Consider the following 221492-nt stretch of genomic DNA (forward strand, 5'->3'; position numbering starts at 1 on the left):
TTGCTGTTATTGCTATAATATGTTGCAAGTATTATTACTTATAAAACAATATAGATTACAGTGACACGCCAATTAATGCTAAGTTTCATTTTGTTACAATTTGGAATGCAATGTATTACTTGTAATTTAAAATAACACTTAATATGAGTATTAAGGATTTTGCTCTATAAAATACTCATTGATTAGCGTTAAGATCGAGTATGCTATTTTTATTGATTCATATCAAAATATACTCATTCATTTTTATTTTTTTAAAGAATTAAAAAAATAAAAACAATGACTATAATAACTATCCCTACTGAAACAGTTCATCAATGATATAAAAAAAACATCATTTCAACCCTTCAAATAAAGCACAAAAAACCATCTATTTTGCTCTATTTATACCAAAGAAAAATAGTAACGTTTATAAATTATAATTCACACTTACCAAGAAGAAAAAGAAAATCGTTCAAAAAACAATCTGGCTAGCTATCCCAGGATAGCTTATCGATATTACTCATCATGTATAGATAGCTTATGGACTTCTAACAACCAACGTTTTTACTAACAGACATTCCTATGCTCTGTTACTATACCCAAAAGTATAATCTCTAGTGGAAAGCTAAGTGCAAAAGAAAGGATTAAAATCTAGATTAGCTGCTATGTAGATAGTTATATCTAATTTATAAGTAATATTTAGAGTAGCTTTAGGTGATGAATTGGGTTTGGAACAAACGCGCATAGTATTAGGTACTGCAAAATCGGTAAAATGAAAGGCAATGGAGGACATAACCCCCCACCCCTGATTCAACTATCACTGGTAAAGTACTTTATGAAATTATAGAAGATAAACAGGTCTGTAGGACGAAGTATTAGCTCCTACTCCCTATGTACCACAATAGGTTCATGATATAGAAAGTTGATACTATAGTGGATAAAGCAAATCAACTATTTGTTTTATCTTACATTTCTTCACCTAATAGACATTGATATTATATCATATATCTAATTATCAAAGTGGGACTTTAACATCATACACATTAAATTAGTTAACTGAGTTATTAATAGATAAGAGAGTTAAATACACATTTAAAATTACAATTCTACCAATATAACTGGTTTCCTACCTTTATTCTCAATTCTTCCCTCTCTTTAATTGTAATAAATTGTAACTTTCAATGTGGATTCTTTATGCTTCTTAATTAAATATACATTTGTTAAAAATTATAATAATTTTACACTTATTTGGTGTATTTTTTTATTGAATACCCTGTTTTCAACATTATGAAGTGTATTTTTAACCAATTAAACTGGTGAAGAGATATTTTTTAATTGAATAATGCTAAAAAAAACAGATTTAATAGAAAAAACCTATTGAAAGTAAATCTTTAATAGAAACCCTGCCATTTACTCTTTTTTTAATGTATTTATTATAACACTCAATTAAGCAAGCGAGTGAGCTAACGAATATCACATAAATAGATCTATTAATATTAGAGGCTGAAAAAATGAAAGCTAATATAATTAGTAGTCATGTAGGAAATTATTTACGAAAATCACGCAAAGAAAAAAACATGACAGGAAAACAGTTGGCAGAATTAATTAATATTAGCCAACAACAGGTATCTCGCTATGAAACTGGTACCAGTTCATTATCGCTAGATCAATTAAATGAAATCTTAACTGTTTTAGACAAAAGATGGATTGAAATGATTTACTATATTGATTGTTTCTCTGAAGAAAATAAAAGAAACAATATAAATTTAAGTAAAAAAACAATCGCAATATTACTAAATAGCATGAAAGATATTTAAACCTTTCATTTTAAATTCAATAAAACCATATCAATATGTAAAAATTAAATAACTATTTTTACTATTGTTTTCTATCAATATAAAAAGAGAGATTAGTATGTTAAATAAAAAAATGGCTTCTGTATTGTTATCAACAATTATTGCAGCTTCTTTTGCTACCGTTGCAAATGCAGATACACGTACCGCTCAAGCAACAGCTACATGGCAAGCAACTGCAATTAAAGACACGACAAGTATGTTAGTTGTGACTCCATTAAGAAGTTTAACCTTTAATTATGCCGAAGGCCAAAAAAGCTTTAACCAACAAAATGGCGCATTTGATATCGCTATTCAAGGCCAAGCTGGTGCAACTGACTTTAAATTAGCGTCAAAAATTATTGCTAATACATTAGCAAGAACTACCGACGATTCTAAATTAACTGTTGGTGTTAAATGGAATGGTGAAGATCTGACTAAAAATAATGATTTAGTATTAATTGATACATCAACCGGTTTAACTTCTGGTTTAGATAATTTAGCGGCTGATGGTATCTATAATGGCTCAGAGCGTGCAGCAGATCGCGGTGAATTTACCTTTGTTATTGCTGGCGCTGAAGCTGATGGCGCAGCGACTGACTTTAAAGCACTGACTGACGGTACATGGGATGGTGATGTGAAAGTTCAGTTTACTGCAACTTGGGACGGTGAGTTTACTCCAGCTCCTTAATTCAATATCCCCTTATTAGATAACTAAATATTACGATAAAGATACTATAGGGAAATAATATCTTTATCGTCATTCATTTTATAAATTTATGATTATGAAAAAGATAACATTAGCATTAATTTTATTATCATGGTTACCATTAAAAAGCAGTTTTGCTGTCAATGTGGGAAATATCACTGAAATAATATCATCGGATGAAGACACCTTATCTAAAGAAATTGAAAATACAGTAGATACGGCAAGATTGGTAAATTTAACGATAGAAAAAATAGATTCACCACTTGATACTGGAAAAGTAATTCCAGTTACTGATCCCAATGAAATATTATCAACCCCCGCTAACTTAATTCTTCCGGGGCATGCAAAAGATATATTTAAGATAATTTATCAAGGCCCAAAAGATAATAAAGAACGTTACTATCGATTAAATTGGAAAGATGATCCTATTGGCGAGAGTGGTGTTACACAAAGTGCGAAATCGGCATCAGCAACAACATCGGCAACAATTAGCACAATTCTCGTTGTCGCACCAAGAATTGAAAACTTTAATTATAAATATTCTAATTCCCAAGTTTCAAATACTGGAAACAGCACCTTCCGTGTAGTGGCTTCAGGCCCTTGTTTAGCAGAAAAACAAAAATACGGAGCGGGTGGTATTTGTCGCGAGCGTTATTACCTCATGCCAAATTTAGCTGTCAAATTACAATTTGTCGATGTCACAAATAAAAAATCAAGCGTAGGTATTTGGCACAAAGGAGAGTTCATTGTTGTCAAATAATTAAGAATGGACTTAAATTATGCGTAAAAGTGCTATTGCTTTATCAATATTAAGTATTATTTTTTCGAATACGATTAATGCCAATGAAATGAAAAGCGTTAAGATCGGTGGATATATTATTCCTCCTGCATTTGTTAGTGCATTGGAAGAAGGAATGTCTGTACCTGTTTTTTTACGACTAAATGATGATACGGTAACCAATCAGAGCGAAAGCAAAATTGCAGATGCAGTTATTGTAATCGACCATGATAATATTAAATTATCAAGTATTCATCTCATTGAAAATGAGCACGGTGCGAAACTAAATAATTTACTAGTCGATAAACTTGAAGAAAAAAAGGATGCCATTTTTAATGAAAGTAATGGCATTGTTATTGATAATAATGCAACCCTTCAATTAAACATCTCTTCATTTAATTTATCATTAGATGTTGATAAAGCTGCTTTTTCGCCAAAAGAACATGCGCGGCAATCTGTACTAGGAAATTCTTCAGTCAATTCATTTTCAGCAGTAGCTAACTATGATTTAGGGGTATTTCAGAGCCGTGTTAAAGATTCAAAAGATACATCCAGTAGCTATTTCAATTTAGATACATTATTCGCAGCTGCGGAACATCACTTTAATGTAAATGCATCAGCATATAGCATTGGAAAATCTAATTCTAATGTTGAACTGTATCGTGCAATGTATGAGCGTGATTTCAACGGATTCCGTTTTGCACTTGGGCTAATGAGTACATGGAATTTGCAGTCTATTGCCAGCTTAACTGCCCTTAGCAGCAGTAAAATTTATGCGGCATCAATAGGAAACAATTCCTCAAGTATGGTGACAAATAAGCAGCAATCACTCACGCCGATTTATGCTTTTTTAAATAGCCCAGGTGAAGTACGTATTTATCGACAAGGTAAATTATTAAATATTCAAAATTTTCCCATGGGTAATTTTGAAATTGATACAAGTATACTGCCTTATGGCATTTACGACGTCACTATTGAGACGGTAATCGATGGCAAAATTGTCACAACACAGCACCAAACAATTAATAAATCCTTCGGAGCGATAACAGGCGGTTTTGATAAACTCAATTGGGAAATTTATGGTGGTTATATTGACTTTGATAAGCGCCATTATGTAAGAAATGAAGGCTCAACGAGCCAAACTCCTGGTAAAAGCCATTTAATCGGAGCCTCTTTCGCTTATAACTTCCCTGTGTTGTCTGGCGTGCGTTTTCAAATGTCAAATTATGGGTTTGATAAATTTGTTGTACAAGAAACGAGTATCAATGCAGCTTTAAATAACTATATCTCAGTTAACTGGCAAGGCATGCTAGAAAACCATGGTAGTTATCGTAATATTGCGACTCTTTCTGTCAATATACCGGAAGGTTACGGTTCTTTATGGGCATCTAAAGAAAAAACTGTAGTGACTGGTGATTTACCACTTTATGATGCTGACAGTTATTCTTATGGCGGAACCATTAATTTTGACAAAATAATTGATAGAACTGGGTCACTAACTATTAGTAATACTAAAGATCGTCGTATTGGCAGTGATTCAATTAACTATGAATATGCGAATACATTATTCTCTGGCCGTTATGGAACCGTGGGGCTAAGAGCAGGTGTACAGCGTTATCATTATGATAATCAAAATAGTACCAACGAAAAATATATTAACCTCGATTTTTCCTTACCCTTATCAACATGGTTGAGTACAGGTGTTTCCTCAACAAATGGTAATGTGAAAGCGAATATTTATGCGAATAAAAATTTTGAAAATTCGGTGATTACCAATGTAGGGGTTTCTGTCTCCAAATTAGTCCGAGATAAAGATAATGGTGAATCCAATTTTTCAACATTAGGCTATGCTTCTTATGATACTAAATATAATTCAGGTACAGTGACGATTAATCGCCCCGATAATAACAGGCTTAATGGCAACTTAACATCTCGTGGCTCAGTGGCATATAGCGACGGCATGATCATGCCAAGTGGGCAGCAAGGCAAATCAGGCGTTATTATTAATTCCGATATAAAAGGTAGCGGTAGTATGGTCGCAAAAGTAAATGGGCAAAATTACCCAATTAGCGGAAAAAATACCTTTATTCCATTATCCCCTTATTCGGATTATGACATTCAGTTAATGAATGACGGAAAATCAAAAGACAGCTTTGATATTGTCTCAGGGCGAAATAAATCCGTCACATTATACCCAGGAAACATTGCTCTTTATCAACCAGAGGTAAGGCAATTAGTCACGGTATTTGGCCGTCTGAAATCACCAAATGGTGAATACATAAAATATGCCTCAATTCGAAATCATATTGGTCGCACAAAAACAGATCAAAATGGTGAATTTTCCATGGATGTTGACGTCCGATATCCAGTGATATCGCTATTACAAGATGATCAGCAAACAATTTGTGAAGCAGATTTAAACCTTCAAGGTGCACGTGGTGCATTGTGGGTCGGTGAGGTGACATGTGAACCTCAAGAAGCATTTGCTAAACGTTAATTATCACTTTAAAGGCTAATTTAATATGCGATTATTATCGATAACAGCACTTTTTATTTCATTTTCGGCTCTAATACCGAATTCGTTTTCTGCAACAGCACCATTACAAGAGTATGTCATTGTCGAAAACCAAGTTGATAACGAATTCTTTATTGTTGCTAATAGAGTTGACCCACGCTTCTCGGGCTCAAATGTATTCACAAAATACCAGCGCAATAGGCAATACAGCTTAGGTTATATGGGATATACAGGAACACCTTTTAGCTCAACTTATAATACAGGTGATATTTGGTTAGAAAATTCTCCCGTAAGCCAACCTTTTATCGGGAATCGTTGTATGACAAATAACCGAAATTGCCCGGCGACGTCTTATTGGTCAGCTCAGCAGTTACGAGATAATGGTGCGTATAAAATCCAACAAACAGGAACACCGGGTGAGTCTGGATATTCAAGACCGATATTTTCTGAATCTTTTTATCGCTGGTTAGCCGAAATACCACCAGGAACAGAATATACTTTTGATTTAAGAACCTGTACAAGCCGCGATGATTATGATTTAAGTAACGCAACCTGTATGACGAGTGGCGGAAGAACAACAACACAACAACATTACATTCCAACCAATAAAAAAGGTAATATTATTCTAAAAGGAACGGGAGCCTTACAAGAAGTTTTTGTGGATAGCAATGGCAATCCAACTATTGGACTTGGTTCTAACTTTTGCTCAACAGGAATTGTTGGAAATACATCTGGAATTATTTGTAAGTTAGTTGAATTAGAAACCCAAGGGCAATCTATCGGCGGTACATTTACAGTTCGTATGTATATTGATAGCGCAAAATTAGGCTTAGCTAGGGACCCCCGGGCTGCACTTATTCAGTATAAAGGGAGTAACAGCACACGCTGGACGAATTGGTCCTCAACAACCAACATGTCAGAGATCTTTAATAATGGCTCACAAAATATTGAGGTTTTCCTCTCAAATGAGTATTTAAAGTCAATTGTTGATGCTTCACCTAATTCAACCGTCACACTCGCTGATAGCGTGTATACTTTTGGTTTTCAATCACCACTTCCTCAATCGGGATTTTATGAATTTACGCCTTCAAATTTCTTAATAATTAAACCGAGGGATTATGGAATCAGCATTATTCCTGCAGATTTTAACCCAAACCAATCGAAAACGGGCAAAGTCGGCAATGATGAACCACCAATAGAATTTAATTATATCGTCACAACTAGCGGGCCAAGACAAGCGGATTCTATTACGGCAAAAGTTGAAGGACCAAACACAACATTAAAAGGACAATCATACTGTTTATTTACCTCGAGTGATAATAAACTTAATGTCCCTTTTTCCGCTTATCTTTCATTTAAAAATGAAAATGGCGCTAGAGAATCACACCGAGCAAGTTGTGATAGCAATGAAGTTTCATTAAAAAATGCATTATGGTCTGAAACACCATGGGATAGGCCTAATGAGGATTTAGGATCTTTTTATCGGACTAACTTAGATTTATCATTCCCAATGAATGACTCTGAATCATTTTTTACATTAGATGGCATTGATTGGTTAGGAACCGTTTCTGCAAGTGGCACAATAACTGTCAAAGCAATTTGGACTGGACCCGATATTCAATAATATCTAATGACGACTTATAGGGCTACTTGTAAAAGCTCAAATGGCCCTTTTATTGAACCTCATATATACTTAAACTTTGGCTTGGATTTTTAATATGAAACCATTTTATTTACTTAAAATCCTATTCTTGATTGTGCTATCAATGCTTTGCAATAGTGCTGTTGCTTTATATATCAATGCAGATATTTCTTCGATGGAGTCAGGACAAGAGTTTTTTTCTAAGCCATACATCAATGACACAAATAAAACTAATTTATATAATTTTAGTGCTTACAAAATTGATAAACCAGGTAACCAAGAACATGGAACATCTCTCCATAATGGCGAGATTATTTTTACTCCATTGAAGAAAATTTTATTACCTGGAGAACAAGAGTTTTTTAAGATTTTTTATCGAGGAGAAACCGATGAGACTGAGCGCTATTATAAAATCATCATTAGCGAAACGCCTCTTGATATGCGTAATGATGATGAACAAAAAAAGCGACCTTTATTTTACCCAACGGTTAGCCTAGAAACCTATTTCGTTGTAAGACCCAAAAAACCAGATTTCAAATATGAGCTTAATCCCAGTACTCGTATTCTAAAAAATACGGGAAATACCTATTTTAGAGTGCTCTTACATGAAAACTGTGATGCTAATGATGATTCCGAGCCTTATGTATTTTACTTATTACCTGGCCAAGAATCTAAAGATGAGCGTCTTAAAAAGAAGAGCCGTAAATATATTGTAATCTTTGATAAATATTACCCAATTGGCAACTGTGAATAAAAAACCAATAATATCAATTTGTTATAAAATAAAATGACAAATTTGACTATGCTATTGTTTAAAAAAATTTAATTATCTAATCATAATTCGATAGATACTCTGTATCTATAATTACCTAAAAGCATTACAAATTCATAAAACTCAGTTATATAAAATTGCTTCAGACAATTTAAAAATAAATTAATTTAAGCATCTATGACTTGAAATAGTGATTAATACTGTTTTTTGCCCAAATATAAAACATCAAAACAAAAAATGTCAGTTTCATTAATACGATACACTGAAATTTTTCATCATTACATATATAACCAATCATTATAAACAAAAATTTATTTTCATATTTTCTTCTCAAAAAAAGAGTAGTATATTACACTGATATAATTACTTTAAAATCAATGACTATCATGTTAGCTAAAAGTAACCAAACTAAGCACATATTTTAATAACTAAATAAGAGTCATGTATGATATATATACTGAATAACATAATAAAATATAACTCTGACTTAGGTGAAATATTTAGGGTGGATACAGAACTCAGTGTAATGAAATTAACCCCCGTATTGAATTATATTTTTATAATACTAATTCAAAATAACAAAACGACTATCACTCGTGAAGAGATACTAAAAAAAATACTAAATAAATATGACTTAAAAGTTTCGATAAACACGCTTAACCAATACATTAGTACATTAAGAAAAGTATTACATCAACAGCTTTTAGTTGAAAATGCAATTCTAAGCATATCAAAAAAAGGCCTTGTTATCTCTTCTGAAATTCAAATTGAAGAATCGATTGCCAAGTTCAATAACAAAATAGAGAAAAGCCTAGCTAACCCTCCCATTTCAAGCAAAAAATCTGCCAAATCACTATTACTTAGTAATAAAAATCATATTATTAAAAAAATATTATTGATAATTAGTGTTTTTTTACTTTTGGTGATTATTTACCTTGTAAATCAAATTTACGCAGTAAAATACCCATATACATCAATACAATCATACAAAATTAGCACAATTGGTGATTGTCCTGTTTATGGATTCAAAGATAACTATGAAAAAAACATAAGTGATACAATAGGCAAACAAGCAATTGATTTTAACTTAACCTGTGAAGATTCTGATATCTTTTATTATTACAACAACATACAAAACTTAGGAAAAAACAAACATAGCTTATTAGTAAAATGCAAAAAAAACAAAGATTGCATTTCAACAAGAATAAACTGGCAGGAAAAAAATGACTAATAAAACACTATACTCATTGATACTAACATTTTCATTAATCATCGTTTTCTTGTTGTTTAACTTGAATTTAGAAAAAAATAAAGCGCAATATTGCGAAGCAACTGTTTCCTCTAATTTCATATTGGCTAATAATAAATCATCATATGCACTAGATATGAAATTAGTAAAAAACAATGATAACAGTGGGTATATTAAATTATTAGGAACAATTACAACTGATAAGACATATACTGTCAATCGAGTTGTTCATTTCAATCAATCATCAAGACAGTATATAAAAGATTTAAAATTAACCATAAGTTATGACAGAAAATCTACAAATGATAATGTCCCTGATGATATATTCGAAAAATATTTCAAAGCATTCAACCTAAATTCAATTGCATATGTAGAAATTGATGAGATAACTCCTGATTGGTACCTTTTTTCAAGTTCGTTTGGCCCTTATTTTGTCTGTAGCAGACAAGCCAAATTAAATACAATTTAATATATAGCGTTCCACTTATAAAGTTTAGATAATAGCAAGTATTGCATCTTTGCTTCTTATTATCATTTCTATTTATCTCCAACTAATTAGGTTTGATTATACTTTTATCTAGAATTAAATTTGTATGCTACCTATCGATAAGTACTAACTCAACCCTTAATAAGTCACCATTTCAACTTAATCTATAAATACTTTCTGTAATTTTATGTAAAAATATAAATAATTACTTTTATATGGCTATAAATGCATTTTTTTCATTTATTATTTATTATATTTCTACTTTTAAGCCCCCCTTCAAGTTAACATAACGCATTGTTTTTATTGAATTATAAAAACCTATACTTTAGTTTAATAGTTTATAGTCATTATTAATATCTATATTGATAGTCAGGGTCTATTAAATAAACTATTTTTGATTCATTAAAACAATTTCACATTAGTAACTAAAAAATATAATCTACCCTTCATTGAGAAAGCCAAAAAATTTAAAATAGTGCTATCATTAATAGCTAACTTTTAGATAATAAATTTATAATAGAGAGAATATAAAATGAAACATATCAATACTAAAGAATTGAATATAAATAACGACCTAGATATTGTTATGGCCACCGCAAAATACTTAAAATCTGCACGTATTGAAAGATCATTAACGGGTACAGAGGTAGGAAATCTATTAAATTTGAGCCAACAACAAATATCAAGATATGAGAATGGCCAATCTGCTATTTCTATTGATAGCCTTCATACATATCTTAAAGTATTAGGAAAAGATTGGTTAGATTACTTTAGATCTGTTATCTTAGTTAGAGTTCATGCGAATTACTATTAATACAAGCAATACAAAATTTAAATTAATTATTTTAAATAAGAAATTAATTTTAAGATAAGTGCTCAAAATCACATATCAATAACAACATGAAAAATTTTAAAGTAGTTAATATGATTGAAAAAAATGCGAATTATTCTCGCAAGTTTACTATTTACAAATCTCATTATATCAAAACTTAACTCGAAGAAGTTATTAGAAGCAGCAAATGATATCTATAGAAAGGAACTCTCAGTGCAGTTGAATACAGTCATTCAAAAAGAAAACGCCACGCTAATAAATTAGCGTGGCGTTATAATTTGGCGGAACGGACGGGACTCGAACCCGCGACCCCCTGCGTGACAGGCAGGTATTCTAACCAACTGAACTACCGCTCCTGATGTTCCCTGCTGGGAACGCCATGCATATTACGAATACTTGAGGACCCCGTCAACACTTTTTCTTGTTAAATCGCACAGTTGAACAGTTTTTAGCCTTGAGAGGCTTTTCTATCCATTTTCCTAAGCAAGTATAAATAATGAAATCAATTATTAGTGTAAATTTTCAGCTTCATCAGAAGGTTGGCGCCAAAGACAAGGTTTGCCGCCTTTCTTATCAACAATATCCAACCGAGCTTCATGAGCAATTATTTCTTCATCAGAAGCAAAAATCACTCTAAGACCGCTCTGAGGACGTTCAATCCTTTGAATTTCATACTCTTGCTCATTATTAGCTGATTCTGAATCCATCGAAAATGATAATGAAGTTTGCCCGCCCGTCATTGCCAAATAGACATCTGACAGAATCTCAGCATCGAGTAAAGCCCCGTGCAGTGTACGCTTAGAGTTATCAATTAAATAACGGTCACATAACGCATCCAAGTTATTCCGTTTACCAGGAAAAAGTTTGCGAGCCAATACTAAGCTATCAGTGATAGTACAAAATTCTTGCGTAGGCGGAATACCTTTATTGAGTTTACGGAATTCATAGTCCATAAAACCGATATCAAAGGGGGCATTATGAATAACAAGTTCTGCACCACGAATAAATTCAAGGAACTCATCCGCAATGTCAGCAAAAACAGGTTTATCTTGTAAAAATTCATCACTTATCCCATGCACTTCAAATGCCTCAGGATCCACTAAACGGTCAGGTTTAATGTACACATGAAAATTACGCCCTGTGAGTCGGCGGTTAATCACTTCAACCGCACCAATCTCAATTATGTTGTGCCCTTCATAATGAACACCGAGTTTATTCATACCGGTTGTTTCAGTATCAAGGACAATTTGTCTGGTTATCACCGTGCTCATAATGTTTTTTTGTGTCAAACTAGAAAGGAACGAATAATATAGAGTGTAACAGAAATGACAAAGCAGGTAGAAATTTTCACGGATGGTTCCTGTTTGGGCAATCCTGGCCCGGGTGGATATGGCGTTGTTCTACGCTACCAACAACATGAAAAAACATTGAGTGATGGATATTTTTTAACCACGAATAACCGCATGGAACTACTTGCAGCCATCGTTGCATTGGAATCACTAACAAGGCCTTGTGATATTATTTTAACCACTGATAGCCAATACGTACGACAAGGAATCACACAATGGATCCATGGCTGGAAACGAAAACAATGGCGAAAAGCGGATAAATCCCCTGTCGTCAATGTTGATTTATGGAAGCGCCTTGATGACGCCATCCAACGACATACAATTGATTGGCGTTGGGTTAAAGGCCACGCAGGCCACCCTGAAAATGAGAAATGTGATGAACTGGCTCGAGCTGCCGCGTCAGCGCCGACTAAAGAAGATACAGGTTACCAGCCTGCACAAAACTAAGAAGGGTCGTCTATCTTCATTGATTTACTGATCTCCTTCGCCGCACCGAGTGCTGTTCCAATCTTAACCTTCGGTTGCTTGAATTTTAGTGGTGTCGGAGTCAGTGGATAAGTCCGTTTCCGCGCCACAATCACGCTTAAAGCCCCAATTCCCCCACAGTTTTTATTCATTCGTCTTTGTGCACTCAACCAAGGAAATATTTGGCAATTACGATGATACAAAACTTCATAGTTTAATAAGCTTAACCAATCAAATACCCTAACAGAGGGGAAAAAACGGCTACAATAAGGCTGCCGTTTACGTAAAACAGGTACGAGTTTCGCCATTCCGACAAGACTGAAAGGGTTAAAACCTGAGATGATTAGCCAGCCATCGTCGATTAACACCCGGTCAACCTCCCGTAAAAGCCAATGAGGATCATGGCTATATGCCAAACAGTGAGTCATTAGACAGGCATCTATCGATTTTTGGGTTAATGGTAATGCCTCGGGCTTTGCAATAAGATTAAAACGAGGATCACCAGTACCAACATTAAATTGGTGGGAGATTAAGCAGCCTTCGGTATGGATTTCAGTACTTAAATGGCCTAACTTAAGCAAATGAAAGCCAAATATCTTCGGCCACCAAGGGCTAAGTTGATTTTCTATGGCTTGACGATATTGTTCTCCAAAAGGAATGTCAGACCAACTAACTGGCATTTGAATTTTTTTATCAATACGCGCAGGCTTCATGAAATTCCCCTATTAACTATTAACAAGTATCGAGGTCATTATGGAGTTAATTCGAGTACCAGCTTTAAACGATAACTACATTTGGGTTTTAGTCGATGGCCACCAACAGTGTATCATCGTTGACCCCGCAGAGGCAGAGCCTGTGCTTGAAATAATTACAGCTAAACAGTTGACGCCTGTCGCCATCCTATTAACTCACCACCATAATGACCATACAGGTGGTGTAAAAGGGATTTTAAGCAAATTTACAACTCTTCCTGTTTTTGGCCCAAAAGAAACCCAATCTAAAGGGGCGACAGAAATAGTCGAAAACGGTGATAAGGTCATAATTAACGAGTTCAACCTACAAGTTATTGCATTATCAGGCCATACTTCTGAGCACATCGGCTTTTACCAAGCACCTTATTTATTCTGTGGCGACACGCTGTTCTCTGCCGGTTGCGGGCGGATATTTGAAGGAACACCGGAACAAATGTTCGAATCTATCCAAAAAATTGCTGAGCTTCCTGATGAAACCTTAATTTGCTGTGCCCATGAATATACTTTATCTAATCTAAAATTTGCACACCATGTATGGCCTGAAAATGAAGCGATTACACAATATTTACAAAAAATAACGCAAATACGTGACAAAAATCAACCAACAGTACCTACTACATTGAAAACAGAGAAAAAAATAAATATTTTTCTGCAGTGCGATAACCACCAATTACAGAAAAAACTCGATATTAATATACAAAATCCACCTTTAAGAGCAGTTTTTACCCTGTTGCGTCAATTAAAAGACCAATATTAAAGTTTAATGATTGTCATATCGGGGTGGGATAAGTATTATTGTTCGACTTTTAAACATCAAAATGAAGAACAATAGAAAAGAATGAAGATAATCGCGACGCTTATCGCCATTGTTCTGTTGGCCGGATGCCAAACTGCCCCGAAAAAAATTAAGCAGAACAAAACTCCAACTAATCATACTATTGAAACTGTTGCATCACACAACCAAGCAGCCAGCCGACAATTACCTAAAGTCGACTATGACCTATGGGGCTATATTAGTGATGAACTAAAAATGGATATCCCTGATAAACCTCAAATTAGGGAACTCGCAAATAGTTATTTAAATAAACAACGTTTTGTCTACGATGTGGCATTAAGAGCTGAGCCATACATGTACCTCATCGTAGACGAAATTAATGAGCGCAATTTACCCATGGAATTAGCTTTAATTCCTATTATTGAAAGCTCATTTAATCCTAAAGCAACTTCTCCTGCACAAGCCGCAGGTCTATGGCAAATCGTTCCTATCACTGCACGCTCATATGGACTAAAACAAACACAATGGGTTGATGAGCGCAGGGATGTGGTTTCTTCAACTAAAGCAGCTTTTGATCTTCTCGAAAACTTAAATGTTATGTTTGGCCACGATTGGGAGCTCACCCTTGCTGCCTATAACTGTGGAGAAGGCTGTGTTCAAAATGCTATCAAGAAAAACGAAGCTGCCGGGCTACCTACTGATTTTTGGTCACTCTCATTACCAAAAGAAACTAAACAATACGTACCAAAAATCTTAGCACTTAGCCAAGTATTGAAAAATCCTGAAAAGTACCAAGTTAATTTGCCAACAAGTAATAAAAATCGAGCACTCACTCAAATCGATGTTGGTCAACAAATCACGTTATCTCAAGCCGCTGAGTTGGCTGGGTTAACTGTTGAATCGGTAAAAACGTATAATTCTGGTTATACACGCGGCATAACATCGCCAAGTGGCCCTCATTATATTATGTTACCTACAGCAAAAGCTGAACAATTCAAAACATCACTCTCAGACGAAGATGTTTTAAACACTATTCGTTTAGCCGCACAACAAAACCAACAGATAAAAACAGCACAACCCACTGCAATTTCTAGCGCGCGTCAAAATCGAGCTAAAATAGCTACATATAAAGTACGCAAAGGCGAATCTGTCGCGAGTATTGCAAAAAAATTCAATACTACCGCCAAAAATATTCAAAAGCTAAATGGGTTAAAAACTGCGAGTGTTATCAAACCAGGACAAGTATTAAAAGTTACGAGCTCAGCGCCTACTGCAAGTAACCGTAAGGCAAAAACCTATAAAGTAAGAAAAGGCGACTCCTATTATAGCATTGCGAAACGTCATGGCATAAAGCTCAATGATTTAATGACTTGGAATTCAGGTGTTAAAATGGCAGACCTGAAACCAGGGGTAACCTTAAACCTCTATCTTTAAGTTATTCTCATCAACAAAGCTTTTGTCTATTTCAGGCAAAAGCTTTTTTATTTTTAATTCTCTTATTAGTAAAAATAAATTATTTGAATGAATTAAATAGGAAAATAATTTTTATAACATCTTTTGTATAAACACTTCATATTCACTGTACTAGAATAACTGATGGTTAAACTATAATTTAAATACTTCATAAAATTGAGTTTAAGCAGAACATACGCGACCCAGCCCCCAACAACTTGCTAATAAACTAGAAAAAGTAGTTTATTGCTGGTGACATATGTGATAATAATGCTATTATTATATCGCGGCTAGTTTAGTCCGAGCTGCCAGTCCGTATTCGAATATCGCTTATGTATTATATTAATAATCTTCGAAAGTTTAACGAACTAGCAATAATCTTATATTTTTCAATATATTAACATGCAACCTTTTATATTGAACATAGGTGCTTTAATTAGTTAACATGACATTATTGATAAAAAATACACACAGCAAAAGTCAGATTCGCCTGCGGAGGTGATTATGGATGAATACTCACCCAAAAGACACGATATAGCAGAACTAAAATACTTATGTAATAGCCTCAATAGAGACGCTATTTTAAGCTTACAAAAAACAAATACACACTGGATTAATGATTTAAGCTCCCCGCAAAGCGCAGCCTTGAATGAACTTATTGAACATATCGCTGCATTTGTATGGCGGTTTAAAATCAAATATCCAAAAGAAAATCTTGTTATATCACTTATCGAAGAGTATCTCGATGAGACCTACGATTTATTCGGCAGCCCAGTCATCACGCTCAGTGAAATTATAGACTGGGAAGCAATGAATCAGAGTCTTGTCACTGTGTTGGATGATGACCTAAAGTGTCTAACCAGCAAAACCTAAAGATATTATTTATCTTTAGCTCAACTACAAAACCGTATATAAATAAGTAATTTTGCACAAAAGAAAGGGTATTATGACCAAATCTGATTATCTGATGCGTTTAAGAAAATGCACAACAATTGAAACTCTTGAGCGTGTCATTGAAAAAAATAAGTATGAATTATCTGATGATGAGCTAGAGCTATTCTATTCAGCTGCAGATCACCGCTTAGCTGAGCTCACAATGAATAAGCTTTATGATAAAATTCCAGCTTCTGTTTGGAAATTTGTTAGGTAATATCTTATTAACACGCACAGATAGTGAATGGTTGTAGCCGGTAAATCCCCTTATCGGCTGGACGCAATGCAATTATCGTTTTATTATTGGCATTATAATTATGCTAATGGAAATTTATTGCTTTTAATTTTAGCATATCAACTTTTCTTATTACAATAATCAACAATGAATGTTGTATTCTTAACCTTTCTTTTTTAACTTCAGAATTTATTTGAGATTTAGAGTTTAATTAACAATTATAAAATATAATTAAATAACATATTTATAATAAATTAGAATATATAGATGAGAGGAAAGGCAAAAGATGCTGAGTTGGGTGGGAGCCCTGCCAGCGGCATCCCGGCACACACGACCCCTGCTATGGCTGCTTCCTTCCGGACCTGACCAAGTTAACAAGTTAGCGTTGCGGGAGAACCAACAGAGCCCCCATTGATTGCTTCTTTCAAAGCAGGGGCATTATGCTTGATAGTCATTGAAATAGCAAGAAACCCCTGACCAAGTGACGTTTTATTACACAAACTCATATAAAAATAGCGACTCAACTAAAAAGTCGCTTATTGGCTAGTTCGCAGGTACCATCAACAATTCAACATTTTTTGTGACGCCATTATTGATAACCTCTACAACGCTATCACTAATGTATAAAAGTTTTCCATTCGCGTTCACGGTTGCATTAACAACTAGCGAGCCTTCCTGCCTAACTTCATTTTTTTGGTAAGTTAGTTCAAAAGGAATGGTTGGACGATTATTCACTGAATTGTAATATTTTTGAGATAATATCAGTGCAGGTAAGTCCGCAACCGTTGTATCTGCCAACGTAATTGTAACAACTGCGTCTTCAGGTAAAACAGTATCCTGTAAAATCACCACACGGCCCTCGATTTTTCCTGAATCGACTGTCTGGTTATTATTACTATTTTGAGCATTAAGTGCTTTTTCGCTGGGCTTGGTGCTATTCCCTTCACAGCTAACCAACGTTAAAATCACTAATAAGCTAACAATATAGCGAAAAAACTTCATAGTTATTACCTATAACACAATGTTTACTAAAACATTTTAAAATAATCGGAATAGACAAGTCATTTTCTGATGAGGGAATAATAAAAAGTATAACTAATATTGGTAGAATAATACATTTATATTTCCAAATGTAACAATACGTAACCCCAATTTATTCGCTAGTAATTAATCTACCTATTCAGGGTAAATAATGGGAAAATACCAATATCTCATTTACGTATAACTGAACTAAGATGACTATGAGCCCAGAATTACAGAATTTAATTAGCCTAATTGAACTCGAAAAAATTGAAGAAGGTATTTTTCGTGGACAAAGCGAAGACCTTGGTTTACCTCAAGTTTTTGGTGGACAAGTTGTTGGACAAGCCATGTATGCAGCGAAGCAAACCATACCTGAAGAAAGAGCGATTAATTCTTTTCATAGTTATTTTTTACGCCCAGGCGATAGCTCACGTCCCATTGTTTATGACGTGGAAATTTTACGCGATGGCGGAAGCTTTAGCGCACGCCGAGTAAGTGCCATTCAAAATGGTAAACCTATCTTCTTTATGACCGCATCATTTCAATCTCAAGAAGAAGGTTATAGCCATCAGAACTTAATGCCAGATGTACCACCACCTACAAAATTAATTTCTCAAGATGATATTGTTCAAAGTTTGGCTGATAAATTACCAGAAGCAGTTAAAAAGTATGCTCTTCGGCCAACTCCTTTTGAATTTCGTCCCGTTGAATTTTACAGCCCATTCGATGCCGCACCTCAAGAACCATTTCGTTATATTTGGTTCAAAGCGAAAGGGCAACTGCCTGATATACCTTCACTACACCACTATTTATTAGGTTATGCCTCTGATTACAATTTCCTTCCTGCCGCATTACAGCCGCATGGTAGAGGATTTATGGAACGCGACTTACAGGTTGCAACTATTGACCATTCAATGTGGTTCCATCGCCCATTTAAAATTGATGACTGGTTACTGTACGCTGTAGAAAGCCCTTCGGCATCAGGTGGGAGGGGTTTTGTGAAAGGACAAATCTATAATTTACAAGGTGATCTTGTTGCAACTGCAGTCCAAGAAGGCGTAATTCGTCAACGGCAACCTCGTAAATAACCGCTATTTAAAGTAAGTGATTACTTACTTAGAAAAATATATTAGTCAGTTTAAAAAGGTAATGGCAGCCAGCAATAAGCTGCCATTATCAATTTACATAAAACACAGTATTATCCTGTAATTATCTTTACATGAAGGTTAATTGTAGGCACTTTCACCATGAGAAGTAATATCTAAGCCTTCCCTTTCTTTTTCAACATTAATTCGTAAGCCTGACGTTTTCTCTGCAATTTTAAATGCGATATAAGCAACAATTGCAGTCCAAACAACACAAACTAGGATGCTAACGGCTTGAATTCCTACTTGTTTCATCATCGTAATACCTTCCGCATAGCCACTTCCGCCTAATACCGTTGAGGTAAATACCCCCGTGAGTAAACACCCTAAAATGCCACAGACTCCGTGAACGCCAAAAACATCGCAAACATCATCAACTTTTAACCGACGTTTTAAAATCACTACCCCCCATAAACCTGCCAATCCAGAAAGTAGTCCGATGATTAATGCCCCGCCAACACCCACAGTACCCGCAGCAGGCGTAACACCGACTAACCCAGCCAAACACCCAGAGCAAGCCCCTAATAATGAAGGTTTCTCCCTGAAAAGCCATTCCGCTAAAGTCCACGATAAGATAGCGCCTGCCGCAGCTGCGATAGTGTTCACAAACGCGAGTGCAGCAATACTATTTGCACTTCCAGCCGAACCTGCATTGAAACCAAACCAGCCAATGAATAATATGGAAGTTCCCATAAATACCATAGGTAGGTTATGAGGTTTAATGGCTTCTTTCCCTAACCCGGTACGATGCCCCAGTAAGTAAGCACCAACTAAGCCTGCAACAGCCGCATTGATATGAACAACCGTACCTCCAGCAAAATCTAATGCGCCATCTTGCGATAAAATACCACCTCCCCACACCATATGTGCCATTGGCAAATAAGCAAATGTAGTCCAAATAAGGGTAAAAATTAGAATTGCAGAAAATTTAATTCGCTCTCCTAATGCACCAATCACTAATGCAACCGTTAAGCATGCAAATGCACCTTGAAACACGACGTGAATAAATTGAGGGATCGGTCCAGATAAGCTTTCTACAGTAATATCTTTCAACATGATCTGGCTAAAACCACCGATAAAATCATTTCCCTCACTAAAAGCTAAACTGTATCCATAAACAATCCAAATAACAGACACCAAAGCAAAAATAACTGCAGTTTGAGCCATCAAAGAAAGGACATTTTTGCTTCTTAGTAGCCCACCATAAAATAATGCGATACCTGGCAGTATCATAAAGATAACTAAAGCAGTCGCTATCATCATGAATGCATTATCCGCTTTATCCAGAGCTTCCTCTGCAGCAAACACGGTTATTGGAAAACCACCCATTAATAAGAATAAGTATTGGAACCCTTTGCGCATAGTTGTTCTCCTACAGTGCTTCGTCTTGTTTTTCACCTGTACGAATACGTACCGCTTGTTCTAATGACAAAATAAATATTTTTCCATCCCCAACTTGGCCCGTATAAGCTTTTTTTTCAATTGTTTCAATTACCTGCTCCACTAACTCATCAGAAACGGCTATTTCCATACGTACTTTAGGTAAAAAGTCGACAGTATATTCAGCACCTCTGTACAACTCGGCATGCCCTTTTTGCCTCCCAAACCCTCTAACTTCAGTAATGGTAAGCCCTTGAACTCCAATATCTGATAACGCTTCTCGGACTTCATCTAATTTAAATGGCTTAATGATCGCGATGATATATTTCATGTTCACTCCTATAAGTCAGGTGAATAAACTGCTCAATGCTTTGAACAGCACTGACGTTATAGCAAACCGTGTGCCAAAATATATTTATTCATATAATTCAATAAGAAAGGGCAAAATAAAAAACCACTCGGATGAGTGGCTTTAGAGGATGCATTATAAGAGTGCAGAACAATTAACTAGGTATAGCCTCAACTTCAGCATCACTATGGGCATTCAGTGATTCCCCAACTTGTTGCAACTGGTACATTTGATAATAGCGTCCTTTTTGTTGCAAAAGCTGTGAATGCTTACCTTGCTCAACAATTGCACCACGATGTAACACAACGACTTGATCAGCATCGACGATCGTCGATAAACGGTGAGCTATCACAACTAGAGTAGTATGTTGGCGGATCATACGTAATGCTTTTTGTATCGCTTGCTCTGTTCCTGAGTCAATGTTCGCGGTTGCTTCATCCAAAATTAAAATTTTAGGTGTCACCACAAGAACTCGAGCCATCGCTAGTAATTGTCTTTGCCCAACAGATAACGTATTTCCTTGTTCTCCGAGCACGGTATCTAACCCATCAGGTAACGCACGAACCAACTCAGCAAGCTGAACAGTTTCAAGAACTTCCCAGACTTTATCTTGGCTAATTTCACGTCCTAATGCGACGTTATCAAAAAAAGAAGCGGCGAGAACAACAGGGTCTTGTTGCACCATTGCAATACCATTACGTAATACTTGATGAGATAGTGAACTTAAATGACGCCCATCTAATAAAATATCCCCTTCTTGCCATGGGTAATATCCCATAATTAAATTTGCAATGGTACTTTTACCACTTCCTGTATGGCCGACCAACGCAATAAAATTATGATCAGGCACTTGTAAATTAATGTCTTTAAGCACAATGTTGTTATCACGATAGGCAAAGGATAAATGGTTAATTGAGATTGAACCACCTTGTAACGGCTCAATACTTGCGCCATAGCCTTGTTGCGGGCTATCCATTAATTCAAAAACACGCTCACCAGAAACAACGGCTTGCTGCAACATTGACTGCTGAGAAGTTAATTCAATGAGCGGTTCATTCAAGCGGCCTAAATAATTAATAAAAGCATATAAAACACCAACACCAATGGTGGTCGTTCCTTCGAATCCAAATAGCAATAGTAAACCACATAATACTGAGGCAGAAAGTAAGCTCAACAATGGCCTTAATAATAAGCCATCAAGCTTTAATGCTTTCATTCTTGCAAAATAATGGTCTTGGCTAAGACTTTGCATTTTTTCGCCAAATCTAGCTTGCTGGATAAATTGCTGAATAACTGTCATTCCATTAATAACTTCATTAAAACCGTTATTAATATCAGCAAGATAAGATCTCACACGACGTACAATCGGTGTGCTTAGACGCTGATAAACAAGCATTACCACAAATACAGCAGGAAAAATCATCACTGCAATTGATGCCATACGCCATTCCAATGAAAACATGGCAACCAGCATAGCGCAGATCAGTGCTAAGCTACGAAACACGGTTGGTACAACCATCACAAATAGATCTTTAATAACCTCAGTATCATTTGTAACTCGTGAAATTAACTGACCAACTGGCTGCTTATCAAATGCACTTAGAGGCTGCCTTAGAGCAGCATTCATCACATCTGTTCGTAATGTTTGCACTACCCCCACAGAAGCTTTATTAAATAAAATAATTTGATAGTAATGTAATAGTGCAGCAATAACTTGGAGCAATATAAACCCAACAGCCATATATAAAGCCAGTGGCATGATGATTTGTTTTTTCGCTATCATGTTATCAATAAAATAACTGATTAGCAGAGGCCCACTAACTTCTGCAATAGCAGCTAGCCATAGCATTGCAATGGCAATAGCCATGGTTCCTCGGTACGCTTTTCCATAAGCAAGTAAACGCTTAAGTGCTGGCCACAGCGGTTTCTTTTGGCTCATAGATCACCATCCAAAGCTGCTTCAATCTGTTGATATTGATACATATCTTTATACCAACCCGATTGCTCAATAAGCGCGTCATGTCTACCTCTGCTAACAATAGTACCTTGAGATAGCACTAAAATATTGTCCGCCTCTACCAATGCAGATAGACGATGGGCGCTGATGATCATGGTTCTATCTTGTCGCCAATGGCTTAAATTTTGTAAAATTGTAAACTCAGTCTGCCCATCAACGGCAGAAAGTGCGTCATCTAGCACCAAGATTTCCGCATTCTGCAAGATAGCCCTCGCAATAGAAATTCGTTGTTTCTGCCCGCCTGATAACATGACGCCTCGCTCACCAACCTGAGTGGAATAGCCTTCAGGTAAACGTAAAATATCATCATGTACACAAGCAATGCGTGCAGCCTGTTCAATTTCTTCTTGAGTGGCATCAGGTCGCCCAAGCGCGATATTGCCTGCGACGGTATCTGAAAACAAAAATGGAGACTGATTTACGATAGATAACCGAGCACGCCATTCATCTAAACGAATTTCGGGTAACGGTAAACCTTGATAGAAAATAACCCCTTCCGTAATATCAAATTGACGTTGTAATAACGTCAACAATGTTGATTTTCCAGATCCTGTTGGCCCACATATCCCTAAAAATTGCCCAGGTTTTAGGTCAAACTTAATATCATGTAATGCTGTTCTCGAGGTTTCTGGATAACTAAATTTGATGATATTTACATTCAAATTTCCCTTTTCAGGCTGTAATGAATGCGAACCATCCTGAATGACTAACGGTTCATTGAGTAAACTAAGAATACGGCTATAAGCTGCACTACCCCGTTCAACGATATTAAACATCCATGCGAGCGCTAACATCGGCCAAATCATTAACCCTAGATACATCACAAAGCTCGTTAATTCGCCTAGCGTCAGTGTGTCGTTTAATACCATCCAGCTTCCCCCTGCAATAGCGAGTAAGTTGGCCATACCAATCGCCATAAAAATAGTGGGGTCAAAACGAGCATCAACTTTAGCAACATGCATATTGCGACGCCCTGCCTCGGTAGCTACCTGTTCAAATTGATTTGATTGATGATCTTCGAGGCCAAAAGCTTTAATCATGCGAATACTTGTTAAACTTTCTTGTGCATGATTATTTAAAGACGAAAATGCCCCTTGGGCATGCTTGAAACGCTGATGAAGCTGATCCCCATAACGTTTAATGACTAATGCCATAATTGGCATTGGAATAAGTGCAAGTAAAGTAAGCTGCCAACTAATTTCAACGCTCATCATAATGAGCACCGCACACCCCATCACTAATGAGTCAACTAATGTTAAAACGCCCTCTCCTGCAGCAAACACAACTCGGTCAACATCATTCGTTGTACGTGCAATTAAATCTCCCGTTCGGTACCTAAGGTAAAATGCTTGGTTTTGCAGACTTAGTTGCCGATAAAATTTTTGTCGTAGTTGTACGGCTAACTTATAAGAAGCACCAAATAACCATAAACGCCAGACATAGCGCAAACCATACACAACCAATGCAATCAACAGCATGACTAAAACATAAGTGATCAATTGCTTTGTCGACATTGCCCCTTTACTAATTCCATCAACAACAACACCAACAATGCGTGGGGGAACTAATTGTAAGATAGCAATGATAATTAAAAAGCAAACAGCGCCGAGATAGCGCCGCCATTCACTCAAAAAATACCAACTTAGTTGTGAAAATAATCGCACGTAATACTGCCTTGAATATATTGATTTATTGATGCCTAAGAATGAGAGCCCGTAATTATCTAAGTTATTACAGGGTTAATCAGGAATAGGCAATACTGTCGTATACTTGATTTTTTCCATTGCAAAGCTTGAAGTTACATCGATTAAACCATGAACACCATTAACTAACTTTTTATAAAACAAGTCATATGATTTCATATCATGAACTTCCACTTGCATAAGATAATCATACTCCCCAGCCATACGATAAAACATCAGAACTTCAGGAAGTTGACTAACAAAAGAAACAAATTGCTCATACCACTCACTATTATGATGCTGTGTTTTAATTGTCACAATCACCGTTAAACCTAAACCTAACTTCTCACCATCGAGTAAAGTGACTCGCCCTCGAATATAACCTTCATCTTCAAGCCTTTTTAATCTTTTCCAGCACGGAGTAGAGGTTAAATTAACAGCTTCCGCAAGGGTATTTAAGGATAAGCTGCTGTCATTTTGCAATAAACAAAGCAGTTTTTTGTCTATTTTATCTAACATAATTACTCTCTTGGCTTGGGTGTAAGTGCTTTTATCGTTATTTTATTAGCTGTATAACTATATTATGCAAAATTGAATAATTAAAAAACAATAAAAATGTTACCAAATACCATGATTATAGAATATTTTTATACAGATAACCAAATCAGCATATAAATAGTCCTTCAATCAAACTAATTTGATAAAAATAGAACTATGAATTACATCCCAGTATCGCTAACATGCTTTACTCTCTTTCCATCACATTTTGATAATGATATATCACCAAGGAGTACCTATGAAACGCGCAGTTGTGGTTTTTAGCGGAGGCCAAGACTCAACAACCTGTCTTATTCAAGCTTTGCAAAACTATGATGAAGTTCATTGTGTTACTTTTGATTACGGCCAGCGCCACCGTTTTGAAATCGAAGTCGCACAGAAATTGAGCGTATCTTTAGGTGCTACAGCACATAAAGTGTTAGATGTCACATTACTCAATGAATTAGCAATCAGCAGCTTAACTCGAGATAACATCCCAGTTCCTGATTTTTCAGAAAGCGAGTCCAGTACTTTACCCAGCACTTTTGTTCCAGGGCGCAACATTTTATTCCTCACATTAGCAGCAATTTATGCTTACCAAGTAAAAGCAGAAGCGGTGATAACCGGTGTTTGTGAAACTGATTTTTCAGGTTACCCAGATTGCCGAGATGAATTTGTCAAAGCCCTCAATCATGCTGTAGACCTCGGTCTTGCCAAAAATATTCGCTTTGAAACCCCATTAATGTGGTTAAATAAAGCCCAAACATGGGCTCTTGCCGACAGTTATGGCCACCTTGAAACCATCAGGCAGCAAACACTGACTTGTTATAATGGTATTCAAGGTGATGGTTGCGGTGAATGTGCTGCCTGCCATTTAAGGAGCAAGGGCTTAAATGAATATTTAAATGATAAAGAAGCCATCATGCTCTCATTAAAGCAAAAGCCATAATGAATTAGTCAAACACACAGCCTATCATTAGCTTATTCGTAATATTCAAGCTAATGGTAGGCTAGTTTTGAATAAAATCTTCAGAACCCACCTTGAATGACTCTAACTTCTCACGCAACTGTTCATCGATAATAATTGCTTTATTCTCGATATTATTGATAAAAACAAATGTCACATAAGCATCTGAAACAACCTCTTGAATTCCTGCTTTAGTGCGAATAATTTGTTGATAACATACTGCGCTTTTACTGCCTATTTTGTCCATACGGGTCACCACAGTCAGCTCATCACCGAGTAAGACACCTTGTATATAATTTACATTAATATTCACCGCAGCTATTGTTAAATTGTTTTCTATAGCCCACCTAATAAAATTGCGTTTATTCATCCATTCCCAGCGGTCTGCTTCATAGAATTCTAAGTAACGTGCATTATTAACGTGCTGAAAAACATCTATATGATAACCATGAACTTTAATGTGTGTTGTCATAACTACTCCGACCAGTTTATTTTTAATAACATAAAAATAACAAATGTACGGAAAATGTGCTGAATGATTATCAAGAATAAGACTTAGCTCCCAAATTATTTACAAGATGCTTAGTTTTCTGCTTAATTATTAACCTTAAATATATTCCCCCATACTTTGTATGGGGGATTTTAGTTACAAAGTTAACTTATCTTTATTCTTTTCTAAAAATGCAGGACCTATCCCCTGAACTTCTAAAATATTCTCAATGGAATTAAAAGCCCCATATTTTTGCCTATATTCAACGATAGCTTTAGCTTTTTGCCTACCTATGCCATTAAGTTTTTCGGCAAGTTCCTCTTCACCTGCTAAGTTAATATTTACCTTGTCAGACTGCTCATGGTTAGTTGATGGTGAGTTATTACTTACTTGTTTTTCTTGAGTGACAGCCGTAGTGGCTTTTTCTGGCTCAATTTTCTTAGCCAAAGAAAAAGAAGAAAATGAGCATAATAAAGAAAGGAGCAGAACAATACCTAATCTGCATTTATTGACTGAATTCCATAACATATTTGTTCTCCTGTGTATGTTGAGACACAACGATGCCATAGAAAAATATGGAACACTTTTTAATAAAATTAAAAATACGAAAGGCCACCCAAAGGTGGCCTTCTATTCATAACGTTACAATTTTACTTGCAAAGCTGCTCGCAATTATTCAATATTCAGCACTTCAATTTTTGCATTTTCACGCAAGTTAAGCATCAAAGCTTCGTTAACCGCAGAACTCATAGCGCCTTGGTATTCACGAGTTAGTTGTTTTAACTCGTCATCCGTTGGCTGACCTAATGTTACTTTATCTAGCTGAATAACCACATAGTTATCAGACTCATCACGCGCAAGTGCGTAGCTTGGTTTACCATCAACAGGTTGTGGCATTTCCATTGTCGCATTGATAACCGCTGTTTGTGGCATTAAACGAGAAACGGTTTGAGCATCAGAGAATTTAACACCCGTGGCACTTAGAGCTTCAGCCCCTTTACCCGCTTTTAACTCAGTAAGTAATTTATCGCCCGTAGCTTTCAACTCTGCTTCGGCTTTTTGGCGTTTAACCAGTGTTTCAATTTCTGACTTAACCTGTTCAAAAGGTTCAACACTTTCAGGTTTGTACTCTGTAACACGCACAACAAATGCACGGTCACCTTCCACGTTAATAACGTCTGAGTTGATTCCTTTAGAACCATTTTTATCCACTAAACGATCGCTAAATACTTCACTGACCACTTTAGGGAAATTAAGCGCAGCAGGTGGGTTTGTTCTATCAAACCAATCCGTTGTCACAGCCTTCAAACCAGATACAGATTCAACTGATACTAATGATTCCATATCACTCGTGGCCGCTTCACTGACTTTTTGCTGTAAATCATAGAATTGCTTAATGTTTTTATCTTGAAGTAAGCTAGTTTTAATGCTTTCTTCTACTTGTTCAAACGGTTTAATAGATTCTGGCTTAATATCATCTAAACGAAAAATAACATAGCTATTTTGTGATTTAACAGGTGCCGAAAGCTGCCCTTTTTCTGTTAATTTAGCATCCACAATTTCGCTTGGCGTTGATGCAGCTTCCATCCAACCAATCAGGCCTTTTTGCCCTGCACTGAATTTATCCGTTGATTTTTCAGCGGCTAACGTTGCAAAGTCTGCACCTTGTTTTAATTCATCCAGAATATCATTCGCTTCTTTTTCAGAAGCAACCTGAATCATACTGTACTGCTTTTGCTCTGCTTGAGTATAATTTTTCAGGTTTTGCTCATAATAGGTTTTTACTTCTTCATCAGACACTGTCGCTGGTGCCATCGATGCTGCATCCATTTCAACATAGCTTACTTGCACCTTCTCAGGTGAAATAAAGCTATTTTGGTTAGCATCATAATAGGACTTTAATTCTTCTTCAGAGGCTGTTTGTTTTGCTTGAACCTCTGCTAAATCTAAAATTGCAGTGCGAATTTCACGCTCTTGCATAAATAATTCAGCATACGCTTTAACTTCAGATGGTAAAGCGAAATCCGTTCCAGTAAAAGTTTTGGCTAGCTGAGCACGTGTAAGATCTTGGCGAATTTGAGCCGCAAGGCTATCTGCATTAATGTTGTTACGGCTTAAGATCTCACGATATTTTTCGCTATCAAACCGGCCATCTGTTTGGAAAACAGGCATTGAGAAAATATATTGCTCAATTTGCTGATCGCTTGCTGAGAGTTGTAGTTCATTAGCATACTGATTAATCAATTCATTGTTAATCAAGTTATCAAGAGCTTGGCGGCGCAGTAAATTCATGCTTTCTTCATTACTAGCGACTTCTGAAAATTTATCCCCCAGGTACTCTTGTAATGATTGGCGCTCTTGTTGAAAAGCCTGCTGTAGCTGCTCTCGGCTTATTGACTGCCCGTTAACTTCAGCGGCATTATTTGCACTGTTGCCACCAAGGCCACCCATCATAACGCCACCCAACACGAATGAAAGGATAATCAGCGCCAGTATTATTTTGAGCAAAGGACTATTCGCCTTTGTGCGTAAATTTTCCATCATAAAAAGGCTTAACTCCGCTTTGTTGAATTCAATTTCCTGATAATACGCTAATCTTAACTCAGAAAGAAAAAAAAGCGCACCATTTCAATGGTGCGCTTATATATTAGCTGATTAAAGACATTCCGTCAGTTTGAGTTTTCGCAAAAATACGAGAAAGACAAACTTAAATACCTAATTAGCTATTTACAGCGTCTTTAAGACCCTTACCTGGACGGAAAGCAGGAACTTTCGCCGCAGCTATTTTAATTTCTTTACCCGTTTGAGGGTTACGGCCTGTACGTGCTGCACGCTCACGAACAGAGAAAGTCCCAAAGCCAACTAGAGCAACATCGTCCCCTTTACTCAAAGAACCCGTTACGGTAGCAACGAACGCGTCAACAACACGACCTGCTGCAGCTTTAGAAATATTCGCATCAGAAGCGATTTGATCAATCAGTTGAGCTTTATTCACTCTTATCATCCCCATATTAGTTGGACTATAAATCTCTTAATTAACTATAGCAGTTATTAGTATAGTTAATTAATGATGCAGCCGTTATATCAATCCTGATTACCAATGGCAAGAGAACAGATTGCATACAAACAATTATCAGAATCATCGTTAAATTAGCGATGAAAAAAAAGGCTGACAAGCCCTAAATTAGCTGTCAGCCTTAATTTTATACAAACTTCTTGATTCAGCTCACTCTTTTAGCTTTCTTTTTAACTACTTCAGCTCCAAAAGGAGGATTAACTAAAGCCAAAGATAAGACTTCTTCAATCGTTTTCACAGGGTGAATTTCAAGATCTGCGATCACATTTTGAGGAATTTCTTCTAAATCACGTTCGTTTTCTTTAGGAATTAATACTGTTTTAATCCCTCCACGGTGTGCCGCCAATAATTTCTCTTTTAAGCCACCAATTGGGAAAACTAACCCTCTTAATGTAATTTCACCCGTCATAGCAACATCTGCTCTCACCGGATTACCCGTTAGGCAAGAAACTAATGCTGTAGACATCGCAATACCTGCACTTGGACCATCTTTTGGCGTTGCCCCTTCAGGTACGTGCACATGGATATCGCGTTTTTCATAAAAATCGCTATTAATACCCAGTTTTTCCGCTCGAGCTCTAACAACCGTTAATGCGGTTTGAATAGACTCTTGCATCACTTCACCTAAAGAACCGGTATAGGTTAGTTTGCCTTTACCGGGCACACAAGCAGTTTCAATCGTGAGTAAGTCACCACCAACTTCAGTCCAAGCAAGGCCTGTAACTTGCCCAACACGGTTTTCTGTGTCTGCTTGGCCGTAATCAAAACGACGAACTCCCAGATAATCTTTCAGGTTGTCCGCATTGATTTCAATGTGCTTGAGCTTTTTGTCCATAAGTAGCGCTTTAACCGCTTTACGGCATAATTTAGAGATTTCGCGCTCTAAACCACGAACTCCAGCCTCACGAGTGTAATAACGAATGATGCTCATTAAAGCACTATCATCGATAGTTAACTCATTCTTTTTCAACGCATTACGTTCAATCTGCTTAGACAGCAAATGTCTTTTCGCAATATTCAGTTTTTCATCTTCTGTATAACCAGAAAGGCGAATCACTTCCATACGATCTAACAATGGTGCAGGGATGTTCATTGAGTTCGATGTTGCAACGAACATCACATCAGACAAATCGTAATCCACTTCTAAGTAGTGGTCGTTAAAGGCAATATTTTGTTCTGGATCAAGCACCTCTAGTAATGCAGAGGCTGGGTCGCCACGCATATCAGATGACATTTTATCAATTTCATCCAGTAAAAATAGTGGGTTTTTGACGCCTACTTTTGCCATCTTTTGGATCAGCTTACCTGGCATTGAACCAATATAAGTACGACGGTGACCACGGATTTCAGCTTCATCGCGCACCCCACCTAATGCCATACGTGTATATTGGCGACCCGTAGCCTTAGCAATAGATTGCCCCAAAGAGGTTTTACCTACACCCGGAGGCCCAACCAAGCAAAGGATTGGCCCTTTAATTTTACTGACGCGGCTTTGCACTGCCAGATACTCTAAAATACGGTCTTTCACACGCTCTAAACCGTAGTGGTCGGTATCTAACACTTCTTGTGCTTTAACTAAGTCTTTTTTGACTTTGCTACGTTTATGCCATGGAACCTGCACCATCCAATCAATATAGCTACGGACAACAGTAGCTTCTGCTGACATCGGAGACATCATTTTCAGCTTCTGCAATTCTGCTTCGGCTTTTTCTTGTGCCTCTTTTGGCATTTTCGCTTCTTCGATTTTACGTTTTAGCGATTCATATTCGTCTGGCGCATCATCCATTTCACCCAGCTCTTTCTGAATAGCTTTCATTTGCTCATTCAGATAATACTCGCGCTGGCTTTTTTCCATCTGTTTTTTAACGCGGTTACGAATGCGTTTTTCCACTTGCAGCAACTCAGTTTCTGACTCCATCATGGCCATCAAAAACTCTACGCGTTCAGCAATATTTGCCATTTCTAAAACGCGTTGTTTATCTGCTAATTTTAATGGCATATGAGAGGCAATGGTATCTGCCAGTTTATCTAGCTGATCTTGTTCAATTGCATGTAACGCAGTTAGTACTTCAGGTGGAATCTTTTTATTCAGTTTTATATAGCTTTCAAACTGACTAACAATAGTGCGATACAATACTTCGTTTTCTTTTTCATCAAGTGCATCTGATGATTGAGAACCCGCTGCCGTTTCATCATACGGTGCGTGTTCAGATTCACTATTTTGCTCTGTTGCCAAATACTCTGCTTGCGCTAAGAAATATTCGCCATTATCTGTCAAACTGGTAATACGTGCGCGTCGTAGCCCTTCAACGAGGACCTTAACTGTACCATCAGGCAGTTTTAGCATCTGGATAACGGATGCAACTGTACCGACAGCAAATAAATCATTCACCCCTGGCTCATCAGTCGAGGCTTCTTTTTGTGCAACCAGCATTACCTGCTTGTCATGATCCATCGCTGCTTCCAGACTGTGAATGGATTTTTCACGTCCAACAAACAGTGGGATCACCATATGTGGGTATACCACTACATCACGCAGAGGCAATACTGGTATTTCAATGCGTTCGGAACGCTCAGGATTCATAAAGCTCTCTCTTCGTTTAGCTCACGCTAGTTTAAGGGTTTCTGTCTCTTGCTTTAAAATTGCTTTCTAAAACAAGGAAACCACACCTCAGAATATAAACTATATGGGGACAAGATTTTAGCATTCAATGGCTAGTTGAACATAAAAAACAAAATGAGGGAAACCCCTCATTTCGTTTGATTAACTATTGAACGTTTTATATGGGATTAGTTATCGCCGGAAGCTTGAGCATCAGGTTTGCTATATATCAATAGCGGCTCTGATTGCTCATTAATGACGTTTTCATCAACGACAACTTTTTCAACATTACTCATTGAAGGAAGGTCATACATCGTATTTAACAATGCAGCTTCAACAATAGAACGTAAACCACGAGCTCCGGTTTTACGTGCCATGGCTTTCTTAGCGATGGCTTTTAATGCTTCCTCACGGAACTCAAGCTCTGTATTTTCAAGACTAAATAAGGCTTGGTATTGCTTAGTTAATGCGTTTTTAGGTTCTTTCAGAATCTGAATTAATGCTTCTTCACTTAATTCAGTTAATGTTGCAACAACAGGCAAGCGACCAATAAACTCAGGGATTAAACCAAATTTAATTAAATCTTCTGGTTCTGCCTGCGTTAACAATTCGCCTTCCGTTGCTTTATCTGATTCACCTTTCACTTCTGCAGCAAAACCGATACCTGAACGGGTATTTAAACGCTGACCGATCACTTTATCGAGCCCTGCAAATGCCCCGCCACAAATGAAGAGGATCTTTGAGGTATCAACCTGCAAAAACTCTTGCTGAGGGTGCTTACGTCCCCCTTGTGGTGGTACTGCCGCAACAGTTCCTTCAATTAGTTTCAGAAGTGCTTGTTGCACACCTTCACCGGAAACGTCACGGGTAATTGATGGGTTATCTGATTTACGTGAAATTTTATCAATTTCATCAATGTATACGATACCACGTTGGGCTTTTTCAACATCGTAATCGCATTTTTGCAGTAATTTTTGAATAATATTTTCAACGTCTTCACCAACATAACCAGCTTCAGTTAATGTCGTTGCATCAGCCATTGTAAATGGTACATCCAAATAACGCGCTAAAGTTTCAGCTAAAAGTGTTTTACCACTACCTGTTGGTCCAATTAGCAAAATATTACTTTTACCTAATTCAACACCATCACTGGTTTTATCACCATTACGTAAGCGCTTGTAATGGTTATATACCGCAACAGCTAAAACTTTTTTCGCTTTTTCTTGACCGATGACATAGTCGTCAAGATGCTGCCGAATTTCATGTGGTGTAGGCAGTTCACTACGCTCACGATGCGGCGTAAGTTCTTTGATTTCTTCACGGATGATATCGAGACATAAATCTACGCATTCATCACAAATATAGACTGACGGACCGGCAATCAGCTTACGTACTTCATGCTGACTTTTTCCGCAGAAAGAGCAGTAAAGCAGTTTTCCTGTCCCCTCTTTGCGTTTATCTGTCATCAGTTGACCTCACTTTTATCCATATTGTTTCGTTTTCGTTGATTAAAAAAACAAAACAACGATTTTCTTTAAAATAGTTTATGGTATGAACTAATTATACCAAAAGTTAACCCATTAACGGCTACTATAAATTTGGTCGACTAAACCATACTCTTTTGCTTCATTTGCAGATAAGAAACGGTCACGCTCTGTGTCTCGAGTAATTTCTTCAATGGATTTTCCCGTATGCAGAGCCATTAACTCGTTCATTCGAGATTTCACTTTAAGAATCTCTTGGGCATGGATTTCGATATCTGACGCTTGGCCTTGATAACCCCCTAACGGTTGGTGGATCATCACGCGTGAATTTGGTAAGCAGAAACGTTTACCTTTGGTGCCCGCCGTCAATAAAAAAGCTCCCATGGAACAAGCTTGCCCCATACAAATAGTGCTTACATCAGGCTTGATAAACTGCATCGTATCGTAAATTGACATTCCTGCGGTAATAACGCCACCTGGTGAATTAATATACAAATGAATATCTTTTTCAGGGTTTTCTGCTTCAAGAAATAACATCTGAGCGACGATTAAATTCGCCATATGGTCTTCCACTTGACCGGTCAGGAAGATAATACGTTCTTTTAATAGACGTGAGTAAATATCATACGAGCGCTCACCACGAGAAGTTTGCTCTATGACCATAGGCACAAGGGCCATTTGAGATGCTAATTGTTCCTGACTGCCAAAATGTGACATCGAAATCTCCTATTAAAAACGTTCTGGTGCTTGCGCCTAATTTGCTGTCTGCCTGCTATTTTGAGCAGAGATCATGCCACAAACAACGGTTTTAAAAAATTCCTGTGTCTGCAGGCTCTTTCAATTCTCTTATTTTTCTAGTTTAGCTAATATTTAACCAAATAACTGCAGAAATAAGAAGAAAATGCAGCTAAGTATGCTGCAGTAAATAAGACGCTCTTTAAAAGAGTTTAACACAAGTCTATTGGGTTACATGGAATTATACCATTAGAAAACCATACTTGATTTTCAAGGGAAACAAAATAACTCAGTTGGTTAATATCACCGTTTTCGACAATGTTAAGCTATTCAAAATAGTTCAAATTGCAATTAAAATCCCATTTAGACTACTTGAAGTATAGATAATATAATTAGGGTTTAAATGTGTTTTTCAAGGGTATCCTAATTAAATTCGCTAAAGTGATAATTTAAAGGCTTTAATTGACAAAAAACCCGTAGCAGTACACCACGGGTTTCATTATTTTATACAGCAAGAAAAAATTAACCTGCTTGAACTTGGTTCATCAGTTCAGTGAAGTTAGTTTCTTTTTCTGTCACTTTAGCAACTGCCAATACAGTTTCAACAGCTTGTTCTTCTAAAGCTAAATTACGAACGCTGTTCATCAGCTCTTCGTTTTTGCTGTAGTATTCGATAACTTCAGCTGGATCTTCATACGCAGAAGCCATTTCTTCAATCAGCGCTTTAACACGATCTTCATCAGCTTTCAGTTCGTTTTTGTTGATCACTTCGCCTAACAGCAGACCAATCACTACGCGACGTTTTGCTTGTTCTTCAAACAGTTCACGAGGTAATTCCATCGCTTGTTTTTCGTCGCCACCAAAGCGTTGTGCCGCTTGACGACGCAGAACATCAATTTCACCATCAACAACTGCAGCTGGAACTTCGATGTCATTCGCTTTGATTAAGCCATCAAGAACTTGTGCTTTAACACGGTTACGCACGGCATTTTTCAGCTCACGTTCCATGTTTTTACGTACTTCTGCACGCAGGCCATCTAAAGAACCATCAGCGATACCAAAACGCTTGATAAATTCTTCAGTGAATTCAGGCAGTTCACGTTGTTCTACTTTCTTCAGAACGATAGCAAATTTCGCAGCTTTACCTTTCAGGTTTTCAGCATGGTAGTCTTCTGGGAAGTTAACTTCGATATCGAATTCTTCACCCGCTTTATGACCAACAACACCTTCTTCGAAACCTGGGATCATACGACCTTCGCCCATAACCAGAGCGAAATCTTCTGCTTTGCCGCCTTCGAATTCTTCACCATCGATAGAACCGGTAAAGTTGATAGTGATGCGAGAGTCAGCTTCTGCTGCCGCTTCAACTTCTTTCCACTGCGCTTGTTGCTTACGCAGAGTTTCTAACATATTTTCCAGATCTTCGTCTTTTACAGAAACTGCTGGTTTTTCAACTTCAATAGTTTCTAAACCTGCTAATTCGATTTCTGGGTAAACTTCGAATTCAACTGAATAAACAAAATCTTTACCATCTTCGAGTTGCTCAGGCTTGTAGCTAGGCGCACCCGCTGGATTGATTTTTTGTTCAATAATTGCGTTGATGAAGTTACGTTGCATTACATCGCCCAGAACGTCTTGCATAACAGACGCGCCATAACGCTGTTTAACGATGTTCATTGGTACTTTTCCTTTACGGAAACCATCAACACGTACTTTTTTAGCAACACTAACTAATTCGCTATTAACTGCTTTTTCAATATCAGTGGCAGGAACGGTGATTGTTACACGACGCCCAAGGCCTTGAGTCGTTTCAACAGAAACTTGCATCTTCTTACCTCAAAATAAATCTTAGTGATCGGTCTACTCCAGAGTTATGCCATTAAATCATAATGGCTGTCTCCCTTCCAGAACCGGGGGGCGTTACTTTCGTAACGGTCAATCCCTGATATCAGAAGCGTCCCGAAACCTTACTGAAAATTAGACGCAGCATTATACCGATGCATGCGCCCTGAGTCGAGAAAAGCTGAGAAAAGAAGCGTTTTTTCCTCATTATTTGTGACTTTTCTGACTAAATTTTTTGTTTTTTCACCTAAAGTGAAGAAAAAATATTCACCAAGCTCATCATTGAGCATGGCTGATTATGTAAAGCATAGTCTCAGTGTATTAACTGAAATGAAAAACTACCGATTAACACCGCCAACACCACGACAAGCTGGTGATTTTAACGCAGTGTCAGCAAGCTCATTCCACTCTTGTTGAGTATATGTATGCAAAGCAAGGGCATGGATCCCTCCCGATAATTCGTCCGCTAAAATAGCATAAATTTCGCGGTGACGGGCAAGCATTCGTTTATTTTCAAATTTATCACTCACTAAAATAACTTTGAAATGGCTTTCAGACCCCGGTAACACATTGTGTTGGTGGCTTTCATTAATGACCTCCAAATGTGTAGGTTCAAAAGCAACGTGTAACTTTTGGTTCACGAGAGATTGCATACTTTGAGCTGCATTAGCGACCATAAAATGTTCCTTAATTAAAAATTATGCCCAGAGGCAATTATTTTTATTGTACGCGTTGATTATTGCTATCTTCTTATTATAGAAATATCCGATAATAACTTACCAATGTTATGATAGCGGCACATTGATGCGAATTTTTTCAAAAATTGTTGTCTAATAGTTCAGGATAAATAAGCCGCTAAGCTTTATATTGAACGACGGATACCCGCACCATAACGAAACATTTTCAATTAGGAAAGATGAACTGGAAAAAATTATGTTAAGAAAACTGTGTTTTCCACTTTTAGGGTTATTTCTTCTTGCGGGCTGTGCAACCAGCAGCAATACATTATCACTAGAGCCTAAGATAGCTTTACCTGCGAAAAACCCTACACTGAATGCAACTTCAATTAGTGTCAGCAGTGTCGATAACCGTACGAATAAATCCTTAGCAGAAGTTAATCGTAATGGTAGTTTAGTTGTACTGAACCCTTCACGCGATCCTCGTTATCTGATGCAAGAAGCCGTCGAAAAGCAAATGGCTGCACGTGGGTTTATGGTGACATCACCGGCAAATGTGAATTTAGTCGTTCAATTGAATAAACTCGATACCAAAGTAAGTGAAGGCAGCCTGCGCCATAATATTACTGTAAACTCCAGTGTCAGTATTATTGCAACAGCGCCAAATGGCTCGACAAAAACACGTTCATTTACCCGTAATTTTAATACACAAGAATTATTGGCTGCCAATAATGCCAAGATAGAAACGGCTATCAATAGCGCATTAACTGATTTAATTGCAGATATGGCAACAGACCAAGAAATCACCGATTTTATCAGACAAAATTCACGCTATTAATTGAGCAATCATTATCATTAAGTATTAAGCTACCTAAGCTCTCATTGATTGAGCTTGGGTAGCATAGCGCAGCCAATACCTCTGCAGCGCAATGTATTGCAGCAATATCACACTGGCTTAGAGGGAAATAATGCCTCGTTTTACTCTACCAAATAACATCACTTTAATCCTTTTAGGCTTTGTTTCTGGTCTACCTTTAGCTTTAACTGCAGGTACATTACAAGCTTGGCTAACTGTTGAAAATGTCGATATAAAAACCATTGGTTTCTTTTCATTAGTCGGACAGGCTTATGTGTTGAAATTTCTTTGGTCTCCAATGATGGACCGCTATACCCCACCCTTTCTTGGTCGTCGAAGAGGATGGCTATTAACCACTCAAATTCTGTTGATTATCAGCATTGCCGCTATGGGCTTTATGAATCCGTCAGAACATTTGTGGTACCTTGCTGCACTGGCGGTCACTGTTGCATTTTGTTCAGCCTCGCAAGACATTGTTTTTGATGCTTATAAAACCGACTTGCTGAGTGCAGAAGAACGTGGAATTGGCGCTGCAACCTCAGTTATGGGTTACCGGATCAGTATGTTAGTCTCAGGCGGCCTTGCACTTTGGTTAGCGGATAAGTTTTTAACGTGGAAACAACTTTATTTAGTCATGGCAGGGCTAATGATTATCGGTGTTATTGCTACATTACTTGCGAAAGAACCCGAAGAGAGTTGTGCTGCGCCAACGTCACTAAAAAAAGCGATTTACGAACCACTCGCTGAATTCTTTAGCCGGAACAATGCTTGGCTAATCTTACTACTGTTAGTTTTTTACAAACTTGGTGACGCCTTTGTGATGGCGCTCAACACCAATTTTCTATTAAATGCCCTTGGTTTTAGTTTAAGTGAAGTGGGTACCGTCAATAAAACTGTCGGTATGGCCGCAACCATTATTGGGGCGTTACTTGGTGGTTACTTAATGAAAAACATGAGCTTATTTAAAGCTCTGTTTATTTTTGGGCTTCTACAAGGTGGCTCTAATATAGGCTATTGGTTCTTAGCGATAACACCACCTCATATCCTAACCATGGGGTCGATTATATTTCTAGAAAATATCTTTTCTGGTATGGGAACCGCTGCTTTTGTCGCCCTATTAATGACACTATGTAATAAATCGTTATCCGCAACGCAATTTGCACTTCTTTCCGCTCTTTCGGCTGTAGGCCGTGTTTATATTGGCCCAGTTGCGAGTATTTTCGTCAGTAATTATGGCTGGCCACTATTCTACCTTATTTCAATCGCAGTTGCGGTTCCGGGTGTTTTGCTTTTATTAGCTTGCCGGACATCCCTAATATACACACAAGCAACAGGGTTATTTCAGCGGCGCCAGCTGTATGCAAAAGGCTATCGCATTGCCGTATATGCACTTATTACTGCCGTTAGCTTCCTTGCTATTTGGTTACTTTCATTACTTGTATTTTCATTTAGTGGTATGAAAGTTTATCTATTTACTACACAAATTGAATTTTGGCTGAGTTTACCTCACTACCAAAATCTTATTTTTAATACTGGCATTAGTATTGGTGCTATCAGCCTAGTTATTGGTGGTAGTTTAGACTACCTCGCCGTTCGCAAGACAGTACAACAATAACCCTTTCTATACTTTTCTCATTAACCCAACGATTACCTAAATAAAGTTTACTTATTTAGGTAATTTGATCTTTACCTATAAATTAGATCCAAATAACAAAACAAAGCGATAATGTCAAAATATCGTGATTGCGATCACTTCATACGTGCAAAATATTTCTTAATTGCAACTTTCAAGTCTAATATATCACAAGTTATAAATTGGTTAGCTAAAATGTTAATAACTAACGCTTTACTAAACCCCATTAATCTATAAGTGAAAATAATCTATATATGAAAAAAATCATTTACATTGCCACCTTAATTTCTCTAGCAGGTACGGCATATTCTGACGATATTATTGGCTATAAAAATGGCTTTGCTGATGTCAATGTAAACTATTTAGATTGGTCACATCGTACTGAAAATAAAACAGAAAATACGACACGTAAAAAAGACTTTGCCTATATTGAACTTGAAGGAGGTGCCAATTTTAATTGGGGGGAGTTATATGGTTTTTTTGATCTCGAAAACCCATTCCACAGCCAACACACCGATTCAGGACGAAATAAACGTTATACCATTAAAACAACAGGCCGCTTTTATTTAGGTGACACTGGTTTCAACCTATATGGCCATGTTTATGGTACTTGGTCATTACCTGGTGCCAAATATGGTGGTAATTTCCATGATGTGAACACTTTATATGGTATTGGCTATAACACGGCATTCGGTGACTTATGGTTTAAACCTTTTATTGCCCTTAATTACACCGACCAGACATTCTATTCAGGTAATAATGGATATGTCGCGGGTTGGGTAGCCGGCTATAATTTCAGCGTATTTGACGAAAATTTCATGATAACGAACTGGCATGAAATGGAGTTTGCTAGGAACAAACGCTATAACGGAGGCAAGAGTAATGGCATAAATGGCGCTCTCGCTTTTTGGTGGAATGCCACAAACCATGTTTCTGCTGGGGTACAATACCGCTATGCTGATAATAAATTAGGCGATACTTTCTACCAAGATGCAATCATTTATACATTAAAGTATACCTTTTAGCGCTCGATAGAGAATTGTATCAGAGTTAATAGTTTTCTTTTTTTTATCAGTAAAATAAGAATTTTTTTTATGATTTAGCCGATAAAGCAACCAAAATAGCTTTATCGGCAATAAAAACTGTAACTTCCCTTAGCATATTGCTAATCATTTATATCAGTTTCACTGTTTTTTCATTTCTTTTGTATATATTTTTCTTTGAAAAATTACTAAGATAATTTACTATTAATTGAGTTTTATCAATGCATACTTATAAACCTCATCAATTTTAACGTTTTCTTTATAAGCTCTTTACATGTGATCATATTAACATAAAGAGCTAACAATTCCGTTTCTTTGCCTTACAATCATTTACACTCGCATAACCTTACCGTAAAATGCCCGCACTGATGAAACGACAATTAGAATCTTTGTCATTTGGGGTCGTGGATGAGACTTATGAACTACAAAAAAAGCATTGGAGCAATCTCACTCGTTGTAGCTACCTTACTATTAGGTGGTTGCGATATGGTGTTGATGGATCCAAAAGGCGCCGTTGGCGTTAAACAAAAAGAGCTAATTCTTATTGCAATTGGCTTAATGCTACTTGTTGTTATTCCTGTTATTTTCATGACGATTATCTTCGCAAGAAAATACCGTGAATCCAACACGTCAGCTACTTACCGTCCTAACTGGGCTCACTCGAATAAAATTGAGTTAGTCTGCTGGACTGTTCCTATCATCATTATCATTATTCTGGGTGCTATCACTTGGAAGACGACACATGAGCTGGACCCGTATCAGCCATTAGTGAGTGATCAGGAACCTGTCACTATTGAAGTTATTTCCGCTGACTGGAAATGGATATTCATTTATCCAGAGCAAGGAATTGCAACAGTTAATGAAATCGCATTCCCTACAGGTGTGCCAGTTAACTTCAAAATCACGTCAGATTCGGTGATGAACTCCTTCTTCATTCCATCTTTAGGTGGCCAAATCTACGCGATGGCGGGTATGCAAACAAAGCTTCACTTAATCGCTAACGAACCAGGTACTTATAAAGGCTTCTCTGCAAGCTACAGTGGCCACGGTTTCTCTGATATGAAGTTTAATGCTATTGCAACTCCAGATCGTCAAGGTTTTGATGAGTGGGTACAAAAGGTAAAAGCTTCTCCTAAAACAATGGACACCATGCAGGCATTCGACGAAGTCGCTAAGCCAAGCATGAACGTTCCTGTTACCTACTTCTCTAGCGTGAAGCCTAAACTTTATGAAGATATCGTTCTGAAGTTTGGTCATGAGCACCATAAAGGTCACGCTCCTGTAGAAAATCAAAGTCATTCAATGACTGACCATAACGATGCTACAGGCAATTCAATGCAAATGAGCCACAGTGCTCATGCAGCAGGCGCTGAGGAATAAGGGCATGTTCGGAAAATTAACACTAGATGCAGTTCCGCTCCATGAGCCGATTATCGTTGTTACACTGATTGCTATTGTCCTTGGTGGGCTTGGCTTAGTCGGTGTGATCTCCTACTTCGGTAAGTGGAAATGGCTGTGGAAAGAATGGTTAACCTCTGTTGACCATAAGAAAATTGGTGTCATGTACATCATTGTGGCGATGGTCATGTTATTCCGTGGCTTCGCTGATGCAATCATGATGCGTGGGCAGCAAGTTCTAGCTTCTGCTGGCCAAGAGGGTTTCTTAAATCCTCATCACTATGACCAAATCTTTACCGCGCACGGCGTTATCATGATTTTCTTCATGGCAACTCCATTCGTTGTTGGTCTTATGAACTTAGTTGTACCTCTGCAAATTGGTGCACGAGATGTGGCGTTCCCATTCCTTAACTCATTGAGCTTCTGGTTCTTTGTTGTTGGTGTTGTATTAATCAACATCTCTCTAGGGGTAGGTGAATTCGCACAGACTGGTTGGTTGGCTTATCCGCCGTTATCAGGCTTGGAGTACAACCCTGGGGTCGGGGTCGATTACTGGCTCTGGAGTCTCCAGATATCCGGGATTGGTACACTATTAACAGGGGTTAACTTCATCGCGACTATTATCCGTATGCGTACGCCGGGTATGTCGATGATGAAAATGCCTGTATTCAGCTGGGCTGCGTTATGTACTAACGTATTGATTGTTGCTGCTTTCCCTATCTTAACTGTTACATTAACGCTTCTGACGTTAGACCGTTATTTAGGCACCCATTTCTTCACTAATGATATGGGCGGCAACATGATGATGTACATCAACCTGATTTGGGCATGGGGTCACCCTGAGGTGTATATCCTTGTTCTGCCTGTGTTCGGTGTATTCTCTGAAGTTGCAGCAACCTTCTCGAAAAAACGTTTATTCGGTTATACCTCATTAGTTTGGGCGACAATCGTGATTACCGTTATGTCCTTCATCGTTTGGTTGCACCACTTCTTTACGATGGGTTCAGGAGCGAACGTTAACGCCTTCTTTGGTATCGCCACAATGATTATCGCAATCCCTACAGGGGTTAAGATTTTCAACTGGTTGTTTACCATGTACCAAGGTCGTATCGAATTTAAATCACCTATGCTGTGGACTATCGGTTTCATCATCACCTTCTCTGTCGGTGGTATGACGGGTGTTCTGCTTGCTGTTCCAGGTGCAAACTTCGTTCTGCATAACAGTTTATTCCTGATTGCTCACTTCCATAACGTTATTATTGGTGGTGTTGTATTCGGATGCTTCGCGGGTATGACTTACTGGTTCCCGAAAGCATATGGCTTCACGCTAAATGAGAAATGGGGTGTTCGTGCCTTCTGGTTCTGGATCATCGGTTTCTTCATGGCCTTTATGCCACTGTATATTCTTGGCTTTATGGGTATGACCCGTCGTTTAAGTCAGAATATTGACCCGACTTACCACACAATGCTAGTTGTTGCTGCGGGTGGTGCTGCGTTAATCGCAATCGGTATTGCATGCCAAGTTATCCAAATCATCGTGAGTATCCGTGACCGTCATGAAAACCGTGATTTAACCGGTGACCCATGGGGTGGACGTACACTTGAGTGGGCGACATCTTCTCCACCACCATTCTATAACTTTGCGATTGAACCTCACGTTCAAACTCGTGATGCGTGGTGGGATCTAAAAGAAAAAGGCCTTGCTCACAAGAAACCGGCTTCATATGAAGAAATTCATATGCCGAAAAATACAGGCGCTGGCGTTATTATCGCTGCATTTAGCTTGGTTTTAGGTTTCGCAATGATCTGGCACATCTGGTGGCTCGCAATCATTGGTTTCGGTGGAATGATCGTAACTTGGATTGCAAAAAGCTTCGACGAAGATGTTGATTACTACGTACCTGTGGCTGAAATCGAAGAAATCGAGAATAAGCACTTTGAAGAATTGCGTAAGGCAGGTGTGAACGATGTCAACTAATACAATGACTAACCAAAATATCGCCCATGCTGAGCATGGGCACCACGATACAGGTGGAACAAAAGTATTCGGTTTCTGGCTCTATATTATGAGCGACTTGATTCTGTTTGCTTGTTTGTTTGCTACCTATGTTGTTTTGGCCGATGGAACTGCCGGCGGACCAGCTGGTAAAGATATCTTCAGTCTGAAGTTCGTATTAGGCGAAACCTTCTTACTGTTAGTGAGTAGTATTACTTACGGCTTCGCAATGATCGCGATGCATAAAGGTAAGATTGCTGCCGTTAACTTATGGCTGTTTGCAACGTTCCTGTTAGGCCTTGGCTTCGTGATCATGGAAGTCTATGAGTTCCATGAACTGATCGCAGAAGGCTTTGGCCCTGACCGTAGCGGTTTCTTATCTGGCTTCTTTGCACTTGTTGCAACACACGGTCTACACGTAACAGCAGGTCTGATTTGGATTATCATTATGATGATTCAAGTGACTCGCCGTGGCTTAACTGATGTCAATAAAACACGTTTAAACTGCCTAAGTTTGTTCTGGCACTTCTTAGACGTTGTTTGGATTTGTGTATTTACCGTTGTTTATCTTCTGGGGGCTATTTAAATGAGTCATGCAAAAGATGCTCACACTGGAGCAAGCCACGGTAGCGTTAAAACATACCTAATTGGCTTTATTCTATCAGTTATCCTGACAGTGATTCCTTTCTGGATGGTGATGGAAGGTACAGCGTCAACCTCAGCAATCCTTTGGACTGTAGTAGGTATGGCTGTTGTGCAAATTCTAGTTCATTTGGTTTGTTTTTTACATATGAATACATCATCAGATGAGCGCTGGAATTTAGTTGCCTTCCTGTTCACGATGCTAATTGTTGGTATCGTGGTCATCGGCTCGCTGTGGATTATGTACAACCTGAACATCAATATGATGCTCGACTAAAGAGTTGCCGATATGTTTAAGCAATACCTGCAAGTGACCAAACCAGGAATTATATTCGGAAACTTGATTTCTGTGATCGGTGGTTTTTTATTGGCTTCAAAAGGGTCAATTGATTACCCACTGTTCGTTGCGACTTTGCTGGGTGTATCACTGGTCGTGGCTTCTGGTTGTGTTTTTAACAACTACATCGACCGTGATATCGACCGTATCATGGAGAGAACGAAGAATCGCCCTTTAGTTAAAGGGTTGATTGATCCGAAAGTTAGCCTGATTTACGCTGCTGCATTGGGTATTGCTGGTATGGTGCTGCTACTTGTAGCAGCCAATGCGCTGGCAATGCTGCTTGCAGTTATCGGTTTCATTGTTTATGTAGGTGTTTATAGCCTATATATGAAACGTAAATCCGTTTATGGCACGCTGATTGGCAGCCTTTCAGGCGCAGCACCACCGGTTATCGGTTACTGCGCTGTTACAAATGAATTCGATATGGGTGCTCTTATCCTGTTATTGATATTCAGTTTGTGGCAGATGCCTCATTCTTATGCCATTGCTATCTTCCGTTTTAAGGATTACAAAGCCGCAAACATTCCTGTGTTACCGGTTATTAAAGGAATTTCCGTCGCGAAGACGCACATTTTCCTGTATATCCTAGCGTTTATGGTCGCAACATTAATGTTAGCTATCAGCGGATACGCGGGCTATAAGTACCTCATCGTAGGTGCAGCAGTCAGCTTATGGTGGCTAGGTATGGCAATTTCGGGTTTCAAAACCGAAAATGACGACCGAGTCTGGGCAAGAAAACTATTCATCTTCTCAATCGTAGCAATTACTTCATTGAGTGTAATGATGTCAGTTGATCCTATAGTCTCAAGCGATACTGTTATAGCTCTCGTCAGATAACTTATCTGTTTACTGATGATAACAATGTCTAAACGGCGGGCCTTCCCCGCCGTTTTTATTTGTCTCTAACTGCTTTTACAACTCACTTTTACTTATTCTGCCTATCCTTATGAATCTATTTTATGGTTAAATAGCCGCTTGCCATTGATAAGCTAGATATTAAATGCACTATTAAAATTCTAATAGATTGATACTAAAAATATAACACCACAACGTACTGCATATTTGTTCAAGTTGTTGTATTTACTAATATGTGACCTAAGTAGCAGAGAGAAGCCAACACCGCTACAGCACGAAATATGAAGAATAAAAATGAATGATAACAAAATGACATCCGCAGAGCTTAGATCCACTTGGGGATTAGGCTCTGTTTTCTCCTTGCGAATGCTTGGAATGTTTATGGTATTACCTATTTTGACCAGCTATGGGATGCATTTACAGGGAGCTAACGAGTTCTTAGTAGGTGTCGCTATTGGTATCTACGGTCTTAGCCAAGCTATTTTCCAAATCCCTTTTGGTTTGATGTCAGACAAAATCGGAAGAAAGCCTTTAATTATTATTGGGTTAGTCATTTTTATTATCGGAAGTATCGTTGCAGCATTAAGCGATTCTATTTGGGGAATTATTATTGGGCGTGCTTTACAAGGCGCCGGAGCAATTTCTGCTGCTGTTATGGCGCTACTCTCTGACCTAACTCGAGAGCAAAATCGGACTAAAGCCATGGCATTTTTGGGTATTAGTTTCGGTTTAACTTTTGCCATTGCCCTAGTTCTTGGCCCAATACTCACCAACGTGGTGGGGTTAAGTGGCCTATTTTGGGGAATTGCACTACTTGCAGCTGGTGCTATTGCAGTGACTGTTTTTATTGTTCCTAGTACCAATACTCATGTTCTAAACCGTGAGTCTGCATTTGTGCAAAGTAATTTAAAAACGGTTTTAATGCACCCTCAGCTACTCAAATTAAATATAGGTATCCTCAGCTTACATACCCTACTGATGTCCAGTTTTGTGGCTCTACCTCTTATTATGACTGATTCTGGTTTTTTAGCGAAAGACCATTGGAAAGCCTATTTAGTCACGATGTTAATCGCCTTTGTTACCGTACTTCCTTTCATAATTTATGCGGAAAAATACCGCAAAATGAAGCAGGTCTTCTTATTTTGTATTGTCGTTTTGGCATTGGCTGAAATTACCTTATGGTTTTCTGGTAATCACTTATGGGTGATTTTCTTAGGTATCCAACTATTTTTTATTGCTTTCAATATTATGGAAGCCATTTTACCGTCACTCATAAGCAAAGAGGCACCTGCTGGCTATAAAGGAACTGCCATGGGCGTATACTCCACCAGCCAGTTTTTAGGTGTTGCCATTGGCGGTATTGTCGGTGGGTGGTTGTACAGCTTTGAAGGTGCTAATACGGTTTTTATTGGCGGACTAATATTAACCATTATCTGGTTTATCATTAGCTTAACTATGCAGCAACCTCCGTATGTCAGCAGTATTCGTATTGAATTACCCAATCATATTGGAGATACAAGGGCTCTTGAGAAGAAATTACAAGCCCAGAAAGGGGTGATGGAAGCACTCGTCGTTGACGAAGAATATAGTGCTTATGTTAAAGTTGATAGAAAAATCATCAATCGAGAACAACTTGAAGCATTAATAAATCAGTAAAAATTAGCCCGCTAGCGCGGGCTTTAAACGAATACTTGAAAAATAACTAGTCGCGGAAGTTATTAAACTGAAAAGGTTGGCCTAAGTTCCCGCCACGTACTAATGCCATAACCGATTGTAAATCATCACGGGCTTTGCCTGTCACACGCACTTGGTCACCTTGAACTTGTGCTTGGACTTTCAATTTACTGTCTTTAATCAATTTAACGATTTTTTTGGCAATTGCAGCATCAATACCTTGTTTGAACGTAACTTCAACGCTATAGGTTTTTCCACTATGAATGATATCTTCAGGCACATTCAATACCGCACCATCAATACCACGTTTTGCCATTTTTTCTCTTAAAATATCAACTAACTGAAGTACCTGGAAATCCGATTCACTAGTGATTTTAACTGATTCATTTTTGTCATTGAGCTCAAAACTGGCTTCAACATTTTTAAAATCCCAACGGCTGGTTAACTCACGCTGCGCATTCTCCACCGCATTACGTACTTCATTCATTTCCACTTCAGATACAATGTCAAATGATGGCATAGCTAGAACCTCACTGATAATTTTTAGATTGTGCGCATGATAACGTTTTTACTCACATTACTTCAAGTTATCGGAGCCTATGATATTTCGTTAACTACAACTTCGTATGGTAAAAGGTTATACTGGTGATAAATCACTTCCGCCTTACCTTATAAGACGTTAAAGTCCCATATTCAAAGGGGAAACAATGAAAATAACTCTAATTGGTTGTGGTGCGATAGGTAAACTGTGGCTTGCTTCACTTGCAATACAAGGGCATGACATACAAGGTTGGCTACGTGTTGCACAGTCTGATTTATTCGTCGATGTTAATGAACCTGATGGACGTACTTTCCGAGAACTGATTCCTTCTAATAATATTAACCACTTACAAACCAGTGAATTAATCATTGTCTGTTTAAAAGCATGGCAAGTTTCTGATGCTTTATTACCTTTGATTAATACTATCCCAGAAAATACGCCTATTTTATTACTGCATAATGGCATGGGAACGGTTGAAGAGCTGACGCCTTTACGCCATCCTATCTTAGCGGGCGTCACAACCCATGCGGCTTGGCAAGAAAATAACCAAGTATTTCATGTCGCAAATGGGATCACACATATTGGCGCTATCAATTCCCAAGCACAAGCATACTACCCAATAGCAGATATCTTGCATGAAGCCTTACCTGATGTGGCTTGGCATAATAATATTTTAACCACTTGCTGGCGTAAATTGATTGTAAACTGTGTCATTAACCCACTAACAGTAGAACATGACTGTAAAAATGGTGAATTAATCCAACATTCTGCACAAATATCTCGGATCATTGATGAAATATGTCATGTTATGGCGGCAGAAGGGCTGCATACGGATAAAGCAGAGCTAACAGAGTATATTTACGGCATTATTAATAATACCGCTGATAACTATTCTTCTATGTTACAAGATATACGAAACAATCGCCGTACAGAGATTGATTACATCACTGGCTTTTTAATCAAACAAGCACGAGCTCATGGGATCAGTACACCTGAAAACGATCGCCTTTACCATTTAGTCAAAAATAGAGAACAACAATATGACGACATCCGTTCTAATCTGCATCGCTCATGGTAGTGAAGAAATTGAATTTACCATTACTGCTGATTTATTAGTTAGAGCAGGTATTGATGTGACTTTAGCGAGCGTGACGGAAGATGGTTCTTTAACCATTACCGCTTCACGAGGGCTAAAAATTAGTGCCGATACCCCATTGATTAAAGTTGCTGATGAACCTTTTGATGCCATTGTACTGCCTGGTGGTATGACTGGAGCGGAAACATTTCGTGATAGCCCACTGGTTGTGGAAAAAGTTCGCCGAATGCATCTTGATGGTAAAATTGTGGCGGCTATTTGTGCGGCGCCAGCGCTTGTACTTGAATATCACCAATTGTTTCCGCTAGGTAATATGACTGGTTTTCCATCAATGAAAGATAAAATTCCAGCCCATAAATGGGTCGATCGCCGAGTCTACTTTGATGAACGCGTTAATTTATTAACAAGTCAAGGGCCCGCAACGTCCTTTGATTTTGCCTTAAAATTGATTGAGTTATTGGTCGGGCGCGAAATTGCAGGCCAAGTTGCAGCCCAATTAGTTTTACCTAATGGTATTAATGATTATTTAGAGGATTAACGGAAAAATCCGCTATTAACAACGAATGATTAAAATCATTTAATCGTTTGAATAATAAAGGATTAAAATAAAAACCCTCAACAAAAAACCTTTGTTTATCACCATTTTTTGCTATGATTGTCGCGGGTGCTTGGATCATTTTAGTTCAAGCATTTGTGAGAGCCAAAAAGACGAAAGCCCCGAATTTAGATGTTAATCTTAATCCGAGGCAGTTTCCAAATCTCAACAATTTGATTCTGTCTCCTTTTAGAAAAGGAGTCAAGAGGAATGGCCAAAATTGCCCTTCTGGGGCTAGTTACCGTGTGCCTTACGGTGTTGTGTTTTTCGTTATTGATGCAAGAAAGGCTGTGCTCTTTCAGTATCAGTAGCGGAAACACACTGGTTCAAGCTACGTTATCTTGCGATAACTAGTCTTGTGGGGGAAACTTTCCCCCACATTTCTCTTTAGTGATGATTTGGTGGTACAAGCACCCTGTTATTCTTCTACACGCTTTTTCATTGCTATCTCAGCTAAATCAACAATCATATTAATACCAATGATTATCAAAATATCTTAATTACATGAATTTAAACAATTTATTATCGAGATTTAGCTGTAATTAGATTTGTTTATCGCCATTTTTTGCTATGATTGTCGCGGGTGCTTGGATCAGTTTGGTTCAAGCATTTGCCAGAGCCAAAAGCCCCGAATTTAGATGTTAATCTTAATCCGAGGCAGTCTCCAACTCACACAACTGGATTCTGTCTCCTTTTAGAAAAGGAGTCAAGAGGAATGGCCAAAATTGCCCTTCTAGGGCTAGTTACCGTGTGTCTTACGGTGTTGTGTTTTTCGTTATTGATGCAAGAAAGGCTGTGCTCTTTCAGTATCAGTAGCGGAAGCACGCTGGTTCAAGCTACGTTATCTTGCGATAACTAGTCTTGTGGGGGAAATTCCCCCACATTTCTCTCTGATTGTGAATTGGTGATACAAGCACCCTGTTTTAAGCTATGGGCGATAAACCTTTATATTTTCATAACCTTGCTCTTTTAAGTATAGCGCTTGCAAGCGGCTCATTACCCCACGGTCACAATATAATAAATAGGTTTTATCTTTTGGTAAGTCACCAAATTGCGTGCTCAACTTATAGAATGGAATATGCTTAACCTCCATTCCATCGACATTCAGTGGCTTGTCTTCAAATTCATCAATTGAACGAATATCTAAAATCACTTCATTTTCAATTGAAAGCTCACTCACCATTTCAATTTCAGGAACTTTTTCAAGGCTTTCTTGTGCAATTTGTCGAATATCAATATTTTGCGCTTGCTCAACAACAGACTCTAAAATACCAAAATCAAAATTGGCTTCTTCTGCTTCAATACGCGCTTTCACCGCTTTAACGGTTGGGCTTTTTGAAATCACACCGCAATATTCGGGCATGGTTTTTGCGAAATCTTCAGTGCCAATTTGGCGAGCTAGTTTGATAATGTGTTCTTTATCATGGGAAATTAATGGCCTTAATATTAAGGTATCAGACGCATTATCAATCAAACGTAAGTTTGTTAGGGTTTGGCTGGAAACTTGACCAAGTGCTTCACCCGTGACAATCGCCTGCACGCCATAACGCTCTGCAACTTTAGATGCAGCTCTTACCATCATACGTTTGAGCACAACCCCCATTTGGCCATCATCAACTTTTTCTAAAATTTCAGCGACAACAGGCTCAAAATTTACAGCAATAAAACGGACTTTATGGGAGCTACCAAAACGGTTCCACAGATAATGTGCGATTTGCTTCACACCAATTTCATGAGCTGCGCCGCCTAAATTAAAGAAACAGTAGTGAACACGACAACCACGGCGCATCAACATATAGCTAGACACACCTGAATCAAAACCACCAGAAATGAGTGATAACACATCTTCTTGAGTCCCAATAGGGAAACCACCGATACCTTCAATACGTGCTTTAACTAAAATAAGTTTATCATCTTCGATTTCTAAGTGAATCGTGGTATCAGGGTCTTTAAGCTTAACTTTTGCAGAGGCAATGTGTTGATTTAACCCACCACCGATATACCGTTCAGCGTCGATAGATGAAAATTCATGTTTACCACGACGTTTTACCCGCACACAGAATGTTTTATTTTCTAATGATTCACCATAGGCTTCGTGTGTCATTTCGTAAATATGATGTAGACTGGTAAATGGTTTTTCTTCCACTTCGAGAATATGGTGAATACCTGGAATGCGCCCTAGCATGTCACAAATTTCGTCGTGTTTTGTTTCTCCCTTCACACGCACTTCAATGTTATCCCAATTACGGACAACCGAAATCTCTTCGCCAAGCGGTTTAAGCACGTTACGGATATTACTGGTCAAAATTTTAATAAAACGTAGCCTAACAGTTTGGCTTTTAATAGTAATTTCTGGGAATAACTTAATGATAAACTTCATAATAGCTGCATGTTCATGGTGGTTGGGGGCAAACGAATGTGCCTTAACAGAGACACATGACACGTTACCAATTGTCAATAAAGAGGCGTATTATAACACTATCTTGCGGGTTGAATCTAAAAACCCCAATAATAAATTGTAACCGTAGCAAGACTGCGTTAGTCTGCTGAATATTTAAAATCCCTCGAATTAACTGATTTCACATTAGTGGCTAAAGACTATGGCTAAAGAAAAAACTCAGCAAGTTCCGACTGTTAGTTTTGAAAACTCGCTTCAAGAGCTAGAGCAGATCGTCGCTCGCCTAGAATCTGGTGAACTTCCCTTAGAAGATGCCCTTAATGAGTTTGAACGTGGTGTTCAAATTGCTAAACAAGGTCAAAAAGTATTACAGCAAGCAGAGCAACGTGTACAAATTTTGCTAAGCGATGACGAAAATAAACCTCTAGCCGATTTTTCACCTGATACAGAATAAATTATGTCTGAACAACATTTAGATAGCTTTACGCAGCAACAAAAGCAAGCCTACGACAGAGTCAATCAATATCTATTAGATGCCTTAAATGCGCTGCCGTTTGCAGACCTCCCACTTGCTCAAGCGATGCGCTATGGCACATTATTGGGTGGAAAGCGCTTACGCCCATTTTTAACTTATGCCGTCGGTTCTATGTTTGGTGTTAGCCAAGAAAACCTTGACGCTCCAGCTGCTGCAGTCGAATGTATTCATGCTTATTCATTAATCCATGATGATTTACCTGCAATGGATGATGATGATTTGCGCCGTGGCCAACCGACTTGCCACATTAAGTATGGTGAAGGCAATGCAGTGCTTGCTGGAGATGCATTACAAACATTGGCATTCCAATTACTGTCATCTGCACCAATGCCGGATGTGACAGACAAAGACCGCATAGCGATGATTGCAGAGTTATCATACGCAAGTGGCTTAGCGGGAATGTGCGGCGGGCAAGCTCTTGATTTAGATGCAGAAGGAAAGCAAGTTGACCTTGAATCTCTTGAGCGCATTCATCAACATAAAACAGGGGCATTAATTCGTGCAGCAATCCGTCTTGGTGCTTTTGCTGCTGGTGAAAAAGGTCAAAAATTACTGCCTGTTTTAGACAAATATGCACAATCCATCGGTCTTGCCTTTCAAGTACAGGACGATATCCTTGATGTTATCGGTGATAGCGAAGTCACAGGTAAACGCCAAGGAACGGATGCCGAACATGAAAAAAGTACCTATCCATCGCTATTAGGGCTTGAAGTTGCTCAGAAAAAAGCACGTGAGCTATATCATGATGCGGTAGACGCTTTAGAGACTCTCCAGTCCCATGGATATAATATAGAAATGTTAAGCGCTTTAGCTAATTTCATTATTGAACGTAAAAGCTGACAATATGCTTTGCCTTTTGGCTACAAGAAGATCGATAATTACGGCAATTTATTACCCTAATGCATCTTCGAATCATTCCTATAACCAAAAAAATAGATGGATTACTTCTTAATCACTCGAGTTATAGGCAGACGATAAACGAAGGCAACCCAACAGCAGATAGAAGCTTTATGCTGCTAAATACTGAGAATAGTCATTTTACTGTGGCTAAGTAAGTTGGGTTTTTTATTAATTATAAGTGAGCAACTAATGAGTATTGATATCGCTAAATATCCCACGCTAGCCTTGGCAGAGACACCAGATGAGCTTCGTCTGTTGCCTAAAGAAAGTTTGCCTAAGCTTTGTGATGAACTCAGACAATTCTTGCTGAGTAGCGTGGGTCGCTCTAGCGGTCACTTTGCTTCTGGCCTCGGTGCTGTTGAACTCACCGTCGCATTACATTATGTCTATAAAACTCCATTTGATAATCTTGTTTGGGATGTCGGCCACCAAGCCTACCCACATAAGATATTAACGGGTCGCCGTGACCGTATTGATACCATCCGTCAAAAAAATGGTCTACATCCCTTTCCATGGCGCGAAGAAAGTGAATATGACATTTTAAGCGTTGGCCATTCCTCAACATCCATTAGTGCCGGTTTAGGTATGGCCATTGCTGCAGAAAAAGAGCAACAAAACCGTAAAACAGTTTGTGTGATTGGTGATGGCGCCATCACCGCTGGAATGGCATTTGAAGCAATGAATCATGCAGGGGATGCCGCACCTGACATGTTGGTTATCTTAAACGATAACGAAATGTCTATTTCAGAAAATGTTGGCGCACTAAACAATCACTTAGCTCACTTACTTTCTGGAAAGCTCTATACAACATTACGTGAAGGTGGGAAAAAAGTTTTTTCTAACATGCCACCTATCAAAGAATTATTGAAAAAGACAGAAGAACACATTAAAGGCATGGTCGTACCGGGGACCATGTTTGAAGAATTAGGTTTTAACTATATTGGCCCCGTTGACGGTCATGATGTTGTTGCCTTAGTTCAAACGTTAAAAAATATGCGTGACTTAAAAGGACCGCAGTTTTTACATATCATGACCAAGAAAGGTCGCGGTTATGAGCCGGCAGAAAAAGACCCAATTAGCTGGCATGCAGTTCCTAAATTTGACCCAAGTACATTCACTTTGCCCAAAAGCAAAGAGACCGGGCCGACATTCTCTAAAATTTTTGGTGATTGGCTGTGTGAAGAGGCTAAAGATGATGGCAAGTTGATGGCTATCACGCCAGCGATGCGTGAAGGCTCTGGTATGGTTCGGTTTTCTAAAGAATTCCCTGATCAATACTTCGATGTCGCGATTGCCGAGCAACATGCAGTCACCTTTGCCGCTGGCCTTGCTATTGGTGGCTATAAGCCTATCGTTGCTATCTATTCGACTTTCTTGCAACGTGGTTACGACCAAGTCATTCATGATGTGGCTATCCAAAAGGTGCCTGTCATGTTTGCGATCGACCGAGCCGGTATTGTGGGGGCTGATGGGCAAACTCACCAAGGTTCTTTTGATATTTCATTCCTGCGCTGTATACCAACCATGGTTATTATGGCTCCAAGTGATGAAAATGAGTGCCGCCAAATGCTACATACTGGCTACCATTATCAAGATGGTCCATGTGCGGTGCGTTACCCTCGAGGCACAGGAACAGGCGCTGAGTTACAGCCGCTATCACCGCTGCCTATTGGTAAGGGTATTGTTCGCCGCAAAGGTGAAAAAGTCGCTATCTTATGCTTTGGTACCTTATTAAGCCACGCATTGGTCGCTGCTGAGCAACTTAATGCAACTGTTGTTGATATGCGCTTTGTGAAGCCTTTAGACGAAGCGCTTATCCTTGAAATGGCCAATACTCATGATGTACTTGTCACTCTCGAAGAGAATGCCATCATGGGTGGAGCAGGTAGCGGTGTGAATGAATTCTTAATGCATGAGAAAAAAATCATTCCAACCTTAAACCTTGGCTTACCTGACTATTTTATTTCTCAAGGTACCCAAGAAGAACTTATTGCTGAACTGGGCTTAGATTCCACAGGTATTGTTAATTCTATTAATAACTACTTAGCCAAATAATTTTTATCTCTAGGAGGGCATTGCATCAACACGCAATGCCCTATTCAATCACAAAGCCAATCACTCTTATTCTCTTTCTTAATATATTAGAAAATTATTTAACTCTTTGTAATTGCTTACTCGCTAATATTCAATTAAAAAAATCACCCATGTCACATTTTTATTATATTTCAAGATCATTATAATCAAATATAAAACCAAATATAATCAGTTTATCTACAACGATATTCAGTTATTTACCTAGAATCTGAATATAAACAAAACTTTTGTCTTGAATGTAAATTTTCACAATAAAGGCATGCAAATCATTTTGAAATCCATTAATATGAAGTTTGTCACTGTATGACGGCGTAATTTAGGCTCTGAATTATATTCGACACCTATCATTATGAAATATAAGTTTTATATTAAAATAATGATAATTAATATTAAAAACGAATATATTATTTTAACAATTTTAACCAGAAGTTAATAATTAATTATTTTGTTTTCTTAATTAGCAAACCAGGAAACAAATAAACGCTATTCCAACTACAATTTGCATATAGTTTCTTTTTATTTAGCCAATTTTAATAAATAGATTTGGGAGCGCTTATGTGTGGACAATATATTAATGAACCCTTGTATTTATCTATCGCAAACTGGGTAATGAAACAAGGCCATTGGACTACAGCTAGAGAAATATCTAATCACTTTGATATTCCGCATCCTAATGCTGTCAATATTGTTTCTTATATTTTATCTGATGTTGCTGAAATTCAGTGTGAAGTAAAAATGATCCCAAATAAATTATCGGGACGAGGCTGCCAATGTCAGCGGCTTATTAAAGTTAAGAAAATTGATAACCAGCTTTATGCTCGTTTAAGAAGCCATCAAACTGAAAAAGTCACTATCGATTCCCCAATGAAAGCGGCCTCTATGCCACCAAGTGAATTAAATCGAGAGCAAAAATGGCAATGGATGCTATCAAAAGCACAACGTCGTTAAACTTATTTTTCAGTTTTATACCAATAAAAAACGCAGACTTCACCATCTGCGTTTTTTATTTTACAGCCTTTTAGTGAATCACTGGCCCTTAGGTTTTACATCTGTTGTACCAAATAATTTGGGTCGATTAACTTCAAGCTCTGTCAGCGGTTGGGTTTCCTGTAATTGTTGATGATATCGGCCTGCTAAGTCTTGATATTCTTTCGTATTTAACCGTTTCCAATGCAGTTCTTCATCAGTTACTGAGCGTAAAAAGCGCGCAGGACTTCCGACCAACATCTGACGATTTTCGCCTTGAAAACCGGCCTTAACAAAACTCATCGCAGCAACAATACTTTCCTCACCAATCACTGCGCCATCCATAACGACACTGTTCATTCCGACCAAAGCATCACGGCCAATAATGCATCCATGTAAAATAGCTCCGTGGCCTATATGCCCACATTCATGGACAATGGTTTCGACATCACTATAGCCATGCATAATGCAGCAGTCCTGAATATTTGCCCCTTTTTCTATGATCAAGCGGCCATAATCCCCACGTAAAGAGGCATTCGGCCCAACGAAAACCCCTTCACCAATAATCACATCACCAATCACTACCGCTGATGGGTGAACATATGCAGTAGGATGAACAACCGGGATAACACCTTCAAAAGCGTAAAAACTCAAAATTCACCTCACTGCTAGATTAATTAGCGACCTTTCCAGTTTGGAGAACGTTTCTCAGAGAAAGCCAATGGCCCCTCTGTGGCATCTTCGGAATGAAGAACCGCAGGATAATGAGTCAGTACACCACTGCGCATTAATTTATAGCCCTCTTCGACAGTAAGCTCTCCTGTCGCGCGGAAAATTTCTTTTAGAGCAGCAACTGCTAATGGCGCACTTTGCGTAACTTGTTCTGCAAGTTCACGGGCTTTATCCATCAGACTCTCAATAGGCACTACATCGTTAGCTATTCCCCAACGTAAAGCTTCTTGTGCATCCATTCTTCTGCCAGTCATAACCATTTCATTCACGATTGGCGCAGGTAAAATTTTAGGTAAACGTAAAACCCCCCCGCTATCTGGAACAATACCGAGCTGAGCCTCAGGTAATGCAAAACTGGCATTTTCAGAACAAATTATCATATCTGCCGCTAAAGCCAGTTCAAAACCGCCACCAAATGCATATCCATTCACCGCCGCAATAACAGGTTTGTTTAAATTAAAAATTTCAGTCAAACCGGCAAAGCCACCTGGGCCAAAGTCAGCATCAGGGGCTTCACCTTCTGCCGCCGATTTTAAGTCCCAGCCTGCAGAGAAAAATCGCTCTCCTGCCCCTGTGATAATTGCAACACGCAACGAAGGGTCATCGCGAAAATTAAGGAAAACCTCCCCCATTTTGAAACTGGTTTTTGCATCTATTGCATTAGCTTTAGGTCTATCGAGTATGATTTCTAAAATAGCGCCATTTCGGGTAATTTTTAATGATTCGCTCATAATATAATCCTTTCTTCGTCGTGCAGTGACGCTTCAGGTTGCAGGTATGCAGCCCGAAATGTATGCAAAATTAATCACGTTTGTCGATTATTGCAGATGTTTTTTCAATACTTTTCCAGAGCAGTTACGCGGTAAATCTTTACGTACCTCAACACACGTTGGCACCTTAAATTTCGCCATTTGTTTTTCACAAAAAGCAAAGAACTCTTCCTGAGTTAAGGTTTCCCCTTCTTCAAGCACAATAAAAGCTTTAATCGCTTCATCTCGGATGTCATCCGCAACGCCGATCACTGCTACATCCACAATGGCAGGGTGTGAGGCAATAATATTTTCAATTTCACTGCAAGAGACATTTTCTCCACCGCGTTTGATCATATTGCTGCTTCTATCGACATAATAGAAAAAGCCATCTTCGTCTTGGTAGGCAAAGTCCCCCGTGTGCATCCATCCCGCTTCATCAAAGGTTTTTGCGGTCGCTTCAGGGTTGTTGTAATACTCTTTAAAAAGGGTTTTACCACGCTCACCTTTCACACAGAGCTCACCAATAACCCCAGCACCAACACGCTGGTTATTTCTATCCCGAATTTGAGCCTGATAACAAAAACCCGGGCGACCAATGGACGGCCAGCGACGCATATCGCCAGGCCGGTCACCAATCAAACCAACAATAGTCTCCGTCATTCCATACGAAGTTAAAAACCGCTTCACCCCAAAACGGGCCATAAACTGGTCGCGTTCTTCTTCACTTAAATTGAGGTAAAACATGGCTTCTCGTAAACAATGATCTTTTTCGTTATCCGCCAGCGGCTGGCTTAATAATGTGCGGATCATCATGGGGATAAGTTCGATGACAGTCGCTTTGTATTTCACCACTTGTTGCCAAAAACGGCGTGCGCTGTATTTCTCTAATAACACAAACGTTGCACCGACAGAAAATGCAGCCATAGAAGCTGTACATTGGCAGTCAATATGAAAAGCAGGCATGACTGTTAAATAAATATCATCAGAGCGTAAGCTGTTTTGCCAAGAAGAGTAATAACCGGCAAAGCGGAGGTTATAGTGGGTAATAATTACCCCTTTAGGCTTCGAGGTCGTTCCAGAGGTAAATAAAATCTCGGCCGTATCATCGACACTCAATTCAACAACCTGAGTCAATTGCGTATGTTGTTGTGACTGTTCAAACCAAAAGTCAGAAATATGCTCTACGGGTTCAATTTGTGTGTCTGTAATCAAAAAAATATGTTTTAGACTTGTCGCTACGTCAGCGAATACTTGTTGATAAATATCTAAGAAAGAGGAACGAGTGACTACCATTTTGGGTTGGCAGTTCTGCATGATCCAAGCACTTTCATTGTATTTATAACGCGCATTAATTGGGACCATAATCGCCCCAATTTTAGCCAAGCCAAACCAGCAAAAGAAAAATTCCGGGCAATTATCTAAATGTAAAGCCACTTTATCGCCTTTTTGAATGCCATAGGCTAAAAAGAGATTGGCGGTGCGATTAATGTGCTGGTTCATTTCTAAATAGCTGAACTTGCTAGTTTTTCCATCGCAGGATTCAAAGATAAGCGCCTGGCTGTTTCCATGGGTTAACGCTAAATCATCCCACATTTGACGCAAATTTTGTTTACCGATTACATCCATTAATTGTTACCCATCATTTCCCTGATGAATACTCAGCTCAATAGTCATCATTGACCTGAGTACCCATTCAATTAATCAACTATTTTGGCTAGCCCTTTATCGACTAACCCCCGAATATCAGTTTCGCTGTATCCAATATTTTTTAAGATATCTGTCGTGTCCATACCGTGTGATGGCATGCCTCGCCAAATTTGTCCGGGGTTATTTTTGAATTTAGGCATGACGTTAGGACCACGACAGGTTTTTCCTTCCATTGTTTGCCAACTGGTAATAGATTCGCGTGCAATGTATTGAGGATTGGTTTCTAACTCAGGAATAGTAAGGACTTTGGCGCTAGCAATATTCAATTCCGCGAGTCTTGCTAACACTTCATCAATCGAACGTGAACCTAGCCATTCATCGAGTTTTTCTTCAACTAAAGGCCCATAAGGGCATTCCACACGGTGAATTAACTGTGTGCCTTCCGGTATTTCTGGTGTACCTAACAGATGCGCCAACCCAATATCTTTAAAAATTTCCTGAATTTGCGTGATACCAACAATTTCCATCACGATATAGCCATCATTACAACTATATAGGCCACAACCTGCGTAATAGGGGTCTTTCCCTTTTGTCATACGTGGGCAGATCTCTCCACCATTGAAGTAGTCCATCATGAAGTATTGCCCCATACGCAACATCACTTCATACATAGCAACGTCAATGCTTTCACCTTTTCCAGTCTCACGTGCTTTATACAATGCAGCCAGTGCGGCAGTTGTCGCCGTCATGCCAGAAAAATAGTCTGCGGTATAAGGAAAAGCCGGCATTGGCTGGTCTTTATCACCGTTTTGAATCAGATAGCCGCTGAAGGCTTGAGCAATGGTGTTATACGCTGCGAGGTTGGTATATTGTGGGTCACCGTACTGCCCAAAACCGGATAAGTGTGCAATGACCAGTTTAGGGTTATGTTCCCAAAGTACTTCGTCCGTGATACCACGACGAGCAAATGCGGGGCCTTTACTCGCTTCAATGAAGATATCGGTTGTTTCCATCAGTTTTAGAAACGCGTCACGCCCCTCATCTTTGAAAATATTCAATGATAACGCACGTAAATTACGCCGTGATAGCTGTGGGTAGTTGGGTTGAACGCGAATAGTGTCTGCCCAGGCGACATTTTCTATCCAGATCACTTCAGCGCCCCATTCTGCAAACATTTGCCCTGCAAATGGGCCAGCAATTTCAATTCCTGAAAATACCACTCTAACCCCAGCTAGAGGGCCAAATTCTGGCATAGGTAGATGCTCTGCCATGTTCTTATCTCCTGTGAAGCAGGGTTGGCCTTCTCTTGAAAACCATCCCATTACGTTCAGTTATTAGCGGTATTGTTTCAGTACGCTACGGCCTAATGTCAGTATTTGCATTTCATCTGAACCACCTGATACGCGATCCACACGAAGGTCACGCCAGAAACGGGCAATTCGGTGCTCACCTGCAATTCCTACACCACCGAGTACTTGCATCGCAGAGTCCACGACTTCAAATGCCGCATTTGCACAGAAGTATTTACACATTGCTGCATCACCAGAGGTGATCAATCCGTTGTCACTCTTCCATGCAGTTTCATATAACATGTTGCGCATTGAATTGAGCTTGATCGCCATATGTGCAAATTTTTCTTGAATTAACTGAAAACGACCAATGGCTTCACCGAATTGAACACGCTGGTTAGCGTAACGCGCCGCATCTTCGAACGCACACATCGCGGTACCATAGTTAGTTAATGCCACTAAGAAACGCTCATGGTCGAACTCTTCTTTTACACGGTTAAAACCGTTACCTTCGCGGCCAAACATGTCTTTTTCATCCAGTTCGACGTTATCAAAAGTAATTTCACAACAGCTATCCATGCGTAAACCCAGCTTTTCAAGTTTATTCACCTTGATACCTGGTTTGCTCATATCTAAGAACCATTCGGTGAAAACAGGTTTGTCTGGTGAATCCGCATCGCGACTCATCACCACAATGTATGGTGTGTAAGCACTACTGGTGATAAAACATTTACTACCGTTCAAATACACTTTGCCATTACGGCGTTGGTAGGTGGTTTGTAGGCTACCAACATCAGATCCTGCACCCGGTTCAGTGATCGCCGAGTTCCACATTTGTTTACCCGTACCACGGAACGCCATGATTTTGTCAATTTGCTCTTGAGTTCCTTCTCTAAGCACCGTATTAAAACCGCCCGGTAATTGATACAACACATAGGTTGGTGCACCTAGGCGACCAAGCTCCATCCATACCGCAGCAACGGTGATAAACCCTGCATCTAAGCCGCCATGTTCTTCTGGGATCAGCAGGTTATCGATTTCCATATCCGCTAAGGCTTTGACAAAGCGTTCAGGATATTTACTGTCTCGGTCACATTCGGCGAAATAGCTTTCCCAGTTTTCACTGGCCATCAGTTCACGGATCCCTGCGACAAACAGTTCCTGCTCATCATTCAATCTAAAATCCATATCAATAACCTCTTACATGTTGTTTTTGAATAAATTAGTCATTTTTCCAATGCACTTTGGCATCTTTAATAAAGGAGAGCGTTACCATGATGTTGACGAAAAAAAGTGGGCATCCTCCGGCAATTATCGCGGTTTGAATTGGTTTTAATCCGCCTAAAGCCAGCAAGACAATGCCGATAACGCCAACTAAGACAGACCAACCAATGCGCACTAATAACGGTGGCTCATCGCCATCTTTAACTGCGCGACAAGTTGACATCGCAAGTGTGTAAGAACACGCGTTGATCAGTGTCACCGTGGCGATAAAGCAGAGGATGAAGAAGCCCCAAATTGTTACAGTGCTCAAAGGTAAAGCAGCCCATGTTTCAATGATGGCGCGTGCGACGCCGAACTCTTCGATCAGCTTTGGAATGTTAATAATGTTTTGGTCTACCAGTTGTAGGGTATTACTACCTAATATTGTCCAAATTAGCGTAGTTCCTGCCGTCAAGCCTGCTACCATACCGATACACAGCTCACGGACGGTACGGCCTTTAGAGATACGTGCGAGGAAAATACACATTTGGATGGCATAAATTACCCACCACGCCCAATAGAACACGGTCCAACCTTGTGGGAAACCGCCTTTGCCGACTGCATCTGTATAGAACAACATGCGTGGCATATACATCATTAGAACCCCGATAGAATCGGTAAAATAGTTCACAATGAAGCTAGCGCCGCCAACAATAAATACCCATCCCAGCATCAAGAAACTCAAGTAGCTACGGACGTCACTGGCGATTCTCACCCCTTTTTGCAAACCAAAAGCCACACAAATTGCATTCAGGATGATCCAGCAGAAGATAATGATGGCATCGAGCTCAAGAGTATGAGGAATTCCAAACAGGTATTGAATACATTCGGTAACCAGCGGTGTCGCTAGCCCTAAACTCGTCCCCATTGCTAAAATCAATGCGACCAAGTAAAAGTTATCAATAATGGTTCCAAACCAGCCATTTACGTGTTTCTCACCCACTAATGGAACCAGCGTACTACTTGGGCGAATAACATCCATTTTACGAACGAAGAAAAAGTAACCAAATGCGACCGATAAGAAGCTATAAGTCGCCCATGGGAGCGGTCCCCAGTGGAATAAGCTATAGGCTAACCCGATATTTTTCGCTTCATTTGAATAAGGCTCAAAACCAAATGGAGGCGCAGATACATAGTAGAATATTTCAATCGAACCCCAGAAAAGTACGGCGGCTGAAGTACAAGATGCGAACATCATGAAAATCCAGCTTGCTCGGCTAAACTCAGGTTTTTCTTCCCCTAAGCGCTTCTTCGCATAAGGCCCTAAAATCAACCAAAACCAGCCACCAAACATGACAACCATATACCACTCAAATGCCCAGCCCCACACATTGGTGACATAGCTGAAAACTTGGTTGATAACTTCATTTGACGCATCTAAATCACGAACAGTTAACCAACACAGTAGTCCAACAATGATCAACGGTGGAAAAAAAACCTTCGGTTCGATCCCACCTTTTTTATTTTCTTTGCTCATAGTTCGGTCCCAATTTATTATTTAATATATAAGTTTTAAAATAGATATTATTCTCATTACCTAATATCTATATGCATTTAAAACTTATATTTATTATTAAATCCCAACAAACCTAATTAAGTATTAATTCAAATTCTATCCAAATCATGTCTAGTCCCCATAAACAATTCTGTTATTAAGGTCACAATATTATTCGTGATAAATAATTGTTATTAACTTTAATAATTAAAACACCAATAAATACATAGAGATAAAATATTGTGTAACGTTAATGTTATTAAATACCTTCAGTATTGGTGATTCCAGTAGCAATATTGAACATTTCATTGATAACTAGATGATTTTTACAGTATTGGTGAGTAGGGTATCAGTATGAATATTTAAACCCACTTTAATTTAAGGTTTTCAATATTGGTGACTTAGGTTTTATTTTTAAATATCCAGTTCATGATAATTATATAATCCGAAACCGAAACGGATCATATTTATTAATATTATTTTAGGAGATGTAATGAATATTATTACATGCTATAAATCTGTTCCTGATGAACAAGATATTATTGTAAATAGCGCAGATGGTTCTTTAGATTTTTCACGTGCCGATACAAAAATCAGTCAATATGATTTAAATGCAATTGAAACCGCTAATCAAATAAAAGCACAGCAAGCTGACAGCAAAGTGATTGCGTTAAGTATTGGTGGTAAAGCACTCACGAATATGAAAGCACGTAAAGATGTGCTATCGCGTGGCCCAGATGAGCTCGTTGTTGTGATTGATGACCAACTTGAGCATGCACTTCCCCATCAAACTGCCATTACCCTTGGTGCAGCGGCACAGAAAGTGGGCTTCGATTTAATTATTTGTGGTGATGGCTCCGCAGATCTCAATGCACAACAAGTGAGCATTTTATTAGGTGAAACGCTGCAAATTCCTGCCATCAATGGTGTGAAAAAAATTGTTTCCATCACAGCTGATACGGTCATTGTAGAACGTGAGCTAGAAGATGAAATTGAAACGCTATCCATGCCATTACCGGCCATTATCGCTGTAACCTCCGACATTAACGTTCCTGTTATTCCTTCAATGAAAGCCATTTTAGGTGCCGCTAAAAAACCCGTCCAAGCCTGGACGATGGCAGATATTGGCTTAGATAACGTTGCCGCATTATCGTCTCAATCTATCGCCGCGCCGAAACAAAAAGTCCGCCAGCGGGTCATCATTGAAGGTGATGGCGATGACCAAATTGCGCAATTTGCTGAACATTTAAGAAAAATTATTTAATTGGAGGAGTTATGAGCAAATTATCAACCGTTTGGGTATTTAGTGATATGACTTCTCGCTTACCTGAACTTATCGGTGGTGCCCTCTCGCTTGGCGAGCAAGTGAATGTTTTTGCCCTTGATGAAGCACAAAGCGCACAAGCTTTCCAACTTGGCGCTTCGCAAGTCTTTCTATTAACAGGTAAACCCGATGACCGCATTATTGAAGACTATGCGGACACGATGGTTTCCACCATCAAACAACAAAGCGATAACGGTTTACTGTTGTTACCAAATACCCGCAGAGGAAAATTACTTGCAGCACGCTTAGGCGCGAAACTACAAGCCGCGGTTTCCAATGATGCCGCCGCAATCACAATTGAATCTGAAAAACCGCTGATTAAACATATGGTTTATGGTGGCTTAGCCTTCGGCCAAGAGACCCTAGATAGCGCATTTTCAATTGCAACCCTTACCTCTGGTACATTTGAAGCAGCCCCAAGTGATGCATCACGTAGCGGCACAGCTCAAGCTACACAATGGGTCGAACCAAAACAATCTATTGTACGTACCTCGATTCAGAAAAAAGCAGGTAACTCAGTGGAATTAGACAAGGCACGCTTAGTTGTCAGTGTCGGGCGAGGTATTGGTAGCCAAGAAAACATTGCGATTGCCAAAACGCTTGCCGATACCATCGGTGCTGAAATCGCTTGTTCTCGCCCAGTCGCAGAAAATGAAAAATGGATGGAACATGAGCGCTATGTGGGTATTTCTAACTTAATGCTCAAACCTGAACTTTATCTTGCCGTCGGCATTTCAGGGCAGATTCAACATATGGTCGGTGCGAATGGCGCACAAACGATCGTCGCAATCAACAAAGATAAAAACGCCCCTATTTTCCAATTTGCAGACTACGGGATCGTTGGCGATCTGTTCAAAATCTTACCTGCGTTAACGCAACAACTGGCGAAATAAACTCAATAACAGTGAGGCATTTTCCTCACTGTTTTCGTGACCTTTGGAGAAACTATGTCCGATGATATTTTTGATGCAATCATTGTAGGCGCAGGTCTAGCTGGCTCTGTAGCTGCATTGGTGCTTGCCCGTGAAGGTGCGCAAGTTCTCCTAATCGAAAGAGGAAACTACGCGGGCGGCAAAAACGTAACAGGTGGGCGAATGTATGCCCATAGCTTAGAACGCATTATTCCAGGCTTTACCCAAGAAGCGCCTATTGAGCGCATGATCACACGCGAAAAACTGTCGTTTATGACCGAAACTGGCGCTGTTACAGTTGATTTCCAAAATGGCTCAGAACAAAGCCCTGATGAAACGTCTTGGTCTGTACTACGCGGTAAATTGGATCCATGGCTAGTTGAACAGGCCGAAAATGCTGGTGCACAGTGTATTACGGGTATTCGAGTTGATAAGTTAGTTGAACGTGATGGCAAGGTAGTTGGTGTTGAGGCTGATGGTGATGTACTTGAAGCTAAAGTGGTCATTTTAGCGGATGGCGTCAACTCACTGCTGGCTGAACAACTTGGCATGACTAAACGCGTCAATGCAGAACATGTCGCTGTTGGTGTAAAAGAGCTCATTGAACTACCAAAAGATGTCTTAGCTAACCGTTTTAACCTTAAAGACAAAGAAGGTGTTGCTTGGCTATTTGCTGGCTCACCAACCGATGGCTTGATGGGCGGTGGGTTCCTCTATACCAATGAAGATACCGTTTCACTCGGCTTAGTTTGCGGCCTACACCATATTAAAGATGCTAAAAAATCTGTTCCGCAAATGCTTGAAGACTTTAAACAACATCCGGCTGTTGCACCTTTGATTGAAGGTGGAAAAATGGTCGAATATGCCGCGCACGTCGTCCCTGAAGCGGGTTTAAAAATGCAATCCGAATTGGTTCGTGATGGTGTATTAATTGCTGGTGATGCCGCGGGTATGTGTATGAATTTAGGTTTTACTATTCGAGGTATGGACTTAGCCGTTGCTTCAGGTGAAGCGGCAGCAAAAGCGGTACTTAGCGCAATGAAAACTGACGATTTCAGCAAACAAAATTTAAATCAATACCTCACACTGCTCAACGAAGGCCCACTGCGGGACATGAAAATGTACCAAAAAATGCCTGAGTTTTTGGATAACCCGCGCATGTTTTCTGCTTACCCAGAAATGGCGGTTGGTATTGCAAAAAAACTCTTCACGATTTCAGATGAAGCTCCTGTGCCTTTACGTAAGACCATGTTACAACACGCGAAAAAAGTGGGCTTTATGAACTTGCTCAAGGATGGAATTAAAGGAGTCAGAGCAATATGAGTAATCCAGTCAACGTTGATGTCAAACTCGGTATTAATAAATTTAATGTCGATGAAGAAAACCCGCATATTGTGATAAAAGAGCATCCAGATATGAATGTGCTCGACACATTAACTAAAGCTTGCCCTGCGGGATTATATAAAAAACAAGAAGATGGCTCAGTACGTTTCGATTATGCCGGCTGTCTCGAATGTGGAACCTGCCGCATTCTTGGCTTAGATAGTGCATTAGAAAAGTGGGAATACCCACGCGGCACTTTCGGTATTGAATTTCGTTACGGCTGATTTATTTAGCATCGCTCTCGAAGCTAATAACTTCGAGAGTTTTCAAGCGTTTATTTGCGCTGATCAGGGACACACCCATAATGAAACCAAAAAGTTTTGATGATATTCAATTTTCCTCCGTTCACCGACGGATCATGCTGTGGGGTAGCGGTGGGCCTTTTCTGGATGGTTATGTATTAGTCCTGATCGGCGTTGCATTAGAACAACTCACCCCCGTATTAAGTTTAAGTAGTGAATGGATTGGCTTATTGGGTGCTGCAACATTGGCAGGCCTATTCATTGGTACTTCTCTATTTGGCTATATTTGTGACCAAGTCGGTCGTCGTAAAATGTTTTTAATTGATATTGTTGCCATTGGTGCCATTTCAGTCGCGACCATGTTTGTCTCAACACCGATGGAGCTGCTTATCATGCGGTTCTTAATCGGGATTGTAATAGGTGCAGACTACCCAATTGCAACGTCAATGATCACCGAATTTTCCAATACCAAACAACGTGCATTTGCTGTCGGGTTTATTGCAGCAATGTGGTATGTCGGTGCCACCTGTGCCAATCTCGTCGGCTATATGCTATATGACGTGGAAGATGGCTGGCGCTGGATGCTTGGTAGCTCAGTGATCCCCTGTATTATTATTTTGATTGGTCGTTTTGATTTACCTGAATCACCTCTTTGGCTGATTCGCAAAGGGCGCGTTAAAGAATGTGAAAAAATGATGGAAAAGTTATTTGGCCAACCCGTAATATTTGAAGCCGAAGAACAACAAAAAACACACTTTCTTCAATTATTCACTAAGAGGCATTTTTCTTTCGTCCTATTTACCGCCATTATTTGGACCTGCCAAGTAATCCCGATGTTTGCAATTTACACCTTTGGACCACAAATCGTTGGGCAGTTGGGGTGGGATCAAGGAAAAAACGCTGCACTCGGTAACGTAGTTATCAGCTTATTCTTTATGCTAGGTTGCTTACCTGCGATGTATTGGCTGAATAAAATGGGACGGAGACCATTATTGATTGGTAGCTTTGCCATTATGACCCTCGCACTTGCCATACTTGGGCTATTTTCAAACCTTGGTATTTGCCTTGTGATTATCATGTTTGGGATTTACGCTTTTTTCTCAGGGGGACCCGGTATTTTACAATGGCTTTACCCTAACGAACTGTTTCCAACCGATATTCGTGCCTCTGCCGTTGGGGTCATTATGTCTATCAGCCGTATTGGCACTATTTTTTCAACATGGGCATTACCGCTATTTATCACTAAATACGGTGTCAGTTCGGTGGTATTGATGGGTGCAGGCGTTTCTTTGCTTGGACTGATCGTTTCGATCCTATTTGCACCAGAAACCAAAGGCTTAACCCTAGCACAAACCTCAGTGATGGGTATCCGGCGCAAAAAGACATAAGAGAAGTAAAAGAAGTTACTACGATAAACAATCACATCAAATACGCTAAATAATTCGTGCTGCACCAAGGCAGCAAGAGAAACGAATCCCTAGGAGCATAGAAGAGTATGTAACTAGGGTAACGCAGTGGCAGTAAGAAGTATAACGCGTATTTATACGCTAAATAGTTCAGATTGTAGGTAGGCGGCAAGCGAATAAGACCCTAGGAGCATACACAAGTATGTGACTAGGGCGAATAAGCGAAGCCAACACCCCTACAATTTGAAATATGACACGTATTTATACGCTAAATAGTTTGTGTTGTGGCTAGGCGGCAATCGAGGTTATCCCGATGAGCATACACAAGTATGTGATTCGGGTAACCAAGTGCGGCCAACAACGCCACAGCGCAAAATATGACGCGTATTTAGTTGGTAGAGAATGGCATGATGTCATACCATACCAACAACCAAATAGTCACATAAGCAAAAATTGCCGCAATAATATCGTCAATCATGATGCCAAAACCGCCGCTGACTTTTCGGTCAAAAATCCTTATCGGCCATGGCTTCCACATGTCATAAATGCGGAAAATAAAGAAGGCGGTGATGACCCATTCATAATCAACAACTGGGATCGCCATGAGAGTAATCCACATCCCGATAAATTCATCCCAAACAATGCTGCCGTGGTCATGAATTTTCATATCATCGGAAGTGCGCTGACAAATTAAGCAACCAATCCAAAAACCCGCGATAATAAGCACCCACAGGCTCCAAATTGGCATGTTGGCCATTAATAACCAGAAAGGTATCGCAGCAAGAGAGCCCATTGTGCCTGGCACAATAGGTGAAAGGCCGCTACCAAATCCTGTAGCCAATAAGTGCCAAGGATTACGCATATTCAGCCGTTTTTTTGCTTCTGCTTTTTCTTGGCGACTAGCCATTCTATGCACCTTCCGAAACAAAATGATCGAAACCTTTTAGGTTTACATCAACTTCTTGGTTATTGCAAAAGTAGCTAATTCCTTCAGACTGCGGCTTAATTTGCCCAATACACGTAAAGCCTGAGCCTGTGTGTGCAAGTGCCATCTCTAGCGCTCCACGGTTAATTTCAGGAACGGTAAAGCAAAGTTCGTAGTCTTCACCACCACTCAAAGACCATAAACGCCCTTGTTCGATACTACAACTTTGTTTCAACGCTTCTGATTGAGGCAATGCATCTAAATTAATGCGCGCACCACAACTGCTCGCTTTCAAGATGTGGTTGAGATCAGAAACTAAACCGTCAGAAATATCAATCGCAGAAGAAGCCAGGTTTCTCAATGCTTGGCCTTGTAAAATCCGTGGCTGTGGACGTAAATGGCGCGCAATTAGCCATTCTTGATGTTCTACATTTTTAACATTCAGTTTATCTTGTAAAATAGCAAGGCCAGCAGCGCTATCACCGAGAGTCCCCGTTACATAAATCCAATCGCCATTACGCGCCCCCGCACGGGACATCGCTTTGCCGTTTGGCACTAAGCCATGAACCGTGTAGGTCAAGCTCATAGGGCCTCGGGTTGTATCACCACCAATTAATTGCATGCCATAATAGTTAAGCTGTTCAAACAAACTATCACTAAAAGATTGTAACCAATCACAATCAACACAAGGCAATGTAATTGCCAAAGAAACCCATGCAGGGTCTGCGCCCATCGCTGCGAGGTCACTTAAATTAGATGCTAATGATTTATAAGCAAGATCAGCTGGTGAAATGGTTGGTAGGAAATGAATACCAGAAACGAGAGTGTCAGTGCTTACAGCAAGTTGCTGTTTTTCTGGAATGGTCATCAACGCACAGTCATCCCCAATACCGATATTAACATCACGTCGGTTAGTGGTTTGACGGTTAAAATAACGCGCGATGAGGTCAAATTCGCCATATGACATGGTAGATTTTCCGTTTTCGCTATATCTATTTTCGTTTAAGACGAAGCAAATAATTTACACCCTAATAATTCAATAATAGGTAAATAGCACTGAATTGCTAACCTGAAGAGTCTATCTAATTGGCTGCAATTATTCTTCGCTCACCGGCCATTGAAATATCGCGAGCATATAAACACAAAGGTAGACTGGAACCCAGGCTACCTATTTATTACCGTAGTGCTACAGGAGGGAACCCTGATATTATTATTTTTTACGGCGTACCGCAGGTGCAGCTTTGTCTAATACACCGTTAACGAATTTATGGCTATCTTCTGCGCCAAAAACTTTCGCTAATTCAATACCTTCGTTGATTGCGACTTTATAAGGTACATCTTCACGGAAACTTAATTCAAACATGGAGACGCGTAAAATCGCTTTTTCTACCTGCCCTAACTCTTCGAGCTGACGAGATAAATAAGGCGCCATCTGTTGATCTAGTTTTGTTGCGTTAGTCGCAACACCTGATAACAGTTCACGAAAATAGTTTACGTCGACGTCTGACATGTCCTGTTCAGCAATAAACTCATATTCGACTTCAGCAATTGGATTGCCAGATAATTGCCATGAATAAATGGCTTGTACAGCACACTCACGAGCGCGGCGACGAGCAGCAGGTTTCACAAGATTCCCCTTAAATTTAAAAACTGTACACAATAAACACTTGTTGCATTGCGTAATCTACACCGTGGTGGCGAAAAAACAGCAACATAGAGCAAATTGTGTATTATTTGCCTTTGATGGCCTTAATTACATTAATCATTTCAAGTGCTGTCAGTGCAGCTTCAGCACCTTTATTACCTGCTTTAGTACCCGCACGTTCAATAGCTTGTTCAATATTTTCAGTGGTTAACACACCAAAAGTCACTGGAACTTCACTGTTCATCGCAACATGAGATAAACCTGAGCTACATTCACCTGCAACGTATTCAAAGTGAGCAGTACCACCACGAATCACAGTACCTAGTGCAATCACTGCATCATATTTATTCGTTTCAACCAATGCTTTTGTGGTCAATGGCAGCTCATAAGCGCCTGGAACCCACACAATTGTAATATTGTCATTTGAAACCTGACCAATGCGTTCTAACGCATCAACAGCACCTTCCAGCAGACTATCATTAATAAAGTTGTTAAAACGAGCGATAGCGATAGCAACACGCGCTTGTGGAGCAGCAACAACACCTTTAATTACGTTCATAGCCTTCCTCTAATATTAATTATAACCCGCGGGGCGCGGATTTTATCACATTCTTTCGTGTATCGTACGTATGATTTTCAAAAAAACCAATTACCATACGGGACGAAGCCTGACACGAAGGTCTGGCCCGACTTGCTTCACTTCTGTAAATTCAAATTTTGGCGCATCAACAAGGGCGTTAAGCGGCGGAAAGTCCACCAAACCTCGAGCGCTGTCACCTAATAATTTAGGTGCAATATAGACAATCAGTTCGTCAACTAAACCTAGCTTAAGTAATGAGCCTGCGAGTTTTGCTCCCGCCTCAACCCAAATGCTATTCACATTACGTTTAGCCAGCTGCATCATCAAAATAACCAGATCGGTGCCGTTTTCATCTGCTGGAATAGCGATTTGCTCAATTTTTCCTTGCCATACCGCATTTTCATCTGGGGTTGAGCGCACTAACCAACATTCACCATCTAATTGAGTAACTTTATGGTCAGGAGTCACTCGATTGTGATTATCTAGCACAATACGAATGGGTTGGCGTACTTGGCTTTCTGGATACACTTGTTGGATATCTGATGGGAGCTCATTCCAACGTATCGTTAAAGAAGGGTCATCAGCAACAACCGTGCTGCTCGTACTTAAAATAGCACTTGCCTCGGCTCGAAGAGCTTGTACATCTTTGCGAGCTGCCGGGCTGGTAATCCATTTGCTTTCCCCAGATTCAAGGGCGGTCTTGCCATCAAGCGAAGCAGCAAGTTTCAACTGGATATAGGGAAACCCGGTACGCATACGTTTTAAAAAGCCACGGTTCGCCGCTTCGGCATCGTCTAATAAAACATTACTACGTGTTTCAATTCCTGCTTGCGACAACATATACAGACCACGGCCTGCAACCTGAGGATTTGGGTCTTGCATCGCCGCTACAACTCGGCTTACACCTGCATTAATCAGTGCTTCTGCACAAGGCGGAGTGCGGCCGTGATGACTACAAGGCTCAAGGGTGACATAGGCTGTTGCCCCTTGCGCTTTTTCTCCTGCCATACGCAATGCGTGAACCTCAGCGTGAGGTTCCCCTGCTTTCTGATGATACCCTTCACCGACAATGGCACCATCACGCACAATCACACACCCGACATTTGGATTAGGTGATGTAGTAAAACGCCCTTTTCGTGCCAATTCAAAAGCACGAGCCATATACATGTTGTCTTGTTCAATCATTGGCGTTAATCCTGTAATTTAGCGATTTCTTCGCCAAATTCGCGCACATCTTCAAAGCTGCGGTAAACAGAAGCAAAACGGATATAGGCAACTTTATCGAGCTTTTTCAGTTCATCCATAACCAAACTACCAATCAATTTAGACGGAACTTCACGTTCCCCCGTAGCCCGAAGCTGAGATTTAATAGAAATAATAGCTTGCTCAATGTCATCAGAACTTACAGGCCGTTTTTCTAATGCCTTTTGCATACCTCGATTAAGCTTTTCTTCATCAAAAGGTTCACGAATATCGTCGCTTTTAATGACTCTAGGCATGACAAGCTCAGCGACTTCAAAAGTGGTGAAGCGTTCATGACAAAGTAAGCACTGGCGGCGTCTACGGACTTGGGACCCTTCACCGACCAGACGCGAGTCAATAACTTTCGTATCTACAGCTGAGCAGAATGGGCAGTGCATAGCGTTTCCTGAATCTATTTAGGGGGAGATAGTTTACCCTACTGTGCGAGAAAAAACACCCTAGAAGATGCCTCCTAGGGTGTTCTCGTTGCTCTTCATATTTCGCGTTGTAGGGGTGTTGGCATCGTTTATTAACCCTAGTCACATACTTTTGTATGCTCCTAGGGATTAATTACACTTGCCGCCTACCTACAACACGAACTATTTTGAGCACTAATTGGCTTAACTCTTTATTATTCCCGTTGTAGGGGTATTGGCATCGCTTATGAACCCTAGTCACATACTTTTGTATGCTCCTAGGGATTAATTACACTTGCCGCCTACCTACAACACGAACTATTTTGAGTGCTAATTGGCTTAGTTACTCATCATTTTTAAAACTAAGGCAGTAATGACTCTTGGTCTGCGCCTTCTTTTTCGACTTTCGCTTGCATCAAGTGTTCACGCTTCATACCCATCTTCAGTGCTAATGCAGAAGCCACATAAATAGATGAGATAGTACCGATAGTTACACCGATTAACATAACCAATGAGAAGCCTTCTAACATTGCGCCACCGAACAGGTATAGCATCAGAACCACTAATAATGTGGTGGCTGATGTCATGATGGTACGGCTCAATGTTTGCGTCAAAGAGACGTTCATGATTTCGTACGGTGTACCACGGCGTATTTTACGGAAGTTTTCACGGATACGGTCTGATACAACGATACTGTCGTTCAGTGAGTAACCAATAACTGACATCAATGATGCCACAATAGTCATATCTATCTCTATATGGAACAAAGACAGAATACCTAAAGTGATCACCACATCATGCGCAAGAGATAACACGGCACCCGCGGCCAAACGCCATTCAAAACGGAAACCAACGTAGACTAGGATACAAATCAACGCAGTTAACAGAGCCAAAGCCCCTGTTTGCGCTAATTCAGCCCCAACACTTGGCCCCACGAATTCAATGCGTTTTACGGTTGCTTTATCATCCACATTTTGGTTGATAATCGTGATAATTTCTTTACCGACTTCTTGACCAGCAGTGCCTTCAATTGGCGGAATACGGATCATGATATCGCGGCTGCTACCAAAGTTTTGGATTAATGGATCTTTATGATTCGAGTTAGACAAGCTATCACGAATTTTATCCAAATCAGCTGGCTGACTTAAGTTGATTTCAATTACCGTACCACCGGTGAAATCTAAGCCCCAGTTAAAACCTTTGACGCCAATAATCACAAAAGAAGCTATCAGTAATACGATAGAAATGCTAAAGGCAACGTTGTCCCAGCGCATAAAGTCATAAACTTTACGGCCATAGTTCAATTGTTCAACAGTATAATCCTGTGCCACAACGTGCTCCTTAAATTGACAGCTTGTTAATACGTTTACCGCCGTAAAGCAGGTTCACGATAGCACGTGTACCAACGATAGCTGTAAACATAGAGGTTGCGACACCAATCGCTGTCGTAATCGCAAAGCCTTTAATAGACCCAGTACCCACTGCATAGAGAATAATCGCAGTGATCAGTGTCGTTAAGTTTGCGTCTGTAATACTTGAGAAGGCGCCTTTATACCCTTCATGAATTGCTTGCTGAACAGATCGACCGTTCTTGAGCTCTTCTTTAATCCGTTCGTTAATTAGAACGTTCGCATCGACGGCAACCGCAAGGGTTAATACGATACCGGCAATACCAGGCATAGTCAGTGTTGCGCCCGGTAATAAGGACATCACCCCAACAATTAACACCAAGTTTGCCAACAGCGCGCTACTCGCAATCAGACCAAATTTACGATAGTAAATAATCATAAATAGGATAGAAGCTAACAGACCTGCGATACAGGCTTTCAGCCCTTGCTCGATATTTTGCATACCTAGTGTTGGGCCAATGGTACGTTCTTCAACAATTTGGATTGGCGCAATCAACGCACCTGCACGTAACAGTAATGAAAGCTGGCGAGCTTCAGTGCCGTTAGTAATACCAGTAATACGGAATTTGCTACCAAAACGTGCAGAAATACGTGCCGCATTGATGACTTTTTCATCTTTCACCAAAATTGAACGGCCCGTTACATCTTTCTTGCCACTGTCTTTGTATTCAACAAACAGCGTTGCCATCAGCTTGTCTTGGTTATCACGTGTAAAGTCAGACATGATAGAACCACCAGAACTATCAAGACTGATACTCACTTGTGGTTGACCGTTTTCATCCGCATCAGATGTTGAGTCGGTAATATGGTCACCCGTTAAGATCACACGCTTATATAAGACATAAGGCATGCCTTCACGGTCATATTTAACTTCTGAATCACCTGGTACACGGCCACTTTCCGCTGCAGAAGAATCCACAGCGGTATTCACTAGACGGAATTCTAATGTCGCAGTCGCACCTAAAATTTCTTTTGCGCGCGCGGTATCTTGAATACCCGGTAATTCAACCACAATTCGGTCAGCGCCTTGGCGTTGAACGAGTGGCTCCGCAACACCTAATTGGTTTACACGGTTGCGAATAATAGTAATGTTCTGAGAAACCGCGTAGTTACGTGCTTCACGTAAACGCTCGTCGGTCATCACTGCGATCATGGTGTTATCGCTGCCATCACTAAAGACTAAGTCTGGGTATTTACGAGACAATGCTTTTTCAGCTTGGCTACGATCATCCGCGTTACGGAAACGAACTTCCACGCTATAATCATTGCCTTTACGAATAGAAGAGTACGCAATGCCTTCTTGACGCAGGTCATTACGCAAACCATCCATGTTTTGTTCCTGCAATTTACCTAATGCAGTGTCCATATCAACTTCCATCAGGAAGTGAACCCCACCACGCAGATCAAGACCAAGCTTCATCGGTTCACCACCGATAGCTTCGAGCCACTTAGGCGTTGCAGGTGCAAGGTTTAATGCAACAACATACTGGTCACCCAGTGCATTCATGATCACTTCACGCGCACGTAACTGAACATCAGAGTTGTTGAATCGGGCTAAAATGGCCCCATTTTCTAGAGAGATAGATTTACTCTCAATTTTATCGTCTTTTAACGATTTCTGGACTTGGATCAGCGTTTGTTCATTGGCGGCGGTTCCCCGCACGCCAGTGATCTGAACAGCCGGATCCTCACCATATAGGTTTGGAAGTGCATAAAGCAAACCGATGAGGATCGCGAAGATCAACATCAGATACTTCCACAAAGGATAACGGTTTAGCACGGCAGTTCCCTTCGGGAGAATCAGAATTAAATTGCTTTCATTGTGCCTTTAGGTAAAACAGCAGCAACGAAATCACGTTTGATGGTTACTTCTGTGTTCTCACTCAGCTCAAGAACCACATAACCGGTTTCAGACACTTTAGTTACACGTCCGATTAAACCGCCAGTTGTTAAAACTTCATCACCTTTAGTGATAGATTCCATCAATTTACGGTGTTCTTTCGCACGTTTTTGCTGTGGACGCAAAATCATGAAATAGAAGATCAGCGCGAAAACAACAAGCATGATAACCATAGTGTACGGGCTACCTTGCGCTGGTGCACCTGCTGACGCCGCTGCTTCAGAAATAAAAAAACTCATTCAACTTTCCTCATTGTTTTATTGAAAGCAATTTTACATACAAAAAAGCTAAGTTTGATATGCTACACAGATTAATGGCATTTCGCACTTAAATTCATTCGATATTTAATGAAGGTTCAGGTTTACCAATCTTTTGGTAAAAATCTTTAGCAAACTCTTCAAAATTCCCATTTTCAATGGCTTGGCGAATACCGGCCATCAAGCGCTGGTAATAACGTAAATTATGGATGGTATTGAGCCTTGCACCAAGAATTTCATTACATCTATCAAGATGATGCAGATAAGCGCGGCTATAATGACGACAAGTATAGCAATCACACTCAGCATCCAGTGTTGATGTGTCTGATTTATACTTAGCATTACGAATTTTTACCACGCCATTTGTCACAAATAAATGCCCATTTCGCGCATTTCGTGTTGGCATCACACAATCGAACATATCGATTCCGCGACGAACCCCTTCCACTAAATCTTCAGGCTTACCAACCCCCATTAAGTAACGAGGTTTTTCCGCTGGAATTTGCGGGCAGACATGTTCTAAGATTCGATGCATATCTTCTTTCGGTTCGCCAACGGCTAAGCCGCCTACAGCGTACCCATCAAAGCCGATTTCCACCAGCCCCTTAACTGAAATATCACGTAAATCTTCGTAAACACTACCTTGAATAATACCGAATAAGGCATTTTTATTGTTAAGTTCGTCAAAACGTTGGCGGCTACGTGCAGCCCAACGCAGCGACATTTCCATTGATGTCTTTGCATAGTCCCAATCTGCTGGATATGGCGTACACTCGTCAAAAATCATGACAATATCTGAACCGAGGTCATACTGAATTTCCATCGACTTTTCAGGACTTAGGAAAACTTTTTCACCGTTGATTGGGTTACGAAAATGCACACCTTCTTCTTTAATTTTGCGCATCGCACCAAGACTAAAGACCTGAAAGCCACCTGAATCGGTTAAAATTGGGCCTTGCCATTGCATAAAGTCATGGAGGTCACCATGCAACTTCATAATTTCTTGCCCAGGGCGCAACCACAAGTGGAAAGTGTTCCCTAATAAGATTTGAGCACCAGTCTCTTTAACTTCTTCCGGTGTCATGCCCTTAACAGTACCGTAGGTTCCTACTGGCATAAATGCAGGGGTTTCCACCACACCGCGCTCAAAAACTAAGCGACCACGGCGTGCATTGCCATCGGTCGTTTGTAATTCATATTTCACGTTTGCCTCCTAGCAGCAGAAAAACAGTCTGTTGCTATTGATAATATTAATTTGCTAAGCAAGCAGCCGATGCCACCGCTTCAAACTGATTACTCACCAATTTTCTCGAATCGAGCATTTGTATTGGGGGTAATGAACATAGCATCACCATAACTAAAAAAGCGGTATTTTTGTTCAACGGCTTCTTTATATGCATTCATGGTGTTTTTGTATCCAGCAAACGCAGAAACCAACATAATTAATGTCGATTCCGGTAAGTGGAAGTTGGTGATCAGTGCATCTATCACCTGATATTCATACCCTGGATAAATAAAGATTTGGGTATCATCAAAAAATGGAGCAATTAAAGCATCTTGGCTCGCTTTTGCGGCACTTTCGAGCGACCGAACGGACGTTGTTCCAACAGCGATAACGCGGTTACCTCGTGCTTTACAGGCTAAAACAGCGTCTACGACCTCTTGTGGCACTTCTGCATATTCAGAATGCATAATGTGATCTTCGATAGTATCAACTCGTACAGGTTGAAAGGTACCGGCTCCCACATGCAATGTTACAAACGCCATTTCTACGCCTTTTTGGCGCAATGCTTCAAGTAACGGTTCATCAAAGTGTAAGCCCGCCGTTGGTGCTGCAACAGCCCCTGGTTTTTCACTATATACGGTTTGATAAAGTTCTTTATCTGATTCTTCATCAGGACGATCAATATAAGGCGGGAGAGGCATATGACCAATTTGGTTTAGAATGCTTAATACATCACGTTCATCGTCAAAACGCAGTTCAAACAATGCACCATGACGCGCGACCATCGTCGCATTCACGCTTTCATCTTCGCCTAGCAGTAATTCAGCCCCTTCTTTTGGTGCTTTTGATGCCCTAACATGAGCGAGCACGCGGTGTTCATCCAACATACGCTCAATCAGAACTTCAATTTTACCACCGCTAACTTTGCGCCCAAATAACCGTGCGGGGATCACGCGAGTGTTATTGAACACCAGCAAGTCACCATGCTCCAATTTTTCTAGAATATCGGTAAAAACACCATGCGTGAGCTGCCCTGAGCCGCCATCTAGGCTTAATAAACGGCAAGCACTACGCTCAGCCTGCGGATAATGGGCAATCAGTTCTTCAGGTAATTCAAAAGTAAAATCAGAAACACGCATTGTATTGACATCAATCTAAAAAAACAGGCGACTAGTCTAGTGCCGCACTGACTTTGGCGCAAGAAATAAGCGCAAGATCGGACAAAAAACCACCATTTTTTAACAAATAATTTGTTAGCAAAAAATTCTGCATACTATTTATCCATTCAAAGAATGAATGATTTCAATTTCAATAAACTTTTATAACAAATTGATTTCGACTTTTTTCTACTCGATAGGTATACCCATGAATTTCAAATTAGAGGAATTCTTTATTCCTCTGCCAAGTAATGTCCTGTGAGTTTCGAATTCAACATAATTACTGCTATAGTTTGAGCAATCAAAAAGTTAGCTAAGCTGCGTTGCATGTCCTATGGATTTCGAATCACAGGTAGGCAACTTACATAGATTCGAACTATCAAGAATATTTTTTCTTTTGTTTCTCAATGTTCATACCCCATGAATTTCGAATTAGAGCAAGGCAGCAAGCAAATTGATCCCTAGGAGCATACATCAGTATGTGACTAGGGTCGATTTGTGCAGCTAACACAGCTATAATTTGAAAGGCATCGGGTATATCATAGGAGGATGAATTACCTAGCTCACCTCCACCTGGCCCATCTCGCTGGCAGCTCCTTACTCGGCAACATCATGGCTGACTACGTCCGCGGTAACCCTGTGGGCCTTTACTCCCCCGAAATTGTCTCTGGTATCTTTATGCATCGAACTGTCGACCGCATTACAGATACTCACCCTTTAGTCAAAGAAGCTAAATTGTTATTTCGTGATGAATATCGCCGTGTTGCCCCCATAACATTGGATTTAGTTTGGGACCATTTTTTATCGCTGCATTGGTCAACTATTGAGCCATCAATACCGCTAGTAGACTTTGTACGTGACTGCCGAAAAATAATTGAGCCGCAGCTTTGTCATACCCCTGAAAAATTCCAGGAGTTAAATGAATATCTCTGGCCTCAACAGTGGCTAATACGCTATGCAGATAAAAATTATATTGGAAAATCACTGAGTGGGATGGCAAGAAGACGCCCCAAGCTCAGTGCGCTAAGTGGTTCATTTGATGATTTTTTATTGCAGTATGATGCGTTAGAAACTATTTTCTTTCAATTTTATCCGCAAATGATGGCTAATGCGCTGCAACATTTTTTTGTACAGAATGTCACAATTAACACAAAGGAATAAATTAAAGCTTGCACTTTAGTGGAATAAAACTATCTTATTGATATTAATTTGATAAACCAGTATTATTGATAGTTAAAACCTATCACAATAATCGGTTTAAATGACTTTATTGTCAAAAGATCTTTTTCTATTCTTTCAGAAGTCTAAATCCACACTATTTATCAGTGATTAAATAGACAGGACAAAAAACTTTAATTCAAACTCATAGGAGTAAATTATGGTTCTGGTAACACGTCAAGCCCCTGACTTTACTGCAGCAGCTGTTTTAGGTAACGGTGAAATCGTTGAAAACTTCAACTTAAAAAAACACATTGCTGGTAAACCTGCTGTCATCTTCTTCTGGCCAATGGATTTTACTTTCGTTTGCCCTTCAGAGCTGATCGCATTTGACCGCCGCTATGAAGAATTCCAAAAACGTGGTGTAGAAATCATCGGTGTTTCTTTTGACTCTGAGTTTGTTCATAACGCATGGCGTCAAACATCCGTAGATAAAGGCGGTATTGGTGAAGTTAAATACCCAATGGTTGCTGATATCAAACGTGAAATCATGGCAGCATACGGCATCGTGCACCCAGATGCAGGCGTTGCACTGCGTGGCTCTTTCCTCGTTGACAAAAAAGGTGTTGTTCGCCACCAAGTGGTTAATGACCTACCATTAGGCCGTAATATCGACGAAATGCTGCGTATGGTTGACGCGCTGCAATTCCACGAAGAGCACGGTGATGTTTGCCCAGCTCAGTGGGAAAAAGGCCAAGAAGGTATGAATGCATCTCCAAAAGGCGTTGCTGACTACCTGACTAAAAACTCTGCAAAACTGTAATTCGTTACGCGAGTTTTAGAAAAGCGGGCATCAAGCCCGCTTTTTACTTTTGTGAACCAAGTCTATCTTTTCTCTTCCTACTCGCAATTATTCCACTCAGTTAACAATTCTTAACTCAAATACTCAATGTTTTGTATTATTGTGTGCTATACATTAAAAACACAAATAATTAACAAACTATTCATATTGAATATTTGTGCGATAGAACAACTCAATTAACCCTAACTGGGAGATACGAATGATAAAAACATCATTACGCCCTGCGGTTCTATTTCTTTCCTTACTTGTTTCTAATCAGCTGTATGCCGCTTCTGAACCTGCCGTTGAAGCAAAAAAAGGTATGGTTGTTTCCTCCCAACATTTAGCATCACAAATTGGGGCTGATATTCTAAAATCAGGCGGCAATGCTATTGATGCCGCTGTTGCGGTAGGATATGCACAAGCCGTAGTTAACCCTTGCTGTGGCAATATCGGCGGTGGTGGCTTTATGACTATTCATCTAGCCGATGGCAAAGATTTATTTATTAATTTCAGAGAAACCGCGCCCGGTGCCGCTAGTGCAGATATGTATTTAGACAAAGACGGTAAGTTAATCAAAGATGCGAGCCTATATGGCTACCTCGCGTCAGGTGTACCAGGTACCGTTAAAGGCCTAGACTATGCCTTAGAAAAATACGGTACGATGAGCCGCCAGCAAGTAATGGCGCCGGCTATTAAATTAGCAAGAGAAGGCTTTGTGCTGACTAGAGCGGATACTGATGTCCTCGACACCACGACAGAACGTTTTAAACAAGACCCAGAAGTCGCACGTATCTTCTTAAAACCGGATGGTCGTTCTTTCCAACCCGGTGACTTGTTAGTTCAGACCGATTTAGCTAACACCTTAGAAAAAATTGCCCAAAATGGCCCTTCTGCTTTTTACGAAGGAGAAATCCCCAAAATTGTGGAAGAAGCCTCTAAGAAAAATGGCGGCATCTTAACCGCAAAAGATTTTGCAGATTTTACTATCACAGATACAGCGCCTGTTAGCTGTACCTATAGAGGCTATCAATTTATTTCTGCACCACCACCAAGTTCAGGTGGAGTGACTATCTGCCAAACGCTTAATATCTTAGAAGGGTATGACCTCAAAGAAATGGGCTTTAACTCCGCGGACTATATTCATACTCTAACGGAAGCGATGCGCCATGCTTATATGGACAGAAATACCTTCCTCGGTGATCCTGAGTTTGTCGATAACCCAACGGAAAAGCTACTCAGCAAAGCCTATGCAGAAGAGTTACGCAAAGAAATCAAACCCAACCAAGCAACGCCATCCACGCAAGTTCAACCAGGAATAGGGCCTCACGAAAAACCGGAGACCACGCATTACTCTGTCGTCGATGAAAAAGGAAATGCGGTTTCAACTACTTACACGATTAATGGTCGCTTTGGCTCTGTGGTGATCCCGCCCGGAACTGGCTTTTTCTTAAACGATGAAATGGATGACTTCACCACCAAAGTAGGTGAAAAAAACCTGTATGGTTTAGTACAAGGTGAACGCAATTCTATTGCACCAGGTAAGCGCCCACTGTCATCCATGAGCCCAACTATCGTAACGAAAGATGGCAAAGTATTTCTAGTTCTCGGTTCACCCGGAGGCTCACGAATTATTTCGATTACGCTGCAAACCGCTTTAAATATTATCGACCATGGTATGCCACCACAAGAAGCCGTTAATGCACCGCGTATTCACCACCAGTGGCTCCCTGATGAGGTTTATTATGAGCAAAGAGGCGTTTCTAAAGACACCTTAGCACTACTCGATAAAATGGGTTACCAGATGGTTGAACAAACACCGTGGGGTGCCGCCGAGCTGATTATGGTCGCGATCCCTGAAGGAGCTGGTGTTAGTGCCAAATCTTCGGGTAATGATTCCGCTGTTTCAGGGAAAGTTCGCGAAGGTTTCATTTATGGCTCTAACGATGTACGTCGCCCAGCAGGGAGTGCTGTCGGTGTTGATTAATGGCCTAATAAAATAGAAAAAGGAGCTATTTAGCTCCTTTTTTGTAATTTCAATTAATTACACTTGCTTATGCTGTGCAGCAGGTGACACAAACTTATCGCATAAAATAGCCACGACCATCACAACAACAGTTGGTAATACCCAGACTAAGTCTTGTTTATACAGTGGCATTGCTGTCATCCATTCAGGAATATAACCTTTAAGATGGTCTGACGCTTTTACGGCACCGATTAAACCGACGACAAAGCTAACTAACATTGTCGGCGCAATCACTATCGTTGGGTTTTTCCACCACTTCAAAGTAAAGCTTAATAAAATTAAGACAATACAAGGTGGATAAATTGAAACTAGCACGGGTAATGAGAAGGCGATTAACTTACTCAAACCTAAGTTTGAGATCACCATGGAGAACACACCCAAGATCAATACCAGTTTACGGTAAGAAATCGGTACATAGCGGCTAAAGAACTCGGCACAGGCACAAGTTAAACCCACGGCAGTTACCATACAGGCAACAAAGATTAATACCGCAAGGAAGAAGCTACCGTAATTACCAAAAGTATATTGAACATAGGTATGTAAAATATCAGCGCCATCAGCAGGGTTTGGAATTAACGAACCGCTATTCTCACCAAGCTTAAACAAGGACAAATAGACCAGAGTTAATAATACCCCTGCAATTAACCCTGCCCACATAGTGTAACGGGTTAATAGTGAAGAGTTTTCGATACCCCTTGAACGCGCCGCATTAACAATAACGATACCAAATACCATAGCACCAAGGGTATCCATAGTTAGATAACCATTGATAAAGCCATTCGAGAAAGCCATCTCACGGTATTCTATTGTAGAAGGGATCGGATCCCCCGCAGGCCACATGACAGCCGCAATACCCAAAATAGCCAAGGCTAACATTTTTACAGGTGCTAAAATGTGCCCAACGCTATCGAGCAGTTTTCCGGGATATAGTGAAATACCGATAACTAGAACGAAGTAAACTACGCTGTAGATAAGTAACAGCATATCGGACTCACCACCGAATAAAGGTGCGATACCGACTTTATAGGATACAGTCGCCGTTCTTGGCGTTGCAAATAGAGGCCCTACAGACAAATAAGCAACAACCGCCAATAGTAACCCTGCCGTTTTGCCAACGGGTGTACTGAGCGCTTCAATGCCCCCACCCACTTTAGCTAGCGCAATAACGGTTAAAACAGGTAAACCCACGCCTGTAACCAAAAACCCTAGTGCCGCAGTCCAAACTTGTTCCCCTGCCTGCAAGCCAACCATGGGAGGAAAGATAATGTTTCCTGCCCCTACGAATAACGCAAAAGTCATAAAGCCTAATGCGATGATATCTCTTGATGATAAACGATGAGCCATATTATGTTATTTTTAAGTGACAAAATAGAAAATTATGGGTTTACACTTAGCAACCCTTTGAAATATATATAGCGAGATAGAATTCTGATAAACATACTGTTAACAATATAAAAAAGCATGTTTGTTTGTATCATACGAAATGAAAAGTCAAAAAACAGAAAAATTCGCCAATAACTGACAACAAGTAGAACTTTTATAGGGCAAAAAGGCAATAGCAAACCGAAAAACAAGAATAAATAACTAAACTAATTTTCAGAACTAGTGATTACTTTCAGTAAAATCCCAATACTCGTTATATGCTTTGCTCGAAAAATGAACAACCCGTCTTTTTCTGGTGATTAAAATTGATTATTTAACAGAATATATAATTAATGTGATAGCAATAATCAGCATTAAATATATATGTTTTGAATTTAATACAGGTATGGATTGATAAATAGAAATAATCCACTTTATTAATATTTTGATTATATTAACAAAGTGGAATTATTTACCCATTTTTAAGTTTTTTGTCATCAACAATAAATACTGGCGGTAAAGTAAATGAAAACTCACTCCCTTTACCTAATTGACTTGTTACCACCAATTGGCTGCTATGGTGCTGTAATGCATGTTTAACAATAGCCAACCCAAGGCCGGTACCTCCACCGCCTTGGCGGGAGCGTGCTTTATCTACCCGATAAAACCGTTCTGTCAAACGAGGAATATGCTCTGTAGGTATCCCTTGCCCGTTATCTCTCACACTAAAACGAGCACCCTGACCATTTCTTTGCCATTCAACCCAAATTTTGGTGCCTTCTGGCGTATGGCTGATTGCGTTATAGACTAAATTCGCCACTGCACTTCGTAATTGTTCTTCATTACCATGGACACGCAATTTTTCATCAACATGAAATTCAAACTGGTGGCGCCCTTGGCTTAAACTTAACGCTTCTTGCTCAATCATTTTGAGAATGACAGGGATATTCACTTGCTCATCAAGGTTAATTTGAGGAGCAATTTCTATACGTGATAACTGCAAAAGCTGTTTAACCAAGTTATCCATACGATGAGTTTGCTCTTGCATGACATGCAGTGCTTTTTTATTGGCCGCAGTGACATTTTCTTGGTCATCCATGACCTCAAGGTAGCCTTGAATGACAGTAAGAGGAGTTCGTAATTCATGGCTTACATTCGCAAAGAAGTCCCTACGGGCCTTTTCCAAACGGCGTTTTTCTGTCACATCTCGAGCTACCATCAATAACTGCCCTTCGGTATACGGCAAGATACGAAATTCAACAATTTCACCACTATTGAGCTCGATAGTCAGCGCTTGGTCATAACGCTTAATGGTGAAGTATCGGCTAAAATCTGGGTAACGTAATAAATTAAAAATATGTTGGCCATTATCTTCAGGCCAACGGAAACCGAGTAAAGCCTGCGCATGACGATTACACCAGAAGATATTCCCTTCTGTTGTCATCATAACCACCGCATCAGGTAGTGATTCTGCACCACTACGAAACCGTTTAATTAACTGGCCTAGCTCACGACGGCGTTTACGATTACGTTGTTGCATCTGGTAGATGCCATAAAATATCGGTTCCCACCCTCCTTTCCCCTCGGGTGGTAACATGCTTTTATCGAGCCACAACCAGTAAGAAAGTTTAAGTAGGTTATACCCATGCCATGTCAGTGCAGCAAGTAGCGATATCACTAATAGCCACGCTAGGTGGCCAATAAAAACCGATAAGATAAGGGCGGGTAAGATAAATAAAAACAGCCCCCAAATCAGCTGCTTAATCGATAAACGTTCAAGCACGCATGCCTCTCCCTTTGTGGTTTTTAGTAACGGATAGAAAAACGATAACCTGTACCGCGTACAGTTTGTACCATTTTATCATGACCTTCCGTCTCTAGTGCCTTTCTTAACCGCCTAATATGGACATCAACGGTTCTATCTTCCACATACACATTGGCTCCCCATACATAATTTAGTAGCTGTTCTCTACTATATACGCGTTCAGGGTGAGTCATGAAGAAATGCAGTAATTTATATTCAGTTGGCCCCATATCGATAGGGATTTCATTGCTGGTCACACGATGAGAAGTAGGGTCTAACGTTAACCCATTCATTTCAATAATATCTTCCGTCGCCATTGGTGAAATACGACGTAAAATTGCCTTTACCCGAGCGATTAATTCCTTTGGTGAAAACGGCTTAATCAGATAGTCATCCGCGCCAACTTCCAAACCTTTTACGCGGTCTTCTTCTTCTCCTCGTGCGGTTAACATCATGACAGGAACGTCACGTGTTGCGCTATCACGCTTCATATGCTTAATTACTTGGATACCGGAGCCCCCTGGGATCATCCAATCCAGTAGTACGAGATCGGGTAGAGGGTCAACGAGTTGTGCAATCGCACTGTCATAATCATCAGCTTCAATAGGCTGAAAACCATTCTGTTCTAATACAAAACAAACCATTTCTCGGATGGGCGCTTCATCTTCAACAACTAGAATGCGTCTTGCCATGATTGTTCCTGTAAAATTAAGAAGACATTTAAAATGTGAAAGCATTATGCGTCACTTTTATGACAGAATTATGAATATCAATGAGCAAAACTCATATTAATCTTTATTTTAGCGGTTAAATGTCATTTAAGTGAAATATTTCCGCAACATGGTAATAAAGCCGCAAACATCCCTCAACGAGTTATCTGGATCAGGTATACTCAGTTATCGAACGCTCGTGCACATTATTGTTGATAGGAATTGATAGCTCATGCGCATTATTCATACTTCAGACTGGCACCTTGGTCAGTATTTTTTTACCAAAAGCCGTGCGCCTGAGCACCAACATTTCTTGAATTGGCTCGTTGAACAAGTGGAATTACATCACGTTGATGCAGTCATCGTTGCTGGTGATATCTTCGATACAGGCTCTCCGCCTAGCTATGCACGTGAACTGTACAACAAATTTATTGTTGATTTACAAAAAACAGGCTGCCAATTAGTCATTTTAAGCGGTAATCACGACTCAGTTTCTGTACTCAATGAATCAAGTGCTCTGCTTCGTTACTTAAATACACAAGTCATTACGTCGGGAAGTGAGCCCCATGTTATTACCTTAGTCAATAAACAGGCTCAACCTATTGGTTTAGTCTGTGCCATTCCTTTTTTACGCCCTCGAGATATTCAACTAAGTATTGCAGGGCAAGATATTGAAGAGAAACAACGCTCGCTGCAAACAGCTATTCATGATCATTACCAAGCCAGCTACCAACTCGCGCTAGAACAGCGAACCGCTTTGGGGCTGGATATTCCAATTATTGCAACAGGCCATTTAACTGTTGTCGGCGCAGCCTTAACTGACTCTGTACGAGATATTTATATTGGTACGTTAGATGCGTTTCCTTCAGGGGCTTTTCCCCCCGCTGACTATATTGCCCTTGGCCATATTCACCGGCCCCAAGTGATTGGAGGACAAGAAAATATTCGCTACTGCGGTTCACCTATTGCATTGAGCTTTGACGAAACAACACAACAAAAAAGTGTCTGCCTTGTTGAATTCAGCGGAAGTGAATTGACTCAAATCACACCACTGGAAATCCCGACTATTCAGCCATTACAAAGTATTAAAGGCTCCTTAAACCAAATAGAACAGCAATTAGAGATATGGAAAGATTACCAAGGTGATAAACCGGTTTGGCTTGATATTGAAGTTGCTTCACAAGATTACCTCGCTGATATCCAACAACGTATTGAAGCTTTGACACAAGACCTCCCAGTCGAAGTCGTAATACTACGCCGTGCACGCAAGCAAATACAGGGACAAAGCCAAACCTTGGCCAATGAAACATTGAGTGAACTCACCGTAGAAGACGTTTTTTTACGCCGCCTTGCTCAAGAGTCTTTAGAAGATCCTGAGCGTGAACAGCGTCTATTCCAGCTATTTCAACAATCTTATGACGCATTGCAACTGAGCAAGGAAAGTTAATATGAAAATTTTAAGTTTACGTTTAAAAAATATTAACTCTCTTAGAGGTGAATGGAAAATTGATTTCACTGAAGAGCCATTTGCTAGCAATGGCCTGTTTGCCATTACGGGTGCCACTGGTGCAGGGAAAACAACCTTATTGGATGCGATTTGCCTCGCGCTTTATCACCGAACACCGCGTTTAAAAACCATTTCTAATGCACAAAATGAACTGATGACTCGCCATACAGGGGAATGCCTCGCGGAGGTAGAGTTTGAGGTCAAAGGTAAAGCTTATCGAGCCTTTTGGAGCCAACGACGGGCTGGAGGGAAACCTGATGGCAATTTACAACAGCCTAAAGCTGAGCTTGCAACGGTTGCTGATGGTAAAATATTGACCGTAAAAATCACAGAGATAAAAGAATTAGTGGCGCAAATAACAGGGCTTGATTATGAGCGTTTTACTAAATCCATTTTACTCTCCCAAGGGGACTTCGCGGCTTTTTTAAATGCCTCTGAGAAAGAACGCGCTGATTTACTTGAAGAAATTACAGGCACCGAAATTTATAGCCAAATTTCAATTTATGTTTTTAATCAACACAAGCAAGCCAAAATTGACTTAGATTTGCTAAAAGCAAAAGCGCAAAACATTAATTTACTCACAGAAGTAGAACATCAAGAATTATTGGTACAGCAAAACGATTTGCTTGAACAAGAAGCACAAACCAAGCAACAGCGTGCTCGCCACCAACAAGGGGTTAATTGGTGGCAACAATATCATCAACTCACCCAGCGCATGCAATCACTTGATGAAGAACTCAAAAAAAACGAACTTGAGCTCCAAGCCGCGCAACCTCAATTAAAAAGATTAGCTGATAGTGCCCCTGCGGAATCCCTTCGTCCATTATGGCAGGAAGTTGAACGACAACAGCAACAACTCACTGAATACACGAATAAACAACACCATTTGAAACTTAGCTTGCAAACCCAACAAACTGAGCGCGCCCCACTGCAAGAAAAGTTGTTTAAATCGCAATCCGAGTATCAACAACACCTTGATTTTGCCAAACAACAACATCAATTGATTGATGAAACAGTCAGGCCTCTTGATAACCAAATTGCACAATTGAAACAGCAACAATCTGAAATTAAACAGCAAATTGAACAACAACAAATCACTCTTCAGCAAAAGCAATGCTTTGTTAGTGAAACGCAAAGTCAGATCCAAAATGCGTACATTGAGTTAAAAAAACACAATATATTCCTAGAAGAACACCCAAAAGACGCTGAGCTCAGTTCACAAATAGGCAGTTGGCAACAACAAGGCCATTTTATTTTCGAATTAGCTGATAAACTGGCCAGCTTGCACGAAAAACAACAGATACTTTCAAATGAAGTCGAGCAGTTACAGCGGCAACAGCAGCAGCAAACAGAGAAATTATCCCAAAAACGTCTCGAGTTAGAGCACAGCACTGTAGCGTTCAAAAAACAAGAAGAAATCTACAAGCGAAACCAAGAAAAACATGACATTAACACCATCAATCAACACATTGAACAGCTACAAGCACGTTTGCAACATGCTAAGTTATTGCCATTAATATTATCTCAATGCCTTAATGCGCAAACGCAAAAACAGAAACAGCTCCAAAAAGATGTTGAATTAGCGCAAGATATCATCACTACGCAAAAAGCGTTGAGCCTTGCGGTAACACATATTAATGAATTGACCCCACTCATCAAACTAACCAATGATAAATTACAATTAGAACAAAAAATTGTCAGCCTAGAGCATGAGCGCCAGCAACTAATAGCAGGTAACCCCTGCCCATTATGTGGTTCAACAGAACACCCGGCAGTTAACGATTATCAATCAATCCATCTCAGTGAAACACAGCAACAACTCATTGAACTAACAAATAAACTCGACCAATTAAAACAACAACAAACTCAGTTAGAATCACAACTTCACACACAAAAACAACGTCAAAACGAAAATTTACAGCAACAGCAGCAAATCAATGAACAATTCGATGTATTTAACCAACAGTGGCAAAAGACATGTGAGCAAGCACTCACACCTGAGTTGGCCCAAAATGAACAAGCCGTTACGCTCTTTGTTAATCAATTAACAGAGCAATTGGCGACGCAACAGAAAATAGTTGTGGATATGGCTGCTCTTGAGCGTGAATACCAGCAAACCAAACATCATTTACACGAACAACAAGCAAGCTTTACCCAGTTGCAATCAGACCTGTTATTAGTCGAAGAACGCTTAAAAAACCAAACACAACAACATGATGAGTTGCAAAAAGAACAGAGCCAATTCCAACAACGTAAACAGAGACAAATAGAGCAGTGGCAATCTACCCTAGCGCCATTTAACTTAAATGTGCCAGATAAAGATAAGTTCGATGAATGGGTTCTCGATATTACTCAGCGAAGTGAGCGTTTTAATAACCAAAAAATGGCGGCGCAAACACTTAGCCAACAAATTGAGGTCAATAATGCCACATTAAAAGTTGAGTCAGAGCAACTCAATATTCTCAATCAACAAATTGAACAAGAAAGAAATCGCCTTAAACAAATTGAGTTAGGTTTAGAGCAAAAAACAGCGCAACGAAAAACACTGCTTTCTGGCTTAGCTATCAGCCAATTTATTCAGCAGTTGAATGACAAACAAACCATACTTTTCCAAACTCAGGAACAATTAAGCAAACAACTCAATGAGGTTGATAAAGCCATCGCATCTATGAATGGAAGTTATCAAGAGCTCATTGACGCCTGTGAAAAAACAAAACTGGCGCAAATACAAGCTAATACCCTGTTTACTCAAGCACTTATGGATAGCCCATTTCGTCATCAACAAGCTTTCCTTGATGCGTTAATCAGTCATGAAGAAAAACAACAATTAGAAGCACTAAAACAACATATTAACCAAGCTCGCATACAGTGTGAAACGCGTTATAAAGAGGGGTTGCAGGCTATTGAAGCACTGAATCAACAGCGTATCACTGATTTTTCAGCGCTTAATGAAACGCAATTACAAACAATTGTTACTCAGTTCGATGAAGAAATTAAGCAAATAAACCAAAAACAAGGCCAGATAATTAACCAGCTCAGTACAGACAAGCAACTGCGCCATCAACAACAAGATTTGCTGCAACAAATAGAAAAAAGCCAATTAAGTTATGATGACTGGAGCTATCTCAGCTTACTTATTGGTTCTGCTGAAGGAGATAAATTCCGACGTTATGCGCAAGGCTTAACTTTGGACTGTTTAGTTTCTTTAGCAAATCAACAGCTTGAGAAACTTCATGGCCGCTATTTATTACAGCGTAGCCACCAAGCAAACCTTGAATTACAAGTTATTGATGGCTGGCAAGCGGATAGCATTCGAGATATTAAAACCCTTTCGGGTGGGGAAAGTTTTTTAGTGAGTTTAGCATTAGCTTTAGCGCTATCCGATATGGTAAGTCACCGTACACAATTAGAATCGCTCTTTTTAGACGAAGGTTTTGGTACTTTAGATGCAGAAACGTTAGATATTGCCCTTGATGCATTAGAAAGTTTAAATGCATCTGGCAAAACTATTGGCGTAATTAGCCATGTGGAAGCAATGAAAGAACGTATTCCCGTCCAAATTGCAGTGAAAAAAGGCAATGGGCTTGGCTTTAGCGAACTTCCCGCACAATATCGCATCACCTAACTCAATTTAGTGACCATTCAGGGTGGGAAATTTCCCCACCCTGATGATTAAATCGCCTCTAATGCTAATTCCAATGCATATTTAAGGTCATTCACATTTTCAATACCTATAGATAGACGAACTAAATTATCACTAATACCGATTTGCTCTCTGACCTTTTGAGCAACACCTGAATGAGTTGTCGATGCCGGATGGCTAGCGAGCGACTCAGTTCCCCCTAAACTAACCGCTAATTTAAAGATTGCTAAGTTGTCTAGAAAACGAAATGCATCCGCCTCATTATTCCCTACATTGATAGAGAAAGTTGAACCCGCTCCTGTACATTGTTTTTGATAAACTTGATGCTCTACACTCGCTTTCGGAAAAAAAGCAGGAAATTGCACTTTACTGACTTTAGGGTGCTGATGGAGATATTCAGCTAATATTTTTGCACTCTCATTTGCCCTTTCCATACGTAATTGTAATGTTTCTAACGACCGCCCTAACATCCAGCTAGAGTGAGGGTCAAGCTGTGTACCGATGGCATTACGTTGAGCTTTTACTTTCTTGACTAGCTTCTGACTTCCAACCACCGCACCTGCGACTAAGTCTGAATGCCCTCCCACATATTTAGTTAGTGAGTACACACTCAAATCTGCACCTAACGACAAAGGCTTTTGAAACACAGGCCCTAGCAACGTATTGTCGCAAATGACTAACGGAGTTTGCCCATTTTGCTTCGCAGCTATCTGCTTAGCCACATGGCTAATTAATTCAATATCAACAAGTGTATTCAATGGGTTAGATGGTGTTTCAATATAGATAGCCGCAATTTTTTGCTCTTTCCCGACTCGATTAGCAACTTCTAAGATAGATTTCTGCTCGTACCCATTTTGAAATGGAACCGAAGTTATTCCGAAACGAGCCAACGTGTTTAAAAATAGGGTTTCAGTTCCACCATAGAGTGGCTGAGAGTGGAGTAGTACATCACCCGGTTGCAATACTGCCATTAAGCAAGTTGTAATTGCCGACATACCGGAAGAAAATAGTGCTGCGCTTTCTGCACCTTCATACAGGGCTAGTCTATCTTCAACAATCTCACTATTTGGGTGGTTAAAACGTGAATACACCAGTCCTTGTTTCTGGTTTTCGCTTGTTTGTGTGCGCCCACTAACTAAATTAAAAAAATCTTTTCCTTCCTGAGCAGTTTTAAATACAAATGTAGATGTCAGAAAAACAGGCGGTTTAATTGATCCTTCTGAAAGCTTAGGGTCATACCCATAACTCATCATTAAAGTTTCTGGGGATAATTCTTTACCTTGTAAATCCTTTTTATAGCTTTGTTCTGACATTTTTAGCTCCAATACGGTTTATCATCATATCTCTAACGACTCGATTACTCAGATAATATTGTTATTACTTATTATTTGCTCATATTCCTTAGGATAAAAGCGACGAGTTACTGTTAAATGGGAACGCAATCGCCCTTTAATGACATTTTTTCCGAGATTGGTAAATAATGGGTTTAATGGATCGCTATCCGGCCCTAACGCTTGTTGTGCTAAATAATGGGGTAAATTTAATAATGGGACTTCTTCCGCAAAAATATTTGGTGTAATAAAATAAGCAATGGAATAGCGGGAATGACTATTTTTACGCCTAACAACTTGATGAACATTCGCACGTAAATAGCCATTAGTGGCTAATTCAAATACTTCTCCAATATTTACCACAAATGCATTTTCCAAAGGTTCAACATCTATCCAACCAGCATCAGTTTCAACTTGTAGCCCCCCACTATTATCCTGCCATAATAAGGTTAAAATTCCCGCATCTTTGTGCGCTCCAACCCCTTGCTCCCCTTCATTATTATCTTCCCTTGCCGGATAATGAATAAGTTTTAATAAATGTTGGGCAGGGTCGGCAATAATTTCATCAAAGCTATTTTCAGGCAATTCTAATGCAACTAAAAATGCTTTAATTAATTTTACCGCAATGGTTCGCATTTCACGTTGCCACGCAAGTGCTTGGGGTTTAAGTTCAGGTAAGGATTGTGGCCATTGGTTTGGCCCATGTAAATTAAACCAGATAGGGTCATCTTGATTAAGTTGTAATGCCGGTAACTCTTCGCCAATATCAATCTGTTCACGGTAATCTGGCTGGCTACGAGTGCTCTCTTCAGTGGATGCCGTGTACCCTCGAAAATGCTTTGAGTATTCCATCGAGATACTTTCTTTTTCGCTTTGAGGTAAGGCAAAAAATTGCTTGGTTGTCGCTAATAATTGCTCTCGGGTGCCAACGGAAATATTATGCCCAACGAGATAAAAAAAGCCAATTTCCCTGGCAATAAAGCGCAATTTTTTATAGAAACTCTCTCGTGTTTCAGGGTTTTCAAGCTCATGTAAATCAATAATAGGTAATTGTGTGATAGACATATTAATCGGCCTTTTTAAATATTTATTTAAATAATGAATAAAATTCACGATATATTCATCACTCGATTAAATACCACATCTGATATTACTAAAAATAATTTAAAACTATATCGATATAACTTTTTGAATATTTTAACCTCATATAACTAAAAAGAAAAAATGTGGAAAAAATATTATTTATAAAGCGTTATTTTTATTTGGTTAGATACTGATAACAAAACCAATTAGAGATCATCAAATGAAAAAACTACCTGCAGTGTTATTGTCTTTGTCGTTAACGGCCTTGGTGGCATGTTCCCAAGAAGAAAGCACTAACGAAACAACAGAGTCACAAAAAGCAGCATCACAAAAAATTATTATTGGTAGCCACGGTAGTGATGCAGATATATGGCAATTTATTGCTCAATCACCGGAAGCTAAAAAAGCCAACCTCGATATTGATGTCAAAATTATTGATGATGGAATAACACTTAATGTCGCCACTATTGACGGAGATGTTGATGTTAATGCATTTCAATCTTGGGGCTTTTTAAAAGATTTTAATAAAAGTCATAATAACCAATTAACCGCAATTTCAACCACCTATTTTGAGCCAATGGGCATATATTCGGTAAAGCATAAAAAATTGGCTGATTTACCTCAGCAATCTATCGTTGCCATTCCTAACGATGCCGCCAACCATATACGTGCACTTAAATTACTTGAAAAGTCAGGATTAATTGTATTAAAACCTGATTTCAACCAAGCCACAGGGTCTACTAATGATATTGTCTCGAACCCTAAGAACTTAGTGTTTAGGCAAATAAAATATGCTCATGGCCCAAGGGCATTACCTGATGTTGATATCGCAGTCATCGGTAATACAGCTGCACAAGAAGGTGGGTTAAATGTTTTAACTGACTCGTTATTTAGGGAAGAAAATGATGAGACTATTATCAATAATATCAATTTATTAGTCGTTAAAACAGATAACAAGGATAACCCCAAATTTGCCAAATTAGCAGAACTGTACCACACTGAAGCGGTAAGAAAGTACATCATTGATAATTTTGGCGGAACTAAAATCGAAATAACCAAAAATGTTAGTGAACTCAATTAAGTAAAACTAGTTATCATTCTTGCCTAGCAGGGTTACGCCTCTAGCTAGGCTCTTTCATTTCCCATATTCCTCCCCCTTTTATACTCAATTATTTTCTATGCATATTATTCATTAGTGTTTATTAATGTGGTTTTTTGCTATGAATCATCGCTAAAAATAAAAATAACCTATTGATTTTAAATCAATTAAATCCAACCCTTAACTTGGCGCAAAAATTTGAACCTTATCGTTAAATTTTTTTTCTATGATTTTTTATTCCCCACGTTATAGTAATAACCATTGAAACACACTACGGCTTCTAAGATTTATTCAATAACATGCCGTGCGCTAATGAAAAGCTAGGAGACTAAAATGTCTAACGCATTTATCGAAATGATTAAAAATCGTCGTACCATTTATAACCTCGGCGATGCTTTACCTGTATCAGAAGAACACGTCACGAAATTAATTAAAGAAGCAGTTAAACATTCACCATCATCATTTAACTCACAAACATCTCGTGTCGTAATTTTATTTGGTGCTGAACACAAAAAATTATGGAATATGACCAAAGAAGCACTACGTAAAATTGTTCCTGAGCAAGCCTTCGCTGCAACAGAACAAAAAATTGATAGCTTTGCTGCAGGTGCCGGTTCTATTCTGTTTTTTGAAGACCAAGACATCGTAAAAGGCTTACAAGAGCAATTTCCTTTATATGCGGATAACTTCCCAATTTGGTCTGAACAAGCCAGTGGTATCGCTCAATTCGCAGTCTGGACTGCATTATCACAAGAAAATATTGGTGCATCTTTACAACACTATAATCCACTGATTGATAATGACGTTCAAGCAGCATGGAATGTGCCTGCTAACTGGATATTACGCGCTCAAATGGTATTTGGTTCTATTAATTCACCAGCAGGTGATAAAGACTTTATGGACGATGATGTTCGTTTCAAAGTTTTCAAATAAGCTGAAATAATACTAAAATTTTAAATAATCCCCTCGTAATATACTTACGGGGGGATTTTATTTATATCATATTATTAAAGTGCATAGCTTAATGTCATCACTTATGATTTCCACCATTTAAAATATAATAATAACTTATTCTAAATTAATCTGCGCTATCGACAAAACATATTTATTAAAAATACTTTATCGAAATAAATATAAATATTTACAATTACACTGTTATTATTACACTTTCATTACCACTTGCTCATTAATTGATCAGAAGAAATTAAACAAATAGATAAATTGATACTTATCAACGAATTAATCAATCACCCCACTAAACTCTAAGTATATTTTCATTTTTAGTTTTGCATTATGGATATTTGAACTACACTAAAAGTGAAAGCACAAAAACACGCTTCATCGTGTAACGTGTTATTAAGGGGGTGGACTATGAAAGGTTTATCTTTACTAACATCTGTTGTTGCTATAATCATTTCAAGTTGTTCTTTCACCTATGCAGGCAATAATTCATCAGGAGGTACAATTTCATTTACAGGTTATATCTATGAGCCACAATGTTCAGTCAATGTTGAACATAAAGAGCAAGTTAATGTTAAGTGTTACCGGAAAGGTAAAGACATCTCAATAACCCGTTCTTTAAAAGAGGGTCAAAAGATAGAGTCTGAATATGTTAAAGTAGAATATGATAAATATTCTAAATTACCTATGTTGAATGTTTTTTATGAATAGTAATATGATGTCTACATTAAATTATAACCGCTCGGGGTATTAAACTTTAAAAGTGATGTTTATATTCCGAGCACTATTTTCCCTTATTATCCTCACTTCACGTTTTTTCCTCTAAAAAAATCGCCTCCCAAACCTATCAGTTAGCCATTAAAAAGCCCACCCGTAGGTAGGCTCGAATAATACAAATACGTTAAAATTACTTCTCAGTTAAGTCTATTTGATAAATAGCGAAACCAATATCATCAGTACCGATTTGTTTCATCGGATACTGTGCATTTTCTTTGATAAAGTTTGCAGCCTTTTCACTTGGTGCTGTTTCAAAGCGAACATCCAGTTTTTTGTCTGTTTTAATTGGTGTGAATGACCAATTATTAGCCGCTTTAGTCGCAATTTGTCCTTTATCTTTAGACTCTTTAGCAATATAAGCCGCTAAAATAGAACGGTTTTCATCCGGAGATGCAAATGCAACATTATTATCACCTGTTCCCGCAAATTTACCGCCGTAGCCACGGTAGTTATTCGTTGCCACTAAGAAGGTGGCTTTTGGATCAATCGGCTTACCTTGATAGGTGACATTTTTGATTCGGTTAGCATCTTTGTTGACAGTTTGGCAATCAACATCGTATTTCGCTGGTTGAGTCAAGTCGATTTGATAATTTACACCACTAATTGTATCAAAGTTATAAGTTCTGAAACCATTCCAATTCAATAAGCTTTGTGGTGCTGTTGATTGTGGGTTGATTTGATTGAACATTCCCGCTGAACATTCTAACCATTCGACGACATCCGCACCAGTCGCTTTAACCACAACCAATGTATTTGGATATAAATACAAGTCAGCAGCATTACGGAAGGTTAAATCACCTTTTTCGACTTCAATGAATTCAGTCGGTGAATTTTTACGACCGCCTGCCTTAAATGGTGCTGCGGCTGCAAGAACCGGTAAATCAGCCAGATCAGGGTCACCTTGAATAAAGTTTTTGGTGTAATCGATTTGGGCGTCATTCACGATTTGTACAGTTGGGTCGCTTTGAACCAATGCTAAATAGCTGTACATGTTTTCGGATGCTTTACCGATATGTTTCCCAACAAATTTACGAGTATCTTGGTGTTCTTGCTCAATAATTTTTGCGAGGTCGCCATCGCGTTCAACCAAGGCTTTCTTATTTGGTTTGTCATAGACAGGGCGTGCGTGAGCGGTTGCATCAACTACTTTCCAAGCACCATCATCATTATTGACCACTAAATCAACAACACCTAAATGATCACCCCACTGCCCTGGCATGACGGCTGGCACGCCATTAACAGTCCCTTTCGCAACATCAACACCCTTGATATCACTGAAATCTTTGCTTGGGAACACACCGTGTGAGTGGCCAAACATAATCGCGTCAATACCCGGAACTTCGCTGAGGTAATAAACTGAGTTTTCAGCCATTGCTTTATATGGCTCTTGCGAGAAACCAGAGTGAGGGATCGCAACAACTAAATCTGCTCCCTCTTTTTTCATTTGAGGTACAAATTTTTTCGCGGTTTCAGTAATGTCATTAACTAATACTTTGCCTTCTAAATTTGGTTTATCCCAAATGAGAATTTGTGGTGGAACAAAACCAATATAACCAATCTTGATGGTGTGTGTTTTGCCGTCTCTATCTTTAACCGGTGTATCGACAATAATGTATGGGTTAAAGTAGTTTTTACCTGTTTTCGCGTCGATAATATTGGCATTAATGTATGGGAATTTTGCGCCATCAATCGCTTTGTGTAAGAACTCTAATCCAAAGTTAAACTCATGGTTACCGAAGTTACCTACGGTGTAACCCATAGTATTTAAAAGTTTATGTGCCGGGTGAGATTCACCGTCTTTTAAACCTTCACCTACTATATAGTCTGCTAATGGGCTACCTTGGATTAAATCTCCGTTGTCCACTAATACTGAGTTTGTTGCTTCTTGTTTAGCGGCTTTAATTAATGTCGCGGTACGTACGTAACCAAATTGCTCTGTCGGCTTGTCTCTATAATAATCAAAGTCAACGAGGTTGCTGTGAACATCCGATGTTTCCATTACGCGTAAATCAACCGTTGCTGCGTTCGCATTAAATGCGACTAACATAGCAAGTGTTGAAAGTTTTAATACTTTATTCATGTAATCCCCTTAGTTGCCATTTTTGAGAGAAAATTGCCTCTCAAATTTGAGTACCTATCCTGTAAAATTGAACAAATAAACAACAAAAATAGCGTTAAAATTTTACACTATGTGCATGACGTCAATTTTTAATGATAATACACTGCAAACACTAACCATTTTTTGTGACTAAATCACGGTTTTCATCTTTTTATTGGGCTTGATTTTTATATAGCTCACAAAAATGAATTAATGATGACAAATTTACCCAAAATAATTGAAGTTATCTTGTCGAGGTATTGTGAATATTTTTTGAAGTAAAAAAAGAATTGTGATTTATATCACTTAATACAAAGTAAACTTATTTTGATTAAAAAACCACAATTCGTTACATAAATAAAATAATCAATCTTACTTATCAAATTTGATTTAATAAATATATTTATTAAATCATCTTCAATTAATTAAAATTTAATTTAAGTAAAAAAAGATGATTATTTAAGCATTAAAATATCAATATTATTTTCTAACTTATGTGTACCATAACTAGGCGAAAATAAGATAATTTGTCGTTTTCTCCTCAAAGTAAACTACATTTTTTTTAAATAATTCAAGTTGTGGCAAGGCGGAAAAATGAGGTCATCTCAAGGAACATACATAAGTATGTGACTAGAGTGACTGAATGAAGCCAACGCAGCCACAGCTTGAAGTATGACGAAAAGATAGGAGCATACATTAGTATGTGACCCGAGTAGCCAAGCGCCGCCAACAACGCTACAGCGTAAATTAGGACGAAAATAGCCAAGCGGCTCCGCGCACCCCACTCGAATCGCCATGCACCGCTTTACGAATAGGCGTATCACACTCCCCACCAAATACCCATTGGCGGATCCTTGCTGGCAACGCTTCATATAAGTAATCGACATTGCTCATTCCGCCCCCTAGCACTATCACGTCTGGGTCTAACATATTAATGGCTTGTCCGAGGGCTTTTGCGAGGCGGTTGAGGTAATTTTCCAGTGCGATCTTGGCATATTTATCACCTGATTGTGCTAATTCGACAATTTCCATTCCCGTTTTTTGGCTTCCTGACATTTTCGCGTAATCCGCCATAAACCCTGTGCCTGAGACAAACAATTCCGTGCAACCTGTCAGCCCGCAATAGCAGTTTTCTGTTACTAGAAATTGCCTATCTTGCTCATCTTGCCATGGTAGAGGGTTATGACCCCATTCCCCTGCAACGCCATTTCCCCCTGAGTGCACTTGCCCATTTATTGCAATTCCTGCACCACATCCAGTTCCGATAATTACGGCAAACACGACTTTCTCGCCTGCTCCTGCACCATCAACGGCCTCAGAGACGGCGAGACAATTAGCGTCATTTGCCATTTTTACTTTACGGTTTAATAAATAACTTAAATCGGCATCGAACGGTCTGCCATTAAGCCATGTGGAATTGGCGTTTTTAACTCTTCCTGTCACTGGAGACAAGGTTCCAGGGATCCCAACACCAACACTGCCTGACAACCCCGTCGCCGTTTCTGCATCCGCCACTAAACTCGCGATCGCTTTAAGTGTCGCATCATAATCACCACGAGGTGTTGGAATACGTTTACGAAACAAAGTATTACCACTGTCATCCAATGCAATAACTTCAATTTTGGTTCCACCAAGGTCAATACCTATTCTCATTATGATGCTCTCTACTATTCAAGGGTTCTATGGTTATCATGGCTTGATTTGAGGAGTATTATCAATAGTTAGCTAATGAAATGATAGCAGCCCTCAACGTCAACGTATTTTTTTTCGCTTAATAACAGACAATTCGCTATCATAGCCCCATGCTCTAACTGGCTATTTATCAACAAAGGTAGGTTTTTCATGTGGTTCAAGAATATATTGGTCTATCGCCTAAATCGGGATTTGGCACTCTCCGCAGATGATTTAGAGAAACAGCTTGCCGCCCTCGCCTATCATCCTTGTGGTAGCCAAGACATGATGCAAACTGGCTGGGTTTCCCCTATGAATGGTGGTGATGCATTGACGCATGCTGCGGGTAATCAAATTCTTATTTGTGCTAAAAAAGAAGAAAAAATGCTGCCATCTCCTGTAATAAAGCAAGAACTACAGGATAAAATTGAAAAACTAGAAGCTGAACAAGGGCGTAAGTTAAAAAAAACCGAAAAAGACTCCTTAAAAGATGAAGTCGTCCATGCTTTACTCCCTCGCGCATTTAGTAAATTTAGTAAAACCTACATTTGGATTGATACTGTAAATCAATTAATTATTGTTGATGCCGCAAGCGCAAAACGCGCTGAAGATAATTTAGCTTTACTTCGCAAAAGCCTAGGTTCTTTACCTGTCGTTCCTCTGACTTTTAAAGACCCTATAGAGCTAACACTTACTGAGTGGATCCGTTCAGGCTCATTACCACAAGGCTTTGCTGTCATGGATGAAGCAGAGCTAAAAGCTATCTTAGAAGAAGGTGGTATTATCCGCTGTAAGAAACAAGACCTAATTTCTGATGAAATCGCAAACCACATTGAAGCTGGCAAGCTCGTTACCAAACTGGCCTTAGATTGGGAAGAGCGTATCCAGTTCATGTTATCTGACGATGGTTCACTAAAACGCCTCAAATTTAGCGATACATTAAAAGACCAAAATGATGACATCGCCAAAGAAGACTACGCTCAAAAATTTGATGCTGATTACGTCTTAATGACCGGTGAACTCAGTGCATTAATCGCTCGCTTGATTGATGTCTTAGGTGGTGAAGCCGAACACTAAATTTGTTTCCATATCCTCTATTGCTCTCACAATGGCAACTAACACTTAAGTAAGTTGCCATCACTTTTTAGATCCCGCTTACATAGCCACAATTAAGTCATTGACTGGTTGTGAAATCTCTGGTTGATTGATTTATATCCATATCGCAAATTTCTGATATTTAATTATGTTCAACAACAATAATAAAAATAATCCATCACTGATGATTATGGTCAATATTCTGTCGAAGGAAATGTTATGAAAGAGCTCATCGAACCTGAATTAGATGAAAATTCACTGGTTACCCTACAAAAAGTCACTGCAGAAAATTTTTCTGAAATTTGCTTACTAAGTCATACACTTAGTGAGGAACAGCGTAATATGGTAGCAGATAACGCCTATTCCATGGTGGAAGCACAATTTTCTGATTGTGCATGGTATCGAGGCATATACGCTGATGATGTCCCTGTTGGTTTTATCATGCTGCATTCAGGGCTAGATGACGATGAGTTAGAATATGACGGCATTATGCTTTGGCGCTTTATGATTGCAGAACCCTACCAAAAACTGGGGTTTGGCCGAGAAGCTTTAGTTCAAGTCATCCAGTATTTAAAGAGAAAAGGTTATCCTCGCCTTTATAATAGCTGTGGTGAAGGGGAAGAAAGCCCATTTGAGTTCTACAAAAAGCTTGGTTTTGTTCCAACAGGCGCTTATATGGATGACGAATGTGAGTTGGTTCTAGATATTACTAATTGGCAAGAACAAGAAGAGTAATCGAACTACCACCTATACTAACCGTGTTCAATTTCCCGATTTACCGACCGCTTTAATATTTACAGGGTATCACTAAGATACCCTATATAATTTGGGTTGTAACTAGGCGACAAGCGAACCGAGCCTTAGGAGCATGCAGTGTGATTAGGGAATAGGCGTAAGCCTATAAGTGCAGTCAACAACGCTACAGCACGAAGCATGACCAATACCAATACGCTAAATAGTTTGTGCTGTCGCAAGGCGGCAAATGCGTTAGACCCTAGGAGCATACACAAGTATGTGACTAGGGCTAACGCATGAAGCCAACGCCGCGACAGTGCAAAATATGACGCGTATTCGTTATTTTTGGATAAGATAACGAATAGTCGGCCCATCTTGCTGAATATCCAACACAGTATAACCGTAGTTTTTCGCATCCAGAGGAATATTATTGATCGACTGCGGGCAATCACTTACTACCTCTAATATTTCACCTTTTTTCAACGATGGCATTGCTTCTAATGTTGCCACTGCTGGGTATGGACAAGGTTCGCCGACCATATCTAACCGGTAATCAGGGATAATGTCTTTCTTACTCATACAACCTCCACGGATACATTAGATGCTTTTTGAGAACGTTTACGGAAAAAATGTTTTTCCCAGACCAACATCAGTACAAATGCGACCGCTAATAACCCATAAGTGACCAGTAATCCACCTTCTGGTCCAAAGGTTTCAAGTAAATTAACTTTGTCAAAATCAGTCGCTAGCCAAGGGCCTAAGTCATCCCAGTAGTAAGCCAGTACTGTAGCACCAATAATATTACCAAAACCTACCCACCAATAATGAACCTGGCCTTCTACCGCACGGTACATCCAGCCCGTTTCACAGCCACCAGCGAGTACAATACCGAAGCCAAACAGTAATCCACCAATGACGGCATTCGGCCCAGCCCATAAAATTTTTGGCGTTGCACCTAACTGCACATAGCTGAAAATACCAATCGCACTGACCGCCATACCAATAATGATAGCTTTCGCCATATGGGTGCGTCCGGTGATCCACAGATCACGAAATGCAGAGGTAAAACAAATTTGTGCTCTTTCAATCAGTAACCCGAAGCCAATACCACATAAAATGGCAAACCCCATTACTGGGGAGTCTAATAAGGTATAAAAGCCCCAAGCCAGTGCTAAAGTGAAAATCACCATTCCCAGTTTAAAGCGCCTTTTCGCCACATTATGATTTTGTGTTAACGGCGATGCGGTGCTGACTTTTTTCAGTTTCACAGGAATGCGAAACATTGGCATTAGTGTGAATTTCGCACCAAAGTATGACCCTGCCGCAGTAGCAACAGCAAAATACCATGCGTGTAATGAAAATTGAGGGATACCAGTAAAGAATGCAGCTAAATTACACCCCATCGCCAAACGAGCACCAAATCCAGCGATAATACCGCCTAAAATAGCTTGAAAAATACGTATCCGATGCTGAGGCATTCGTAATTTAATATTATTGGCCCATAATGCAGCGGCAAAACACCCTGCAAACATACCAATGATCATCACGCCATCAATACGATCCAGAGGTGTACCCTCAAAACCAATAACTTTAAAATAGCCCCATGTCTCTGGCTCTGCACCAAATAATTGCATGATGTGCCCGCCCCAACGCGTAAACTCACCCGTGACCGCCCAGAATGTGCCGGTCAAGCCAAAGTAATAGGTTGATAAGATACCTGCGGCAATAACTGCAGGTAATGGTTTCCAAAAACCGATGAGATAGCGAGATTTAAAATCAGACCAAGTCATTGTTACTTCCAATTCATTCACGCCAGACCTTGGCAGAGAAATTCGCCGTTGTATAATTATCGTTATAAGTATTTATATCGATCCCCACAGCGAAGTGGCAACATCATACTCCGATAAATTTTTTCGTGAAGTTATTTCATCATAAAACGAGAGACAGATTGATCTTGAGCACACTCAGATTTAAAGAAATAGATGGGAATAAAAAAAAAGCGCTATCTCAATGATAACGCTGGAAGTGTAGTCTTATTTTATCTATAGAAGAGTATAATATGAAATTGCCGTATTACGGCGACGCTTGCTATGCGTAGTCTGTAGTCAGCCCATTTGACTCCAGTAATAACACTTATCTCACAGTATAAATACGTTCACTTAGCTGACCTACTTGTTAAGTAATCATAACTATTTTTAATACAAAGGCCTAAACGTTCACTAACTTTGTATTATTTCCAAATTAGCATTGGCCTTATTGATTCCCTAGCATAAGTAAATTATAAAAATAGATAACTCAGTATAATAAAGTATTTAAAAGTGTTTCTAAATGTTATTGGTTGCATTATAGCGCAACACTTTTGTTGCGCAAGTGTTTTTTTATTTTCATGATAAGCTACAAAAACCATGCAACAAAGCAATTAAAATCAAATAGATACATTGAAAAAACCGAAATCAGGCAAAATATTTAACCTATAGTTAAGATATTACAAACAATTTACATTTTTTATAGAAAACAATTTACTTAAAATTTAAAAGTAAATTTAATATTAATTAATATATATCACATAGCTTTACAAATATATTTTCTGGAATAATAAAACATTCTGAACATTAATAAAACTTACATATTTTTCAATTATAAATATTAATGGTATTTACGTAATTAAAATTTATTAACCTACGAATTAAATATAAAAACAATCAGGCTCATGATAAATAATAACTTTTCTGATGAATCCTTCCCTTACAAAATAACCACCAATCTGATAAGGAATTAGGTCAAATAGATTAAAAATGATCCCCACATAAATCCTTACTTATAATATGGTTTATTTTTCGTTAAGTTTCACATCGCTATTGCATTACTTTTGATAAAATAATCAGCATTAATATGCTATTTAACTCGCATTTAAAAATTAAAAAACCAAGAAAATGAATCAATGTAACTAATAGATAAATAGTAAAAAAGGTAAAATCAATAGACATTACTGTGATAATAAAGAAAAAACAAACAATGATTCATTATAAAAATTAATAAGATGTTTCATTGCTTATAGAAAATACAAGCAAAAATATCCTAAATAGAGTGAAACAATGAGTGCAATAGCCACCCCAGCCTATCAAATTACGAATAGAAAGCGTCAAATAAGAATAAAATTCTTAAAAAGAAATCTAATTAGCAAAATAAATGTGATGAGATAGACAAAAATAGTGCCAAAGGTAAATTAGATCGCCACAGGCTTACCTTAAGGCATAGTTAGATAATAAAAAAACGCGTTTTACCCTTAACGATAAAACGCGTTTATACGATGTAATTCGCTTATTTTGAAGTTGTTGCTTCCATACCCACTAAACCAATCTTCAAGTACCCAGATTGACGCAATGCATTCATTACATCCATCATAGTTTCATAATCAACACTCTTGTCCGCTTGGAAAAAGATTGTCGTTTCCTTATTAGAACTTGTTGCTTGGTCAAGTGTAGAAGCAAGCTGTTCTTTTGTCACAGCTTGGTCCCCAATAAAAAGCTGGCTGTCCGATTTCACCGTTAAAAAAACGGGTTTTTCTGGACGCGGCTGCGGCTTCGCTGTCGAGGCGGGTAAGTCGACTTTAATATCAACTGTTGCCAATGGTGCCGCAACCATAAAGATAATCAATAAAACCAACATAACATCGATAAAAGGTGTTACGTTAATTTCATGCATTTCACCGCTATCGTCTTGTTCGTCACCTAAACGCATTGCCATAATAATTACCTTGCTTTGCTATTTGCCAGATCAAGATCACGCCCCAGTAACAATGCGGACTGAGCAGCGACATCTCCTACTTGACCACGATAGTTGTTGATCATACGAGCAAAAATATTATAAATCACAACCGCAGGGATAGCGGCAATAAGACCGATTGCTGTTGCTAATAATGCTTCTGCAATACCTGGCGCAACAACAGCAAGGTTAGTGGTTTGTGAGTGGGCAATCCCGATAAAGCTATTCATGATCCCCCAGACAGTTCCAAATAAACCGACGAATGGAGAAATCGCACCAATAGTAGCCAAATAACCATTGCCACGCCCCATATAACGGCTAATAGCAGCAACAGCCCTTTCTAGGCGGAATGATGTGCGCTCTTTTGTACCTGATAAATCAGAGCTATTCGCTGATAAAGCTCGCTCAGTAACAGCTTCATTTAATAACATACGAGTAATGCTATTTGCTTTGAAGCCTTCTGCAATACTGACCGCCTCATCAAGTGATTTTACCTCAGCAATCGCTTTCGCTTCTGCTTTTAAGCGACGGCGAGCAACTAAAATCTCCAAACCTTTTGAGAAAAATAGCGCCCATGTAATAACAGAAGCAATCACCAAACCAATCATAACGGTTTTAACCACGTTATCTGCATTTTGGTACATTCCCCAAACAGATAAGTCTTGATCAAAACCTCCTGTTGGTGCTTCTGTTGCAATTTCAATGTTTTCATTAACAACTGTTGTGTTCACAGCTTCGCCTTGTACAGGCTCAGCGGGTACTGATGCAACTTCAGCACTTGGTGTTGTTGTTGGTGCAGCCGGGTTTACTGCCGGTTGTGTTGATGGTGTATTTTGAGACGCAGCTGGTGTTGTTGCAGGTGTGGTTTCAGCGACTGCCGTACCCATCAAGCCGAACGCCAATAGAATAGAAGCTGTTAGTTTACGCATCAGTTGGCCTTTACTCTCTTTTTAGTGTTGTATAATAAAATTCATATCGATGATTGTGCCATTCATCGACTAACCTTTAAAAGCGAAATTTGACTCGCGCTGTCCGTCTCTTTTCAAAAAGACGGTGCTGATGATATCAAACACAGCGCGAATTGATAGTAATTATCATTAGTATTCGCGATTTTTTTATATTTTTTTGCGTTTAGACAAACATGTCCTTCTCTATTATGCGGTTATTTTCCTTAATAATTCATAGCTCAATTAAGTGTTCATACGCAACCTGAGAAAATGAGACTTACCTATGAATTGAAAGTTGAAGAATACTCAGGTTACATTTCTATCAGGATCATTTAACGTCTTAGTATAAATCACCTTTGAGTTTAACTAGTTCACATCCTGTGTAGGGAAAAATCATGGCAGACATAAAACCTGAAACACAATTAGTTCATATTGGGCGAAACCCTAAATACACACAAAAAGGAGTAAACCCCGTTATTCAACGAGCTTCTTCTATTATTTTTGATACGCTTGAAGAAAAACGACATGCAACTCGCCATCGTGCAAATAACGTACTATTTTATGGACGCCGTGGTACGCAAACACATTTTGCTTTCCAAGAAGCCATGACAGAATTAGAAGCAGGTGCAGGTTGTGTCCTTTACCCTTCAGGTGCTGCCGCAATTACCAATGCCATTTTGTCCTTTATCTCTGCAGGCGAACATATCCTTGTTACCGGTTCAGCTTATGACCCAACCCAAAATTTTTGCGACAATATTCTCACTAAGTTAAATGTCCAAACCACGTATTTTGATCCCCTAATCGGAACGGGGATTGCTGATTTAATACAATCCAATACACGTATTGTATTCTTAGAATCCCCCGGCTCTATCACCATGGAAGTTCATGACTTACCTGCAATCGTAAAAGCTATACGTGCTAAATCGCCTGAAATTGTCATTATGATTGATAACACTTGGGCTGCGGGCGTCTTACTTAAACCATTATTATTTGATGTTGACGTTTCAATCCAATCAGCAACTAAATATATCAATGGCCATTCCGACGGAATGCTCGGCCTTGCTGTGGCAAACCAACGCTGTATTGAAACATTACGTGAAAATTCTTATCTCTTAGGTCAAACAGCTGACCCAGACACTGTTTATATGGCTAATCGTGGCCTGCATACATTACCGACTCGATTAAAACAGCATCAAATTAATAGCTTACAAGTTGCTAATTGGTTACAGCAACGTCCTGAAGTTGAACAGGTTTTTCACCCGGCACTTGAGAATTCTCCGGGTCATGAATTCTTTATTCGTGATTTTACAGGCTCTAATGGTCTGTTCTCTTTCCAACTAAAATCACGCTTAACCACGGAGCAATTTACCGCTTTTCTTGATAATTTTAATCATTTTAAAATGGGTTATTCATGGGGGGGTTTTGAATCGCTGATTTTGGGATACCAAAAAGAAGATTTGCTCAGTATGCGGCAGTATGATTTTTCACCAAAAGAAGGCACCTTCTTCCGAGTGCATATCGGTTTAGAGCACACCGATGATTTAATTCACGACTTACAATTAGCTTTTGAGCGAATTTAATTTGTAGCTTAAATCAAGATGTTAATTGCAGGATAATCATTAAATATTTCCTGCAATTTATCCACTCAATGATTAATTCATCAAACAAATCAAACTTGAACCCTTTTTTTCCTGTAATATAGATGATAAAGAAATTCGCTTTTACGCAGATACAGGAATGATTATGGAAGTCCTACGCGAAATCGTACTGGCACTTTGGCACCACGATTTCCTTAAACTCTCCAACCCTGAAGTGCTTTGGGTTATTTATACCGTACTTTTTGTTGTCATTGTTTTAGAAAATGGCGTTCTTCCCGCCGCTTTCCTACCCGGTGATACCTTGTTGATCCTTTCAGGTGCATTAATTGCCAAAGGGGTCTTACACTTTATTCCCACAATACTATTGCTAACAACAGCAGCCAGTTTAGGTTGCTGGTTAGGTTTTCTACAAGGCCGATGGTTAAGTGAAACCAAGGTTGTGAAACGCTGGTTAGCGCAAATTCCTGAGGAATATCACACCAAAGCAAATAATATGTTTAATAAGCAAGGATTATACGCCCTACTTATCGGCCGCTTCCTTGCATTTGTCAGAACAATATTACCTTTGCTCGCTGGGTTATCTGAATTAAGTCACCGCCGTTTCCAATTTTTTAACTGGCTAAGTGGCTTGTTATGGGTTGGCTTGATTGTCACCTTGGGGTATGCCTTAAACCAAATTCCTTTTGTGAAAGAACATGAGCAAATTGTTATTAGTGCGCTAATGATTATCCCTGTCATCCTACTAATTAGTGGGCTAATTGGTTCAATTGTAATGTATTGGAAACACCGAAAGGCACTCTCTGGTAGCAAAGAAAAATCATAGTATGACCGAGTAATGGCCGCTAATTAGCGGCCATTTGGTTTTATTGATCCATCAAACTAATAGCAGAAAATAAGTACTGGCCAATTTCTGCTGTCATCCATGTTCCTTGCGAAGTCTTGGGTTCCTCACGATAAATTACCCGAATTCTCTCTTGTAGCTCAGGATCTCCCCCCGTAAACTGGTTGAACATCGCTAACCATGTTTTCGCTAATTGTTGTACTTCGGGTGAGTCTGGGGATTTATGTGCTTTTAATGCATTATATAAACCTGCGATTAATTCGGGCCACGCCTCACCTGAGGAAAAATAATGCTGCTGAACAAAAGCAAATTGCTCCGCGGTTAAATGTGGTTTAAACAGTGATAATTGGTACTCACTAAAACCCTCTGCTACATATTGGATCATTGCAACAGAAATACCTGATGAATAGGCTAACGTGTTATCCGATAAATGAATTCGATTCAATCGTGCAAAGAAATCCGGGTTGCCTCCGGTATCTCTTTCTAATGCCGTCATCCATTCATGTGCAATTTGTTGCACCTCGATAGATTGAGGTGTTACACCTTGTTCCATCAACTTATTTACCGTTGCTACGCGCTGTTGCCACTCTTGGTTTTTCAGCGTGTGCGCCGTATAGAGTGGCAATTGTTCCAATTCTTGAGGGGTAAAATATTTATCAAACATCGACATCATCTCCAATACAGAAAACCAATCAGCCTGAGTTAAACTATTACCTGTTTGCATTTGCTTGTGTAATTGCTCTAATCGATAACGTAATGTCGCCATTTGCTCCATTTGTTCCGTTAATAATGCAATTCGTTCTTGCAGCAAACTCGTCATATCTCCACTCTGGCCATCCAGTAATTCACCGATGTTTTTCAGTTTGACTCCAACCTGCCGTAGCAATTGAATTTGCGTTAAACGCTCTATGCATTGCATGTTGTAAAGCCGATAACCCGCATCGGTTCTTGCAGTTGGTACCAATAAGCCAATTTCTTCATAATGATACAGTGTACGGATGGTTAATCCTGTTTTTTCCGCAATCTCACCAACTTGAAATAGCATAGGTTCCTCCTGTAATTGCGACCAAGGTTAGTGCCTCACGTTACGTGAGAGTCAATCTCAATTTTGCATTTTTTATTGGAATTATATTTTACCCACAATATCACCAGACAATTATTTTCTCGCTAGCGATAGTTTAAAAGTAGCCATAAAAAAGCCCCAGTAAATTGAATACTGAGGCTTACATAGGTGACTTATTAAATAATTACTTAATTAATGCATGCATTTCTTGTACAGAGATTACTGTATCTGTTGGATCTGCACTGAGCGACATCGTGGTGGCAAAACCGCCATTCAACGTCGTGTCATAGTGAACTTTGTAGCGCAATGCACTGCGACGAATTAATTTTGAGTCTTCAATAGCTTGACGGCCTGCGGTGGTATTCACAATGTAATCATATTCACCATTCTTAATTCTATCTTGAATGTGTGGACGACCTTCATGAACTTTGTTAACGAGGCGCGGATTAATCCCAGCCTCTCCTAACACAATCGCCGTACCGTGAGTAGCATCTAACTCAAAGCCGTGTTTTAACAGCTTAGCGGCTAAATCAACCACACGTGTTTTATCCCCTTCACGAACGGATAACAGTGCACGGCCTGATTTTTTCATCGTCGAGCTACTGCCTAACATCGCTTTAGCAAATGCTTCTGCAAATGTCCGGCCGACACCCATTACTTCACCTGTTGAGCGCATTTCAGGCCCAAGAATTGGGTCAACCCCAGGGAATTTATTAAATGGCAATACGACCTCTTTTACAGAGTAGTATGGTGGAATAACTTCTTCCGTTACTCCTTGCTGTGCCAAGGTTTGCCCTACCATCACTCGCGCTGCAACTTTCGCTAATGGTACACCTGTTGCTTTAGAGACAAAAGGCACAGTTCTTGCGGCACGTGGATTGACTTCAATTAAATAAACTTCGTTATTTTTGACGGCAAACTGCACATTCATCAAGCCACGTACACGTAATTCGAAGGCAAGATTGCGGACTTGTTCGCGCATCACATCTTGAATTTCTTGGCTAAGTGTATATGCAGGTAGTGAACATGCAGAGTCACCAGAGTGCACGCCAGCTTGCTCAATGTGCTCCATGATACCGCCAATCAGCACCATCTCACCGTCACAGATCGCATCTACGTCAACTTCAACTGCGTCGTCTAAGAAGCGATCAAGTAGCACTGGCGCATCGTTAGAAACGCTCACCGCCGTTTGGAAATAGCGACGCAAATCGATTTCATCATATACGATTTCCATTGCACGGCCACCTAACACATAGGATGGGCGAACAACCAGTGGATAACCAATAACAGCTGCTTTTTCAACTGCTTGCTCAATAGCAGTGACAGTTGCATTCTGTGGCTGCTTTAAGTTCAAGCGATTAACGGCCTGCTGGAAACGTTCACGGTCTTCTGCGCGGTCAATGGCATCTGGGCTCGTACCAATAACAGGAACACCCGCAGCTTCCAACGCTCTAGCTAATTTTAATGGTGTTTGACCACCATACTGCACAATCACACCTTTTGGCTGCTCGATGCGTACAATTTCCAGCACATCTTCAAGAGTGACAGGTTCGAAATAGAGACGGTCTGACGTGTCGTAATCGGTTGAAACAGTTTCTGGGTTACAATTCACCATAATGGTTTCATAGCCGTCTTCACGTAACGCTAGAGATGCATGTACACAGCAATAGTCAAATTCAATCCCTTGCCCAATTCGGTTTGGCCCACCGCCTAATACCATCACCTTCGGTTTAGCATTATTTGGGTTTGACTCACACTCATCTTCGTATGTGGAATACATATAAGCCGTGTCTGTTGCAAACTCTGCCGCACAGGTATCAACACGTTTATAAACGGGATGTAAATCATAGCCTTGACGTAGTTTGCGTAGTTCTGCTTCAGAAACACCGACTAAACTTGCCAGACGTGCATCTGCAAATCCTTTACGCTTAAGTACACGTAAGAAGTCCTTAGTTAGGCCATTGATGCCTAATTCAGCCACTTCTTCTTCTAAACGCACCAATTCTTCGATTTGCACTAAGAACCAGCGGTCAATATTGGTTAAATTGAAAACACCATCAACAGAAAGACCGGCACGGAACGCATCCGCGATAAACCAGATACGTTCTCCACCTGCATCTTTTAACTCACGACGGATGCGAGTTAGTGCTTCAGGGTCTTCTTGGGCCACTTTCGGGTCGAAGCCTGTTGCGCCTATTTCTAAGCCACGTAATGCTTTTTGCATTGATTCTTGGAATGTGCGACCAATAGCCATTACTTCGCCGACAGATTTCATTTGCGTTGTTAGTCGGTCATTCGTGCCCGCAAATTTTTCAAAGTTAAAACGTGGAATTTTTGTCACAACATAGTCAATGGAAGGCTCAAATGATGCCGGAGTACGGCCACCAGTGATGTCATTCATTAACTCATCAAGGGTATAACCCACTGCTAATTTTGCCGCAATTTTTGCAATTGGAAAGCCCGTCGCTTTAGAAGCAAGCGCTGATGAACGCGAAACCCGTGGGTTCATTTCAATAACAATTAAGCGCCCATCTTTAGGGTTTACCGCAAATTGAACGTTAGAGCCGCCCGTTTCAACGCCGATTTCACGCAATACTGCCATCGATGCATCACGCATGATTTGGTATTCTTTATCGGTCAATGTCTGAGCCGGAGCTACGGTGATAGAATCCCCCGTGTGGATCCCCATGGCATCGAAGTTTTCAATGGAACAAACGATAATACAGTTGTCTTTTTTATCGCGGACAACTTCCATTTCGTATTCTTTCCAGCCAATTAACGATTCATCAATCAATAATTCGTTAGTAGGGGACAAATCTAAACCGCGAGTACAGATTTCTTCAAACTCTTCACGGTTATAGGCAATACCGCCACCGGTGCCTCCCATCGTAAATGATGGGCGAATAATACAGGGAAAGCCGACCGCATCTGCAACGGCATATGCCTCTTCCATATTATGTGCAATACCTGAGCGTGCAGTGCCCAAGCCGATTTTTTTCATTGCTTTATCAAAACGTTGGCGATCTTCAGCTTTATCGATTGCATCTGCCGTTGCCCCAATCATAGTGACGCCGAACTCGGCTAAAACGCCTTTACGCTCTAATTCAAGCGCACAGTTCAGTGCGGTTTGGCCACCCATGGTTGGTAATACTGCATCTGGGCGCTCTTTTTCGATGATTTTACGCACAACTTCCCAGTGAATCGGCTCGATGTAAGTTGCATCTGCCATTTCTGGGTCAGTCATTATTGTCGCAGGGTTCGAGTTAACTAAGATTACGCGGTAGCCTTCTTCACGCAGTGCTTTACATGCTTGAGCACCTGAGTAGTCAAATTCACATGCTTGGCCAATCACAATCGGGCCGGCACCTAAAATCAGAATGCTTTTTATATCAGTACGTTTTGCCATTTCTTTTGCTCCCGATTATTGTGCGTTTTGACGAGGTGTGTTCTGACGGTATTCATTAATTAATTCAATGAAATGGTCGAATAAATTTGCCGCATCATGTGGCCCTGAACTTGCTTCTGGGTGGCCTTGAAAACTGAATGCTGGTTTATCCGTACGGTGAATACCTTGCAATGTTCCATCAAACAGCGACTTGTGAGTCACTCGCAGTGTGTCGGGAAGTGTCGATTCATCAACAGCAAAACCATGGTTTTGCGCCGTGATCATCACCACATCTTTATCTAAATCTTTAACTGGATGGTTAGCACCATGATGGCCAAACTTCATTTTCATGGTATTAGCGCCACTCGCCAGGGCAAGTAACTGGTGCCCTAAACAGATACCAAATACTGGAATTTCTGTGGTTAAAAATGTTTCAATGGCCTTGATGGCGTAATCGCATGGGGCTGGGTCACCAGGGCCATTCGATAAGAAAATACCATCGGGGTTCATCGCTAATACAGTTTCTGCGGGTGTTGTTGCTGGTACCACCGTTAAACGGCAGCCACGGTCAACTAACATACGTAAAATATTGCGCTTCGCACCGAAGTCATAAGCGACAACATGTAAAGGGAGTTCATCCGCAGTTTTTGCGCCTTGCTGGCCATTTTCCAGCGTCCATGAACCTTGGGACCAGTTATAAATCTCTTTAGTGCAGACTTCTTTTGCTAAATCCAACCCATTCAAACCTGAAAAACTACGCGCTTTTTCCAATGCCAGTGCAACATCTGGGTTATCACCCGCAATGATACAACCGTTTTGAGCGCCTTTTTCTCTCAGTAAACGTGTCAATTTACGTGTATCGATATCTGCAATCGCCACCACATTATGGCGTTTTAGATATTCAGATAACCCTTCTTGCCCGCGGAAGTTACTGTATACCAATGGTAAGTCACGAATGATTAAGCCTTGAGCATGAACATTTGGAGATTCTTCGTCATCAGCATTAGTGCCGACATTACCAATATGGGGATAAGTGAGAGTAACAATTTGGCGGGAATAGGAAGGGTCTGTAATTATTTCTTGATATCCGGTCATCGACGTGTTGAAAACGACTTCTCCAACAGCAGCGCCTTCTGCACCGATAGCACGCCCGTGGAATTGGGTTCCGTCTTCCAGAACCAATATAGCTGACTTAATCAAAACACCCTCCGGAGAATAATAAATCACGTTTTTTGCATATTAATTCAGATTTTGCGATCTAAATCAATGCCAAAATGAGTTTTTAAGCAAATTTTTGGCAAATTGCGCGCATTCTAATGATGAGATAGGGTCTTGTCTAGAAAAAAATGCATTTTTTTCACTTTTATCTTACTTTTTTACTCAACTACCTCACTTTTAGTTGGATGAGTAGTATAAATCATAGTAAAAATGAATTAGTAAACGGTTGCAAAGTAAGATAACTAGTTTATTGATAATAACTCAGCTAAAAGAAGGAGGGAAGGATAATTAACGAGCAAAACCGAAGATAAAAACAATGAAAAGATAAGGTTATGTTGATTTGAATGCAAATAATTCAAATCAACATAAAATAAATACTTATTAATCGCAATTAACTGATATATAAACAAAAAAAATAAATAATAAATACTATAAATCATCAAGATTTAACACATCTTTCATATTATATAACCCACTATTTCTAGCACAAACCCAACCTGATGCCTTAATTGCACCATTTGCAAAGGTCATGCGGCTAGAGGCTTTGTGAGTAATTTCAACTCGTTCCCCGATATCTGCAAACATGGCGGTATGTTCACCCACAATATCCCCAGCTCGGATAGTTGCAAAACCAATGGTTCCAGGTTCTCGCTCTCCTGTGTAGCCTTCACGGGTGTATACGGCACACTCTTTTAAATTTTTACCCAGCGCGCTAGCAATAGATTCCCCCATGGCTAAAGCAGTACCTGATGGCGCATCCACTTTATGGCGGTGATGAGCTTCAACAATTTCAATATCCGTGTAATTTCCCATTACTTTTGCTGCTTTTTCCAGTAATTTCAGTACGACATTGACGCCAACACTGAAATTTGCTGCAAAGACAATAGGAATAGATTTCGCAGCTTCGGCAATGGCTTGCTTCCCTTGCTCATCAAACCCTGTCGTACCAATGACCATGGCTTTTTGGTTGGCTTTACAAAATGCTAAGTAATGCAATGTGCCTTCTGGACGCGTAAAATCAATAACCACATCAAAATCATTAACAACCTGGTCAAGTGAATCAACAATGGAAATACCTAACTTACCGATACCTGCGAGTTCACCTGCATCGGTTCCGATAAGTGATGATCCTTCACGCTCAATCGCTGCCCCCAATTGAATTCCATCTTGTTGTTGTGCGGCTTGGATTAGCTGGCGTCCCATACGTCCACCTGCACCAACTATTGCGACACGTACCACTGAATTTGCCATGGTTTATCCTTTTTTAATTAATGCAAATATATAAATTTGAACTGTTGTTTAGGATAAAAAGGCTATTTTTACCCACAGTTTAGAAATGATTGTGATACAGATTAACTATCCTGACTGTATTCTGCTAGCAAAAATGCAGAGTTATTAACAAAAGCGTAGAAAGCATAGAGATTATCAGTAAAAGTTTTAATTGAGAGAAAACGCGAAGGGAACAACTTGAATAAAAAGGTTAAAACAGCCGCAAAGATAGGAATGGTAAAGCGGCTGTTCCTGTAATTAAAACCAAATGATTAATTAATCTCTTTAACCTCAACTCTTAATTCTTTAGGGACTTCAAAGACGATATTTTCTTCACGCCCTTGCAACTCAACAACCGAGTCGGCTCCTAACTCTTTAAGTCGATCAATGACTTGCCTAACTAAGATGTCTGGCGCTGATGCCCCCGCAGTTAAGCCAATAATGTTTTTATCTGCTAACCATTCCGTTTTAATATCTTCTGCACCATCAATTAAAAATGCAGGTTTTTGCATGCGCGAAGCTAATTCCGCTAGACGATTTGAGTTTGATGAGTTTTTAGAACCGACGACTAAAACAATATCAGCGCGTTCTGCTAGTTCTCTCGCTGCCTCTTGGCGGTTAGTCGTTGCATAGCAAATATCGTCTTTACGAGGTCCTACAATGCTTGGAAAGCGAGAAGTCAGTGCATCAATAACATCAGAGGTATCATCAACAGAAAGTGTTGTTTGTGTCATGAAAGAGAGATTATTTTCATCTTTCACTTTTAATTTCCAAACATCTTCTGGGCTCTCAACAAGATACATCCCACCTTCAGGGTTACTATATTGGCCCATCGTGCCTTCGACTTCTGGATGCCCGGCATGCCCAATTAAAATAGCTTCTTTGCCTTTACGACTCGCTCGTGCAACTTCCATATGGACTTTCGTCACCAAAGGACAAGTGGCGTCAAATAACATCGTTAGATCGCGAGAACGCGCTTCTTGGCGAATGGCTTGAGAAACGCCATGCGCAGAAAAAATCAAGATTGACCCATCCGGTACTTCTGAGATTTCTTCAATAAAGATAGCACCACGTTGACGTAAATCATCAACAACATAACGGTTATGAACCACTTCGTGACGAACGTAAATCGGAGCACCATATATTTCTAATGCCCTTTCTACGATGCTAATTGCGCGGTCTACGCCAGCACAAAACCCACGAGGGTTAGCCATTAATATTTGCATTGTGATTCTCCAATTGCGGGTCTACTTCAAGCACTTCGATATCAAAACTAATCTGCTGCTCAGCGAGAGGGTGGTTAAAATCAATAGTAATCGACTCACCTTCAATTGATTTTACTACACCTGGCATTTCACTGCCATTCATCGCGGTAAATAGCATTATCGTACCAATTTCAGGAATGCCTGTTTCTATAAAGTCACGCAATGAAAAATATTGAACTAAATCAGGATTATGTTTCCCAAAAACAGTGTCTCCGGGCAGCGAAAAACTTTTCTTTTCACCTTCATTAAGGCCAATCAATTGAGCTTCAAGTTCTGGCGATAAGGAGTCATTCCCTAAAACAAACAACGCAGGCTTTCCTTGTGCATGCGAGGAATCAGCCGTAGAGCCATCTTCCAATTTCAGTGTGAAATGCAGTAAAACAGAGCTCTGCGCCTGTATTTGAGTAGACATAAACCAAACCTATTTATCATAAAATTCAGCCCAGAAAATCTGGGCTGTGAGTTATTACATTCTAACCTAGTGCACTACCATTTTATTTGGCTTTTTCTTGCTTTGATTTATCTGGTAGGAAACCTTCTAAAATCACAAGAGCTGCACCAATACATATCGCCATATCCGCTAGGTTAAATGTCGGCCAATGCCAATTACCGACGTAAAAATCAAGGTAATCGATAACGAAGCCATGGACTAAACGGTCGCTTAAATTACCGATAGCACCACCAATAATCAATGCATATGCAATGTTAGATAGGCGTTTTTGTGCACTTTGGCGATACATCATAACCATTAAGATAACGGAGATCCCAATTGCAATACCTGCAAAGAACCAACGTTGCCATCCGCCTTCATCAGCCAAGAAACTAAATGCCGCGCCAAAATTTTGCGCATACATTATGTTAAAAAATGGCATGATCGGATGCGGTTCGTACAAATTTAGGTCACTAAGCACTAATTGCTTAATGCCTAAATCCGCAACGATAATCACAATGGTTAACCATAACCAACGCAAACCGGTAGAACAAACTGGCGTCTTCATTAAGCAAACTTACGTGTTTCGCCGTTACCGGCTACGTTAGTGACACAGCGACCACAGATTTCTGGTTGCTCGCTTGAAGAACCGATATCACTTGCATAATGCCAGCAACGTGGGCATTTTTCACCCGCTGCTTTACTGAAAGCAATTTTCAGGCCTTTCAATTCACTTTCTTGTGCATCTGCTGGAGCTGTTGCGATATCAGCGACATGGGCTTGTGATGTCAGTAAAACAAAGCGTAATTCATCACCCAAGCTTTGCAGTTTTTCGGCCAGAGCTTTATCCGCATACAATGTCACCGCAGCTTCTAATGAGCCCCCGATAAGCTTATCAGTACGCGCTTGTTCTAAGACCTTATTCACTTCACCACGAACAGCCAATAGCTCAGTCCAGAAGCTGTTGTTCATTTCATTTGATTCATCTAAACCAAACAAACCGTCATACCACTCTTCGGTAAGAACGAATTGAGCGCGTTTTCCTGGTAACTCATTCCAAATTTCATCGGAAGTGAAGGACAGAACTGGAGCCATCCAACGCACTAACGCTTCAACAATATGGAATAACGCAGTTTGGCAGCTACGACGCGCTAAACTATCACTTTTCGCCGTATACTGACGGTCTTTGATGATATCCAGATAGAATGACCCCATTTCAATGGAGCAGAAATGCATTAATCTCTGGATAACAGACAAGAAGTCGTATTCATCATAAGCTTTGGCTATTTCTTGCTGAGCTTCTAACGCACGGCTCACCGCCCAACGGTCTAAAACCACCATATCTTCTGGTTTCACCATATCGGTTTCAGGATTGAAACCACTCAGGTTAGCCAGTAAGAAACGTGCAGTATTACGAATACGGCGATATGAATCAGCAGCACGTTTTAAAATTTCATCTGAAACCGCGATTTCGCCAGTATAATCCGTTGATGCAACCCATAAACGTAAGATATCTGCACCCAGTTTATTCATTACATCTTGTGGGCTTACTGTGTTGCCTAAAGATTTAGACATTTTGCGGCCTTGGCCATCAACAGTAAAACCATGTGTCAACACTTGGCGATAAGGTGCTTTCCCTTTCATTGCTGTTGATAACATCAATGATGACATAAACCAGCCACGGTGTTGATCCGACCCTTCAAGGTACATATCCGCTGAATTACCATGGAATTCAGGACGTGCATCAACAACCGCAAAATGCGTTGAGCCTGAATCAAACCACACGTCTAAGGTATCAGGTACTTTACGATATATTTCAGCTTCATCACCCAGAAGCTCGGCAGGGTCAAGATCCCACCATGCTTGGATGCCATCCACTTCAACACGCTTAGCCACTTCTTCCATTAATTCTAACGTGCGAGGATGTAGCTCTTCAGTGTCTTTATGAACAAACAACGACATTGGGGTACCCCAAGTACGCTGACGAGAAATACACCAGTCAGGGCGGTTTTCAACCATAGACTCAATTCGTGCACGTCCCCAACCCGGGATCCATTGAACAATATCAATTTCTTTCAGAGATTGTTCACGTAAGCCGTTTTTATCCATGCCGATAAACCACTGTGGCGTAGCACGGAAGATAACTGGAGTCTTATGGCGCCAGCAACATGGGTAGCTGTGTTGAATCGCTTGTTTGTACAGTAACGCACCTTTTTCGTTCAATAATTCAACGATAAGGTCATTAGCTTTAAAAATAAATACACCATCTAATGTTGGGTAAGTATTTGGTAAGAAGCAGCCATCTGGGCCCACAGGATTAGCCGTTTCTAAGCCATATTTCTGCCCGACAACATAGTCTTCAGGGCCGTGGCCTGGTGCGGTATGAACAGCCCCCGTACCTGCGTCTAATGTCACGTGATCGCCCAAAATAGCAGGAACATCAAAGCCCATAAATGGGTGCTGGAAGCGCAACAATTCTAATGCTGAACCTTCGCATTCACCAAGAACTTCCCATGCGGTGATACCCGCAGTTTTCATCACGTCTTCAACAAGGTCAGCAGCTAAAATGACTAACTCACCATTTGCATCGACCAAGTTATATTTGAATTCAGGATTTAATGAAATTGCGCGGTTTGCTGGCAATGTCCAAGGTGTCGTTGTCCAAATAACCAGCGACGGAGTTTTGTCACTTGCCACACCAAATTTTTCGCACACGGTTTTGCCATCTACCGCAGGGAATCGAACATAGATAGATGGCGAGGTTTTATCATAATATTCGACTTCAGCTTCCGCTAATGAAGAACCGCAAGCTGTACACCAGTGAACAGGTTTTGCCCCTTTCACTAAATGGCCGTTTGCAATAGTTTTCGCCAATGCTCGAATAATGTGAGCCTCGGTTTTAAAATCCATTGTTAGATAAGGTTTATCCCACTCACCTAAAACACCAAGACGCATGAAATCAGCTTTTTGACCTTCAATTTGCTCTTTAGCGTATTGACGGCATTGTGCACGAAATTCAGCGGCAGAAACTTTTTCCCCTGGCTTACCGACGATTTGTTCAACTTTATGTTCAATCGGTAATCCATGGCAGTCCCAACCTGGGATGTATGGGGAATCATAACCCGCCAACCCTTTGGACTTAATAATAATATCTTTGAGAATTTTGTTAACTGAGTGACCAATATGAATACTGCCGTTAGCATACGGAGGACCATCGTGCAGAATAAAGGTTTTCTTGCCCGATTTTGCTTTACGGATTGCCTGATACAAACCTTCTTTGTACCAGCGCTCTAACATCTGTGGTTCGCGTTTAGCGAGATCGCCACGCATTGGGAACCCTGTTTCTGGTAGATTCAGGGTATTTTTATAGTCACTCATCGATTCTCAGTTCCAATTTTCCGCTAAATTATCTGATTCCTATTGCAGTAAGATACTCTCTCGCTGCAATTACATCATTAGCAATTTGCTCCTTAAGCGCTTCCAACGAAGCAAACCGCTGCTCATCACGTAATTTCTTACGTAACACTACATCGATATGACGCCCATATAAATCCATATTTGCATCAATCAGATGAACTTCTAACTGTGTTCCTTTTCCAGATACAGTCGGACGTGTGCCAATATTTGCCACACCAGGTAGAGGCTTATCACCTAAACCGTAAACTTCTACAGCATACACACCAGTAACTGGTGTGACTAAACGTTTTAACGGTAGGTTTGCTGTTGGAAAACCTATTGTTCTGCCAAGTTGATTACCATGAACCACTCGCCCGCTAATACGATAAGAATGCCCTAATAGGCTTTCAGCTAATTCAAGATTGTTTTCTTGAATCGCTTTTCGTATCGCCGTACTGCTAATACGAAGCCCTGAATCACAGAAGCTTTCTGTATCTGCAACTTCAAAACCGAATTCATCACCCGCCTGTTGTAAAAAAGTAAAATCCCCCATGCGATTTTTCCCAAAGCGGAAATCATCACCTATAGCGAGATACTTTACCCCAAGCTTACTGACAAGTAAGTCAGCAACAAACTCAGCGGGTGTTAATGATGCAAAGTGCTGGTTAAATTCAACACATAAGAGGTAATCAATACCACTGTCTGCAAGATATTTAACTTTGTCTCGCAAGCGTGTCAAACGCGCAGGCGCTTTGTCACCAATAAAAAATTCAAGGGGCTGTGGCTCAAATATCATCACGACAGTTGGTAACCCTAACTGCGCTCCCTTAAGTTTCAAATTTTGAAGCAAAACCTGATGCCCACGATGGACACCATCAAAATTACCGATAGTCAGCACGCAACCATGATGGCACGCCCGGATATTCTGTATACCGCGAATTAGCTCCATAACAGGCTCAATACCGAGGAAATTGCAGGATTATACCTTGTACGACGCATAAGGTTAACCTTAGTTCGCAAAAGGTTTCATTAAACCCTATTTTTTTGATCTCTACACGATTTATTAACCACTATTTTTATGCAATTAGTGGGTTATTACGCTCCTCAAACAGAGCAATTAGATTCGAACATCAAAAACTTTGGGGTAACCAATGGATTATCAATACAACAAATTTGTTCCAAGGTCTCTAAAAATATTATATTTTTATGTTTTATACTTCAATGGTTATAACCTCGTGGTCAAAAAGAACAAAAAACAACCATAACATGCTTGGTTTTCATACTACCCACTGATTGATAAACTAAAAAATATTTTTCGCCTTAATTCTTTTTAAATTTCTGCCATCAATTACGCATTTTTTCACGCTAAGATCTGTATTCTTCTTATATTTGCTGATAGAATCTTGCACCATTCACAGCGCATGAGCATCGAAGTACACGATGTTTATTTGCACAAATCCATTGACAAATGAAGGGCGAAAGGGCATATTCCTCGACCTTTGAATTGTCCTCAATAGAATACATTTGGGAGTTGGACCTTGGCTAATATCAAATCAGCTAAGAAACGTGCCGTTCAGTCAGAGAAACGTCGCCAGCATAACGCTAGCCGTCGCTCTATGGTACGTACTTTTATCAAGAAAGTTTACCTTGCTATCGCTGCAGGCGATAAAGAAGCTGCTCAGAAAGCATTCAATGACATGCAACCTATTGTTGATCGCCATGCTACTAAAGGCCTGATCCACAAAAATAAAGCAGCACGTCATAAAGCTAACTTAGTTGCTCAAATCAAAGCAATGTAATTTTGCTTCTTGATTAGCTTAAAAAACCGGCTTATGCCGGTTTTTTATTTGTCGTTATTTTTTATCTAAGCTATCAAGCGGAACTGAAAATAAATCTGAAAAATCTTTATTACACACTCGCTGTACTGCTGGGTGCTGTATCATTCTCTCTGCAAAAATAACGTAATATTCTTCTTTTACGCTCTCTAAACGGCCTAACTCTACAATGTCTTCGCCACCTAGAAGATCAGGTGTATACTGCGATGGAGCTACAAAAATCGCGTTATAATGCATACCAAATGCTTTCATAAGCGCCGCATCATCAAACTCACCTAACACTTCAACTTGCAGATTTTTATTTCGTATCCAAGCTAAGATATGCCTACCTAACAAATATCGCCGCCCAGGAATTAATAAACGACGTTCCTCTAAACATTCAGGGAATGGCTTTTTAGGGATTGGCTGACGACAAAAGAAACTCATATTACACTCGCCCAATTTCACCGAAAATAAGCCTTCTTGCTGCGATGAGTCAACTGGGCAGTCAGACAAAATCATGTCCAATTTATGTTGGCTGAGCTGTTCTAATAGCAATTCATGTGTTGATTCAAAACAACGCAAATGAATTTGTTCATGCTCTACAACTGTAGTTTCTAATATTTTACTAACTAACTGTTTTGATAGGGTATCCGCAACCCCGACGTCAAACAGTAAATTAGATTCGCGGCTGTAATTAACGATATCTAGCATTTCTTGGCTAAGCATGAACATTTTATCTGCATAGCGAAAAATTAATTGCCCAAGCTCAGATGGCACCAAACCTCGCCCCTGCCTTTTGAATAATTTTCCACCTAATCGTTCTTCCAATGCTTTTATTTGCCCTGTAATTGTCTGAGGAGTCAGGTAAAGCGCTTCTGCTGCTCCGACGACAGAGCCTTCTTTACATACATGCCAGAAGTAGTAAAGATGGTTAAAATTAAGATGTGAAACCCGCATATCGATTCCTTTTGTACCGTCACTAGCTAGAAAAACCACTATTGACCATACACATTTACCCGCAGCTCATATTTCTCAGAGCCTTTAAAATGAATACCGTAGTGTATTTATAAACACACTACGGTATATCATAGATTATTAGTTCGGAAATTCTTACTAATAATTTGCAAAATTAAATATTGAGCTGGTACTAAGTTAGTCTTTTTGTTTCGGTAACACGACTCTTAACATAAAGTAACCTAAAAATGCAGCTAACGTAGAACCAAGCAAAATACCTAGACGTGAATAGGTACTATACACCTCATCAAGCCCATCAAATGCGAGGCCGGTTATAAAAATAGACATAGTAAAACCGATCCCACACAATACAGAAACGGCAAAAACCTGTTTTAAGTTAATCGACTCAGGCAACTTTGCAAACCCAAGTTTTACCGAAACCCAACTAAATAGAAAAATTCCGATAGGCTTACCAAAAATTAGCCCTGCAGCGACACCTAATGGCAGTGGGCTTAATAAACCTTCTAATGTTACACCTTGAAGCTGTACACCCGAATTAGCAAACGCAAAAATAGGTAGAATTAAGTAAACAACCCATGGGTGTAAGACGTGTTCCAATTCTTCTGAAGGCTTGGTCTGGTTAGTACCATGTAAAGGAATCAAGAAGCCAACAATGACCCCTGCTAGTGTGGCATGAACCCCAGATTTCAAAATACACACCCATAATATTAACCCAATAACTAAGTAAGCCGCTGTATTCTCTACTCTACGCCAATTCATCATACAGAGAATGGCGATGCACAATGCTGAAAGCCCCAATGCAACCAAAGAAACAGAACTTGTGTAGAAAAAAGCAATAATTACGATAACACCAAGGTCATCAATAATAGCCAATGCTAATAAGAATACCTTAAGTTCTGTTGGAACCCGCTTACCTAATAAAGCCATCACCCCCAAAGCAAACGCAATATCTGTCGCTGCAGGTATCGCCCAACCTTGCTGAGTAACTGCATCTCCCCCATTAAATAACAGGTAAATTAGTGCAGGGGCAATCATTCCCCCTAATGCTGCAATTGCTGGAAATATCGCTTTATCACGCCCGGCAAGAGATCCCTCTAATAATTCACGTTTTACTTCAAGGCCGACCACCAAAAAGAAAATCGCCATTAAGAAGTCATTAATCCATAATATCAGAGGTTTATCTAAACCAAACTCTGATATTTTAATTGATACAGGAATATCTAAAAATTGCTGATAAGCCCCTTGTAATGGCGAATTAGCCATCATTAAAGCGACTATGGCAGCAATAATCAGGAGTAAGCCCCCTGCTGCTTCTAACCTTAGAAATTTACGAATAATTGCTGTCATATAGTTAACCCCAATATATTTTTGAATGTTAATACTATGCTAATCATCAATTCGCAAAAAGTCGTTTATTCATCAGAAATAAATCGGAATTATCGAGTAATTTAAGTTAAGCATCACAGAGAATGATAAAGAAACGTTAATTTTACTATAGACAACTTTTATAAAAACAAATAACAAATTTTGTTAAAAATGGACTTTATAATTTCAATTTCTTATTACAGTATCCAACCTACATTTTTCAACCACCACAGAATAATTATATATCTTCTTTTCTCGATACCTTTCGTGAAGATTTTAAATGTGGGAAACTGCTTGCAAGATATTTGCAAAGCGCTTCGCAAATAAAATGCGATTAGATTGCCAATAAAAAACTCAAGATTACAATTTACTAATGACAACTCACGTACTATTTGCCGTGCTTTTTGCTGCTTTTTGCCATGCAAGCTGGAACGCCATTGTTAAATTTGGCAATGACCGCTTTTTCGGTCTAGTCATGATTTCTGTTTTTTCTGGCATCTTAACGCTACCAGCAATATTCTGGTTAGGCCTACCATCACCAGAAGCTATCCATTGGTTAGCTTTATCGGTATTATTTCATATTGGCTATACCTATTTTTTAAGCCAGGCTTATACACATGGTGATTTAAGCCAGATATACCCCATATCACGTGGGTCTGCGCCATTAATGACTGCACTACTCGGCGCTTTGCTATTTAGTGAGCTAATTCCATTAATGGGCCTTATTGGTGTTTTATTTATCATTAGTGGCGTAGTGCTCATTGCCTTTGCAGGAAAAAAATTCACCTTAAATATCAAAGGAAAAGCACTGGCTTTTGCCATATCAACTGCCTTTTTTACTGCCTGTTATACCTTATCTGATGGCAATGGTGCTAGAGCAAGTGAAGACCCTGTAGTGTATACACTTTGGTTATTTCTATTGAATGGGATTGTGTTAGCTGTACCTGGCTTTATCAAATATCGTGGTACCCTAATTGTTGGAATTCAACAATACTGGCGCTCTGGGTTACTAGGTGGGTTAATGCAACTGATTAGCTATGGTATTGCCATATGGGCGATGAGCCAAGCACCCATTGTCATGGTCGCTGCAATTAGAGAAACTAGTGTACTATTCGCTATGTTCCTATCTATTGCTTTTCTTAAAGAGAAATTCAACGTCATGCGAGTCGTTGCCTGTGTTGTTATTGTTTTTGGTGTTTTATTAGCAAAATTAAGTCATTAATAAAATTATTATTATTTAAATGTTCGGTTACCAAGCAATCAATTTTGTTTTATTAAAAATAGTATTATTTTTTTTATTTACCTATAGTTTTTATATTTTCTCACCAGATATGAGGCCAAAATGTCGCTTTTAAAATCTTTACTGGCTATTTCCATTATTAGTGCTTCTTTTTCTAGCTTTGCTGCTACACCCGCTGACATCATAATTGTAGATGGCACCATCTTAACTATGGATGCTCAAAAACAGGTTATTGACCATGGTACGGTTGTCATCAAAGGCAATAAAATTATTGCCGTTGGTGGCCCTGAGCTTACTCAACATTATCAAGCACCTAATGTACTGAATGTTGATGGTGATATTGTCATGCCAGGTCTAATTAACACGCATACACATGCATCTATGACCGTATTTCGTTCTTTAGCCGATGATGTACCAGACCGTTTACACCGTTATATTTTCCCATTAGAAAATAAAATGGTCTCCCGTGAAATGGTACGAGTTGGGGCAAACCTTGCTAATGTTGAAATGATTAAAGGGGGTGTCACAACATACGTTGATATGTATTATTTTGAAGATGAAGTGGCTAAAACCGTTGATAAAATTGGCTTAAGAGCTGTCCTTGGTGAATCTGTTATTCAATTTCCTGTCGCTGATGCAAAAAATGCAGATGAAGGCATCAATTATGCCGTAAACTTTATTAATCAATACAAAGATCACCCACGTATCACTCCTGCTTTTGCTCCCCATGCCCCTTATACCAACACAACAGAGCATTTACAAAAAATAGCAAAATTATCTCAAGAACTTGATGTTCCCGTGATGATCCATCTAGCGGAAACAGATCGTGAGCAAGAAGAAATCGCCAAACGCACTGGTGGCAAAAGCCCGGTACAATATATGGCAGACATAGGTGCACTGAACAATAAAGTAATAGCTGCCCATGCCATTATGGTTGATGAAAAAGATATAGATTTGCTCAAACAATATGATGTCGGTGTTGCACATAATATCAGTGCGAATACTAAGTCCGCTAAGGGTGTTGCCCCTGTGACAACCATGCTTGAAAAAGGGATCCGTGTTGGCTTGGGAACTGATGGACCAATGTCGAGTAATACGTTGACGACGTTAAATGAATTGAATTTAGTGGGTAAGATTCACAAACTAGCAAATAAAGATAGAGCAGCGATGCCACCAATCACTGTTGTTGATATGGCAACAATGGGCTCTGCTCGTGTATTACACATGGAAGATAAACTGGGCTCTCTCGAACCAGGGAAATTAGCTGATATTATTGTTATTGATACTAAATCACCTAATATGGTTCCTATGTATAGCCCATATGCTGCGCTGGTATATGGGGCTAATGGAGCCAATGTTCGTCATACCATAGTTGATGGCAACGTATTGATGAAAGACCGTAAAATACTGACTGCGGATGAAAATTCAATCATCAAAAAAGCTCAAGATTTTGCCAATAAAGTCCGAGAAACTGTGGTTGCTAGCGGTGAAGTTGTAAAATAAGATAAAAAAAATGGCTGACTTGGCAATATGCTCAGTCAGCCATTCTAACTTTACCAACTATTAACTAATTATTTATTAGTTAAATCATCAAAGAATTTCTTCACACCATCTAAAAAGCTTTTAGAGCGCGGGCTGTTCTTCTCACCGCTCTTTCCACCTAATGATTCACCAAATTCTTTGAGTAACTCTTTTTGTTTCTCATTGAGTTTAACAGGGGTTTCAACAACGATGTGGCACATTAAATCACCTTGCAGGCCACCACGTACCGATTTCACACCTTTTCCTTTCATACGGAAAATTTTACCGGTTTGAGTTTCTGCTGGGATTTTCAGTTTTACACGCCCATCAAGGGTTGGCACTTCAATTTCGCCACCCAGTGCTGCATCAGCAAAGTTAATCGGCACCTCACAGTGCAGGTTATTACCATCACGCTCAAAAATATTATGAGGCAATACATGAACCTGAACAAATAAGTCTCCTGCTGGTGCTCCGTTTTCTCCGGCTTCACCTTCCCCTGACAAACGAACACGGTCACCCGTATCTACGCCAGCTGGAATTTTAACTGACAGTGTTTTATATCTTTCAACACGGCCATGACCATGACATTTGTTGCATGGATCTTTGATAACTTTACCGCGACCATGGCAAGTTGGACAAGGCTGCTGTACAGAGAAAAAGCCTTGGCGCATATGGACTTGGCCCATACCGTGACAGGTTGAGCACGTATCCGCACTGGTTCCCGGTTTCGCACCATTACCATGACAAACGTCACAGGTTTCTAAGGTCGGAATACGGATTTCTTTGGTCACTCCACGGACAGCCTCTTCAAGAGTCAGTTCCATGTTGTACTGTAGGTCAGAACCACGGCTTGGGCGCTGCTGTCTGCGGCCACCTCCAAAAATATCACCGAAGACGTCACCAAAGATATCACTAAAGTCAGCGCCACCACCAAAGCCGCCGCCTCCGCCCATTCCGCCTTGCTCAAACGCTGCATGACCATATTGGTCATAAGCGGCGCGTTTTTGCTCGTCAGAAAGAACTTCGTAAGCTTCTTTAATTTCTTTAAATTTACCTTCTGATTCTTTATCCCCCTGATTACGGTCGGGGTGATGCTTCATCGCTAAGCGCTTATAAGCTCGCTTAATATCTTTATCTGAAGCATTTCTTTCGAGGCCTAGCACCTCATAAAAATCTCTTTTCGCCATTCTATTTACCCTTAACATGCGGAACGGGCGTAGAGTTCCCTCGACGCCCGTATCCGGTATCAGTAACCATTAACTAGCATTTGCTACAGCTACTGCGCCCGCTAAGGGCATTATTTTTTATCTTTGTCGTTAACTTCTTCGAATTCAGCATCAACAACGTCATCATCTTTCTTCGCTTCTGCGCCAGCAGCACCACCCGCTTGCGCTTGAGCTTGTTGCTGTGCGATTTCCAGAAGTTTTGCAGATGCAGTGACTAAAGCTTGGATTTTCGCTTCAATATCCGCTTTATCTTCACCTTTTGCTGCCGCTTCTAATTCAGAAGTTGCTTTTTCAATATTCGCTTTATCTTCAGCTGGTAATTTATCACCGGCTTCTTCAATTTGTTTACGAGTACCGTGAACTAATTGGTCAGCTTGGTTACGAACCTGAACTAACTCTTCAAATTTACGGTCAGCTTCAGCGTTTGCTTCTGCGTCACGTACCATTTTTTCGATTTCCTCGTCATTCAGACCTGAAGAAGCCTTAATGGTGATGTTTTGCTCACGTCCGCTATTTTTATCTTTCGCAGAAACATGCAAGATACCATCAGCATCGATATCAAAAGTCACTTCAATTTGTGGCATACCGCGTGGGGCAGGTTGAATACCATCTAAGTTAAACTGACCCAGTGATTTGTTGTCACTTGCACGTTTACGCTCACCTTGCAGAACATGGATAGTTACCGCTGCTTGGTTATCTTCCGCTGTTGAGAATACTTGGCTATGTTTCGTTGGGATAGTGGTGTTCTTCGAGATTAACGAAGTCATCACACCACCCATGGTTTCGATACCTAAAGACAGAGGAGTTACGTCAAGTAACAGAACGTCTTTAACATCACCCGCTAAAACACCACCTTGTACTGCCGCACCCATTGCAACTGCTTCGTCAGGGTTCACGTCTTTACGTGGTTCTTTACCAAAGAAATCAGCAACAACTTTTTGAACCATTGGCATACGTGTTTGGCCACCAACTAAAATAACGTCGTTGATTTCGCTCACGCTTAAGCCCGCGTCTTGCAGAGCAACTTTAACTGGCTCCATAGAACGCTTAACTAAATCTTCTACCAGTGACTCTAATTTCGCACGAGTCACTTTAATATTCATATGTTTAGGACCTGTTGCATCCGCTGTAATGTACGGCAGGTTAACGTCTGTTTGTTGTGCAGAAGACAGCTCAATTTTTGCTTTTTCTGCAGCTTCTTTCAGACGTTGCATCGCTAACGGGTCGTTACGTAGGTCAACACCTTGTTCTTTCTTAAACTCTTCAACTAAGTAGTTGATTAAACGAGTATCGAAGTCTTCACCACCTAAGTGAGTATCACCATTGGTTGCCAAAACTTCATAGGTTTTTTCGCCATCAACTTCATCAATTTCGATGATTGATAAGTCAAATGTACCACCACCTAAGTCATAAACCGCAATAGTACGGTTACCCACTTCTCTATCTAAACCATATGCTAATGCCGCAGCTGTTGGTTCGTTAATGATACGTTTTACTTCTAAACCAGCGATACGACCAGCATCTTTAGTCGCTTGACGCTGAGCATCGTTAAAGTAAGCAGGTACAGTAATAACTGCTTCTGTTACAGGCTCACCTAAATAGTCTTCAGCTGTTTTCTTCATTTTTTTCAGAACTTCAGCTGAAACTTGTGGCGGAGCCATTTTTTGGCCTTTCACATCTAACCAAGCATCGCCGTTATCAGCCGCAATGATTTTATATGGCATGATAGAAACGTCGCGCTGAACTTCTTCGTCTTGGAAACGACGACCAATCAAACGTTTGATTGCAAATAAAGTATTTTCTGGGTTAGTCACAGCCTGACGTTTTGCTGGCTGACCTACTAAAATTTCACCATCTTGAGTGTACGCAATGATGGAAGGAGTCGTTCTATCACCTTCGCTGTTCTCCAGAACACGAGCTGTAGTACCATCCATAATTGCAACGCATGAGTTAGTTGTACCCAAGTCGATACCAATGATTTTACCCATCTAAAACGCCTCCAAAGGAATTCTTTTCACTATGATTTCGATATCAATCTATATGAGGCTCAATATTTCATTTTCAAGGGAGTTTTCACTCTGAGCCTAAATTATTTTTCAATACGCAATAATTTGGATTGATATCAGTTGATGCTTTTAAGATGGGGTCACAAATTCATTCATCAAGGGGGAGAATCAAAAAAATTTGCATTTATTGCAAAAAAACCTGTCTTGTGATCATGGTTTAAACAATCAAAACTGCGTATGATGCGCCGCCGCTGTCACTTTGGCAAAACTTTCTGTTTTTTATCTATTTGAATTTTATATATTTTACCAGAGGTTATATGCAGTCTAGCTCTCTTGCAAATCCAGGCCCACTTGGTTTACTAGGCTTTGGTATGACAACCATCCTGCTAAACATTCATAACGCAGGTTTTTTCCCTCTTTCATCCGTTATTTTAAGTATGGGCATTTTTTATGGTGGTATTGCTCAATTTATTGCGGGCCTGATTGAATACAAAAAAGGCAATACATTCGGTGCAACCGCATTTACTTCTTACGGGATGTTTTGGATTGCATTAGTTGGTCTATTATTTTTACCTTCAATGGGATTAGCTGAAGCAACTTCACCTGAGTTTTTAGGTGTTTTCCTCGCTATTTGGGGAATTTTTACCTTTTTTATGTTCTTGGGAACATTCAAAGCTAATTTTGTTTTGCAATTTGTCTTTGGTAGCTTAACTGTATTATTCGCTTTATTAGCGATTGGTAATATTACGGGAAATGCGGCATTACTAAAATTTGCAGGTTTTGAAGGAATTATCTGTGGTGCTAGCGCATTTTATTTAGCGGTTGCGGAAATCTTAAATGAGCAATATGGCAAAACTGTATTACCGATTGGTCAACGTGGTTAAGTTTGACTAACGTATGTGATTTTATGCATTAAATATTATTAATCAGGTGAGTCAATGCTCACCTGATTATATTGAAATACTACTCAGAACGAATTGCTGATTTAGGTCTAAATGCCTTCACAACCGTAGGGTCTGTTTCCACATATGGGCCATCAAGCAATTGAATACAATAAGGAACACTGGCGAAAATACCAGAAACGACTACATTCCCTTCTTTGTCCTTTAAGCCTTCCAGAGTTTCCGCAATTGCTTTAGGCTGCCCTGGTAAATTTAAAATCAGAGCCTGATTGCGTATTACTCCAACTTGGCGTGATAATATCGCAGTAGGCACGAACTTTAGGCTAATTTGGCGCATTTGTTCGCCAAACCCCGGCATCTCACGGTCTGCAATCGCGAGGGTTGCGTCAGGTGTAACATCGCGACGAGCGGGGCCTGTGCCCCCGGTAGTTAGGACTAAATGGCAAGCAAATTCATCCACCAGCTCACATAATGTTTGCTCTATCATGATTTGCTCATCAGGGATCAGGCGAGTTTCGATGCGAAAAGGTGTTGTCAGCGTTTTTGCTAACCACTCTTCTAGTGCAGGAATACCTTTGTCTTCATAAATACCGCTCGAAGCACGATCAGAAACAGAAACCAGACCTATGCGCAATTCATCCATACAAACCTCAAAGAAATTGTTCAATCAAAAACTGTTCACTTAAAAATAAACAGGAGCGATATCATATCATGATGAACGACTGCATACAGTGTCGAGGTGTTTTTATCTTCAAATTGAGAACTAACTCAATGAAAAATGGATATAAAAAAACCCAACCAACCGGCTGGGTTTTAAAGAAAAAACGAAATAAATTACAGTAAATCTGCAATCATTTTTTCCAGTTTCTCTTGGTCTACTGCAAACTTACGAATACCATCAGACAGTTTATCAACCGCCATTGGATCTTGATTGTGCTGCCAGTAGAACTCTGCTTCCGTCAACTTAGCGCCTGGCTCTTGAGTTTTACCTGAATCTGTCAGTTTACGTACTAATTCACCTTGTGATTCTGACAGCTCTTTCAATAATCCTGGAGAGATAGTTAAGCGGTCACAACCGGCTAATTCAATGATTTCACCCACATTACGGAAGCTTGCGCCCATTACCACAGTTTTATAACCGTGAGCTTTGTAGTAGTTGTAGATTTCAGTAACAGAAACCACACCTGGATCTTCATGTGGCGCGAATTCTTTCTTATCTGTATTCGCTTTGTACCAGTCAAGAATACGACCCACAAATGGAGAGATCAGGTATACACCCGCTTCCGCACAAGCACGTGCTTGAGCAAAAGAGAATAATAAAGTCAGGTTACAGTTAATGCCTTCTTTTTCCAGTTTCTCTGCAGCACGGATACCCTGCCAAGTCGAAGCCAGTTTAATCAGAATACGGTCATTACTGATGCCTGCATCGTTGTACATTTTGATTAAGTGACGCGCTTTAGCAATACAAGCTTCTTCATCATAAGAAAGGCGCGCATCAACTTCAGTAGAAATACGACCCGGAACTAATTTCAGAATTTCCAGACCGATATTAACAGCCAGCTTGTCACAAGCATCAACAATTTGTTGCTCGCGATTATTGCTTTGCTTACGTGCCCATTCTACCGCTTCATCAATTAATTTACGGTACTCAGGAATTTGTGCAGCATTTAAGATCAGCGATGGATTTGTGGTCGCGTCTTGTGGCTTGTAAAGCTTCATTGCTTCGATGTCGCCAGTATCAGCAACAACAGTTGTCAGACTACGTAATGAGGTTAGTTTATCGGTCATTTCTTTAATCTCGTTGTTATACCCGTCATATTCCAAGTTGTAGCGGTGTTGGCTACCTACAATTCTTGCGACTCTTGTGGTGTAGGCTAACAAACTGCAACTTGAATTACTTTGCGTATTATAAAGGAATTGTGGCTATCGCCGCACCGTCTACAGATAATATCATGCATCCATATTGCTGCAAGCAAGTAAATCTAGTCAAAAGCAACTATTTGATTGGCAATCGATTTCGCTAGCCAATTAGAAACTGAATCCTTTTAGCAAGTTATATCGTGCTGTTATTGTAATAAAGAATAATATTGGTTTGGCTTATCGTATCAATTAGCCAATTAGGCAGAATTTTTGCTAAAGTAAGTAGTATCATTCTTTATTAAGGGTCAAGTCATGCTTATTACAATTTCACCTGCAAAAACATTAGACTACGAAAGCCCACTTGCAACACAGCAATTTACTCAGCCTGAGTTACTCTCTGAGTCTCAAAAATTAATTAATGTCTGTCGTAAGTTAACCCCCGCGGATATCGCCAGTTTAATGAAAATTAGTGACAAACTTGCAGGGCTCAATGCCGCTCGTTTTGCAGAATGGCATGCGGACTTTACCCCAGAAAATGCACGCCAAGCGATCCTCGCCTTCAAAGGTGATGTATATACGGGTATGCAAGCAGAAACGTTTTCTCAAAACGATTTTGAGTTTGCTCAATCCCATTTACGTATATTATCAGGCCTTTATGGTGTTTTAAGACCGCTAGATTTAATGCAGCCTTATCGCTTAGAAATGGGAATTCGTTTAAAAAATACCCGTGGAAAAGATTTATATGAGTTTTGGGGAGACATTATCACCAAGCAATTAAATCATGCATTAGCCGAGCAAAAAGACCCAATATTAGTCAATCTTGCCTCAGATGAATATTTCAAATCAGTGAATACAAAAAAACTGGATGGCCAAATTATCAAGCCTATTTTCTTGGATGAAAAAAATGGTAAATATAAAGTTATCAGTTTTTATGCAAAAAAAGCTCGAGGTTTAATGAGCCGTTTTATTATCCAAAATAAATTAACGAAAACAGACCAACTGGCTGATTTTAATTTAGAAGGCTATCAGTTCGATGAAAGCCAATCTAAAGGTAACGAGTTGATATTTACTCGCCCAGAGCAAGCTTAATGCACAAAACGTGGGGACTGGCGCACAGCAGATACCCACGTATTTCAAAATACTTCATTCTTTTTTCGGGCTCAATCACAATTTACTCATAAACCTTCTTGCTAAGCACGAATTAGCATTGATTCCTCAGCCTACTTTTTAGCTTTATGACAGTATAAATTGAGTTTTACCCACTATTTTGGAGGTGAAGTATGCCTTATGTCGCATCATCAAAACGCTATACTGAAATGGAATATCGTTTATGTGGCCGTAGCGGATTACGCTTACCACTGATTTCATTAGGGTTATGGCACAACTTTGGCGATAACAAACCCTTTGATAATTGCCAAGCCATGCTTCGCCACGCTTTTGACCTTGGGATCACCCATTTCGATCTTGCGAATAATTATGGGCCACCGCCAGGATCTGCCGAAAGTACATTTGGCAGGATCATGCAACAGGATTTTCTGCCTTATCGTGATGAAATGATCATTTCATCGAAAGCCGGTTTCACTATGTGGGATGGCCCTTATGGCGACTGGGGAAGTAAAAAATATTTGGTTGCAAGCCTAAATCAAAGTTTGAAACGCATGGGTTTAGATTATGTAGATATCTTTTATCATCATCGACCTGACCCCAATACTCCATTAGAAGAAACTATGGGAGCACTAGATCTCATTGTTCGCCAAGGAAAAGCTCTGTATGTGGGAATTTCTAATTACCCAACAAATTTAGCTAAAGAAGCCATTAATATTCTCAATGAATTAGGAACCCCTTGCCTGATTCACCAACCTAGATATTCCATGCTAGAACGCACTCCTGAAGAAGATTTACTTGATTTACTGGAAGAAGAAGGTGTCGGCTCTATCGCATACTCTCCGTTAGCAGGTGGAATTTTAACCGATCGCTATCTTAATGGTATTCCTGCGGATTCACGCGCTGCGGGTAATCCTTCTTTACCGCCAGAAAGACTCACATCCAACGTTTTATCAAAGGTTAAACAGCTGAACGAGCTGGCGGTAAAAAGAGGACAGAAGCTAAACCAAATGGCCTTAGCATGGTTACTGAGACATGATAGGATCACTTCAGTGCTCATCGGAGCAAGCCGTATCAGCCAAATTGATGATGCGATGGGGATCCTAAAAAATCGTAATTTTACGCAAGAAGAGCTCAAAGCTATCGAATTAATATTAGAAAGCTAATGAAATACACAAGTTGCAGGAAATCCTGCAACTTACTGAAATACAGCTTAATTAACGATATTCCCCATTTGCTTTAAACTGCACCACAGAATAAGGCTGAGTACGGCCATCTGGCTGCTCCATACCTAGGCTACCAATTGGCATGCCCGGAACAGAAATTCCCACCACATCTGCCGGTAAAGCATCAATCGCATCAAGGCTACTCACAGGAACATGCCCAACAATCACTTTGCCTTTGTATTTCGCTATGTGGCAGCTGCGTAAGTTATAAGGGACCTTCAATTCATCATTGAGTTGATTTAATTCATCATAACTAATTTCGTTCACTTCAACGTTATATCCCGCTTTTTTAACCCCTTCTCCCCACAATTCACAGCAACCGCAATTTGCATCTTTATACAATTGCACGCTCTGGCTTTGAGAAAATGCCGAAAATGACAGTAATAACATTCCACTCAACATTAATTTTTTCATTTTTAATTTACCTTCAAAATAGTCATGGTGAATATTCATCATTATTTATTATGACGTAACTGGCAGATTAATTTATAAGCTGCAGGAATAATAAATAGGGATAATAACGGTGCGGTGATCATGCCGCCAATCATCGGCGCCGCAATACGGCTCATCACTTCCGAACCAACGCCTGTTCCAAGTAATATGGGTAATAAGCCCGCTAAAATTACAGCAACCGTCATGGCTTTAGGACGAACTCGTAAAACAGCGCCTTCATATAATGCACGGTCTAAATCTTGATCTGATAAGCTGCTTATTCCTTGCTGTTTTTCTTTATCTTCGATTGCATGGCGTAAATAAATCAACATTACCACACCAAATTCAGCGGCTACACCTGCTAATGCAATAAATCCAGTTCCTGTCGCAACCGATAAATTAAAGTTCATCCAGTAAAGGAACCAAATAGCCCCAACCAAAGCAAAAGGTAAGCTTAATAAAATCAGCAAAGCTTCACTAAATCGTCTGAATGCTAAATAAAGCAAGACAAAAATAATCATGATGGTAGCGGGAACCATTAACATTAACTTTTGATTAGCCCTTTCAAGTAATTCGAATTGCCCCGTAAAGGAATAGCTAAGACCCGGCTTCATTTGGATGTTATCTTTTATTGCTGCATCAATATCTTTAATAACAGAGACCATATCGCGATCGCGCGCATCAATATAAATCCAACTAGTCGGTCTTGCATTCTCAGTTTTCAACATTGGAGCGCCCATATTCACGAATACATCCGCAACATCACTAAGCACAATTTGCTGTTTACTCGGCGTTAAAATTGGCAACAATTTCATCGCAGATACACTATTTCGGTAATCTTGAGGATATCTTATGCTAATTGGATAACGCTCAATCCCTTCAACCGTTTCCCCAACCATTTCCCCGCCAGTCGCCATTGAAATATAAACTTGTACGTCACTGATGCTCATACCAAAACGAGCTGCTTTTTCTCTATCAATTTTGACATCAATATAGCGCCCACCAACCAATCGCTCGGCTAAAACAGAAACAACTCCAGGCACCGATTTGGTGACTTTTTCAATTTCTTGGGCTAATGCATCAATTTCTTCGAGATCTCTGCCGGATACTTTGATACCTATAGGGCTTTTGACTCCCGTAGATAACATATCAATACGATTGCGAATAGGAGGAACCCATAAGTTCGCAACTCCAGGTAAACGCACCGTTTCATCAAGCTCATCAATAATTTTTTCGAGAGTCATACCTTCTCGCCACTGTGTTTGCGGCTTCAAACGTATCGTTGTTTCAATCATTTCCATCGGGGCTGAATCCGTAGCTGTTTCAGCTTTACCGACTTTTCCAAATACCGTATCCACCTCAGGAATAGTTTTGATTAACTTATCTGTATTTTGTAGTAAAAATGCTGCTTGTGCAGGAGAAACCCCCGGTAACGTTGAGGGCATATAAAGTAAGTCACCTTCATTAATCGCAGGAAGAAATTCACCACCTAAATGTTTTAATGGCCATATCACGGTAAATAAAGATAAGAAACCAATTAACAAAGTTGTTTTTGGCCATGCCAATACCTTAGTTAAAATAGGGCTGTAGAGTGAAATCAACCAACGATTCAGTGGGTTTTTATTTTCATTTGGAATATTACCGCGGATCCAATACCCCATTAGAATTGGAATAACAATTAATGCTAACGCTGCAGCCCCCGCCATGGCATAGGTTTTTGTAAATGCGAGTGGACCGAATAAACGGCCTTCTTGCCCTTCTAACGTAAAGATAGGAATAAAAGACAATGTGATAATTAATAAGCTGATAAATAATGCGGGTCCAACCTCAACAGCCGAGTCCGTAATAACTTTCCAACGCTGGGCATTATCAATGACTTTACCTTCATTTTCATGCTGCCACTTTTCTAATTTTTTATGTGCATTTTCTATCATAACAATGGCAGCATCCACCATGGCTCCGATCGCAATTGCAATACCCCCTAATGACATAATATTTGCATTTATTCCTTGGTAGCGCATGACGATAAAGGCAATAAATAATCCAAGAGGCAAGGAAATAATAGCCACGAGAGCAGAACGGAAATGCCATAAAAAAACAGCACACACTAATGCGACAACAATAAATTCTTCCAGTAACTTATAACTTAAATTATCAATCGCGTTATCAATAAGAATACTTCTATCATAAGTCGTGATAATTTCGATGCCTTCCGGCAAGCTAGCACTTAAATCTTCAAGCTTCTGTTTTACATCATGAATCACATTACGTGCATTTTCACCTGAACGAAGCAAGATAATACCACCCACGACCTCGCCTTCTCCATTTAGCTCTGCAACCCCACGGCGCATTTCGGGCCCTTCCTGTATTCGAGCCACATCTTGTAAGTAAATGGGGACGCCATTTTCCGAGGTTTTTAGGTAGATTTTATTAAAGTCATCAATAGATTGAAGGTAGCCACTTGCTCTAACCATATATTCAGCTTCAGCAATTTCAATCGATGACCCACCCGCTTCTTGGTTAGCCATTTCAACTGCCTGTTTTATTTCAGGTAATGTCACTGAAAATTGGCTAAGTTTGAGTGGGTCAACTAAGATTTGGTAAGATTTAACCACACCGCCAACGGTTGCAACTTCTGAAACATTTGGCAACGCCTTCAATTCATATTTCAAAAACCAATCTTGTAATGAACGCAGTTCCGCTAAATTATGCTTTCCCGTTTTATCCACTAAAGCATATTCAAAAACCCAACCAACACCTGTCGCATCAGGTCCAATGGATGCCACTGCACCTTTAGGTAATTGGTTTTGGACTTGGTTTAAATATTCTAAAACTCGTGAACGAGCCCAGTATAAATCTGTATTATCTTCAAAAATAACATAAACATATGAGTCGCCAAAGGCAGAAAAACCACGCACCGTTTTTGCTCCCGGCACAGATAACATTGTGGTTGTTATCGGGTATGTGACTTGGTTTTCGACCAATTGTGGCGCTTGCCCTGGGTAAGTGGTTTTGATGATCACTTGTACATCAGATAAGTCAGGTAATGCATCAACAGGAGTACTGCGAATGCTCCAAATACCCGCAATAACTAAAAATACGACCCCCATTAGCACTAAAAACCGGTTAGCAACTGAGCGTCTTATAATCCATTCCAACATACTCTACTCCTGAGATTTATGTGATGAATGATTAGATGACGCCGATGGTTCGGGAAGCGCTTCCATCTTGGCTAATGCCCCGGCAATATTCGCTTCAGAATCAATTAGGAAAATCCCCTGAGTCACTATATGCTCGCCCACTTGTAAGCCTTCAGATATTGCCGTCATTTGTTGGGATTCACTCAGCACTCGCACCCTTTTCGGAATAAATTCACCATTCTCACCAACAGCAATAACATGCTGTTTTTTCCCTGAATCCACAATGGCTTGTGATGGGATCAACAAACTTTCCTTACCTTCTGCAACTAGATTTAAATATGCAGTCATACCCGGTTTTAATAAATGGTTAGGATCCGCAATTTCTGTACGAATATTAATTGTACGACTTGCTTGATCTGCACTGGGTAATATCAACCAGTTTTTTACATTAAATAACTGCGAAGGGTAGGCAGGAATAGAAACTGTAAATTGTGTTTGTTGATTAAGTAATTCAGCAACTGACTGAGGAACAGATGCATTAATCCACAATGGATCTGTTCCTTGAATTTGTGCAATAACGACTTCTTTGGATACGTTCATCCCTAAGCGCAAATTAAGTGCAGTAATTACCCCAGAAATAGGGGCTTGAACGGTAAAACGTGTTTGCACTTTTCCTGTTTTAATAAACTGGGAAAGCGCACCTTCTGGCATACCATTTAAACGTAAACGCTCAATGACGCTATTAAGATCTTGTTGGCTCGCATTCATTTGTTTAAGTGCGAGATATTCGCTTTGTGCTTCAACCCATGCTGGGATCGTTAGCTCCGCAATAGGAACGCCTTTTTGGATCCTCTCACCGACTGTGAATGGATAAACTTTTTCAACAAAACCATTTTCTCGTGCTTGTACGATCGCAAATTGGTGATCATTAAACACAATTTCAGCTGGAAATGTTAAGTCATAGTTTAATTTTCCCCACTTTACATCCACCGTTTTAAGCCCTAAATTTTGTGTCTGTGTTGGGTTAATTGTTATTCCTTTGCTATCCGCTGAAGCCAAGTTTTCATCCGCATATTTAGGAACAAGGTCCATGTCCATAAATGGGGATTTTCCTGGTTGATCAAATTTAGTATTGGGATACATTGGGTCATACCAATACAATACGGTGCGTTCTTGTTTTTCAACTGATTGGCTATTATTTTCTACAACGAAAAAATAACGATAAAATAAAATTGAAATAACGCTCGATAAAATAATTACCAATAGCAATTTGGTCAGGTTAACTAATGACATAACATCTCTCTACCTATTTAGTTTATCTTTTCGATGGATTTCAACATTGAAAGATTACCTTGTTGTACAAAGGAAAATTTTAATTCATCATTTTCTTGTAAACCGTTGATCATATTTTCATTTTCATAAGTAAAACGCATAGTCATTGGTGGCCAGCCAATACTTTCAATTTCTTTATGGTTAATCGTTAATTTCTTGTTCTCTTTATCAATCGAAATGAGCTTTCCTTCCGTATTGATTGTCGGTTCTGCGACTTTTTCTGGATAAATAGAGTGGTTATGTTCAGCGCCGCTTGCATAGCCAGTTGCTGCTAACATCGCCATTGAAATTGCAAAAAATACCGTATTTAATTTTTTCATTGTTACCCTCATGATTTTATTAATCCGCCACCTAGTGCAGAGAATAAATTTATTTCATTCTTCTGCTGTTCTATTTTCAACATCAATAAATTTTGCTGTTCGGTAAATAAGCTACGCTGTGCTTCAAGAACATCGAGATAGCTCAAGCCACCATATCGATAACTAGCTTGTTTCTGTATTAAGACGTTTTGCAGCGTGTTGACATATTGCTCTTGGGATATAAGTTGTTTTTCTAAACTCGATTTGATCACTAGGGCATCTTTCACTTCACGAAACGCCACCTGAATGCTTTTTTCATAATTAGCAATCGCTTTATTTTTTCTAATATTTGCCAACTCTAAATTTCGGCTATTTGATCCTCCAGTAAAAATAGGTAACGTGATTTTAGGAATAAAATTCCAGATACCATTTGAAGAATCAAATAGCCCAGTTAAAGACTCGTTATTATTTGCGATACCCGTATTAAAGGAAATTGAAGGAAAAAAAGCAGCTCTCGCTACACCAATATTGGCATTCTCAGAAACAATATTTTGTTCCGCTGCCATAATATCTGGGCGTTTTAATAATATTTCAGAGGGAATATTTGAAGGTGTTGTAATCAAGGGATAATTCGGTTCGTAGTGCCCTAACTCTGAGTTTATCTTTGTTACATAATCATTCGTCAAAAAATTCAGTAAATTTTCATTTTTTGCAATTTCACTTTTAATTTTTTCGATATTAATAGAAATAGACTGAACTTGTCCTTTAGCTTGTTCTAAGTCTGATAGCCCCGCTTTTCCTGCCTCCACTTTTTGTATTACTATCGATTGACTATTGAGGTAGCTTTGTTTCGTCTCTTGTGCAATTAATAATAGTTTTTGGTTATACACCACATCTAAATACGCTTCTGCTACCGTTTTGATTGTTATAATTTGTGTCGCACGGTTCATCTCTTGAGAAGCGATAAATTTTGCTTTATCTGCATCAGATAAATTTTTAATACGTCCAAAAAAATCCAGTTCATAGCTGATATCAATACCCGCACTATATTTCTTATTGAACGATGTGCCAGACTCTAATGATTGGCTGTAGTCAGCACTCATTGATGAATTAACTCGAGGATATTTTTCAGCTTCCGCTAACCCAAAACGCACACGAGCTTCTTCTACATCTAACGCAGCAAGATATAAATCACTGTTTTTCTCAAGCGCAATTTCTATCGCTCTTTTCATTTGTGGATCTTGAATAAATTTGTCCCAACTAGGAATCGATAATTCTATTTGAGCCTGCTTTACTGCATCAGGAATATTGCTACTGAATTGATGAGGTACATTAAGATTAGGACGTTGATATTCAGGGGCTAGCGAAACACAACCCGTCAAAATTAAGGCATAAGCTATAATTAATATTTTTGGGGAATACATGGTATAGCCATGCCTCTAGTGATTAAAATTGAGGCTATAGTAAAAAAGAACAACTGTTAGATTCATGACATGAAAATGACAAATTTGTCATTTTACATTTCGTTACTGTAGTGCTTAGAATGGCAGTATTGTTTACCTGTCTGCTAGGTCTAAGATGAAATTACTTATTGTTGAAGATGAACATAAAACGAGAGAATACTTATCTAAAGGCTTAAGTGAGTCCGGGTTTATTGTTGATGCAATCGAAAATGGCATTACAGGCCTGCATATGGCCACAACTGAAGACTATGATTTAATTATTCTTGATGTGATGTTGCCGGATATTAACGGCTGGGAGATTGCAAAAAAATTACGCAGTGTAGGAAAAAATACACCAATACTCATGCTTACTGCTTTAGGTAATGTTGAACATCGAGTCAAAGGGTTAGAGTTAGGTGCTGACGATTATCTCGTTAAACCATTTGATTTTTCTGAGCTACTTGCCCGAGTGAGAACTTTATTGCGCAGAGGCAATAACAGCATCCAAAAAACACAATTTACCATCGCTAATTTGTATGTTGATCTGATCAAACGGCGCGTTACCCGTGAAAATGATAAAATTATACTCACCAGTAAAGAGTTTTCTTTATTGGAATTTTTTATTCTTCACCAAGGTGAAGTTCTTTCTCGTTCTCTAATAGCCTCAAAAGTTTGGGATATGAATTTTGATAGTGATACCAATGTCATTGATGTTGCAGTTAAAAGACTGAGAGCTAAAATAGATCAAGGCTATGAACCTAAATTGATTCATACCATCAGAGGAATGGGCTATTTACTTGAGATCCCTGAAAATGATTAAGTTATTTCGATCTCCTGTCTCTATTTCAATTCGTCTTATTGTTTTAATCAGTATTACCCTCTCCCTCGCTTTATTATTATTTAGCTCGATCATGATCAATTCAGTTATGTTACATTTCAAACAGCAAGATGAATATACATTGAGCCAAATAAATCTCACTATTCGCAGTTTATTAAGTGAAAAAACTAACTCACAAGATGAACAATTTTCACGTATCAGAACTATTTTGAATGAACACCAAGATTTGGTTGTCTACCTCATAGATCAAAATGGGAATGTCCTGACTTCCTCAAATGCAACTGTAGACCTCATTTCTCGCCTAAAAAATTATGACTCGACTAAAGATAATGCGGATCAATATCTTGAAAGTTATCGATTAGCCGAAAGTAAAATTAAGGTATATCGCTCCAATGATATACAGCAATACCGCCTAGTAACGGCTCTTTCTCTTAATTTTCATCATAATTATCTTAGCTCTCTCATATATAACCTGATAATCAGTGCGATTTTACTGTGTTTATTTACTATTGCAGTTGTTTATTTTTTAGTTATCAAAGGCCTCAAGCCACTTAAAGAAGTTAGCGATGAAATAAAGAATGTAACCTCTGAAAATTTAAGTGTTCGTTTAGACCCTGACTCTGTGCCTAATGAATTAAAGCAATTAACTAAATCATTTAATCAGATGTTAGTAAAGATTGAAGATGTTTTTGTAAGGCAAACGAATTTCTCTGCAGATATTGCCCATGAAATGCGTACGCCAATTACTAATTTAATGACTGAAACTCAAATATCTCTGAGTAAAAACCGCAGTAAAGAAGAGCTAGTTGAGGTGTTATATTCTAATTTGGAAGAATATAACCGTCTATCACGAATGATATCTGACATGCTTTTTCTTGCTCAAGCAGATGATAATAGGCTTATTCCAGAGAAAAAAATGATTAATATTAAAACTGAAATAGAGCTTATATTTGATTATTTTGAATATCTCGCAGAAGAGAATGAAATAAAACTCAAGCTGATTGGTGAAACAACCTCTATTATGGCCGATAAAGACATGTTAAGGAGAGCGATTACTAACTTAATCTCAAATGCTATCCGCTATACCCCAAAAGGCGATTCTATCAGTATTAATATTTCAAATGTAAAAGAGGGAATTGAATTAATCATCAGCAACCCTGGTATAAAAATACCAGAAGAACATTTAGCTAAACTTTTTGATAGGTTTTATCGCGTGGATAAATCAAGACAACGAAAAAATGAAGGAAGCGGTATCGGATTAGCTATCGTCAAATCGATTGTATCAGCACATAAAGGCAGGATCACTGTAACATCAGATGATTTTTCAACACGTTTCACTGTATTTTTACCTATAAAATAAAATTAAAAATTTCGTTATAAATGGCAATTTTGTCATTTTGTTGTCAGTATTCAGACAGAAATAAAGCCTTATTATAGTTATAAGATAAATTATTTAACTTAATAAGGATTCACAATGAAAAAAATTATTTTTGCTTTAGCGATTTCTGCTGTAACAACACATGTAACAGCAGCCCAAACAGAAAAAGAAATTCATTATAATGCAGCAACTGCTCTCAGTTTCACTGAAAATAATACCTCTTATTCCAATCTAAAATCGATTAATAACCATTTAAAGCAAGCGGGTATTTCTGGCAATAATATAATTAACTCACCTCAGTCATTTCTTCAATTAGATGAACATACTCAAGCTGCTACTGCATTGAATTTTACTCAAAATAACACATCTCCAGTAATACTGAATATGATCAGCCGCCATCAAAAGCAATCACCTAACTATAAAAAACCGATAGTAAAAACGGCTAAATTATTTTCCGATATGAATGAAAGTGAGAAGGCTATTACTATGCTAAGTTTCAATAAAAATAGCTCTTCGGCACCAATTCAAAATGAAATTATGAAAATATCAAAAGATAACAAATAATTAGTTTTAAATAAAATTATTTAGTTCAATTAAATAAAACAAAAGTCTATTTTAATCGGAAAATCATTATAGTAAGTTTAAAGCTTATTATAATGATTTACCCTATTACATTTTTTATTACCTAAATAAATAAATCCTTTATTGATTATTCGAATCTGTGAATTACAATTCACTTGCAGTACACATTCATTTAAACTTTTCAATGAGGATTTATTATGTACAAAGCATCTATTATTATCGCATCATTATTATTTTCAACACTAGCATCTGCAACTTCCTTAGAGTCTCAATTATCATCAAAAAATATAATGACTTTTTCTGCCGAATATTCACTACATAATGGTGGCAACGGTGGTCATGGTGGCAATGGTGGTAACGGCGGCAATGGCGGACATGGTCATTAATTTATCTCAATATTAAATTTCTCCCCCTTCTTTTTGGAGGGGGAAAGGAGAAATACATGAATCATAAGGTTTGCATTTCATTAAGTCTGTTATTAATTAGCTCTTATTCCATCTCAAGTTATTCTCATTCCTTATTTAATACTACATCTAACTGTTCATTAAAAAATGAACTTATTATTAATGATGTTAATAATAAAATATGTTCGATATTAAATGGTCAATATTATTATTCTAAGATCCTTAGCTTTGCAAGCCATGGGCAAAACGGAAATCATGGCCAAAATGGAAGTCATGGTCAAGGTGGATTAGGTGGTCAGGCCGGGCAAGGTGGTGATGGTCAAAATGGTGGAAATGGCGGAACAGGTTCAAATAACGGCAACGGTAGTAACGGTGGAAATGCAGAAGCTGGCAGTAATGGTAACGGTGGAAATGGTGGCCATGGTAGTGTTACCGGTGGTGACGGTGGCCATGGGGGAAATGGTAATGGAACCGGCAATGGTGGTAATGGCGGCAATGGCACAATGAATGGGAATGGAGGAAACGGGGGGAATGGGGGAAGTAATGGTGGGAATGGCGGCAATGGTGGAAATGGTTCTGGAGGTGGAAATGGCGGCAATGGTGGCAATGGCAGCCAAGGCGGTAAAGGGGGACGCGGTGGTTCAGATGGTGGTAGAGATGGCCTCGACGGCATCAGTACACTCTAATAGGCAAATTCATTAGCTGTGAATAAGTGATGTGGCAATATGAAACCATATAATTACCTTAACAATAAATGGTCTTATCATTAAAAACGGAAGCTTCTGCTTCCGTTTTTCATATCCACATATTCTTTATTGCTTAGGTGCTAATTTCATTAAAAATGTGCGTAATTGGGTAAAGTCAGATGGTAAAAAGTGTGAAAGTAGCGGTAGCTCTGCACGCTCAGCTAACTCTTTTGGTAAAGGTATGGCCTTATTAAGGATCTCTTCAACACTTTCCTTAAACTTAGCTGGATGTGCCGTACCTAAAAACAGCCCGTATTCGCCTTCTTGCAACTGGTCACGCAGCACACGATAAGCAACCGCAGCATGTGGCTCAGATAAATATCCTTTTTTATCTAATTCACGTACTGTTTCTTTAGTCACTTCATCACTCACAACCCCATGGCCTAATTCATCAAGGGACCAACCTTTACGGCGGAATAACTCCTCAATACGAGGCCAGTTGTTCGGCTGACTAACATCCATGGCATTCGATAATGTAGCCACAGTTTGCTTTGGTTTCCATTGTCCATCAACAAGGTAACGCGGCACAGTATCATTTACGTTAGTCGCTGCAATAAAGCGTTTGACAGGTAAGCCCATTGCTTTGGCTAATAAACCTGCCGTAAGATCCCCAAAGTTCCCACTCGGAACCGAGATCACTAGTTGATCGCGTTTTTCTGCTGGGATCTGCGCGACCGCTTCAAAGTAATAGCAGATCTGAGCAAGTAAACGACTGATATTGATCGAGTTCGCTGAATTTAAGTACAGCGCCTTTTTCAACTCTTCGTCATCAAATGACTGTTTTACTAATGCCTGACACGCATCGAAGTCATCTTTAATCGCAACCGTATGAATATTTTCACCCAGTGTACAAAAGAGTTTTTCTTGCAGCGGGCTGATTTTCCCTTCTGGATAGAGAATAACAACTTGCACGTTATTAAGACGATAGAATGCGTGAGCAACTGCCGCTCCGGTATCCCCTGAAGTTGCCGTCAAAATGGTCACAGGTTGCTCACCAGCGACTTGACCTAACGCCTGAGCCATAAAGCGGCCACCGAAGTCTTTAAATGCGAGGGTTGGCCCATGATATAGCTCCAACGTTGCAACATCATCTTCAACTTTAGAAACTGGCGCAGGAAAAGCAAATGCGGCTTTAACTCTCGCTGCTAGCTCTTCTGATGGAATTTCATCACCAATAAAAGCACTTAAAATACGGCTGCTACGTGTGACAAAATCTAATTTTAATAATTCGTCGATTTCAGCCGCACTAAATTCAGGCAGATCTTGGGGAAAGAATAAGCCTTGTTGCTTCCCTAACCCTTGCTTAACCGCTTGCGCAAAACTTACTTGTTCATTGTTATCTTTTAAATTATACAGTTTCATTATTTACCCTATTGTCCTTGCCCCGGCCAGATCCAAACGGCAGATATGCACAAAGCCTTCATCATTCTGAATATAATGTTGTTGCAAGTAGCTCGCCATATTTTCAGCGATATGTTTCTCATCGCAAATAGCAAATAGTGTTGGCCCAGAGCCAGAGATACCACACGCCAATGCACCTATTTCTTTTGCGTTCTGGCGCGCTGCCGCAAAACCCGGTAATAGTTGTGTACGATAAGGCTCAGCAACAACATCTTGGATCATCGTTGCTGCAAGTAACGGCTGGTTTGTATGACATGCATGAATGAACCCTGATAAGTATCGACCATGGTTTACAATGTCGTGACGTGGGTAGCTATCAGGCAGGATCGCACGTGCTTCCGCTGTTGATACTTTAATTCCTGGATAGGCCATAACCCAATACCAATTTTCAAATGCAGGTACAGGCTGTGAAATAATACCATTTTGCTCGATAATCAGTTGTAAACCACCTAAAAAACACGGTGCGACATTATCATAATGCACACTACCAGAAATACGCCCTTCCAGTTCCCCCATCATGCCAAGCAGTTGGGTATCATCAAATGGTTTCTCTGCAAATTCGTTTAGCGCCATCAATGCGGCGACAACAGAGCAGGCACTAGAACCGAGCCCTGAACCAATTGGCATATTTTTTTCAAGCGTCATCGCAACATTTAATGGCTGACCAAGACGCTCACAAAACAGCTGCCAACATTGGTAAACAATATTGTGCTCATTCTTTTTCGGAAGTTTAGCAACGAATTTGCCTTTATTCGTCAACGAAAAGGTGTCTGCCGCTTCAACTGTTACACAATCACCTAATAGTGAACCGTCTGCAGGCGAAACTGCTGCCCCTAGGACATCAAACCCGACGCTCACATTACCAATTGAAGCCGGTGCATAAACTTTAATCACTTATTAAACTCCCAATTTCCATGAAAGGGTACGCAGCATATCCGCAAATACACCAGCCGCAGTAACATCATTACCTGCGCCATAACCTCTTAATACTAAAGGAATTGGTTGGTAATAGCGTGTATAGAAAGCTAGTGCGTTTTCGCCATTTTTAACTTTGAAGAGAGGGTCATTACCATCTACGGCAACAATCTTAACCTGACAGCGTCCTTCTTCAATCAATCCAACATAGCGTAACACTTTTTGTTCTGCTTCTGCGGCTTTTATACGTTGCGCAAATTGTTCATCCAATTGTGGTAGGCGTGCCATAAATTCAGGCACTGCGCCACTACTGTCAAAATCCGTTGGTAAAACAGGTTCAATTTCAATATCTTGTAACTCTAAGTCATAACCTGCTTCACGGGCTAAAATTAACAATTTACGCGCCACATCCATACCCGATAAATCATCACGAGGGTCTGGCTCCGTAAAACCTTTTTCTTTAGCGAGTGTTGTGGCTTCGGATAAAGACATGCCTTCGTCTAACTTACCAAAGATGAATGATAAAGAACCGGATAAAATTCCGCTGAAATGAACCAGTTCATCCCCTGCATTCAATAAATTTTGCAGGTTCTCAATAACCGGCAAGCCCGCGCCTACGTTAGTGTCATAGAGGAATTTACGTTTCGATGTTTCACTTGCCGCACGTAACTGATGGTAGTAATCCATCGACAAAGTATTGGCTTTTTTATTTGGTGTGACCACATTAAAACCATCTTTCAAGAAATTGACATACTGCTCTGCAATTTCCTGATTTGATGTGCAGTCAATAATGACAGGGTTCAAGAAATGGTATTCACGCTCTAAGCGAATTAAACGGCTTAAACTAAATGGCTCTTTCGCTTCCGCTAGCTCCGCTTTCCAGTTATCTAAATCAATCCCTTGCATATCCGTTAACATTGCCCGTGAATTAGCAATACCACATACACGCAAATCAATATGCTTTTGTTTTAACCATTGTTGCTGGCGGTGAATTTGCTCAATTAATGCATTACCAACCCCACCAACACCAATGATAAAGGCCTCGATAACTTGTTCCGCATTAAATAGCATTTGGTGACATAAACGTACCGCCGTTGTGGCTGACTCGTTGGCAATAACAGCAGAAATAGAGCGTTCGGAAGACCCCTGTGCGATAGCGACAATGTTTATGTTACCGCGAGTTAAAGCGGAGAAGAAACGCGCGGAAATGCCTTTCAACGTGCGCATGCCGTCACCCACAACTGAAATAATCGCCAATTGTTCCATTACATCCAGAGGATCAAGTACGCCATCTTTCAGCTCTAAGTAAAACTCTTCTTCCAGTGCGGCACGTGCTCTCACTAATTCATTTTGCGGGACACAAAAGCTAATACTGTATTCTGATGAAGACTGCGTGATCAGGACGACCGAGATCCCTTTACGAGACATGACTGAGAAAATGCGTGCAGCCATACCCACCATTCCCTTCATACCGGGGCCAGATACGTTAATCATCGCCATGTTATTCAGGTTGGTGATCCCTTTCACTGGTGTGCTATCGTCAGTTTGACCATCACCAATTAAAGTCCCCGGAGCGCTTAAGTTAGTGGTATTTTTTATCAGGCAAGGGATTTGGAATTGAGCAATTGGGGCGATGGTACGAGGATGGAGAACTTTGGCACCAAAGTAGGATAACTCCATGGCCTCCTGATATGACATACCTTTCAACAAGCGTGCATCGGGTACTAAACGCGGGTCACAAGTATAAACCCCATCTACATCAGTCCAGATTTCACAACAATCAGCCCGTAAGCATGCCGCTAAAACTGCAGCTGAATAATCAGACCCATTACGACCTAATACCACTAATTCACCTTTGTCATTACCTGCAGTGAAGCCCGCCATTAAGACAAAATGATCTTTCGGTATATTTAAATCAGCAATGCGTTTTGTTGACTCATTTATATCAACGGTAGACTCAAGGTAATGGCCTTTCGCGAGTAAGCTCTCTACAGGGTTAATTACAGTCACATTATGGCCGCGTGCTTTTAGCACCGACTCCATAATGGCGATAGAGAGTTTCTCGCCACGGCAGATAATGGCTGCGTTAATGCTGTCAGGACATTGTCCGAGAAGAGTAATACCATGCAGTACTTGTTTGATTTGTGCGAATTCTTGCTCTGTCAATTTTTTTAAACGGTCATATTCAAAACCGGGTTGTTTTTCTTTTAATCCTTTTAAAAGGTTAGCAAAAATCATTTCAGCATCATTAACATGCGTGATGACATCTTGTCCTGCAACCGTTTTTTCAATCATAGCAACCAGATGGTTAGTGATTTTTGCTGGCGCGGATAACACCAAAGCCACTTGTCCATCTGCTAGTTTACTTTCAGCGATGTCGGCAACATTCAGTACTCGTTCGTCATTTGCAACCGAAGTACCGCCAAATTTAAGCACACGCATGGTATTTCTCTCCTGAATTAACACCAAAAAAAAGCCCGCATCGGTTAAGTATGCGGGCTTTTTCATTTTTATTTTTTGGATGCGTCAGCCCGCCCCGTTTCCTGTGGTTACGGTGGTGGTGGTAATAATAATAGTCAGGCTGATATTACGCATAGATTCTGTCTGTCTCTTAGATTCTTTTAAGTTTCTCCCTATACGGTTAAAGCAATTGGTATATTTTGTCAAATTTATTTGCAAAACATCCCTTTTAAAACTCTTTTTTTATTTGATAAATTATCTATCAGCGCGAAAAACACATTCACAAAAAGATACCTATCACACCAATGATGGTATTAAAAACCAAAAAAACTTAAATTTTAAGTTAAATAATTTTTTACCTAGCCAGAAATGAAATTGCCTATTAAATAGGCAAAACAGATAGCCTTTAGCGATTTCTTGTGAAGAAAATCAAAATGAAAATATGAACAACAATGACCCACTTAATCAATGCATTTAGCAGCTATATTTCTTATCATTTGCCCCATGTTCATCAATACATAGGCACCATTACACAAGTCAGTATTGATACTTAATTTTATGATTTTTTCATTCGTTTAAATTACAAACAAATGCTATGAAATTGTTAAAAAATAGTCACAGCAAAATAAAATAAGTATTTTTCCTAATTAAATGAAACAAAAAATCACAAACTAAATATTTACACCCCGTTATCTCTAGCAAGATAAATTTTTCACCTTTTTCTGTAGCAAAATAACATTTCGAAATTGGAGGTAAGTCACAAATTAAACATTATTTATAATGGTATATTTAACTCATTGAAGACTATATTCATTGATACCAAGCCGAAGCATACCCTATGCATCAACTACTCCCCTTTTTTAGACGCTATCTGATTCCTAAACACCGCATTAATTTATATAATTATCTGCCTAACAATTTTTGTTAACGTGCTACAATTGATTTTGATATGTATCAACAAAAGTTAGTTTTTTAGGTGGTAAATGCAGTATTAGCTGTTATATTGCTGTTAACAGTACAATATTGGGAAAGTGCTTACATTTTGACTTGCAGTTAAAGTCTTTTGCCTAAAATGGCAACATAATGTCACTGTTGAATTTCAAAACAAATTTATACTCATAAACGGTTTTTCCAGAGAACAATATCAATAACCACCTAACTGGAAACGGCTTGTGAGTTCAGTATTTTTATTTTAATACTTTAGGTAGCAACTATGCAGACCCCACACATTTTGATTGTTGAAGATGAAATTGTCACACGCAATACGCTTAAAAGCATCTTTGAAGCGGAAGGCTATGTGGTTCATGAGGCAACTGATGGCGAAGAGATGAATAACGTTCTCTCTGAGCACGACATCAATTTAGTCATCATGGATATTAATTTACCAGGAAAAAACGGTTTATTACTTGCTCGTGAGCTTCGTGAACAAGAAAGCATTGCGTTAATGTTCCTAACAGGACGTGATAACGAAGTCGATAAAATCCTTGGCCTTGAAATTGGTGCTGATGACTATATCACTAAACCATTTAACCCACGCGAACTGACTATTCGTGCACGCAATTTACTGTCCCGTACAATGAATTTAGCGGGTGGTACGGAAGAGCGTCGTTTAGTGGAAAGCTATAAGTTTAATGGTTGGGAATTAGACATCAACAGCCGTTCATTAGTCAGCCCTGCCGGTGAGCACTACAAATTACCCCGTAGTGAATTCCGTGCGATGCTGCATTTCTGTGAAAACCCAGGAAAAATTCAGACTCGTGCAGACCTGCTGAAAAAAATGACTGGCCGTGAATTAAAACCACACGACAGAACTGTTGACGTAACGATCCGTCGTATTCGTAAACATTTTGAATCGACACCTGACACACCAGAAATTATCGCTACTATCCACGGTGAAGGCTATCGTTTCTGTGGTGATTTAGACGAATAATTAGAAAGCTAATTATTTACTGGTTATCGAAATCCGTTGTCTTTCAGGCAACGGATTTTTTATTTGCGAGTGATTTTTATTGCGAGTATAGCGGCTCAACTATTTTGTGATCACCAAGGCATAATCGGTACTGCGCTCAGCGCATTCTTTGGAGAACCATCGATCATCTTATCTGAATAAGTCAAATAAATTAATGCATTACGCTTAGGATCATAAAAGCGTACAACTTGCAATTTCTTGAAAACTAAAGATGTTCGTTTTTGAAAAACAACCTGCCCTTTCGTTGGTTTGCGTTTGACACGGTCATTTAACTCAATCGGCCCAACTTGCTGGCATGAAATTGCAGCATCAGAAGTATCTTCTGCTAAACCTAAGCCACCTTTGATTCCCCCTGTTTTTGAACGGCTTAAATAACAAGTCACATTCTCAACATCGGGGTCATCAAATGCTTCAACGACAATTTTATGGTCAGGGCCGAAAATTTTAAAAACAGTATCGACTGAACCAATTTCTTCAGCAAATGTGATGCCCGGCAACACTGATAATAATGCTGCAAGTACGATATTTTTTAATCTGGAACGACGCATACTGAATTCCCTATTCAACTAAAAATCGGTAAAACTTCGTAGTAAAACGAGACTTATTATTCACTTTCTTAACTAATTATCAAATACAACTCATTTACTATAAACGAAAAAGATAACTTGATATAGAATAGCAATTCATTGATAGATTATATCTGTTCTATAAGTCGCATTGGCTGGGGATATACATGGATCAAACTAATATTATTCGCGACTTGCTTCGCTGGATAGATGACAACCTAGACAAACCACTCTCACTGGATAATGTTGCAGCAAAAGCTGGCTACTCTAAATGGCATTTACAACGAATGTTCAAAGAGGTGACTGACCAAGCGATTGGTGCTTATATTCGAGCCAGAAGGCTTTCTCGTGCAGCTGTGGCATTGCGGCTAACAAGCCGACCAATTCTTGATATTGCGTTACAGTATCGTTTTGATTCGCAACAAACTTTTACTCGAGCCTTTAAAAAGCAATTTAACCTAACCCCTGCTTTTTACCGCCGAAGTGAAGAATGGTGTGCAGCAGGAATTTGCCCACCGATTATTTTAGATAATCACACGAATATTGAACATGAATTCTTGCAAATGCCAGCGCAAGAGCTGGTTGGCTTGGAACAAAGTTGTTCTTATGCGTTAGAAGAGTGGTCAACGGCCTGTTCGCAAATGCGCCAGACATTTTGGCACTACTATTTGGATAATACGACGACTATTGCGTCAGAAGTTTTTGGCTTGCACCATGCCATTCATAATCCAGAAAAAGAAGATGAACAAACGGTGTTTTATACCACTGCGGTAAGACCCGAAGATGCAAGTTTTAACACTGACCAATACACAAGTTTAACGTTGCCAAGTGGCCATTATGTTAAATTTTCGTTCAACGGCACACCAACTCGAGATGCATTACAAGAGTTTTTATACCAAATTTATGGTGTATATCTGCCTAAGCTGAATTTAACGCGTCGTCCTGGTTATGACATCGAACATTATCGATTAAAAAATATCGATTTACGTCATATCACCCCAGAAAATGATGACCCAAAAACACATATCGATACCTTTGATTATTATGTCCCAATCAAAACAGGTTCGACCGCAACACCTTAAAGTAGAGGAGTTTCAGTTTGTTGAAACTCCTTTTTCTAAATCGTTAACCTTGCTGTTCATCGAGAGCAGGCTGCGACAAGTGTGTCACCTCACCAGCTGTTTCAACTATCCAACCATTCGCCAACCATGGGCTGTTTTGGTAATCAACACGAGATAGTGAACAATTACGTAAACGCAAGCGGCGTTCTGAATAGGCAGGAACCCCCATAATACGGCTAATTAACGTACTTAACGCAATACCATGACTAACAATCAGTGGGCGACTCCCTTCAGGCAAATCTAAACAACTATTTAGTGCTGCAAACATGCGTGTATATAGCTCCTCCATCGATTCACCCTCTGGAATTCGTCCTCCACGAGTGCCATCAATTAAGCTTTTACGCCACTGTTCTTCCTCTGGCGTTAACGACTCTATTGCTCTTTGCTCAAGAACGCCCATATTTAGTTCACGTAGACGCGGTTCTGTGGTAATTTCACACCCGCATACACTTGCAATTATTTGTGCAGTTTCCAGTGTGCGTCCCATATCACTAGTGATAATATGGGTAATGCCTTCTGACTTTATCCTCTCAGCCACCTGCCTTGCTTGCAGTCGTCCAGTGGCGGTCAGAGGGCTATCGGATTGTCCCTGGATGCGACGAGCTAAATTCCATTCAGTTTCGCCATGGCGAACAAGATAAACCTGTAACATAGATGTGTTCCGTTATTACTTTTCGAAGTATGTGTTCAAAGGAAAATAATTAATGTACCAAGTTATAGCTGCAACGACTAATCCTGCCAAAATTAAAGCGATCCATCTTGCTTTCGATGCTGTTTTTGGGGCTGGCAGTTATCAAATTGAAGATATTAATGTCGATAGCAGCGTTCCACAGCAACCTATCGGTAATAATGAAACCCGTACTGGGGCTAGACAGCGCGTCATGGCCTCTCGGCAAGTTCGCCCTGAAGCGGATTTTTGGGTTGGTATTGAAGCGGGTATCGAAGACGATATGACATTTGCTTGGATAGTGATTGAGCATAAGCAAATACGCGGTGAGTCTCGCTCTGCCAGTATTATGATCCCAGAAAAAATTCTGGCGGGTATTCGTGAAGGCCGTGAACTCGGTGATGAAATGGCCTTTTTAACAGGCATCGATAATATCAAACAACAAGGTGGTGCCATTGGTTTTTTCACTGACGGGGTATTAACTCGCACCAGTGTTTACCAACAAGCCTTGATATTGGCCTTGGTTCCCATTAAGCATGAAATTTATAAAGAGCTAAACCAAGTAGAAGATTAATTATACTTAAAATAATTAAAATTGCATGTGCGATTAAACACCACTCTTTTCACACTAAAGTATGGGAAACCATACTTTTTTTGTGCCTATTTATTTGAAATATGACCAATACCAATACACTAAATAGTTCGAATTGTAGGTAGGCGGCAAGTGGCGCTAAGCCCTAGGAGCATACACAAGTATGTGACTAAGGCTCCCTCATGAAGCCAACACCGTGACAGTGCAAAATATGACGCGTATTTATATTCTAAATAATTCGTGCTGTGACTAGGCGACCAACGAGGATAGCTCGGGGAGCATACATAAGCATGTGACCCGAGTAGCCGAGAGCAGTCAACAACGTCACAGTACGAAGTATGACGAATAGGAGCATACATAAGTATGTGACCCGAGTCGCCGAGAGCAGTCAACAACGTCACAGTACGAAGTATGACGAATATTTTAGAGGAGTTGTTGCTCCAACCACTCCTTCACAGGAATAGGCGCTGACTTCAAACTATTTGACCCGCGCGTAATAGTCGCAATTCCCACGCCTAGCTCATTTTTCAGTTCTCTTTGGCTCATTTCGCCGCGCATCAGTTCTTGCACAATTTTAACGCGAGTCGCTAACGCTGTACGCTCATCTGGCGTGAGTAATAACTGAAGAACTGGCAGATGAATATCTTGTTCAAATGCCAATTGTAATAAATTCACAAAGCGCAGCCAGTCAGCGTTCTCATCGGCTGTTAGAGCCGGATCTTGGTGTTGATTTGCTGTCATCGTTTATCCACCCATACTATTTAACTAGTACAAATAATAACACACTCTTATTAGAAATCATCAACCAAACGCTTTTCAAGCTTCAATAATACAAAAAATAACCAAATTTCATTTAGTTAGCTAATAACGCTTTAGATAGTTTGAATAATATCTAATCGACCGATGTGGAAAGTTAGAAATAAACATTTCCCATACCCACCAACACGCTAAAGCATTCGTGCTGTAGCAAGGCGGCAAAAGAGCTAGGCCCTAGGAGCATACATAAGTATGTGACTAGGGCTAGCGAGTGCAGCCAACACCGCTACAGTGCGAAGGATGACGCGAATTAGTATTTCATATTCCACTCATTAGAAAGCAACACCTTACTATTTTTCTGCCCCATAAAGTGCCGATAGAATAAGTCATATGACAACACGTTTTTCACATAGCCGCGAGTTTCTGAGAACGGAATACTTTCCACAAAGGCGACCGCATCAATACGCCCACCACTATTACCTAACCAACGAGTCACACGAGATGGGCCTGCATTATAAGCCGCACTGGCTAAAATGCGGTTATTACCAAACTGCTGATAAACATCTTCCAAATATGCTGTTCCCAGCTCAATATTGGTCGTAGGATTAGTTAATTGACTAGCATTTACGTAGTTAATACCTTGTTTTTGCGCGGTATGTTTTGCTGTTGCTGGCATCAATTGCATCAAACCTGTCGCTCCGACAGGTGAGCGAGCTTGTGGATTCCACGCACTTTCTTGGCGAGCGATTGCCATTGCATAGCTCTTTTGAATATCTTTCGATTTGGTATATAAATTGAATTCTTTATCCCACGCTAATGGGAAACGTTCTTCTAGGTGATCCCAAAGTTTAGCAGTGATAGTCGCCTGCACGCTGAGATCCGCCCACTTATTATCAAACGCATAACGCGCTAATTGCTCTTGCTGGTTGGCAGGTAGCGATGCCACTAAACTCACCCATTCAGAACGAGCAAGGTTGTCTAGCTCCCAATACATTAACTCTCTAACTCGCTGAACTTCTGGGAGTTGACTGACGCTTGAGTCTGGTTTAACAGCCGTTTTAACGTATACAGGGTAATCTACTTCTAAAACTTGTGCTGCAACCATTGGGTAGAAACCGCGTTTTTCAGTTAATTGGCGAAGTAACGTCTCACCTTCTGCTTTTTTACCTGCATCAATTAACGTGATGGCCTGCCAATATTGCCACTCTTCTTTATTTTTCACTTCCGCTGGCAAGCGATTTAACCATGAAGCGACACCTTTCTTATCGCCAGCCCCTAATGCCAAACGAACACGACGCTCTCTCAATGAAGATGAATTGCTTTCTTGAATGGTCTCATCACGCCATTGAGCCTGTTCAGGGGTCACATCTCCCATATATTGCCAAGCAATACTGTCTTTAAGTAATTGCTTTTCTGCCATGTTCATTTTTTGTGCAGAACTTATGCTATTAAGTACCATACGAGCCGCATCAGGGGATTGACGTGCATAACGACTAAAAGCCGCGATGGTGGCTTGGCGAGTAAAATCCGTTGGCGTCATCGTTTTGGCGAATGTCACAACTGAGGCTGGATCATTTTGTAATTTCACTAACGCATCACCAATCGTTTTATAACTTGCTGGTAAACGTTTAGCTAAATAACTCGCAATCGAAGTATTACCCTCTTTTATGGCTAAATTAATGCGCTCAAGAGTCATTTCAGGGGTTAAATAACCCTCTTTTTCCCATTCATTAAATAACTTATCACAAGCACTCGGCATTGAACGGCCATTTAACCAGGCTTTTTCTGCCCCTTGCCATGCAACTTGTTTATTTCCCACAGCCCAATTAGCAAAATAAAAATTACATTGTGCTTCTGCAGGTTTTGGGGCTTCAGGGCTAAACTCCAGCAATGATTTCCACTCTTGACGACGGGCTAACTCATTCACAAATCGAGTTTTTAAGTTTTTAGCAACGGGTAGCGTCGGGTAAGTATTAATAAACTCCTGAACTTGGCGAGGTGATACAATATCTAAGTCTTGAGTTAGCTCACGATAAGCGAGATAAGGGTAAAGTGGATAATCATGCAAGGTCGGCAGCAAGCGCTCGACTTCATCCATTTTATTGGCATCCCATGCAACCTTAATTGCTTGATAACGCTCCCGCTGTGCCTGTAAGGAATCCGCCCATACTGTGCTGGAAACCAGCAACATTGTTACAGGTACTGCCGATAACCAACCTTTCATATTCACTCGCTCCATCGCTAAACTAAAGTCAAAATACAGGAAAACCTTAACCTATATATACCCCAAATAATTCGAGTTGCAGGTAGGCGACAAGCGAAGATAGACGGGGGAGCATAGATAAACTATGTAACTCGGCTAGCCTAGTGCTGTCACTTACACCTCAACGAAAAGCGCTGCAACTTGAAGGATTACGGGTATATTAAACATATATCAATACTATGAATGCTACCGAAAGTTTTTATTTAGTAACAGCGGAGAGTTCTTGAATTTTTCGACTTTACAGTCTTTTACTTTATATTTATTAGGTTTTTACTCTCGAGTTAACGCAGATAGCCTAGACCATCACATACGCAATCAGGTATAGTTCATACCAAAATATTTATTGTTGTTTATCCAATCGCAGTAGGTCATGTATTCCTACTGCATAGAAACAGAAAATTAAAATTCCCTTTATAAATCAAAAGGTAAATAAATTGGCTCAATACGTTTATAGTATGTATCGGGTTGGAAAAATTGTTCCACCGAAACGTCATATTTTAAAAAATATCTCTCTGAGCTTCTTTCCGGGGGCTAAGATCGGTGTTTTAGGTCTTAATGGTGCAGGTAAATCAACATTACTGCGTATTATGGCAGGTATTGATACCGATATCGAAGGCGAAGCACGTCCACAACCTGGTTTGAAAATCGGCTATCTTCCGCAAGAACCTAAGTTAAATCTTGAACATACTGTCCGTGAAGCCGTTGAAGAAGCGGTTAGCGAAGTCAAAAATGCATTAACTCGTTTAGATGAAGTTTATGCAGCTTACGCGGAAGAAGGTGCAGATTTCGATAAACTCGCGAAAGAGCAAGGCGAGTTAGAAGCGATTATTTCCGCACAAGATGGCCATAATTTAGATAACCAATTAGAGCGTGCGGCGGATGCACTGCGCCTACCCGCTTGGGATGCTAAAATCGAAAACCTCTCTGGGGGTGAACGCCGTCGTGTGGCAATTTGCCGCTTACTACTCGAAAAACCCGATATGCTACTGCTCGATGAGCCAACCAACCACTTAGATGCTGAGTCTGTTGCTTGGTTAGAGCGTTTCTTACACGATTACGAAGGGACTGTTGTGGCTATCACGCATGACCGTTACTTCTTAGATAACGTTGCGGGTTGGATCCTCGAACTTGACCGTGGTGAAGGTATTCCTTGGGAAGGTAACTACTCTTCTTGGCTTGAGCAAAAAGATGAGCGTTTGGCGCAAGAAGCCTCTACAGAAGCCGCTCGCCGTAAGTCTATCGAAAAAGAACTTGAGTGGATCCGCCAAAATCCAAAAGGCCGTCAAGCTAAAGGTAAAGCGCGTTTGGCTCGCTTTGAAGAACTCAATAGCGTTGAATATCAAAAACGTAACGAAACTAGCGAACTGTTTATTCCACCTGGACCGCGTTTAGGGGATAAAGTTATCGAGGTTGAAAACCTAAGTAAATCTTATGGTGACCGCGTTCTGATTGATAACCTGAATTTCTCAATCCCGAAAGGGGCAATAGTCGGGATTATCGGCCCTAACGGTGCGGGTAAATCCACCCTGTTCCGTATGATTTCAGGCCAAGAGCAACCGGATTCCGGCTCAATCACGTTAGGTGATACCGTAAAAATTGCCTCTGTTGACCAGTTCCGTGATGCGATGGATGACAGCAAAACTGTCTGGGAAGAAATTTCTAACGGCCAAGATATCATGCGTATTGGTAACTTTGAAATTCCAAGCCGTGCCTATGTGGGTCGTTTTAACTTTAAAGGCGTGGACCAAGGTAAACGTGTTGGTGAGTTATCAGGTGGTGAACGCGGCCGTTTACACTTAGCTAAATTACTGCAAGTGGGCGGTAACGTCCTGTTACTCGATGAACCAACCAACGACCTCGACGTTGAAACTTTACGTGCGCTGGAAAACGCCCTGTTAGAGTTCCCAGGCTGTGCCATGGTTATTTCCCATGACCGTTGGTTCCTTGACCGTATTGCAACCCATATTATTGATTACCAAGACGAAGGTAATATTACGTTCTTCGAAGGTAACTTCTCTGAATATGAAGATTACAAAAAACGGACGTTAGGCGCGGAAGCGTTGCAGCCACATCGTATGAAGTATAAGCGTATGACCAAATAATCCCTGTCATAATTTAGAATTATAGCGGTGTTGGCTGCGCTCGTGAGCCCTAGTCACATACTGGTGTGTGCTCCTAGGGACTCACTCTCTTGCCGCCTACCTATAATTCAAATTATTTAAGGGATCGATATCATATAGATAGAATAAAAAACGGCATCATTCGATGCCGTTTTTTATTGGGTGACTTTATTTATAAGTCATCCAACATCAGTAACTGCTGAACAAGGGTGACACACTCTAAGAAGCGTGTGTCATAATCTGAGGATTCTACACGCACAAATTCAATATTGTTTTTCTTCAGCATTTCAATGAGTAAGCCTTGGAACGCTTTCCGGTCTTTATCACTCCCCAAGCTTCTTAAACCATCAGCTACCCAAGGAGTGTTATTCTCTAAAACTATGACTAAATCGAATCGGTATTCGTCTATCAATGCCTGAACAAATGGATGCTCTTTGCCTTCATAGCGCAAACAAAAGGCTTGAGTCGTGACAAAGTCGGTATCAATAAATGCGACTTTATTAGCATATTTTACTGCAAAATCAATATATTGAGCGTGTCCTAAGGCGATTTTGTCGTAGTCAGAATATTGCAATGCCATCTCATCACCACCTAAGTGGCTAAACACATAGTCACGGCCATATTCCCATGCGCTGGATGTATTGAAAATATTCGCTAACTTATTGACTAACGTAGACTTACCACTCGATTCACCGCCTAAAATCGCCACTTTACGCACAAAGAAGGGTTTAACTTCCGTTGGGATATATTCCCAATAACGAAACGGCGCCTGACGAATTTGGTTACCGCTAATATTCATAAACGTACGTTCAGGGTCAATCAAAATGGTTTCGATACCTAAATATTTTTTATAGCGCGGAGCGTCATTCGCTTCCCCTGAATAAATAAAACTTGGGTTAATATTATGCTTTTTCAAAAAGCCTTTCATTCCATCACTCCACACTTCCCAACCGTGTGGATACGGCTCTATGCCATTTTCATCAAATGAGTGAATATGAATATTTTTTTGATATTTAAAGGTTTGTAATAACCACCGTAAACGGTCGCTTACTGTGGGCTGTTGAGACATAGAACTGTTAATAAACAAGTCCTTATCACGGGGTTCATCGTGGCAGAGAATGACATGAAGCTCATCCACTTGGCTGCACGCCCGTTGAATCAAATAAATATGCCCAGTATGTAATGGATAAAATTTGCCGAACACCACACCAATCGTTTTTTGCTGGTTGGGGTATTCAAGACCTAAAAAGCGATGAAGAGCCGCAATTTTTTGTGCGCTAGGGCTTTTAATTTTGTCGTTAATCAACTGGCTGAGATAGCCTTTGGTCATATCTGTCGCATCCGCAACTTGCTGGAGCGTGTAACCCGCTCGTTTAATTGCGTTTTTAAGATAGTCAAATTCAGCCATGTATTTTCCTTTTACCCTAAATTAAAAGCTTATAATTCATCCAAAATACTTAATGCGTCTGCTAATTTCTTCACGCCATACACTTTCATGTCCGGAGGTGATTTTTTGGGCATATTCGCATGAGGGACAATAGCGCGTTTAAAACCATGTTTTGCTGCTTCAGAGATACGTTCTTGCCCACTTGGAACTGGACGAATTTCCCCTGCCAGCCCAACTTCACCAAATACCACAAGGTCTCTAGGTAACGGACGATCACGAAAACTAGAAACAAGGGACAGCAATAGTGCTAAGTCAGCACTGGTTTCGGTGACTTTAACGCCCCCCACGACGTTAACAAAAACGTCTTGGTCTGACATTTGCAAACCACCGTGGCGGTGTAATACGGCCAATAAAATGGCTAAACGGTTTTGTTCAAGCCCGACCGCAACACGCCGTGGATTCGACATCATAGAATGGTCGACAAGCGCTTGGATTTCCACCAGCAGCGGTCTTGTCCCCTCCCAAACTACCATTACCGAACTACCTGATGTGATTTCATCACCACGGCTTAAGAAGATTGCTGAGGGGTTACTGACTTCTTTAAGCCCTTGTTCTGTCATGGCAAACACACCTAATTCATTGACTGCTCCGAAACGGTTCTTATGACTACGCAAAGTACGGAAGCGGTTATCCGCATCGCCATCTAGCATAATAGAGCAATCAATACAGTGTTCGAGGACTTTAGGGCCTGCCAATGAGCCATCTTTGGTGACGTGACCGACCATAATGATGGCCACACCACGGGTTTTCGCAAAACGGGTAAGATAAGCCGCGGTTTCCCTAACTTGTGCCACACTGCCCGGGGAAGATTGGATATCCGCCATATGCATCACTTGGATAGAGTCAATCACCATCAATTTGGGCTGCTCTTGCTCCGCAGTTAAGCAAATTTGCTCAATACTGGTTTCTGACAGCATATTGAGTGAGTCGGTCGGTAGCCCTAAGCGGTGCGCTCGCATCGCCACTTGTTGAAGAGACTCTTCTCCTGTGACATACAGAGTTTTCATTTCACGGGACAACAAACACATGGTTTGCAACAATAAGGTACTTTTACCCGCTCCGGGGTTCCCCCCAATGAGGATGGCACTCCCAGGTACGACTCCGCCACCGAGCACGCGGTCAAACTCTTTAAATCCTGTAGTAAAACGAGGCAGTTCTTCGAGGCTGATTTCAGATAATTTCTGAACCTTACTGACCCCAGCCGCATTTCCTGCATAGCCCGTTAAGCGGTCAGTACGCGATGAAGAGCTTGTTGAGGCCAGACGCACTTCCGTAATGGTATTCCATGCATGGCACGCACTACATTGCCCTTGCCAACGCGGATAATCTGCCCCGCAATCATTACAGACAAACGCCCTTTTAACCCCTTTTGCCACAGCAAACTCCTCTTAAAATTCAATTTTGTTCTTATTTCTTATTTTTATAACATTTCAACCCTATACGCTAAATAGTTCGATATTGTAGGTAGGCGGCAAGCTTAGTTATCCCTAGGAGCATACATCAGTATGTGACTAGGGTGATTAAGTGCGGCCAACACTGCCACAGCACAAACCATAAAATATCGATATCAATATTCAAAATAGTTCGGGTTGTGGCTAGGCGGCAAAAGAGGATGTCTTGGGGAGCATACACAAGTATGTGACCCAAGCAGCCGAGTGCAGCCAACACCGCCACAGCACGAAATATGAAGAATATTTAGCGTTCTTCGTGTTTGAGGCCCCCGCTCAACACACACATAACCCCCATCAGATCTGCATGACGAATAGCGACCTTCGCCCTTGCGTACACCTTTGGTTTCGCATGATACGCAATACCCAGCCCCGCTTTACGGATCATCTTCAGGTCATTTGCCCCATCACCGATCGCCACCGTTTGTTCAATGGGAATTTCCAGTTTTTCAGCCAATTTAACCAAGGTTTGCGCTTTATATTTCGCATCTACAATTGGGCCTTTAACTTTGCCCGTTAACTTGCCATTTTTGACTTCAAGTTGATTAGCAACCGCCGCCACAAGTTTCAATCGCTGTTGCAAGTTATTAGCAAAGAAAGTAAAACCACCGGATGCTATCGCAATGTGCCAATTCATTGCTTGTAACTTACGTACGAGATTCGTTAAGCCTGGCATTAAAGGCAATGTTTCCATCACTTGATCAAGAATAGCGGCATCAGCGCCTTCAAGTAAGCTAACTCTTGCTCGTAAACTTTCCGTAAAATCGAGCTCCCCTAACATGGCTCGCTCGGTCACTTCTGCAACCTGCTCTCCCACCCCTGCTAAGCGAGCAATTTCATCGATACATTCAATCTGAATGGCTGTCGAGTCCATATCCATCAGTAATAGGCCCGGTGAACGCAAACGTGGTATTTGCCCTAATGGCACCACATCTAATAAACATTCGTCAGCAAGTTTTTTAATTCGCGGTGTAATACTCCCGGCAATTCTGACCACTTGGTAGTCATCAATACGCCACGAGGAGACAATTACGATAGCGATCCCTAATCGCTGTTGGAAATTACTGATCCGCGCTTTATCTAAGCCACGGCCATATAGTAACCACCCACTGTCACCTGCACGATAATCCAATGGCATCACTTCTTCACCACTTAACGACAATGGCAACCCCGGCCATTTTTGGATTTCGTCGGGTAGATAACAATAGGTCAAACTCGTTGACATGAAAATTAGCTCCTGTAATCGAAAAAACTTTTTTATAATGATAAGTTGCGAGCAGCCGAACGAAGCCACTATACTCAATTTTAAGGCTTTGTGACCTTATGTGTTTACTGCTAAAACTGAAGATAATCCCATACTACCTGAAGTATAACGACATTTTTATACTCAAAATAAGTCGAGAGCACCAATAAAGCAATGAAACTTACCTTTAGGCTCCACAAAACAGTGATTATCGTTATCTGCATTGCGCTGGTAACCTTACTGATGCATGGTATTTCTTATTTAGGAAATAGCCAAAACCAAGGCAGAATTGAGCAATTTAAACAATTGACCTATGTTCTTGCTGAACAAGTCGCCTTCAGCTTATCTGATTATATTGTTCCAGGCAGTAAAGATTTTAACTTAGAGCGCATTAATGCCAATTTAAATAACGTGGTGAAAGATAGGTATATTTTAGATGCCAGTATCTATACCGCTAGCGGCACATTGGTCACTCAAGTTGGTGAACCTACCACGGTAAAAGAACGGCTCGCGATAGATGACAGCTCATCACTACAAAACTTTCAATACCAGCTTGTTGTTCCCATTCAAGGAACAAAAGAGCCAAAAGGCTATTTACGCTTGACGATTGATACAGAGCTCCTTTCAGCCGAAATTCAACAAGCAGATAACAGTACCAATGTATTACGAATTTTTATTCTACTCTCCTTGTGTATTGGTTTCGTTTTAGCAAATACATTACTGCGTTTAAAGAAAAAGAAAGGTCACAAACAAGCCCCTCCGTTAGTCATTAATACAGAGGAAAATCAAGATGATAATGGAGATGACAACAGTAATGAAGATGGCAAGCAAGAGAACAAAGGAACGCCAGCTACTAAACCAGCACGTTTGAAACGAAAGAAAGAACCTCGACCTTATCGCCCTAAACGGCCTACCTCAAAAAATAAGCCAAATTCATCTGATAAATAGCCCTAAAAAGGGCTATTGAGTTAAATTTAAATAGAAGTTGTGTCGAACACGATTGGCGCAATAAACTCGACCCGACCATCGACTAGCAATGTTTCTGGCGGGGTAGGAAAAGGCGCAGCACGTGAAATTGTCGCCAACGCTTCTTTATCCAATATTTTCGTACCGGATGAATTCAATAAACTGGCGGCAATCACTTGGCCCCGACTATCCAAAACTACTTTTATATGAGAAACCCCTGTTGAGCGGTAACGCAGTGCAGCACGCGGATAGCGTTTGGTTTTAGCTATCCGCTGATGAACCTCACTTTGCCAACCTTGGTGCCCACTCACTGCCGCAGACGCATTACTGGAAAAATTCGCACTGCTACTGGATTCGCTCCCTGATGCAGGGGCGGAAGTGACCGTCGACTCCTGGGTGGTAACAGGTGCTTCGTCGATGACTTTTTTCTCTTGTGGAATTTTCTTTTTCGGTGGTCGTTTTTTCTCACTGACTTTCGTCAATGTGCCATTATCTACAATCGCAGTTTCAGGTAATTTATCCACCTTTTCAATGACTTCAGGTAATGATTCCTCACGTGTCGTCATTTGTTGTTTAGGGGCATGATTGATTTCAGGCTCAGCCTGCTGTTCAAGCTGATAAACACCCAGCTGCAACGAGATTGCTGGTGGTAATACCCCGGTCTTAGGAATTGAAGAGGTAAACCATCCAATAAAAATGATTGCCAGTGTTCCATGGAAAAGACAACTTAAAACCAAACCGCCTAGTGGACGGAAAATCGGGCGCTCTAACTGACCCGTCATACTGCTCATATTCTGCCTCACGACTTTATTTTTTGCAGATTATAGGCATAATACAAACAAAAATGATATTCATTATTATTAGTAAAAACACAATTATTAAAATAAATTATTGATTTAAATAATAAAGTAATCTGAGCAGATTATTAATCAGCACAACTGTGCTCTTTTATGACATTAACACCAGTAAAATGACTATTGATAAATCTCTTGCCCGTAAAATTAGCGGTGCGTATCAGTCAACATATAGCCAACTTGTGCGCTTTTTCCGCAATCGGCTAGATAACAGCAACGATGCTGATGATTTATCACAGGATGTGTTTACACTATGGCTAAACCGTAAAGAACAAACGCCTGTAAAAGAGAGCCGCGCTTATCTGTTTAAAATTGCGAATCATGTTTTGATTGACCATTGGCGACGTAACCAACGCCAAACTAAATCAGAGACATCCATTGATGACGTTACTCATGAGCCACATTTTGAACAGAGCCAAGCTGATCCCAGTGAAATCTTGGAACATCAGCAACGGATCCAACGGCTGAGCGAAGCACTTGAAACGTTACCCCCCCGTCGACGAGAAGCATTTTTGCTGTATCGTTTTGATGGCTTATCTCAAAGCGAGATTGCTGAGCGAATGGAAATTTCAATCAGTATGGTGGAAAAACATATTGCAGCAGCACTTGTTCACTGTAAAAAACACCTTGATAATCAGGGCAATAATTCGTAATGACACACGACTCTTTGCAAACATCAGATGATGAAAGCCGCATTGATGAAGAAGCCGCGCTGTGGTTTACCCGCATGCATAGCCAACGCATTAGTGCTCTTGAAACTGAGCAATTCAAACAATGGGTTGCAACATCACCTGAACATGCAAAAGCGTATGATGCCATTGCTGAGCTATGGCGCGATTTTGATGATATGCCGCGCCCTGCTAGCACAATACTTCCGAAGGAAAAACGCCCTTTTTTTCGCTTATGGCGCCCTTTGGGCAACACTTTAGCGGCATTTTTTATTGCAGCTATTTTGTTTTTGCCTTACAGCCACTTGCCTGCGATGTTACTCAATAATATGACCTTAGTAGCAACGGATACGCCTAAAGAAGTCACATTACCCGATGGTTCTCAGCTGTTTCTTAACCGCAATACCCGTATTCATGTCGCCTATGAAACTCCAGTGCGTAATCTGTACCTAGAACAGGGAAATGTTTACTTTAAAGTCAAATCCAACCCTTATCGGCCTTTTATTGTTCAAGCTGATAACCGGCGTATTCAAGTGGTAGGAACCGAATTTGAAGTTAACAAAGTGGCTCAGCAAGTTGCTGTGAATGTCAGCCAAGGCATTGTCAGCTTTGAAGATGCCGCAAGCAAACAACCCGTTTTCCTACTTGCTGGTGACAGTGCAGTCAGTCAATCGCCGAACAGCCCAATCGCTCGCCAACACATCAACCCGCTAGATGTGGCTCGTTGGCGTTTTGGTGAATTTGTTTTTGTTGATAAACCACTTTCAGAAGTCCTCGACGAACTTAAAAACTATTCATCGATAAATATTGAGCTTTCTCCCGCTCAATTAGCGAAGAGTAAAATCTCAGGTCGCATCAATACCCATCAGCCAGAACAGTTCTTTCAAGCCCTTCCTTCATTACTTCCGGTACAAGTCGTCTATCGAGATAAAAATAACGTATTGATTATTCAAAATAAAAAAAATAAATAAAAAATATTTTCATTTGCAGGTGAGGATAATTCTCATTTCACCCTCTTCTTAACTAGTCATCATTTTGCTGACCTATTTTCGCACATTTTTTGTGCAGCTTAAGAATAAGGGATAACCATGTCTATTCAGTTTACTCAAAGCCGATTAAGGCCGCTCGCCCTTGCTATTGCGGTGAGTAGCGCCATTGTTTGTCAGTCTGCATCAGCACAAGAACTCGCATTTTCACTACCAGAACAATCACTGGCGACCTCAGTGGCTGAAATTAGCCGCCAAGGCCAAATTCAATTGATTTATGATAAAGGTCAGTTAAATGGCTTACGAGCACCTGCCTTGTCTGGTAACTACTCCGCACAAACCGCATTACAAAAAATACTCATCGGTAGCGGCTTAGAGTTAATCAATGAAAATGGTGTTTTCGTTATTCGTCAGCAAAATTTAAGCCAAGGCACATTGGTATTACCGGAAACTCAAGTCTCTGGCGTTGTTCAGAATCACCCCGCAACAGATGTTATGTCAGCACCGCAATATGTGACGTCTGAAGAGATTAGCCAGAAAAATACCGGTGATGGCAATATCACCGATTTAATGAAAACTAACCCTGCTGTCCAATTTGCTAACAATGACAGCAACTCGATGAACCAAGGAGAAATCAAGCCTTCCCGCATCTCAATCCACGGCTCAAGCAGCTATCAAAATGCTTATCGCCTTGATGGTGTTAGTTTTAATAATGATTTTGACCCCGCAGACAGTGGTCTCGGTGAAACAGCGACCCGCCTGAGCAGTAGCGACCAAGGGATCTACATCGATAGCCGTCTGATCGACAGCATGACAGTGTATGACAATAACATTCCTGTCGAATTTGGTGGGTTTACAGGGGGAACCGTTGAAGTCAATAGCCGTCGCTGGCAAGGGGAAAATAGCGCCCATGCCTATTACCGCTTAACTCGCTCCGGTTGGAACAACTTGTTCCATGACTCCACACAAGGTATTGATACCACAAAAAATGATACCGCCAACCCTGCTCGCTTTCAAAACCGCTACGATAAAAATGACTTTGGTGGCTGGTTTGAATTAGGGGTGAGTGAAAATTCAGGGCTCGTATTCTCGGCCTCACGTCGTAGCTCGACTATCCCGATGACAGCGACCGGAGGAACAGGCGTTACATTGAATAGTTCAGGGGAATTGGAAGAGATTTATTCGCCTGAAGGAACTCGTAAACAAAAAAGAGATTCGGATAATTTTTTCCTAAAATATTCAGCGGATTTATCGCCGCATAGCTCATTAGATCTATCTATTAATTATGCTAAATATAACAGTTATTTATTTGCTAGCTCTGTCTTAAATTCAGGCTATGACAGTACCCATGATGGACTTGGATTTACGGGTGTATTCAAACATGATTATGACATCGGTAAATTAGAGCTAACTGCCAGCACCCAAACATTAGAAGATGATAGAAAAAACGACCAACAAGATTATGTTGAACTTCTAGACTACAGCGATTGGAAAAATCCTCAATCACTGCGTAGTGGCGGGCAAGGTGACTTAACAACAAAACAAAATATTCATACTGCTAAAGCCATAATGCGTTTCAACCCAATGGAAGATGGTTTCGGTATTACACACCAACCCACATTAGGTTCTGAGGTTTCTTATACCAAGGGGACTTATAAGCGCGATAAAGATTACTATCGCTATCGTTTCATCGGCACAGCAGACAATATTCAATGGATTGGTTCCGCCGATCATATCACTCGCTTCCAATCTGGTACACACTCGGCTGATTACACCAGCTATGCAATTTTTTTAGATGACAATTTACAGTATGGCAAATTAAACCTACGCCCAGGGATTCGCCTTGACCGTGATGATTTCGTTAATCGTACCAATATCGCCCCTCGTATCACTGGGACTTATGATGTTTTTGGTAATAATGAAACCTTACTAATTGCAGGGGCTAACCGCTACTACGGCCGCTCAATGCTTACCTATGCGTTGTATGGTGCTCAAAATGCAGGAATGCAAAACTGTTATATGTTCTGTGGAATTGATCCTAACACCAATGAATGGACTGATGAACGTGATTATGAGGGTGTTGATTCACTTAAAACCCCCTATAACGATGAGTTAACGCTTGCCTTACAACAAGAAGTAATGTCAACCACATGGCGTCTACAATATGTACACCGTGAAGGTTATGATGAAGTCAGAACTCGTACTAAATACAATTCAACGGATGCCAATAAACGTAGCATTCGTATGTATGATAATGGTGGTCGTAGTTCTCACGATACAGTGACATTATCCGTAAAAAATAGTCAACCGTGGGAATGGGCACAAGCCTCTCACGTGATGAATGCCTCCTTTACTTGGCAGCAAAGTGAAAGTAATACGCCAAAAGATTCGGGCTATAACTCATTCGACCCAGCCAATAAAGTTAACCTCAACAAAGTTTGGTATGACGGCAAAGTGATCGATGCATCCAAGCTACCATCTACTAGTTTCAACTCCCCCATTAAACTTAATTTAGAACTAACCAGTGTTTGGGATGATTACGATGTCACTTGGTATAACCGTCTGCAATGGTGGGGTGCTCGTGACCAAGCCGTTCGTTATGACAATGACTATTATACCGATCCTGAAGTGGGACAAATTCGTAAATACAGCAAACAAAAATTTGCTAGTAAATATACGTGGGATACTCGCCTAGGCTGGAAGCCTGATTTCGCCTACGGTTTCGGTTTCTCTGTAGAAGTAAATAACGTATTGAATAATAAAAACATTACTGACCGATTTATGTTCGATAACCGAGTTATTAACTCTTACGACCCGGGCCGTCAGTTCTGGTTACAAGTCAATTACGACCTGTAATCCACCAGCAATGTGAGCAATTTAAAAAATATAAGCCATTAAAATAAAACAACAAATGAATAAAACGTCATGAAGACACTGAAACAATTTTTCTATTTAGTAAAACCTTTTTGGGGGCAGCGTGCTGCCCTTTTGTGCTGGATACTGCTGTTTGCCTCACTCGGGCTCACGTTGTCCTCAGTTTGGTTCAACGTCAAAATGAACATGTGGAATGGGGATTTTTATAACGCCCTACAAAAACTCGACGGCCAAGCGCTGTATGGCTTATTGCAATACTTTGTGATTTTAGTCAGCGGGCTAATTTTTGTCGTTGTTATGGGTAATTACCTAAAACAAATGCTGATTATCCGCTGGCGCAAAGGCATGACGGAGCAAGTACTTAGCCGTTGGTTATCCCCAAATAGCAAACATTACCTATTAAGGCTGACATCACAAGAGCCAGATAACCCAGACCAACGTATTGCCGAAGATATTCGTTTACTGATTGAATCGACATTAAATTTAGTGGTGACATTCCTCCACTCAATGTTAACTCTGATTTCATTTGCGACCATCCTTTGGACACTTTCCGGTAGCCTGTCGTTTAACTTTGCCGATAGCGACTGGACCATTCCTGGGTATATGTTCTGGGCTTGTATTATTTATACCCTCATTGGTATTGCACTTACCCAATGGATTGGTTTCCCACTTCGCCGTTTGCATATGGATAAACAACGCCGCGAAGCGGATTACCGTAGCTCATTAATTAATTGCCGCCAACACGGTGATGCCATCGCAGGGCAGCGTGGTGAAACTCAAGATAGAAAAGAACTGATGGGGCGCTTTGGTGAAATTATTAGCAACTGGAACCGCTTGATCCGTTGTGAGCGGAACCTCTCTTTCTACACAGTGGGTTACCAACAAGTTACCGCCTTAGCGCCTGTATTACTCGCATTACCTAAATTCCTTGCGGGTGAAATCATGTTGGGTGGCTTAATGCAATTGCGCCAAGCCTTTACCAGTGTTGCCACTTCACTCGGCTGGTTTATTTTTGCCTATAAAGAAATCGCCGCATGGCAAGCCACAGTCTCCCGTTTATACAACTTTGTGGTTTTATTGGAAAACGATAACAAAGCGGTGGTTACTATCGACGAAAAATCGCCACCTCTGATCGCTAAATTATCCGTTTCTACCGCAGACAACCGCTGCTTAATTAATTCCGTGAATATAACCGCCAAACAAGGCGAATTAACCTTGATTCGTGGCCGTTCTGGTGTTGGTAAGTCCACCTTATTACGCACGCTAAGTGGGCATTGGCCTTTCTTCAACGGCACTATCAGCCGAACAGAAAAAGTTATGTGGATCCCACAACGCCTCTATTTACCAATTAGTCGGCTTGATAGCTTATTGGCTTATCCCAAAGCAACATCCCAATTTAGTCAGCAAGATTTTCAATATGCATTGATGTTAGTCGGGTTAGAAAAGCTGCATCACCAACTCGCACTCGAAACCGATTGGAACAACCGCCTATCTGGTGGAGAACAGCAGCGCATTATGTTTGCGCGTTTATTGCTCAACCGACCAAAACTACTGTTATTGGATGAAACCACCTCTGCCCTTGATGAAAACAGCGCATTAGAACTCCTCGCTCTATTGAAAGCTGAGTTACATGACAGTGCCATTATTTTGGTTAGCCATCAGAGCTTCGTTGCTCAATTTGCGGAACAACAAATATTGCTCGTTGAACCTGCGAGTGAAAAATCCTTAAATACAGGAACACCTGAATATGCTTCGTAAAATTACCTTCGCCACACTGGTAAGCATTCTGCTCGGTGGCTGCGCAGGCAGCACATCTGTGAGCCAAAATTCAACCTCACTGTTGCCCGTACGCGGTGACCTGCAACACTATCAACTCGAAAATGGACTGCAAGTTTACCTTCTACAACGCAATCAACCTGGAGTTGAACTGCGTTTGTTGGTCAGTAGCGGTTCATTGCAAGAAAATGAACAGCAACTTGGTCTCGCGCACTTTACTGAACATATGGCGTTTAAAGGCACCAAACATTTTCCGGGAACCACGGGGTTCAAACAGCTTGAACACCAAGGGCTTAAACTCGGTAGCCATGTTAATGCGATCACCAGTTTAAATTCCACACTATATAAATTATCACTCCCTGAAGCCACGACAGCACAAGTCGCCACGGGCTTACAAGTGATGGCTGATTGGGCATCAAATATGACATTTGACCAAGACGCCTTTGAAAAAGAGCGTCCTGTCATTGTTGAAGAGTGGCGCTTACGCCAAGGGATGGGCTATCGCATCAACGATAGTTTAGAAAAATTACGCTACCACGGTAGCCGATACGTCGATCGCAACCCAATTGGTTCATTAGATGTGGTACGCAATGCCCCGATTGAGCAAGCGAAAAGCTATTACCAAACATGGTATCAACCTCAGCGAATGTCACTATTAATTATTGGTGATTTCAATAGTTCATCAGTACGCAATCAGGTTGATAATTTATTTGCGCTCCCTAAACCCGAAAAAGTGGCAGAAGATAACCCGCAATGGAAACAATTTGCCCACTCAACCAATATGTTAGTGCAAGGCGTGTTTGATAAAGAGCAAGGGGCGCGTTATGTGCAATTTGCCTTACAAAAGGATGTTAGCGCACCGCTAAATACGCGCTTAGGGCAGTCCGAAGATTTACTCGATAACCTCTGGTTAGCCATTTTAAACCAGCGTTTCTCCGTCATGGTGGATAACGGCGTTTTGCCATCCATTAGTATCAATGAACAAGGAGCAATGTTAGATAACCAGCGCTTACAACAGTTGATGATCATCCACCCTAAAGGCAATGATTACCAAGGTGCGACTGAGATTTTATTTACAGAGCTACAACGCCTTGCTACTGAACCGGTTACCCAAGAAGAACTTGATTCTGCAAAGCAAGCCATGCTGAAAAAATTTAGCCTGCAAGCCGCTTCAGAACAACGTTATAGCAATGAATATTTAGCGGGGCAACTCACTACGGCACTTGAATACGACATGCCGATGTGGAATAAGCGCCAGCAGTTAGATAATAGCTACCAGTTGATAAAATCTGTCAAACCGCAGGATTTACAACAACATGTCGCTAAATTCCTACAAACCGCCTCCCCACGTTTAGCATTAATTGGACCGGATACAGATGCCGCGACAATGGATAAGTCCGCATTTAATCAACAATGGCTTAAAATACGCCAAAGTACACCAGGGCCATTTACGCTGCGCTCCAAAGCAATTCAACTACAACTACCTCAAGTTCCCAAAGGGGATATTGTTGAGCAATCTAAGCTACCGGTTGAAAAAACAGATCGTTGGACATTAAGCAATGGTATTCAGGTAATTGTTAAAACAGATAAAAATCTGAAAGATGACATTCAATTTAACTTGCAATTACCGGGTGGCCGCTCGTTAGAAACACAACAAACGGCAGGTTTAACCGATTGGGCATTGAAACTTCCTGAAAGCAGCGGTTATGGGAATTACAGCGCTCGTGATCTGGCTTTACTGGCAAAACAAAACCAAATTAGCGTTCGCCCATACAGTGAATTACTCACGCATGGTTTTCGGGGAAAAACCCCTGTCGATAACCTCGAAACGGCTCTACAACTACTCAACTTGAAGCTAACAGCGCCTCAATTTAGTGGCGAAAAGTTAGAGCAACAAAAACAATCTTTTGCTTTAAACTTATCCAAAACTCCCGTAGAGCGCACGTTCCTTGATAATATCAATAAAGAAAGCTATACCCATGGTGAATTTTTAGTGATCAATCCACAGGGTAGCTGGCAACAATTTACTGCTCAACAGTTGCAGCAAGCCAACCGCCAATTACTCACGTCAACAGCAGATATGACACTGGTCATTACAGGTGCAATGAATAGCCGTGAGCTAAAACCGCTGTTAGAGCAATGGTTTGCATCACTGCCGCAAAGTAATCAAAAACTGGTATCTCGTGACCAAGGGATCATACCAAAAATGGCCAGCTTTAATAAAACATATCCCATCAGTAGCAGTGATAAAAGCATGGTCAGCATTCAATTCGCCTCACCCGCCGTATGGAGCCAACAAGATAGCTTAGCAATTCAACTTATTGATACCATTGTGAGCCAACGTCTGCGCGGCGAATTACGTGAAAAAGCCAGCGGGATCTATGCATTAGGTTTTTCACAGATGTTAGCAAAAAAACCGCAACCTTATTACCTCGCTCGCTTGAATTTCACCACGTCACCTGAGCGCGCTGAAGAAATGACGCAAATCGCCCAAAAAACGATTGGGCAAATTCGTCAAACAGGTGTGAGTGAAAAAGAGTTAACTGAAGCAAAAAATATTTGGCTCACTGAAAATTCACAAGTGACGGATAGCTCAAGCTATTGGACCGAAGCTTTGGCACAAATTACTGCAGATGATGGGCAATATCAGCGTTTAAATCAAGAGCAAGATATTATTCGCCAACTCACGGTTGAGGATATTAACCGCTTGGCTCGTCAGTATTTAGGGCAGAATTCAAAAGTGTTTATGATGACGCCTTAATTACTAAATCAAGGTTAGAAAGCCAACAATATATTGTTGGCTTTTCTATCCCGAACTATCATTATTGCTATTCAAAAACGAAAAAATTTTTTCATCTCTAAATAAACTTCTTTTGCTTTTTTTATAAAGAAAAATAATTTCCATTCAATAGCATTTAATAATCGCTCCCGTAAGCTTTTAGGTTTCATTTTGATATCATCGAATATATGGATAGGCTTGACTATTTCAGTATCTATTTTTATATAATCAGCAAGATTACTCTCAATTCTACCTAACGTTACCTGTGATAAGATATCAAATCCATATTCGAATAGGGAATTTAGTTTTTTAATAAATATCTCTGGTTTCTCATTTTCCTTCAATTTTAAAATATTATCTTTAAAGTGAATAAATAGTTCATCGGGAACATCCTTTAATCTACTCATTTTAGAAATGGTTTTAGTTAATTCCTTATATAACTCATCAGCAACATCAATCGGTTCTGGTGTTGTTATAGTTGCTTGTGATGGTAGCGGAGGAAAAGATTCTAAATTAGTACATTGCGTATCTTTAGCTATCCCCATTGGTTCTTCTAAATAGTTAACAATAAATTTATTTGTAACATATTCCTTATCTAAAAAAAGCTCATAAAAATCATAAAGTTTAATAACAATGTCATCCGATGATTTCGTTTTTTTCATTTCGCTAATTATTTCTTTAATTAAATCAACATCTCTCTCATCTACTTTATTATTTTTCAATAAGCTATAGAAGCTTTTTTCCATTTCATTTGGAATGGCAATCGCTTCCATTAATGGTGGCCATTCCGGCTTCTCAATGACTCTTATTCTATATTCGTTTCTTTCAAGTCCAACTTGGGGTAGATTACTACCTTTCAATACACCGTGAAGAGGGGCCTCTGCATATTTAATCTCATCAATATTATTTTTATTCTTTCCTCTTAGATTTATAGGCGATAACGTTCGAGTCTGCTTAATATTTTTTATTTGCTTAGTAACATATTTTTTAATTTTTTTTGGGGCATTTTTTATATTCTCCTTGCTCACTGTTAAGTTAACTAAAATGTTTTTCCTACCCATTGATTCAAGCATAATAATTCCTCTGAATAAATTACTGAACGCTATATAGCCAAAATCGTATATCTATTTATTATGTTGTGATATCAGATAGCGATTTTGTCTATTTTTAGTCACTCAATTTGTAATGCCTTTCATGACGTTGATGACTATCGATTGACAGGTCATCGTTTTAATGTGATTAATATTCTTATAATAAATAACGATAAAGAGACTCGATGTGAACAACGTAACCATCCGCAGAGCAACACTGGACGATGTGTCTGCAATCACCCAAATGCACGCTGACTATTCCGCGTATGCGAATACTTTACAACTGCCATACCCAACAACAAATACGTGGGAAGCTCGCCTAAGTGCTAATGACCCGCTAGTCACACAGTTTGTGGCCACTATTGATGATGTCGTTGTCGGGTTACTCGTTATTCATCAACCAAGCCAAATACGTCGCCGCCATGTGGCTACCTTCGGGATTACCGTTAGTGAAGCCCACCAAGGCAAAGGTATTGGCTCACAACTGATGCGAGTGATGGTGGATTACTGTGACAACTGGCTGAACGTCCATCGCATAGAACTAGAAGTATTCGCCGCAAATGGCAGTGGCGTCGGGCTGTATGAAAAGTTTGGTTTTGAACTAGAAGGCCGCATGAAAGATTATGCATTTCGTGATGGGCAATATGTTGATGCGGTGATGATGAGTAGGATCAAAAAATAGCGATAAAAAAATGCCACACAATAGGTGGCATTTTAGCGCATAATGAAAACGTCTAACGACTATTTGTCGCCTAACAGCACGGAGTCCAGTGCAATTTCAATCATCTCATTAAACGTGGTTTGACGTTCTTCTGACGTTGTTTGTTCGCCAGTTTTGATGTGGTCAGAAACAGTACAAATCGTTAATGCACGTGCACCAAACTCAGCGGCAACACCATAAATACCCGCAGCTTCCATTTCAACACCTAGGATGCCGTATTTTTCCATCACTTTGAACATATCAGGATCTGGTGAGTAAAATAGGTCTGCTGAGAACAAGTTACCCACACGCACATTCACGTTTCTTGCTTTTGCCGCTTCAACCGCATTATGGACTAAGTCATAGTCTGCAATCGCTGCAAAATCATTTTCTTTAAAACGTTGACGGTTAACACGTGAATCAGTACAAGCGCCCATACCAATCACAACATCACGCAATTTGACGTCATCCATTACTGCGCCACATGAACCCACACGAATAATCACTTTTACACCAAAGTCAGTGATCAGTTCTTTCGCGTAAATGGAGCATGAAGGGATCCCCATACCGTGACCCATAACAGAAATTTTACGACCTTTATAAGTCCCTGTAAAACCTAACATGCCACGCACATTATTGACTTGGCGAACATCCTGAAGGAAGGTTTCAGCGATGTATTTTGCACGTAATGGGTCGCCTGGCATCAGAACGACATCAGCGAAATCACCCATTTCTGCATTAATATGTGGAGTTGCCATGATTATTTCCCTTTAAATGATTAAATTTTTTTAAATGAATAAGGTGGTTCCCCACCTTATTCTTAAAAAAGATGACGGCAAAGCCTTGCCCATTACCTTTAACTGCGCACAATTACCCTAAATAATTTGAGTTGTCGCTAGGCGACAAAGAAAATCATCCCTATGAGCATACATAAGTATGTGATTAGGGGGATTTTATGCAGCCAACACCGCGACAGCTCAAAGAATGACGGGTAATGGGTGTTAGAGCATTGGTTTACCATACTCCATCGGCGACAAATCAAAGTACTTAGCGACTGTCTGCCCAATGTCCGCGAACGTTTCACGGTGACCTAATGAGCCAGGTTTAACTTTTGGTCCATAAATCAGTACAGGGATGTGCTCACGGGTATGGTCTGTACCTGGCCAAGTTGGGTCACAACCGTGGTCAGCGGTTAAAATCAGAATGTCATCTTCTTTAACTAATTTCATTAGTTCAGGTAAACGACGGTCGAACAATTCTAATGCTGCGGCATAACCAGCCACATCACGGCGGTGGCCGTATGCTGAGTCAAAGTCCACAAAGTTAGTGAAAACGATGGTGTTATCACCCGCCAGTTTCATTTCTTCTACCGTTGCATCGAACAGTGCATCAATACCTGTGGCTTTAATTTTCTTAGTGATACCAACATGAGCGTAAATATCAGCAATTTTACCGATAGAAACCACTTCACCTTGTTTTTCATCAACTAATTTTTTCAATACTGTTGGTGCTGGTGGCTCTACCGCTAAGTCATGACGGTTACCTGTACGTGTGAAGTTACCGGCTTTATCACCAACAAATGGACGCGCGATAACACGGCCAATGTTATAACCACCTTTGGTTAACTCTTCACGTGCTATTTCGCACAGCTCATACAGTTTATCTAAGCCATAAGTTTCTTCGTGGCACGCAATTTGGAATACGGAGTCAGCAGAGGTATAGAAAATCGGTTTACCGGTTTTCATGTGCTCTTCACCCAGTTGATCGAGGATAACTGTACCGGATGAATGGCAGTTACCTAAATAGCCCGGCAAGTTTGCTTTCTCGACTAAAGTATCCAGCAGCTCTTGTGGGAAGCTGTTTTCTTCATTAGAGAAATAACCCCAATCAAATAGCACAGGTACACCCGCAATTTCCCAGTGACCTGACGGGGTATCTTTACCCGAAGAAATTTCGCTCGCATAAGCGTATGCGCCAATAATTTCTGCATTAGGATCAAGGCCTGCAGGGAATGAACCGCTTGATTCTTCTCCTGCTTTACCTAAACCTAATTTTGTTAAATTCGGTAAATGCAGAGGCCCTTTACGACCAATATCCGCTTCGCCACGTGCGCAAGCATCTGCAATGTGACCCAGTGTGTTTGAGCCTTCATCACCAAATTTATGTGCATCGTGTGCAGCACCGATCCCAAAGGAATCCAAAACCATAATAAATGTGCGTTTCATATTTTTCTCCTGCGGTATTTTTAAATACGATATACCACTAAAATCTTGTGTATTACTCGCTGATTTGGCGATAAACCATTGGTGTAGCTTCAGGTGCTTTATCACCAATCACCATCGCTTCACGCACTTCCTTCGCGGCTTCTTCCCACGCTTTTTCACTATTTGCATGGATAATTGCCAGTGGCGTTTGGGTATCCACTTTGGCACCTAACGCAGCGATATCACTCAAACCAACACTATAATCAATTGGGTCTGTCGCTTTACGACGACCACCACCTAAAGTCACGACAGACATTCCCAGCGCACGTGTATCCATTTGCGTGATAATGCCGTCTTTTGGTGCATAAACCGCTTTGCTCAGCACTGCAGTCGGCAGGTATTTGTTGTAATTTTCAACAAAATCAGCTGGCCCTTTTTGCGCTGCAACCATACGGCCAAACACTTCTGCCGCTTTACCATTGTCTAATACTGCCTGTAATTTTTGACGTGCTTCTTCGCGGTTTGCGGCTAATGAGCCAGACACTAGCATTTCTACGCATAGCGCCATGGTGACTTCATAAAGACGTGGATTACGGTATTCACCTGTCAAAAATTGTACAGCTTCACGCACTTCAACGGCGTTACCGGCACTGGATGCCAGTACTTCATTCATATCAGTTAATAATGCGGTGGTTTTACACCCTGCGCCATTCGCGACTTTAACAATAGACTCAGCTAGCTGTTCTGACTTCTCATAAGTTGGCATAAATGCACCTGAGCCAACTTTAACGTCCATCACCAGAGCATCAAGGCCTTCTGCCAATTTTTTACCTAAGATTGAAGCCGTAATTAGCGGAATAGAATCTACTGTCGCAGTGATATCACGGGTCGCATAAAAACGTTTATCTGCAGGTGCTAATGAATTGGTTTGCCCAATAATTGCTACCCCGACATCTTTGATAATGTCACGGAAACGCGCATCATCTGGGAAAATATCGAAATTAGGGATCGCTTCGAGTTTATCTAATGTGCCACCGGTGTGGCCTAAACCACGGCCTGAGATCATCGGTACATAGCCACCACACGCTGCGACCATTGGGCCGAGCATTAATGAAGTGACATCACCCACACCACCAGTTGAATGTTTATCAACTAATGGGCCATTGAGATTGAGTGATTTCCAGTTCAGCACCGTTCCTGAATCACGCATAGCTAGCGTTAATGCAACACGCTCAGGCATGGTCATATCATTAAAATAGATAGTCATTGCCAATGCAGCAATTTGACCTTCTGAAACTGAGTTATCGCGAACACCATTGATAAAGAAACGAATCTCTTCTTCGCTTAATGGCTTACCATCACGTTTTTTACGGATAATTTCTTGTGCCAGAAACACAATATGCTCCTTTAAAGTCGAATTTATCGGCTAACAATATTGCGAAAATTAATAGCTACTGCTTGATTTTTTAACGTCAAAACCCAGCGTATTTAATAAATTTGCTAATAAACTAGAAGCACCAAAACGGAAATGGCGGCTATCTGCCCAATCATCACCTAAAATCCGACCTGCTAACGCTAAATATTCTGCCGCTTCTTCTGCGGTACGTACGCCACCAGCAGGTTTAAAACCAACAGTTTTTTCCACACCCATATCATGAATGACTTGCATCATGATTTCTGCGCTTTCTAATGTTGCATTAACAGGCACTTTACCTGTTGAGGTTTTAATAAAATCAGCACCCGCTTTAATGGAAATTTCAGAAGCTTTACGGATTAATGCCGCATCTTTTAACTCACCGGTTTCAATGATCACTTTCAACAGCACATTGGCTGCCGCGCAAGCGTCTTTACAGGCTTTCACTAAGTCAAAACCAATTTGCTCATTACCGGCAATCAATGCGCGATAAGGGAATACCACGTCAACTTCATCCGCACCGTAAGCAATCGCCGCTTTAGTTTCAGCTAATGCGATATCAATATCATCGTTACCGTGAGGGAAATTTGTGACCGTTGCAATACGTACATCTGGAGTGCCTTGTTCACGTAATGTTTTACGTGCAATTGGAATAAAACGAGGGTAAATACAGATTGCTGCTGTATTGCCTGCAGGGCTTTTCGCCTGATGGCACAGTGCGATGACTTTCGCATCAGTATCGTCATCATTTAAAGTGGTTAAATCCATAAGGGACAGCGCGCGTTGTGCGGCCGCTTTTAAATCAGTCATATAACTCTCCAACGTTGTTAATTCTTCAGAACGACACGTTCTTTGTTGGCGAGCGGGCTTGGTTCCTTAAAGATGCTAGTCGGATGCTTTCCGAACTGAGCAGCTGAGATCCTTCTCACCGCATCATGCCCTAGAGTCCTAGACTCTGAGAACTAGCAGTTCCATAGCAGCTTACTAATGCCTATTTGACCATGGAATGATGCCATTTTATGTGCTACAAATCACATTAATCGACTGAATGTTACATTATTAAAATAAAAAATGTGATCACAATCTAATTATAACATCTCTCGCCATCCATTTTTCTCTCAAATGGCTTTTCAATATATTCTTCATCATTAATTGACTAAGTTAAGAATAGTTGAAAATTTACGATTGATATAAAAAGTCACAAAAGAATATAGCGAATCAAAATGAAAACGGAAGGACTATTGCCCTTCCGATTGACTTATTTGAGTTTGAGATGATATTAATCTTACCACCAGATACATAAACTAAATGACTGCTGCTGCGCCTAATGTCAAGAAAAAGCCAGCAATCGTTGCACTCATTAAGTTAGACAGGGTACCGGCCATAACCGCTTTCATACCTAAACGAGCAACATCACCACGGCGATTTGGCGCCATTCCGCCTAAGCCACCGAGTAAGATAGCGACGGATGAAAGGTTAGCAAAACCACATAATGCAAACGAAATAATCGCTTTAGTATGGTCAGAAAGTACTTGTTTACCTGCCGCCAGAACTTCTGCATCCGCTTTCATGTATTCACCAAAATTCATGAATGCAACAAACTCATTCACGACAATTTTTTGGCCGATGAAAGAACCTGCAATTGTCGCTTCACTCCACGGCACACCAATTAAGTATGCGATTGGGGCAAATAACCAACCTAACAATAATTCAAGTGATAATTGTGGATAATCAAACCAGCCACCAATGCCACCTAAGATACCATTGATCAATGCAATCAAAGCGATAAACGCCAATAACATTGCACCCACATTCAGTGCCAGTTGCATCCCTGATGATGCCCCAGAAGCGGCCGCATCAATGATATTAGCAGGGCGTTCATCTTCAGCGACTAAATCTGTCGCATCAACCCTATCTTTTACATCTTCTGTTTCTGGAACCATCAGTTTGGCGAATAACAAACCACCTGGAGCGGCCATAAAGGAGGCCGCAATCAGGTATTCCATCGGTACACCCATTTGTGCATAGCCCGCCAAAACTGAACCCGCGACAGAAGCTAAACCACCACACATAATGGCAAATAACTCTGATGTCGTCATTGTTGCAATATAAGGACGAACAACCAATGGCGCTTCCGTTTGCCCAACGAAGATATTTGCTGTCGCAGATAACGATTCTGTTCTTGAGGTTCCCAATATTTTTTGCAGGCCACCACCAAGTACTTTAATCACTAACTGCATGATCCCTAAGTAGTAAAGGACAGCAATCAATGAAGAGAAGAAAACAATGATTGGCAAAACGCGGAAAGCAAAAATAAAACCACCGCCGCCAAACAGTTCAAACATTTTATCGGAAACCAAACCGCCAAAGATGAAGCTCATCCCATCTTGACCATATCCAATAACTTTAGAAACCGCGTCAGACATCCCTTGGAGCACACTACGCCCCGCAGGAACATAAAGAACAAATGCACCAATGGCTAATTGAATTAAAAATGCGCCGCCAACTGTGCGTAGCCTAATTGCTCGGCGATTGCTGGAAAATAGAATAGCTATCGCGATAAGTACCGCCATTCCGATAATACTCATAATGAGCTGCATGGAAGGATCCCTGTTCACTTTATTTTAGGTTGATATATAAGGAAACGTGTAAGTCGCCTTGACTCTTAGTTTAATGATTATACCTAGTCATCACCAATAACCCGCAATACTCATCACAAATACATACTGCAATAAACAACAAAAATTCAAGTAATGTGATAAAAATCACAAAATCAACTCAGTTTAGTCTGGAAAGACACTAAAATCCCAATTAGCCACAATAAAAACTAAATAGATTTAAATAGCTAATTAATGAAATTATATAAATATTATTTATGATTATGTATACGGTTTTACTGAGGAAGATTAAATAACGACAAACTATTGTTGTAAAGTTGTTGGGCTATTTCTGCAGGGGATTCGTGGCGAAGCTCACATAATGAACGAAAAACCCACTCAATACGCTCAGGTCGATTTGGCTCGCCTTGGAAACCTGAAACAGGCATATCGGGGGCATCCGTTTCGAATAATAATGAAGTCAAAGGAAGTTCTGACATCACATAGCGAGTTTTATTCGCTCTTTCATAGGTAATTGTCCCACCCACACCAATATAATAACCCAGCTTAACAAAGGCTTGCGCTTGAGATAGGCTACCAGCAAAGCCATGTACGACTCCACGAGCAGGAACATCAAAACGACGCAACATCGCCGCTAATGGGTCATGACTTTTACGTGAATGCAAAATAACTGGTAAATCAAACTGTTTCGCTAGCTTTAATTGGGCGGACAATACCACTTGCTGGCGTTCAAACTGAGGGTTTTGCATATAGAGGTCGAGCCCTATTTCCCCTATCGCCACACACTTTTTATTTTTTTGGTTAAGATAATCAACCAAAATATCAATGTGTTGCTCTTGAAACTGGCTCAAATATAACGGATGAAACCCCATAGCAGCATGCAACTGCGAATACCGCTGTGCCAGTTGCCAAACTCGTGCAAAATTATCCACACTCACGGTAGGAATAACAATATCACTCACGCCACTTTGTCGAGCAAGCTGCAAACTTTCAGCGAAGGAATCACTAAAAGGAGGGAAATCAAAATGGCAATGGGTATCGATAAATTGATGTTTAGCCATCACGGTTTTCATTTGCTGATATTGCGGCCAAAGGCATTGACGTGACAGGCTCTGCCACCAATTCCGGAATGAGTTCGTTCGGTACTTGTGGCTCAAGCTGAATATCTAATGGGTTAGACTCAATTTTTTGTGCCAAGGTATGGCTAAAGCGATTTGTGTTGTGCTCAAAGGCATTACCCAGTGCAGCAATAAAATAACGACCACACCGGCGCCCCGTATGGTAATCTTGATTAAGCGAAGACACCTTACTACCCAGTGCACTGCTTTTCAGTGGAACAGGTGGATAAATCTCAAAGACCTGTACATCTTTTGGTGGGTTTTCAATAAATTCTTGTGTTCTACGGTAGCTTTTCAGATGAACTTTCAGCATCGCAGCCATACGTTGTAGGCCATTCTTATCCCCTTCCAGCCACCGAGTCATTCTTTTCACCCATTCAGGGGTAAAATACATTTGGGAAGGCACGGTACGGATCACCACAATAGTCTCTGCACCGCGGCGGTATGCCTCTTCAACTGGGATAGCTGCACTAATGCCACCATCTTGGTAAAGCGTGCCATCAAATTCGACACCTGCCCGGTAAAAGCCAGGGATAGCGCTGGATGCGCGAATAATATCGAGCCAATTGTCAGCGTCAGGTTTTAGAAAAGCGGCTGAAAAATCATCACTGCGGCTTGCACCCATATAAAATTCACGACCTGAATTTAATAAATCGAGCCCTGCTTGTATACGTAATGGGAATTCTTTTGCTGTGGTGTCGACGAGCCAATCTAAATCAATCAGATGGCCTCCACGGATAAAGCGTAGTGGATTAAAAAATGCCGAATTGGTCGTATAGCGAGTGATCACACGGCGCGCATAACCCGCTTGCCCACAAATATACGCAGAAAGATTTTGAGCCCCTGCTGAAGTACCTATCATCAGATCAAAAGGGTTGAAGTCAGAAATAAGAAACTCATCCAGTACACCCGCTGTAAAAATCCCTCGTTGGCCGCCACCTTCACAAATCAGGGCAGTTTTTCCCGAGTTGATATTATCAAAGAATGCTAGCGGCTCAATCGTGCCGAGTGTAACTGAAACGTGTTTTCCCATAATGCCTCTGAATAGCAGAAGTTCATTTTAAATAGCTCAAAAGCAGAATGAGCTTCCTTTTGAAAGCCCATTCTATCGAGATTGTACAATAAATATTCAGCAATATGAGCTATTGAGACATTTATTTATAGATTAGTTAGCAATCACTAAACCATTTTGTACTGATTTTACCCCTTTAACTTGAGAGGCGACTTGGGTAATTTTATCTATCTGATCGGCTGATTTTACAAAGCCTGATAAGTAAACAACACCATTGACGGTTTTAACTGATACGCTGTTACTCGAAATACCTTTCGTACCCAGTAATTTTCCTTTTACGTCCGCAGTAATCGCTGAGTCATCAATGTACTCACCGGTATTTTTAGCGCCACTCGAAATGGCATTCCCAGTGTCTTTACCGGCCATTTCCACTGTCTTAGATGCACTGTCCCATGTTTCTGAAGCTTGTTTTTTCAAAGCACTATCCGATGATGAGCTACAAGCTGCTAGCGTCCAGCTCAACCCAATAACTCCTAACACGCTCAATAGTTTTGCTTTTTTCATAAAAACCTTCCTTTCACTGCAATGGACAACGAATAATATAGCCTAAGTAAAAAAATATAAAAAATAAAGAGAAAGGTAATAAAGACAGAATATTCTTGATGATAAGCACCAAAAAACAGAAAAAGAAGCTTTAAATGAAGTTCGAAATAAGATGACCCACTGACTATTGTTAGCCGTGGGCCATCAACGCAATTAGTGTTCGCGTGTTTTGCGGAATTTAACGTCAGGGTAACGTTCACTGGTGAGGTTAAGATTCACCATAGTCGGTGCGATATAAGATAAGTTATCGCCACCATCAAGGGCTAAGTTTTGCTCATTTTTGCGTTTAAACTCTTCGAATTTCTTCGCATCATCACACTCAACCCAACGCGCAGTAGAAACGTTAACGGCTTCATAGATAGCTTCAACGTTATATTCGCTTTTCAAACGTGAAACCACCACATCAAACTGCAGCACCCCTACAGCACCAACAATTAAATCATTGTTAGTTAACGGGCGGAAAACCTGTACCGCTCCCTCTTCAGATAACTGAACGAGGCCTTTTAACAGTTGTTTTTGCTTTAATGGGTCACGTAAACGAATACGGCGGAATAGTTCAGGGGCAAAGTTAGGAATCCCCGTAAACTTGAGTTCTTCACCTTGCGTGAAGGTATCACCGATTTGAATCGTGCCATGGTTGTGTAACCCAATGATATCCCCTGCATAGGCGTTTTCGACCTGAGAGCGATCCCCCGCCATAAAGGTTAAAGCATCAGAAATAACCACATCTTTTTTGATACGCACTTGGCGTAGTTTCATGCCTTTTTCATAAGTACCTGAAACAATACGCATAAATGCAACGCGGTCACGGTGTTTCGGGTCCATATTCGCTTGAATTTTAAATACGAAACCGGTGAATTTTTCTTCTGTCGCATTCACTTGGCGTAAATCTGTTTGGCGTGGCTGCGGCTGTGGAGCCCATTCAACTAAGCCATCTAACATATGGTCAACACCAAAGTTACCTAATGCAGTGCCGAAAAAGACAGGGGTTAATTCACCCTGCAAAAATGCATCATGGTCAAATTCATGGGATGCCCCTTGAACCAATTCCAGCTCATCGCGTAACTGCGCGGCTAGTTCCTCACCAACAGCGGCATCGAGATCGGGGTTGTTTAACCCTTTAATTATACGGACTTCTTGAATCGTATGCCCTTGGCCTGTTTGGTATAGGATTGTTTCATCACGTAATAAATGATAAACACCCTTGAATAGTTTACCGCAACCGATAGGCCATGTGATTGGACAACAAGCAATTTTCAGCTCATTTTCCACTTCATCCATTAATTCCATTGGATCACGAATATCACGGTCCAATTTATTCATGAAAGTTAAGATTGGAGTATCACGTAGACGGGTAACTTCCATCAGCTTACGTGTCCGGTCTTCAACCCCTTTACCGGAGTCAATCACCATCAAGCAGCAGTCAACCGCCGTTAATGTACGGTAAGTATCTTCGGAGAAGTCTTCGTGCCCTGGGGTATCCAGTAAGTTAACAAGACAATCATTATAAGGAAACTGCATGACAGAGGTAGTAATCGAAATACCACGCTGCTTTTCCATTTCCATCCAGTCAGATTTAGCGTGTTGATTAGAGCCACGGCCTTTTACCGTACCTGCACGTTGAATAGCATGCCCGAACAATAACACTTTTTCAGTGATTGTGGTTTTACCCGCATCGGGGTGGGATATGATAGCAAACGTTCTGCGTGTGCTAACTTCATGGAGAAAGTTCTGATCTGTCATTTAACCGTTCTTTTCGTTTATATACAGATTTGTATAAGCATTCGAAGAGGCTCAATGTGGCTCTTGGCGTCGCAAATCCGTCTTGTTAATCAAAATTGGCGGATATTTTCGCAGATCTTGGGGGTATTAACAATCAAAGCATCGAGGAACAGGCAAAACAGTCCCCCGATAGCTCACTAAATTGGCTCAATAAATACCGCCTTTAGGCACTGACTAAACGGGTAATTTCATCCCCTAGCGCCTGTGTACTAGCATTGCCTCCCATATCGCGAGTCAAATGTTGACGTTGTTTAATCGCTGTTTCTACTGCGGACATGATAGAATCATGCATCTCGGGACATCCCAAATGCTGCATCATCATGGCGGCTGCCCAAATCGTACCAATCGGGTTGGCAATATTTTGCCCTGCGATATCAGGTGCTGACCCGTGAACAGGCTCAAACATCGATGGGAATTGTTTTTCTGGGTTAATATTGGCCGATGGCGCAATCGCAATAGTTCCCGTACAAGCAGGCCCTAAATCAGACAAAATATCACCAAACAGGTTTGACCCGACAATCACATCGTAGAACTCTGGCATTCTCACTAAGTTTGCTGCAAAAATATCAATATGGAATTGGTCAACTTTGATATCTGGGTATTGCTTCGCCATTTCGGCTACACGGCTATCCCAATAAGGCATTGAATGAAATAGCCCGTTAGATTTCGTCGCTGAACTTAAATGTTTTTTCTCACGTGACTGCGCCAAATCAAAAGCATATTTTAAGATACGGTCGGTACCTTTACGGGTAAAAATACTTTGTTGCAATACCATTTCTTCATCCGTACCTTCGTACTGAATACCGCCAATCGCAGAGTATTCCCCTTCAACGTTTTCACGCACGACATAAAAATCAATATCTCCCGGTTTTTTATCTGCTAGTGGGCATTTAATGCCATCAAATAAGCGTACAGGGCGTAAGTTAACATATTGGTTAAAAGCGCGGCGAATGGGTAATAGCAGCCCCCATAATGAAATATGATCAGGAACACCAGGGAACCCTACCGCGCCGAGGAAAATCGCATCAAATTTTTGCAACTGTTCTAAGCCATCTTCAGGCATCATGCGCCCAGTACGGTGATAGGTTTCGCACGACCAATCAAAATGGGTAAAGTTAAGTTTTACATTGTGTTTATTGGCTGCTGCTACTAATACTTTTAATCCTTCAGGGATCACTTCGGTACCAATACCATCACCAGGAATAACCGCTATATTAAATTGTGACATTGTGAAAACCTCTGATAAATGAATTATGTCTGTTTGTTCTCCAGTTTAGGGGTTGCTGTGATAAAGTATAGATATGAAGTGTAATCCTTAGGTTTACAAACTATGAACAAGCTTCCTTCGTTAGAGGATATCCGCGTTTTTGTCACAGTTGCCCGCTTGATGAGTTTCTCTCAAGCGGCTTCACAGCTGTTAGTGTCCCCAGCTTATGTTTCTAAACGCATTAAATTGCTAGAAGAAAATTTAGGACAAACTTTATTTTTTAGGACTGCTCGCTCAATTAAACTAACTCACGAAGGGCAAATTATTTTACGTAGCAGTGAAGTGATGCTAGCTGAATTGGAACAGATGCAACAGCAACTCAACGCCTGTCGTGAAGAGATCCGCGGCTCACTGCGTATCAGTTGTAGCACAGGGTTTGGCAGTACTTATATTAACCCGTTTATCCTCACACTACGGGGAAATTATCCTTTATTAGGTATTGATCTCACTTTAACCGATAAGTCTGTCGATATTATTAGTGAAAACATTGATGTTGATATCTGTATTGGCGGTGCAATAGCAGAGCAATTTATTGCAAGGCGAATTGCACAAAACCAACGAATTTTGTGCGCTTCACCAGCCTATTTAGCAAAACACGGCTACCCAAAATATCCACAAGAGTTAGAACAAAAACACTTTTGTATTGCGATTAAAGAGCGCAACCAAGCCCCCGCCGTATGGAAGCTTGAACAACAGCAAGAAAGTATGACGGTCACCCCCAATAGCAAATTAACCGTCAACAATGGTGAAGTCGCTAAACAATGGTGTTTAAGTGGCGAAGGGATCCTATTGCGCTCCCAATGGAGTGTGCAGCCTGAGTTACAGTCTGGCCAATTAGTACGAGTGTTACCGCAATGGCACCAAACCGCAGATGTTTATGCTGTATATTCGAGAAGTCTCCGAACGAGTGCTAATCTTAGAGTCTTTATCGAAAATCTAGAGCAATACCTTGCTACTCACTTATCACATGGTTTTTAGTTAACCCCATAAGTTATAAGGTAAACATGAATTGATGACAGAAACAGAGACATTCAAAGAACGTTTGTTGAAATTGCTAAAACAGAAAAAAATGAGTCAATTAAAAGCAGCTGAAGCCCTTGGGGTTTCCCGAACGGCGGTTAATAAGTGGACAAAAGGCGGTATGATTGATGAAGATAATCTTGAAAAGCTCGCCACGTTATTGGATGTCGACAAAATATGGTTGAAATACGGTGAATATACCAATAACCAAGTTACTGTTAGCAATTCAGGTGTCATGCGCAACATCAACGAAGTTCATCTTCAAGAGTCGGCAGATATCGTGACATGGGAGTGGGACTTATTAACGGGAGAATTGAACTACTCGGACAACGTTGAAGCCGTTTATGGCATTAAAATCACCAGTAATGAAGATTTCTGGGCCTTAATGAGCCATGACTCCAAAGAAAAACTGGTCAATGGATATTCTAAAATTATCCGTGAAGGTGGTGCCCATGAAATGGATTTTAAAATTAACTGGGAAGACGATTACCGCTGGATCACCTCCCGAGCGACAGGGGTTAAAGGCCCGAATGGCAAAGTGACAAAACTGGTTGGGATCAGCTTAGACAACACAGAACGTAAAAATACCGAACTGCGCCTGCGTAAAATCAAATGCTATTTCGACGTCTTATTGTCCCATTTCAATCATTTAGTCGTATTTACCGATAAAGCAGGTGAAATATTAGCCAGCAACTTACACAACCAATCGACTGAAATAGATTACCTTGAACTACAACGTTTATTGTATCAATTAGTGATCAACCATAAGCCATGGTTAGATGAAGTATTTCGCACTGGGCGGGGGCAAATCGTATTTCAAGATAAGCAAATTACGGCTTATCAACACTTTAATGATGAAAAACAGCCTTTTTTAATGTTTGAATTAAAAGATATTTAAAACCAGTATCTTGCCCCACTTATGGCTAAAGCGGGGCAGCTTTGATTATAAATCAAGAACTAATCGTTTAGATTTAGCTCGCGAAACACACAACATCATCGTTTTTTGCTCGGCTTTTTCATCATCATCAAGGTAGTGGTCACGGTGGTCGGCCTCTCCCTCAAGTATCGCCGTCTCACAAGTCCCACAAACTCCATTACGGCATAAACATTCCACGTTAATGCGCTTATCAGCTTCGATTACCTGTAAAATAGACTCGTCTTTACCCACTTCCAAACTAAAGCCTGAACGTTGAAAATAGACCTCAAATGAATCCCCTTCACTGGTAATTTCACCAAAATTTTCAAAATGAACCTGTGATTCACCAAGGTGCTGATGACCCTTTTCAATCACCTCATTAATTAATGATTGAGGGCCACATACATACAGATGGCTATTACTCGCTTGTGCTTTAACCAATTGTTCGACAGACATTCGCTGCCCTTGGCTGCTGTCATAAAGAAATAACCGCGAGCCAATACGCTGTTGTAAATGTTCAAGAAATGCCGCTGTTGCACTATCACGAAAACAGTAATGAAGCTCAAAATCCATTTCATTTTCTTCTAGCTCATAGAGATAAGAAAGAAAAGGCGTGATCCCAATCCCACCTGCGATCAAAATATGCTTACATTGGTTATCCGCAGCTAATGAGAAAAAATTCTGCGCTGGGGACAAATATAAACTATCCCCAGCAGATAGGTGCTCATGCATAAATGCCGAACCGCCTTTCGAATTTTCATCACGTAAGACTGAAATACAATAGCTTCCACATTGCTGTGGGTCACTGATTAATGAATATGCACGTTGCAAACCAGCCTGCTCACCCATATGAACGGTGACATGACTACCTGCGCTAAAAGGCATTAGCGCGCCCTCTTGTGCAACAAACTCGAACATTTTGATATTTGGGCTAATTTGCTCAATTCGACTGACATTGACTGCAATTTTTTGTTGGTTCATCACAGTGCCCCTCTCATTATTCAATATCTAAACACAGATACTTAGTACTTAAATAATCCTCAATGCCATATCGAGAGCCTTCTTTTCCTAAACCTGATTGTTTTACTCCTCCAAAAGGAGCAACTTCATTAGAAATTAAGCCTGTATTGATACCGACCATGCCACTTTGCAGTTTTTCAGCAACGCGGTAAACACGGCTAACATCACGAGAAAAGAAATAAGCCGCTAAGCCATAAATCGTATTATTGGCACGAGCAATCACTTCATTTTCATCACTAAAACGAATCAATGTTGCAATAGGACCAAAGATTTCTTCATGAACAATCCTCATTGAGTCATCAACATCAACAAGAACTTTTGGATTAAAGAAATTGCCATACTCCGCCACTTCGCTACCTAAGGTTAATTGGTGTGCCCCTTTCGCGAGTGCATCTTGCAGTAACTCATTCATACCATCAATGGCACGTGTTGTTATCATAGGCCCAATATCCGTTCCTATTTCAAGGCCATTACCGACTTGCAATTTGGCGACTTCTGCAACGAACTTGGACTGAAATTCATCGAAAATAGCATCTTGAAGATAAAAACGGTTCACACAAACACAGGTTTGCCCGCCATTACGAAACTTCGCTTGCACCGCACTTTTTACCGCTTTATCAATATCTGCATCATCAAAAACAATAAAAGGCGCATTTCCCCCCAGTTCGAGTGATGTTTTTTTAATTGTCGATGCACACTGCTCAGACAATACTCGGCCAACTTGCGTTGAACCGGTGAATGAAAACTTACTAATAAGCTCATGTTTAGTTAGACGTTCACCTAAAACACGAGAATCCCCAGTAATGATATTGAATATCCCTGCGGGAATGCCCGCTTCATCGGCCAACTGAGCGAGGGCAAGTGCCGTAAAAGGCGTTTCAGTCGCTGGCTTGATGATAATACTACAACCCGCAGCCAGTGCTGGAGCCGCTTTACGAGTGATCATCGCTGCGGGAAAATTCCACGGAGTAATCGCACTGCAAACACCGATCGGCTGCTTGATTGTCGAAAGACGGTTACTTCCCACCGTTTGAGGGATGGTTTCCCCATAAACACGTTTCCCCTCCTCCGCAAACCATTCAATAAAGGAAGCCGCATAGCGAATTTCACCTTTTGCCTCATGCAACGGCTTACCTTGTTCAAGAGTCATTAAACGCCCAAGATCATCAACATGGGCTTCAATCAGCTCAAACCAGTGGCGTAAAATGATAGAACGCGCTTTAGCAGTAAGCTTACTCCAATCTTCCATTGCGACATGCGCTTGTTCAATAGCGTCATCCACTTGGGTGACTGACAGGCTGGGAATTGTTCCCAGCACAGATTGGTCAACAGGATTAGTCACAGGGATTTTTTTATCTGAATCAACCCATTGCCCATTGATGTAGCATGACTGACGAAATAGCGCAGGGTGAGTTAAATGATGCATTTGTGACTTCTCCTTTTGTTTTTTTATGGATAACGTGATTACTCAGTGTGTGCGCCAGCAACAATTTTGTGGAAATGGGCAACACCATGTTCACTAATTCCACTACGCTGTCTGTCAGCCATAATGCGCCCTTGGCCTCGGTAACCTCGTGATCGCAATCCTTTTTGTACACTTTCCACCAAGCGCAGATCTTCTGGGCGGAATACGGTACGATACCATTCAACTAAGTTTTTCTGATATTCAGTCAGTTCTTCATTGAGGAAATAAATATCATAGTGCTGCAAGGTTTCCCCTGCGTTCACTGGAAACTCATAAATCACCGTCATGAAATCCCCGCCAGGAGGCATATTGAACATGGTGCTTGGCCAAATCCAAAAACCAAAGAAACGAGGGTCTAAAACAGATTCATCAAACTGATAAGAGGACTCAGAGGGTTTTGCTTTACCAATTTGAACAGTCCAATTATCCAATAATTGGTGTTCGTATACGTTAACATCTACGGAACTTGCAAAGCTCACATGGTTAGTTGGACAGTGATAACACTCAATATAGTTATCAACGATGGTTTTCCAATTGGCTGGTGTATGACTAACAAAACGTGCAGCCAATTTTAAATCGCTAATCACCGCACATGCTTCTTGCATTTTTTCGGCTAAGCCTGGAAGCTGCTCTTCAATAGGTTGTGGTTCACCAACTGTCATATTTACATAGATAAACCCTGCATGTTCAATAACATGGAAGCTACTCAATGACATTGCATCTGCTTCAAAATTGTTCACATTCTCACAATTGGTCGCATGTGCTAGTTGACCATCTAACTTGAATGCCCACGCATGGTAAGGGCAAGTAATCACATTTTTGACTTTACCACTTTCACCGCTGATCAACTGGTGTCCACGGTGCGGGCAGACATTATAAAAACCACGCAATACATCATCACGACCACGAACAATCACGAGGCTTTCGCCAATGAGCTCACGAGTGATATACGAATTTTTTTCTTTTACCTCACTAACATGAGCGACACAAACCCATGAATTAGCAAATATTTTTTCTTTTTCATACTCAAAAACATCATTAGACGTGTAATAACGAGCAGGGATTGTCCATGCGTTATCAATATCAAGGTGATCATTAATCGAAATGACTTTAGCTGCATTGCTCATAATTGCCCTCACTTATGTAAACTTATAGTTAACATCTTTTTCAGGAATGTTAATGCAGATCGCATTAATGATCAAATGAAATATTGATAAAAATTTAATCAATAACATTTATTTGTTTTATAACAATGAATTGCATTAACAATAATTATTGCAACTGTTAATAATTAGTTAATTACTTGTTGACTACGTAATCTTTGCATGGCTATTCTCTGTAAACCAAAAGTAGCATTTAACAAAAAAGTACCCTTAAAAACAAAACGAGTATTCCCTGCAAGCCAACTCTCATAAAAGAAAAAAATAAGTGAGCAACTGGAGAAGAGGTATGATGAATCACAAAAAATCCGTATTTTACGTGTCGCTAGCCTTTAGTCTGGCGTTAATCAGTTTTGGGGCATTTATTCCTGATAAACTGGAAGCTTTTTCACATTCCGCCTTAAGTTTTATCTATAACAATCTAGGTTGGTTTATCCTAGGTTCCGTTTTTATCTTTTTCAGCTTTTGTATGTTTCTTGGATTTTCCAAATTTGGTCACATACGTCTTGGTGATGACAATGATAAGCCGGAATACAGCACAGTCACTTGGATTGCGATGTTATTCAGTGCCTCAATTGGTATCAGTTTGATGTTCTGGGGAGTGGCAGAGCCTGTTTCCTATTATATCAGCCCACCAGTTGGTCAAGGTTCAACAGAACAGTCGGCCAAAGCAGCCATGCAATATGTCTATCTACACTGGGGGGTTTCCGCATGGGCGTGTTATGCACTCGTCGGCGTGGCTTTGGGCTATTTCCAATTTAGGAAAAAGCTCCCGTCGTCACTTAGTTCTGTTTTCTATCCCTTAATTGGGGATCGGATCTACGGCTCTGTCGGGAAATGGATCAATATATTGGTGATGTTATCCGTCGTTATTGGTATCGCCACATCATTAGGTTTTGGTACACTACAAGTTAACAGTGGTATGAATTACTTATGGGGATTGCCCATTAGTATTTATGTACAAATTGGTTTGATTGCTATCATTACTGTTGTTTATGTTGCTTCGACAATTTCCGGGCTACAAGGGGCAATAAAACACCTATCAAACTTAAATATCATACTTGCTCTAGGATTGATGGCATTTATCTTTCTATCTGGCCCAACCCAAACTATCTTAAAAGTCTTATTCCAAGGCATTGGAGACTACGTCCAAAATTTTGTCAGCATGTCATTTCGCACTGAACCCTATAATGACGGTACTTGGATTGCTAACTGGACACTGTTTTACTTTGGTTGGTGGATAGCATGGGCACCGCTAGTTGGCAGCTTTGTGGCTCGTATATCGAAAGGAAGAACAATCAAAGAATTTATGATTGGCGCAGTATTTATTCCTGTATTAAGTGCTTTTGCTTGGTTTGCAGTCATGGGTGGGTCAGCAATCCATCTTATTCAAAATCTAGGCCAAACAGCACTGGCTGATGCCGTAAAAACCGATGTCACATCCGCATTGTTTAAGTTCTTAGACTATTTCCCTGCATCAACATTTATTAGTGTTTTAGCCATTGCCTTAGTGCTGATTTTCTTTATTACTTCTGCTAACTCAGCGGTATTTGTACTGGGAATGGTCAGCGAAAATGGGAACCCAAATCCTTCTCATGTCACTAAAACCATTTGGGGAGTCATTATTGCAGCAATCGCGATCGTGCTAATTATGACAGGTGGATTATCAGGTTTGCAATCCGCACTGGTTGCTATGGCGGTGCCATTATCCATCATGATGCTAATTATGTGTTACTCCACCTATAAAGGCCTCAATGAAGAAGTCAATGCACAAGCTGCAGCCAAAAAAGAGTTAAAAGATAATATCCAAATAATTAGTAAACCTATTCTTCCTGAAATTGAAAAATAATCGTCACTAAAAGCACAAACCCCAGTATGTCTGACAACATATTGGGGTTTTAATTATATTAGTAATAAATTATTTATTACTTAAATTTATTCATCGGAAAATAGAGTTAAAGCAAGTACTAAAGCATCTTCTCGGCCTTTTTTGGCAGGGTAGTAATCTTTACGTACCGTTACTTGGTGAAAACCTAGCTTATCGTATAGATGCAAAGCAGATGCATTTGATTCTCTCACTTCTAACCATAATGTGAGAATGCCTTTCTTTATGAGTTCCTTGATAAGCTCTTCTAGCAACAAGCGGCCATACCCTTTCCCTTGGTAATCAGGGTGGAGAGCAATATTGAATAGGGTCGCCTCATCAAGAACACATTGTGTTATCGCATAACCAATAATTTGATTATTAACAGAAATTTTTAAGTTATGATACTTTTCCCCTTGATTTCCATAAAAAACTCGCTCAGTCCATGGAAAGTCATGGCTTAACTTCTCAATTAAGTACGCAGTTGCAAGATCAGATTGCTTTAGTGTTGAAATTTTCATCATATTGATAAATTTGTTTCCATAGTGCCCGTTTAGCGCTACAGCTTGTACTTAGCTCAGACAAAACAGGTGAAGTAAACATGACTTTTGAACCTTCAGGCTGGATTTCATCACCTAATACCCAACATGGTGTTATTATTGGTGTTGGGATTAAACCTAATTGCTCTGAATTGACACAAACCACATCGTCCTGTGCAATATTCATGGAAAGAAAAACATCTTTTAGCAATTGGCTATTTAAATCAAGGTTCTCATCAGTAATAATAATAAGCTTAGTCGACGCTGGGATCCTTACACCACGTTCACCACGTAACACAGCAGGATTTCTCACCATCCATTGAGTGATCCCCATTTGTTCTAAAAGCCTGTCACGTCGTGTCATTTGATTTTCCAGTCGCAATTTTACAACCACATCTTATCAAAGGGGATTAATAGCGCCAACAGAGCAATGCTATTTCTCTTATCTTTGGTAAGATGTCATCGGTTTTTTTATTATTTTAGGAGATTGACAGAATATGTCATTACTGACACCTGCCAGCGAAGTTATTCAACGCCATCTCGAACATTTTATAGATCGTCATGTCATTTTGGCTGGTGACATTCAGGATGAGCTCGCTGCAACCTTAGAAGCAGCTAGTGTTCGCGTCATCACCAACCAGTATCATCACTGGCAACGCTTACAACCGTTAATGGGTGATATGGCGTTATTCTCTGCCATAACCCCAGCAGAATTTATCCAGCCTTGCGATACTCTCATTTATTTTTGGCAAAAAAACAAGCAAGAAGCCTGCTTCCAACTCGATGACCTTTGCACTCACCTTGCTGCAGGTAGCCAAATTTTTATCGTCGGCGAGAATCGCAGTGGTGTTAAAAGCGCCGAATCTATTATGGAAGGGATCGCTAACTTACAAAAAATCGACTCTGCACGCCGTTGTGGCTTGTACTATGGTGAATTAGAACAACCCACAACCTTTGATATTGCTCGCTGGTGGCGTCATTATCAAATTGATAATGTTAGAATTAATGCATTACCTGGGGTATTTAGCCATAATGAGCTGGATATCGGTAGTGATCTACTATTGTCCACGCTAACTGACCCAATGAGCGGTGATCTGCTTGATCTCGCCTGTGGCAATGGCGTGATCGCTGCGGTGATCGGCTCACAAAACCCAGAGATCAAACTCACCTTAAGTGATGTCAGTGCATCTGCGCTTGATTCCGCAGCATCCACTCTTGAGGCCAATAAACTGGTCGGTAAAGTCATCGCAAGTGATGCTTACTCTGATATTAACGATAAATTTGATTGGATTATTTCAAATCCACCATTCCATGATGGCCTAAATACCAGTTATCGTGCGGTTGAAAATATGATTTACCAAGCCCCTAAATACCTGAAAAAAGGTGGACGTTTGCGCATCGTAGCTAATGCCTTCTTACCATACCCTGATTTACTTGATAAAGCTTTTGGTAGTCATGAAGTACTTGCCAAAACAGGAAAATTTAAAGTTTACCAAGCAGTTAAGCGTTAATTTAATCGCTAATAATTTAACTAAAGCACAATTTATCATACTACTCATTGGCTGGTGATCCTTTACCGGCCATTTTTTCATCAATCGAAAAATACTTCATAAAAAAATTATTGACGTTCGTCGAAATTAGCCTAAAATCCGCACCACATTATTGCTGGTTAGAAGCATTGATGAATCAAAGTTTAGTTAGGTATTGCGAGGGTGGCGGAATTGGTAGACGCGCTAGCTTCAGGTGTTAGTGTCCTATGGACGTGGGGGTTCAAGTCCCCCCTTTCGCACCACTAACTTTGTATAAACCACAATAATTTAGTATTGACGAGACAGTATTGCGAGGGTGGCGGAATTGGTAGACGCGCTAGCTTCAGGTGTTAGTGTCCTTCGGACGTGGGGGTTCAAGTCCCCCCTTTCGCACCACTGGTCAGTCATTGTTTATAACACCCTGCCCATTTTGACCTTCCTTGTACGACTAGCGCTGCCCTAATTCTCTATTTTGTTCTGTTACTTACTGATTATAGAACTAACTTTGTAGAACAAAGGCCATCATAAAACATGCGAGTGAAATAACTGCGGGGACAATCAATAAACGACGAGAACCGCGATTAAATAGCATCCCAGCGGTTGCTACCATCATGGTAATCATAATGATTTTTAGATTATCTAAGCCCATATTATTGAGTATATAAGCAATGCTCAGCAATATCACAGCAAAAACACCCCAAAGGCCAGCACCTATTCGCCTTAAACCTGTGGTTTTTGATATGCTAGTTGGCATAGTGACCTCAACACCCTTAAATGATAATGATTATCAATCATATCTAGTTTCTAGTAAATTTCAATGCTTTTTTATTTCACCACGCTATAAATTAACACTTATTTTACAAAATACAAACTTACGAAAATAGATAAATAAAATGAATATCTTCGGGCTCCAATGCAAATAATTCAGGGTCAGGCTGGGCAATTAAGGAACAACCGAGATGTTGATAAAAGTGCACCGTATTTTCTGAAGGTGTCGCAGAAATATATAAGCCTTTTGCACCTTTTTGTATCGCCATTTCAGCGCATTGTTGGAATAACATCCCTGCTAAACCTTTACCACGATGTGAGTGGCTCACATGCAGGAAAGACAATTGCAGTAAATTTTTTTGTTCGCCGCGCCACACATTATCTAAACTTGCGGCAGCAATTAGCTTGCCCTGCTCAAAAATACCAAGAAATACCGCTCCTTGGTCATAACTTTCCAACAAATGAGGGGTATAAGCTTCAGGTTCGCCTTCTGGCCAACCTTTCATATCAAACCGCTGCTTGGATAGCACCAACTCACCATTTCGATATAGATAAAGGTTTTCAATTAATTCAGTGCGGTCGATAGACCAAACAGATGGGATTTCCTCTCGTTGCAGTTCGCGAACTTCTCTCATAATGTCATTCTCATTATTCGTGCCTATGAATAAGCACATTTATTGTTATTTAATAAATCAATTTATCAAGATAATGAATAAAGAAAGAAGTGCAAATGTTTAGTACGTTCATTGAGGCATGGTTGAAAAATAAGAAAAAAAAGGGCTAGAAATAAAAAAACTCCCCGCAACATCCTATTGCGGAGAATTTTTACTACAGGGTTGGTTTATTGCTTCAATCCCATTGCATCGCGCATGGTAAAGAACAAATCAGTTTGGTCAGTCAGACCCATTACGTTTGCCGCATGTGGACCATAAGCCGCCACACGTAACTGAGCACCCGTGTGCTCTTGAGAATCATCTTCTTCAGAGTTACCGTAATTTACCACCATCACAGAACCGTCTTTAGTAATCAACGCCTGCGTTAAACCCGTTGACTTAGTGCCTTCAGGAATAATTTGGCTTGAATGTGAATGGTCAGCGGTCACGATAACTAATGTATCACCATGTTTTTTAGCGAAATCTAAGCCGACTTGTACAGCTTGGTCGAGAGCGACAGTTTCACCAATTTGACCACATGGGTTTGCTTTATGGTCTTGCTTATCGATAGAAGCACTTTCAACCTGCAAGAAGAAACCATTTGGGTTGACTTCTAACAGCTCAATCGCTTTTTTCGTCATTTGAGCCAATGTTGGTGCATTCGGGTCTAACTTAGCATTCGGTTTACATTCTAACGGCGCATTGTTGATATTACCGTAATGAACTGCTTTCGGGCCTTCCCATGCAACAGTCATGTTGCCATCATGGAATAAGCCCAGAACAGGTTTATCTTGATTTGCAACAGTAATGCTGTCTAATGACTTAGCGTCACGCACAATATTATACCCACGCTCAATCGCCTGTTGCTCCAACGTTTTACCTTTGTAGTCACCCGCCTTTGCTTCTTGCTTGAAGCTCTTAGCTCCACCACCAAGGGTGACATCTGGGCGAGTTACCAACAGTTGCTCTGAAATTGAACCTCGACCGCCATTTTCTAGCGCGTTAGCCGCACATTTTTCTGCTGTTTCCTCAGGGCCATAACATTTACGCGCACTCACATGCGAAAACTGTGCAGCTGGCGTAGCGTCTTGAATCTCAGAGGTTGTGACGTTACCCGTCGCTTTACCATTACGTTTAGCTATCTCAATTAATGTCTCATGATCGTTGCCAAATACATCAATCCCTAATGCGCCATTGTAGGTTTTTACACCAGAAGACCACGCCGTGGCAGACGCTGCAGAGTCAGTCACATAGTCTGGTTTTTGGGTTTTCTTATCTAACGCATAATGGGTATATTGGCCTGTAATTGGCAAGGCATCGATTCCTTTAAAGAACCCTGAAGCACCTTCTGCATAGTTACGGGCAACGGTTATCTCTGAGTCACCCATACCATCACCAATAAACAGAATCACATTTTTGGCTTGGCCATTGTGAAGTGCCGCTTTCATGATATCAGTTTGCTCTGTCGCTAAACGACGCGCACCACCAAATTTTGTGATATCACCTTGTGCCGCACGGTTTTCTGACACCGCATCATTTTTATCAGCCGCGTAGGCAGGGACTGCACTTCCTAAAATTAAAGTACTTACCGTGACAGCTAAAAGGGATTTCATAAAATTACCAGTCATAACTGTTTCCTTGCCAATCAATAATAAAAAGAGAAAATGTGTATTTCAAATAATGACAGGCATGCTAAAGGAGCTAGATGACAGTTGAATGACGCTTTTATGGCGAAATGAAGACGTTTGTCATAAATGTGAAAAAGCAGCTAAATATAAGCTGCTTGTTGTGAATCAGTGTTATGGCTATTTACCATTGTGACACAAGTTGATTTGTTCCCTCATAAAGCGTTTCACACCAAGAAACATAGTCGTGCCCGCTAGGTAACTCAATAGCATCAACTTGATAACCTTTGTGTTTTAGAACATCCAGTAATCGGTAGTGGTTCTGAATAATTCCCCCCCAACTACCGCGTTGTTCGAATAAGCCGGCCTCAAGGAAAAAACGGATAGGTTGCGTTGGTATAATTTCGATTTCACGAATTAACCACTCAGGGTCTTTATCTTTTGGAGCCCACCAATAAGATCCTGACATACTGATAACATTACCGAAGATTTCAGGATGTTGTAATGCATTCCATGTCGCGCCAATCCCACCATAACTGGAACCCGCAATAATCGTATGGCTTGCAGGCGCTTGAATTCCCATTTGTGCTAATTGAGGCATAAGCTCATCTGCCAGCAACTTAGGAAAGGCATCATTTGGGGGAAGCTCATCCCCACGACGCTCTGAATTTATGCTATCAACAAATATAATATTCATAGCTGGAAAACTCCCCTGATTCATCCACTTATCAAAGAATTTCTCCATTTGATAGTTTTGCAGGTAAATTTGCCCATCCAATAGCAACAATAACGCCGGTGATTCCATTGGTACATTAGGCTGATAAACCGTTATTTTTCTTTCGTTTTTTAATATTTGACTCACCAACGTAAAAGTCTCTAAACGGCCTTTAATCTGCCGATTTTCTACATCAGGAAAGTGACACTGGCGTATGTTCGGTGCCAATGATAACAACGAAAAACGGTTATATTTATCGACATTTAGGGAAGGAATAACGTGAGAATTATATGGGTCAGACTGCGCGGTGACTAGAATTGCTTTACGTTGAGCAAAACCGCCTTCCGGTACAGAAGGGATATCTGGTGCAATTTTATATTGCGATAACGTATCATTAGGGATGATAAAAGAACGATACCAAATATCCGTTCCCGCCAAATGGGCCATTCTTTCGTGATTACCTGACGGCGCACCTAAAATATAGGCGTTTGCTTTCGCGCCACGCCAAAGGAATGTCACCCGTTTTTGTCTATTTGAAAAATCTTCAACCAGTGGCGTTCCTTGCGCGGCAACGGCTTGCCAAAATGCGCTTGTATCACCATTTTGATAATATTCATCCAATAAACTTTGCAGCTTAGGAGTAACCGGTTCATTATCCTTTTTAATGGCTAAAGGCTGGTACTGGGTGACATCAAACTTTAATTGCCAAGGTTTACCCGGCTCACCATTCAACGCTAAATAATAAACCCCATTTTTTGATACTAAATAATCCGCATTATGAGGTTCTTGTACTGAACCGTACTCATGCAATGCACGCACTGGCTGTTTATTGGAATCCAATAATAGAACCTTGGAAAGACCTTCACCGCGTTGTTTTATAAAATCTTGCTGCGATACTTCAAAAGATAAGCAGCTATGACCTTCGCTATCATGTACCCCTTCAGCAAAGGAAAGCTCAGATAAACGTATACAGTCAGCGTGTGTTGCCATCACCGCAGAAGAAAACAACATACAACCTAAAAGAGGCAAAGATTTCACATCAAATTCCAGTGAGTCAATTGATAATAATTATTACTATCAAAAAACTCTTTTAAACTCAATGGCTCACAGCACGTTTTTCCACCAGTTGGTTAATTAACTGCAGCGCACTCAATAAATAATAGCGTTGTTTTTTTATTAATCTCAAATAACGGCGAGTCGCGGGAATGCGGCTCACCATTTCTGATGCCGTGTAAGGCTCAATTTCACAACGCCAACGACCTCGGCTAAACTCTATCTCGCAATGATTAAATTCCAGCTCTTCTAATGTTTGCCTAATAATTGGGTACTCATTCAGCCATTCAATAACTTTCTGCCCATCCATCTGCTTCGAAACAAAATGGATATGCTTCTTCTTTATAGTCCCACGGGTTTTTACTTCAATTTTTGCATTGATACTATCTGTACATTGGCCAGATACCGCAAAACGGCTATACACAATAAAAGCGAGAAACAATTTTCTTGGCCGTTCAGTCACCTCAATCGTTAATTCGGGTTGAGGCTGCACATGAAGCACTCCGGGTGCCCCCCACTCACATGGATAAGGCGCCATGTCCTTCTCAACACGGTTAAGAGTCAATCCTGTTTGATATCCGGCAGGCAAACGTTGCTGGGTAAACTTACCGATTTTCTTCCACAAAGACGGTTTAGGCGAGGTTACGTAATGGCTCAAGTTGGCCTCCTTCCATTTCTTCATCAGCGAAGGAATTAGATAAAACGTATTCAACATCCACAGGTTTAAATGGGTTCACTTTCTGTACAAAAACGGTCCAAATTAATGCATATCCGGCTGTTAAACCTAACATAATGGCAAAAGGAATATAGATATCCGATTTATTCATGCCTGGTGGAGTGATATACACAATCGCTAAAATAATCCCGACACTCGAAATAATTTGCGGTATAGGGAAAAAAGGCGAACGATAGGCTCGATGTAAGTCAGGTCGACGAATACGCAATAACACTACTGAAATCGTTACCAGCAAGTAAGCCGTACCCCAAGAACACACCGCCGCCAGTACCAATGGAATGATACGATCAAGGTCGCCTTGAATAGCAAAAGCGTGCAAACATGGGATCATCACAGCTACTAAAATACCGAATACTGGAGTTTTAAAACGAGGGTGCAAATAAGCAAAGATGCGTGGTAATGCCCCATCAAGAGCCATTCCATAAAGAATGCGAGGAACCGCTGCCATTAACGTATTGATGGTCGCTCCACCAGCCAGTAATAACGCGATACCTATCCAGTATTTACCAAACTCACCCATAACAATTTCGGCGAATGCAGGGATTGCCATCGGTGTTTCAAGTAAACGCGTACCTGTCAGCGGGTCAACGACCACATTTTCCACTTGGTTCGCTAGCGCTGCACCGAATAACACCATACAGAGTGCGACACAAAATAAACCTGTTGTCATCGCACGGGGAATCACTTTCGCGGAATTTTTAATTTCAGGAGCCATTGGGGTTACTAGCTCACAACCAACAAACATGAACATTGCCATACCAACAAAGCTCAGTATTAGTGTTGGGTCCGTATTGAGTGGCTGACCAAACCAGCCGTCCATATCCACATGAAATGGCAACAACAAACCACTCACACTAAAAATTACTAACGTGGACCACATGGCAAATGTCAGTACAACCTCGACCTTACCAAAGGCTTCAATACCAAATGCATTTAAGATACCAAACGTGACAACCAACCCAACACCAACCATCCAAGATGAGTTACTGGTCTCTAAGACCGTGTTGAGATGCTCAAAATTAACGAGAGCCATAATCCCTGACAGAATAGTTTCGGCAGTTCCTGCAAACACATGCACAATCAAGTAAGCCGAAAGCGCACCTGTTATCGCCCAAAAGCGTCCCATCCCACAAGAGATATAGTCATATACTGAGCCTGACGTTGGTAGAATGGCCGCAGCCTCCGAAAATGTAGTTAACTGAGCTTGCATCATGATGAAACTGAGTAGCACCGCTAAGGCAAACGTATCGCCACCGATGCCGAATCCACTCGTGACGGTTAAAATAACAGGACTGGCCATAATCAAACCAGCAGAACTCGCCAAGGTGGTCGGAAAGCCAACTTTCCCTTTTTCTAAATGTGTCGACAATTTTGAGGATAAATTCATCTTGCTTCCCTCTCACTCTCTACCTAGCTATTAATGTGAATTTTTTGTAAAAATAAAGTGGTTTCATATCCACTATAGAAATAAGCTTAAATCCACTGCTATCGTTCTAAAGGACGATACCCAGAGAGAGGGGAAATAAAGTATAGCTCGCGAAAAGTACCCATATTTTTAAAAACAAAAAAAATAATTAAAGTAATATCAATATGTAACAAACAAACCACTTGTTAATATATTAATAAATATCTTTCTAAAGATACCAAAAAGCAGCAAATCAATATTCATGAGGTTTTCATGAGTTTTAAATACTGCTATCAACTTCACGTTATTAATATGTTTATTTTATGTTAAATTCATTAAGAGGCATGATAATAATTCGATTAGTACACAAGGGAATATGATGAATTCACCATTATTCGAGCCTCATCAACAAACATTGATTGATTGCTGCCTAAATACCATTGCGCATATTATTCCGGTTTCTGCATTGGTGTATTACCTCGTGAATGATCATTGCCAACCAGATAACTACGTTCTTCACGGGATACCGGCAAAAATGCATGAAGAGTATCTCGCTTATTTTCACCAATTAGATCCTTTACACCCTGACCATTTTCGCAGCGATGATTTACGCTTAGTGAGAATGGATTCTGAAATACGCCAGCAGAATCAAGCTTTTTTCCATGATTTTATGCAGCCAAATAACATGACTGATATGGCGGAAATATTTATTCGTCGTAAAAATAAAATTATTGCGGGGATTTCGGTGCTGCGAGACAGCCCATTTAGCCAACAAGAAATCATGCGATTAAATACTATTTTACCTGTCGCTGAGCTGATGACATTTGATGTACTACCTGATTCCTTAGTGGCTTATACCCCCAAAGAACAAGAAATTATCCATTTAGTACGAGAAGGCGCGAGCAATAAGCGAATTGCATTATTACTGGGGGTTTCGCTATCAACAGTGAAGACTCACTTACGCAATATCTTCACTAAAGCAAATGTGACTAACCGAACCGAGCTTGTTTCATCCGGGTTTATCATTCACCAAGAAAAATGACAGTAAATCTAACGACCACCCGCCGTGGATGAACATCCACAATAGCTTTGTCTTTGAATTGATTAATAAGCCATAGTATCTATCAAATATAAAAAACCCGGCACGATGGCCGGGAAATGTTGATTAATTAAATATAAATTGAACACTAATAACGCACCATGACAGACTTTAACTCTGTGTAATACTCAATAAAGGCACTACCAAATTCACGACCAATACCTGATGACTTAATGCCACCAAATGGCACTGCGGGGTCAAGGAAGGTATGCATATTCACCCATACCGTTCCCGCTTCAATGCGTGAAATCATACGCATTGCTTTACTAAGATCATTTGTCCATAAACTCGCAGCTAAACCAAACGGAGTGCTATTCATCATCTCAATAAGTTCTTCTTCGTCATCGTAACTCAAGAAAGTCCCTATTGGCCCAAATGTTTCCTCTTTCATCAATACATCATCTGGGCTATTAGCACGAATAATGGTTGGAGGCACAAAGTACCCAGCGCCTGCAACGGGTTGGCCACCATAAATAATTTCACTACCCTCTTGGCGAGCTTTTTCAAACAAACCTAAGATTTTTTCGTAATGCGCTTTATTGGCCAGCGGCCCCATCTCGGTTGTTTCATCCAATGGAGAACCGACTTTCATCGCAGACAAACGCGTTTTTAGTTGCGCTAATACTTCATCCATCAATTTAGATGGAATATAGAACCGCTCAGCAGCCGCGCAAATTTGCCCTTGATTTAGATACCCCGCTTCAATAATCCCATTAACAATTTTTTCAACCGGAAGGTCAGCTAAGAATGCAGCACCATTTTTCCCACCAAGCTCCAGTGTTACTCGGGTTAGTTTACCTTCCATTGCTGAACGCCCTACCGCCAGCCCAGTCGGTACAGACCCCGTAAATGTCACTTTAGAACAAAGTGGATGATGAATCAGTGCCGGCCCAACTTCACGACCACCACCATTTACGATATTAATTACTCCGTCAGGAATTCCCGCCTCTTTTGCCAATTCCACCACTCTTAGCATAGTTAGTGGAGTAAATTCACTTGGTTTCAACACAATCGTACAGCCACATGTTAAAGCAGCCGCTAATTTCCAAATGGAAATCATAATAGAAAAGTTCCAAGGAATAATACCAGCCACAACACCAACAGGTTCACGCTGGGTAAATGCAGAATATTTCTCACCATTAAAAGAAGGCAATGAAACATTCAATGTTTCCCCGCTGATTTTAGTCGCCCAACCGGCAAAATAACGCAAAAACTGCGCAGATGACCCCACTTCAAGAAAACGAGATAATTGAATGGTTTTACCTGAGCATAACGTCTCTAACTGGGCTAATTCTTCAAGGTGCTTTTCAAGCAAGTCAGCAAGGCGGTTTAAGCAATTCCCTCTTTCCATTGGTGTCGTGTTTGCCCAAACTCCTTTAAATGCAGCATGAGCCGCATCCATTGCGGCATCAACTTCCGCTAAAGTTCCTTCTTTTACTTTAGCAATAACCTGTTCAGTGGCTGGGTTAACAACATCAAAAAAAGTATCGCCTTTGCCAGAAACCGGTAACCCGTTGATAAAATGACCGTGCTGACGCTTCAAAAACTCACTGACTTCTGGTAATAGGGTTAACTCGCTCATTGTTATCACTCCACTCAATAGAAATTAATTAGGCATTTACACAAGCTAAGTAATGTTTTACGAAGCGTGGTGTATCAATTTCCCATAAAACTTCGGTACCTTTCGCGGCAAACCAGGTATCGCCTTTATGGTATTCAACCGTCACACCGGTTTTCACATCCGTTAACTTCACCGAACCTTCGTGGACTGTCGCCATTTCATCAAATGGATATACCATTTTGAACTTGCCTTTAGTACAAGCAAAAATACCGCAGGTCAGGTTATCCGTTGGTTCACCGTGGATCATTGCAACACTCGCTTGAGGATCGCCTTCAACAACCACAGAGCCTAAATTTGTCACGCTACCAACATTCAATAACTCAGGTAGTGGTTTGTTTAACAGTAATGGACTAATCATAATTTTTACCTTTAATCGATTTTAATAAACTAGTTAGGTGGATAACGAATTAGCGACGACCTTGCCAATAACCGGATGTCTGATGCATTATTTTTGCCAACGAAACAATCACATTACGCAGACTATCTTTACCAATAATATTGGCGTGCGGGATAGAACTCATTAAGTCATAACGATGAGAACCTTCCACCATCCCTTCAGCAAGAACTTTGCACACAATCTGGCTTGGCGTAACACCAAAACCTGAATAGCCCTGTGCATAAAACACATTTTTGTGTTGTGGTAATGAACCAATTTGTGGAAATAAATTTGCACTACATGCCATTGGTCCACCCCAAGCTAATTCAATTTTGACGTCTTTGAGGTAAGGAAAGACTTTTAGCATTAAATTACGATTCCATGCTTTAAGATCAGACGGAATATATTCAAGAAAATGAGTGGAACTGCCAAATAATAGGCGATTCTCATTCGTCACCCGGTAGTAATCTATTACAGGACGAATATCACTATAAGCACCACGAATTGGGCTAATTCGCTCGATTAATTCATCAGGTAGCTCTTCCGTCATTAATTGATATGCGTAAGTATTAATAGTTTTAGGGTAAATCGTCGGCTCAAGGCCATTTAAAAATGAATCGCAAGCCCACAGCATTTTCTGTGCTTTAACTGTTCCCATCGCAGTTCTGACTTTGATGGTATTACCATATTCCACATTTAATACTTGGCTATTTTCAAATATTTTAGCGCCATATATTTCACTAATCGCTTTCGCTTCACCCAATAATAAATTCAATGAATGAACATGACCGCCACCCATGTGTTTGATCCCACAGGTATAAGCATCAGAACCAATAATCTGTTTTAGTTCTGAGCCACTGTAAAACTCAATTTCTTCATCAGGATCAACTGACTTAAAATCTTTTAGCCAACTGCGTAAGGTTTTTTCTTGGCGCTTATTACTACCTAAGTATGCGTAACCACGGCAAAAATCTGCATCAATATCATATTTAGCGATACGATCACGCATGATCCCTGCGCCCATATTACTGAGTTTAAAAATCGTTTCTAAACCCTCTGGCCCGACATATTTTTTGATTGCATCGATATCATGGCCAATGCCCGCCATTACTTGCCCGCCATTACGCCCTGAACCACCGTAGCCAAGGTGCCGTCCTTCCAAAATAGCGATATTGGTAATCCCTTTCTCACACAGCTCAAGCGCAGTATGGATCCCAGAAAAACCACCACCAATAATCACCACATCAACATCAAGATCTTCCTTTAGCGTAGGAAAACGTAAGTCATACTTTTTAGTTGCTGCATAGTAAGTCAATGATTCTACTTGGTTATTCATTATGGATACCCTATTTAGTATCTTTCGATAACTCGATTATCTTAACCTTACATTAACAATTACATAGCCCTTTAGGGACATTCGAAACATAAAGTTAACAATTGTGACGCAAGTAGAATATTTAAATAATAATAAAATTTTAAAAAAATAAAAAAACAATCTAAAAATCAAATAATTAATAAACCATTCTCATATTAATAATAATGATTATTAATTTAATTTTAGTTCATACAAATCATCTAGACAAAAATAAAAAAAATAATGCAGCAATAAAAAAGATAACAAGCTATAAAATGCTATTAAATCATTAGGTTAAAATAAATATAAAAACACATTATACTTAGCTTAACCTATTCATTAATAAGTTAAATAATTCAACCTGTGAATTAATATTTAGTTTTTGATAGATATTTTTACGATGATTTTTCACTGTTCCTAAACTAATGAAAAGCATCTGTGCAATTTGTGGTGAACCTTTACCTGCTAAGATTAATTCGACAACTTCACACTCTCTTGGTGTCAGCCCAAATCGTGTTTGCATATCAGTATTTTGATGGTGGTTCGACACCGAAGAAGGAGAAACATCTTTATGAAGTTTCACCATACTACGAATGATATCGAAGGCGTCTTTAAGGGGCGCTTGCGTATATTTTCCCGAGAAAAAAGGCCTATCTTCATTACCAAAAAAAATGCCTAATTGCCTGTCAGTTGAAATATCTAATAACAACCCAGCTTCATCACACCACCCTGTCTTACGATAAAAATTGAGATAATAATCTGTATGATAAAATCCTTTAGGTGCGAGTTCTTTTAGTGTTAATACTTTGGAAGCGCCTCCCTTTTGGATTTCTTGGTAGAATGGATCCATTAAATAAGCACCTCGTTGATAGATTCTGTTAATACTATCGCTATTACGGCGCTCTACTTTGGAAAGAAATCGGGGTGGAGCTCCTTTTTCAAAGGAGTAAACAATCGCATTATCGAATGCAATAAGTGAAGATAACCATGATAATAAATTAGGATAAAACTGGTTAGTTGCAACAGAATCAATGACATCAGGTAATTTTTCCAGATAGTTCTCCATTCTGCCTCCACAATTATTAACTAATTAATAAACCCCCTCTAGGCGGCTTCATTTATATTGCTTAAAACTTCATAAAGAACACATTATCTTTATAAACTCAACACGATTGTTATTAATATGTTAATCACATCACTCTATATTAGTAACCCTAATGAATAATTTCATTACATTAGTATTCATAAAAATAGAACTTACATCACATAAAAATAAATTTATCCATATATTATGTTAATTAAAAGTAAATAACCTAATAAAAGGAGAAATAATGTCTAGCAATAAAATTATTATCGATTGTGACCCTGGCCATGATGATGCAATGGCAATTTTCTTAGCATTAGGCAATTCAAATGTAGAGTTACTTGCGGTAACGACGGTTGTCGGAAACCAAACTTTAGACAAAGTTACTTATAATGCACGCGCAATTATGGAATTCGTTAGTGCAAATGATATCCCTATCGCTGCTGGTTGCTCTAGGCCATTAGTGAGAACAATACAGACTGCCCCAGAAGTTCATGGAACAACAGGACTGGACGGCACTCACCTCCCTGAACCCAAATTACCTATTGACCAACGACACGCTGTGGACTTAATTATTGATACGCTGAAGTCACATCCCTCTAAAACGGTTACTCTCGTACCTATCGGAGGACTCACAAATATTGCTTTAGCCGTGAGGAAAGCACCTGAAATTGTAGAATTAGTAAAAGAAGTTGTTTTAATGGGAGGAGGCTACCATACGGGCAACCGTACTGCAGTCGCCGAATTCAATATCCTTATAGACCCTGAAGCTGCTCATATCGTGTTTAATGAAACTTGGCCTATCACTATGATTGGGTTAGACCTTACACACCAAGCAAGGCCAGACGACCAAATAATGGAAGCAATTGCAGCGTTAAATACACCTGTAAGTGACTTTGTTGTTGAATCTCTAAATTACTACACGGCAGGTTACCGTAGACGTAATGGCTATACTGACCACGCCCCGGTTCACGACCTATGCGCTGTTGCTTATGTTATCGACCCATCCATAATGGAAACGATTAAGGCTCCAATTGATATCGAGCTACAAGGCGCTCTAACAACAGGTATGACAGTGACTGACTTTCGCCATCCAGCTAAAGCAGATTGCCACACACAAGTCGCCACAACATTAAATAACCCTCAGTTATGGGATATGTTTATTGCTTCTCTAAAGCAACTAGAAAAATAAAAACAAAAAGGTAGCCTATAAAAACAGCTACCTTTTCAGAAGATTATGATTTGATAATTTCTTTTAACTTAGTGTAGCGTCTAATTAATCGCCATTTTAATTTTACTGTTGTTGCATGCGCCCACACTATTTGCCAATAACCCTTATCAAAAAATAGTTGTACCATTTCCTTCTGTACATCGGGTGATTTAATGGCTAATAGCGCTTGAATCACCCCCAAACCTTCCTTTCCTACCTGCCATAAGCAAGCTGGTGCCTGTTTAACTTGTTCAGGATAACGCTGGTAAATATTTAGCAGCATATCAATAATCTTCAAATACGTTTTTATCTTGCGGACAGAGCGTTCATCACCACTTAATGAATGCGAAACAGATTGGTTATGGATTAAATATCGGTAGTATTGTTCATTAATAAATTGCACGCGCTTCGCCACGAGTAAGACTTCCGTCGTCCAAGGAATGTCTTGATGATGTAACTTAGGCTCAAAGAAAAATTTGTGTTGGCGCAACATGTCCAAACGATATAAATTCAGCCAAGTTACATGCAGAAACTTGCGTGAACTTAAGCCAATTTCAAGCCATTCAGGGCCTGAAATTACCCCAGTTGACGGGACTTTATTCGGTGGGAAAATTGCCTTTGGTGCATCACCATTAGTATAAACATAAGTTCCATTACAGGTTGCAACATCGAGGTCATTTGATAATGCTATTTCTAATAAACGCCCATACATTTGAGGGCTAATTTCATCGTCAATATCAGGGAATGTAATATATTTTCCCGTAGCCTCTACCATCCCCGTATTACGGGCAACTGATACGCCTTGGTTCTCTTGATAAAGCACTTTTAAATGTACAAATTTATCTGCGTAAGACTTAATGATGTCTTCACTTTTATCTTTAGAACCATCATTAACAACGATCAACTCCCAATTTTCTAACTTTTGCGCGATTAAGCTATCAAAAAACTGAGGTAGAAATTTTTCACCATTATATACAGCAACGACAATACTCAAAACTGGCTGAGAAGACATGTATTAACCCTATACCAATCTATTAAAAATTATTCATAAGCTAAATAATTAAACCAAATATAAAGCAAAGTAGCAGATAGCAATATGTCACTTCATGTTACTTCACTAAAATTAATAAGTTAGAAAAGAAAAAATCACATTGGTTCCATTGTCATAAAAATTTAATAATTTAAAATTCAGATTTATCAATCTGCAATGGAATTATCTTATTTGTAAGTATGATTTATATTGTAATGAACTAATTATCCATTAATTGACCTAATAAACATTAATGACACCTTAAAAAATATTGAGGATATTCTTGTGGCTGGAAGTAGCTTACTCACATTACTTGATGATATTGCCGCTGTACTAGACGATGTTTCCGTCATGACAAAAATGGCTGCCAAAAAAACATCCGGAGTTTTAGGTGATGACCTCGCACTAAACGCCCAGCAAGTCACAGGCGTTCGTGCAGAGAGGGAAATTCCTGTTGTTTGGGCCGTCGCTAAAGGGTCATTTGTTAATAAATTAATACTTGTTCCTTTAGCGTTGTTAATCAGTGCGTTTATCCCTTGGGCTATCACACCTCTACTCATGATTGGTGGAGCCTATCTTTGTTTTGAAGGAGCAGAAAAAATCACTCATAAGCTATTGCATTCTAATGCAAAAGATTCTACTCCCCAACACCAATTGCAATTATCAGCAGAAGAACTTAAGGAATTTGAAAGTAAAAAAATCAAAGGAGCTATTCGTACCGATTTTGTTTTATCAGCTGAAATTATTGCCATCACACTCGGCATTGTTTCCACTACCTCTTTTATCAACCAAGTAGCCGTACTCTCTATCATTGCTATCGTGATGACTGTCGGTGTGTATGGCTTAGTTGCAGGTATTGTGAAATTAGATGACTTAGGCTTTTATTTACAGAAGAAAACCTCTTCTTTATTAAAAAAATGTGGTAATGCCTTAATTTATGCGACTCCTTATCTCATGAAAACATTATCTATTGTAGGAACAGCTGCGATGTTTATGGTCGGTGGAGGTATCCTAACGCACGGTATCAGCTATATTTCAGAATGGATTACCGAAATATCATTTACCGCAACCTTAACACCTATCATTGGTAGTACTATGCAGTTTGTCTTACCGACTATAATTAATTTATGTTTTGGGCTAGTAACCGGCCTAATCCTTGTCTCGATAATCTCACTATTCAAAAAATTTAAAAAAGCCTAAAACAAAAAGATAGCTCTATCGATTAGAGCTATCTTTCTTCCTGCCATTCGATAGTTTTTCAGTAACATTTTTCGGTGTATATTATTTTACACATTGATTTTCATCGATATTTAAACTGATCTAAATCAAAGGAAATTCATCTTTAATTTAAGCTATAATACGTATCCCCATTCCAGACTAAACCAAATTTAATCTTATATATCAATAAATAAAAGTACAAAACTTAAAGAGAAATTTTATTTTCTATTTTCTATTTTGTTATAACACCAGAAAATTACTACCAAAGTAGTATATTTAATGTTCGCCCCTTTATGAACAATACTAGAACTATGCATTTTAAGTTCGCTAGCGCGACTCTTTAAGGAAGTGACACATGCCCACACTGTATCGTCGATTTTCAATTATTAACCAAGTGATCGGCCTTATGCTACTTATTGCGATCTTAGGAATTATTGGGATGACGATTTCTAATCGAATGATTATAAGTGTACAAGGTAATGCTCACGCAATAAATAAATCAGGTTCACTACGAATGCAGAGCTACAGGTTGCTTTCTCTCGTCCCTCTGAATACTCAAAATCAGCGTTATCTCGACGCATTAGAATCTGACCTCATTAGCCCAGAACTGACTCAAGTTGTAAAAATTGAAAGCTTAACGCCTCAATTTGATGAGCTCTATAATTACTGGTTACATATCTTACGACCTTCATTAATGGAAGCAAATACGCCTAACGATGCAAGGTACGAAGTTATATCATTTGTAAGTAAACTTGATGAATTGGTTCATAATATTGATGAGAAAACAGAAAGAAAGATTGCTTATGTAGCTATGACACAACTGATTTTTATTAGCTTAGTATTCTTATTACTTATGGGAACCATCTGGCACTTAAGAAGAAAAATTTATTACCCATGGGTTAAATTATTATCAATGGTCAATGCGATTGGGCGAAAAGATTTTAGCCAACGCTACCCTAAAAATAATAGGCAAGATGAGTTAAACGCATTAGGAGAAACGCTGAATCAAATGTCAGATGAATTAGCGCTAAGCTATCATCAACTTGAAGAAAGAGTTGCAGAAAAAACTGCAGATTTAATCACAAAAAATAAAGTGTTATCTTATTTATATCAATCAAACCAAATTCTTCATTCATCAGATCCCCTCTATTTGCGATTACAAAAAGTCCTTATTGAACTAGAAAACATTACCATACTCAAAAATCTAAGTTTACGGTTGTATGAAGAAAGTAATGAAGCCTATTTTCATGAAATATGTTGCCGTTCAACCGGATTATCTGAAGAAAAGACAACGAAGCTAAAACAACAAATTTCAATCGATAAACCTCTCAGCTTACAATGGGATTTATCAGACAATATGCATCGTTATGGCGTTATTATTGGTGAGATTGAAGATAATCAAATACTTTCAGACGAACAAAACAACCTCGTTTCTGTTCTAGCAAAACAAATCTCTGGTATGCTCGCGATGGAGCACCAAATAGAACAACAACAACAGTTGCTTATCATGGATGAACGTTCTGCAATTGCACGCGAACTTCATGACTCTATCGCTCAGTCTTTATCTTGTTTGAAAATGCAAATTAGCTATCTGCAATTACAGCCTGAGCCATTACCAGAAAAACCTCAACAGCTTTTAACAGAAATGCGCAGCGAAATTAATACCGCATATAGCCAACTGAGAGAGCTATTAACCACATTTAGGCTTAAATTAATGGAACCTGGCCTACTTCCCTCATTAGAAAGTACCATTAATGAATTTAGCGAACGTATGGGGTATACAGTAACCTTAAACTACGACCTACCCGCAAAGAGTATTTCACCACACCAATCTATTCATATTATACAAATCGTCCGAGAAGCATTAACTAATATTCTAAAACATGCTAATGCAACATCGGCTGAGGTTTCATTAAACCAGTATGATGGTATTGTTACTATTACCATTATCGACGATGGTGCAGGGATCACGTCAAACACTGATAAACTTAATCATTATGGGCTTATTATTATGAGAGAAAGAGCATTAAGCCTTAATGGTAATTGTTGTATTACACCTAGGCCTCAAGGTGGAACAGAGGTAAAAGTTACCTTTCCTTTATCTGACGCTTAACATACCGGAAAATCATCTATGGAAAATACAAATATAGTAAACGAAAAATCAACCATTCTACTTATTGATGATCATCCGATGCTAAGAAATGGAGTCAAACAATTGATTAGTTTGGAATCTTCATTACAAGTTATCGGTGAAGCAGGAGATGGTAAAACAGGTATACAGATCGCTGAAGAGCAAGATCCTGATCTTATTTTACTGGATCTCAACATGCCTGGAATGAATGGTTTTGAAACTCTTGATGAACTTAGAAAGCGAGAACTATCCGGTAGGATTATTCTTTTTACTGTTTCTAATTATAGTGATGATTTAGTCAATGCACTAAAAAGAGGTGCTGATGGCTATTTGCTTAAAGATATGGAGCCTGAAGAGCTTATAGTCGCCCTAAAAGAAGCCGCTAGCGGTAAGTTAGTTGTTAGCCCAACATTAGCATCTGTACTTGCTGAATCACTCAGAGACAATACCACACAGGATGATAATAATATAACTTCATTAACACCAAGGGAAGCCGATATTCTAGAGCTGATATCACAAGGCTTATCAAATAAAATGATAGCTCGTAAACTAGATATCGCAGAAAGCACAGTAAAAGTACATGTTAAACATTTACTTAAAAAGCTCAATTTAAAATCAAGGGTTGAAGCCGCTGTTTGGGTGTTACAACAAAAATAATTTTTAATCTCACAGCTATATAAGCTTATGATAGCTGTGAGCTTTGAAAAAATCATGTTAACTAATAAACAGCTCTAATATGCAAACTTATATTTTTAATTATACTAAACTAGTGTAATAATTTTTATGATGGAAAATAGTATAAATGGAAGATGAATTAATTTTAGTTAATGAACATGATGAACCTGTTGGTGTTATGTCAAAATTATTGGCACATCAACTCGGTTATCTACATCGAGCATTTTCAGTATTTATCTTTAATGAGCAAAATGAGCTATTAATTCAACAACGGGCACTTCATAAATATCATTCAGCAGGGCAATGGGCAAATTCTTGCTGTAGTCACCCTAAACCTAATGAGGATACTCAGAAAGCTGCTGAACGTAGGCTTCAAGAGGAGCTAGGCTTTGTCACCCCATTAACATATGTGGGTTCCTTAATTTATAAAGCTGATGTTCAGGGAGGCTTAATTGAACATGAATATGACCATATTTTTATTGGTTATTACAACCAATATATTCAACCAAATAGGGATGAAGTTTCATCTATACGGTGGGTAAGTCTTCCTCAATTAAAACAAGAGATCGTTCTTACGCCTGAAATATTTACACCATGGTTTAAAAAAATATTGGAAGAATTTCCTTTATTAAATATTTTAAATAAATGAGTTTGTAATATTTTAATTTTTAAGACACCATTCAAATCATAAAAAAATTTATATAATATTACATATCATAAAGATATATTATAGATGAGAAAATAATTTAATTATCAGTTTCATATAAATAAATAGTGCTAGTTTAATCTCAATTCTCAACGTAGGCTAACTAATCTTTTCCATTGAATTATTTTCAATACTAAATATTGTCATTATTATTTATTCATTGAATATAATTACATTATTAATAAACTTTACTGGTATATTTCTATAGTAAGTAATCACTTAAAACTTACTGCGGCCTTATTCACTATATTTTATTCCTTCTTTTACCCGATATATTTTTAATCCTATAATAAGTGAGCTATTACTCACTACCTTATCCCCTCAATCGCATTCCCCCCTGAATACTCAGAGTGCAACGCGTTGATTTAATTCTTCCCTCTTAACTCCCCATCCTCTTTGCAGCT

General features: G+C 40.0%; 188 protein-coding genes, 3 tRNA genes, 1 other RNA gene and 1 other annotated feature. Of the genes, 84 read left to right on the forward strand and 108 right to left on the reverse strand.

Going from position 1 to position 221492, the window contains the following annotated elements:
• The first annotated feature begins 1490 nt into the window (after window positions 1-1490).
• From PR683_RS11030 to PR683_RS11070, 9 genes are all read left to right on the forward strand, one after another.
• Complete coding sequence (locus PR683_RS11030; RefSeq protein ID WP_004914446.1) at window positions 1491-1796, forward strand: helix-turn-helix domain-containing protein; 306 nt, start codon at window positions 1491-1493, stop codon at window positions 1794-1796.
• A gap of 97 nt (window positions 1797-1893) precedes the next feature.
• On the forward strand, window positions 1894-2502 hold the full coding sequence (gene ecpA, locus PR683_RS11035) for a common pilus major fimbrillin subunit EcpA (RefSeq protein WP_004914448.1): 609 nt from the start codon (window positions 1894-1896) through the stop codon (window positions 2500-2502).
• Window positions 2503-2596: 94 nt separating this feature from the next.
• On the forward strand, window positions 2597-3280 hold the full coding sequence (locus PR683_RS11040; RefSeq protein WP_272571431.1) for a hypothetical protein: 684 nt from the start codon (window positions 2597-2599) through the stop codon (window positions 3278-3280).
• A gap of 19 nt (window positions 3281-3299) precedes the next feature.
• Window positions 3300-5795, forward strand: a complete 2496-nt coding sequence (locus PR683_RS11045; RefSeq protein ID WP_272581792.1) for a TcfC E-set like domain-containing protein — start codon at window positions 3300-3302, stop codon at window positions 5793-5795.
• 25 nt (window positions 5796-5820) lie between these two features.
• Entirely contained in the window at window positions 5821-7437 is a 1617-nt protein-coding gene (locus PR683_RS11050; protein ID WP_004914456.1) for a hypothetical protein, read from the forward strand.
• A 142-nt stretch (window positions 7438-7579) separates the two neighbouring features.
• Window positions 7580-8209 carry a fimbrial protein gene (locus tag PR683_RS11055; RefSeq protein WP_371021399.1) on the forward strand — a complete coding sequence of 210 codons (630 nt, stop codon included), beginning with the start codon at window positions 7580-7582 and terminating at the stop codon, window positions 8207-8209.
• A gap of 523 nt (window positions 8210-8732) precedes the next feature.
• On the forward strand, window positions 8733-9458 hold the full coding sequence (locus PR683_RS11060) for a winged helix-turn-helix domain-containing protein (RefSeq protein ID WP_162598834.1): 726 nt from the start codon (window positions 8733-8735) through the stop codon (window positions 9456-9458).
• On the forward strand, window positions 9451-9945 hold the full coding sequence (locus tag PR683_RS11065; protein WP_004914465.1) for a FidL-like protein: 495 nt from the start codon (window positions 9451-9453) through the stop codon (window positions 9943-9945). Before PR683_RS11060 ends, PR683_RS11065 begins: the two co-directional genes overlap by 8 nt.
• A 550-nt stretch (window positions 9946-10495) precedes the next feature.
• On the forward strand, window positions 10496-10777 hold the full coding sequence (locus PR683_RS11070) for a helix-turn-helix domain-containing protein (RefSeq protein ID WP_004914468.1): 282 nt from the start codon (window positions 10496-10498) through the stop codon (window positions 10775-10777).
• A 297-nt stretch (window positions 10778-11074) separates the two neighbouring features.
• On the opposite strand, the gene PR683_RS11075 is transcribed toward PR683_RS11070, so the two are convergent.
• Window positions 11075-11151 (reverse strand) — tRNA-Asp (locus tag PR683_RS11075).
• A 153-nt stretch (window positions 11152-11304) separates the two neighbouring features.
• A complete protein-coding gene (dnaQ, locus tag PR683_RS11080) occupies window positions 11305-12066 on the reverse strand; it encodes a DNA polymerase III subunit epsilon (RefSeq protein ID WP_004914471.1) in 762 nt (253 codons plus the stop codon).
• A 54-nt stretch (window positions 12067-12120) separates the two neighbouring features.
• Here dnaQ and rnhA point away from each other — a divergent pair, with 54 nt between their 5' ends.
• Complete coding sequence (rnhA, locus tag PR683_RS11085; RefSeq protein WP_004914473.1) at window positions 12121-12591, forward strand: ribonuclease HI; 471 nt, start codon at window positions 12121-12123, stop codon at window positions 12589-12591.
• Here rnhA and PR683_RS11090 read toward each other — a convergent pair.
• Complete coding sequence (locus tag PR683_RS11090) at window positions 12588-13322, reverse strand: class I SAM-dependent methyltransferase (RefSeq protein WP_109911903.1); 735 nt, start codon at window positions 13320-13322, stop codon at window positions 12588-12590. The two genes, rnhA and PR683_RS11090, sit on opposite strands and share 4 nt — an antisense overlap.
• Before the next feature lie 40 nt (window positions 13323-13362).
• Here PR683_RS11090 and gloB point away from each other — a divergent pair, with 40 nt between their 5' ends.
• The 4 genes from gloB (at window position 13363) to PR683_RS11110 (ending at window position 16738) form a co-directional block, all read left to right on the forward strand.
• A complete protein-coding gene (gene gloB, locus PR683_RS11095) occupies window positions 13363-14118 on the forward strand; it encodes a hydroxyacylglutathione hydrolase (RefSeq protein WP_248445507.1) in 756 nt (251 codons plus the stop codon).
• An 81-nt stretch (window positions 14119-14199) separates the two neighbouring features.
• A complete protein-coding gene (gene mltD, locus PR683_RS11100; protein WP_117162849.1) occupies window positions 14200-15570 on the forward strand; it encodes a murein transglycosylase D in 1371 nt (456 codons plus the stop codon).
• 522 nt (window positions 15571-16092) lie between these two features.
• Window positions 16093-16461, forward strand: coding sequence for an Hha toxicity modulator TomB (gene tomB, locus PR683_RS11105; RefSeq protein WP_004914480.1), 369 nt, complete (start codon window positions 16093-16095; stop codon window positions 16459-16461).
• A gap of 73 nt (window positions 16462-16534) precedes the next feature.
• The gene (locus PR683_RS11110; RefSeq protein ID WP_004905417.1) at window positions 16535-16738 is read left to right on the forward strand and encodes an HHA domain-containing protein; all 204 of its coding nucleotides are present in this window, start codon (window positions 16535-16537) and stop codon (window positions 16736-16738) included.
• 323 nt (window positions 16739-17061) lie between these two features.
• On the opposite strand, the gene ffs is transcribed toward PR683_RS11110, so the two are convergent.
• An RNA gene (ffs, locus tag PR683_RS11115) (signal recognition particle sRNA small type) lies at window positions 17062-17158 on the reverse strand.
• 141 nt (window positions 17159-17299) lie between these two features.
• Window positions 17300-17758 carry a YbaY family lipoprotein gene (locus PR683_RS11120; protein WP_004914482.1) on the reverse strand — a complete coding sequence of 153 codons (459 nt, stop codon included), beginning with the start codon at window positions 17756-17758 and terminating at the stop codon, window positions 17300-17302.
• Window positions 17759-17997: 239 nt separating this feature from the next.
• On the opposite strand from PR683_RS11120, the gene tesB reads away from it, so the two are divergent.
• A complete protein-coding gene (gene tesB, locus PR683_RS11125) occupies window positions 17998-18867 on the forward strand; it encodes an acyl-CoA thioesterase II (RefSeq protein WP_109911901.1) in 870 nt (289 codons plus the stop codon).
• A 138-nt stretch (window positions 18868-19005) separates the two neighbouring features.
• Here the strand turns inward: tesB and amtB are convergent, their stop codons facing one another.
• The 5 genes from amtB to PR683_RS11150 form a co-directional block, all read right to left on the reverse strand.
• A complete protein-coding gene (amtB, locus tag PR683_RS11130; protein WP_109911900.1) occupies window positions 19006-20286 on the reverse strand; it encodes an ammonium transporter AmtB in 1281 nt (426 codons plus the stop codon).
• A gap of 10 nt (window positions 20287-20296) precedes the next feature.
• Window positions 20297-20635, reverse strand: a complete 339-nt coding sequence (gene glnK, locus PR683_RS11135; protein ID WP_004905421.1) for a P-II family nitrogen regulator — start codon at window positions 20633-20635, stop codon at window positions 20297-20299.
• Window positions 20636-20807: 172 nt separating this feature from the next.
• Window positions 20808-22592: a SmdB family multidrug efflux ABC transporter permease/ATP-binding protein gene (locus PR683_RS11140; protein WP_109911899.1), complete on the reverse strand. Its 1785-nt coding sequence runs from the start codon at window positions 22590-22592 to the stop codon at window positions 20808-20810.
• Window positions 22589-24334: a SmdA family multidrug ABC transporter permease/ATP-binding protein gene (locus PR683_RS11145; RefSeq protein ID WP_209102241.1), complete on the reverse strand. Its 1746-nt coding sequence runs from the start codon at window positions 24332-24334 to the stop codon at window positions 22589-22591. The genes PR683_RS11140 and PR683_RS11145 overlap by 4 nt, the downstream gene beginning before the upstream one ends.
• A gap of 75 nt (window positions 24335-24409) precedes the next feature.
• The gene (locus PR683_RS11150) at window positions 24410-24871 is read right to left on the reverse strand and encodes an Lrp/AsnC family transcriptional regulator (RefSeq protein WP_004905429.1); all 462 of its coding nucleotides are present in this window, start codon (window positions 24869-24871) and stop codon (window positions 24410-24412) included.
• A gap of 277 nt (window positions 24872-25148) precedes the next feature.
• On the opposite strand from PR683_RS11150, the gene queC reads away from it, so the two are divergent.
• Window positions 25149-25838, forward strand: coding sequence for a 7-cyano-7-deazaguanine synthase QueC (gene queC, locus PR683_RS11155; RefSeq protein ID WP_109911897.1), 690 nt, complete (start codon window positions 25149-25151; stop codon window positions 25836-25838).
• Window positions 25839-25899: 61 nt separating this feature from the next.
• On the opposite strand, the gene PR683_RS11160 is transcribed toward queC, so the two are convergent.
• The 9 genes from PR683_RS11160 to bolA all read right to left on the reverse strand — a co-directional run bounded on the left by PR683_RS11160 (window position 25900) and on the right by bolA (window position 36762).
• Window positions 25900-26328 carry an acyl-CoA thioesterase gene (locus tag PR683_RS11160; RefSeq protein WP_109911896.1) on the reverse strand — a complete coding sequence of 143 codons (429 nt, stop codon included), beginning with the start codon at window positions 26326-26328 and terminating at the stop codon, window positions 25900-25902.
• A 174-nt stretch (window positions 26329-26502) separates the two neighbouring features.
• Window positions 26503-26874 carry a ComEA family DNA-binding protein gene (locus PR683_RS11165; protein WP_109911895.1) on the reverse strand — a complete coding sequence of 124 codons (372 nt, stop codon included), beginning with the start codon at window positions 26872-26874 and terminating at the stop codon, window positions 26503-26505.
• A 144-nt stretch (window positions 26875-27018) separates the two neighbouring features.
• A complete protein-coding gene (ppiD, locus tag PR683_RS11170) occupies window positions 27019-28890 on the reverse strand; it encodes a peptidylprolyl isomerase (protein ID WP_117162851.1) in 1872 nt (623 codons plus the stop codon).
• Between the two features lie 175 nt (window positions 28891-29065).
• Complete coding sequence (gene hupB / locus PR683_RS11175; RefSeq protein ID WP_004914513.1) at window positions 29066-29341, reverse strand: nucleoid-associated protein HU-beta; 276 nt, start codon at window positions 29339-29341, stop codon at window positions 29066-29068.
• Between the two features lie 226 nt (window positions 29342-29567).
• Entirely contained in the window at window positions 29568-32006 is a 2439-nt protein-coding gene (gene lon, locus PR683_RS11180; RefSeq protein ID WP_004914515.1) for an endopeptidase La, read from the reverse strand.
• A 206-nt stretch (window positions 32007-32212) separates the two neighbouring features.
• Window positions 32213-33490 (reverse strand): ATP-dependent protease ATP-binding subunit ClpX, encoded by a 1278-nt coding sequence (gene clpX / locus PR683_RS11185; protein ID WP_004914518.1) that lies wholly within the window; start codon window positions 33488-33490, stop codon window positions 32213-32215.
• 114 nt (window positions 33491-33604) lie between these two features.
• Window positions 33605-34225: an ATP-dependent Clp endopeptidase proteolytic subunit ClpP gene (gene clpP, locus PR683_RS11190; protein ID WP_004905443.1), complete on the reverse strand. Its 621-nt coding sequence runs from the start codon at window positions 34223-34225 to the stop codon at window positions 33605-33607.
• A gap of 540 nt (window positions 34226-34765) precedes the next feature.
• On the reverse strand, window positions 34766-36070 hold the full coding sequence (gene tig / locus PR683_RS11195; RefSeq protein WP_004914522.1) for a trigger factor: 1305 nt from the start codon (window positions 36068-36070) through the stop codon (window positions 34766-34768).
• A 353-nt stretch (window positions 36071-36423) separates the two neighbouring features.
• Window positions 36424-36762 carry a transcriptional regulator BolA gene (bolA, locus tag PR683_RS11200; RefSeq protein WP_004914525.1) on the reverse strand — a complete coding sequence of 113 codons (339 nt, stop codon included), beginning with the start codon at window positions 36760-36762 and terminating at the stop codon, window positions 36424-36426.
• A 256-nt stretch (window positions 36763-37018) separates the two neighbouring features.
• Between bolA and PR683_RS11205 the strand changes: the two genes are divergently transcribed.
• The 9 genes from PR683_RS11205 (at window position 37019) to PR683_RS11245 (ending at window position 47181) form a co-directional block, all read left to right on the forward strand.
• Window positions 37019-37600 carry a YajG family lipoprotein gene (locus tag PR683_RS11205; RefSeq protein ID WP_004914528.1) on the forward strand — a complete coding sequence of 194 codons (582 nt, stop codon included), beginning with the start codon at window positions 37019-37021 and terminating at the stop codon, window positions 37598-37600.
• Between the two features lie 130 nt (window positions 37601-37730).
• Complete coding sequence (ampG, locus tag PR683_RS11210; protein ID WP_004914530.1) at window positions 37731-39233, forward strand: muropeptide MFS transporter AmpG; 1503 nt, start codon at window positions 37731-37733, stop codon at window positions 39231-39233.
• 272 nt (window positions 39234-39505) lie between these two features.
• Window positions 39506-40276 (forward strand): nucleoside-specific channel-forming Tsx family protein, encoded by a 771-nt coding sequence (locus PR683_RS11215; protein ID WP_004914534.1) that lies wholly within the window; start codon window positions 39506-39508, stop codon window positions 40274-40276.
• Between the two features lie 426 nt (window positions 40277-40702).
• The gene (gene cyoA, locus PR683_RS11220) at window positions 40703-41674 is read left to right on the forward strand and encodes a cytochrome o ubiquinol oxidase subunit II (protein ID WP_042851662.1); all 972 of its coding nucleotides are present in this window, start codon (window positions 40703-40705) and stop codon (window positions 41672-41674) included.
• Window positions 41675-41678: 4 nt separating this feature from the next.
• The gene (gene cyoB, locus PR683_RS11225) at window positions 41679-43670 is read left to right on the forward strand and encodes a cytochrome o ubiquinol oxidase subunit I (RefSeq protein ID WP_004914540.1); all 1992 of its coding nucleotides are present in this window, start codon (window positions 41679-41681) and stop codon (window positions 43668-43670) included.
• Window positions 43660-44274: a cytochrome o ubiquinol oxidase subunit III gene (locus tag PR683_RS11230; protein WP_109911890.1), complete on the forward strand. Its 615-nt coding sequence runs from the start codon at window positions 43660-43662 to the stop codon at window positions 44272-44274. Before cyoB ends, PR683_RS11230 begins: the two co-directional genes overlap by 11 nt.
• Window positions 44275-44607, forward strand: coding sequence for a cytochrome o ubiquinol oxidase subunit IV (locus PR683_RS11235; protein WP_004905459.1), 333 nt, complete (start codon window positions 44275-44277; stop codon window positions 44605-44607). It begins immediately after the preceding gene.
• A 12-nt stretch (window positions 44608-44619) separates the two neighbouring features.
• Window positions 44620-45507, forward strand: a complete 888-nt coding sequence (gene cyoE / locus PR683_RS11240; protein WP_004914545.1) for a heme o synthase — start codon at window positions 44620-44622, stop codon at window positions 45505-45507.
• A 312-nt stretch (window positions 45508-45819) separates the two neighbouring features.
• On the forward strand, window positions 45820-47181 hold the full coding sequence (locus PR683_RS11245; RefSeq protein WP_117162855.1) for an MFS transporter: 1362 nt from the start codon (window positions 45820-45822) through the stop codon (window positions 47179-47181).
• A gap of 46 nt (window positions 47182-47227) precedes the next feature.
• On the opposite strand, the gene PR683_RS11250 is transcribed toward PR683_RS11245, so the two are convergent.
• Complete coding sequence (locus tag PR683_RS11250) at window positions 47228-47719, reverse strand: YajQ family cyclic di-GMP-binding protein (protein WP_109911888.1); 492 nt, start codon at window positions 47717-47719, stop codon at window positions 47228-47230.
• Between the two features lie 187 nt (window positions 47720-47906).
• On the opposite strand from PR683_RS11250, the gene panE reads away from it, so the two are divergent.
• The 4 genes from panE (at window position 47907) to PR683_RS11270 (ending at window position 50290) form a co-directional block, all read left to right on the forward strand.
• Window positions 47907-48818: a 2-dehydropantoate 2-reductase gene (gene panE / locus PR683_RS11255; protein ID WP_109911887.1), complete on the forward strand. Its 912-nt coding sequence runs from the start codon at window positions 47907-47909 to the stop codon at window positions 48816-48818.
• Window positions 48781-49374 carry a protein deglycase YajL gene (gene yajL, locus PR683_RS11260; RefSeq protein WP_004914556.1) on the forward strand — a complete coding sequence of 198 codons (594 nt, stop codon included), beginning with the start codon at window positions 48781-48783 and terminating at the stop codon, window positions 49372-49374. The genes panE and yajL overlap by 38 nt, the downstream gene beginning before the upstream one ends.
• Window positions 49375-49641: 267 nt before the next feature.
• Window positions 49642-49785, forward strand: coding sequence for a Hok/Gef family protein (locus tag PR683_RS11265; protein WP_004905468.1), 144 nt, complete (start codon window positions 49642-49644; stop codon window positions 49783-49785).
• 361 nt (window positions 49786-50146) lie between these two features.
• On the forward strand, window positions 50147-50290 hold the full coding sequence (locus tag PR683_RS11270; RefSeq protein WP_004914564.1) for a Hok/Gef family protein: 144 nt from the start codon (window positions 50147-50149) through the stop codon (window positions 50288-50290).
• Between the two features lie 69 nt (window positions 50291-50359).
• Here PR683_RS11270 and thiI read toward each other — a convergent pair whose 3' ends face one another.
• A complete protein-coding gene (gene thiI / locus PR683_RS11275; RefSeq protein ID WP_004914568.1) occupies window positions 50360-51811 on the reverse strand; it encodes a tRNA uracil 4-sulfurtransferase ThiI in 1452 nt (483 codons plus the stop codon).
• Between the two features lie 220 nt (window positions 51812-52031).
• Here thiI and xseB point away from each other — a divergent pair, with 220 nt between their 5' ends.
• From xseB to caiF, 4 genes are all read left to right on the forward strand, one after another.
• Complete coding sequence (xseB, locus tag PR683_RS11280) at window positions 52032-52283, forward strand: exodeoxyribonuclease VII small subunit (protein ID WP_004914571.1); 252 nt, start codon at window positions 52032-52034, stop codon at window positions 52281-52283.
• Window positions 52284-52286: 3 nt separating this feature from the next.
• On the forward strand, window positions 52287-53204 hold the full coding sequence (gene ispA / locus PR683_RS11285; RefSeq protein WP_004914574.1) for a (2E,6E)-farnesyl diphosphate synthase: 918 nt from the start codon (window positions 52287-52289) through the stop codon (window positions 53202-53204).
• Window positions 53205-53453: 249 nt separating this feature from the next.
• Complete coding sequence (dxs, locus tag PR683_RS11290) at window positions 53454-55319, forward strand: 1-deoxy-D-xylulose-5-phosphate synthase (protein ID WP_004914577.1); 1866 nt, start codon at window positions 53454-53456, stop codon at window positions 55317-55319.
• 594 nt (window positions 55320-55913) lie between these two features.
• Entirely contained in the window at window positions 55914-56306 is a 393-nt protein-coding gene (caiF, locus tag PR683_RS11295) for a carnitine metabolism transcriptional regulator CaiF (protein WP_004914580.1), read from the forward strand.
• Window positions 56307-56384: 78 nt separating this feature from the next.
• On the opposite strand, the gene caiE is transcribed toward caiF, so the two are convergent.
• From caiE to caiT, 6 genes are all read right to left on the reverse strand, one after another.
• On the reverse strand, window positions 56385-56978 hold the full coding sequence (gene caiE, locus PR683_RS11300; protein ID WP_109911885.1) for a carnitine operon protein CaiE: 594 nt from the start codon (window positions 56976-56978) through the stop codon (window positions 56385-56387).
• 23 nt (window positions 56979-57001) lie between these two features.
• A complete protein-coding gene (caiD, locus tag PR683_RS11305) occupies window positions 57002-57787 on the reverse strand; it encodes a crotonobetainyl-CoA hydratase (RefSeq protein ID WP_115166640.1) in 786 nt (261 codons plus the stop codon).
• Between the two features lie 87 nt (window positions 57788-57874).
• A complete protein-coding gene (gene caiC / locus PR683_RS11310; protein ID WP_272571427.1) occupies window positions 57875-59434 on the reverse strand; it encodes a crotonobetaine/carnitine-CoA ligase in 1560 nt (519 codons plus the stop codon).
• A gap of 71 nt (window positions 59435-59505) precedes the next feature.
• Complete coding sequence (gene caiB / locus PR683_RS11315; protein WP_004914591.1) at window positions 59506-60726, reverse strand: L-carnitine CoA-transferase; 1221 nt, start codon at window positions 60724-60726, stop codon at window positions 59506-59508.
• A gap of 63 nt (window positions 60727-60789) precedes the next feature.
• Window positions 60790-61932, reverse strand: a complete 1143-nt coding sequence (gene caiA, locus PR683_RS11320; RefSeq protein ID WP_004905499.1) for a crotonobetainyl-CoA dehydrogenase — start codon at window positions 61930-61932, stop codon at window positions 60790-60792.
• Window positions 61933-61966: 34 nt separating this feature from the next.
• Complete coding sequence (gene caiT / locus PR683_RS11325) at window positions 61967-63484, reverse strand: L-carnitine/gamma-butyrobetaine antiporter (protein WP_117162857.1); 1518 nt, start codon at window positions 63482-63484, stop codon at window positions 61967-61969.
• A 511-nt stretch (window positions 63485-63995) separates the two neighbouring features.
• On the opposite strand from caiT, the gene fixA reads away from it, so the two are divergent.
• The 5 genes from fixA to PR683_RS11350 all read left to right on the forward strand — a co-directional run bounded on the left by fixA (window position 63996) and on the right by PR683_RS11350 (window position 68750).
• Window positions 63996-64766 carry a putative electron transfer flavoprotein FixA gene (gene fixA, locus PR683_RS11330; protein WP_109911882.1) on the forward strand — a complete coding sequence of 257 codons (771 nt, stop codon included), beginning with the start codon at window positions 63996-63998 and terminating at the stop codon, window positions 64764-64766.
• An 11-nt stretch (window positions 64767-64777) separates the two neighbouring features.
• Window positions 64778-65719: an FAD-binding protein gene (locus tag PR683_RS11335; protein WP_123382494.1), complete on the forward strand. Its 942-nt coding sequence runs from the start codon at window positions 64778-64780 to the stop codon at window positions 65717-65719.
• 54 nt (window positions 65720-65773) lie between these two features.
• On the forward strand, window positions 65774-67060 hold the full coding sequence (fixC, locus tag PR683_RS11340; RefSeq protein ID WP_004914606.1) for an FAD-dependent oxidoreductase FixC: 1287 nt from the start codon (window positions 65774-65776) through the stop codon (window positions 67058-67060).
• Window positions 67057-67344, forward strand: a complete 288-nt coding sequence (gene fixX / locus PR683_RS11345) for a ferredoxin-like protein FixX (protein ID WP_004914610.1) — start codon at window positions 67057-67059, stop codon at window positions 67342-67344. Before fixC ends, fixX begins: the two co-directional genes overlap by 4 nt.
• Window positions 67345-67424: 80 nt before the next feature.
• Window positions 67425-68750 carry an MFS transporter gene (locus PR683_RS11350; protein WP_231136785.1) on the forward strand — a complete coding sequence of 442 codons (1326 nt, stop codon included), beginning with the start codon at window positions 67425-67427 and terminating at the stop codon, window positions 68748-68750.
• Between the two features lie 406 nt (window positions 68751-69156).
• On the opposite strand, the gene pgpA is transcribed toward PR683_RS11350, so the two are convergent.
• The 11 genes from pgpA to queA all read right to left on the reverse strand — a co-directional run bounded on the left by pgpA (window position 69157) and on the right by queA (window position 79506).
• Complete coding sequence (pgpA, locus tag PR683_RS11355; RefSeq protein ID WP_109911879.1) at window positions 69157-69675, reverse strand: phosphatidylglycerophosphatase A; 519 nt, start codon at window positions 69673-69675, stop codon at window positions 69157-69159.
• Between the two features lies 1 nt (window position 69676).
• Complete coding sequence (thiL, locus tag PR683_RS11360) at window positions 69677-70660, reverse strand: thiamine-phosphate kinase (protein WP_004914616.1); 984 nt, start codon at window positions 70658-70660, stop codon at window positions 69677-69679.
• Between the two features lie 243 nt (window positions 70661-70903).
• Complete coding sequence (gene nusB, locus PR683_RS11365) at window positions 70904-71320, reverse strand: transcription antitermination factor NusB (protein WP_004914619.1); 417 nt, start codon at window positions 71318-71320, stop codon at window positions 70904-70906.
• A gap of 103 nt (window positions 71321-71423) precedes the next feature.
• Window positions 71424-71897, reverse strand: coding sequence for a 6,7-dimethyl-8-ribityllumazine synthase (gene ribH / locus PR683_RS11370; RefSeq protein WP_004905531.1), 474 nt, complete (start codon window positions 71895-71897; stop codon window positions 71424-71426).
• 90 nt (window positions 71898-71987) lie between these two features.
• Window positions 71988-73103 (reverse strand): bifunctional diaminohydroxyphosphoribosylaminopyrimidine deaminase/5-amino-6-(5-phosphoribosylamino)uracil reductase RibD, encoded by a 1116-nt coding sequence (ribD, locus tag PR683_RS11375; RefSeq protein WP_198635072.1) that lies wholly within the window; start codon window positions 73101-73103, stop codon window positions 71988-71990.
• Window positions 73104-73108: 5 nt separating this feature from the next.
• Window positions 73109-73558: a transcriptional regulator NrdR gene (gene nrdR, locus PR683_RS11380; protein ID WP_004914623.1), complete on the reverse strand. Its 450-nt coding sequence runs from the start codon at window positions 73556-73558 to the stop codon at window positions 73109-73111.
• A 380-nt stretch (window positions 73559-73938) separates the two neighbouring features.
• The gene (gene secF / locus PR683_RS11385) at window positions 73939-74907 is read right to left on the reverse strand and encodes a protein translocase subunit SecF (protein WP_004914625.1); all 969 of its coding nucleotides are present in this window, start codon (window positions 74905-74907) and stop codon (window positions 73939-73941) included.
• A gap of 10 nt (window positions 74908-74917) precedes the next feature.
• On the reverse strand, window positions 74918-76765 hold the full coding sequence (gene secD / locus PR683_RS11390; RefSeq protein WP_209102255.1) for a protein translocase subunit SecD: 1848 nt from the start codon (window positions 76763-76765) through the stop codon (window positions 74918-74920).
• Between the two features lie 26 nt (window positions 76766-76791).
• The gene (gene yajC / locus PR683_RS11395) at window positions 76792-77124 is read right to left on the reverse strand and encodes a preprotein translocase subunit YajC (RefSeq protein ID WP_004905542.1); all 333 of its coding nucleotides are present in this window, start codon (window positions 77122-77124) and stop codon (window positions 76792-76794) included.
• A gap of 94 nt (window positions 77125-77218) precedes the next feature.
• Entirely contained in the window at window positions 77219-78346 is a 1128-nt protein-coding gene (tgt, locus tag PR683_RS11400) for a tRNA guanosine(34) transglycosylase Tgt (protein ID WP_004914630.1), read from the reverse strand.
• A gap of 89 nt (window positions 78347-78435) precedes the next feature.
• Complete coding sequence (gene queA / locus PR683_RS11405; protein WP_109911878.1) at window positions 78436-79506, reverse strand: tRNA preQ1(34) S-adenosylmethionine ribosyltransferase-isomerase QueA; 1071 nt, start codon at window positions 79504-79506, stop codon at window positions 78436-78438.
• A gap of 567 nt (window positions 79507-80073) precedes the next feature.
• Here queA and PR683_RS11410 point away from each other — a divergent pair.
• From PR683_RS11410 to ggt, 3 genes are all read left to right on the forward strand, one after another.
• Window positions 80074-80685 (forward strand): acyl carrier protein phosphodiesterase, encoded by a 612-nt coding sequence (locus PR683_RS11410; RefSeq protein WP_164528432.1) that lies wholly within the window; start codon window positions 80074-80076, stop codon window positions 80683-80685.
• Window positions 80686-80902: 217 nt separating this feature from the next.
• Entirely contained in the window at window positions 80903-81505 is a 603-nt protein-coding gene (locus PR683_RS11415) for a peroxiredoxin C (protein WP_164528431.1), read from the forward strand.
• Window positions 81506-81743: 238 nt separating this feature from the next.
• The gene (gene ggt, locus PR683_RS11420; RefSeq protein ID WP_164528430.1) at window positions 81744-83510 is read left to right on the forward strand and encodes a gamma-glutamyltransferase; all 1767 of its coding nucleotides are present in this window, start codon (window positions 81744-81746) and stop codon (window positions 83508-83510) included.
• A gap of 57 nt (window positions 83511-83567) precedes the next feature.
• On the opposite strand, the gene brnQ is transcribed toward ggt, so the two are convergent.
• The 3 genes from brnQ to phoB form a co-directional block, all read right to left on the reverse strand.
• Window positions 83568-84893, reverse strand: coding sequence for a branched-chain amino acid transport system II carrier protein (brnQ, locus tag PR683_RS11425; protein ID WP_004914636.1), 1326 nt, complete (start codon window positions 84891-84893; stop codon window positions 83568-83570).
• A gap of 490 nt (window positions 84894-85383) precedes the next feature.
• Window positions 85384-86694 carry a phosphate regulon sensor histidine kinase PhoR gene (gene phoR, locus PR683_RS11430; RefSeq protein WP_004914637.1) on the reverse strand — a complete coding sequence of 437 codons (1311 nt, stop codon included), beginning with the start codon at window positions 86692-86694 and terminating at the stop codon, window positions 85384-85386.
• Between the two features lie 23 nt (window positions 86695-86717).
• Window positions 86718-87407, reverse strand: coding sequence for a phosphate regulon transcriptional regulator PhoB (gene phoB, locus PR683_RS11435; protein WP_004914638.1), 690 nt, complete (start codon window positions 87405-87407; stop codon window positions 86718-86720).
• Between the two features lie 250 nt (window positions 87408-87657).
• Here phoB and sbcD point away from each other — a divergent pair, with 250 nt between their 5' ends.
• On the forward strand, window positions 87658-88872 hold the full coding sequence (sbcD, locus tag PR683_RS11440) for an exonuclease subunit SbcD (protein WP_272571426.1): 1215 nt from the start codon (window positions 87658-87660) through the stop codon (window positions 88870-88872).
• Between the two features lies 1 nt (window position 88873).
• Window positions 88874-92557 carry an AAA family ATPase gene (locus PR683_RS11445; protein ID WP_272571425.1) on the forward strand — a complete coding sequence of 1228 codons (3684 nt, stop codon included), beginning with the start codon at window positions 88874-88876 and terminating at the stop codon, window positions 92555-92557.
• Between the two features lie 47 nt (window positions 92558-92604).
• On the opposite strand, the gene PR683_RS11450 is transcribed toward PR683_RS11445, so the two are convergent.
• A complete protein-coding gene (locus PR683_RS11450) occupies window positions 92605-93888 on the reverse strand; it encodes a cystathionine gamma-synthase family protein (RefSeq protein WP_272569153.1) in 1284 nt (427 codons plus the stop codon).
• A gap of 48 nt (window positions 93889-93936) precedes the next feature.
• Window positions 93937-94971, reverse strand: a complete 1035-nt coding sequence (locus PR683_RS11455; protein ID WP_109911871.1) for an isopenicillin N synthase family dioxygenase — start codon at window positions 94969-94971, stop codon at window positions 93937-93939.
• A gap of 238 nt (window positions 94972-95209) precedes the next feature.
• On the opposite strand from PR683_RS11455, the gene PR683_RS11460 reads away from it, so the two are divergent.
• The 3 genes from PR683_RS11460 to PR683_RS11470 all read left to right on the forward strand — a co-directional run bounded on the left by PR683_RS11460 (window position 95210) and on the right by PR683_RS11470 (window position 97759).
• Window positions 95210-96070, forward strand: coding sequence for a MetQ/NlpA family ABC transporter substrate-binding protein (locus tag PR683_RS11460; RefSeq protein WP_272571424.1), 861 nt, complete (start codon window positions 95210-95212; stop codon window positions 96068-96070).
• A 351-nt stretch (window positions 96071-96421) separates the two neighbouring features.
• Window positions 96422-97021: a nitroreductase family protein gene (locus PR683_RS11465; RefSeq protein ID WP_004914649.1), complete on the forward strand. Its 600-nt coding sequence runs from the start codon at window positions 96422-96424 to the stop codon at window positions 97019-97021.
• 438 nt (window positions 97022-97459) lie between these two features.
• Window positions 97460-97759 (forward strand): hypothetical protein, encoded by a 300-nt coding sequence (locus PR683_RS11470; protein ID WP_004914650.1) that lies wholly within the window; start codon window positions 97460-97462, stop codon window positions 97757-97759.
• Between the two features lie 196 nt (window positions 97760-97955).
• Here PR683_RS11470 and PR683_RS11475 read toward each other — a convergent pair whose 3' ends face one another.
• Both PR683_RS11475 and mak read right to left on the reverse strand, forming a co-directional pair.
• Window positions 97956-99905 (reverse strand): bifunctional 2',3'-cyclic-nucleotide 2'-phosphodiesterase/3'-nucleotidase, encoded by a 1950-nt coding sequence (locus PR683_RS11475; protein WP_109911869.1) that lies wholly within the window; start codon window positions 99903-99905, stop codon window positions 97956-97958.
• Between the two features lie 765 nt (window positions 99906-100670).
• Entirely contained in the window at window positions 100671-101576 is a 906-nt protein-coding gene (gene mak, locus PR683_RS11480; protein WP_196718564.1) for a fructokinase, read from the reverse strand.
• Between the two features lie 189 nt (window positions 101577-101765).
• On the opposite strand from mak, the gene rdgC reads away from it, so the two are divergent.
• Entirely contained in the window at window positions 101766-102671 is a 906-nt protein-coding gene (gene rdgC, locus PR683_RS11485) for a recombination-associated protein RdgC (RefSeq protein WP_004914657.1), read from the forward strand.
• A gap of 237 nt (window positions 102672-102908) precedes the next feature.
• Window positions 102909-103424, forward strand: coding sequence for a GNAT family N-acetyltransferase (locus PR683_RS11490; protein WP_272581793.1), 516 nt, complete (start codon window positions 102909-102911; stop codon window positions 103422-103424).
• A 339-nt stretch (window positions 103425-103763) separates the two neighbouring features.
• On the opposite strand, the gene yedF is transcribed toward PR683_RS11490, so the two are convergent.
• The 4 genes from yedF to exbB form a co-directional block, all read right to left on the reverse strand.
• Window positions 103764-104003, reverse strand: a complete 240-nt coding sequence (gene yedF / locus PR683_RS11495; protein WP_004914660.1) for a sulfurtransferase-like selenium metabolism protein YedF — start codon at window positions 104001-104003, stop codon at window positions 103764-103766.
• The gene (gene yedE / locus PR683_RS11500; RefSeq protein ID WP_109911866.1) at window positions 104000-105214 is read right to left on the reverse strand and encodes a selenium metabolism membrane protein YedE/FdhT; all 1215 of its coding nucleotides are present in this window, start codon (window positions 105212-105214) and stop codon (window positions 104000-104002) included. The genes yedF and yedE overlap by 4 nt, the downstream gene beginning before the upstream one ends.
• A 1531-nt stretch (window positions 105215-106745) precedes the next feature.
• Window positions 106746-107171 carry a TonB system transport protein ExbD gene (gene exbD / locus PR683_RS11505; RefSeq protein ID WP_004905603.1) on the reverse strand — a complete coding sequence of 142 codons (426 nt, stop codon included), beginning with the start codon at window positions 107169-107171 and terminating at the stop codon, window positions 106746-106748.
• 5 nt (window positions 107172-107176) lie between these two features.
• A complete protein-coding gene (gene exbB / locus PR683_RS11510; protein ID WP_004914664.1) occupies window positions 107177-108118 on the reverse strand; it encodes a tonB-system energizer ExbB in 942 nt (313 codons plus the stop codon).
• 413 nt (window positions 108119-108531) lie between these two features.
• Here exbB and metC point away from each other — a divergent pair, with 413 nt between their 5' ends.
• Together metC and PR683_RS11520 are read left to right on the forward strand one after the other, a co-directional pair.
• Window positions 108532-109716 carry a cystathionine beta-lyase gene (metC, locus tag PR683_RS11515; RefSeq protein ID WP_110731399.1) on the forward strand — a complete coding sequence of 395 codons (1185 nt, stop codon included), beginning with the start codon at window positions 108532-108534 and terminating at the stop codon, window positions 109714-109716.
• 163 nt (window positions 109717-109879) lie between these two features.
• Window positions 109880-110557 carry a DedA family protein gene (locus PR683_RS11520; protein ID WP_004914669.1) on the forward strand — a complete coding sequence of 226 codons (678 nt, stop codon included), beginning with the start codon at window positions 109880-109882 and terminating at the stop codon, window positions 110555-110557.
• A 40-nt stretch (window positions 110558-110597) separates the two neighbouring features.
• Here PR683_RS11520 and PR683_RS11525 read toward each other — a convergent pair whose 3' ends face one another.
• The 9 genes from PR683_RS11525 to ribF form a co-directional block, all read right to left on the reverse strand.
• Entirely contained in the window at window positions 110598-111620 is a 1023-nt protein-coding gene (locus tag PR683_RS11525) for a MerR family transcriptional regulator (protein WP_272581794.1), read from the reverse strand.
• Window positions 111621-111822: 202 nt separating this feature from the next.
• Window positions 111823-115044 (reverse strand): carbamoyl-phosphate synthase large subunit, encoded by a 3222-nt coding sequence (gene carB / locus PR683_RS11530; RefSeq protein WP_272517569.1) that lies wholly within the window; start codon window positions 115042-115044, stop codon window positions 111823-111825.
• A gap of 15 nt (window positions 115045-115059) precedes the next feature.
• Complete coding sequence (gene carA / locus PR683_RS11535; RefSeq protein WP_164528422.1) at window positions 115060-116223, reverse strand: glutamine-hydrolyzing carbamoyl-phosphate synthase small subunit; 1164 nt, start codon at window positions 116221-116223, stop codon at window positions 115060-115062.
• A 447-nt stretch (window positions 116224-116670) separates the two neighbouring features.
• On the reverse strand, window positions 116671-117492 hold the full coding sequence (gene dapB, locus PR683_RS11540; RefSeq protein ID WP_109911861.1) for a 4-hydroxy-tetrahydrodipicolinate reductase: 822 nt from the start codon (window positions 117490-117492) through the stop codon (window positions 116671-116673).
• A gap of 290 nt (window positions 117493-117782) precedes the next feature.
• Window positions 117783-118736 (reverse strand): 4-hydroxy-3-methylbut-2-enyl diphosphate reductase, encoded by a 954-nt coding sequence (gene ispH / locus PR683_RS11545; RefSeq protein WP_004914678.1) that lies wholly within the window; start codon window positions 118734-118736, stop codon window positions 117783-117785.
• Window positions 118717-119187 carry an FKBP-type peptidyl-prolyl cis-trans isomerase gene (gene fkpB, locus PR683_RS11550; RefSeq protein WP_004905629.1) on the reverse strand — a complete coding sequence of 157 codons (471 nt, stop codon included), beginning with the start codon at window positions 119185-119187 and terminating at the stop codon, window positions 118717-118719. Before fkpB ends, ispH begins: the two co-directional genes overlap by 20 nt.
• Window positions 119188-119269: 82 nt before the next feature.
• On the reverse strand, window positions 119270-119773 hold the full coding sequence (gene lspA, locus PR683_RS11555; RefSeq protein ID WP_109911860.1) for a signal peptidase II: 504 nt from the start codon (window positions 119771-119773) through the stop codon (window positions 119270-119272).
• Window positions 119773-122583, reverse strand: coding sequence for an isoleucine--tRNA ligase (ileS, locus tag PR683_RS11560; RefSeq protein ID WP_004914683.1), 2811 nt, complete (start codon window positions 122581-122583; stop codon window positions 119773-119775). Before ileS ends, lspA begins: the two co-directional genes overlap by 1 nt.
• 28 nt (window positions 122584-122611) lie before the next feature.
• On the reverse strand, window positions 122612-123550 hold the full coding sequence (ribF, locus tag PR683_RS11565) for a bifunctional riboflavin kinase/FAD synthetase (RefSeq protein ID WP_109911859.1): 939 nt from the start codon (window positions 123548-123550) through the stop codon (window positions 122612-122614).
• A gap of 589 nt (window positions 123551-124139) precedes the next feature.
• Here ribF and rpsT point away from each other — a divergent pair.
• On the forward strand, window positions 124140-124400 hold the full coding sequence (gene rpsT, locus PR683_RS11570; RefSeq protein ID WP_004914688.1) for a 30S ribosomal protein S20: 261 nt from the start codon (window positions 124140-124142) through the stop codon (window positions 124398-124400).
• Between the two features lie 54 nt (window positions 124401-124454).
• Here the strand turns inward: rpsT and nhaR are convergent, their stop codons facing one another.
• Both nhaR and nhaA read right to left on the reverse strand, forming a co-directional pair.
• Entirely contained in the window at window positions 124455-125375 is a 921-nt protein-coding gene (gene nhaR / locus PR683_RS11575; protein WP_004914690.1) for a transcriptional activator NhaR, read from the reverse strand.
• Window positions 125376-125570: 195 nt separating this feature from the next.
• The gene (nhaA, locus tag PR683_RS11580) at window positions 125571-126740 is read right to left on the reverse strand and encodes a Na+/H+ antiporter NhaA (RefSeq protein WP_004914692.1); all 1170 of its coding nucleotides are present in this window, start codon (window positions 126738-126740) and stop codon (window positions 125571-125573) included.
• Between the two features lie 391 nt (window positions 126741-127131).
• Here nhaA and PR683_RS11585 point away from each other — a divergent pair, with 391 nt between their 5' ends.
• On the forward strand, window positions 127132-127980 hold the full coding sequence (locus PR683_RS11585) for an EamA family transporter (protein ID WP_240105918.1): 849 nt from the start codon (window positions 127132-127134) through the stop codon (window positions 127978-127980).
• Window positions 127981-128100: 120 nt separating this feature from the next.
• Entirely contained in the window at window positions 128101-129501 is a 1401-nt protein-coding gene (locus tag PR683_RS11590; RefSeq protein ID WP_272581795.1) for an amidohydrolase, read from the forward strand.
• Between the two features lie 68 nt (window positions 129502-129569).
• Here PR683_RS11590 and dnaJ read toward each other — a convergent pair whose 3' ends face one another.
• Window positions 129570-130706, reverse strand: a complete 1137-nt coding sequence (gene dnaJ, locus PR683_RS11595) for a molecular chaperone DnaJ (protein ID WP_109911858.1) — start codon at window positions 130704-130706, stop codon at window positions 129570-129572.
• A gap of 110 nt (window positions 130707-130816) precedes the next feature.
• Entirely contained in the window at window positions 130817-132733 is a 1917-nt protein-coding gene (gene dnaK / locus PR683_RS11600; protein ID WP_004914699.1) for a molecular chaperone DnaK, read from the reverse strand.
• 335 nt (window positions 132734-133068) lie between these two features.
• Here dnaK and satP point away from each other — a divergent pair, with 335 nt between their 5' ends.
• Window positions 133069-133635, forward strand: coding sequence for an acetate uptake transporter (satP, locus tag PR683_RS11605; RefSeq protein WP_004905651.1), 567 nt, complete (start codon window positions 133069-133071; stop codon window positions 133633-133635).
• Window positions 133636-133714: 79 nt separating this feature from the next.
• On the opposite strand, the gene mog is transcribed toward satP, so the two are convergent.
• Window positions 133715-134296 (reverse strand): molybdopterin adenylyltransferase, encoded by a 582-nt coding sequence (gene mog, locus PR683_RS11610; protein WP_004914701.1) that lies wholly within the window; start codon window positions 134294-134296, stop codon window positions 133715-133717.
• A gap of 191 nt (window positions 134297-134487) precedes the next feature.
• Complete coding sequence (gene tal, locus PR683_RS11615) at window positions 134488-135441, reverse strand: transaldolase (protein ID WP_004914703.1); 954 nt, start codon at window positions 135439-135441, stop codon at window positions 134488-134490.
• A gap of 384 nt (window positions 135442-135825) precedes the next feature.
• On the opposite strand from tal, the gene yaaA reads away from it, so the two are divergent.
• Together yaaA and PR683_RS11625 are read left to right on the forward strand one after the other, a co-directional pair.
• Entirely contained in the window at window positions 135826-136602 is a 777-nt protein-coding gene (gene yaaA / locus PR683_RS11620) for a peroxide stress protein YaaA (protein ID WP_109911856.1), read from the forward strand.
• 191 nt (window positions 136603-136793) lie between these two features.
• Window positions 136794-137783: an aldo/keto reductase gene (locus PR683_RS11625; RefSeq protein ID WP_004914707.1), complete on the forward strand. Its 990-nt coding sequence runs from the start codon at window positions 136794-136796 to the stop codon at window positions 137781-137783.
• A gap of 51 nt (window positions 137784-137834) precedes the next feature.
• Here the strand turns inward: PR683_RS11625 and PR683_RS11630 are convergent, their stop codons facing one another.
• The 5 genes from PR683_RS11630 to PR683_RS11650 are packed head-to-tail and all read right to left on the reverse strand — an operon-like array spanning window position 137835 to window position 144470.
• On the reverse strand, window positions 137835-138257 hold the full coding sequence (locus PR683_RS11630) for a DUF411 domain-containing protein (RefSeq protein ID WP_042851912.1): 423 nt from the start codon (window positions 138255-138257) through the stop codon (window positions 137835-137837).
• A gap of 41 nt (window positions 138258-138298) precedes the next feature.
• Window positions 138299-141436: an efflux RND transporter permease subunit gene (locus tag PR683_RS11635; protein ID WP_110731401.1), complete on the reverse strand. Its 3138-nt coding sequence runs from the start codon at window positions 141434-141436 to the stop codon at window positions 138299-138301.
• 3 nt (window positions 141437-141439) lie between these two features.
• Window positions 141440-142708: an efflux RND transporter periplasmic adaptor subunit gene (locus PR683_RS11640; protein WP_110731402.1), complete on the reverse strand. Its 1269-nt coding sequence runs from the start codon at window positions 142706-142708 to the stop codon at window positions 141440-141442.
• 17 nt (window positions 142709-142725) lie between these two features.
• A complete protein-coding gene (locus tag PR683_RS11645) occupies window positions 142726-143067 on the reverse strand; it encodes a copper-binding protein (protein WP_227024219.1) in 342 nt (113 codons plus the stop codon).
• 8 nt (window positions 143068-143075) lie between these two features.
• A complete protein-coding gene (locus PR683_RS11650) occupies window positions 143076-144470 on the reverse strand; it encodes an efflux transporter outer membrane subunit (RefSeq protein WP_198635069.1) in 1395 nt (464 codons plus the stop codon).
• A 154-nt stretch (window positions 144471-144624) separates the two neighbouring features.
• Between PR683_RS11650 and PR683_RS11655 the strand changes: the two genes are divergently transcribed.
• From PR683_RS11655 to PR683_RS11675, 5 genes are all read left to right on the forward strand, one after another.
• Complete coding sequence (locus PR683_RS11655) at window positions 144625-145308, forward strand: heavy metal response regulator transcription factor (RefSeq protein WP_211888421.1); 684 nt, start codon at window positions 144625-144627, stop codon at window positions 145306-145308.
• Window positions 145301-146686 (forward strand): Cu(+)/Ag(+) sensor histidine kinase, encoded by a 1386-nt coding sequence (locus PR683_RS11660; RefSeq protein ID WP_004914721.1) that lies wholly within the window; start codon window positions 145301-145303, stop codon window positions 146684-146686. The genes PR683_RS11655 and PR683_RS11660 overlap by 8 nt, the downstream gene beginning before the upstream one ends.
• A 114-nt stretch (window positions 146687-146800) precedes the next feature.
• Complete coding sequence (locus tag PR683_RS11665; RefSeq protein ID WP_109911850.1) at window positions 146801-147268, forward strand: hypothetical protein; 468 nt, start codon at window positions 146801-146803, stop codon at window positions 147266-147268.
• Between the two features lie 215 nt (window positions 147269-147483).
• Window positions 147484-147672 carry a hypothetical protein gene (locus PR683_RS11670; RefSeq protein WP_272581796.1) on the forward strand — a complete coding sequence of 63 codons (189 nt, stop codon included), beginning with the start codon at window positions 147484-147486 and terminating at the stop codon, window positions 147670-147672.
• Window positions 147673-147728: 56 nt separating this feature from the next.
• Window positions 147729-148376, forward strand: coding sequence for a hypothetical protein (locus PR683_RS11675; protein ID WP_272581797.1), 648 nt, complete (start codon window positions 147729-147731; stop codon window positions 148374-148376).
• 126 nt (window positions 148377-148502) lie between these two features.
• Here PR683_RS11675 and thrC read toward each other — a convergent pair whose 3' ends face one another.
• The 4 genes from thrC to thrL form a co-directional block, all read right to left on the reverse strand.
• Window positions 148503-149798 (reverse strand): threonine synthase, encoded by a 1296-nt coding sequence (gene thrC, locus PR683_RS11680; protein WP_109911849.1) that lies wholly within the window; start codon window positions 149796-149798, stop codon window positions 148503-148505.
• Between the two features lie 3 nt (window positions 149799-149801).
• Entirely contained in the window at window positions 149802-150731 is a 930-nt protein-coding gene (thrB, locus tag PR683_RS11685) for a homoserine kinase (protein ID WP_109911848.1), read from the reverse strand.
• 3 nt (window positions 150732-150734) lie between these two features.
• Entirely contained in the window at window positions 150735-153194 is a 2460-nt protein-coding gene (gene thrA / locus PR683_RS11690; protein ID WP_109911987.1) for a bifunctional aspartate kinase/homoserine dehydrogenase I, read from the reverse strand.
• Between the two features lie 24 nt (window positions 153195-153218).
• Window positions 153219-153340, reverse strand: a sequence feature (Thr leader region).
• Window positions 153279-153347: a thr operon leader peptide gene (gene thrL / locus PR683_RS20415; protein WP_071548816.1), complete on the reverse strand. Its 69-nt coding sequence runs from the start codon at window positions 153345-153347 to the stop codon at window positions 153279-153281. (Overlaps the previous feature by 62 nt.)
• Before the next feature lie 1078 nt (window positions 153348-154425).
• Here thrL and arcA point away from each other — a divergent pair.
• A complete protein-coding gene (gene arcA, locus PR683_RS11695; protein ID WP_004905684.1) occupies window positions 154426-155142 on the forward strand; it encodes a two-component system response regulator ArcA in 717 nt (238 codons plus the stop codon).
• Between the two features lie 110 nt (window positions 155143-155252).
• On the opposite strand, the gene creA is transcribed toward arcA, so the two are convergent.
• The gene (gene creA, locus PR683_RS11700; RefSeq protein WP_004914737.1) at window positions 155253-155729 is read right to left on the reverse strand and encodes a protein CreA; all 477 of its coding nucleotides are present in this window, start codon (window positions 155727-155729) and stop codon (window positions 155253-155255) included.
• Between the two features lie 185 nt (window positions 155730-155914).
• Between creA and robA the strand changes: the two genes are divergently transcribed.
• A complete protein-coding gene (robA, locus tag PR683_RS11705) occupies window positions 155915-156829 on the forward strand; it encodes an MDR efflux pump AcrAB transcriptional activator RobA (protein WP_004914738.1) in 915 nt (304 codons plus the stop codon).
• A 43-nt stretch (window positions 156830-156872) separates the two neighbouring features.
• On the opposite strand, the gene gpmB is transcribed toward robA, so the two are convergent.
• Window positions 156873-157520 (reverse strand): 2,3-diphosphoglycerate-dependent phosphoglycerate mutase GpmB, encoded by a 648-nt coding sequence (gene gpmB / locus PR683_RS11710; RefSeq protein WP_102138956.1) that lies wholly within the window; start codon window positions 157518-157520, stop codon window positions 156873-156875.
• A gap of 52 nt (window positions 157521-157572) precedes the next feature.
• Here gpmB and yjjX point away from each other — a divergent pair, with 52 nt between their 5' ends.
• Window positions 157573-158109 carry an inosine/xanthosine triphosphatase gene (gene yjjX, locus PR683_RS11715; RefSeq protein WP_004914743.1) on the forward strand — a complete coding sequence of 179 codons (537 nt, stop codon included), beginning with the start codon at window positions 157573-157575 and terminating at the stop codon, window positions 158107-158109.
• 441 nt (window positions 158110-158550) lie between these two features.
• On the opposite strand, the gene trpR is transcribed toward yjjX, so the two are convergent.
• Together trpR and sltY are read right to left on the reverse strand one after the other, a co-directional pair.
• On the reverse strand, window positions 158551-158868 hold the full coding sequence (trpR, locus tag PR683_RS11720; protein ID WP_004914745.1) for a trp operon repressor: 318 nt from the start codon (window positions 158866-158868) through the stop codon (window positions 158551-158553).
• A gap of 325 nt (window positions 158869-159193) precedes the next feature.
• Window positions 159194-161107, reverse strand: a complete 1914-nt coding sequence (sltY, locus tag PR683_RS11725) for a murein transglycosylase (RefSeq protein ID WP_204354428.1) — start codon at window positions 161105-161107, stop codon at window positions 159194-159196.
• Between the two features lie 473 nt (window positions 161108-161580).
• Between sltY and ettA the strand changes: the two genes are divergently transcribed.
• Window positions 161581-163248 (forward strand): energy-dependent translational throttle protein EttA, encoded by a 1668-nt coding sequence (gene ettA, locus PR683_RS11730; protein WP_004914750.1) that lies wholly within the window; start codon window positions 161581-161583, stop codon window positions 163246-163248.
• A gap of 190 nt (window positions 163249-163438) precedes the next feature.
• Here ettA and nadR read toward each other — a convergent pair whose 3' ends face one another.
• The 3 genes from nadR to serB form a co-directional block, all read right to left on the reverse strand.
• A complete protein-coding gene (gene nadR, locus PR683_RS11735; RefSeq protein WP_109911846.1) occupies window positions 163439-164674 on the reverse strand; it encodes a multifunctional transcriptional regulator/nicotinamide-nucleotide adenylyltransferase/ribosylnicotinamide kinase NadR in 1236 nt (411 codons plus the stop codon).
• A gap of 29 nt (window positions 164675-164703) precedes the next feature.
• Window positions 164704-166089 (reverse strand): DNA repair protein RadA, encoded by a 1386-nt coding sequence (radA, locus tag PR683_RS11740; protein WP_004914753.1) that lies wholly within the window; start codon window positions 166087-166089, stop codon window positions 164704-164706.
• Window positions 166090-166408: 319 nt separating this feature from the next.
• Window positions 166409-167386: a phosphoserine phosphatase gene (gene serB / locus PR683_RS11745; protein ID WP_004914755.1), complete on the reverse strand. Its 978-nt coding sequence runs from the start codon at window positions 167384-167386 to the stop codon at window positions 166409-166411.
• Between the two features lie 192 nt (window positions 167387-167578).
• Here serB and PR683_RS11750 point away from each other — a divergent pair, with 192 nt between their 5' ends.
• The gene (locus tag PR683_RS11750; protein WP_196718577.1) at window positions 167579-168352 is read left to right on the forward strand and encodes an AhpA/YtjB family protein; all 774 of its coding nucleotides are present in this window, start codon (window positions 167579-167581) and stop codon (window positions 168350-168352) included.
• 26 nt (window positions 168353-168378) lie between these two features.
• On the opposite strand, the gene PR683_RS11755 is transcribed toward PR683_RS11750, so the two are convergent.
• Window positions 168379-169161 carry an energy transducer TonB gene (locus tag PR683_RS11755; RefSeq protein ID WP_123382509.1) on the reverse strand — a complete coding sequence of 261 codons (783 nt, stop codon included), beginning with the start codon at window positions 169159-169161 and terminating at the stop codon, window positions 168379-168381.
• 179 nt (window positions 169162-169340) lie between these two features.
• On the opposite strand from PR683_RS11755, the gene PR683_RS11760 reads away from it, so the two are divergent.
• The 5 genes from PR683_RS11760 to PR683_RS11780 all read left to right on the forward strand — a co-directional run bounded on the left by PR683_RS11760 (window position 169341) and on the right by PR683_RS11780 (window position 178289).
• Entirely contained in the window at window positions 169341-169877 is a 537-nt protein-coding gene (locus PR683_RS11760) for an RNA polymerase sigma factor (RefSeq protein ID WP_096864546.1), read from the forward strand.
• A complete protein-coding gene (locus PR683_RS11765; RefSeq protein WP_164528374.1) occupies window positions 169877-170863 on the forward strand; it encodes a FecR family protein in 987 nt (328 codons plus the stop codon). The genes PR683_RS11760 and PR683_RS11765 overlap by 1 nt, the downstream gene beginning before the upstream one ends.
• Before the next feature lie 117 nt (window positions 170864-170980).
• On the forward strand, window positions 170981-173734 hold the full coding sequence (locus tag PR683_RS11770; protein ID WP_272513575.1) for a secretin and TonB N-terminal domain-containing protein: 2754 nt from the start codon (window positions 170981-170983) through the stop codon (window positions 173732-173734).
• Window positions 173735-173803: 69 nt separating this feature from the next.
• Window positions 173804-175510 carry an ABC transporter ATP-binding protein/permease gene (locus PR683_RS11775; protein WP_196719791.1) on the forward strand — a complete coding sequence of 569 codons (1707 nt, stop codon included), beginning with the start codon at window positions 173804-173806 and terminating at the stop codon, window positions 175508-175510.
• Window positions 175500-178289: a M16 family metallopeptidase gene (locus PR683_RS11780; RefSeq protein WP_196719790.1), complete on the forward strand. Its 2790-nt coding sequence runs from the start codon at window positions 175500-175502 to the stop codon at window positions 178287-178289. Before PR683_RS11775 ends, PR683_RS11780 begins: the two co-directional genes overlap by 11 nt.
• A 71-nt stretch (window positions 178290-178360) precedes the next feature.
• Here PR683_RS11780 and PR683_RS11785 read toward each other — a convergent pair whose 3' ends face one another.
• Window positions 178361-179380 (reverse strand): hypothetical protein, encoded by a 1020-nt coding sequence (locus tag PR683_RS11785; protein ID WP_196719789.1) that lies wholly within the window; start codon window positions 179378-179380, stop codon window positions 178361-178363.
• A gap of 205 nt (window positions 179381-179585) precedes the next feature.
• Between PR683_RS11785 and PR683_RS11790 the strand changes: the two genes are divergently transcribed.
• On the forward strand, window positions 179586-180080 hold the full coding sequence (locus tag PR683_RS11790) for a GNAT family N-acetyltransferase (RefSeq protein WP_109911839.1): 495 nt from the start codon (window positions 179586-179588) through the stop codon (window positions 180078-180080).
• Window positions 180081-180139: 59 nt separating this feature from the next.
• On the opposite strand, the gene deoD is transcribed toward PR683_RS11790, so the two are convergent.
• The 10 genes from deoD to PR683_RS11840 all read right to left on the reverse strand — a co-directional run bounded on the left by deoD (window position 180140) and on the right by PR683_RS11840 (window position 192077).
• Entirely contained in the window at window positions 180140-180856 is a 717-nt protein-coding gene (gene deoD / locus PR683_RS11795) for a purine-nucleoside phosphorylase (RefSeq protein WP_004914779.1), read from the reverse strand.
• A 243-nt stretch (window positions 180857-181099) separates the two neighbouring features.
• On the reverse strand, window positions 181100-182323 hold the full coding sequence (gene deoB / locus PR683_RS11800) for a phosphopentomutase (RefSeq protein ID WP_004914781.1): 1224 nt from the start codon (window positions 182321-182323) through the stop codon (window positions 181100-181102).
• A gap of 52 nt (window positions 182324-182375) precedes the next feature.
• Window positions 182376-183698 (reverse strand): thymidine phosphorylase, encoded by a 1323-nt coding sequence (gene deoA, locus PR683_RS11805; protein WP_004914783.1) that lies wholly within the window; start codon window positions 183696-183698, stop codon window positions 182376-182378.
• A gap of 48 nt (window positions 183699-183746) precedes the next feature.
• Window positions 183747-184526, reverse strand: coding sequence for a deoxyribose-phosphate aldolase (deoC, locus tag PR683_RS11810; protein WP_115166593.1), 780 nt, complete (start codon window positions 184524-184526; stop codon window positions 183747-183749).
• A 494-nt stretch (window positions 184527-185020) separates the two neighbouring features.
• The gene (locus PR683_RS11815; protein ID WP_181937082.1) at window positions 185021-186304 is read right to left on the reverse strand and encodes a NupC/NupG family nucleoside CNT transporter; all 1284 of its coding nucleotides are present in this window, start codon (window positions 186302-186304) and stop codon (window positions 185021-185023) included.
• Window positions 186305-186609: 305 nt separating this feature from the next.
• A complete protein-coding gene (locus tag PR683_RS11820; protein WP_226537941.1) occupies window positions 186610-187395 on the reverse strand; it encodes a TatD family hydrolase in 786 nt (261 codons plus the stop codon).
• Complete coding sequence (locus tag PR683_RS11825; protein WP_004914789.1) at window positions 187388-188485, reverse strand: patatin-like phospholipase family protein; 1098 nt, start codon at window positions 188483-188485, stop codon at window positions 187388-187390. Before PR683_RS11825 ends, PR683_RS11820 begins: the two co-directional genes overlap by 8 nt.
• A gap of 132 nt (window positions 188486-188617) precedes the next feature.
• A complete protein-coding gene (locus PR683_RS11830) occupies window positions 188618-189028 on the reverse strand; it encodes a BON domain-containing protein (RefSeq protein ID WP_110731411.1) in 411 nt (136 codons plus the stop codon).
• A gap of 192 nt (window positions 189029-189220) precedes the next feature.
• Window positions 189221-190810, reverse strand: a complete 1590-nt coding sequence (gene prfC, locus PR683_RS11835; RefSeq protein WP_004914793.1) for a peptide chain release factor 3 — start codon at window positions 190808-190810, stop codon at window positions 189221-189223.
• Between the two features lie 202 nt (window positions 190811-191012).
• Entirely contained in the window at window positions 191013-192077 is a 1065-nt protein-coding gene (locus tag PR683_RS11840) for a tartrate dehydrogenase (RefSeq protein ID WP_004914795.1), read from the reverse strand.
• Window positions 192078-192179: 102 nt separating this feature from the next.
• Here PR683_RS11840 and PR683_RS11845 point away from each other — a divergent pair, with 102 nt between their 5' ends.
• Together PR683_RS11845 and PR683_RS11850 are read left to right on the forward strand one after the other, a co-directional pair.
• Window positions 192180-193094 carry a LysR substrate-binding domain-containing protein gene (locus PR683_RS11845; RefSeq protein WP_109911836.1) on the forward strand — a complete coding sequence of 305 codons (915 nt, stop codon included), beginning with the start codon at window positions 192180-192182 and terminating at the stop codon, window positions 193092-193094.
• 34 nt (window positions 193095-193128) lie between these two features.
• Complete coding sequence (locus PR683_RS11850; RefSeq protein ID WP_109911835.1) at window positions 193129-194034, forward strand: helix-turn-helix domain-containing protein; 906 nt, start codon at window positions 193129-193131, stop codon at window positions 194032-194034.
• Window positions 194035-194079: 45 nt separating this feature from the next.
• On the opposite strand, the gene PR683_RS11855 is transcribed toward PR683_RS11850, so the two are convergent.
• Genes PR683_RS11855 through PR683_RS11865 form a run of 3 tightly spaced genes read right to left on the reverse strand, consistent with a single transcriptional unit; the run spans window position 194080 to window position 197664 of the window.
• Window positions 194080-195033: a PDR/VanB family oxidoreductase gene (locus tag PR683_RS11855; RefSeq protein WP_164528366.1), complete on the reverse strand. Its 954-nt coding sequence runs from the start codon at window positions 195031-195033 to the stop codon at window positions 194080-194082.
• A 16-nt stretch (window positions 195034-195049) separates the two neighbouring features.
• The gene (locus tag PR683_RS11860) at window positions 195050-196498 is read right to left on the reverse strand and encodes an NAD-dependent succinate-semialdehyde dehydrogenase (protein ID WP_109911833.1); all 1449 of its coding nucleotides are present in this window, start codon (window positions 196496-196498) and stop codon (window positions 195050-195052) included.
• Window positions 196499-196536: 38 nt separating this feature from the next.
• Window positions 196537-197664 carry an aromatic ring-hydroxylating oxygenase subunit alpha gene (locus PR683_RS11865; RefSeq protein ID WP_004914806.1) on the reverse strand — a complete coding sequence of 376 codons (1128 nt, stop codon included), beginning with the start codon at window positions 197662-197664 and terminating at the stop codon, window positions 196537-196539.
• Between the two features lie 322 nt (window positions 197665-197986).
• On the opposite strand from PR683_RS11865, the gene PR683_RS11870 reads away from it, so the two are divergent.
• Window positions 197987-199546, forward strand: coding sequence for a BCCT family transporter (locus tag PR683_RS11870; protein ID WP_004914810.1), 1560 nt, complete (start codon window positions 197987-197989; stop codon window positions 199544-199546).
• Between the two features lie 86 nt (window positions 199547-199632).
• Here the strand turns inward: PR683_RS11870 and rimI are convergent, their stop codons facing one another.
• The gene (gene rimI / locus PR683_RS11875; protein ID WP_109911832.1) at window positions 199633-200085 is read right to left on the reverse strand and encodes a ribosomal protein S18-alanine N-acetyltransferase; all 453 of its coding nucleotides are present in this window, start codon (window positions 200083-200085) and stop codon (window positions 199633-199635) included.
• Complete coding sequence (locus PR683_RS11880) at window positions 200054-200464, reverse strand: DNA polymerase III subunit psi (RefSeq protein WP_004914814.1); 411 nt, start codon at window positions 200462-200464, stop codon at window positions 200054-200056. Before PR683_RS11880 ends, rimI begins: the two co-directional genes overlap by 32 nt.
• Before the next feature lie 133 nt (window positions 200465-200597).
• On the opposite strand from PR683_RS11880, the gene rsmC reads away from it, so the two are divergent.
• From rsmC to PR683_RS11895, 3 genes are all read left to right on the forward strand, one after another.
• The gene (gene rsmC, locus PR683_RS11885; protein WP_164528364.1) at window positions 200598-201611 is read left to right on the forward strand and encodes a 16S rRNA (guanine(1207)-N(2))-methyltransferase RsmC; all 1014 of its coding nucleotides are present in this window, start codon (window positions 200598-200600) and stop codon (window positions 201609-201611) included.
• Window positions 201612-201806: 195 nt separating this feature from the next.
• Window positions 201807-201892 (forward strand) — tRNA-Leu (locus PR683_RS11890).
• A 47-nt stretch (window positions 201893-201939) separates the two neighbouring features.
• Window positions 201940-202025 (forward strand) — tRNA-Leu (locus PR683_RS11895).
• Between the two features lie 103 nt (window positions 202026-202128).
• On the opposite strand, the gene PR683_RS11900 is transcribed toward PR683_RS11895, so the two are convergent.
• From PR683_RS11900 to PR683_RS11925, 6 genes are all read right to left on the reverse strand, one after another.
• The gene (locus PR683_RS11900) at window positions 202129-202383 is read right to left on the reverse strand and encodes a DUF1435 family protein (RefSeq protein ID WP_115166586.1); all 255 of its coding nucleotides are present in this window, start codon (window positions 202381-202383) and stop codon (window positions 202129-202131) included.
• Window positions 202384-202501: 118 nt separating this feature from the next.
• Window positions 202502-203032 (reverse strand): GNAT family N-acetyltransferase, encoded by a 531-nt coding sequence (locus PR683_RS11905; protein ID WP_117162881.1) that lies wholly within the window; start codon window positions 203030-203032, stop codon window positions 202502-202504.
• 206 nt (window positions 203033-203238) lie between these two features.
• Entirely contained in the window at window positions 203239-204678 is a 1440-nt protein-coding gene (phoA, locus tag PR683_RS11910) for an alkaline phosphatase (protein WP_004914820.1), read from the reverse strand.
• Between the two features lie 181 nt (window positions 204679-204859).
• The gene (locus PR683_RS11915) at window positions 204860-206428 is read right to left on the reverse strand and encodes an alpha/beta hydrolase-fold protein (RefSeq protein ID WP_272581798.1); all 1569 of its coding nucleotides are present in this window, start codon (window positions 206426-206428) and stop codon (window positions 204860-204862) included.
• A 58-nt stretch (window positions 206429-206486) separates the two neighbouring features.
• Window positions 206487-207101, reverse strand: coding sequence for a DUF3156 family protein (locus tag PR683_RS11920; RefSeq protein ID WP_042851671.1), 615 nt, complete (start codon window positions 207099-207101; stop codon window positions 206487-206489).
• Window positions 207076-208566, reverse strand: coding sequence for an APC family permease (locus tag PR683_RS11925; RefSeq protein WP_004914823.1), 1491 nt, complete (start codon window positions 208564-208566; stop codon window positions 207076-207078). The genes PR683_RS11920 and PR683_RS11925 overlap by 26 nt, the downstream gene beginning before the upstream one ends.
• A 397-nt stretch (window positions 208567-208963) precedes the next feature.
• On the opposite strand from PR683_RS11925, the gene PR683_RS11930 reads away from it, so the two are divergent.
• Window positions 208964-209626: a helix-turn-helix domain-containing protein gene (locus PR683_RS11930; RefSeq protein ID WP_109911828.1), complete on the forward strand. Its 663-nt coding sequence runs from the start codon at window positions 208964-208966 to the stop codon at window positions 209624-209626.
• A 145-nt stretch (window positions 209627-209771) separates the two neighbouring features.
• Here the strand turns inward: PR683_RS11930 and PR683_RS11935 are convergent, their stop codons facing one another.
• From PR683_RS11935 to PR683_RS11950, 4 genes are all read right to left on the reverse strand, one after another.
• Entirely contained in the window at window positions 209772-211265 is a 1494-nt protein-coding gene (locus PR683_RS11935) for an aldehyde dehydrogenase family protein (RefSeq protein ID WP_123382522.1), read from the reverse strand.
• Between the two features lie 28 nt (window positions 211266-211293).
• On the reverse strand, window positions 211294-211662 hold the full coding sequence (locus PR683_RS11940; protein WP_109911826.1) for a cupin domain-containing protein: 369 nt from the start codon (window positions 211660-211662) through the stop codon (window positions 211294-211296).
• 49 nt (window positions 211663-211711) lie between these two features.
• Window positions 211712-213016, reverse strand: a complete 1305-nt coding sequence (locus tag PR683_RS11945) for an NAD(P)/FAD-dependent oxidoreductase (protein ID WP_196719787.1) — start codon at window positions 213014-213016, stop codon at window positions 211712-211714.
• A gap of 340 nt (window positions 213017-213356) precedes the next feature.
• Window positions 213357-214100 (reverse strand): helix-turn-helix transcriptional regulator, encoded by a 744-nt coding sequence (locus PR683_RS11950; RefSeq protein WP_109911824.1) that lies wholly within the window; start codon window positions 214098-214100, stop codon window positions 213357-213359.
• 265 nt (window positions 214101-214365) lie between these two features.
• Here PR683_RS11950 and uriH point away from each other — a divergent pair, with 265 nt between their 5' ends.
• Window positions 214366-215310, forward strand: a complete 945-nt coding sequence (gene uriH / locus PR683_RS11955; protein WP_004914829.1) for a uridine-preferring nucleoside hydrolase UriH — start codon at window positions 214366-214368, stop codon at window positions 215308-215310.
• A gap of 43 nt (window positions 215311-215353) precedes the next feature.
• On the opposite strand, the gene PR683_RS11960 is transcribed toward uriH, so the two are convergent.
• Complete coding sequence (locus PR683_RS11960; RefSeq protein WP_004914830.1) at window positions 215354-216340, reverse strand: glycosyltransferase; 987 nt, start codon at window positions 216338-216340, stop codon at window positions 215354-215356.
• A gap of 303 nt (window positions 216341-216643) precedes the next feature.
• Here PR683_RS11960 and PR683_RS11965 point away from each other — a divergent pair, with 303 nt between their 5' ends.
• From PR683_RS11965 to idi, 4 genes are all read left to right on the forward strand, one after another.
• Window positions 216644-217558 carry a DUF808 domain-containing protein gene (locus PR683_RS11965; RefSeq protein ID WP_109911823.1) on the forward strand — a complete coding sequence of 305 codons (915 nt, stop codon included), beginning with the start codon at window positions 216644-216646 and terminating at the stop codon, window positions 217556-217558.
• 373 nt (window positions 217559-217931) lie between these two features.
• Window positions 217932-219689: a nitrate/nitrite two-component system sensor histidine kinase NarX gene (gene narX / locus PR683_RS11970; RefSeq protein WP_272581799.1), complete on the forward strand. Its 1758-nt coding sequence runs from the start codon at window positions 217932-217934 to the stop codon at window positions 219687-219689.
• Window positions 219690-219707: 18 nt separating this feature from the next.
• Complete coding sequence (gene narL / locus PR683_RS11975; protein WP_004914835.1) at window positions 219708-220364, forward strand: two-component system response regulator NarL; 657 nt, start codon at window positions 219708-219710, stop codon at window positions 220362-220364.
• A 145-nt stretch (window positions 220365-220509) separates the two neighbouring features.
• Entirely contained in the window at window positions 220510-221031 is a 522-nt protein-coding gene (idi, locus tag PR683_RS11980; RefSeq protein ID WP_004914838.1) for an isopentenyl-diphosphate Delta-isomerase, read from the forward strand.
• Window positions 221032-221492: the final 461 nt, after the last annotated feature.

This window comes from Providencia sp. PROV269 (genome assembly GCF_028477785.1).
Classification (GTDB): Bacteria; Pseudomonadota; Gammaproteobacteria; order Enterobacterales; family Enterobacteriaceae; genus Providencia; species Providencia rettgeri.

Excerpts from the sequence above, each read along its gene's own strand:
- PR683_RS11945 (WP_196719787.1), bottom strand. The coding sequence starts at position 213,016 with ATGAATAACCAAGTAGAATCATTGACTTACTATGCAGCAACTAAAAAG.
- trpR (WP_004914745.1), bottom strand. The coding sequence starts at position 158,868 with ATGACAGCAAATCAACACCAAGATCCGGCTCTAACAGCCGATGAGAAC.
- yajC (WP_004905542.1), bottom strand. The coding sequence starts at position 77,124 with ATGAGTTTTTTTATTTCTGAAGCAGCGGCGTCAGCAGGTGCACCAGCG.
- PR683_RS11750 (WP_196718577.1), top strand. The coding sequence starts at position 167,579 with ATGAAACTTACCTTTAGGCTCCACAAAACAGTGATTATCGTTATCTGC.
- PR683_RS11625 (WP_004914707.1), top strand. The coding sequence starts at position 136,794 with ATGCCTTATGTCGCATCATCAAAACGCTATACTGAAATGGAATATCGT.
- nrdR (WP_004914623.1), bottom strand. The coding sequence starts at position 73,558 with ATGCACTGCCCATTCTGCTCAGCTGTAGATACGAAAGTTATTGACTCG.
- PR683_RS11445 (WP_272571425.1), top strand. The coding sequence starts at position 88,874 with ATGAAAATTTTAAGTTTACGTTTAAAAAATATTAACTCTCTTAGAGGT.
- PR683_RS11160 (WP_109911896.1), bottom strand. The coding sequence starts at position 26,328 with ATGACAACACACATTAAAGTTCATGGTTATCATATAGATGTTTTTCAG.
- PR683_RS11590 (WP_272581795.1), top strand. The coding sequence starts at position 128,101 with ATGTCGCTTTTAAAATCTTTACTGGCTATTTCCATTATTAGTGCTTCT.
- dxs (WP_004914577.1), top strand. The coding sequence starts at position 53,454 with ATGAGTATTGATATCGCTAAATATCCCACGCTAGCCTTGGCAGAGACA.
- yajL (WP_004914556.1), top strand. The coding sequence starts at position 48,781 with ATGACGACATCCGTTCTAATCTGCATCGCTCATGGTAGTGAAGAAATT.
- caiT (WP_117162857.1), bottom strand. The coding sequence starts at position 63,484 with ATGAGCAAAGAAAATAAAAAAGGTGGGATCGAACCGAAGGTTTTTTTT.
- PR683_RS11150 (WP_004905429.1), bottom strand. The coding sequence starts at position 24,871 with ATGTTAGATAAAATAGACAAAAAACTGCTTTGTTTATTGCAAAATGAC.
- PR683_RS11470 (WP_004914650.1), top strand. The coding sequence starts at position 97,460 with ATGAAAGGTTTATCTTTACTAACATCTGTTGTTGCTATAATCATTTCA.
- PR683_RS11230 (WP_109911890.1), top strand. The coding sequence starts at position 43,660 with ATGTCAACTAATACAATGACTAACCAAAATATCGCCCATGCTGAGCAT.
- PR683_RS11935 (WP_123382522.1), bottom strand. The coding sequence starts at position 211,265 with ATGAGCGAGTTAACCCTATTACCAGAAGTCAGTGAGTTTTTGAAGCGT.
- ggt (WP_164528430.1), top strand. The coding sequence starts at position 81,744 with ATGATAAAAACATCATTACGCCCTGCGGTTCTATTTCTTTCCTTACTT.
- PR683_RS11785 (WP_196719789.1), bottom strand. The coding sequence starts at position 179,380 with ATGCTTGAATCAATGGGTAGGAAAAACATTTTAGTTAACTTAACAGTG.
- nhaA (WP_004914692.1), bottom strand. The coding sequence starts at position 126,740 with ATGACAGCAATTATTCGTAAATTTCTAAGGTTAGAAGCAGCAGGGGGC.
- tal (WP_004914703.1), bottom strand. The coding sequence starts at position 135,441 with ATGACCGATAAACTAACCTCATTACGTAGTCTGACAACTGTTGTTGCT.
- fixA (WP_109911882.1), top strand. The coding sequence starts at position 63,996 with ATGAATATTATTACATGCTATAAATCTGTTCCTGATGAACAAGATATT.
- PR683_RS11820 (WP_226537941.1), bottom strand. The coding sequence starts at position 187,395 with ATGGCTAAACATCAATTTATCGATACCCATTGCCATTTTGATTTCCCT.
- PR683_RS11350 (WP_231136785.1), top strand. The coding sequence starts at position 67,425 with ATGAAACCAAAAAGTTTTGATGATATTCAATTTTCCTCCGTTCACCGA.
- ileS (WP_004914683.1), bottom strand. The coding sequence starts at position 122,583 with ATGAGTGACTATAAAAATACCCTGAATCTACCAGAAACAGGGTTCCCA.
- PR683_RS11250 (WP_109911888.1), bottom strand. The coding sequence starts at position 47,719 with ATGCCATCATTTGACATTGTATCTGAAGTGGAAATGAATGAAGTACGT.
- PR683_RS11660 (WP_004914721.1), top strand. The coding sequence starts at position 145,301 with ATGATTAAGTTATTTCGATCTCCTGTCTCTATTTCAATTCGTCTTATT.
- PR683_RS11675 (WP_272581797.1), top strand. The coding sequence starts at position 147,729 with ATGAATCATAAGGTTTGCATTTCATTAAGTCTGTTATTAATTAGCTCT.
- lspA (WP_109911860.1), bottom strand. The coding sequence starts at position 119,773 with ATGAAGACGCCAGTTTGTTCTACCGGTTTGCGTTGGTTATGGTTAACC.
- yjjX (WP_004914743.1), top strand. The coding sequence starts at position 157,573 with ATGTACCAAGTTATAGCTGCAACGACTAATCCTGCCAAAATTAAAGCG.
- ispA (WP_004914574.1), top strand. The coding sequence starts at position 52,287 with ATGTCTGAACAACATTTAGATAGCTTTACGCAGCAACAAAAGCAAGCC.
- PR683_RS11960 (WP_004914830.1), bottom strand. The coding sequence starts at position 216,340 with ATGTCTTCTCAGCCAGTTTTGAGTATTGTCGTTGCTGTATATAATGGT.
- phoA (WP_004914820.1), bottom strand. The coding sequence starts at position 204,678 with ATGACTGGTAATTTTATGAAATCCCTTTTAGCTGTCACGGTAAGTACT.
- clpP (WP_004905443.1), bottom strand. The coding sequence starts at position 34,225 with ATGTCACATTTTGGCAGTCAGGAACAATTAGCATCTCAAATGGCCCTT.
- uriH (WP_004914829.1), top strand. The coding sequence starts at position 214,366 with ATGTCTAGCAATAAAATTATTATCGATTGTGACCCTGGCCATGATGAT.
- deoB (WP_004914781.1), bottom strand. The coding sequence starts at position 182,323 with ATGAAACGCACATTTATTATGGTTTTGGATTCCTTTGGGATCGGTGCT.
- PR683_RS11830 (WP_110731411.1), bottom strand. The coding sequence starts at position 189,028 with ATGAAAAAAGCAAAACTATTGAGCGTGTTAGGAGTTATTGGGTTGAGC.
- PR683_RS11655 (WP_211888421.1), top strand. The coding sequence starts at position 144,625 with ATGAAATTACTTATTGTTGAAGATGAACATAAAACGAGAGAATACTTA.
- PR683_RS11670 (WP_272581796.1), top strand. The coding sequence starts at position 147,484 with ATGTACAAAGCATCTATTATTATCGCATCATTATTATTTTCAACACTA.
- PR683_RS11065 (WP_004914465.1), top strand. The coding sequence starts at position 9,451 with ATGACTAATAAAACACTATACTCATTGATACTAACATTTTCATTAATC.
- PR683_RS11490 (WP_272581793.1), top strand. The coding sequence starts at position 102,909 with ATGAAAGAGCTCATCGAACCTGAATTAGATGAAAATTCACTGGTTACC.
- thrA (WP_109911987.1), bottom strand. The coding sequence starts at position 153,194 with ATGCGTGTGCTTAAATTTGGCGGTACTTCGGTTGCAAATGACGAACGA.
- idi (WP_004914838.1), top strand. The coding sequence starts at position 220,510 with ATGGAAGATGAATTAATTTTAGTTAATGAACATGATGAACCTGTTGGT.
- PR683_RS11040 (WP_272571431.1), top strand. The coding sequence starts at position 2,597 with ATGAAAAAGATAACATTAGCATTAATTTTATTATCATGGTTACCATTA.
- deoC (WP_115166593.1), bottom strand. The coding sequence starts at position 184,526 with ATGACTGATTTAAAAGCGGCCGCACAACGCGCGCTGTCCCTTATGGAT.
- thrC (WP_109911849.1), bottom strand. The coding sequence starts at position 149,798 with ATGAAACTGTATAATTTAAAAGATAACAATGAACAAGTAAGTTTTGCG.
- clpX (WP_004914518.1), bottom strand. The coding sequence starts at position 33,490 with ATGACAGATAAACGCAAAGAGGGGACAGGAAAACTGCTTTACTGCTCT.
- PR683_RS11265 (WP_004905468.1), top strand. The coding sequence starts at position 49,642 with ATGGCCAAAATTGCCCTTCTGGGGCTAGTTACCGTGTGCCTTACGGTG.
- rimI (WP_109911832.1), bottom strand. The coding sequence starts at position 200,085 with ATGATGAAAATTTCAACACTAAAGCAATCTGATCTTGCAACTGCGTAC.
- PR683_RS11755 (WP_123382509.1), bottom strand. The coding sequence starts at position 169,161 with ATGAGCAGTATGACGGGTCAGTTAGAGCGCCCGATTTTCCGTCCACTA.
- PR683_RS11120 (WP_004914482.1), bottom strand. The coding sequence starts at position 17,758 with ATGAAGTTTTTTCGCTATATTGTTAGCTTATTAGTGATTTTAACGTTG.
- caiA (WP_004905499.1), bottom strand. The coding sequence starts at position 61,932 with ATGGATTTTAGATTGAATGATGAGCAGGAACTGTTTGTCGCAGGGATC.
- bolA (WP_004914525.1), bottom strand. The coding sequence starts at position 36,762 with ATGGTCGCTAATGCAGCTCAAAGTATGCAATCTCTCGTGAACCAAAAG.
- mltD (WP_117162849.1), top strand. The coding sequence starts at position 14,200 with ATGAAGATAATCGCGACGCTTATCGCCATTGTTCTGTTGGCCGGATGC.
- PR683_RS11780 (WP_196719790.1), top strand. The coding sequence starts at position 175,500 with ATGCTTCGTAAAATTACCTTCGCCACACTGGTAAGCATTCTGCTCGGT.
- pgpA (WP_109911879.1), bottom strand. The coding sequence starts at position 69,675 with ATGGCTAGTCGCCAAGAAAAAGCAGAAGCAAAAAAACGGCTGAATATG.
- deoD (WP_004914779.1), bottom strand. The coding sequence starts at position 180,856 with ATGGCAACTCCACATATTAATGCAGAAATGGGTGATTTCGCTGATGTC.
- sltY (WP_204354428.1), bottom strand. The coding sequence starts at position 161,107 with ATGAAAGGTTGGTTATCGGCAGTACCTGTAACAATGTTGCTGGTTTCC.
- rdgC (WP_004914657.1), top strand. The coding sequence starts at position 101,766 with ATGTGGTTCAAGAATATATTGGTCTATCGCCTAAATCGGGATTTGGCA.
- sbcD (WP_272571426.1), top strand. The coding sequence starts at position 87,658 with ATGCGCATTATTCATACTTCAGACTGGCACCTTGGTCAGTATTTTTTT.
- PR683_RS11455 (WP_109911871.1), bottom strand. The coding sequence starts at position 94,971 with ATGTCTATCACACAATTACCTATTATTGATTTACATGAGCTTGAAAAC.
- PR683_RS11645 (WP_227024219.1), bottom strand. The coding sequence starts at position 143,067 with ATGAAAAAATTAAATACGGTATTTTTTGCAATTTCAATGGCGATGTTA.
- ppiD (WP_117162851.1), bottom strand. The coding sequence starts at position 28,890 with ATGATGGAAAATTTACGCACAAAGGCGAATAGTCCTTTGCTCAAAATA.
- prfC (WP_004914793.1), bottom strand. The coding sequence starts at position 190,810 with ATGACAGATCAGAACTTTCTCCATGAAGTTAGCACACGCAGAACGTTT.
- yedF (WP_004914660.1), bottom strand. The coding sequence starts at position 104,003 with ATGAGTAAGAAAGACATTATCCCTGATTACCGGTTAGATATGGTCGGC.
- ribD (WP_198635072.1), bottom strand. The coding sequence starts at position 73,103 with ATGATTGAACAAGACAACATGTATATGGCTCGTGCTTTTGAATTGGCA.
- PR683_RS11070 (WP_004914468.1), top strand. The coding sequence starts at position 10,496 with ATGAAACATATCAATACTAAAGAATTGAATATAAATAACGACCTAGAT.
- PR683_RS11770 (WP_272513575.1), top strand. The coding sequence starts at position 170,981 with ATGTCTATTCAGTTTACTCAAAGCCGATTAAGGCCGCTCGCCCTTGCT.
- PR683_RS11760 (WP_096864546.1), top strand. The coding sequence starts at position 169,341 with ATGACTATTGATAAATCTCTTGCCCGTAAAATTAGCGGTGCGTATCAG.
- PR683_RS11235 (WP_004905459.1), top strand. The coding sequence starts at position 44,275 with ATGAGTCATGCAAAAGATGCTCACACTGGAGCAAGCCACGGTAGCGTT.
- dnaK (WP_004914699.1), bottom strand. The coding sequence starts at position 132,733 with ATGGGTAAAATCATTGGTATCGACTTGGGTACAACTAACTCATGCGTT.
- dnaJ (WP_109911858.1), bottom strand. The coding sequence starts at position 130,706 with ATGGCGAAAAGAGATTTTTATGAGGTGCTAGGCCTCGAAAGAAATGCT.
- PR683_RS11640 (WP_110731402.1), bottom strand. The coding sequence starts at position 142,708 with ATGTCATTAGTTAACCTGACCAAATTGCTATTGGTAATTATTTTATCG.
- PR683_RS11110 (WP_004905417.1), top strand. The coding sequence starts at position 16,535 with ATGACCAAATCTGATTATCTGATGCGTTTAAGAAAATGCACAACAATT.
- rnhA (WP_004914473.1), top strand. The coding sequence starts at position 12,121 with ATGACAAAGCAGGTAGAAATTTTCACGGATGGTTCCTGTTTGGGCAAT.
- PR683_RS11030 (WP_004914446.1), top strand. The coding sequence starts at position 1,491 with ATGAAAGCTAATATAATTAGTAGTCATGTAGGAAATTATTTACGAAAA.
- nhaR (WP_004914690.1), bottom strand. The coding sequence starts at position 125,375 with ATGCGGGTTTCACATCTTAATTTTAACCATCTTTACTACTTCTGGCAT.
- amtB (WP_109911900.1), bottom strand. The coding sequence starts at position 20,286 with ATGCGCAAAGGGTTCCAATACTTATTCTTATTAATGGGTGGTTTTCCA.
- fkpB (WP_004905629.1), bottom strand. The coding sequence starts at position 119,187 with ATGTCTACTCAAATACAGGCGCAGAGCTCTGTTTTACTGCATTTCACA.
- yaaA (WP_109911856.1), top strand. The coding sequence starts at position 135,826 with ATGCTTATTACAATTTCACCTGCAAAAACATTAGACTACGAAAGCCCA.
- rsmC (WP_164528364.1), top strand. The coding sequence starts at position 200,598 with ATGTCATTACTGACACCTGCCAGCGAAGTTATTCAACGCCATCTCGAA.
- PR683_RS11765 (WP_164528374.1), top strand. The coding sequence starts at position 169,877 with ATGACACACGACTCTTTGCAAACATCAGATGATGAAAGCCGCATTGAT.
- PR683_RS11045 (WP_272581792.1), top strand. The coding sequence starts at position 3,300 with ATGCGTAAAAGTGCTATTGCTTTATCAATATTAAGTATTATTTTTTCG.
- PR683_RS11650 (WP_198635069.1), bottom strand. The coding sequence starts at position 144,470 with ATGTATTCCCCAAAAATATTAATTATAGCTTATGCCTTAATTTTGACG.
- PR683_RS11450 (WP_272569153.1), bottom strand. The coding sequence starts at position 93,888 with ATGTCAGAACAAAGCTATAAAAAGGATTTACAAGGTAAAGAATTATCC.
- xseB (WP_004914571.1), top strand. The coding sequence starts at position 52,032 with ATGGCTAAAGAAAAAACTCAGCAAGTTCCGACTGTTAGTTTTGAAAAC.
- PR683_RS11090 (WP_109911903.1), bottom strand. The coding sequence starts at position 13,322 with ATGAAGCCTGCGCGTATTGATAAAAAAATTCAAATGCCAGTTAGTTGG.
- fixX (WP_004914610.1), top strand. The coding sequence starts at position 67,057 with ATGAGTAATCCAGTCAACGTTGATGTCAAACTCGGTATTAATAAATTT.
- PR683_RS11270 (WP_004914564.1), top strand. The coding sequence starts at position 50,147 with ATGGCCAAAATTGCCCTTCTAGGGCTAGTTACCGTGTGTCTTACGGTG.
- robA (WP_004914738.1), top strand. The coding sequence starts at position 155,915 with ATGGATCAAACTAATATTATTCGCGACTTGCTTCGCTGGATAGATGAC.
- queC (WP_109911897.1), top strand. The coding sequence starts at position 25,149 with ATGAAACGCGCAGTTGTGGTTTTTAGCGGAGGCCAAGACTCAACAACC.
- metC (WP_110731399.1), top strand. The coding sequence starts at position 108,532 with ATGGCAGACATAAAACCTGAAACACAATTAGTTCATATTGGGCGAAAC.
- PR683_RS11930 (WP_109911828.1), top strand. The coding sequence starts at position 208,964 with ATGAATTCACCATTATTCGAGCCTCATCAACAAACATTGATTGATTGC.
- cyoE (WP_004914545.1), top strand. The coding sequence starts at position 44,620 with ATGTTTAAGCAATACCTGCAAGTGACCAAACCAGGAATTATATTCGGA.
- fixC (WP_004914606.1), top strand. The coding sequence starts at position 65,774 with ATGTCCGATGATATTTTTGATGCAATCATTGTAGGCGCAGGTCTAGCT.
- PR683_RS11460 (WP_272571424.1), top strand. The coding sequence starts at position 95,210 with ATGAAAAAACTACCTGCAGTGTTATTGTCTTTGTCGTTAACGGCCTTG.
- gpmB (WP_102138956.1), bottom strand. The coding sequence starts at position 157,520 with ATGTTACAGGTTTATCTTGTTCGCCATGGCGAAACTGAATGGAATTTA.
- gloB (WP_248445507.1), top strand. The coding sequence starts at position 13,363 with ATGGAGTTAATTCGAGTACCAGCTTTAAACGATAACTACATTTGGGTT.
- brnQ (WP_004914636.1), bottom strand. The coding sequence starts at position 84,893 with ATGGCTCATCGTTTATCATCAAGAGATATCATCGCATTAGGCTTTATG.
- nadR (WP_109911846.1), bottom strand. The coding sequence starts at position 164,674 with ATGGCTGAATTTGACTATCTTAAAAACGCAATTAAACGAGCGGGTTAC.
- PR683_RS11925 (WP_004914823.1), bottom strand. The coding sequence starts at position 208,566 with ATGAATTTATCCTCAAAATTGTCGACACATTTAGAAAAAGGGAAAGTT.
- arcA (WP_004905684.1), top strand. The coding sequence starts at position 154,426 with ATGCAGACCCCACACATTTTGATTGTTGAAGATGAAATTGTCACACGC.
- PR683_RS11140 (WP_109911899.1), bottom strand. The coding sequence starts at position 22,592 with ATGAGCCAAAAGAAACCGCTGTGGCCAGCACTTAAGCGTTTACTTGCT.
- PR683_RS11630 (WP_042851912.1), bottom strand. The coding sequence starts at position 138,257 with ATGAAAAAATTAATGTTGAGTGGAATGTTATTACTGTCATTTTCGGCA.
- ampG (WP_004914530.1), top strand. The coding sequence starts at position 37,731 with ATGCCTCGTTTTACTCTACCAAATAACATCACTTTAATCCTTTTAGGC.
- satP (WP_004905651.1), top strand. The coding sequence starts at position 133,069 with ATGCAGTCTAGCTCTCTTGCAAATCCAGGCCCACTTGGTTTACTAGGC.
- PR683_RS11055 (WP_371021399.1), top strand. The coding sequence starts at position 7,580 with ATGCTTTGCAATAGTGCTGTTGCTTTATATATCAATGCAGATATTTCT.
- PR683_RS11815 (WP_181937082.1), bottom strand. The coding sequence starts at position 186,304 with ATGAGTATTATCGGAATGGCGGTACTTATCGCGATAGCTATTCTATTT.
- tig (WP_004914522.1), bottom strand. The coding sequence starts at position 36,070 with ATGCAAGTTTCTGTTGAAACGACTCAAGGCCTTGGGCGTCGTGTAACA.
- narL (WP_004914835.1), top strand. The coding sequence starts at position 219,708 with ATGGAAAATACAAATATAGTAAACGAAAAATCAACCATTCTACTTATT.
- PR683_RS11525 (WP_272581794.1), bottom strand. The coding sequence starts at position 111,620 with ATGCTATTTCAAGTTGGTGAGATTGCGGAAAAAACAGGATTAACCATC.
- ribH (WP_004905531.1), bottom strand. The coding sequence starts at position 71,897 with ATGAACGTAATTAAAGGTGTTGTTGCTGCTCCACAAGCGCGTGTTGCT.
- panE (WP_109911887.1), top strand. The coding sequence starts at position 47,907 with ATGAAAATAACTCTAATTGGTTGTGGTGCGATAGGTAAACTGTGGCTT.
- PR683_RS11205 (WP_004914528.1), top strand. The coding sequence starts at position 37,019 with ATGTTAAGAAAACTGTGTTTTCCACTTTTAGGGTTATTTCTTCTTGCG.
- glnK (WP_004905421.1), bottom strand. The coding sequence starts at position 20,635 with ATGAAATATATCATCGCGATCATTAAGCCATTTAAATTAGATGAAGTC.
- creA (WP_004914737.1), bottom strand. The coding sequence starts at position 155,729 with ATGCGTCGTTCCAGATTAAAAAATATCGTACTTGCAGCATTATTATCA.
- PR683_RS11520 (WP_004914669.1), top strand. The coding sequence starts at position 109,880 with ATGGAAGTCCTACGCGAAATCGTACTGGCACTTTGGCACCACGATTTC.
- PR683_RS11900 (WP_115166586.1), bottom strand. The coding sequence starts at position 202,383 with ATGCCAACTAGCATATCAAAAACCACAGGTTTAAGGCGAATAGGTGCT.
- mak (WP_196718564.1), bottom strand. The coding sequence starts at position 101,576 with ATGAGAATAGGTATTGACCTTGGTGGAACCAAAATTGAAGTTATTGCA.
- cyoB (WP_004914540.1), top strand. The coding sequence starts at position 41,679 with ATGTTCGGAAAATTAACACTAGATGCAGTTCCGCTCCATGAGCCGATT.
- PR683_RS11775 (WP_196719791.1), top strand. The coding sequence starts at position 173,804 with ATGAAGACACTGAAACAATTTTTCTATTTAGTAAAACCTTTTTGGGGG.
- PR683_RS11635 (WP_110731401.1), bottom strand. The coding sequence starts at position 141,436 with ATGTTGGAATGGATTATAAGACGCTCAGTTGCTAACCGGTTTTTAGTG.
- PR683_RS11840 (WP_004914795.1), bottom strand. The coding sequence starts at position 192,077 with ATGTCACAATTTAATATAGCGGTTATTCCTGGTGATGGTATTGGTACC.
- narX (WP_272581799.1), top strand. The coding sequence starts at position 217,932 with ATGCCCACACTGTATCGTCGATTTTCAATTATTAACCAAGTGATCGGC.
- PR683_RS11940 (WP_109911826.1), bottom strand. The coding sequence starts at position 211,662 with ATGATTAGTCCATTACTGTTAAACAAACCACTACCTGAGTTATTGAAT.
- caiB (WP_004914591.1), bottom strand. The coding sequence starts at position 60,726 with ATGGCAGAGCATCTACCTATGCCAGAATTTGGCCCTCTAGCTGGGGTT.
- PR683_RS11415 (WP_164528431.1), top strand. The coding sequence starts at position 80,903 with ATGGTTCTGGTAACACGTCAAGCCCCTGACTTTACTGCAGCAGCTGTT.
- exbB (WP_004914664.1), bottom strand. The coding sequence starts at position 108,118 with ATGCGTAAACTAACAGCTTCTATTCTATTGGCGTTCGGCTTGATGGGT.
- dapB (WP_109911861.1), bottom strand. The coding sequence starts at position 117,492 with ATGGCAAATTCAGTGGTACGTGTCGCAATAGTTGGTGCAGGTGGACGT.
- phoB (WP_004914638.1), bottom strand. The coding sequence starts at position 87,407 with ATGGCAAGACGCATTCTAGTTGTTGAAGATGAAGCGCCCATCCGAGAA.
- PR683_RS11165 (WP_109911895.1), bottom strand. The coding sequence starts at position 26,874 with ATGTTATGGAATTCAGTCAATAAATGCAGATTAGGTATTGTTCTGCTC.
- PR683_RS11880 (WP_004914814.1), bottom strand. The coding sequence starts at position 200,464 with ATGACACGACGTGACAGGCTTTTAGAACAAATGGGGATCACTCAATGG.
- PR683_RS11410 (WP_164528432.1), top strand. The coding sequence starts at position 80,074 with ATGAATTACCTAGCTCACCTCCACCTGGCCCATCTCGCTGGCAGCTCC.
- PR683_RS11475 (WP_109911869.1), bottom strand. The coding sequence starts at position 99,905 with ATGAATAAAGTATTAAAACTTTCAACACTTGCTATGTTAGTCGCATTT.
- PR683_RS11860 (WP_109911833.1), bottom strand. The coding sequence starts at position 196,498 with ATGCATCATTTAACTCACCCTGCGCTATTTCGTCAGTCATGCTACATC.
- PR683_RS11845 (WP_109911836.1), top strand. The coding sequence starts at position 192,180 with ATGAACAAGCTTCCTTCGTTAGAGGATATCCGCGTTTTTGTCACAGTT.
- PR683_RS11585 (WP_240105918.1), top strand. The coding sequence starts at position 127,132 with ATGACAACTCACGTACTATTTGCCGTGCTTTTTGCTGCTTTTTGCCAT.
- cyoA (WP_042851662.1), top strand. The coding sequence starts at position 40,703 with ATGAGACTTATGAACTACAAAAAAAGCATTGGAGCAATCTCACTCGTT.
- caiC (WP_272571427.1), bottom strand. The coding sequence starts at position 59,434 with ATGGATGTAATCGGTAAACAAAATTTGCGTCAAATGTGGGATGATTTA.
- PR683_RS11665 (WP_109911850.1), top strand. The coding sequence starts at position 146,801 with ATGAAAAAAATTATTTTTGCTTTAGCGATTTCTGCTGTAACAACACAT.
- carB (WP_272517569.1), bottom strand. The coding sequence starts at position 115,044 with ATGGCAAAACGTACTGATATAAAAAGCATTCTGATTTTAGGTGCCGGC.
- PR683_RS11825 (WP_004914789.1), bottom strand. The coding sequence starts at position 188,485 with ATGGGAAAACACGTTTCAGTTACACTCGGCACGATTGAGCCGCTAGCA.
- PR683_RS11865 (WP_004914806.1), bottom strand. The coding sequence starts at position 197,664 with ATGAGCAATGCAGCTAAAGTCATTTCGATTAATGATCACCTTGATATT.
- ecpA (WP_004914448.1), top strand. The coding sequence starts at position 1,894 with ATGTTAAATAAAAAAATGGCTTCTGTATTGTTATCAACAATTATTGCA.
- ispH (WP_004914678.1), bottom strand. The coding sequence starts at position 118,736 with ATGCAAATATTAATGGCTAACCCTCGTGGGTTTTGTGCTGGCGTAGAC.
- serB (WP_004914755.1), bottom strand. The coding sequence starts at position 167,386 with ATGTCAACGAGTTTGACCTATTGTTATCTACCCGACGAAATCCAAAAA.
- mog (WP_004914701.1), bottom strand. The coding sequence starts at position 134,296 with ATGGATGAATTGCGCATAGGTCTGGTTTCTGTTTCTGATCGTGCTTCG.
- dnaQ (WP_004914471.1), bottom strand. The coding sequence starts at position 12,066 with ATGAGCACGGTGATAACCAGACAAATTGTCCTTGATACTGAAACAACC.
- PR683_RS11465 (WP_004914649.1), top strand. The coding sequence starts at position 96,422 with ATGTCTAACGCATTTATCGAAATGATTAAAAATCGTCGTACCATTTAT.
- thiI (WP_004914568.1), bottom strand. The coding sequence starts at position 51,811 with ATGAAGTTTATCATTAAGTTATTCCCAGAAATTACTATTAAAAGCCAA.
- PR683_RS11215 (WP_004914534.1), top strand. The coding sequence starts at position 39,506 with ATGAAAAAAATCATTTACATTGCCACCTTAATTTCTCTAGCAGGTACG.
- thiL (WP_004914616.1), bottom strand. The coding sequence starts at position 70,660 with ATGTCATATGGCGAATTTGACCTCATCGCGCGTTATTTTAACCGTCAA.
- PR683_RS11855 (WP_164528366.1), bottom strand. The coding sequence starts at position 195,033 with ATGAACCAACAAAAAATTGCAGTCAATGTCAGTCGAATTGAGCAAATT.
- caiF (WP_004914580.1), top strand. The coding sequence starts at position 55,914 with ATGTGTGGACAATATATTAATGAACCCTTGTATTTATCTATCGCAAAC.
- PR683_RS11850 (WP_109911835.1), top strand. The coding sequence starts at position 193,129 with ATGACAGAAACAGAGACATTCAAAGAACGTTTGTTGAAATTGCTAAAA.
- lon (WP_004914515.1), bottom strand. The coding sequence starts at position 32,006 with ATGAATCCTGAGCGTTCCGAACGCATTGAAATACCAGTATTGCCTCTG.
- PR683_RS11050 (WP_004914456.1), top strand. The coding sequence starts at position 5,821 with ATGCGATTATTATCGATAACAGCACTTTTTATTTCATTTTCGGCTCTA.
- tesB (WP_109911901.1), top strand. The coding sequence starts at position 17,998 with ATGAGCCCAGAATTACAGAATTTAATTAGCCTAATTGAACTCGAAAAA.
- queA (WP_109911878.1), bottom strand. The coding sequence starts at position 79,506 with ATGCGTGTTTCTGATTTTACTTTTGAATTACCTGAAGAACTGATTGCC.
- caiD (WP_115166640.1), bottom strand. The coding sequence starts at position 57,787 with ATGAGCGAATCATTAAAAATTACCCGAAATGGCGCTATTTTAGAAATC.
- PR683_RS11905 (WP_117162881.1), bottom strand. The coding sequence starts at position 203,032 with ATGAGAGAAGTTCGCGAACTGCAACGAGAGGAAATCCCATCTGTTTGG.
- exbD (WP_004905603.1), bottom strand. The coding sequence starts at position 107,171 with ATGGCAATGCGTTTAGGTGACGAACAAGACGATAGCGGTGAAATGCAT.
- PR683_RS11950 (WP_109911824.1), bottom strand. The coding sequence starts at position 214,100 with ATGGAGAACTATCTGGAAAAATTACCTGATGTCATTGATTCTGTTGCA.
- ribF (WP_109911859.1), bottom strand. The coding sequence starts at position 123,550 with ATGGAGCTAATTCGCGGTATACAGAATATCCGGGCGTGCCATCATGGT.
- PR683_RS11870 (WP_004914810.1), top strand. The coding sequence starts at position 197,987 with ATGATGAATCACAAAAAATCCGTATTTTACGTGTCGCTAGCCTTTAGT.
- tomB (WP_004914480.1), top strand. The coding sequence starts at position 16,093 with ATGGATGAATACTCACCCAAAAGACACGATATAGCAGAACTAAAATAC.
- yedE (WP_109911866.1), bottom strand. The coding sequence starts at position 105,214 with ATGACTTGGTCTGATTTTAAATCTCGCTATCTCATCGGTTTTTGGAAA.
- PR683_RS11245 (WP_117162855.1), top strand. The coding sequence starts at position 45,820 with ATGAATGATAACAAAATGACATCCGCAGAGCTTAGATCCACTTGGGGA.
- PR683_RS11335 (WP_123382494.1), top strand. The coding sequence starts at position 64,778 with ATGAGCAAATTATCAACCGTTTGGGTATTTAGTGATATGACTTCTCGC.